The sequence below is a fragment of the Palleronia marisminoris genome, from assembly GCF_900172315.1.
GTDB classification, from domain to species: Bacteria; Pseudomonadota; Alphaproteobacteria; order Rhodobacterales; family Rhodobacteraceae; genus Palleronia; species Palleronia marisminoris.
This window is the reverse complement of record NZ_FWFV01000001.1, coordinates 1-226,018: the sequence shown is the minus strand read 5'-3', so window position 1 is coordinate 226,018 and position 226,018 is coordinate 1. Positions and strand designations below refer to the sequence as shown.

Annotated in this window: 212 protein-coding genes, 5 tRNA genes and 2 pseudogenes (1 of these 219 cut by a window edge); 102 read left to right on the top strand and 117 right to left on the bottom strand. The window is 66.4% G+C overall.

From position 1 onward, the window contains the following. The 3 genes in view from PAM7066_RS01080 to PAM7066_RS01070 are tightly spaced (at most 6 nt apart) and all read right to left on the bottom strand, a layout consistent with a single transcriptional unit that may run on beyond the window. Positions 1–383, bottom strand: partial view of a carbohydrate ABC transporter permease gene (locus tag PAM7066_RS01080; RefSeq protein ID WP_217639905.1) — the beginning only. It extends 631 nt beyond the left edge of the window; the window shows 383 of its 1,014 coding nt (coding positions 1–383); the start codon lies at positions 381–383; its stop codon lies beyond the left edge, outside the window. Between the two features lie 6 nt (positions 384–389). Then, positions 390–1,667 carry an ABC transporter substrate-binding protein gene (locus PAM7066_RS01075; RefSeq protein WP_085852268.1) on the bottom strand — a complete coding sequence of 426 codons (1,278 nt, stop codon included), beginning with the start codon at positions 1,665–1,667 and terminating at the stop codon, positions 390–392. After that, complete coding sequence (locus tag PAM7066_RS01070; RefSeq protein ID WP_085852267.1) at positions 1,664–4,186, bottom strand: hypothetical protein; 2,523 nt, start codon at positions 4,184–4,186, stop codon at positions 1,664–1,666. The genes PAM7066_RS01075 and PAM7066_RS01070 overlap by 4 nt, the downstream gene beginning before the upstream one ends. 305 nt (positions 4,187–4,491) lie before the next feature. Here PAM7066_RS01070 and PAM7066_RS01065 point away from each other — a divergent pair, with 305 nt between their 5' ends. Further along, complete coding sequence (locus PAM7066_RS01065) at positions 4,492–5,538, top strand: 3-carboxy-cis,cis-muconate cycloisomerase (protein ID WP_245749554.1); 1,047 nt, start codon at positions 4,492–4,494, stop codon at positions 5,536–5,538. A gap of 42 nt (positions 5,539–5,580) precedes the next feature. On the opposite strand, the gene PAM7066_RS01060 is transcribed toward PAM7066_RS01065, so the two are convergent. From PAM7066_RS01060 to PAM7066_RS01005, 12 genes are all read right to left on the bottom strand, one after another. After that, complete coding sequence (locus tag PAM7066_RS01060) at positions 5,581–7,050, bottom strand: mannitol dehydrogenase family protein (protein ID WP_085852266.1); 1,470 nt, start codon at positions 7,048–7,050, stop codon at positions 5,581–5,583. 34 nt (positions 7,051–7,084) lie between these two features. Then, the gene (locus tag PAM7066_RS01055) at positions 7,085–7,849 is read right to left on the bottom strand and encodes an L-iditol 2-dehydrogenase (protein ID WP_085852265.1); all 765 of its coding nucleotides are present in this window, start codon (positions 7,847–7,849) and stop codon (positions 7,085–7,087) included. Beyond that, positions 7,846–8,847 carry an ABC transporter ATP-binding protein gene (locus PAM7066_RS01050; protein WP_085852264.1) on the bottom strand — a complete coding sequence of 334 codons (1,002 nt, stop codon included), beginning with the start codon at positions 8,845–8,847 and terminating at the stop codon, positions 7,846–7,848. Before PAM7066_RS01050 ends, PAM7066_RS01055 begins: the two co-directional genes overlap by 4 nt. Before the next feature lie 10 nt (positions 8,848–8,857). Next, positions 8,858–9,688, bottom strand: a complete 831-nt coding sequence (locus PAM7066_RS01045; protein ID WP_085852263.1) for a carbohydrate ABC transporter permease — start codon at positions 9,686–9,688, stop codon at positions 8,858–8,860. Positions 9,689–9,700: 12 nt separating this feature from the next. Next, positions 9,701–10,573 (bottom strand): carbohydrate ABC transporter permease, encoded by an 873-nt coding sequence (locus tag PAM7066_RS01040; RefSeq protein WP_085852262.1) that lies wholly within the window; start codon positions 10,571–10,573, stop codon positions 9,701–9,703. A gap of 95 nt (positions 10,574–10,668) precedes the next feature. Continuing rightward, complete coding sequence (locus PAM7066_RS01035; protein ID WP_085852261.1) at positions 10,669–12,006, bottom strand: ABC transporter substrate-binding protein; 1,338 nt, start codon at positions 12,004–12,006, stop codon at positions 10,669–10,671. Between the two features lie 114 nt (positions 12,007–12,120). Next, a complete protein-coding gene (locus PAM7066_RS01030; RefSeq protein ID WP_245749553.1) occupies positions 12,121–13,182 on the bottom strand; it encodes a LacI family DNA-binding transcriptional regulator in 1,062 nt (353 codons plus the stop codon). A 160-nt stretch (positions 13,183–13,342) separates the two neighbouring features. Continuing rightward, positions 13,343–13,416: transfer RNA gene (locus PAM7066_RS01025), tRNA-Gly, on the bottom strand. Between the two features lie 50 nt (positions 13,417–13,466). Next, on the bottom strand, positions 13,467–15,479 hold the full coding sequence (locus PAM7066_RS01020; RefSeq protein ID WP_085852260.1) for an ASKHA domain-containing protein: 2,013 nt from the start codon (positions 15,477–15,479) through the stop codon (positions 13,467–13,469). Between the two features lie 23 nt (positions 15,480–15,502). After that, a complete protein-coding gene (locus tag PAM7066_RS01015) occupies positions 15,503–16,462 on the bottom strand; it encodes a methyltetrahydrofolate cobalamin methyltransferase (protein ID WP_085852259.1) in 960 nt (319 codons plus the stop codon). Beyond that, complete coding sequence (locus PAM7066_RS01010) at positions 16,459–17,118, bottom strand: HAD family hydrolase (protein ID WP_085852258.1); 660 nt, start codon at positions 17,116–17,118, stop codon at positions 16,459–16,461. Before PAM7066_RS01010 ends, PAM7066_RS01015 begins: the two co-directional genes overlap by 4 nt. 7 nt (positions 17,119–17,125) lie before the next feature. After that, a complete protein-coding gene (locus PAM7066_RS01005; protein WP_085852257.1) occupies positions 17,126–17,422 on the bottom strand; it encodes a virulence factor in 297 nt (98 codons plus the stop codon). A gap of 234 nt (positions 17,423–17,656) precedes the next feature. Between PAM7066_RS01005 and PAM7066_RS00995 the strand changes: the two genes are divergently transcribed. Together PAM7066_RS00995 and PAM7066_RS00990 are read left to right on the top strand one after the other, a co-directional pair. Continuing rightward, positions 17,657–18,772: a Ppx/GppA phosphatase family protein gene (locus PAM7066_RS00995; RefSeq protein ID WP_085852769.1), complete on the top strand. Its 1,116-nt coding sequence runs from the start codon at positions 17,657–17,659 to the stop codon at positions 18,770–18,772. 58 nt (positions 18,773–18,830) lie between these two features. Continuing rightward, the gene (locus PAM7066_RS00990; RefSeq protein WP_085852255.1) at positions 18,831–19,532 is read left to right on the top strand and encodes an RlmE family RNA methyltransferase; all 702 of its coding nucleotides are present in this window, start codon (positions 18,831–18,833) and stop codon (positions 19,530–19,532) included. Here the strand turns inward: PAM7066_RS00990 and PAM7066_RS19225 are convergent. Together PAM7066_RS19225 and PAM7066_RS00980 are read right to left on the bottom strand one after the other, a co-directional pair. Further along, entirely contained in the window at positions 19,529–20,332 is an 804-nt protein-coding gene (locus tag PAM7066_RS19225) for a lysozyme family protein (protein WP_245749552.1), read from the bottom strand. The genes PAM7066_RS00990 and PAM7066_RS19225 overlap by 4 nt on opposite strands. 127 nt (positions 20,333–20,459) lie before the next feature. Next, on the bottom strand, positions 20,460–21,743 hold the full coding sequence (locus PAM7066_RS00980) for an alpha/beta hydrolase family protein (RefSeq protein ID WP_085852254.1): 1,284 nt from the start codon (positions 21,741–21,743) through the stop codon (positions 20,460–20,462). A gap of 339 nt (positions 21,744–22,082) precedes the next feature. Between PAM7066_RS00980 and PAM7066_RS19500 the strand changes: the two genes are divergently transcribed. Continuing rightward, positions 22,083–22,208, top strand: a complete 126-nt coding sequence (locus PAM7066_RS19500; RefSeq protein ID WP_276326051.1) for a hypothetical protein — start codon at positions 22,083–22,085, stop codon at positions 22,206–22,208. Positions 22,209–22,283: 75 nt separating this feature from the next. Here PAM7066_RS19500 and PAM7066_RS00975 read toward each other — a convergent pair whose 3' ends face one another. Further along, positions 22,284–25,373, bottom strand: a complete 3,090-nt coding sequence (locus PAM7066_RS00975; protein ID WP_139214924.1) for a bifunctional diguanylate cyclase/phosphodiesterase — start codon at positions 25,371–25,373, stop codon at positions 22,284–22,286. 406 nt (positions 25,374–25,779) lie between these two features. Here PAM7066_RS00975 and PAM7066_RS00970 point away from each other — a divergent pair, with 406 nt between their 5' ends. The 7 genes from PAM7066_RS00970 (at position 25,780) to PAM7066_RS00940 (ending at position 35,257) form a co-directional block, all read left to right on the top strand. Next, positions 25,780–26,841, top strand: coding sequence for an ion channel (locus PAM7066_RS00970; protein WP_085852252.1), 1,062 nt, complete (start codon positions 25,780–25,782; stop codon positions 26,839–26,841). Between the two features lie 345 nt (positions 26,842–27,186). Continuing rightward, the gene (locus tag PAM7066_RS00965) at positions 27,187–28,659 is read left to right on the top strand and encodes a diguanylate cyclase domain-containing protein (protein ID WP_085852251.1); all 1,473 of its coding nucleotides are present in this window, start codon (positions 27,187–27,189) and stop codon (positions 28,657–28,659) included. A gap of 239 nt (positions 28,660–28,898) precedes the next feature. Further along, positions 28,899–30,185 carry an extracellular solute-binding protein gene (locus PAM7066_RS00960; protein ID WP_085852250.1) on the top strand — a complete coding sequence of 429 codons (1,287 nt, stop codon included), beginning with the start codon at positions 28,899–28,901 and terminating at the stop codon, positions 30,183–30,185. Further along, positions 30,182–31,072: a carbohydrate ABC transporter permease gene (locus PAM7066_RS00955; protein ID WP_245749551.1), complete on the top strand. Its 891-nt coding sequence runs from the start codon at positions 30,182–30,184 to the stop codon at positions 31,070–31,072. The genes PAM7066_RS00960 and PAM7066_RS00955 overlap by 4 nt, the downstream gene beginning before the upstream one ends. Beyond that, a complete protein-coding gene (locus PAM7066_RS00950; RefSeq protein WP_085852249.1) occupies positions 31,069–31,899 on the top strand; it encodes a carbohydrate ABC transporter permease in 831 nt (276 codons plus the stop codon). The genes PAM7066_RS00955 and PAM7066_RS00950 overlap by 4 nt, the downstream gene beginning before the upstream one ends. A gap of 255 nt (positions 31,900–32,154) precedes the next feature. Then, a complete protein-coding gene (locus PAM7066_RS00945; protein ID WP_175484536.1) occupies positions 32,155–33,048 on the top strand; it encodes a helix-turn-helix domain-containing protein in 894 nt (297 codons plus the stop codon). Between the two features lie 73 nt (positions 33,049–33,121). Beyond that, positions 33,122–35,257 carry a TonB-dependent siderophore receptor gene (locus PAM7066_RS00940; RefSeq protein WP_085852247.1) on the top strand — a complete coding sequence of 712 codons (2,136 nt, stop codon included), beginning with the start codon at positions 33,122–33,124 and terminating at the stop codon, positions 35,255–35,257. On the opposite strand, the gene PAM7066_RS00935 is transcribed toward PAM7066_RS00940, so the two are convergent. From PAM7066_RS00935 to PAM7066_RS00880, 12 genes are all read right to left on the bottom strand, one after another. Continuing rightward, positions 35,241–35,879, bottom strand: coding sequence for a hypothetical protein (locus PAM7066_RS00935; protein ID WP_085852246.1), 639 nt, complete (start codon positions 35,877–35,879; stop codon positions 35,241–35,243). The two genes, PAM7066_RS00940 and PAM7066_RS00935, sit on opposite strands and share 17 nt — an antisense overlap. Beyond that, complete coding sequence (locus PAM7066_RS00930) at positions 35,876–36,829, bottom strand: ABC transporter substrate-binding protein (RefSeq protein ID WP_085852245.1); 954 nt, start codon at positions 36,827–36,829, stop codon at positions 35,876–35,878. Before PAM7066_RS00930 ends, PAM7066_RS00935 begins: the two co-directional genes overlap by 4 nt. Beyond that, a complete protein-coding gene (locus PAM7066_RS00925) occupies positions 36,826–37,854 on the bottom strand; it encodes a FecCD family ABC transporter permease (protein ID WP_085852244.1) in 1,029 nt (342 codons plus the stop codon). Before PAM7066_RS00925 ends, PAM7066_RS00930 begins: the two co-directional genes overlap by 4 nt. Further along, a complete protein-coding gene (locus PAM7066_RS00920) occupies positions 37,851–38,825 on the bottom strand; it encodes a FecCD family ABC transporter permease (RefSeq protein ID WP_085852243.1) in 975 nt (324 codons plus the stop codon). The genes PAM7066_RS00925 and PAM7066_RS00920 overlap by 4 nt, the downstream gene beginning before the upstream one ends. Further along, on the bottom strand, positions 38,822–39,625 hold the full coding sequence (locus PAM7066_RS00915) for an ABC transporter ATP-binding protein (RefSeq protein WP_085852766.1): 804 nt from the start codon (positions 39,623–39,625) through the stop codon (positions 38,822–38,824). The genes PAM7066_RS00920 and PAM7066_RS00915 overlap by 4 nt, the downstream gene beginning before the upstream one ends. 67 nt (positions 39,626–39,692) lie before the next feature. Beyond that, the gene (locus PAM7066_RS00910) at positions 39,693–41,396 is read right to left on the bottom strand and encodes an ABC transporter ATP-binding protein (protein WP_085852242.1); all 1,704 of its coding nucleotides are present in this window, start codon (positions 41,394–41,396) and stop codon (positions 39,693–39,695) included. A gap of 141 nt (positions 41,397–41,537) precedes the next feature. Beyond that, complete coding sequence (locus PAM7066_RS00905; RefSeq protein WP_085852241.1) at positions 41,538–42,335, bottom strand: ABC transporter permease subunit; 798 nt, start codon at positions 42,333–42,335, stop codon at positions 41,538–41,540. Continuing rightward, the gene (locus tag PAM7066_RS00900) at positions 42,332–43,198 is read right to left on the bottom strand and encodes an ABC transporter permease subunit (RefSeq protein ID WP_085852240.1); all 867 of its coding nucleotides are present in this window, start codon (positions 43,196–43,198) and stop codon (positions 42,332–42,334) included. Before PAM7066_RS00900 ends, PAM7066_RS00905 begins: the two co-directional genes overlap by 4 nt. Then, a complete protein-coding gene (locus PAM7066_RS00895) occupies positions 43,195–44,289 on the bottom strand; it encodes an ABC transporter ATP-binding protein (RefSeq protein ID WP_085852239.1) in 1,095 nt (364 codons plus the stop codon). Before PAM7066_RS00895 ends, PAM7066_RS00900 begins: the two co-directional genes overlap by 4 nt. Before the next feature lie 36 nt (positions 44,290–44,325). Further along, positions 44,326–45,408, bottom strand: coding sequence for a polyamine ABC transporter substrate-binding protein (locus PAM7066_RS00890; RefSeq protein ID WP_085852238.1), 1,083 nt, complete (start codon positions 45,406–45,408; stop codon positions 44,326–44,328). Between the two features lie 25 nt (positions 45,409–45,433). Further along, positions 45,434–46,744 carry an NAD(P)/FAD-dependent oxidoreductase gene (locus tag PAM7066_RS00885; protein ID WP_090928584.1) on the bottom strand — a complete coding sequence of 437 codons (1,311 nt, stop codon included), beginning with the start codon at positions 46,742–46,744 and terminating at the stop codon, positions 45,434–45,436. Beyond that, positions 46,744–48,096 (bottom strand): glutamine synthetase family protein, encoded by a 1,353-nt coding sequence (locus PAM7066_RS00880; RefSeq protein ID WP_085852237.1) that lies wholly within the window; start codon positions 48,094–48,096, stop codon positions 46,744–46,746. The genes PAM7066_RS00885 and PAM7066_RS00880 overlap by 1 nt, the downstream gene beginning before the upstream one ends. 110 nt (positions 48,097–48,206) lie before the next feature. Between PAM7066_RS00880 and PAM7066_RS00875 the strand changes: the two genes are divergently transcribed. Continuing rightward, positions 48,207–48,869, top strand: a complete 663-nt coding sequence (locus tag PAM7066_RS00875) for a GntR family transcriptional regulator (RefSeq protein ID WP_085852236.1) — start codon at positions 48,207–48,209, stop codon at positions 48,867–48,869. Positions 48,870–48,880: 11 nt separating this feature from the next. Here the strand turns inward: PAM7066_RS00875 and PAM7066_RS00870 are convergent, their stop codons facing one another. Further along, on the bottom strand, positions 48,881–50,131 hold the full coding sequence (locus tag PAM7066_RS00870; RefSeq protein ID WP_085852235.1) for a GAF domain-containing sensor histidine kinase: 1,251 nt from the start codon (positions 50,129–50,131) through the stop codon (positions 48,881–48,883). Between the two features lie 142 nt (positions 50,132–50,273). Then, complete coding sequence (locus PAM7066_RS00865) at positions 50,274–50,423, bottom strand: hypothetical protein (protein ID WP_176237559.1); 150 nt, start codon at positions 50,421–50,423, stop codon at positions 50,274–50,276. Between the two features lie 428 nt (positions 50,424–50,851). On the opposite strand from PAM7066_RS00865, the gene PAM7066_RS00860 reads away from it, so the two are divergent. From PAM7066_RS00860 to PAM7066_RS00845, 4 genes are all read left to right on the top strand, one after another. Further along, the gene (locus tag PAM7066_RS00860) at positions 50,852–52,423 is read left to right on the top strand and encodes an alkaline phosphatase (protein ID WP_175484535.1); all 1,572 of its coding nucleotides are present in this window, start codon (positions 50,852–50,854) and stop codon (positions 52,421–52,423) included. A 250-nt stretch (positions 52,424–52,673) separates the two neighbouring features. Further along, a complete protein-coding gene (locus PAM7066_RS00855; RefSeq protein ID WP_085852233.1) occupies positions 52,674–53,435 on the top strand; it encodes a transporter substrate-binding domain-containing protein in 762 nt (253 codons plus the stop codon). A gap of 120 nt (positions 53,436–53,555) precedes the next feature. Then, positions 53,556–54,227 carry an amino acid ABC transporter permease gene (locus tag PAM7066_RS00850; protein ID WP_085852232.1) on the top strand — a complete coding sequence of 224 codons (672 nt, stop codon included), beginning with the start codon at positions 53,556–53,558 and terminating at the stop codon, positions 54,225–54,227. Then, the gene (locus tag PAM7066_RS00845; RefSeq protein WP_085852231.1) at positions 54,224–54,997 is read left to right on the top strand and encodes an amino acid ABC transporter ATP-binding protein; all 774 of its coding nucleotides are present in this window, start codon (positions 54,224–54,226) and stop codon (positions 54,995–54,997) included. The genes PAM7066_RS00850 and PAM7066_RS00845 overlap by 4 nt, the downstream gene beginning before the upstream one ends. Positions 54,998–55,039: 42 nt before the next feature. Here the strand turns inward: PAM7066_RS00845 and PAM7066_RS00840 are convergent, their stop codons facing one another. The 8 genes from PAM7066_RS00840 to paaN all read right to left on the bottom strand — a co-directional run bounded on the left by PAM7066_RS00840 (position 55,040) and on the right by paaN (position 63,164). Next, positions 55,040–56,077: an enoyl-CoA hydratase/isomerase family protein gene (locus PAM7066_RS00840; protein WP_085852230.1), complete on the bottom strand. Its 1,038-nt coding sequence runs from the start codon at positions 56,075–56,077 to the stop codon at positions 55,040–55,042. Positions 56,078–56,122: 45 nt separating this feature from the next. Further along, entirely contained in the window at positions 56,123–56,932 is an 810-nt protein-coding gene (locus PAM7066_RS00835; protein ID WP_085852229.1) for an enoyl-CoA hydratase/isomerase family protein, read from the bottom strand. Positions 56,933–56,979: 47 nt separating this feature from the next. Then, positions 56,980–57,678, bottom strand: a complete 699-nt coding sequence (locus tag PAM7066_RS00830; protein ID WP_085852228.1) for an ABC transporter ATP-binding protein — start codon at positions 57,676–57,678, stop codon at positions 56,980–56,982. Beyond that, entirely contained in the window at positions 57,665–58,450 is a 786-nt protein-coding gene (locus PAM7066_RS00825) for an ABC transporter ATP-binding protein (RefSeq protein ID WP_085852227.1), read from the bottom strand. Before PAM7066_RS00825 ends, PAM7066_RS00830 begins: the two co-directional genes overlap by 14 nt. After that, the gene (locus tag PAM7066_RS00820; RefSeq protein WP_085852763.1) at positions 58,447–59,394 is read right to left on the bottom strand and encodes a branched-chain amino acid ABC transporter permease; all 948 of its coding nucleotides are present in this window, start codon (positions 59,392–59,394) and stop codon (positions 58,447–58,449) included. The genes PAM7066_RS00825 and PAM7066_RS00820 overlap by 4 nt, the downstream gene beginning before the upstream one ends. Positions 59,395–59,396: 2 nt before the next feature. Continuing rightward, on the bottom strand, positions 59,397–60,269 hold the full coding sequence (locus PAM7066_RS00815; RefSeq protein WP_085852226.1) for a branched-chain amino acid ABC transporter permease: 873 nt from the start codon (positions 60,267–60,269) through the stop codon (positions 59,397–59,399). Positions 60,270–60,330: 61 nt separating this feature from the next. Then, entirely contained in the window at positions 60,331–61,473 is a 1,143-nt protein-coding gene (locus tag PAM7066_RS00810) for an ABC transporter substrate-binding protein (RefSeq protein ID WP_085852225.1), read from the bottom strand. A gap of 38 nt (positions 61,474–61,511) precedes the next feature. Beyond that, positions 61,512–63,164, bottom strand: coding sequence for a phenylacetic acid degradation protein PaaN (paaN, locus tag PAM7066_RS00805; protein WP_085852224.1), 1,653 nt, complete (start codon positions 63,162–63,164; stop codon positions 61,512–61,514). A 96-nt stretch (positions 63,165–63,260) separates the two neighbouring features. Between paaN and paaG the strand changes: the two genes are divergently transcribed. The 4 genes from paaG (at position 63,261) to PAM7066_RS00785 (ending at position 66,476) form a co-directional block, all read left to right on the top strand. Then, positions 63,261–64,049, top strand: coding sequence for a 2-(1,2-epoxy-1,2-dihydrophenyl)acetyl-CoA isomerase PaaG (gene paaG, locus PAM7066_RS00800; RefSeq protein WP_085852223.1), 789 nt, complete (start codon positions 63,261–63,263; stop codon positions 64,047–64,049). After that, positions 64,049–64,483: a hydroxyphenylacetyl-CoA thioesterase PaaI gene (paaI, locus tag PAM7066_RS00795; protein ID WP_085852222.1), complete on the top strand. Its 435-nt coding sequence runs from the start codon at positions 64,049–64,051 to the stop codon at positions 64,481–64,483. Before paaG ends, paaI begins: the two co-directional genes overlap by 1 nt. 16 nt (positions 64,484–64,499) lie before the next feature. Then, a complete protein-coding gene (paaK, locus tag PAM7066_RS00790) occupies positions 64,500–65,807 on the top strand; it encodes a phenylacetate--CoA ligase PaaK (RefSeq protein ID WP_085852221.1) in 1,308 nt (435 codons plus the stop codon). A 69-nt stretch (positions 65,808–65,876) separates the two neighbouring features. Continuing rightward, complete coding sequence (locus PAM7066_RS00785; RefSeq protein ID WP_085852220.1) at positions 65,877–66,476, top strand: TetR/AcrR family transcriptional regulator; 600 nt, start codon at positions 65,877–65,879, stop codon at positions 66,474–66,476. Positions 66,477–66,495: 19 nt separating this feature from the next. Here the strand turns inward: PAM7066_RS00785 and paaZ are convergent, their stop codons facing one another. The 9 genes from paaZ to PAM7066_RS00740 form a co-directional block, all read right to left on the bottom strand. Further along, on the bottom strand, positions 66,496–68,559 hold the full coding sequence (paaZ, locus tag PAM7066_RS00780) for a phenylacetic acid degradation bifunctional protein PaaZ (RefSeq protein WP_085852219.1): 2,064 nt from the start codon (positions 68,557–68,559) through the stop codon (positions 66,496–66,498). Further along, positions 68,559–69,332 carry a Phenylacetic acid catabolic protein gene (locus PAM7066_RS00775; protein WP_085852218.1) on the bottom strand — a complete coding sequence of 258 codons (774 nt, stop codon included), beginning with the start codon at positions 69,330–69,332 and terminating at the stop codon, positions 68,559–68,561. The genes paaZ and PAM7066_RS00775 overlap by 1 nt, the downstream gene beginning before the upstream one ends. Next, complete coding sequence (gene paaE, locus PAM7066_RS00770; RefSeq protein ID WP_085852217.1) at positions 69,322–70,398, bottom strand: 1,2-phenylacetyl-CoA epoxidase subunit PaaE; 1,077 nt, start codon at positions 70,396–70,398, stop codon at positions 69,322–69,324. The genes PAM7066_RS00775 and paaE overlap by 11 nt, the downstream gene beginning before the upstream one ends. Before the next feature lie 4 nt (positions 70,399–70,402). Further along, the gene (gene paaD / locus PAM7066_RS00765; protein WP_085852216.1) at positions 70,403–70,924 is read right to left on the bottom strand and encodes a 1,2-phenylacetyl-CoA epoxidase subunit PaaD; all 522 of its coding nucleotides are present in this window, start codon (positions 70,922–70,924) and stop codon (positions 70,403–70,405) included. Next, positions 70,924–71,778, bottom strand: a complete 855-nt coding sequence (paaC, locus tag PAM7066_RS00760) for a 1,2-phenylacetyl-CoA epoxidase subunit PaaC (protein ID WP_085852215.1) — start codon at positions 71,776–71,778, stop codon at positions 70,924–70,926. The genes paaD and paaC overlap by 1 nt, the downstream gene beginning before the upstream one ends. After that, on the bottom strand, positions 71,778–72,062 hold the full coding sequence (gene paaB / locus PAM7066_RS00755; protein WP_085852214.1) for a 1,2-phenylacetyl-CoA epoxidase subunit PaaB: 285 nt from the start codon (positions 72,060–72,062) through the stop codon (positions 71,778–71,780). Before paaB ends, paaC begins: the two co-directional genes overlap by 1 nt. 22 nt (positions 72,063–72,084) lie before the next feature. Further along, positions 72,085–73,077 carry a 1,2-phenylacetyl-CoA epoxidase subunit PaaA gene (gene paaA / locus PAM7066_RS00750; protein ID WP_085852213.1) on the bottom strand — a complete coding sequence of 331 codons (993 nt, stop codon included), beginning with the start codon at positions 73,075–73,077 and terminating at the stop codon, positions 72,085–72,087. Between the two features lie 22 nt (positions 73,078–73,099). Next, on the bottom strand, positions 73,100–74,305 hold the full coding sequence (pcaF, locus tag PAM7066_RS00745; protein WP_085852212.1) for a 3-oxoadipyl-CoA thiolase: 1,206 nt from the start codon (positions 74,303–74,305) through the stop codon (positions 73,100–73,102). Between the two features lie 104 nt (positions 74,306–74,409). Next, positions 74,410–75,270: a PaaX family transcriptional regulator C-terminal domain-containing protein gene (locus tag PAM7066_RS00740; RefSeq protein WP_175484534.1), complete on the bottom strand. Its 861-nt coding sequence runs from the start codon at positions 75,268–75,270 to the stop codon at positions 74,410–74,412. Positions 75,271–75,372: 102 nt separating this feature from the next. On the opposite strand from PAM7066_RS00740, the gene qhpR reads away from it, so the two are divergent. The 3 genes from qhpR (at position 75,373) to PAM7066_RS00725 (ending at position 79,859) form a co-directional block, all read left to right on the top strand. Then, a complete protein-coding gene (gene qhpR, locus PAM7066_RS00735) occupies positions 75,373–76,266 on the top strand; it encodes an AraC-like transcriptional regulator QhpR (RefSeq protein WP_139214921.1) in 894 nt (297 codons plus the stop codon). 122 nt (positions 76,267–76,388) lie between these two features. Next, on the top strand, positions 76,389–78,371 hold the full coding sequence (locus PAM7066_RS00730; protein WP_085852210.1) for a copper amine oxidase: 1,983 nt from the start codon (positions 76,389–76,391) through the stop codon (positions 78,369–78,371). Between the two features lie 18 nt (positions 78,372–78,389). Next, positions 78,390–79,859: an aldehyde dehydrogenase family protein gene (locus PAM7066_RS00725; RefSeq protein WP_306456051.1), complete on the top strand. Its 1,470-nt coding sequence runs from the start codon at positions 78,390–78,392 to the stop codon at positions 79,857–79,859. Positions 79,860–80,041: 182 nt separating this feature from the next. Here the strand turns inward: PAM7066_RS00725 and PAM7066_RS00720 are convergent. Both PAM7066_RS00720 and PAM7066_RS00715 read right to left on the bottom strand, forming a co-directional pair. Continuing rightward, positions 80,042–80,116 (bottom strand) — tRNA-Asn (locus tag PAM7066_RS00720). A 75-nt stretch (positions 80,117–80,191) separates the two neighbouring features. Continuing rightward, complete coding sequence (locus tag PAM7066_RS00715) at positions 80,192–81,061, bottom strand: MBL fold metallo-hydrolase (RefSeq protein WP_090928581.1); 870 nt, start codon at positions 81,059–81,061, stop codon at positions 80,192–80,194. A gap of 69 nt (positions 81,062–81,130) precedes the next feature. Here PAM7066_RS00715 and PAM7066_RS00710 point away from each other — a divergent pair, with 69 nt between their 5' ends. Then, positions 81,131–82,450 carry an ATP-binding protein gene (locus PAM7066_RS00710; protein ID WP_085852208.1) on the top strand — a complete coding sequence of 440 codons (1,320 nt, stop codon included), beginning with the start codon at positions 81,131–81,133 and terminating at the stop codon, positions 82,448–82,450. A 9-nt stretch (positions 82,451–82,459) separates the two neighbouring features. On the opposite strand, the gene PAM7066_RS00705 is transcribed toward PAM7066_RS00710, so the two are convergent. Continuing rightward, positions 82,460–83,416, bottom strand: coding sequence for a LysR family transcriptional regulator (locus PAM7066_RS00705; RefSeq protein ID WP_085852207.1), 957 nt, complete (start codon positions 83,414–83,416; stop codon positions 82,460–82,462). 166 nt (positions 83,417–83,582) lie between these two features. Here PAM7066_RS00705 and chvE point away from each other — a divergent pair, with 166 nt between their 5' ends. The 12 genes from chvE (at position 83,583) to PAM7066_RS00645 (ending at position 98,294) form a co-directional block, all read left to right on the top strand. Next, complete coding sequence (gene chvE / locus PAM7066_RS00700) at positions 83,583–84,647, top strand: multiple monosaccharide ABC transporter substrate-binding protein (RefSeq protein ID WP_085852206.1); 1,065 nt, start codon at positions 83,583–83,585, stop codon at positions 84,645–84,647. 76 nt (positions 84,648–84,723) lie between these two features. Continuing rightward, complete coding sequence (gene mmsA, locus PAM7066_RS00695; protein ID WP_090928577.1) at positions 84,724–86,283, top strand: multiple monosaccharide ABC transporter ATP-binding protein; 1,560 nt, start codon at positions 84,724–84,726, stop codon at positions 86,281–86,283. Next, positions 86,280–87,488, top strand: a complete 1,209-nt coding sequence (gene mmsB / locus PAM7066_RS00690; protein ID WP_085852205.1) for a multiple monosaccharide ABC transporter permease — start codon at positions 86,280–86,282, stop codon at positions 87,486–87,488. The genes mmsA and mmsB overlap by 4 nt, the downstream gene beginning before the upstream one ends. A gap of 86 nt (positions 87,489–87,574) precedes the next feature. Continuing rightward, on the top strand, positions 87,575–89,317 hold the full coding sequence (araD, locus tag PAM7066_RS00685; protein ID WP_085852204.1) for an L-arabinonate dehydratase: 1,743 nt from the start codon (positions 87,575–87,577) through the stop codon (positions 89,315–89,317). Beyond that, positions 89,304–90,230 carry a Gfo/Idh/MocA family protein gene (locus tag PAM7066_RS00680; protein ID WP_217639904.1) on the top strand — a complete coding sequence of 309 codons (927 nt, stop codon included), beginning with the start codon at positions 89,304–89,306 and terminating at the stop codon, positions 90,228–90,230. The genes araD and PAM7066_RS00680 overlap by 14 nt, the downstream gene beginning before the upstream one ends. Before the next feature lie 21 nt (positions 90,231–90,251). After that, entirely contained in the window at positions 90,252–91,169 is a 918-nt protein-coding gene (locus tag PAM7066_RS00675; RefSeq protein WP_085852202.1) for a dihydrodipicolinate synthase family protein, read from the top strand. Between the two features lie 34 nt (positions 91,170–91,203). Continuing rightward, complete coding sequence (locus PAM7066_RS00670) at positions 91,204–92,718, top strand: aldehyde dehydrogenase (NADP(+)) (protein ID WP_085852201.1); 1,515 nt, start codon at positions 91,204–91,206, stop codon at positions 92,716–92,718. A gap of 143 nt (positions 92,719–92,861) precedes the next feature. Next, entirely contained in the window at positions 92,862–93,995 is a 1,134-nt protein-coding gene (locus tag PAM7066_RS00665) for a metallophosphoesterase family protein (protein ID WP_085852200.1), read from the top strand. Next, entirely contained in the window at positions 93,992–96,592 is a 2,601-nt protein-coding gene (locus tag PAM7066_RS18795) for an AAA family ATPase (protein ID WP_085852199.1), read from the top strand. Before PAM7066_RS00665 ends, PAM7066_RS18795 begins: the two co-directional genes overlap by 4 nt. Then, on the top strand, positions 96,589–97,632 hold the full coding sequence (locus tag PAM7066_RS00655; RefSeq protein ID WP_085852198.1) for an ion channel: 1,044 nt from the start codon (positions 96,589–96,591) through the stop codon (positions 97,630–97,632). The genes PAM7066_RS18795 and PAM7066_RS00655 overlap by 4 nt, the downstream gene beginning before the upstream one ends. Positions 97,633–97,685: 53 nt before the next feature. After that, positions 97,686–97,771, top strand: a tRNA-Leu gene (locus tag PAM7066_RS00650). A 94-nt stretch (positions 97,772–97,865) separates the two neighbouring features. Further along, positions 97,866–98,294 carry a hypothetical protein gene (locus PAM7066_RS00645; RefSeq protein ID WP_085852197.1) on the top strand — a complete coding sequence of 143 codons (429 nt, stop codon included), beginning with the start codon at positions 97,866–97,868 and terminating at the stop codon, positions 98,292–98,294. Here PAM7066_RS00645 and PAM7066_RS00640 read toward each other — a convergent pair. Next, positions 98,284–98,895 carry a nucleotidyltransferase family protein gene (locus tag PAM7066_RS00640; RefSeq protein ID WP_085852196.1) on the bottom strand — a complete coding sequence of 204 codons (612 nt, stop codon included), beginning with the start codon at positions 98,893–98,895 and terminating at the stop codon, positions 98,284–98,286. The genes PAM7066_RS00645 and PAM7066_RS00640 overlap by 11 nt on opposite strands. A 222-nt stretch (positions 98,896–99,117) precedes the next feature. Further along, positions 99,118–100,125 carry a GlxA family transcriptional regulator gene (locus PAM7066_RS00635; RefSeq protein WP_085852195.1) on the bottom strand — a complete coding sequence of 336 codons (1,008 nt, stop codon included), beginning with the start codon at positions 100,123–100,125 and terminating at the stop codon, positions 99,118–99,120. A gap of 128 nt (positions 100,126–100,253) precedes the next feature. Between PAM7066_RS00635 and PAM7066_RS00630 the strand changes: the two genes are divergently transcribed. Further along, on the top strand, positions 100,254–101,630 hold the full coding sequence (locus tag PAM7066_RS00630; protein WP_085852194.1) for a class II 3-deoxy-7-phosphoheptulonate synthase: 1,377 nt from the start codon (positions 100,254–100,256) through the stop codon (positions 101,628–101,630). 11 nt (positions 101,631–101,641) lie between these two features. On the opposite strand, the gene PAM7066_RS00625 is transcribed toward PAM7066_RS00630, so the two are convergent. Further along, complete coding sequence (locus PAM7066_RS00625) at positions 101,642–102,286, bottom strand: PAS domain-containing protein (RefSeq protein WP_085852193.1); 645 nt, start codon at positions 102,284–102,286, stop codon at positions 101,642–101,644. 133 nt (positions 102,287–102,419) lie between these two features. Here PAM7066_RS00625 and PAM7066_RS00620 point away from each other — a divergent pair, with 133 nt between their 5' ends. The 12 genes from PAM7066_RS00620 (at position 102,420) to PAM7066_RS00565 (ending at position 114,051) form a co-directional block, all read left to right on the top strand. Next, a complete protein-coding gene (locus PAM7066_RS00620; RefSeq protein WP_085852192.1) occupies positions 102,420–103,301 on the top strand; it encodes a YicC/YloC family endoribonuclease in 882 nt (293 codons plus the stop codon). Positions 103,302–103,305: 4 nt separating this feature from the next. Next, on the top strand, positions 103,306–103,950 hold the full coding sequence (gmk, locus tag PAM7066_RS00615; RefSeq protein WP_085852191.1) for a guanylate kinase: 645 nt from the start codon (positions 103,306–103,308) through the stop codon (positions 103,948–103,950). Beyond that, a complete protein-coding gene (locus tag PAM7066_RS00610) occupies positions 103,947–104,468 on the top strand; it encodes a gamma carbonic anhydrase family protein (protein WP_085852190.1) in 522 nt (173 codons plus the stop codon). Before gmk ends, PAM7066_RS00610 begins: the two co-directional genes overlap by 4 nt. Then, positions 104,465–105,637 carry a trans-sulfuration enzyme family protein gene (locus PAM7066_RS00605; protein WP_085852189.1) on the top strand — a complete coding sequence of 391 codons (1,173 nt, stop codon included), beginning with the start codon at positions 104,465–104,467 and terminating at the stop codon, positions 105,635–105,637. The genes PAM7066_RS00610 and PAM7066_RS00605 overlap by 4 nt, the downstream gene beginning before the upstream one ends. A 4-nt stretch (positions 105,638–105,641) precedes the next feature. Continuing rightward, the gene (locus tag PAM7066_RS00600; protein WP_085852188.1) at positions 105,642–106,667 is read left to right on the top strand and encodes a sensor histidine kinase; all 1,026 of its coding nucleotides are present in this window, start codon (positions 105,642–105,644) and stop codon (positions 106,665–106,667) included. 126 nt (positions 106,668–106,793) lie between these two features. Continuing rightward, complete coding sequence (locus PAM7066_RS00595; RefSeq protein WP_085852187.1) at positions 106,794–107,840, top strand: PstS family phosphate ABC transporter substrate-binding protein; 1,047 nt, start codon at positions 106,794–106,796, stop codon at positions 107,838–107,840. 77 nt (positions 107,841–107,917) lie between these two features. Continuing rightward, positions 107,918–109,375, top strand: a complete 1,458-nt coding sequence (gene pstC, locus PAM7066_RS00590; RefSeq protein WP_085852186.1) for a phosphate ABC transporter permease subunit PstC — start codon at positions 107,918–107,920, stop codon at positions 109,373–109,375. Then, positions 109,375–110,712 (top strand): phosphate ABC transporter permease PstA, encoded by a 1,338-nt coding sequence (gene pstA / locus PAM7066_RS00585; RefSeq protein ID WP_085852185.1) that lies wholly within the window; start codon positions 109,375–109,377, stop codon positions 110,710–110,712. Before pstC ends, pstA begins: the two co-directional genes overlap by 1 nt. Positions 110,713–110,759: 47 nt before the next feature. Continuing rightward, positions 110,760–111,521 (top strand): phosphate ABC transporter ATP-binding protein PstB, encoded by a 762-nt coding sequence (pstB, locus tag PAM7066_RS00580; RefSeq protein WP_217639903.1) that lies wholly within the window; start codon positions 110,760–110,762, stop codon positions 111,519–111,521. Positions 111,522–111,531: 10 nt separating this feature from the next. Beyond that, complete coding sequence (gene phoU, locus PAM7066_RS00575; protein ID WP_085852183.1) at positions 111,532–112,248, top strand: phosphate signaling complex protein PhoU; 717 nt, start codon at positions 111,532–111,534, stop codon at positions 112,246–112,248. Continuing rightward, the gene (phoB, locus tag PAM7066_RS00570) at positions 112,248–112,934 is read left to right on the top strand and encodes a phosphate regulon transcriptional regulator PhoB (protein WP_085852182.1); all 687 of its coding nucleotides are present in this window, start codon (positions 112,248–112,250) and stop codon (positions 112,932–112,934) included. The genes phoU and phoB overlap by 1 nt, the downstream gene beginning before the upstream one ends. 34 nt (positions 112,935–112,968) lie before the next feature. Continuing rightward, on the top strand, positions 112,969–114,051 hold the full coding sequence (locus tag PAM7066_RS00565; protein WP_175484532.1) for an AI-2E family transporter: 1,083 nt from the start codon (positions 112,969–112,971) through the stop codon (positions 114,049–114,051). Between the two features lie 127 nt (positions 114,052–114,178). Here PAM7066_RS00565 and tsf read toward each other — a convergent pair whose 3' ends face one another. The 14 genes from tsf to frr all read right to left on the bottom strand — a co-directional run bounded on the left by tsf (position 114,179) and on the right by frr (position 127,430). Then, entirely contained in the window at positions 114,179–115,057 is an 879-nt protein-coding gene (gene tsf / locus PAM7066_RS00560) for a translation elongation factor Ts (protein ID WP_085852180.1), read from the bottom strand. 87 nt (positions 115,058–115,144) lie between these two features. Beyond that, positions 115,145–115,999, bottom strand: coding sequence for a 30S ribosomal protein S2 (gene rpsB, locus PAM7066_RS00555; protein WP_085852179.1), 855 nt, complete (start codon positions 115,997–115,999; stop codon positions 115,145–115,147). 125 nt (positions 116,000–116,124) lie between these two features. Beyond that, positions 116,125–117,276: a lipid-A-disaccharide synthase gene (gene lpxB / locus PAM7066_RS00550; RefSeq protein WP_085852178.1), complete on the bottom strand. Its 1,152-nt coding sequence runs from the start codon at positions 117,274–117,276 to the stop codon at positions 116,125–116,127. After that, on the bottom strand, positions 117,276–118,178 hold the full coding sequence (locus tag PAM7066_RS00545; RefSeq protein WP_085852177.1) for an LpxI family protein: 903 nt from the start codon (positions 118,176–118,178) through the stop codon (positions 117,276–117,278). The genes lpxB and PAM7066_RS00545 overlap by 1 nt, the downstream gene beginning before the upstream one ends. Next, positions 118,175–118,972, bottom strand: coding sequence for an acyl-ACP--UDP-N-acetylglucosamine O-acyltransferase (gene lpxA, locus PAM7066_RS00540; protein ID WP_085852176.1), 798 nt, complete (start codon positions 118,970–118,972; stop codon positions 118,175–118,177). The genes PAM7066_RS00545 and lpxA overlap by 4 nt, the downstream gene beginning before the upstream one ends. Then, entirely contained in the window at positions 118,969–119,421 is a 453-nt protein-coding gene (gene fabZ, locus PAM7066_RS00535) for a 3-hydroxyacyl-ACP dehydratase FabZ (protein WP_085852175.1), read from the bottom strand. The genes lpxA and fabZ overlap by 4 nt, the downstream gene beginning before the upstream one ends. Positions 119,422–119,481: 60 nt before the next feature. Further along, positions 119,482–120,000, bottom strand: coding sequence for an OmpH/Skp family outer membrane protein (locus PAM7066_RS00530; protein ID WP_175484531.1), 519 nt, complete (start codon positions 119,998–120,000; stop codon positions 119,482–119,484). A 52-nt stretch (positions 120,001–120,052) separates the two neighbouring features. Continuing rightward, positions 120,053–122,386, bottom strand: coding sequence for an outer membrane protein assembly factor BamA (bamA, locus tag PAM7066_RS00525; protein WP_085852173.1), 2,334 nt, complete (start codon positions 122,384–122,386; stop codon positions 120,053–120,055). A 135-nt stretch (positions 122,387–122,521) separates the two neighbouring features. Next, on the bottom strand, positions 122,522–122,647 hold the full coding sequence (locus PAM7066_RS19495; RefSeq protein WP_276326050.1) for a hypothetical protein: 126 nt from the start codon (positions 122,645–122,647) through the stop codon (positions 122,522–122,524). Positions 122,648–122,743: 96 nt separating this feature from the next. Next, complete coding sequence (gene rseP, locus PAM7066_RS00520; RefSeq protein ID WP_085852172.1) at positions 122,744–124,075, bottom strand: RIP metalloprotease RseP; 1,332 nt, start codon at positions 124,073–124,075, stop codon at positions 122,744–122,746. A 12-nt stretch (positions 124,076–124,087) separates the two neighbouring features. Continuing rightward, a complete protein-coding gene (gene dxr, locus PAM7066_RS00515; RefSeq protein ID WP_085852171.1) occupies positions 124,088–125,269 on the bottom strand; it encodes a 1-deoxy-D-xylulose-5-phosphate reductoisomerase in 1,182 nt (393 codons plus the stop codon). A 5-nt stretch (positions 125,270–125,274) separates the two neighbouring features. Further along, the gene (locus tag PAM7066_RS00510; protein ID WP_085852170.1) at positions 125,275–126,057 is read right to left on the bottom strand and encodes a phosphatidate cytidylyltransferase; all 783 of its coding nucleotides are present in this window, start codon (positions 126,055–126,057) and stop codon (positions 125,275–125,277) included. Further along, positions 126,054–126,770, bottom strand: coding sequence for a polyprenyl diphosphate synthase (gene uppS / locus PAM7066_RS00505; RefSeq protein ID WP_085852169.1), 717 nt, complete (start codon positions 126,768–126,770; stop codon positions 126,054–126,056). The genes PAM7066_RS00510 and uppS overlap by 4 nt, the downstream gene beginning before the upstream one ends. A gap of 96 nt (positions 126,771–126,866) precedes the next feature. Further along, positions 126,867–127,430 (bottom strand): ribosome recycling factor, encoded by a 564-nt coding sequence (gene frr / locus PAM7066_RS00500; RefSeq protein ID WP_085852168.1) that lies wholly within the window; start codon positions 127,428–127,430, stop codon positions 126,867–126,869. Positions 127,431–127,626: 196 nt separating this feature from the next. Between frr and PAM7066_RS00495 the strand changes: the two genes are divergently transcribed. Then, on the top strand, positions 127,627–128,217 hold the full coding sequence (locus PAM7066_RS00495) for a YceI family protein (RefSeq protein ID WP_085852167.1): 591 nt from the start codon (positions 127,627–127,629) through the stop codon (positions 128,215–128,217). 43 nt (positions 128,218–128,260) lie between these two features. Here PAM7066_RS00495 and pyrH read toward each other — a convergent pair whose 3' ends face one another. Then, positions 128,261–128,992 (bottom strand): UMP kinase, encoded by a 732-nt coding sequence (gene pyrH, locus PAM7066_RS00490; protein ID WP_085852166.1) that lies wholly within the window; start codon positions 128,990–128,992, stop codon positions 128,261–128,263. 32 nt (positions 128,993–129,024) lie between these two features. Between pyrH and miaA the strand changes: the two genes are divergently transcribed. The 13 genes from miaA (at position 129,025) to PAM7066_RS00425 (ending at position 144,059) form a co-directional block, all read left to right on the top strand. Then, complete coding sequence (miaA, locus tag PAM7066_RS00485; RefSeq protein WP_085852165.1) at positions 129,025–129,942, top strand: tRNA (adenosine(37)-N6)-dimethylallyltransferase MiaA; 918 nt, start codon at positions 129,025–129,027, stop codon at positions 129,940–129,942. A 96-nt stretch (positions 129,943–130,038) separates the two neighbouring features. Next, positions 130,039–130,845, top strand: a complete 807-nt coding sequence (locus PAM7066_RS00480) for an AraC family transcriptional regulator (protein ID WP_085852164.1) — start codon at positions 130,039–130,041, stop codon at positions 130,843–130,845. 163 nt (positions 130,846–131,008) lie between these two features. Next, positions 131,009–132,670 (top strand): ABC transporter substrate-binding protein, encoded by a 1,662-nt coding sequence (locus tag PAM7066_RS00475; RefSeq protein WP_085852163.1) that lies wholly within the window; start codon positions 131,009–131,011, stop codon positions 132,668–132,670. A gap of 54 nt (positions 132,671–132,724) precedes the next feature. Beyond that, a complete protein-coding gene (locus tag PAM7066_RS00470) occupies positions 132,725–133,774 on the top strand; it encodes an ABC transporter permease (protein ID WP_085852162.1) in 1,050 nt (349 codons plus the stop codon). A 19-nt stretch (positions 133,775–133,793) separates the two neighbouring features. Further along, the gene (locus tag PAM7066_RS00465; RefSeq protein ID WP_085852161.1) at positions 133,794–135,248 is read left to right on the top strand and encodes an ABC transporter permease; all 1,455 of its coding nucleotides are present in this window, start codon (positions 133,794–133,796) and stop codon (positions 135,246–135,248) included. Beyond that, positions 135,241–137,331: a dipeptide ABC transporter ATP-binding protein gene (locus tag PAM7066_RS00460; RefSeq protein ID WP_085852160.1), complete on the top strand. Its 2,091-nt coding sequence runs from the start codon at positions 135,241–135,243 to the stop codon at positions 137,329–137,331. The genes PAM7066_RS00465 and PAM7066_RS00460 overlap by 8 nt, the downstream gene beginning before the upstream one ends. 55 nt (positions 137,332–137,386) lie before the next feature. Next, positions 137,387–138,217: a DUF1206 domain-containing protein gene (locus tag PAM7066_RS00455; RefSeq protein WP_085852159.1), complete on the top strand. Its 831-nt coding sequence runs from the start codon at positions 137,387–137,389 to the stop codon at positions 138,215–138,217. A 40-nt stretch (positions 138,218–138,257) separates the two neighbouring features. After that, on the top strand, positions 138,258–139,145 hold the full coding sequence (locus PAM7066_RS00450) for a DMT family transporter (protein WP_085852158.1): 888 nt from the start codon (positions 138,258–138,260) through the stop codon (positions 139,143–139,145). A gap of 108 nt (positions 139,146–139,253) precedes the next feature. After that, complete coding sequence (locus tag PAM7066_RS00445) at positions 139,254–140,474, top strand: OmpP1/FadL family transporter (RefSeq protein ID WP_085852157.1); 1,221 nt, start codon at positions 139,254–139,256, stop codon at positions 140,472–140,474. Between the two features lie 77 nt (positions 140,475–140,551). Then, the gene (locus PAM7066_RS00440) at positions 140,552–141,415 is read left to right on the top strand and encodes an ATPase (protein ID WP_085852156.1); all 864 of its coding nucleotides are present in this window, start codon (positions 140,552–140,554) and stop codon (positions 141,413–141,415) included. A gap of 50 nt (positions 141,416–141,465) precedes the next feature. Beyond that, positions 141,466–142,383 carry a homoserine O-acetyltransferase MetA gene (gene metA / locus PAM7066_RS00435; RefSeq protein WP_085852759.1) on the top strand — a complete coding sequence of 306 codons (918 nt, stop codon included), beginning with the start codon at positions 141,466–141,468 and terminating at the stop codon, positions 142,381–142,383. Then, positions 142,358–143,338, top strand: coding sequence for an alpha/beta fold hydrolase (locus tag PAM7066_RS00430; protein WP_085852155.1), 981 nt, complete (start codon positions 142,358–142,360; stop codon positions 143,336–143,338). Before metA ends, PAM7066_RS00430 begins: the two co-directional genes overlap by 26 nt. 103 nt (positions 143,339–143,441) lie before the next feature. After that, positions 143,442–144,059 carry a TetR/AcrR family transcriptional regulator gene (locus PAM7066_RS00425; protein ID WP_085852154.1) on the top strand — a complete coding sequence of 206 codons (618 nt, stop codon included), beginning with the start codon at positions 143,442–143,444 and terminating at the stop codon, positions 144,057–144,059. Between the two features lie 23 nt (positions 144,060–144,082). On the opposite strand, the gene PAM7066_RS00420 is transcribed toward PAM7066_RS00425, so the two are convergent. From PAM7066_RS00420 to xylF, 4 genes are all read right to left on the bottom strand, one after another. Beyond that, the gene (locus tag PAM7066_RS00420; protein WP_139214920.1) at positions 144,083–145,645 is read right to left on the bottom strand and encodes a calcium-binding protein; all 1,563 of its coding nucleotides are present in this window, start codon (positions 145,643–145,645) and stop codon (positions 144,083–144,085) included. A gap of 201 nt (positions 145,646–145,846) precedes the next feature. After that, entirely contained in the window at positions 145,847–146,611 is a 765-nt protein-coding gene (locus PAM7066_RS00415) for an ATP-binding cassette domain-containing protein (RefSeq protein WP_085852152.1), read from the bottom strand. Further along, the gene (locus PAM7066_RS00410; RefSeq protein WP_085852151.1) at positions 146,611–147,903 is read right to left on the bottom strand and encodes a sugar ABC transporter permease; all 1,293 of its coding nucleotides are present in this window, start codon (positions 147,901–147,903) and stop codon (positions 146,611–146,613) included. Before PAM7066_RS00410 ends, PAM7066_RS00415 begins: the two co-directional genes overlap by 1 nt. Before the next feature lie 100 nt (positions 147,904–148,003). Continuing rightward, positions 148,004–149,035 (bottom strand): D-xylose ABC transporter substrate-binding protein, encoded by a 1,032-nt coding sequence (gene xylF / locus PAM7066_RS00405; RefSeq protein WP_085852150.1) that lies wholly within the window; start codon positions 149,033–149,035, stop codon positions 148,004–148,006. 196 nt (positions 149,036–149,231) lie between these two features. On the opposite strand from xylF, the gene PAM7066_RS00400 reads away from it, so the two are divergent. Both PAM7066_RS00400 and PAM7066_RS00395 read left to right on the top strand, forming a co-directional pair. Then, on the top strand, positions 149,232–150,497 hold the full coding sequence (locus PAM7066_RS00400) for an ROK family transcriptional regulator (RefSeq protein ID WP_085852149.1): 1,266 nt from the start codon (positions 149,232–149,234) through the stop codon (positions 150,495–150,497). Then, positions 150,494–152,002, top strand: a complete 1,509-nt coding sequence (locus PAM7066_RS00395; RefSeq protein WP_085852148.1) for a CRTAC1 family protein — start codon at positions 150,494–150,496, stop codon at positions 152,000–152,002. Before PAM7066_RS00400 ends, PAM7066_RS00395 begins: the two co-directional genes overlap by 4 nt. On the opposite strand, the gene PAM7066_RS00390 is transcribed toward PAM7066_RS00395, so the two are convergent. Then, a complete protein-coding gene (locus tag PAM7066_RS00390; protein ID WP_085852147.1) occupies positions 152,003–153,313 on the bottom strand; it encodes a cytochrome-c peroxidase in 1,311 nt (436 codons plus the stop codon). 103 nt (positions 153,314–153,416) lie between these two features. Between PAM7066_RS00390 and PAM7066_RS19220 the strand changes: the two genes are divergently transcribed. Further along, entirely contained in the window at positions 153,417–154,274 is an 858-nt protein-coding gene (locus tag PAM7066_RS19220; protein ID WP_139214919.1) for a response regulator transcription factor, read from the top strand. A gap of 107 nt (positions 154,275–154,381) precedes the next feature. Here PAM7066_RS19220 and folD read toward each other — a convergent pair whose 3' ends face one another. Both folD and PAM7066_RS00375 read right to left on the bottom strand, forming a co-directional pair. Then, on the bottom strand, positions 154,382–155,284 hold the full coding sequence (gene folD, locus PAM7066_RS00380) for a bifunctional methylenetetrahydrofolate dehydrogenase/methenyltetrahydrofolate cyclohydrolase FolD (RefSeq protein WP_085852145.1): 903 nt from the start codon (positions 155,282–155,284) through the stop codon (positions 154,382–154,384). 466 nt (positions 155,285–155,750) lie between these two features. Continuing rightward, the gene (locus PAM7066_RS00375; RefSeq protein WP_139214918.1) at positions 155,751–157,403 is read right to left on the bottom strand and encodes a hypothetical protein; all 1,653 of its coding nucleotides are present in this window, start codon (positions 157,401–157,403) and stop codon (positions 155,751–155,753) included. 200 nt (positions 157,404–157,603) lie between these two features. Between PAM7066_RS00375 and PAM7066_RS00370 the strand changes: the two genes are divergently transcribed. From PAM7066_RS00370 to PAM7066_RS00325, 10 genes and pseudogenes are all read left to right on the top strand, one after another. Continuing rightward, positions 157,604–157,855, top strand: coding sequence for a hypothetical protein (locus tag PAM7066_RS00370; RefSeq protein WP_139214917.1), 252 nt, complete (start codon positions 157,604–157,606; stop codon positions 157,853–157,855). Positions 157,856–157,857: 2 nt separating this feature from the next. Then, entirely contained in the window at positions 157,858–158,232 is a 375-nt protein-coding gene (locus PAM7066_RS00365) for a response regulator (RefSeq protein ID WP_085852142.1), read from the top strand. After that, a complete protein-coding gene (locus PAM7066_RS00360; protein WP_085852141.1) occupies positions 158,229–160,175 on the top strand; it encodes a chemotaxis protein CheA in 1,947 nt (648 codons plus the stop codon). Before PAM7066_RS00365 ends, PAM7066_RS00360 begins: the two co-directional genes overlap by 4 nt. Beyond that, a complete protein-coding gene (locus PAM7066_RS00355; RefSeq protein WP_085852140.1) occupies positions 160,175–160,645 on the top strand; it encodes a chemotaxis protein CheW in 471 nt (156 codons plus the stop codon). Before PAM7066_RS00360 ends, PAM7066_RS00355 begins: the two co-directional genes overlap by 1 nt. A 27-nt stretch (positions 160,646–160,672) precedes the next feature. After that, a complete protein-coding gene (locus PAM7066_RS00350; RefSeq protein ID WP_085852139.1) occupies positions 160,673–162,850 on the top strand; it encodes a HAMP domain-containing methyl-accepting chemotaxis protein in 2,178 nt (725 codons plus the stop codon). Positions 162,851–162,852: 2 nt separating this feature from the next. Then, the gene (locus PAM7066_RS00345; protein WP_085852138.1) at positions 162,853–163,380 is read left to right on the top strand and encodes a chemotaxis protein CheW; all 528 of its coding nucleotides are present in this window, start codon (positions 162,853–162,855) and stop codon (positions 163,378–163,380) included. Between the two features lie 182 nt (positions 163,381–163,562). Then, positions 163,563–164,414, top strand: coding sequence for a CheR family methyltransferase (locus tag PAM7066_RS00340; protein WP_175484527.1), 852 nt, complete (start codon positions 163,563–163,565; stop codon positions 164,412–164,414). Then, positions 164,414–165,502, top strand: coding sequence for a protein-glutamate methylesterase/protein-glutamine glutaminase (locus PAM7066_RS00335; protein ID WP_085852758.1), 1,089 nt, complete (start codon positions 164,414–164,416; stop codon positions 165,500–165,502). The genes PAM7066_RS00340 and PAM7066_RS00335 overlap by 1 nt, the downstream gene beginning before the upstream one ends. A 256-nt stretch (positions 165,503–165,758) precedes the next feature. Further along, positions 165,759–167,102 (top strand): annotated as a pseudogene (locus tag PAM7066_RS00330) (IS5 family transposase). Between the two features lie 481 nt (positions 167,103–167,583). After that, the gene (locus PAM7066_RS00325; RefSeq protein ID WP_370738072.1) at positions 167,584–168,753 is read left to right on the top strand and encodes an HPP family protein; all 1,170 of its coding nucleotides are present in this window, start codon (positions 167,584–167,586) and stop codon (positions 168,751–168,753) included. A 9-nt stretch (positions 168,754–168,762) separates the two neighbouring features. Here PAM7066_RS00325 and PAM7066_RS00320 read toward each other — a convergent pair whose 3' ends face one another. From PAM7066_RS00320 to phnD, 5 genes are read right to left on the bottom strand one after another with little or no spacing between them, the layout of a single operon-like run. Beyond that, positions 168,763–169,674 (bottom strand): HAD-IIA family hydrolase, encoded by a 912-nt coding sequence (locus tag PAM7066_RS00320; RefSeq protein ID WP_217639902.1) that lies wholly within the window; start codon positions 169,672–169,674, stop codon positions 168,763–168,765. Further along, complete coding sequence (phnE, locus tag PAM7066_RS00315) at positions 169,671–170,480, bottom strand: phosphonate ABC transporter, permease protein PhnE (RefSeq protein WP_085852136.1); 810 nt, start codon at positions 170,478–170,480, stop codon at positions 169,671–169,673. Before phnE (PAM7066_RS00315) ends, PAM7066_RS00320 begins: the two co-directional genes overlap by 4 nt. Further along, positions 170,477–171,271 carry a phosphonate ABC transporter, permease protein PhnE gene (gene phnE, locus PAM7066_RS00310; protein ID WP_085852135.1) on the bottom strand — a complete coding sequence of 265 codons (795 nt, stop codon included), beginning with the start codon at positions 171,269–171,271 and terminating at the stop codon, positions 170,477–170,479. The genes phnE (PAM7066_RS00315) and phnE (PAM7066_RS00310) overlap by 4 nt, the downstream gene beginning before the upstream one ends. After that, positions 171,268–172,044: a phosphonate ABC transporter ATP-binding protein gene (gene phnC, locus PAM7066_RS00305; RefSeq protein ID WP_085852134.1), complete on the bottom strand. Its 777-nt coding sequence runs from the start codon at positions 172,042–172,044 to the stop codon at positions 171,268–171,270. The genes phnE (PAM7066_RS00310) and phnC overlap by 4 nt, the downstream gene beginning before the upstream one ends. Before the next feature lie 49 nt (positions 172,045–172,093). Further along, positions 172,094–173,077, bottom strand: a complete 984-nt coding sequence (gene phnD, locus PAM7066_RS00300; protein ID WP_175484526.1) for a phosphate/phosphite/phosphonate ABC transporter substrate-binding protein — start codon at positions 173,075–173,077, stop codon at positions 172,094–172,096. Between the two features lie 137 nt (positions 173,078–173,214). Between phnD and PAM7066_RS00295 the strand changes: the two genes are divergently transcribed. Next, positions 173,215–174,003, top strand: a complete 789-nt coding sequence (locus PAM7066_RS00295; protein WP_085852133.1) for a DeoR/GlpR family DNA-binding transcription regulator — start codon at positions 173,215–173,217, stop codon at positions 174,001–174,003. Between the two features lie 104 nt (positions 174,004–174,107). Continuing rightward, complete coding sequence (locus PAM7066_RS00290; protein WP_085852132.1) at positions 174,108–175,346, top strand: glycerophosphodiester phosphodiesterase family protein; 1,239 nt, start codon at positions 174,108–174,110, stop codon at positions 175,344–175,346. A gap of 16 nt (positions 175,347–175,362) precedes the next feature. Here the strand turns inward: PAM7066_RS00290 and PAM7066_RS00285 are convergent, their stop codons facing one another. Further along, entirely contained in the window at positions 175,363–176,352 is a 990-nt protein-coding gene (locus tag PAM7066_RS00285; RefSeq protein ID WP_085852131.1) for an SDR family oxidoreductase, read from the bottom strand. A 54-nt stretch (positions 176,353–176,406) separates the two neighbouring features. On the opposite strand from PAM7066_RS00285, the gene gntA reads away from it, so the two are divergent. The 3 genes from gntA to PAM7066_RS00270 all read left to right on the top strand — a co-directional run bounded on the left by gntA (position 176,407) and on the right by PAM7066_RS00270 (position 178,424). Further along, entirely contained in the window at positions 176,407–177,246 is an 840-nt protein-coding gene (gntA, locus tag PAM7066_RS00280) for a guanitoxin biosynthesis heme-dependent pre-guanitoxin N-hydroxylase GntA (RefSeq protein ID WP_217639901.1), read from the top strand. After that, positions 177,243–177,845, top strand: coding sequence for a DUF1989 domain-containing protein (locus tag PAM7066_RS00275; protein ID WP_085852129.1), 603 nt, complete (start codon positions 177,243–177,245; stop codon positions 177,843–177,845). Before gntA ends, PAM7066_RS00275 begins: the two co-directional genes overlap by 4 nt. Positions 177,846–178,010: 165 nt before the next feature. Further along, positions 178,011–178,424 carry an MBL fold metallo-hydrolase gene (locus PAM7066_RS00270; RefSeq protein ID WP_085852128.1) on the top strand — a complete coding sequence of 138 codons (414 nt, stop codon included), beginning with the start codon at positions 178,011–178,013 and terminating at the stop codon, positions 178,422–178,424. 239 nt (positions 178,425–178,663) lie between these two features. On the opposite strand, the gene PAM7066_RS00265 is transcribed toward PAM7066_RS00270, so the two are convergent. The 13 genes from PAM7066_RS00265 to iscR form a co-directional block, all read right to left on the bottom strand. Beyond that, positions 178,664–179,863, bottom strand: coding sequence for an MFS transporter (locus PAM7066_RS00265; RefSeq protein ID WP_085852127.1), 1,200 nt, complete (start codon positions 179,861–179,863; stop codon positions 178,664–178,666). A 164-nt stretch (positions 179,864–180,027) separates the two neighbouring features. Then, positions 180,028–181,131: a sensor histidine kinase gene (locus PAM7066_RS00260; protein WP_175484525.1), complete on the bottom strand. Its 1,104-nt coding sequence runs from the start codon at positions 181,129–181,131 to the stop codon at positions 180,028–180,030. 207 nt (positions 181,132–181,338) lie between these two features. After that, positions 181,339–181,415 (bottom strand) — tRNA-Arg (locus PAM7066_RS00255). Positions 181,416–181,499: 84 nt separating this feature from the next. Continuing rightward, complete coding sequence (locus tag PAM7066_RS00250; protein ID WP_085852125.1) at positions 181,500–182,720, bottom strand: cysteine desulfurase; 1,221 nt, start codon at positions 182,718–182,720, stop codon at positions 181,500–181,502. A 10-nt stretch (positions 182,721–182,730) separates the two neighbouring features. Beyond that, positions 182,731–183,327 (bottom strand): YIP1 family protein, encoded by a 597-nt coding sequence (locus tag PAM7066_RS00245; RefSeq protein WP_085852124.1) that lies wholly within the window; start codon positions 183,325–183,327, stop codon positions 182,731–182,733. Further along, positions 183,324–183,806, bottom strand: coding sequence for a YIP1 family protein (locus tag PAM7066_RS00240; RefSeq protein ID WP_085852123.1), 483 nt, complete (start codon positions 183,804–183,806; stop codon positions 183,324–183,326). The genes PAM7066_RS00245 and PAM7066_RS00240 overlap by 4 nt, the downstream gene beginning before the upstream one ends. 1 nt (position 183,807) lies before the next feature. Continuing rightward, positions 183,808–185,106: a SufB/SufD family protein gene (locus tag PAM7066_RS00235; RefSeq protein ID WP_085852754.1), complete on the bottom strand. Its 1,299-nt coding sequence runs from the start codon at positions 185,104–185,106 to the stop codon at positions 183,808–183,810. Then, complete coding sequence (sufC, locus tag PAM7066_RS00230; RefSeq protein WP_085852122.1) at positions 185,106–185,861, bottom strand: Fe-S cluster assembly ATPase SufC; 756 nt, start codon at positions 185,859–185,861, stop codon at positions 185,106–185,108. The genes PAM7066_RS00235 and sufC overlap by 1 nt, the downstream gene beginning before the upstream one ends. 27 nt (positions 185,862–185,888) lie before the next feature. Further along, positions 185,889–186,209, bottom strand: a complete 321-nt coding sequence (locus tag PAM7066_RS00225) for a heavy metal-binding domain-containing protein (protein ID WP_085852753.1) — start codon at positions 186,207–186,209, stop codon at positions 185,889–185,891. A gap of 20 nt (positions 186,210–186,229) precedes the next feature. Continuing rightward, a complete protein-coding gene (locus tag PAM7066_RS00220) occupies positions 186,230–186,436 on the bottom strand; it encodes a hypothetical protein (RefSeq protein ID WP_085852121.1) in 207 nt (68 codons plus the stop codon). A gap of 1 nt (position 186,437) precedes the next feature. Next, complete coding sequence (sufB, locus tag PAM7066_RS00215) at positions 186,438–187,976, bottom strand: Fe-S cluster assembly protein SufB (protein ID WP_085852120.1); 1,539 nt, start codon at positions 187,974–187,976, stop codon at positions 186,438–186,440. A 12-nt stretch (positions 187,977–187,988) separates the two neighbouring features. Then, entirely contained in the window at positions 187,989–189,038 is a 1,050-nt protein-coding gene (locus PAM7066_RS00210; protein WP_085852119.1) for a cysteine desulfurase family protein, read from the bottom strand. A 32-nt stretch (positions 189,039–189,070) separates the two neighbouring features. After that, positions 189,071–189,532, bottom strand: coding sequence for a Fe-S cluster assembly transcriptional regulator IscR (iscR, locus tag PAM7066_RS00205; protein WP_085852118.1), 462 nt, complete (start codon positions 189,530–189,532; stop codon positions 189,071–189,073). A gap of 170 nt (positions 189,533–189,702) precedes the next feature. Between iscR and PAM7066_RS00200 the strand changes: the two genes are divergently transcribed. From PAM7066_RS00200 to gst, 3 genes are read left to right on the top strand one after another with little or no spacing between them, the layout of a single operon-like run. After that, positions 189,703–190,356, top strand: a complete 654-nt coding sequence (locus tag PAM7066_RS00200) for an alpha/beta hydrolase (protein WP_085852117.1) — start codon at positions 189,703–189,705, stop codon at positions 190,354–190,356. 3 nt (positions 190,357–190,359) lie between these two features. Further along, a complete protein-coding gene (locus PAM7066_RS00195) occupies positions 190,360–190,992 on the top strand; it encodes a glutathione S-transferase family protein (protein WP_085852116.1) in 633 nt (210 codons plus the stop codon). Between the two features lie 25 nt (positions 190,993–191,017). Continuing rightward, positions 191,018–191,713 carry a glutathione transferase, Atu5508 family gene (gene gst / locus PAM7066_RS00190; protein ID WP_085852115.1) on the top strand — a complete coding sequence of 232 codons (696 nt, stop codon included), beginning with the start codon at positions 191,018–191,020 and terminating at the stop codon, positions 191,711–191,713. 55 nt (positions 191,714–191,768) lie between these two features. Here gst and wrbA read toward each other — a convergent pair whose 3' ends face one another. Continuing rightward, positions 191,769–192,362, bottom strand: coding sequence for an NAD(P)H:quinone oxidoreductase (gene wrbA, locus PAM7066_RS00185; protein ID WP_085852114.1), 594 nt, complete (start codon positions 192,360–192,362; stop codon positions 191,769–191,771). Positions 192,363–192,453: 91 nt separating this feature from the next. Further along, positions 192,454–192,612 carry a YqaE/Pmp3 family membrane protein gene (locus PAM7066_RS00180; RefSeq protein ID WP_085852113.1) on the bottom strand — a complete coding sequence of 53 codons (159 nt, stop codon included), beginning with the start codon at positions 192,610–192,612 and terminating at the stop codon, positions 192,454–192,456. Between the two features lie 181 nt (positions 192,613–192,793). Between PAM7066_RS00180 and PAM7066_RS00175 the strand changes: the two genes are divergently transcribed. From PAM7066_RS00175 to guaA, 6 genes are all read left to right on the top strand, one after another. After that, positions 192,794–194,995, top strand: a complete 2,202-nt coding sequence (locus PAM7066_RS00175) for an NADP-dependent isocitrate dehydrogenase (RefSeq protein ID WP_085852112.1) — start codon at positions 192,794–192,796, stop codon at positions 194,993–194,995. A gap of 64 nt (positions 194,996–195,059) precedes the next feature. After that, positions 195,060–196,271 (top strand): NADP-dependent isocitrate dehydrogenase, encoded by a 1,212-nt coding sequence (locus PAM7066_RS00170; protein ID WP_085852111.1) that lies wholly within the window; start codon positions 195,060–195,062, stop codon positions 196,269–196,271. Positions 196,272–196,400: 129 nt separating this feature from the next. Further along, on the top strand, positions 196,401–197,003 hold the full coding sequence (locus PAM7066_RS00165; RefSeq protein WP_085852110.1) for a YitT family protein: 603 nt from the start codon (positions 196,401–196,403) through the stop codon (positions 197,001–197,003). Between the two features lie 11 nt (positions 197,004–197,014). Continuing rightward, positions 197,015–197,344, top strand: a complete 330-nt coding sequence (locus tag PAM7066_RS00160; RefSeq protein ID WP_085852109.1) for a DMT family transporter — start codon at positions 197,015–197,017, stop codon at positions 197,342–197,344. Between the two features lie 100 nt (positions 197,345–197,444). Further along, entirely contained in the window at positions 197,445–199,262 is a 1,818-nt protein-coding gene (gene typA, locus PAM7066_RS00155) for a translational GTPase TypA (RefSeq protein WP_085852108.1), read from the top strand. 248 nt (positions 199,263–199,510) lie between these two features. Beyond that, positions 199,511–201,097, top strand: a complete 1,587-nt coding sequence (gene guaA, locus PAM7066_RS00150; RefSeq protein ID WP_085852107.1) for a glutamine-hydrolyzing GMP synthase — start codon at positions 199,511–199,513, stop codon at positions 201,095–201,097. Positions 201,098–201,113: 16 nt separating this feature from the next. Here guaA and PAM7066_RS00145 read toward each other — a convergent pair whose 3' ends face one another. Next, entirely contained in the window at positions 201,114–201,701 is a 588-nt protein-coding gene (locus PAM7066_RS00145) for a lytic transglycosylase domain-containing protein (RefSeq protein ID WP_085852106.1), read from the bottom strand. A gap of 139 nt (positions 201,702–201,840) precedes the next feature. On the opposite strand from PAM7066_RS00145, the gene ssb reads away from it, so the two are divergent. After that, positions 201,841–202,338 (top strand): single-stranded DNA-binding protein, encoded by a 498-nt coding sequence (ssb, locus tag PAM7066_RS00140; RefSeq protein WP_085852105.1) that lies wholly within the window; start codon positions 201,841–201,843, stop codon positions 202,336–202,338. Here ssb and PAM7066_RS00135 read toward each other — a convergent pair. Genes PAM7066_RS00135 through PAM7066_RS00120 form a run of 4 tightly spaced genes read right to left on the bottom strand, consistent with a single transcriptional unit; the run spans position 202,335 to position 205,754 of the window. Then, positions 202,335–202,964 carry an aminotransferase class IV gene (locus PAM7066_RS00135; RefSeq protein WP_085852104.1) on the bottom strand — a complete coding sequence of 210 codons (630 nt, stop codon included), beginning with the start codon at positions 202,962–202,964 and terminating at the stop codon, positions 202,335–202,337. The genes ssb and PAM7066_RS00135 overlap by 4 nt on opposite strands. Further along, entirely contained in the window at positions 202,928–204,043 is a 1,116-nt protein-coding gene (locus PAM7066_RS00130; RefSeq protein ID WP_085852103.1) for an aminodeoxychorismate synthase component I, read from the bottom strand. The genes PAM7066_RS00135 and PAM7066_RS00130 overlap by 37 nt, the downstream gene beginning before the upstream one ends. Before the next feature lie 5 nt (positions 204,044–204,048). Continuing rightward, positions 204,049–205,161: a 3-dehydroquinate synthase gene (aroB, locus tag PAM7066_RS00125; RefSeq protein ID WP_085852102.1), complete on the bottom strand. Its 1,113-nt coding sequence runs from the start codon at positions 205,159–205,161 to the stop codon at positions 204,049–204,051. Further along, complete coding sequence (locus PAM7066_RS00120) at positions 205,158–205,754, bottom strand: shikimate kinase (protein WP_276326053.1); 597 nt, start codon at positions 205,752–205,754, stop codon at positions 205,158–205,160. The genes aroB and PAM7066_RS00120 overlap by 4 nt, the downstream gene beginning before the upstream one ends. 77 nt (positions 205,755–205,831) lie before the next feature. On the opposite strand from PAM7066_RS00120, the gene PAM7066_RS19490 reads away from it, so the two are divergent. The 6 genes from PAM7066_RS19490 (at position 205,832) to PAM7066_RS00095 (ending at position 211,740) form a co-directional block, all read left to right on the top strand. Beyond that, entirely contained in the window at positions 205,832–205,966 is a 135-nt protein-coding gene (locus PAM7066_RS19490; protein WP_090928571.1) for a hypothetical protein, read from the top strand. Positions 205,967–206,033: 67 nt separating this feature from the next. Then, the gene (locus PAM7066_RS00115) at positions 206,034–207,455 is read left to right on the top strand and encodes a hypothetical protein (RefSeq protein ID WP_139214916.1); all 1,422 of its coding nucleotides are present in this window, start codon (positions 206,034–206,036) and stop codon (positions 207,453–207,455) included. Continuing rightward, positions 207,452–208,357 (top strand): site-specific tyrosine recombinase XerD, encoded by a 906-nt coding sequence (locus PAM7066_RS00110; protein WP_085852100.1) that lies wholly within the window; start codon positions 207,452–207,454, stop codon positions 208,355–208,357. Before PAM7066_RS00115 ends, PAM7066_RS00110 begins: the two co-directional genes overlap by 4 nt. A gap of 39 nt (positions 208,358–208,396) precedes the next feature. Then, positions 208,397–209,701 carry an HlyC/CorC family transporter gene (locus PAM7066_RS00105; RefSeq protein ID WP_085852099.1) on the top strand — a complete coding sequence of 435 codons (1,305 nt, stop codon included), beginning with the start codon at positions 208,397–208,399 and terminating at the stop codon, positions 209,699–209,701. After that, positions 209,698–210,468, top strand: a complete 771-nt coding sequence (locus PAM7066_RS00100; RefSeq protein WP_217639899.1) for a glycerophosphodiester phosphodiesterase family protein — start codon at positions 209,698–209,700, stop codon at positions 210,466–210,468. Before PAM7066_RS00105 ends, PAM7066_RS00100 begins: the two co-directional genes overlap by 4 nt. Positions 210,469–210,525: 57 nt before the next feature. Continuing rightward, positions 210,526–211,740 (top strand): cytochrome P450, encoded by a 1,215-nt coding sequence (locus PAM7066_RS00095; protein WP_085852098.1) that lies wholly within the window; start codon positions 210,526–210,528, stop codon positions 211,738–211,740. On the opposite strand, the gene PAM7066_RS00090 is transcribed toward PAM7066_RS00095, so the two are convergent. Genes PAM7066_RS00090 through PAM7066_RS00080 form a run of 3 tightly spaced genes read right to left on the bottom strand, consistent with a single transcriptional unit; the run spans position 211,737 to position 215,122 of the window. Next, entirely contained in the window at positions 211,737–213,206 is a 1,470-nt protein-coding gene (locus PAM7066_RS00090) for a carboxypeptidase M32 (protein ID WP_085852097.1), read from the bottom strand. The two genes, PAM7066_RS00095 and PAM7066_RS00090, sit on opposite strands and share 4 nt — an antisense overlap. Beyond that, the gene (gene ctaA / locus PAM7066_RS00085; RefSeq protein ID WP_085852096.1) at positions 213,203–214,345 is read right to left on the bottom strand and encodes a heme A synthase; all 1,143 of its coding nucleotides are present in this window, start codon (positions 214,343–214,345) and stop codon (positions 213,203–213,205) included. Before ctaA ends, PAM7066_RS00090 begins: the two co-directional genes overlap by 4 nt. A gap of 57 nt (positions 214,346–214,402) precedes the next feature. Next, positions 214,403–215,122 (bottom strand): RNA methyltransferase, encoded by a 720-nt coding sequence (locus PAM7066_RS00080; protein ID WP_085852095.1) that lies wholly within the window; start codon positions 215,120–215,122, stop codon positions 214,403–214,405. A gap of 86 nt (positions 215,123–215,208) precedes the next feature. Between PAM7066_RS00080 and PAM7066_RS00075 the strand changes: the two genes are divergently transcribed. After that, a complete protein-coding gene (locus PAM7066_RS00075; protein ID WP_085852094.1) occupies positions 215,209–215,823 on the top strand; it encodes a thiamine phosphate synthase in 615 nt (204 codons plus the stop codon). On the opposite strand, the gene olsA is transcribed toward PAM7066_RS00075, so the two are convergent. From olsA to PAM7066_RS00060, 3 genes are all read right to left on the bottom strand, one after another. Beyond that, the gene (gene olsA / locus PAM7066_RS00070) at positions 215,803–216,645 is read right to left on the bottom strand and encodes a lyso-ornithine lipid O-acyltransferase (RefSeq protein ID WP_090928568.1); all 843 of its coding nucleotides are present in this window, start codon (positions 216,643–216,645) and stop codon (positions 215,803–215,805) included. The two genes, PAM7066_RS00075 and olsA, sit on opposite strands and share 21 nt — an antisense overlap. Continuing rightward, the gene (gene olsB, locus PAM7066_RS00065) at positions 216,642–217,406 is read right to left on the bottom strand and encodes an L-ornithine N(alpha)-acyltransferase (RefSeq protein WP_090928564.1); all 765 of its coding nucleotides are present in this window, start codon (positions 217,404–217,406) and stop codon (positions 216,642–216,644) included. The genes olsA and olsB overlap by 4 nt, the downstream gene beginning before the upstream one ends. 145 nt (positions 217,407–217,551) lie before the next feature. After that, positions 217,552–217,728 carry a DUF3553 domain-containing protein gene (locus PAM7066_RS00060; protein ID WP_085852092.1) on the bottom strand — a complete coding sequence of 59 codons (177 nt, stop codon included), beginning with the start codon at positions 217,726–217,728 and terminating at the stop codon, positions 217,552–217,554. A gap of 51 nt (positions 217,729–217,779) precedes the next feature. Here PAM7066_RS00060 and PAM7066_RS00055 point away from each other — a divergent pair, with 51 nt between their 5' ends. Next, positions 217,780–218,349 (top strand): histidine phosphotransferase family protein, encoded by a 570-nt coding sequence (locus tag PAM7066_RS00055; protein WP_175484524.1) that lies wholly within the window; start codon positions 217,780–217,782, stop codon positions 218,347–218,349. On the opposite strand, the gene PAM7066_RS00050 is transcribed toward PAM7066_RS00055, so the two are convergent. The 7 genes from PAM7066_RS00050 to PAM7066_RS00020 all read right to left on the bottom strand — a co-directional run bounded on the left by PAM7066_RS00050 (position 218,346) and on the right by PAM7066_RS00020 (position 224,402). Next, positions 218,346–219,611: a glutamate-5-semialdehyde dehydrogenase gene (locus PAM7066_RS00050; protein ID WP_085852090.1), complete on the bottom strand. Its 1,266-nt coding sequence runs from the start codon at positions 219,609–219,611 to the stop codon at positions 218,346–218,348. The two genes, PAM7066_RS00055 and PAM7066_RS00050, sit on opposite strands and share 4 nt — an antisense overlap. Before the next feature lie 46 nt (positions 219,612–219,657). Then, positions 219,658–220,770, bottom strand: a complete 1,113-nt coding sequence (gene proB, locus PAM7066_RS00045; protein WP_085852089.1) for a glutamate 5-kinase — start codon at positions 220,768–220,770, stop codon at positions 219,658–219,660. Further along, positions 220,758–221,789 (bottom strand): GTPase ObgE, encoded by a 1,032-nt coding sequence (gene obgE / locus PAM7066_RS00040; protein ID WP_085852088.1) that lies wholly within the window; start codon positions 221,787–221,789, stop codon positions 220,758–220,760. The genes proB and obgE overlap by 13 nt, the downstream gene beginning before the upstream one ends. After that, positions 221,786–222,328 carry a GNAT family N-acetyltransferase gene (locus tag PAM7066_RS00035; protein WP_085852087.1) on the bottom strand — a complete coding sequence of 181 codons (543 nt, stop codon included), beginning with the start codon at positions 222,326–222,328 and terminating at the stop codon, positions 221,786–221,788. The genes obgE and PAM7066_RS00035 overlap by 4 nt, the downstream gene beginning before the upstream one ends. A gap of 69 nt (positions 222,329–222,397) precedes the next feature. Then, positions 222,398–222,667 carry a 50S ribosomal protein L27 gene (gene rpmA / locus PAM7066_RS00030; protein ID WP_085852086.1) on the bottom strand — a complete coding sequence of 90 codons (270 nt, stop codon included), beginning with the start codon at positions 222,665–222,667 and terminating at the stop codon, positions 222,398–222,400. 15 nt (positions 222,668–222,682) lie between these two features. Then, positions 222,683–223,399, bottom strand: coding sequence for a 50S ribosomal protein L21 (rplU, locus tag PAM7066_RS00025; RefSeq protein WP_085852084.1), 717 nt, complete (start codon positions 223,397–223,399; stop codon positions 222,683–222,685). Positions 223,400–223,589: 190 nt separating this feature from the next. Then, complete coding sequence (locus PAM7066_RS00020) at positions 223,590–224,402, bottom strand: DUF2059 domain-containing protein (protein ID WP_085852081.1); 813 nt, start codon at positions 224,400–224,402, stop codon at positions 223,590–223,592. 129 nt (positions 224,403–224,531) lie between these two features. On the opposite strand from PAM7066_RS00020, the gene PAM7066_RS00015 reads away from it, so the two are divergent. The 3 genes from PAM7066_RS00015 to PAM7066_RS00010 all read left to right on the top strand — a co-directional run bounded on the left by PAM7066_RS00015 (position 224,532) and on the right by PAM7066_RS00010 (position 225,444). After that, positions 224,532–224,621: transfer RNA gene (locus PAM7066_RS00015), tRNA-Ser, on the top strand. A gap of 368 nt (positions 224,622–224,989) precedes the next feature. After that, positions 224,990–225,175 (top strand): DUF6538 domain-containing protein, encoded by a 186-nt coding sequence (locus tag PAM7066_RS19590; RefSeq protein WP_370738071.1) that lies wholly within the window; start codon positions 224,990–224,992, stop codon positions 225,173–225,175. Then, positions 225,172–225,444, top strand: coding sequence for a hypothetical protein (locus PAM7066_RS00010; RefSeq protein ID WP_139214915.1), 273 nt, complete (start codon positions 225,172–225,174; stop codon positions 225,442–225,444). The genes PAM7066_RS19590 and PAM7066_RS00010 overlap by 4 nt, the downstream gene beginning before the upstream one ends. 37 nt (positions 225,445–225,481) lie before the next feature. Here the strand turns inward: PAM7066_RS00010 and PAM7066_RS00005 are convergent. Further along, positions 225,482–225,774, bottom strand: a pseudogene (locus PAM7066_RS00005) (transposase domain-containing protein); the annotation flags it as partial. Positions 225,775–226,018: the final 244 nt, after the last annotated feature.

Genomic DNA, 226,018 nt, shown 5'->3' with positions numbered 1-226,018 from the left:
GAGACGAGGATCATCATCGACACCTGCAGCACCACGAAGAAGAACGTGTTGCCCGCGGCGGTCCAGAACATGTCCTCGCGGCAGGTGATCGCCTGGGTGTAGTCCTCGCAGGTCAACAGGCGCTGATACTGGTCGAGACCCACGAAGCTGCGGTCGCCGAGCAGGATATTCGTCCCTGCGGTCATCGAGTAGACGACGTTCAGTACCAGCGGGAACAGCACGAACACGCCGAAGATCGCGAGGTTCGGCAGAAGGAAGACGGCCGCCATGCCGTTCAGCCCGGTCAGCCGTTGCCACCACCGAAGCGGCGGATCGATGGCGCGGGCGATCCAGGTAAGGGGCGCCGTGACGATGGCGCCCAATGTTCTCGGGATGGCGGCCACGGTGCGTTACTGGCTCGCGTTCTGGACGACGTCCGCGATGTCGCGGTTCATCAGCTCGCGGGCTTCCTCGAGCGTGATCTCGCCCGCCATGGCCTGGCTGATCCGGGTCACGAGCGCACCGTAATAGGCATTGGCCCATTTCCAGGCCGGCAGCGCGTCGGCCGCGGGCAGCGTCTCGTTCGAGGCCTGCACGAAGCGTTCGAGCGCGGGCGGTACGTTCGGATCCTCGGACTGGAAGTCGAGTCCGCCTGCCTCGACCACGCCCTGATGCGCCGGCAGGAACAGCGTCCGTTCCGAGAATTCGCGCACGACCTCTTCCGAGGCCAGGTAGTCCATCACGCGCGCGACCTCTTCGGGGTGGTCGGTGTACTTGATGCCGACAAGCGCGGCGCCCCCGGCAAGGCCCGAGCATCCCACGTCACCGCAGGGCGAGCCGATGGCGACCCAGTCGAACGCATCGCCGATCTTTGTGGACAGGTTGGCGACCTGCCACGACCCCGAATAGAGGAACGGGATCTGCGCGTTGATGAAGTCGTCCGCGCCCGAGCGGTAGGTCGTTCCGGCGGCCGAGACCCAGATCTCGGGCAGCTGCTTGCCCTCCTTGGTCCAGTTTACCAGCTTGGTGACGTATTCCATCGTGCCGTCGTCGATCTCGGCAGGCATCCCGTCCTCGCCGATATAGTCGCCGCCATAGGACACGTTCGGCCCCGAGATCCGGTGCCCCGAGCGGTCCACGGCGAACGCGGCCACAAGGCCCTGGTCCTGCGCGACCTGGTCCGACGCCTCGACCCATTCGTCCCACGTCGCGTCGTCTCCGGGGATCTCGACGCCGGCCTGCTCGAACAGGGTGCGGTTGGCGAAGCCGCCGACCATGGTCAGCTGCGTCAGGAAGCCGGGAATGGCGTCCGAGCCGTCCTCGCGCATCCAGTCGAAGCGATTGCCAAAGTTCTCGTCCCAGTAGGCCGGATCCTCGACATGCTCGCGCAGGTCGAGCCAGTGCTGCGCCTGCTCCTTCAGGTTGGTCACCCGGGCGATGTCGGGACCCTGGCCACTGGCCAACTGGATCGGAAGCTGCTCCTGGATGACCTGGTAGGCGACGTTGTCGAGCACCACGTCGATATCGGGATTCTGTTCCTCGAACCGGTCGAGGAGGTCCTGCATTACCTCGCCCTCGATCCCGTCGGAATACCACATCATGCGTAGCTCGACCGGGTCGTCCTGTGCGAGGGCGGCGGTGCCCAGACCGGCGACGGCAAGCGCCGCCAGAGATGTTGCAAGTTTCATGTTTCTCCTCCCTGAGAGTGTTCGAACGTTCGAACGCGATCCTTTTCGGGGGGCATTGCACCCCGCGGCAGGATCCGCCGATCCCCCTCGACCGTAAAGAGCGCGGGGTCGATCTGTCGTCCCTCGGCCTCGATGCGGCCGGAGGCGTGGAAGCGGACGGGACCGTAATCCGGGTCGTCCACGGTGATTGTCCCGTCTGCGTCTTCCTGCGGGGCGAGCCCGGCGAACCGTGTCGAGAGATCCGCGCCGTGCAGCGTCCTCGATCCAAGGCGGACCAGCCACCAGCCATCGCGCCCGGCAAGACGCAGTTCCGCGCCGGCCGTCGGGCCGGTCGTGACCTCTTCGAACGGACCGGATCCTTTGAGAAGCAGGTGCGCCTCGCCGGCAGAGGCCGTGGCGGTGTCGCCCGTCACTTCGGCAGCGTCGAAGGCGGCGCGGGGGAACCAGGCGTGGGTGAAGCCGGGCTGCGACGGGTCGCCGGCGAAGCGCAGGATCGCCAGATCGCGATACTGCTGGACCCGCGGCACCGAGGCCGAGCCGCCCCAGTAGGAGGGGCGGCCGAAGCCCGAATGGATGACCTCGCCCGGGTGGTTGATCCACACCTGCGCGTTCGGGTCGTTGCCCATCCGCAGGTGCAACAGAGTCTCCTGGTAGCCCCATTCGAACCAGCGATAGGTGACGGCCGACCCCATCGCGTGGTCGGCGGTCTTGTGGTGGTAGAGCTTCGCGATCCGCCCCTCGCCTTGCGCGAAACACCACTCCTGCGCGTCGTCGCGGGCCCAGCTGGCGCGCTCCGTCAGGTCGGGCAGGTCCAGCCCGTGGTCCCGCAGGCACAGAGCCAGCCCCGGCAACGCATGAAAGCGCGAGCCGTAGCTGCCCGTCCCCCAGAGCATCCGGCCGATGGCGCTGAGCTCCAGCGACATGGTCGACCGCAGTGAGTGTTCATAGCTGCGGCCCTGCGCGGCGGTGAGGATGCCGTGGTGGGCCGAATTGGCGACCAGTTCGACCAGCCGGGCGATGCCGCGCGCGGCCCGCTCGCGCAGCCGGGCATCGGGCGACAGCGCGTGGATTGCGGTCAGGCCCTTCAGGTCGATTGGGAAGTAGGGGGCCGAGTTGAACTCGGCCATCTCCCACGCCTCGAAATGGTCGAACCATGCGTGCAGGCGCGCGGCCCCGACCCGGGATTGCTCGGCGCCCGAACGGCCCGAGCGGCGGAAGGTGCGATCAGGCAGCAGCGCGCCGCCCAGATGCGCCGCGGTGTGGAACAGCAGCGCGTGGTTTTCCGAGAAGTACCACTGCACGTCGTTGCCGGGCTCGTCCATCCAGTAGCGATAGCCGAGGATCGTGTCGTCGATCCGATCGCAGAGGTCCCCCAACAAGGCCCCAAACCGGGTGCGCGCCACGATCAGCGGCACCAGCGCGAAATCGGCGCAGTCCCAGCAGGCGTCGATCCGGGGCAGGCTCGCCTCGATCATTGCGCGGGTGGTTTCGCCCCCGTCGCCAAGTGCCAGCCGGGCGAGGGCGCGGACGGTGTCGGCCTCGCCTTCGCTGGCGACGGCGCGCAAGGCCTCTTCGATCCGGTCCTCCAACGTGGCGGGGGCCGGTCCTTGAGCCGTGGCATGGGAAATCTCGGTTCCCAGCACACGGGTCGCGGCGAAACCATCGGCGGCGAGCGTGACTTCGACGTGGCGGAAATCGGCGGGCAGGTCGGCGGCATCGCCGAACTCGATCCGGTCGGCGCCGGTAGGCAGGTCGAGCCGCCGTTCGCGCGCGTCGTCGTGAGACATGAAGTCCCCGGCGATCCGCACGGTCGCGATCAGCGGGCTGTCGGTCGCGCGGGGCAGGGTGATGGTGACGGGGCCGCCATCGTGGGCGGGGCGCGTGAAATGCATCCGCTCGAGCACCGCTTCGATCCCCGCGGCGGCCTCGGGCGCTTCGATCGCCTGCGTTGCGGCTGGGCCGTCGAGATAGGTGAGCTCGGCATAGAACCGGGTGTCACGCTCGGCCAGGTCGTCGAGGTAGAGGGCGATCCGGCTTTCGCCTGCAGGCAGATCGAACTCGCATTCGGCTTCGGTCTCGAAGTTGCGGCGGTATTCCGACATGGCGAGGACCGGCGTCCCGTTCACCTGCAGGACCGCGCCCCCGCAAGTGGCCAGCCGAAGCCGCGCGCGTCCGCCCTCGGTCACCGAGATCAGCGTCTCGGCCTGCGCCGCGATGCGCGTGGGGCGGAACCAGAACCCGGACAGGTCCAGCCGGGGCGAACCAAAGCCAAGCCACACCGTCTCGGCCGGGCCAGTCGCGCGCTCTTCCGGGGCGGCGCCGCGGTAGCGATCGGCGAAGGCGGTGCGGCAGGGGTATTCGTGGGGGATGAAGTTCTTCTCCTTCGTCATGAAGAAGAAGGGGTCCATCTCGCCCTCCATCGGCTGGTCCGGCACGTCCCAGGGATGTTCGGCGATCGCGGAATGACGCCAAATCGTGATCGGCGTGCCGGTGGACAGGGGGCGGATCAGGCGGTTCAACTCAGTTCCCTTTCGGGGACGGGTCCCGTGCCGGTCATTCGTTCGGCGCCGCGGCAACGCCCGCCCAATCGGGCGTCATGGCGATGATCGGTCATGGAGCTGACCGGGCGGTCGTGCGTCGGCCGCGGGTCCGCCATCGCATCCATCGTGAACTCCTCCCTGATCCGAAGCTGTCCGTTTCCACATTCCTGTGCAAGATCAAAGATACGTCCGTCGCGTCCCGCCAACCCGGCGAGGGTGGCATTGCCGCCGGCCCACGCGCGTGGGACATCTGCATATGCCGATACCAAGCAGCGGAGCCTCCTGTGACCGACGTTTTCACCCATCCTTGGCTCTCGGGGCTGTTCGGCGACGTGGCCGCGCAGGCGATCTGGACCCCGGGCGCCAGCCTGTCGCGTATGATCGCCTTCGAGGCAGCGTGGTCCCGCGCCTCGGGGCAGACCGGCGCCGTAGACCGCGACATGGCCGAGCGCGCCGCCCGCGCCATCGAGGGCTGGACCCCGGACGAGGCAGCCTTGCGGCAGGGCACCGGGCGAGATGGATTGCCTGTCCCGGAATTCGTGAAGGGTCTTAAACAGGCGGCAGGCGATGCGGCCGACGCGGTGCATGTGGGCGCGACCTCGCAGGACGTGATGGACAGCGCGCTCGCCATGGCTCTGCGCGACACGCTGGCCCTGCTCGACGAGCGCATCTTTGCGCTCGAAGCGGCACTGCGCGGGCTGGCTGATCGTACCGGCGATGCGCGAATCATGGGGCGTACCCGGATGCAGGCGGCTCTGCCCATCATGGCTGCGCACCGGAGCGGGGTTTGGGCGCAGCCCTTTGCGCGCCACCGGGACAGGTTGGCCGAGCTGCGACCTCGGGTTGCCTGCGTGCAGGTCGGTGGGCCGGTGGGGGATCGGCGCAACCTGGCGCCCGGAATGGTCGGCGTCGTGGCCGAGCAACTGGGTCTGGCCGAGGCGCTGTGCTGGCATGCCGCGCGGGACGGAGTGGTCGAGTTCGGCGGGCTGGCGGCGATGATCGCCGGCAGCTGCGGCAAGATCGGTGCGGATGTCTGCCTCATGGCGCAGCAGGGCGTGGACGAGGCGCGGGTCGCGGGCGGCGGCGGCTCGTCCGCGATGCCGCACAAGCAGAACCCCATCGCGGCCGAGACGCTGGTGACGCTGGCCCGCTACGCCAGCGCGCAAGCCGGCGCCCTGGGTGGTGCGATGGTGCACGAACAGGAGCGCTCGGGCGCCGCGTGGACGCTGGAGTGGATGGTGCTTCCGCCCCTCGCCATGTCCGCCGCGCGGGCTCTTGGGCTCTGCATAGAACTGGTCGAGGGGCTGGAGATCATCGACAGCCAAGCTTGATGCGGCGCGTCAAGGTAGCGATGCAAGCCGTTGTGATTGCGCCTATGCGCCAGTGTAGGACTTCAGCGCCGCCTCGGCTCCTTCGGCCCAGATCATCGTGAGCCAGCGATCGAAGGCATCGGCGAAGCGGGGCTTGTTCGCGAGGTCGCCATACCAGCGGCGCTGTTCGAGCCAGGCTCGGGGACGCTCTTTCGCTGTCTTGGCGGCGGATTGAAGGTCGCTCCAAAAAGGGTCGTTGGGCTCGATCACCGATCCATTCTCGCGGGTGCCTTCGCACATGCGGGCCCAGAGGGCCTCGACCAAAGCCATACCCTCGACCGGGGAGTCGGTTTTCAGGGCGTCGCGAACCACCGGAAGGTTGAACCCGGTGTGGCGGGACGAGCCGTCGAAGGCGACGCGGCGGGTGGTGTCGCGGATCTCGGGGTTGGAAAAACGCTTGTCGATCAGGTCGATATATTCCGAAGCTGATGTGCCCGGCACGGCATGGACGTGGGGGGCGATCTCTTCGGTTTCCACCTTGCGGAAGAGGGCGTGGATCAGCGGATGTTCCATGCAGCCGGCAATGGTTTGGACCGAGAGGATTTCACCAGCGTTCGCAATGACTTGATGGCCGCCGTTGAGAATGCGGATCTTCATCGCTTCGTAGGCGTGGACATCCTCGGTGAAGGTCGCGCCGACCTCGTCCCAGTCGGGGCGGCCGGCGCAGAAGCGGTCCTCGATCACCCACTGACGGAAATTCTCATGCGTGACCGGCACGTTATCGGCTATTCCGAAGTCGCGCGCGAGGGCCAGTTCGGCCGGGCCGGTGGCGGGCACGATGCAGTCCACCATCGAGTTGGGGAAGGTGCAGTTGGCGTCGATCCAGTCGGCAAGGTCGGGGTCGGACAGCCTGGCGAGGCCGACGACGGTCTGGCGCAGGATTGCTCCGTTGCCTTGCAGGTTGTCGCAGGACTGGCAGGTGAAGGGTCCGGTGCCGTTGTCGCGGCGACGGCGGAGGGCCTCCACCATTGCGCCAAACGCCGTTTTCGGTGTCTGCGGGGACTGCGCGTCGTGGACGATGTCGGGTGAAAATTCGTCGAAGCCGCCGTCGGCGTTCTGGTAGTAGCCGCCCTCGGTCACGGTCAGCGAGACGATGCGGATGTTCGACTCGATCATGTGGGCGATCAGGGGCGCGTTGTTTTCGGCCACGGGGACATAGCCGATCATCGAGCCGGTGACCTCGACGGATTTGCCCGAGGGGTCGAGCTCGATCAGGGTGGTCAGGCAGTCCTGCGCAAGAAGCTTTTCGCGCGTGGCCGCATCGGCGGGGCGGACGCCGGCGCCGATGATGGCCCAGTCGTGCGCCAGCCCCTGGTCCATCAGGCGGTGGAGATACCAGGCCTGATGGGCACGGTGGAAATTGCCCAGGCCGATATGGATGATGCCGGCCATCAGGTTGTCGCGGTCATACGAAGGCACGCGGATCTCGGGCGGAAGATCGGACAGGGTGGCCTGCGACAGGGGGATGCTCATTGAGGAACCTCGGGCTGTTTTCCGGTGGGCGGGGTCAGCTCATCCACTGGCCGCCATCCACGTTGTAGGTTTGGGCGACGATGTAGCGGGCCTCGTCCGTCGCCAGGAAGATCGCCATGCCGGTCAGGTCGTCGGCCGTACCCATGCGGCCGTAGGGGACGGCGGCGGCGACCTCGCGCTTCTTCTGGCCGGGCGCCTTGCCCTCGTGTTTCGCGAAGAAGGCGTCGACGCCGTCCCAGTGCTCGCCATCCACGACGCCGGGGGCGATGGCGTTCACGTTGATGCCGTGCTCGATCAGGTTGAGCCCGGCCGATTGCGTGAGCGAGATCACTGCGGCCTTGGTGGCGCAGTAGACGGCGACGAGGGGCTCGCCCCGGCGGCCGGCTTGCGAGGCCATGTTGATGATCTTGCCGCCCTGACCGCGCGCGATCATGTGGCGCGCGACGGCCTGCATGGTGAAGAGCGTGCCGCCCACGTTGATGTCGAAGACGCGCTGGGTGTCGGCGCGGTCGATCTCGACCAACGGCGCGGCGGTAAAGAGAGCGGCGTTGTTGATGAGGATGTCGATATGGCCGAGGCGCTCGACGGTCTCGGACACGCCGCGGTCGATGCTGGCTTGATCGGTGACGTCCATGAGGATCGGGATCGCGCCGATCTCGTCCGCGGTGGCCGACAGGCGGTCGGCGGCGATGTCGGCAATGGCGACGGTTGCACCCTCGGCGATGTAGGCTTCCGCGAAGGCGCGGCCGATGCCGCGGGCGGCACCGGTGATGAGGGCGGTCTTGTCGGAGAGCCTCATGCGATCCTCAGGCCGTCCTGGCCGAAGCGGTGGAGCTTGTCCATCTGCGGCGAGAGGCGGATCGTGTCGCCGGCCCTGTGGTTGACCTCGCCCGGGGCGCGGACGGTGATGATGTCGGCAAGGCCAGTCTCGTGGACGTGGAAGAAGGTGTCGCTGCCCAGGTGTTCCGACACGCCGACCTTGCCCTGCCACGGGCCGTCGCCGACGACGTCGATATGCTCGGGGCGGATTCCGATGGTCCGGGCGTCGTGCTTTGCCGCCTCGGCTCCGTCGATGAGGTTCATCGTGGGCGAGCCGATGAAGCCCGCGACGAAGAGGTTGCGGGGCGTGCGGTAGAGGTCGAGCGGGGAGCCGACCTGCTCGATGTTGCCCGCGCGCAGGACCACGATCTTGTCGGCCATGGTCATCGCCTCGACCTGGTCATGCGTGACGTAGACCATCGTGGTCTTGAGGCGCTCGTGCAGTTCGCTGATCTCAAGCCGCATGCCGACGCGCAGGGCGGCGTCGAGGTTCGACAGTGGCTCGTCGAAGAGGAACGCCGCGGGTTCGCGCACGATGGCGCGGCCGATCGCGACGCGCTGGCGTTGGCCGCCCGAGAGCTGGCCGGGCCGGCGGTCGAGGTAGTCGGTCAGGTTCAGCACCTCGGCGGCGTGGTCGACGCGGCGCTTCTTTTCCTCCTCGCTCATCCCCGCCATCTTCAGCGGGAAGGTGATGTTCTTGCGCACCGTCATGTGCGGATAAAGCGCGTAGCTTTGGAACACCATGGCGAGGCCGCGCTTGGCGGGGGGCAGGTCGGTGGCGGGCTTGCCGTCGATGCGGATCTCGCCGCCCGAGACATCCTCAAGCCCCGCGATCAGGCGCAGGAGCGTGGACTTGCCGCAGCCCGAGGGGCCGACGAAGACCACGAACTCGCCGTCCTCGATGGTCAGGTCCAGGGGCGGGATGACCTCGGTGTCGCCGAAGGCCTTGCGCACCTTGTCGAGTGTAATGCGTCCCATGGGGGGCTCCTTATTTGACCGCGCCGAAGGTCAGGCCACGGACGAGCTGCTTCTGGGAGAACCAGCCCATGATGAGGATGGGGGCGATGGCCATGGTCGAGGCCGCCGAGAGTTTCGCGTAGAACAGGCCCTCGGGCGAGGAATAGCTGGCGATGAAGGCCGTCAGCGGCGCCGCGTTCGCGGCCGTGAGGTTCAGCGTCCAGAACGCCTCGTTCCAGGCGAGGATGATGTTGAGAAGAAGGGTGGATGCGATGCCCGGCACGGCCATGGGCAGGAGGACGTAGATGACCTCGGACCGGAGGGTCGCGCCGTCCATGCGGGCGGCTTCGAGGATGTCGTTCGGGATCTCGCGGAAGTAGGTGTAGAGCATCCACACGATGATCGGCAGGTTGATCAGCGTCAGCACGATGATCAGGCCGATCCGCGTGTCCAGAAGCCCCCAGTCGCGGAAGATCAGGTAGAGCGGCACCAGCACGCCCACGGGCGGCAGCATCTTGGTCGACAGCATCCACATCAGCACGTTCTTGGTCTGCTTGCCGGGCACGAAGGCCATGGCCCAGGCCGCGGGGATGCCGATGGCGAGGCCGATGATCGTGGACCCGACCGAGATCACCACCGAGTTCATGAAGTGGCGGAAGTAGCTCGAGCGTTCCTGCACGGTCGCGTAGTTCTCGAGCGTCCAGTCGAAGAACAGGAAGACGGGCGGATCGGCGATGGCCGTTCCTTCGCTCTTGAAGCTGGTCAGCACGGTCCACAGGATCGGGAAGAAGATCAGGATCGCGATGGTCCAGGCGATGGCGGTGTTGATCGCCTTGGTCTTGGTGGTGACGGCGCGGGCCATGATACGGTCTCCTTACGCGTCGAGGTTCTTGCCGATCATCCGCATCAGGAAGATCGCAACGATGTTGGCGAGGATGATGGCGATGACGCCCCCGGCGCTGCCCGTGCCGACGTCGAAGCGCAGCAGGCTTTCGGCATAGACGAGGTAGGTCAGGTTCGTGGACGCGGTGCCGGGGCCGCCGTTGGTGGTCACGAGGATCTCGGCGAAGATCGACAGAAGGAAGATTGTCTGGATCAGCACGACCACGGTGATCGCGCGGGCGAGGTGGGGCAGCTTGATGTAGTAGAAGCGGCTCCACGCGCTGGCGCCGTCCATCTCGGACGCTTCGAGCTGCTCGCTGTCGAGGGACTGCATCGCCGTCAGCAGGATCAGCGTCGCGAAGGGAAGCCACTGCCACGACACGATCCCGATGATCGAGGCCAGCGGCGCCTGCGTCAGGAAGTCGAAGGGCTGCATTCCCAGGACCTCCGCGATGTAGGCGAAGAGGCCGTTCACGGGGTTCATGAACATGTTCTTCCACACCAGCGCCGACACCGTGGGCATCACGAAGAAGGGCGAGATCACCATGATCCGCACGATCCCGGTGCCCCACATCGGCTGGTCGAGAAGGACCGCCAACGCGATGCCGCCGACCACGGTGATCAGAAGGATGCCGCCGACCAGCAGCAGCGTGTTGACGATGGCCGCCTGGAAGGCCGGGTCGGTGACGAAATAGGCGTAGTTCTCGAAGCCGACGAAGGGATTGTTCCCAGGCATCAGGAGGTTGTAGCGCAGGAACGAGAAATACAGCGTCATCCCCAGCGGGATCAGCATCCACGCGAGCAACAGGACGACCGACGGTGCGATCATGAACCGCGCGGCGGCGCGGGAGTGCTGGGTCGCCATGGTCCCCTCCCTGAGAATGGCTATGGGTGCAGGCTACGGCGCGTGGGGGCGCCGGGTTGGGGCGAGCCTGTCGCGGCTCGCCCCGTGGTCGTGGATCAGTTCGAGCCGTAGCCGGCGCGGTCGATCTCGCGCTGGGTGGTCTGCTGGGCGGCCTGGAGCGCCTGCTCGGCGTCCATCTGCCCGGCGAGCGCGGCCGAGAAGGTCTGGCCGACGGCCGTGCCGATGCCCTGGAACTCGGGGATCGCGACGTACTGGGCGCCGGTGTAGGGGATTTCACCCTCGGCCGGGGCGGTCGTGTCCACCGCGTTGATCGAGTTCAGCGTCATCTGGGCGAAGGGCGCGGCCTCCTGGTACTCGGGGTTCTCATAGAGCGAGGTGCGGGTGCCCGGAGGGGCGGCGCGCCAGCCTTCGTTCTCGGCGACGAGGTTGGTGTATTCCTGGCTCGTGGCCCAGGCGACGAATTCCTGCGCGGCCTCGGACTGCTGCGAGCCGGCGGGCACGGCGAGGGTCCAGATCCACAGCCAGTTGCCGTGGTTGTCCACGCCTTCCTTGTTCGGGAACTGCGCAAAGCCCACGCTGTCGGCCACCTGGCTGTCCTCGGGGTCGGTCACGAAGGAGGCGGCGACGGTCGCGTCGATCCACATGCCGCACTTGCCCTGCTGGAACAGCGACAGGTTCTCGTTGAAACCGTTGGCCGCGGCGCCCGGGGGGCCGTAGTTGTTCATCAGGTCAAGGTAGTCGGTCAGCACCTCGTTCCAGGCCTCGCTGTCGAACTGCGCCTGCCAGTCCATGTCGAACCAGCGCGCGCCGTACGAGTTCGCCATGGCGCTGATGAGGGCCATGTTCTCGCCCCAGCCGGGCTTGCCGCGCAGGCAGATGCCGTAGATGCCCTCGTCCTCATTGGTCATCGCCTCGGCGGCGGTCTTGATGTCGGACCAGGTGGGCTGGTCGGGGATCGTCACGCCGGCCTCTTCGGCCAGATCGGTGCGATACATTACCATAGCGGATTCGCCGTAGAACGGGGCCGCATAAAGCTGGCCATCGACCGAAAGCGCCTCGCGGATCGAGGGAAGCAGGTCGTCGGTGTTGTAGTCTTCGGGCAGGTCGTCGAGCGGCGTGAGCCAACCCTGTTCGGCCCAGATCGGCACCTCGTAGACGCCGATCGTCATCACGTCGAACTGGCCGCCCTGGGTGGCGATGTCCTGTGTGACGCGCTGGCGCAGCACGTTCTCTTCGAGTGTGACCCACTCGAGTTCGATATTCGGGTGCTGCTCCGTGAAATCGGAGGTCAGGCCCTGCATCCGGATCATGTCGCCGTTGTTCACGGTCGCGATGGTCAGGGTGGTGGTGTCCTGGGCGAGGCCGGCGGTGGCAAGGCCGGCGGCGATGCCGAAGCCGGCGGCCGACCCCATAAGGGTGCGCTTGATGGTCATGAGATCCTCCCGTTCGCGCTTACTTTACGCATGTAAAACGTAGGAGGGATTCTGCTGTTGCGTCAATCAAAAAATAGTGGAGAAAATCGCTGCGCCGCAGCAATATTGCGCGGATCAGGCGGACTCGCGCAGCTTGAGTACGCCGTCGAGAAGCTGAACCACCTGACTTTGCGCATTGTTTTCCCCGCGTATCTTTTCGACGAGCCGCTGGACCGCAACGCGGCCGATCGCCTCGACATCCTGCGCGACGGTCGTCAGCGTGGGGGTGGTGAAGGGGCAGAGCGGGTAGTCGTCGTGCCCGGCGATTCTCAGCCCGCCCCGGCGCGCGCGCCCCGGATCGAGCCCGTGCTTCGCCGCCGCGTGCAGCGCGCCAATCGCCACGCGGTCGTTGGCGCAGAGGATCGAGCGGTCGGTGAACTGCCCCTGCGAGAAGCAGCGATCCAGCACCGCCGAGCCGTGCGCCTCGAAATGCGAGGCCGGGTGGAGCGCCTCGGTCCCGATGATGGTAGGCTCGTGGCCCAGCTCCTGCATCTTGGCGATATAGGCGCGTTCGCGTTCCAGCGCGTTGAAGTTGACCCGCGGCATCGCAAGGAAGACCGGAGGATCGCCCACGCGGCTGAGGTATTCGGTGATGATCCCGGTGCTCTGCATGTGGTCCGACCCGACGAAATCCACGCTCGGCATGGTGCTCGGGCGGCTGTCGACCAGCATGAAGGGCAGGCGGGCGTTCAGACGCTCCTGCACCGCGAAGTCGCTGTGGTTGCCCAGAGGGGCGACGAGGGCACCGTCGACGGACATGGACATGAAGGTCTCGGCCGCGCGCGCCTCGATCGCGGGATCGGAATGCGAACATTGGGTGATGACGGTAAAGCCGGCCTGCATCGCCGCGATCTCGATCCCCTCGAGGAGGCGGGTGAAGAACAGGTCGTTGAGATAGGGGATGATGACCCCGATCATGCCAGTGGATTTCCGGTTCATCCGCGTGGCGAAGAAGTTCGGGACGTATTCGACCTGCTCGAGCCCGCGCCGGATCTTTTCGGAGGTCGAGCTGCGGACGCTGGAGGGGTCCTGGAAGTAGCGCGACAGGGTGGGGCGCGAGACGCCGATGGCGACCGACAGCTCCTCCATGGTGTCGATGCGCCGCTTGTCCGATTGCGGTTGGCCCGTCTCGTCCATGGTGACCCTTCCTGAGCGCGTTCGAATTTGCAGTGCTATCTTTACACGTGGAAAGCTACGATCAGCTTGTGTTGGAAATCAAGCTTAACACGTTCACGCCGATGCCGTCGCCCGAGGGACGCTGCGGGCCCGGCGGGCGCGCCTACGGTCTGTTGGAGATTGGAGCGGGTGAAGGGAATCGAACCCTCGTATTCAGCTTGGGAAGCTGCTGCTCTACCATTGAGCTACACCCGCATACCGCGCTGAAATAGGACCCCGGGGCCCCCGGGGTCAAGGGCAATCGCTCAGATCTTGCGGCGCCTGCGACGCTGGCGGCCATCCTCGCCGCCGGTGTTGAAGGACACGTCCGGCAGGGACGCGATCTTGCGCAGCTCGGGGAACGGGTCGGTGGCGTGGGGCAGGGCGTTCGCGGCGACGAAATGTTCCTGGAAGCGCGGCTCGATCGCCGTTTCGACCTTGTGGATGCGGCGGACGGTCTGCTCGATCTCGGCGCGGGAGGCGCGGTTCAAAAGGGCGATGCGCGCGCCCGTGCCGGCGGCGTTGCCGGCGCTGGTGACCTTGTCGAGCGGCACATCGGGGATCATCCCGAGGATCATCGCGTGTTTCGGGCTGATATGCGCGCCGAACGCGCCGGCCAGCACCACGCGGTCGACCTTGTCCACGCCGCGCTCGTCCATCAACAGGCGCGCGCCGGCATAGAGTGCGGACTTCGCCAGCTGGATCGCGCGCACGTCATTTTGCGTGACCGAGATCGTGCGGTCGGCGGTCTCGTAAAGGACGAACTGGTGCGTGCGGTTGTCGGCGCGGAGGCGGTCGGTGCCGACCTGCTCGGCCGAGCCAATTAGCCCTGAGGCGTCGATGATGCCGGCCGAGCGCATCTCGGCCAGCGCCTCGATGATGCCCGAGCCGCAGATGCCCGTAACCTCGAAGTCGAAGGCGGGGTCGTCGGACCAGAGATCGCTGCCGATGACGCGGAAGCGGACGTCCTTGGTGTCGGGGTCGATGCGCACGGCGTCGATGGCGCCGTTCGCGGCGCGCTGGCCGCTGGAGATCTGCGCGCCCTCGAACGCCGGGCCGGTCGGGGACGAGCAGGCGAGGACGCCGTTGCGGTCGCCCAGCAGGATCTCGGCATTGGTGCCCACGTCGACGATCAGCGACAGCTCGTCCTGCTTGCCGGGCTCCTCGGACAGGGCGACGGCGGCGGCGTCGGCGCCGACGTGTCCCGCGATGCAGGGCAGAAGGTAGGCACGGGCGCAGGGGTTCAGGCGGGTCAGGTCCAGTTCGGCCGTTGCACATTCGACCGCATCAGAGGTCGACAGCGCGAAGGGCGCCTGCCCCAGTTCGACCGGGTCGATGCCCAGAAGCAGGTGGTGCATCACCGGGTTGCAGACGATGACAGCCTCGACGATGGCGGCGGGGGCGACGCGAGCCTCGGCGGCAATGTCGGCGGCAAGCTGGTCCATCGCTTCGCGCACGGCGCGGGTCATTTCTATGTCGCCGCCGGGGTTCATCATCGAATACGAGACGCGGCTCATCAGGTCTTCGCCGAAGCGGATCTGCGGGTTCATCAGGCCCGCAGAGGCGAGGACAGCGCCGGTGTCGAGGTCGCACAGATGCGCGGCGATGGTGGTCGAGCCGAGGTCGATGGCGAGGCCGTAGAGACCGGATTCGTAGAGGCCCGGCCAGATGTCGATCAGCCGCGCGGGGCCGCGATGTGCCTGGTGGACGGCGAGGGTGACGCGGAAGCCGCCCTTGCGCAGGACGGGCTGGAGCTTGCGCAGAAGCGGTAGCGGCGCCTCGACCGGACCCAGGTCCCACTGCGCCTTCAGCGCGCGATTCAGGCGTTCGAGGTCGCCCGAGGGCTCCTGCATGTCAGGCTCGTCCACCTCGACGAAGTAGAGGCGCGTGGCGGGGTCCATGCGGATCTCGCGCGCGGTGGCGGCCTTGCGGATGACCTGGCGGTGGACCTGGCTTTCGGGCGGCACGTCGAGGACCACGTCGCCGCATATCTCGGCCTGGCAGCCGAGGCGGCGGCCGGGTTTCAGGCCACGCTTTTCGTCATAGCGCGCCTCGACCGCATTCCAGCCAGACAGCGCGTCGTCCTGCACGGTGACGCCGTGCTTCGTGTGCTGCCCGATCTGCGGCGCGACCTGGCATTTCGAGCAGATGCCCCGCCCGCCGCAGACCGAATCCAGATCCACGCCCATCCGTCGCGCGGCGGCAAGGACGGTCGTGCCGGCGGGGACGCGTGCGCGCTTGCCCGACGGGGTGAAGATGACGAGGGGGTCTTCGCTCATGTCGTTTCCGGTCCGGGAGGGGCTCACTCGCGGCGCCGGCGGCGACTGCCGCGGCCCGATCCGGCGTCGGACGAGGCCTTGGCCGCCTCGGCGAAGGGCGTGCCGGCCTCGACCGCGTCGAGCACGCGGGAGAACTTGATCCACTCGCTGCCGTTCGGGTCGTGGTTCATCAGGAAGTTGGCGGCGCGGATCGCCTCCATCTCGACGACGCGGACGGGGTTCATGATGGCGCTGGTCATGCCGGCGCCGATGGCCATGGGAAGGAACGCGGCGTTGATCCCGTGGCGATGCGGCAGCCCGAACGAGATGTTCGATGCGCCGCAGGTGGTGTTCACCCCAAGCTCGTCGCGCAGACGGCGGACGAGGGTGAAGACCTGCTGCCCGGCGGTGCCCATGGCGCCCACCGGCATCACCAGCGGGTCGACCACGATGTCATGCGCCGGGATGCCGTAATCGGCGGCGTGCTGGACGATCTTCTTCGCGACGGCGAAGCGCACGTCGGGGTCTTCGCTGATCCCCGTGTCGTCGTTCGAGATCGCCACGACCGGCACGTTGTACTTCTTGATGAGCGGCAGGATCGCCTCGAGCCGCTCTTCCTCGCCCGTGACCGAGTTGACCAGCGGGCGGCCCTTGGCGATCGACAGGCCCGTTTCCAGCGCGCCGGGGACGGAGCTGTCGATGCAAAGCGGGACGTCCACGAGGCCCTGAACCAGCTCGATCATCTTGCGCATGAGCGGCGGCTCGGTCTCGTTCGGGTTGGGGTTCGAGTTGTAGACGACGCCCGCGTTCACATCGAGGACCATCGCCCCGCAAGCCACCTGTTCAAGCGCGTCCCGTTCGACGGTCGAGAAGTCGCCAGCCTCGAGCTCGGCGGCGAGCTTCTTGCGACCCGTGGGGTTGATGCGTTCGCCGATGACGCAGAACGGCTCGTCGAAGCCGATCGTGACGGTCTTCGTTTGCGACTCGAGAACGGTGCGGGTCATGTCGTCTCCTTGGTGATGCGGTCGATCCAGGGCGCGAGCGCGGGATCGGAGAAATCGGCGAGCGTGGCCACGGCGCCGGCTTCTAACAGTCGGTCGTGGGACAGGGACGAGCGCAGGCCCAGCGTCGGAATCCCTGCGCGGGTGGCGGCGGTGACGCCCGAGGGGCTGTCCTCGAACGCGAGGGCGCGCGAGGCGGTGGCGCCGAGCCGGTCGAGCGCGATCTGGTAGGGCAACGGGTCCGGCTTGCCCCGCGCCAGCTCATCGGCCACGACGATGGTGTCGAAGCGGTCGGCAAGGCCGAGCGCGGCCAGCATCGCCTCGGCATTGGCGCGGGGGGCGTTGGTGACAATGGCCGAGCCCCAGCCTTCGGCGGCGATCCGGTCGAGAAGCGGCAACAGCCCGGCCACCGGCGATGCCTCGGACCCGAGGCGGGCGCGGAAGCGGGCCTCTTTCTCGTCGGCCATGGCGCGGGGATCGGTGCCGGGGAAGGCGTCGCCGAAGATGTCATCGTTCAGGCGGCCGTGGATGTTGTCGTAGTAGTGGGCTTCGTCGATCTGCACCCCGTGTTCGGCGAAAAGCTCGACGAAGACGGTCGCGTGGATCGGGTCCGAGTGGATCAGCGTCCCGTCGAGGTCGAAGAGGAAAGCGAGGGTCATCGTGCAGTCACGCCCGGCCGTCATTGGCGATGAGGGTGCGCAGACGCTCGGGGTCGTAGGTTGTGTCGATCTCGTCGGCGGCACGTCGCGCGGCCTCTTCGTCCGACCCTTCGACCGTGACGGGCGCGCCCTTGTGCCATTCGGCCAGGTAGTCGTCGGTTCCGGCGGCGCCGGACTTCATCGCGGCGCGGTCTATGGCTTGTTCGAACCGTTCGGGCAGGGGGATCTTCACCCCCTTGCGGCCCTTGCCGGCGATCACCTGCGCGGGGATGTCCCGCCAGTAGACGATGGTGATCTCGGCCATTTCGACGCCTCCAGTCCGTTCGCTATCCGATACGCGGCCCCTCGCCGCGCTCCATGCCGTTTTTCGACGTAATGTCGGTCTGCAGCGACGCAACGTCTAACCGGTTGTGCGGGATTGCGCCATGTGGGGGCTTGGTCATTTGGCTCATCATCATCTTGAGGCCGCCCGGACACAACGCTTGCCTCGCGTGGGGCTGATGCATAGGTTCGAGTCAACCGATTGGAGGGCGACGAAATGACGCCCAAGCGTCCCATAGGTGCGGGCGCGTTCCCGAAGCCGGTCGAGCCGCAGCGCACCGACAGACCCGATCCGGCGTCGCTTTATGCGGCGCTCGATCTCGGCACGAATTCGTGCCGCATGCTGATTGCCCAACCCAAGGGCAACCAGTTCCACGTGGTCGACTCGTTCTCGAAATCCGTCCAGCTGGGGCAGGGGCTCGAGACGACGGGGCGGCTGAGCCTCGCCTCGATGGAGCGGACGATCCAGGCGATCAAGATCTGCCGGTCCAAGATCGACCGCCGCAGGGTCAGCCGGATGCGCCTCGTCGCGACCGAGGCCTGCCGGCGCGCCAGCAACGCGCGTTCGTTCATCGACACGGTGCGGCGGGAGACCGGCCTCGCGCTCGAGATCATCGCGCCCGAGGAAGAGGCGCGTCTGGCGGTGATCTCGTGCGCGCCGCTCGTCTCGACGATGACCGAGCAGCTTCTGGTCGTGGATATCGGCGGCGGCTCGACCGAGCTTGTGTGGATCGACATCACACGCGTCCCCCGCCACGACCGGCCGCGCGCCATCATGCGCCTTCATGCTGGGTTCAAGCCCGCGGATGGCTCTCCCTTTCCGGCGGCTCGCGTCGTGGACTGGATCAGCGTGCCGCTGGGTGTCGCGACGCTGCGCGAGCAGTTCGACGACGTGAAGAACGACGCCGCCCGGTTCGCCCTGATGAGCTGGTATTTTGAGGAAAACCTCGTGACCTTCGCGCCTTACGCCAGCGAGCAGGCGCGCGAGGGGTTCCAGATCATCGGCACCTCGGGCACCGTGACGACGGTGGCGGCCAGCCATCTGGGGCTGAAGCGCTACGACCGCAATCGCGTGGACGGGCTCCGTATGACCTCGGACCAGATCGACGCCGTGATCCGCAGCTACCTGACCCTCGGCCCCGAAGGGCGGCGGCGGGATCCGCGCATCGGTCGGGACCGGCAGGCGCTGATCATGTCGGGCTCGGCGATCCTGCAGGCGCTGCTTCGGGTCTGGCCGACGGACCGGCTGTCGGTGGCCGATCGCGGTCTGCGCGAGGGACTGCTTTACGCGCAGATGTCAGCTGACGGCGTGCTCGAGGACGGCCCTTACTGAGCGGATCCTCTTGTGCGCGCGGGCAGGCGGCGTAAGTGGACGGGCAGGAGGCCCGATCATGGCGAAGAAAACAAGTGGACGCGGGCAACGCGACCTGACGGTCAAGGTCAAGACGGCGCGCGGGCGGCGGCTGTCATCCACCCGGTGGCTGCAGCGGCAGTTGAACGACCCTTACGTCAAGCGCGCGAAGGACGAAGGATTCCGCGGCCGCGCGGCGTTCAAGATCATGGAGCTTGACGACAAGTACGAATTCCTGCGCCCGGGTGCGCGGGTCGTCGACCTGGGTTGCGCACCCGGCGGCTGGTGCCAGGTGGCGGTGCCGCGCGTCAACTCCGACGGATCGCGCGCGGGCAAGCCGCAGGGCCGCGTGATCGGAGTGGATCTGCAGGAGGTCGAGCCGATCGCGGGCGCCGAGATCCACCAGCTCGACTTCATGGAGCCGGGCGCGGACGACCTGGTCAAGGAATGGCTCGGCGGTCCGGCGGATGTCGTGATGTCGGACATGGCGGCCTCGTCCTCCGGGCACAAGCAGACGGACCACAACAGGATCGTCGCCCTGTGCGAGGCAGCGGCAGAGCTTGCCTTCGACGTGCTGGTCGAGGGCGGCACCTTCGTGGCCAAGGTGCTTCAGGGCGGGGCCGAGGACAGCCTGCAGGCTGAGTTGAAGCGCCGCTTCGACAAGGTGGCGAACGTCAAGCCGCCGTCGAGCCGGTCGGATTCCTCCGAAAAATTCGTGATCGCGCAGGGCTTCCGCGGTTAGCCGCGGAAGATCTGGTCCATCTCGCTTTCGAAACTCGCCCAGGACATCGTGGCGGAGTTGCCCGCGTAGCCGTGATAGTGGGAGCGTCCGGACGAGTTCGGGAAGCCCGCCCAGATCTTGGCAAGGTTGTTCATGAAGGCAGTGCGCGTGATCTCGCCGGCGCGATAGGCGCTGAACCCGGCATCCTCGAGCAGGATGTCCGCCATCCGGTCCTGCAGATCGGGCGTGAAGCGGTCGTTGGGTCCGGCGTCGAGGATCGTCACCAAGCGCGCCAGGGTCGAGGGGATGAACTGGTAGCGGCCGATGGCGTGGGGCTGACCGGGGGTCGCGTCGATCCAGGCGAAGATCTCGCCCAGGGTCAGGTCGGTCGGGCGGCCGGACGGCTTGCGGCGGGCGCCGTGCTGGACGGCGTCGTAGCCGGCGGGACCGGCTTCGGCATCGGCGATCAGGTGGCGGACCATCGCGGCCTCGGGGTCGCCGGCGCCCAACCTTGCGTAGGACCGGGAACTGCGGCGTCCGTTCCGCGGGTCGATACGCTCGGCCAGGGGGGCGAAGAATCCGCGCTCGTGCTGATCGACGAAGAGGCTCTGGGCGCTGGTGCGCATGATGGCTTCCGAGCCGGATTCCGCACGTTCGACGAGGGGCTGCAGTTCGGCGCCCCACATGCTGACGGCGCTTTCCCTGTCCTGCGCCGGGCGGAGACCCTGCCCGGTCAGAAGCGAGTAGCCCTGCGCGTGCGCGCCCGCCGCGGCAATCGTGAACGCCACGAGAAGCGCAAGGCGACGCAGGTGGTAAACCATGACAACCCCGTTCTGAGATCGGATCAGCCCGGGGACCCTCTCGGGAAATGATTTACATCGCGTTTACGACGTTGCTCGCCGGAACCTCGCGGCGCGCGCTTCAGACCGCGACGCGGGCCGCCGCCGATCACTGCGCCGCCTGGAACTCCAGCCGCAGACCGCGGGCCGTGCCCTCGCCGAAGCCGGTCCAATAGGTGTGCTCCGCGGTTGGCGTGTCGTCGTCGCCGACGGACCAGACACCATCCTCGGCCGACTCGACCAGATCGAGGTAGCGGCCGCGCTCGGCGTCGCCCTTGAGGTGCTGGTCGAAGAACGCGGTCGCGAAATGCGTGAGGATGTTGTTCATGCGCGTCGTGTCCCAGACCGGGTCCGCGTAATGCGGGAAGGAGGTGGATTCGGCGCCTGGGGCCGCCTGCCAGCTTTCCTCGGGGGCGGGCATCGGGGCGGCGGCGTTGTGACCGGCGTTCTCGAATGTCAGCAGGTGGCGGTCGACGCTCGTCGTGCCCTCGAAGATCTGGCGGATCGCGCCGTATCCGGAGACGTCGTCCGCGCTGCCTGCGATCAGCAGCAGCGGCTCGCGGAACCCGGCAAGGGTCTCGGCATCCCAGAAGTCCCGGTTGTGGCCCCACGGCCCGATCGCGATGACCGCGGCGACACGGTCGTCGAGAAGTGCCTCGTGGGACTCGGTGCCGGCGACGTTGCGGCTCAGCAGGTCCTGCGGTGGCGCGTAACGTCCTGTCGTGGCAGCCTCTTTCGTCACGCCCGCGCCGCCGAAGATGAGCGCGCCGTATCCTCCCATCGAGTAGCCGACCACGCCGGTGCGACTGGCGTCGATGCTCGCGCCGAGATCGCCGTCGAGCTCCGCGAGGCTGTCGAGGACGAAGGCCTGGTCTACCGGCCGGTTGACGAGGGTCGAAGCGAACGCGCCCTGATCGGAATACGTGCTGTCGGGGTGGTCGATCGACCCCACGACGTAGCCTTTTGAGGCGAGGTTCTCGCCCAGGTGGCTGAGCAGGAAGCGGTTGCCGGGATAGCCGTGGGACAGGATGATCAACGGGTATTGCCCGTCCGCCGGCGCGGCGTCGCGCGCGGCGCGGCCGGTCAGCGTGGTCTCGGTCTGGCCGTCGCGCAGGACCGTCGCATAGGTCTCGCCCTGCTCGGCATCGGCGGAAGCGGGGTACCAGACCTCGACGGTGATCTCGCGGTCGGTCGTGGTCGGCTCGGCATCCTCGGTCGCGGCCGGGACGTCGATCTGGTCCTCGTTGGTGAAGGTCAGCGTTCGCACGCCGGTGACGGTCTCGCCATAGGGCGCAAGCTCGGGCGCGTCGGGCCGGATCCGGTCGATCGGGTTCTGGGCCGCGGCGGGCGTCGCCAGCAGAAGTCCCGCAATCACAGGTGCAAGATGTTTCATCGGATCCTCGTGAAAGTTGTGTCGACCCACCGTCGCCGGTTCCTTGCGTCGTGACAAGTGACGGTACTGCGCTTCATTTCCGGGCGTTCCAGTGCGTGCGGCGGGGGGCGGTCTCGGCGCGCGATCCCCAAGCCGCTGAGCCGCGTAGCGCGGTCTCGTGAGTGAGCGACCGCTCATCGCTGCGACCCCATGAGCGGAGACGAGCCGACGCCCGGCGTGCTGTGGCCGCAGCATTCGACGAGGCTATCTTGCTGCCCGCCAACCCTTGCCCTGCGCTGAGGCGGGGTAGCGGTTGGCCGGGTCTGGAAGGGCCTGCGAAAACTGCATGAGGAGACTCGCATGACTATCCGAATGATCCCGATCGTCGCTCTTTCCATGGTTCTCGGCCTCGCGGCCTGCCAGGAAGAGGAAGCCGAAGACGTCGAGGGTGTCGGCGCGGAAGAGGTCGAGGAAGTCGAGGATTGAGGCGATAGCCCCCGGACGGGTTCCCCCACTTTAGGCGAGCCCGTCCAAAACACCCGCGCTGAAGCCCGGCGTGGTTTAGCCCGCTGCAGCCGACCTGGCCGGAACGGCCGACCGCGACAGGAACGGTTCGATGTCGGCTGCGCTTCCGGGCCGGCAGAGGTAGAAGCCTTGCACGTCGTCGCATCCGAGATGGGAGAGGAAGTCCATCTGCGCCTTCGTCTCGACGCCTTCGGCGACCACGCGCTTGTTCAACCTGCGTCCGAGGGTCACGACCGCTTCGATCAGCGCCTCGTCCGGCAGGTCGATTTCCGACAGGAACGACCGGTCGATCTTGATCTTCGAGATCGGTAGCCGCGCCAGGTAGCTGAGCGACGAATAGCCGATCCCGAAATCGTCGATCGCCAGGGTGATGCCACGCGCCTCGCAGGCGCGCAGGAACGACTGCACCTGCTTGCTCTCGGGATCCATCAGGAACCCTTCGGTGAACTCGAGCTCGAGTGTCTCGCTCGGCACGCCGAACTCGGCCACCGCCCGGTCCAGGTTCGTGACGTAGTCCTCGGCGCTCGCCTCGGCCGCCGAGACGTTGACGGCGATTTTCACGTCGATCCCGTCGGCGCGCCACAGCGCCTGCTGCCGGCAGGCCTCGCGGATGACCCACGCGCCGAGCGTCCGGATCAGGTTGCTGCGCTCGGCTGTGCGGATGAAATCGTCAGGGGCGATCATCGTCCCGTCGCGACACCAGCGAACCAGCGCCTCGACGCAATGGACCTGGCCGGTCTCGACGTTGACCTGCGGCTGGTAGTGCAACATCAACTCGTTGTTCCGGATCCCCTGGCGCAGGGCGGTCTCGACCTGGACGTGATGGGTCGCCGCGGCCTCCAGTTCGGGCTGGAAGCTGCACACCCGACCGCGCCCGTTCTTCTTGGCCTCGTAGAGCGCCAGATCCGCGTGCCGCATGAGAAGATCCACGGTTCCGGCGTCATCGGGATAGAGCGCGAAGCCGAGACTCGCCGACACCTCCAGCTCCATCCCGTTGATGGAGGCCGGTTGCGCCAGGGCGTGCCGAAGTCGCTGGGCAAGCTCCGCGACCCCCTCGCGCGAGCGCGCGTTCGGCACCACGATGGCGAACTCGTCGCCGCCAAGCCGCGCCACGCTGTCGCCCGTGCGGATCGACGAGGTCAGCCGCTCGGTGACGAGGCGCAGGATGGAATCGCCGACCGGATGGCCGTGGGTGTCGTTGATCGACTTGAAGTCGTCGAGGTCGAGCAGGATCAGCGCGGCGCAGGACGTCCCCACATCCGCCTGCTGCGTCGCCTCGACCAACTGGTCCGCGAACACCGAGCGATTGGAAAGCCCGGTCAGGACATCATGCCGGGCAAGATGCTCGACCTGGCTCTCGGCCAGCTTCCGTTCGGTAATGTCGATCAGCATCCCCGAAAGACGCCGCACCCGGCCATCCCCGTCGCGCTCGATGGCCTGCGCGAAGGAGCGCACCCAGATCCAGTTGCCATCGGCGTGACGCATCCGCAGCTCGACCTCGAAACGCTGCTCGCGCCCGGCAAGGAATTCCTCGCGGAGGACATCGCGGCGTGCGCGGTCATCGGGGTGAACCTGGTCCGACACCCATTCGTCGAACTGCTCGGCTGTCACCGGAAACTCGTCGTAGCCGAACATGTCCCGCAACTGGGGGCTGACGTAGATGTCGCTGCTCGCCGGGATCGTCTGCTCGTAGATCGCACCGCCGCTCGCCTCGATCGCGATCGACATGCGCCGTTCGCTCGAGCGTACGGCATTGTCGGCTTGAACGCGCTCGGTCTGGTCGCGCATGATGCCGGTGAAGAACCGGCTTCCGCCTGCCTGCCACTCGGCGACGGACAGATCGATGGGGAAGGTGCTGCCGTCCTTGCGCCGGCCCTCGACCTGGCGCCCGACACCGATGGTCCTGGCTTCTCCGGTCCGGACGTATTCTTCGAGATACCCGTCATGGGCCGAGCGGTGCGGGTCCGGCATCAGGAGGCTCACATTCTGCCCGAGCATTTCCGAGCGATCGTACCCGAAGGCCCGCACGGCGGCCGGGTTGCAGAAGACGATGATGCCCCGGTCGTTGATGACCATGATCGGATCGACCGCGGTGTCCGCGATCGAGCTTTCGCGCGCCTCATGGTGCCGCAGGGCCTCCAGCCCGCGCCGCTCGTCCGCCGCGGCGGCAAGGACAAGGGCCGCGACCGAGGTGATGACCGCGAATTGCTGGGCAAGAACGACTTGCGCCAGCGCTGACGCGGTGATCGTCGCGAATGCGCCCGCACCGATCGTGGCGCTCCAGATCGCGGCTGTGGAGACGATCATCAACGCAAGGGCGACGCCGCTCACCCGGTACGAAACCGCGATCCAGATCAGGATCGGATAGACGTACCAGGTGCGCAGGACGGTGAACCTGTGCTCGAAGAAGATCTCGTGCGAGACGAGAGCCGCCGTCGCCAGAAGTCCGACCAGGCCAAGCCACTGCCGGCCGCTCATGCGCCACGCCGCGGGGTAGCTCCAGGTCAGCATGATCGGCGCGACGAGCAGGGCCCCGCTGCTGTTGCCGAGCCACCACCCAAAGCAGATCTGGATCGCCCGGCGCGGGTCCAGCTCGCTCGAGAACGCCAGCACCCCGGTGCCCACGACCGCGGCCATCGCGGCCCCTGCCGCGATCGCGAGCGTCAGCCGCACGACGTCCTGCATGGCCGTCAGGCGCAGATCGGCCGGCCGCCATCCCTTGAGGATCAGGACCGCGACGACGGCTGCGCCCGTGTTGGCCGATGCGATCAGGACTTCCGCCCAGATCGGCTGATCGGACCCCGTTACGAAGGCTGCGGCGAGCCGGCCGATCAGGATCGCCGGCCAGAGCCTCCATCCGCCCAGCAGAAGGCCCGCCACTCCGACGCCGGCCGCCGGCCAGACCGGCGATCCGGCGCCACTTACGGAAGCCCATTGGAGACCGAGTACGGCCGTCATCCAATACGCGGCGAAAAGCGCAACCCCCCGGCTCCACAGGAGCACCGAGCGCTTCTTGATCCGCTTGCGGCCCAACGAGATGAGCGCGAGGAAGACCGCGATTGCCAGTACGGAACCCGCGGTGCTGAGCAAGAGAGGTGCGATGTCCACGCTGGCTGGTGTATTCACGGCTGTTCCTTCAGCGCGGGCCAAGGCCGACGGTTCGGTCCCGGGTATCGGTGGCAGTCCCAAGGGCGGGTCTCGAAACGTCGCTCCTTCTCGGCTTGCCTAAAATGTTACGGAAGTGTCGGCGGAAGGTCTTACGGGATGGTTAACGAAAGGGCGTCGCTGCAGTGCGGCGGGTTCCATCGGCGCAAGATTGCCGATCGTGGTTTCCTGCCGGCTGACAACGGCACCGCGCGCGGCGGATACCAGCATGCCGGCCGTGGCGAACCGCGGCGGATCAACGCGGCGCGCAAGTTGCGCGCATTCTTGCCACCGGCTTGGAAGGGGGCAGACCGGGCGGCGCGGGGCAGCCGGCCGCAAGTCACCGACTGCCGAGGCAACCGGACGTGCCACTCCGCGTTAGGCGGCCATGAGATACCTTGCCGTCGCCCTCTTCGCCGCCTTCCTTCCCCTGTCACTTGCGGCCCAGGACGCCGCAACCGTGGTCCCCAAGGGGGAAAGCGGCCCGCTTCGCGTCGGCGTCGCGGATCTGCCGCCCTACGCCATCGATGCCGGGGAGGGCGCATGGCTCGGGATGGGAGTGGACATCTGGCGGCTGGTCGCCGAGCGCGAGGGATGGGCCTACGAGCTGATCTCGGCCGGGCCGGACGAGCTGGAGGCCGGGTCCGTCGACCTCCTGCTGCCAGTGGTGGCAAGTCCGACCCTCGAAGCGCGTGTCGATCTGTCCCTGCCGTTTCACGTCGCCACGATGGGCGTTGCGGCCGAGCGCGAGTCCCGGCTGTTGTCGGTCATGCGCGGCTTCTTGTCGTGGCGCTTCCTTCAACTCGTCGTCTCGTTGTCGGCGCTTTTGCTTGCCATCGGCGCGCTGATCTGGGTGGTGGAACGCCGCCGCAACCAGGACGAGTTCAACCCGGGAATCCTGAAGGGCCTTGGTGACGGCTTCTGGTGGGCCGGCGTGACGCTGACCACGATCGGCTACGGCGACAAGTCGCCCAAGACCCTGCTAGGGCGCCTGGTCGCCATGCTCTGGATGCTGACCGGCCTCGCGGTGAGTGCCGCTCTCACCGCGACGGTGGTGACCCTGGCGCAACCCGGCCGGTCCGGGTCGCTGCCCGAACGCTTCGCCGGAGAGACGGTGAGCGTCGTCGCCGATACACCCACGGCCCGGTTTCTGGACTCTGCCGGGGTTTCGACCGCACCGCGCCCGGACATGGACGGCATCCTCAACGCCCTGGAATCCGGTGACGTCACCCGCGCCGCAGCCCCCGCGCCGGTCCTGCGCCATGCCATCTCGGAAAGGGGAGCCGTGGACTACGGCGTTTCCACCACCACCCTGCACCCGCTGATGATCGCCGTGGCGCTCGCCGAGGGGTCGGACCTGCGCGAGCCAGTGAACCGCGCGCTGCTGGAGGTCCTGTCGACCGAGGCTGGCTGGGACGTCCTTCAACGCTACGACCAGATCGAGAAATAAAGCCCGACTCCCGCAGATTCGATCGGGGTGACGGCGCGTGAACGGAAGGCAGATGATCGGAAATCAAGCATAGCGATAGGAAGTCATATCCACCAATTGATTCAAATCCATGTACGCATCCCCTGAATTCGTCGGTGAGAGATGAGACCGTTTCAGGGCTGAATTGACCAGTGACACTGCCCCGCGCCGCATTTCCGGCCACGGCGGCGGTGTTGCGCAAACTGGAGTAGCGCCGACCGGAGCTCGCGCCCGCTAACATGTCGTCAACTACGGATCGCTTTTTTCATTGCGCCAAAGGAACGTACCGGCGACAGGACGACATGGTCCTCGGCCAGGGAGGCCACCATGCCCGACACAAACATAGCTCAGCCTTTGCGCCGCCAGGTGCTCCTCAGTATCCTCGTACTGTTCGTATTCGGAACGCTTCCGGTGATCCTGATCGGGACGACCTCCGTCGATCGGATCGACCGGAAGGCAGCCGCCCGCGAAAAGAGCCAGGCGGTCGCGGCCGTCGAGAGACGGTTCGAGCGTCTCGCCGTCGAGCAGCGGAACGCGACGGTCTGGGACGAGGCGGTCGGCAAGGTTGCCGTGGCCGACACGGCCTGGATGGAGAACAACGTCGGCGTCTGGATGCAGGAGTATTTCGGCCACGACATGAGCTTCGTGCTCGATCCCGCTCTCACGCCGATCTACGCTGCGGCGGAGCTCGAGACCCGATCACCCGACGCGTTCGACCAGGTCGAGGGCGTCGTCGCGCCCATGGCGGCGTCCGCGCGCGATATGATCCTGCAAGGCGATATCGCCCCCGAGGAGATCGCGGTGACGTCCTATGTCACGCTCGCGACCGGTCCGGCGATTGCCAGTGTCGTCCCGATCATCCCGGATACGGACGCGCTCGACGTGGTGCCCCGGAGCACCCATTTCCACGTCGCCGTCGACTATCTCGACGATACCTACCTGGCCGCCGTGACGGAGGGGCTCGCCCTTGCTGCGCCGTCGATCGACACCCGGGGCGGCAGTCGACACGGCGTCGTCGCGATGAAGGACGCGCGCGGCACCGAGATCGCGCGTCTCACCTGGAGGCCGTCCGCGCCGGCCAGCGACCTCGTTGCCGCCATGTCTCCGGCACTTCTCCTGTGGCTCGGGGGCGGTGCGCTCCTGGTCTTCTTTCTTGCCCGGCGTCTCATCGGGACGTCGTACAGGCTGCAAGCGAGCGAGGCGCACGCGCGTCACCTCGCCTTCCATGATCCCTTGACGGGACTTCCGAACAGGGCGCTGTTCGAGGACCGACTCGGCCAGGCCCTTGCGATGGCCGATCGGGGAGGGGCCGACGTCACGCTCCTGATGCTCGACCTCGATCGGTTCAAGGCCGTCAACGACCGGTTGGGCCATCCCGCGGGCGACGAACTGATTCGTCAGGTGGGCGAGCGGCTCGCCTCGCGGATCCGGCGCAGCGACACGGTCGCGCGCCTGGGCGGGGACGAATTCGCGCTCATTCTGGTGGGAGACGTGGATGCCGCTGCCTTCGATGCGTTCTGCAAGGACGTGATCGTCGATATCTCACGCCCCTACGACCTGTTCGGCGAGGCGGCCTCCGTATCGGCGAGTATCGGGGCCAGCCGCGCAAGACCCGGAGAAGACGCGGGAGAACTGATCAGATGCGCAGACATCGCGCTCTACCAAGCCAAGGACAAGGGGCGCGAGCGCCACTGCGTGTTCGTCGATGGCATGGGCGCCCGGTCACCGATGCAGGGTCGATGGGAGCAGGCCCATTCTTTCACCTGGATCATCTCGACGATGGGTTTCATCCTCCACTAGCCGTCTGGGGACCCGTGCTCACGCGGATGCGGACGCAACCTGCGCCGAGACCGCGAGCACGGCGATGGGAAACGGGCGGCTGCGCATCGTCGTGCCAGCTCGAGGGCTGGCGGTTGCGGGGGTGCGGAACAAGATGGCCCCTTGTGCAAGTTCGTTGCCGGAAAATCGCCCCCGCACTACGCTGCACCGGCTGAACGTGCCTGAGCGTCGTATCCGCGCCGCCCTGTCAGGAGGACCGAATGAAGACCTGCATCCTTGCCGCGACGCTTGTCGCCGCGCCCGCACTCGCGTCCGCGCAGGAGCTTGTGACCCGCAGCCGCGTCGGCCTGCCCGACGCGCCGAACACGCTGACGTTCCGCCTGACCTCCTACGATCTCTATTCCTCGGACCCGGCCACGCGCGAGGCGTTCGAAGGCCTGTTCTCCGCGTTCATCCGCGCCCGCCCCGGCTGGAAGATCGAGACGCAGCTCCAGACGGGGAATATCGGCCAGGAACAGGCGCGGCTTCTGCAACAGACGCAGGCCGGGCGCGGGCCCGACTGCGCGATGATCGACTCGAGCCAGTTGGCCCTGTTCAAGGACACGGGCGTGCTGCAACCGATGAACGCGGTGTTCTCGGACGAGGATGTCGCCGACCTGTTTCCCTACGTCCGCGAGGCAGTGACCGACGACGCGGGCAATGTGCTGGCCTGGTGGTGGTTCACCGATCTGCGCGTGCTCTACCGCGACACATCCATCGTGCCCGAGGCCCCGCAGACCTGGCACGAGGTCAAGGCGGCAGCCCTCGCTGCAGTCGAGCAAGGGCGCGAGGGCATCCTGTTCAACGGCGGCCGCTGGGAGGGCACCTCCTTCGACTGGCTGGCGAATTTCTGGGCGCAGGGCGGAGAGCTGACCGACGAGAGCGGCGCGCCCGTCTTCGCCGAGGGCGACAACCGCGAGAAGTTCCTGAACGCCGTCGCCTACTATCAGAACCTCGTAGAAAGCGGCGCGGCACCGCGGCGGATCACTTCGATCACCGATTACGACGCCTTCAACGCCGCCGCTGCCGCCGGCTCGGCCGCGATGTTCGTTGGCGGCAACTGGCAGTACGGGCAGCTGCGCAACACGCTGCCCGAGGATACTTTCGCCATCTGGGAGGTCTCGGAACTGCCCGGACCCACGCCCGACCAGCGCGCCACCGGCACCGGCGGCTGGACGATCGCCGCGCTGTCGGATGACCCGGAAAAGGCCGCGCTCTGCGGCGAGATCGCGAAGGAGATCTACGCCGGTCCGGGCAACGCGGCGCAGGGGCTGCTGCCGACGTCCCAGCCGATCTACGACCGCTACGACGCCTATGACGGGCCGGAATACGATCTCTTCGTCGAGGCGCTCGAGAACGGCGTCGCGCGTCCCGGGGCGGCGATCTATCCCGAGATCTCGAACCAGATCCAGATCCTGCTGGGCGACGTACTGTCCGGCTCGGCCGAGCCCGAGGCCGCTCTCGACGCCGCCGCCTCCGCCGTTCAGTCGGCTTACGAGCGCCAGTGACCCCAACGGCCGAGCGTGCGCCGGGGCAGGGCTACCCGGCGCCGTGGCTGATCCCGGCGGTGGCGGTGCTGGCGACGTTCTACGCGGTGCCGGTCCTCGACGTGACGCGGTTGGCCTTCAGCGACGCCACGCTGATCCAGCCGGCGAGCGGCTTCTCGACCGTCGCGCTGCGGTCGATCCTGACGGATCCGGCCCTGCCGCAGGTCCTGGGCACGACGCTCGTCTTCGTGGCGGTCAACGTGGCCGTGCTGCAGCTCGCGGGGCTGGCCATCGCGCTGCTGATCGTGCGCGGCGAGCGGCGCGAACTGCCAGGCATGGCCGCCTTCCGCACCCTCGTCCTGGCTGCATGGGTGGTGCCGGGCATCGCCAACGGATTGATCTGGGGGATGCTGTTCGACGAGGCGCCCTACGGCACCCTCAACAGCCTGCTGGCCTATGCAGGGCTGGGCCCGGTGGCGTGGCTGTCGGACCCGCAGATGGCGCTGGTCTCGGCCGTGATCGCGAATGTCTGGCAGGGCACCGCGTTCTCGATGATCGTGTTCTACGCCGCGCGCCGCGGCATCGACCCGGTGCTCTACGAGGTGGCCGAACTCGACGCGGCGGGGCCTTGGAGGACCTTCCGCTCCATCACCCTGCCGCTGATGCGCCGCGCCATCGCGGTGAACTCGGTGCTGGTCTCGGTCCAGACGCTGAACACCTTCGACTCGATCCTCGCGCTGACCGGCGGCGGCCCGGGGCGCGCGACCGAGGTCCTGTCGCTCTTCACTTTCAACACGGTGTTCTACAACCTCGACCTCGCGGGCGGCAGCGTGCTGGCGGTTCTTCTCTTCGCGATCGGCATGGGGCTGACGATCCTGATCGGCTGGCTGGGGCGGGACCGGACATGAGCGCGCGCTGGGGTGACGTCGCGACCTACGCGGTGCTCGCGGTTCTGGCGGTGTTCTTCGCCGTGCCCTTCGCGTGGCTCGTCAGCCTCGCGGTCCGCACCCCGGCCGAGATCTACCTCGGCGCCGCCCGCTTCATCCCCGAGACACCTACGCTGGACAATTTCCGGACGATCCTGTCGGACCCTGCCTTCCTGATCTACCTCTGGAACGGTCTGAAGCTGTCGGCGCTTGGAGGCGCGCTCGCCGTCGTGCTGGCGATCCCGGCGGCCTATGCCTGCGCGCGAGTCCCGTTCCGGGGCCGGCAGGTGGTGCTGGTGGGCCTGCTGGCGGTGCAGATGATCTCGCCCCTGGTGATCTTGGTGCCGCTCTATCGCTGGATGAACGCGCTGGACCTGCTGAACCGGGACGTCTCGGTGATCGCGGTTTACGGGGCGCTCGGGATGCCGCTGGCCGTCTGGCTGCTGAAGGTCGCCTTCGACGCCATCCCGATAGAGCTCGAGGAGGCGGCGTCCATCGACGGAGCCTCGCGCCCCGTCATCCTGATGCGGATCGTGCTGCCGCTGGCGCGCTCGGGCATCGCGTCCGCCTTCATTCTCGCGATGGTGATGAACTGGTCGCAGTTCCTGATCCCGTTCATCCTGCTGGAGCGCGACGGCGACTGGCCGATCTCGGTCGCTATCTTCAACTTCGCCGGATCGGTCAGCGCCTCGACCACGCAGCTTCTAGCGGCGGCCTGCCTGGTCGCGGTGATGCCCGCAGTCCTCGTGTTCATCCTGCTGCAACGCATGATCGTCTCGGCCCTGATCGGAGGCGCGGTGAAGGGCTGACCCGGCGTCCTCGAGGTCCGAAAGCCGACTATTAAGCTCGGCTTTCTTGCCCTGACTCGGGAAATATGGAATTGTCCTCTCCTTGAACAACATCCAATTGGCATCCTGCATGGCGCCTCTCGAGGACGATACGGCATCGCTGACACGGCCCCACGACCCACCGGGGTCTGCCAAGCGGTGTGCGGCACCGCTTTGGCGACCGACCATCCCCGTAGCCCGTCGGCACCTGTCCCGCGGATGAGCGTCCGGCCGAACATGACCGTCCTGCTCAGCGGGATCCGCCCGGCCGCCCCGCTGGTCTTCCGCGCGTGGAATGGCGTGCTGGCCGACCTCTGGCAGGCTGAGATCGCACCGGGCGGGCACGGGCGGTATCGCTCGGAAGCGCCGCGCATCGTTGCCGTCCTGGGCGAGCCGCCGTCACCCATGCACCTGTCCTGGGATGGGGCCGAAGCCACCGAGCCCGTGAGGGTCTTCTACGTTCCCGCCGGCGCCGACGTGTCCACACGCTTCACCGGGCCGACGGCGCTGCGGCACCTCGACCTGCATTTCGATCCCGGCGCTCTGGGCGCACGTCTTGCGGCTGCCGGGCGCGAGGGGGCGATGGACCGGCCCGTCTGCCTTTCGGACTGTCCGGTGGCGCTTTCGATCGCCGAACTTCTCGCCGACGAGATACGGAACGGCACGGGCGACCCCCTGACGCTGGATTCGCTGGCCTATGCCCTTGTGGGCAAGGTTTTCGGTCGCGCGGAGCCGATCAGCCTTTCCGCGCGGGGCGGGCTGCCCGAGTGGCAGCTTGCGGCGCTGGACAGGTTCCTGCGATCAGAACTGCACCGTCGGGTGGCGGTGGCCGAAATGGCGGCAGTCGTCGGCCTTTCGGAAAGCTGGTTCGCCCATGCCTACCGACAGAGCCGCGGAGAGACCCCTCATCGGGCACTTCAACGGATGCGCGTCGAAGCCGCCATGACCCATCTTTCCCGGGCCGAGCCGACATTGGCCGAAGTCTCGACCATGGTGGGCTTTGCCGATCAGGCGCATTTCACCCGCGCCTTCCGGACGATCACGGGCCGGACGCCCGGCGCATGGCGGAAATCGGCTTTGCAGCAGGATTGCGCAAAAGCCGACTGTTTCAGTCAAGACATCCACGGCTGACCGCTGCAACACGGGCGGGAACATCGGCCTCCCTCGCGGGGGGCTGCCGCCACGTGGAATCGAGGGACCCAGAATGAAAAGAACCACGCCGCTCGCCATCGTCCTAGCGGGAACCACCGCCCTCGCCACGCCGGTTCTGGCACAGGAACAGGCGTTGAGCCTGGGCGAGATCGTCTTCGAGGTGCAGGGCGCCGAGCCCGTGGGCGACGTCGCGGCCCCCTTCACCCTGTCCGGCGTCAAGACCGCCACTCCGATCACCGAAGTGCCGCAATCGGTCAGCGTGATCGGCCGCGAGACCTTCGAAGAGCAGCACCCGAACAAGGTGGACGAGGTGCTGCGCGACGTGGCGGGCGTGCAAAGCCAGCTCTACGGCTACGACAGCGACACAAACTGGTTCTACATCCGCGGGTTCAACTCGTTCGACACGGGCGCCTTCCTCGACGGGTTGTCGCTGTTTTCCTATGGGTTCGGCACGTTCTACATCGACCCCTTCCTGCTCGAGCGGATCGAGGTGCTGAAGGGTCCGGCCTCGATGCTCTACGGGGCCTCTTCGCCGGGTGGCATCGTCAACTACGTGTCGAAGCTGCCCGACGGCAGCGAGGGCAGCTCGATCACCACCGGGGCCGACACCGAGGGGCGGGCCTGGGTGTCGGGCGAGGCGGCGGGCGTCATGGGCGACGACCTGTCCTACCGCTTCGGCGCCAAGATCACCCGGCAGGACGGGCACGGCATGTTTGAGGAAGGCTACGAGGGCGTCCTGTTCGCGGGCGCCACGAAGGCCTTCGACGACGGCAGCCGCCTGACGCTGCACCTGTCGCATACCGACATGGACGAAAGCCACGTGGGCGGGCAGTTTCTGCCGATCTACGGCACCGAATACGAAGCGCCGTTCGGCTATTTCGACGACTACTTCAATGCCGGTGACCCCGAGTCGGACGAGTACGACCGCAGCCAGACCATCGCCACGGGCATCTACCGCACGACCGTCGGCGGCTGGGAGCTGACCGACACGTTCCGCCTGGGCCGCGCGGATGTGGAAGAGACGTATCTTTACGCGAACGGCTTCACCTCGGGGCAGGTGCCAACCGAGAATGCCGATGTCAGTCGGATCGTCTTCGCCCATGACAGCGAAGCGACCATCGCCCAGAACGATCTGCGCCTGACGCGCGAGGTTGTGACAGGTGCCGTCACCCACGACGTTCTCCTCGGCCTCGACATGCGGCGCTATAGCTTGGACGAGACGCAATTCTCGTCCGAGGGCTTTGCAAGGGGAACGGCGCTTGATCCCGCGGATCCGGAATATGGTGCCGATCAGCCGGCACTCACCAACGCGTATATCGACGGGGTCCGCACGCAAGAGCAGGTCGGCCTCTACGCACAGGACCAGCTTCGCTTCGGCAACTGGATCACCACGCTGAACGCCCGCTACGACTGGGTGTGGTCCGACTTCGACAACAGGATTGGCGTTGATCTGGACCGCAAGGACGAGGCGTTCAGCGGGCGCGTCGCGTTGGCCTACGACTTCGGCAGCGTGACGCCCTACGTGACGGCGGGCACATACTTCAACCCGCAGTCGCTGGACGTCGCGGTGGCCGAGGACGCCGATCCCGAAACTGGGCGGCAGGTCGAGGTCGGGGTGAAATGGCAGCCGAACGAGTACTCGCTGGTAACGCTCGCGGCCTTCGACATCGTGCGCGAGGACGTGTCCCAGACCTTCGTGAACGGCGGCTTCTTCGATCCGCAGATCCTGGGCGAGGTCCGCTCCCGCGGAGTCGAGGTCGAGGCCGACCTGAGCCTGTCCGAGCAATTCAACCTGCGCGCTGCCTACACGGCCATGGATGTCGAGATCGCAGAGTTCGACGGAGCCCCCGCCACCGTCGGCAAGACGCCGCAATCCGTGATCGAGACGCTCGGCTCCGTGGAGTTGGCCTACGCGCCCTTGGCAGTCCAGGGCCTCGAGCTGCGCTTGGGCGCACGCTACCTTGGCGACAGCTGGGCTGACAATGACAACACCCTCGCGGTCGGCGATACGGTGCTGTTCGATGCCGGAATGAGCTGGGACTTCGCCGCCGACTGGACCGCCGATGTGAACGTCACCAACCTGGCGGACGAGCGCTACACCGCAAGTTGCCGGACCGACTTCGGCACTTCGTCGTGCTGGCAGGGCGAGGGGCGCGTCGCGTCCTTCGCGGTCACCCGCTCTTTCTGAGCCGCGCCATCGTGGGCGCTCCCACTACGGGAGCGCCCGCTTTCCCCTTCGTCAGGGGGCAGTTCAGGCAGACCGCCCCCGAGACCGCCAGATACCTGCAGCACCCGCCCCGACGCGCGACACCGTCCGCGTCGAAGACCAGCTGCCGGTTCGCGAAGGGCGCGCCGTAGGCGGTCAGGATCTCGCGGCCACGTTCCATGTCTCCGTTCTGCGACCACCCCCAGGCCAGCCCGTCGCCGGCCAGCCGCCAGCACGCACGCGGCGCCAGCGGCCCGGCATAGGCAAGCGCATTGACCGCAGGCGCCATGACGCGTGCCAGCGCGACCGCAGCCGCCGGTGGGGATACCGGCCCCTCGGCCAGGTCGTCCGCGTCCAGCGTGATCCCCAAATACCCCTCGTCCCCGAGCGCGGCCATCAGCGGCATCGACCGGGCATCGGCCGACGCCAGCGACCGGCCCGCGGCATCCTGTGCGACCAGCCAGGGCCCGACCACATGGGCCAGCACGTTCATCACCCAGGCTGCGTGGTCGCGCGAACCCATCGCAGGCATGGCGCGCGCGTTCAGCGCCACCAGCTTGTCGACGACCTCGGCCGTTCGGGACAGGGCGAAGCGCAGGGTCACTCGGTCACGACCGGTCCTTCGCCCGCCCGCGCGGCCTCGATCGCCGGGACCAGCTGGTCGAGCGCGTAGGGCAGGCTGAGCAGCGAGGCATGGGACAGGGCGCCGGCAGTCAGTTCGCCGGCCATGACCTCGTGCCCGTTTTCCGCCGCATCGAGGAAACGGCGCGTCACCAGCGCGTCGACGGCCGAAAAGTCGCCGTCGGTGGACAGCCAGATCAACAGGTCCGCGTCGAGGATCGGCAGCGCCTCTTCCCCGAGCGTAACCGCGAAGGCATTGGCCGACGTCGCCGCGTCGTCGATGCCCTGCGGCGTCTCGAATCCCATCCGGGACAGCAGCTGCGGCCGGATATCGGCCGAGGTATAGGCACTCGGCGATCCGCTGAACGCATTGGCGACCGTGGCGGTCAGGCCGTCCCATTCGGGATGGGCCTCGGCAATTGCATCCAGGCGATCGCGGATCGCGTTTACCTGCGCCTCTGCCTCGTCCTCCTCGCCGACTGCGCGGCCGGCGATCAGGGCCCGCTCGTCCCAGGGAAGCTCGTAATCGCCGATGCCCTCGGGCACGGCGACGACGGGGGCGATGCGCGACAGCTGGGTATAGTCGTCGGCGGTGATGCCCGACCACAACGCGAGGATCACGTCGGGATCGCTGGCCGCCACCGCCTCGTAGTCGATCTCGCCCCGCAGGACGACCGGATCGCTGGTCAGAAGATCCGATGCCCAGGGCCATAGCGGCCCCTCGAAATCGCCATACCAGTAGCGTATTGCAACGGGCTGCACCCCGAGAGCAAGCAGGTCGTCCGCGCCCGAGAAGTCGAGGCTCGCGACACGCTCGGGCGCTCTCTCGATCACGCTCTCGCCGAACTTGTGCGGGACCGTCAGCGGAAACTCCTGCGCGGCGGCGGGGATGGCCAGAACGAAGGGCAGGGCGGTCAAGATGCGGGGGATCATGGCGTGCTCCCGTGTTTGCGAAGGATGAGAAGGGCGAAGAGCGGCGCGCCCATCAGCGCCGCGACGAGGCCGGCGGGCACCTGGACGGGGCCGGCCAGCGTGCGCCCGGCAAGGTCGGCCCCACCGGTCAGCAGCGCGCCGGTGACCCACGACAGCGCAAGGTGGAGACCCGGTCCGGCGGGGGCGAGGCGGGCGGCGATGTGGGGCGACAGCAGGCCGATGAACGCGATCGGCCCGACCACGGCGACCGACCCCGCCGCCATCGCCACCGCCGCAAAAAGCAGCGCCAGCCGCGCGCGTCCCGCCCGGTGCCCCAGCGTGGTGGCCAGATCATCCCCGAGCCGCATCGCCGCCAGCGGGCGCATGGCGGCGACCGCGACAGGCACGGCGGCAAGGCTGCACCAGGCCAGAAGGCGCACGTCGCTCCATCCCGACGCGCGGACCGACCCGGCAAGCCAGGCCAGCGCGGCATGGGCCTCCGAGAGGCCGCCATAGGTAAGGATCGCTGTGGTCATCGCCGCAAGGAATGCGGCCATCCCGACGCCGATCAGCAGGAACCGGATCGACTGGCCCGAGGACAGCGACAGGATCACGGCAGCCACCGCCAGCCCCCCCGCGAACGCTGCGGGCATGGTCCAGGCGGCGCCATCCGGTGCCAGCACCGTCAGCGCAACCACGGCAAGCCCCGCGCCCTGGCTGACCCCCACCAGCGCCGGATCGGCCAGCGGGTTGCGCGTCGCCCCCTGCAGAAGCGCGCCCGACAGCGCCAGCAGCCCTCCGGCCATCAGGCCGACCAGCGCGCGGGGCAGGCGGAACTCTCCGGCGACCAGCGCGGCCCGGTCCGTCGGCGTGCCGACCAGCACCGACAGCGCATCGCCCGCCGCCAACGGAATCCGGCCGGCCATGAGGCTGCCAAGGAACAGCAGGGCCACGGCGCAAGACAGACCCACCAGGGCCAGCACCGCCGGGGCGGGCGCCTCGACGGCCACCCGTCCGCCAAGGGCCGAGGCGCGCAACACCCTCATGCTCGAAGCCGGACGAGGGCGATGAAGACAGGCGCGCCAAGGATCGCCGTCAGGATCCCGGTCGAAATTTCGGACGGCGAAAGAACAATGCGCGCCAGCGTGTCGACGCCCAGAAGATACGCCGCGCCGAGGCCCATCGAGACCGGCACGACCCGCGCGTAATCCGTGCCGACCAGCAGCCGCGCGGCATGGGGCACGGTCAGCCCGACGAAGGCGAGCGGCCCGGCCACCGCGACCCCGACGGCGGTCAGCGCGACGACCGCGGCGATCGCCGCCGCGCGCAACCGTGCCACGCTCAGGCCCAGCCCCGTCGCCGCCTCGTCCCCCATCGCCAGTGCCGTCAGTCGCGGCCCGATGAACAGAGCGGCTCCGAACCCGCACAGGACCCAGGGCAGCACCGTCAGGATCACCGTCATCCGAAGCCCCGCGAGCGAGCCCGAGAGCCAGATCCGCAGCTCCTCAAAGCCGCGCTCGTCCAGCAGGTTCAGAAGCGTCGTCAGCGCGACGAGGAACGCCGTCACCGCGGCGCCCGCCAGCACCGGCGTCAGCTCGCTGCCGCTGCGGGCGAGCGTCGTCAGCGCCCAGACCATGGCCGCGCCCGCGACGGCGCCGAGCGCGGCGAGGAAGGGCAGCGCCGCCACGCCGCCGAGGCCCGGCACGGACTGCCCCGCCACCACCGCCAATGCGGCCCCGGCCAGAAGCCCGAAGAGACCCGGCTCGGCCAACGGATTACGCGTGACGCCCTGCATCAGCGCGCCCGCAACGCCCAAGCCGGCGCCCGCGATGGCGGCGCCCAGTGTGCGGGGCAGGCGGATCTCGCGGATCACGACGGTCTCGAACGACTCGCCCGGCATCGCGAGGGCGTGCAGCACCGTCTCCCACGGGATCGACTGCGCGCCGGCGGACAGGTGCCAGAGCGCGGCGGCGAGCGGCAGGGCGATCAGGATGGCGGGAAGGGGCAGGTGCCTCATGCCGCGACGCCGGTGCGGGGCAGGCAGACGGGCCGCCCGGTCTCGGGGTCGGGCATCACCCGCGCGTCGAGGCCGAAGACCCCCGACAGCGCCTCGGGCGTCAGAACCTCGGTCGGCGCGCCTTGGCACGCGATCCGGCCGTCCTTCATCATCACGATGTGGTCGGCGAAGGCGGCGGCCAGGTTCAGCTCGTGCAGGACGACCAGCACCGTCCGTCCCGACAGCGCGAGGTCGGATAGCAGCCGCATGATCCCGATCTGGACGGCCAGGTCCAGGTAGGTCGTCGGCTCGTCCAGCAGGAGGATCCCTGTCTCTTGCGCCAGGGTCATGGCGATCCAGACCCGCTGGCGCTGGCCGCCCGACAGCGCCTCGACGCGCGCATCCGCCAGACCCGTGACGTCCGCCTGCTCCATGGAGCGGGCTATGGCCGCGTCGTCATCGCGCGACCATTGGCGGATCAGCCCGCGATGGGGATGCCGGCCCTGGGCAACCAGGTCCCGGACGCGCATTCCGTCGGGCGTCAGGGGGGACTGGGGCAGCATCGCCATGCGCTGCGCGACCGCGCGGGGCGACAGCCGGTCGGTCCGTTCGTCGCCAAGGGATACGGTGCCGGCCTCGGCCCGCAGGATCCGCGAGACGGTCTTGAGAAGCGTCGACTTCCCGCAGCCGTTCGGGCCGATCAGGGCGGTCATCTTCCCCGGCTCGACGGTCAGCGAGACGTCGTCCAGCACCAGACGCCCCCCGCGCCGGACGCAGAGGTCGTTGATCGTGACGGTCTCGCCCCGGGGCATCTCGGTCATCGCATCGCGCAATTCAGATCAAAACACTCGGCTACCCGTCTGACAGACGGGGCTGGTGTCGGCAAGCTCAGGCAGCGCTCAGCCGCGCATAGGCCCCCGCCTTTTCAAGCAATGCCTTGTGAGACCCGATTTCGACGATATGCCCGTCCTCCATCACCGCAATGCGGTCGGCGTCGCGGATCGTGCCCAGCCGGTGCGCGATGACCAGCGTGGTCCGGCCGCGGGTCAGCTCGGTCAGGGCCTGCTGGATGCGGCGCTCGGTTTCGGTGTCGAGCGCAGACGTCGCCTCGTCCAGGATCAGGATCGGCGGGTTCTTGAGGAAGATCCGCGCGATGGCGACGCGCTGCTTCTGCCCGCCCGACAGGGTTACCCCCCGCTCGCCCACCACCGTATCCAGCCCCTCGGGAAGGGCTTCGATCACCTCGCCCAAGCGGGCGCGGCGGGCGGCCTCGAGGATCTCGTCCTCGGTCGCGCCGAGGCGGCCATAGCCGATGTTCTCGCGCAGGGTTCCGCCGAACAGGAACACGTCCTGGCTGACGATCCCGACCTGCCGGCGGAGCGAGCGCAAGGTCATGTCGGCCACGTCCATCCCGTCGATGGTGATGCGACCCCGCTGCGGGTCGTAGAAGCGCGGCACCAGCGCCAGAAGCGAGGTCTTGCCGGCGCCCGATGGGCCGACCAGCGCCAGCGTCTCGCCCGCGGCGACGTCGAGGCTCACGTCCTTCAGGATCGGGCGATCTGGCGCGTAGCCGAAGGTCACGCCCTCGAACCGGATCGCGCCGGTCAGGGACGGGGCGTCGGCGGCATCGGCGCGGTCCTCGATGTCGGGGCGCGTCTCCATCAATTCGATGTAGCGGCGGAAGCCGGCGATGCCGCGGGGGTAGAGCTCGATCACAGCGGCGATCTTCTCGATCGGGCGGAAGAACAGGGTCACCAGCAACAGGAACGCGACGTAGCCGCCGGTGGTGAGCGAACCGTCCAGAACGAAAGCCGCGCCCGCCACCATCACGGCGACCTGCACCAGCCGCATCCCCATGTAGTTGAGTGTCGATGAGGCGGCCATGACCCTGTATGCGGCCAGCTTCGTGTCGCGATACTTGGCGTTGTCGCGGGCGAAGAGGTCGGCCTCGTGCGCCTCGTTCGCGAAGGCCTGAACCACGCGGATGCCGCCCACGTTCTCTTCCAGGCGGACGTTGAAATCGGCGACGCGGGCATAGATCGACCGCCATGTCCGGGTCATGCGGCCCCCGAAGACGAAGACCACGGCCGCGCAGGCCGGCACGATGGCAAGGGTGATCAGCGCAAGCTGCACGTCGATCGCCAGCATCATGATGAAGGCGCCGACGAAGGTCATCACGGCGACGAACAGGTCCTCGGGGCCGTGATGCGCGACCTCTCCGATTTCTTCGAGGTCGCGGGTCACGCGGGCGACCAGCTTACCGGTGCGAACCTTGTCGAAATACGAGAACGACAGCCGCTGAAGCTGGTCGAAGGCGCGGCGGCGCATCTCGGTCTCGATGTTGATGCCGAGCATGTGGCCCCAGTAGATCACGACCGCCATCAGGCCGGTGTTCAGCGCGTAGATCAGCAGCAGACCCACGGCGGACACGACAGTCAGCGCCAGATCGCCCCGGGGCAGCAGCACGTCGATGAAGAGCTTGATGGCAAGCGGGAACGACAGCTCCAGCAGCCCCGACAGGACGGCGCTTCCGAAATCGAGCCAGAAAAGCTTGCGCCACGGGCGGTAATAGGACGCGAAGGCGCGCAGCATCAGGCGACCTGCCGGTCGGCCTGCGGCGCGGGCTGTCGGTGATCGCGGTGCGTTGGTCGCATCTCAGTATTTCCGAGGTCACGTGTCGGGATCGTCCTTGGGCGACCGGCTCGCGTTTGTCCAGCACCAGCGGGCGCGAGGTCAGGCCTCGGGCACCCGCTGCCGCGCCGAGACCCAGGCGGCGATCAGGACGAGGCAACTGACAAGGACGATCACCAGCGTCGCCAGCGCGTTGACCTCGGGGCTGACTCCCAGCCGTACCTTCGAGAATATCACCATCGGCAGCGTGGACGATCCCGGTCCAGCCACGAAGCTTGCGATCACCACGTCGTCGAGGCTGAGCGTGAAGGCCAGGAGCCAGGCCGAGACCAGCGCGGGCGCAAGGGCGGGCAGGGTGACGTCGAAGAACACGCGCAGGGGCCCTGCGCCCAGATCCTGCGCCGCATCCTCGACCGCGCGGTCGAGCGTGACCATCCGCGCCTCGATCACCACGGTCGCGAAGGCGGCGCCGAAGGTGGCGTGGGCGATCACGATGGTCAGAAGGCCGCGCCCCCCGGGCCAGCCGATCAGGCCCTCCATCGCGACGAAGAGCAGAAGCAGCGACAGCCCGATGATGACCTCGGGCATGACCAGCGGCGCCGTCACCAGCCCGCCAAGCACCGCCCGACCTCTGCCGCCCCGCACGAGGACCAGCGCGGCCAGTGTGCCAAGCACCGTGGCGATCGAGGCCGACAGGAACGCGACCTTCAGGCTGATCCACGCCGCCCCGATGATCTGAGGGTCGGACAGAAGCTCGCCGTACCATTTCAGGGAAAAGCCGCTCCAGACCGTGACGAGGCGGCTTTCGTTGAAGCTGTAGATGACGAGGCTGAGGATCGGGGCGTAGAGGAACAGGAAGCCCGCGACGACCACGATGCGCAGCGCGACAGGGCTTCTCATGCCTTTTCCGCCCGGCTCTGGATGCGGCGCAGGAGCGCGATGGGAAGCGCCAGGACCAGGACCATGACGATGGCCACGGCCGAGGCGACGGGCCAGTCGCGGTTGAGGAAGAACTCGTTCCACAACACCGTGCCGATCATCAGCGTGTCGGGGCCACCAAGAAGCGCCGGGATCACGTATTCTCCGACCGCCGGGATGAAGACCAGCATGGAGCCGGCCAGCACTCCCGGCATCGACAGCGGCAGGGTGACGGTCGCGAAGGTCGTCAGCGGCCTCGCGCCAAGATCGGCCGATGCCTCCAACAGGTCCCCGTCGAGGCGGGACAGGGTCGCATAAAGCGGCAGGATCATGAAGGGCAGGTAGGTGTAGACGATGCCGAGGTAGACGGCGATGTCGGTCTGCAGGATCACCAGCGGCTGATCGATCAGGCCCAGCGACATCAGCGCGTTGTTCAGCACCCCGTTGGCCTTGAGAATCCCGATCCACGCATAGACGCGCAGCAGGAACGAGGTCCAGAATGGCAGGATCACCAGCATCAGCAGGATGTTGCGCCGCCCCTCGGGCGCGCGCGCGATGGCGTAGGCCATCGGGTAGCCGATCAGCAGCGTCACCAGGGTCGAGATCGCTGCGATCCGCACCGAGGACAGGTAGGACACGAGGTAGAGCGGATCCTCGGTCAGGAAGATGTAGTTCCCGAGGTTGATCGCGATGGTCAGGACGCCGTCCGCCCACTCCCACAGCGGCAGGTAGGGCGGCATGGCGATGGCCGGCTCGCTGAACGAGATCTTCAGCAGCACCGCGAAGGGGATGACGAAGAACAGCCCCAGCCACAGGAAGGGGACGAGGGGGACGAGCCGCCTCACGAGGCAAGCACCACGGCGGACTGGCCGGAGAAGCCCAGGTGGACGCGGTCGCCCTGCGCGATCGCCTCGGCCTCGCCCCGCTCGCGGTTCGAGCGGCTGACGCGGACCGATTTCCCGCTGTCGAGCCGGACGAGGAAAATGGACGCCGCGCCTTGATAGACGAGGGTCTCGACCGTGCCGATCAGGCGGTTCTCGACACCCTCGGGCGGGGTGCGGCCGATGACGATCTTCTCGGGGCGCAGGGCGACGGCGACCGACTGCCCGACCGAGCCGGTGACGGCGTGGGGAATGCGGATCGGACCGCCGGCCTCGGGGCTGTCGATCACGGCGTCGGTCGGGCGATCCTCGGTCAGGGTGCCATCGAACAGGGTCACGGTGCCGATGAAATCCGCGACAAAGCGCGATTGCGGGAACTCGTAGACCTCGTGCGGGGTGCCGACCTGCACGATCCGCCCCTCGCGCATGATGCCCAGCCGGTCGCCAAGGGTCATCGCCTCGTCCTGGTCGTGGGTCACGACGATGAAGGTGATCCCCAGCGTCTCCTGGATCTTCTTCAGCTCGAGCTGCGTCTCTTCGCGCAGCTTGCGGTCCAGCGCGCCCAGTGGCTCGTCCAGCAGCAGCAGCTTGGGCCGCCTTGCCAGCGCACGGGCCAACGCCACCCGTTGCCGTTGGCCGCCCGAAAGCTGGTGGGGTTTGCGGGCGGCAAACCGCTCCATCTGCACAAGCGCCAGCATCTCGGTCACGCGAGTGGCGATCTCGGCGCGGGGCAGGCCCGCGCGGCGCAACCCGTAAGAGACGTTCTTCTCGACGCTCATGTGGGGAAACAGCGCGTAGGATTGGAACATCATGTTCGTGTCGCGCTGGTGGGGCGGCACGTTTGCAAGGTCCTGCCCGTCAAGCGCGATGCGCCCGGCGCTCGGCGCCTCGAACCCCGCGAGCATCCGCAACAGGGTGGACTTGCCGCAGCCCGATCCGCCCAGAAGGCAGAACAGCTCGCCGCGGCGGATGTCGAGGGACACGTCGTCCACGGCATAGGTGGCGCCGAAGGACTTGGTGACGTTCTCGATACAAAGGAGGGGGGTGTCTGTCATGGGGGTGTCCGGGCCGCCGGAGCGGCCCGATCTGCCTCAGCGGCCGGTCTTCAGCGTGGTCCACGCCCGGGTCAGCGACCTGTCGTAACGAGCACTGTGGGGCTTGGCCGAATACATCTTGGTCAGCGTCGCCTCTGGCGGGTAGATGCCGGGATCGTTGCGCACTTCCTCGGACACCAGCGGCGTCGCCGCCTTATTGGCGTTGGCGTAGAACACCGCGTCCGACACCGCCGCCGTCACCTCGGGGCGCAGGAAGTAGTCGATGAAGGCATAGGCTGCGTCCGGGTGCGGCGCATCGGCGGGGATCGCCAGCATGTCGAAGCCAAGAAGCGCGCCTTCCTCGGGGATGACATAGCGGATCTCGATCCCGTTGCCGGACTCGGCGGCGCGGTCCTTGGCTTGGAGGATGTCGCCCGAATAGCCGACCGCAAGGCAGATGTCGCCGTTCGCCAGGTCGTTGATATATTGCGACGAGTGGAAGTAGCGGATGTGCGGCCGGATCTCCGACAGCAGCGCCATCGCCTGATCCAGATCGCCCGCATCCTCCGACGTGGGATCGAGGCCAAGGTAGTTCAGCGCGGCGGCCGTGATCTCGGACGGGCTGTCGAGCAGCGCAATGCCGCAATCGGCCAGCTTCTCGGCATTGGCGGGGTCGAAGACCAGCGACCAGCTGTCGAGATTTGCGTCTTCGCCCAGCCGTTCGGTGACGGCGGCGACATCGTAGCCCGGCCCGACCGAGTACATCATCCACGGGATGCCGAAGGCGTTGCCGGGATCGTTCGCCTCGATGATGCGCATGATCTCGGGGTCGAGGTTGCCGTAGTTGTCCAGCTTAGACTTGTCGATCTCCTGGAAGACGCCGGCCTGCGCCTGCCGCGCCATGAATTCGAGCGACGGCACGACAAGGTCGTAGCCGGTCGAGCCGGCGAGCAGCTTGGCCTCGACCACCTCGTTCGAGTCGAAGACGTCGTAGTTGACGCTCGTGCCGGTCTCGTCCTGGAAGCCGGGGATCGTGTCCTCGGCGATGTAGTCGGACCAGTTGTAGAAGTTCAGCGTCTCTTGCGCCTGCGCCGTCAGGGGCAGGGTCAGCAGCAGGGCAGTCAGGGTCGTGCGGCTCATGGCAGGCTCCATGCGGGGGGTGAAGTCAGACGCCCAGTCGGTCGCGCGCGGCATACCACCACGAGCCGAGGACGGAGTAGGGAACGCGGAAGGTCCGGCCGCCGGGGAAGGGCAGCCAGGGCAGGTTCGCGAACATGTCGAAGCGCGACAGATCGCCGTGGATCGCTTCGCCCAGGATGCGCCCGAAGAGGTGCGAGCCCGAGACGCCGTGACCCGAATAGCCGTGGGCGAAATAGGTGGACGTCCCGATCCGGCCCATCTGGGGCACGCGGGTGAACGAGAGGGCGAAGTTGCCCGACCAGGCATGCTCGATCGCCGTATCCTTCAGCGACGGGAACACCCGCTCCATCGAGCGGACGAGCTTGCGCTTGATGTCCTTGGGATCCGTGCCGCCATAGACGCTGCCGCCCCCGAAGAGCAGCCGGTGATCGGCCGACATGCGGTAATAGTCGAGGATATAGCGCACGTCCTCGACGCAGGTGTCGGCGGGCATCAGCGCGCGGGCGCGCTCGGCACCCAGCGGCTCCGTCGCCATGACTTGGGTGGAAACCGGCATCACCCGCCATTCCAGCCCCGGCACCACCCCCTTGAGGTAAGCGTTGCCGCACAGGACCAGCGTGCGCGCCTCGATCTCGCCGCCCTCGGTGCGGAGCACGGGGCGGGGGGCGTCGGTATCGGCGAAGATCACCGGCGACATCTCATGGATCGTGCCGCCGAGGCTTTCGACAGCCGCGGCCTCGCCGAGGGCGAGGTTCAGCGGGTGCATGTGTCCACCCTTGGTGTCGATCATCCCGCCGCAGTAGAGGTCGGTCGTCGCGTGCTCGCGCATCTCGTCCCGGCCCAGCATCTGCAGGCTGTTCAGTCCGTAGGAGGCCCAGAGGTCGCGCTTTTCGCGCAACTCGCGCATGTGGCGGTCGTTGAAGGCGGCGAAGACGTTGCCCTCCTTCAGGTCGCAGTCGATCCCGTAGCGCGCGACCCGGTCGCGGATGATCTCGCCGCCTTCCATGAACAGCGCGGCGACCTTCTGCGCGACCTCGTTCCCAAAGCGGCGGCGGAAGACGTGCAGCCCCGCGTTCAACCCGTTGACGATCTGCCCGCCGTTCCGGCCCGAGGCACCCCAGCCGATCCGGGCGCCCTCGATCAGCGTCACGGAATGGCCCTGCTCCAGCAGCGTGATCGCGGTGGAGAGGCCCGAATAGCCACCGCCGACGACGCAGATATCGACCTCGTGCCGCCCTTCCAGCCGCGGGCGCAGCGGGGCGGGGTTGGCCGAGGCGGCGTAGTAGCTGTCGGGATACGCGCCCGAGCCGGCGTAGGGATGCGCGAACATGTCCATCAGACGGCCTCCAGGTAGGAGTGGTATTCGAAGTCGGTCACGTGCCGGGTGAAGCGGCCGAGCTCCTGCCGCTTGCATTGCTCGAACATCCGCCTCAGACGGCCCGCGAAAATACGCTCGCCATGTTCTCCCCGCGCGAAGGCGTCGATGGCCGAGGCCCAGTCGGGGGGCAGCCGGTCGAGCCGCATGGAATAGGCATCCCCGGTGACGGGTTCGGGGGGTGCCCATTCCTCTTCGATGCCCAGAAGCATGCCGCCGAGGATCGCGGTGAGGACGAGGTAGGGATTGGCATCCGCGCCCGCGACGCGGTGCTCGATCCGGCGGGCGGCGTGGTCGCCGCCGGGAATGCGGATCGCAACGGTGCGATTTTCATAGCCCCAGGCGACGGAGGCGGGCGCGTGGGCGCCAGGAAGGAGGCGGCGGTAAGAGTTCTCGTGAGGGGCGAAGATCAGCCCCAGTTCCGGCATCGTGCGCAGAAGGCCCGACACCGCGTTTCGCAGCAGCGGCGTGCCTTCGGGGCCGCCATCGTCGAAGAGGTTCCGCCCCTCGGCGTCGATCAGCGAGATGTGGGCGTGCATCCCCGACCCGGCGCGGTCGCCATAGGGCTTGGCCATGAAGGTCGCCGCGAAGCCATGCTTGCGGGCGAGGCCGCGCACGAGCCGCTTGAACAGGACCGCATCATCCGCCGCCTTAAGAGGGTCGGCCAAGTGCTTGAAGTTGATCTCGAACTGGCCCGCGCCGTTCTCGGAAATCGCGCTGTCGGCAGGGATGTCCTGCGCGCGGCAGCCGTCATAGATCTCGTTCAGCAGCGAGTCGAAATGCTGAAGCTCGTCCAGCGACAGCGCGCCGTCGGAATCCAGCCGCTTGCCCGTCACCGGCGAGCGGGGCGGCTGCGGGGCCGCCTTGCTGGGATCCACGATGTAGAACTCTAGCTCGGTCGCGACCACGGGTGTCAGCCCCCGCTCGGCGAAGCGCGCGACGATCGAGGCGAGCGCCCGGCGCGGGTCGCCGGCGAAGGGGCTGCCGTCCTCGTTCAGGGTCCAGAGCTGGACGAAGGCGGTGGGGCGCTCGGTCCAGTTCACGAGGCTCGCGGGGCGGCCTGTGTGTTCGCAGATCCCGTCGGCGTCGCCCGTGTCGAAGACCAGGTCCGACCCTTCCACATCCTCGCCCCAGATATCCATGCCGAGCAGCGACAGCGGCATCCGAAGGCCGCCGTCGCGGACCTTGTCGATCTGGTCCGCGGGCAGGCGCTTGCCGCGCATCACCCCGTTCAGGTCGCAGATGCAGGCGAAGATCGCGTCCACCTCGGGGTGGTCGCTTTTCAGTCGCTCGATCGGCGCCGTCTTGTCCATACGTTCGATTCTCACAATGTGATACCATTCGGTTGCTTGTGATATGTCTTCTGGACTCCTGTCAATCTCCGTGTCACGTCTGGGTCGCGGAAAATATGGGATGCCTCCGAATGCAGCAGACGCCGCTGCCCCCGATCGACCGGACCCCCGCGATGACGGGGCAGGAATACGCGTATCGCCGGCTGCGAAATGCGGTGATGGCCGGCTGGCTGCCGCCAGGTGCGTCGCTGACCATCCGCGGCGTGGCCGAGTTGCTGGAGCTCAGCCCGACCCCGATCCGCGAGGCGTTGCGGCGGCTGAGCTCGGAGAACGCGATCGAGGTGCTGGGGAACCGTCGCCTGCGGGTGCCGGACATGACCCCGGCGCGGTTCGAGGATCTCGTGGCGCTGCGCATCGCGCTCGAGACCCACGCGGGTGCGCGCGCGCTGCCCCATGTATCGGACGTCGTGATCGACGAGATGGCCGAGACCGATGCGCTGATCGGCATGGCGCGCGGGGCAGGGGATCCGGACCGGGTGAGCGCGCTGAACCAGGCGTTCCACCGCAGGCTCTACGAGCTGCCGCCCGATCAGGCCTCGATGCCGCTGATCGAGAGTGTCTGGTTGCAGCTCGGGCCGTTCAACCGGCTGGCGCGCGAGAACCCCGATGCCGTGGGCGTCCGCGACATCCACCCCGCGATCCTCGCGGCGCTCACCAGCCGCGATTGCGACGCTCTGACGGCGGCCATCGCGCACGACATCCGCAGCGCGGTGCCGGAAACGCTTCGGATGTAGGGCGCCGGTGCTCAGGCCGATGCGGCCTCGTCGTTCGACGAGACGGACTTCGACCGTACCCCGCGGGGCGGCACGGGCATCGTCAACGTGACGCTGACGGTGCCGTCTTCCGACGTCGCGGTCAGCCTGCCGCCATGCGCCTTGGCGATCTCGGACGCGATATACAGCCCGAGCCCCAGCCCCGCGCGACCCGAGGCGGCCGAGCCGGCGGGCCCGCGGTTGAACGGCTTGAAGAGCGTGGGCAGGAGATCCTCCGGGATCGGGTCGCCGAGATTTCCGACCGAGAGGACGAAATGCCCGTTCCGCTCGGCGGCCGTCACCGTGACCGGGGCGTCGGGTGCGCCATGCGTGACGGCGTTGCTGAGCAGGTTCGACAGCAGCTGTCCCAGGCGCGCGCGGTCGCAGGGCAGGGAGCCGCAGTCCAGTTCCGACCGGATCTCGCGCCCCGTGGCCGTCTGGATCTCCGAGATCACCTGCTCGAACTCGTCCCGGATATCGGCCTCCGGATCGATCTCGACCGGGATGCCCCCGCCGAGGCGTCCCCGCGTCAGGTCCAGGAGGTCACGGATCAAATCGTCCATGCGCCGCGCGCTCGCGCCGATCCGCTCGACCACCTCTTCGGTCTCGGCGTCGAGCGGCTTGCGCCCTAGGATGCGCACCCCGGCCAGAACCGCGGAAACCGGGTTCCGCAGGTCGTGGCCGAGCATCGCGATGAACTCTTCCCGGAGCCGCCCGAACGACCGCTCGGACCTGAGTTGGCGCCCCTGCTCGGCGAAGGCCCGGTGCGTGTCGAGCTGCGCCGCGATGAGATCCGCGAACAGGGCGAAGGACTCGAGCACCTTTGGCGTGTTCAGGCGTCTCGCCTCCGGATCCAGCCCGCAGAGCGTTCCGAAGAATTCGCCGCTCGTCGTGATGATGGGGACCGAGATGTAGCTCTTGAAGCCGTACTGGCGCGGCGTGGGATGGTTGCGAAAGTTGGGATCGGTGTCGACATCGTCGATCACGACCGTCTTCCTGCAGCCGCGCACCTGGATGCACAGGGTCGAGTCGACGTCGAGCTCGTCGCCGGGCGTCAGCCCGAATTCCAGTCGATCGAGCGATGCGCATGTGACCCACCGATCCGGCGTTACCCGTGCGATCGCAGCGAAGCGGACGCCAGTGAGCGTCGCGGCGGCTTCGAGTATCCGCGACGTCGACTGCAGGCTCAGGACAGCCCTTACGTCGTCGTCCAGCTTTGCATTCTCATCATCCTGCACGGTCATGTTCCGCCGCTTCCACTTCCTCCGGTCCGCATCATATTGGGTTTATGGCCGGATTTCTGCCGCCCCACAACTGCGGGCTGGCGCGCGTCCGTCTCGCGTTTGTTCAATCCACGGCAGGCTGTCCGCGTGAGCCTCGTGCGGCTCACCGTGTCGGAGTCTCGCCCGGAACGAATTCGACACGCACACCGAACAGGTCCTGTGCGGCTGTCGTCAGCCGCGTCTCGGTTTCATGGAAGGCGATGCCCGCTTCCCCGAGAAGCCGCGCCTGCTGGCGCAGGTCGGGAATGGCCACGGCGAACGCCTCGAAAGCTCCGGACCCGTTGCCTTTTGCTGCGCGCAAGCGGCCGGCGCTCCGGAGGGCGAAGGTCAGGCCATCCTCGCCCGAGCCCAGCGCCGCCGCGCCACAGAAGCGGGAAAGGAACCGGGAGTGACGGTTCGGGTCGGACGGCGGGGTAGAAGATCTCGTCCTCCACGTGCTTGCGGATTTCAAGCTCGCCCGCCAGGAGGCGCATCATGTCGCGGCGCTCGGGGTTTTCGGGGTCCATCGCCTCGATCGTTGCGACGAGGCGGCGCAGGATCTGGTGGTGCGTCGCCCTCGACCCCCCCGCAGGCTGAACATAAGGCTTTTCATCTTCAGGTCGTGTCGTAGGCTCATGAGGCTACCGTCACACGTGTGGCATCCGCCCGCGGCGATCAGCGACGGAGCGTTAGGAGGACCAGATGAAATTGAGAGTCACCCTTGCCGTTCTCGGCATGACCGCGTCGGTTGCCTCGGCCCAGGAAGCCGTTCCGCAGGCGTCGAATCAGTGGTTCGCGGACGCGCAGGCCAAGCTCGAGGAGATGCTGCAGCGCGAGCAGATCACCGGGCGCGCCCGGAACGTGATCCTGTTCGTCGCGGACGGTAACGGCGTCGCCACGAACTACGCGACGCGCGTCTTCACCGGACAACAGGACGGCGGATATGGCGACGAGTACGTGCAGCCGCACGAGGATTTCCCCTACCTGGCACTCGTCAAGACCTACACCACCAATGGCCTGACGCCTGACAGCGCGCCGACGGCGGCTGCCTTCAATTCGGGGGTGAAGGCCAAGAACGACGTCATAAACGTGACCGATGCCGTCAATGTCGGGGACTGCGCGGCGGGGGCCGAGGATGAGGTCGCCCTTCTGTCCGAGATCGTGTCGGATGCCGGGAAATCGGTGGGAATCGTCTCGACGGCGCGCATCACCCATGCCACCGGCGCCGCGGTCTATGCCCGCACCGTGTCACGTGACTACGAGGACGACACCTTGGTGCCGGAAGGGTGCGACCAGCCCGACATCGCCGCGCAGCTCGCCTCGCAGATGAATGACGGGGTGATCGACGTCGTGTTCAGCGGGGGCAGGCGGCACTTCCTGCCGGACGGCGAAACCGACGCGGAAGGCGAAGCCGGGAGCCGCGGCGACGGGCGGAACCTGATCGAGGAGATCACCGGCGAGGACGGCACCTACGTGCAGACGCAGGAGGAATTCCAGGAGATCGACACCTCGGGCGTCGAGGGTCCGATCCTCGGCCTCTTCGAGGGCAGTCACATGCTCTACGAAGCCGACCGGGCCAACGAGCCGAGCCTCGCCGAAATGACCGAGGCGGCGATCGAGGTGCTGTCCCGCGACGAGGACGGGTATTACCTCATGGTCGAGGGCGGGCGGGTCGATCACGCCAACCACGCCGGCAACCTTGCGCGGACGGTGCGCGACGGGCGCGCCTTCGCCGAGGCGATCGCGCTGGCCGACGAGATGACGGAAGACTCGGAGACGCTGATCGTCGTCACCGCCGACCACGATCACGCGCTTCAGTTCAATGGCTATTGCGGTCGCGGCTCGGACATCCTCGGACTTTGCATGGGGGTGAACCCGGACGGCATCGAGCACACGGGCGAGCCCAACCTCGCCTCGGACGAATTGCCCTACACCGTGGCCGGATATCTCAACGGGGTCGGGTCGGTGCTCATCGAGCAGGTGGAGGTGGATGACGCCGATATCTCCCAGCCGGTCGATCCCGATACCGGCGCGGCCGCAGGCGATCCGCGCCCGCTCTACCAGGGCTCGCGCCCGATGGTGACCCAGGAGGAGGCGACGGACCTCGACTACATTCAGCAGGCGCTGATACCGATGCCCTCGGAAACGCACTCGGGCACCGATGTCGCGCTTTATGCCAAAGGGCCCTGGGCGCATCTCTTCGACGGCACCATCGAGCAGAACGTGATCTTCCACGTCATGCGCTACGCCACGATGGAAGCCGAAGAGGAGTAAGGCTGCAGGCTGACAGTTGCGCGGCCCGGACATCGTTCGGGCCGCGGGACGTCGCGGACTGACGCGCCTGCGAGATCACGGCCTGCGATCGCCATCGCGCCCAGGGTATTTGCTTCGGACATCACGCCGCTCTGCGCCACCGCAGACGCGGCTTCCGCATTTGACCTTGACCTTCGATAACGCGCGCGCGAACCTATGCCCTGAGCATCAACGGACAACATTCTGTTCTTGTTGCAGAAAGGGAGATATTATGCCTTATTCGATGAAGGGTTTCGCGCTGGCGGGATGGGTTGGTCTTGGCGTCGCGCTGGGTGGTGCAGCGCAGGGCCAGACCGTGCAGATGGCGACGGACCCCAGCTTCGTTCCGTTCGAGATGATGGACAGCGAAACCGGCGAGATGATCGGGTTCGACATGGACATCATCCGTGAACTGGCCGACCGCGTCGGCTTCGAGGTCAACATCAACACGATGGACTTCAACGGGATCATTCCCGCCGTTCAGACCGGCAACTTGGACGGCGCGATCGCGGGCATCACGATCACCGACGAACGCGCCGAGATCGTCGATTTCTCGGACCCCTACTACGACAGCGGTCTGCAGATCCTGGTCGGCGCCGACAATGACGACGTCAAGACGGTCGAGGATCTCGAGGGCCTGACGATCGGCACGAAGATCGGCTCGACCAGCTACGACTACCTGACCGAGAAGTTCGGCGACAGCGCCACGATCACGCCCTATCCGGGCTCGAGCGACATGTACCTGGCCCTCATGGGCGGCAGCGTCGACGCGGTGTTCTACGACGCGCCGAATGTCGGCTATTTCGCCAAGACCCGGGGCGATGGCCGCGTCAAGGTCGTCGGACCGCTCTATGAAGGCCAGCAATACGGCATTGCCTTCTCGAAGGGCAGCGACCTCGTGGAGCCTGTCAACGAGGCGCTCGCGGCCATGCACGAGGACGGAACCTACGACGAGATCTACAGCAACTGGTTCGGCAGCCCGAGCGAGCAGTGAGTTTGGTGTCTTGAACACCGCCCGCGCGTGAGCGACACTGTCGACTGAACACGTCGCCTCTCCGAAGATGACTTCGGGGAGGCGTTTCTTTGCCGCATTGTCATGAGACGGAGTTCATCCTTGAACGGTTCTTTCGATTTCGACTGGCAGGCCGCGCTGGATTCCATCCCGTATCTGCTTGCGGGGGTTCCCTACACGTTGCTGATCGCGTTTGGAGGACTCGCGTTCGGCTTCGTGCTCGGCATGATCTTCGGGCTGCTGCGTCTCAGCCCGACGGCATGGCTGCGTTGGCCCGCCATCGCCTACATCGAGATCTTTCGCGGCACGCCGGTCCTGGTCCAGGTGCTCTTCATCTTCTACGGCCTCCCTCAGTTGCTGGGGGGGCCGATCGACGCCATCACCGCAGGCATCGCGGCCATCGCCGTGAATTCGGGCGCCTACATCTCGGAGATCGTGCGCGGTGGCGTGCAATCCATCGAGCGGGGCCAGCGCGAGGCGGGGCTGTCGCTTGGACTGTCGCGGGCGCAGACGTTCAGGTACATCATCTGGCCGCAGGGCTTTCGGCGGATGATCCCGGCACTGGGCAACCAGGGGATCATCAGCATCAAGGATACGTCGCTTTTCGCCGTCATCGGTGTCGGTGAGCTTGTGAGGCAGGGTCAGATCTACATCGCGACCACGTTCAGGGCGCTGGAAGTCTACCTGATGGTCGCCGTGCTCTACCTCGCGATCACGCTGACGCTTTCGCTGGCGTTGAGGATGCTGGAACGCAGGGGGCTGGTCGGCCAATGAGTGAACGGAAAATCGACGACACCGCCGCGCCCATCGTGCGGATGGAAAAGCTGAACAAGAATTTCGGCGCGTTGCATGTTCTGAAGGATGTCGACCTGTCGGTCGCCCCCGGCGAGGTCGTGGTGATCATCGGTGCCAGCGGCTCGGGGAAGTCGACGCTGATCCGGTGCATCAACGGTCTGGAGGAGTTCCAGAGCGGTCGACTGGAGGTCGACGGAAAGATGCTGGAGCCGCATGGCAAGGCCAGCCAGACCCTCCAGCAGATCCGGACGGAAGTCGGGATGGTCTTCCAGCAGTTCAATCTGTTCCCGCATCTGAGCGTGCTGGACAACATAACGCTCGCGCCCCGCAAGGTGCGAAGCGCAAGCCGTGAAGACGCCAGGGAGACGGCCAAGCGCCTGCTGGACCGTGTCGGCATCGCGGACCAGGCGGACAAGTTCCCGAGCCAGCTTTCGGGCGGCCAGCAGCAACGCGTGGCGCTGGCCCGGGCGCTGGCGATGGAGCCCCGGCTGATGCTCTTCGACGAGCCGACATCGGCACTGGATCCCGAGATGATCGGCGAGGTTCTGGACGCGATGCGGGAATTGGCCCGCGAAGGCATGACCATGGTCATCGTCACGCACGAGATGAGCTTCGCCCGCGAAGTCGCCGACCGGGTCATCTACATTCACGAGGGTGAAATCGTCGAGCAGGGCCGGCCCGCGGATGTCTTCGACAATCCTAGGCGCGAGCGCACCCAGAGCTTCCTCTCGCGGGTGCTCTCCCACTGAAGGGGGTCGCCTGGGCGCTGGCGGAATCCGCCACTCTCACATTTATGCCCTGAAGGTCAGGGCGTCTCGCGCGAGTGGCGCCAACATGTGGTCCACGTCGGCTTCGGGGACTTCCATGGACGCGTGCCGCCATTTCGGCTGCCGGTCCTTGTCGATGATGGCAGCGCGGATGCCTTCGAGGAAATCCCCGTGCTCCATGATCCGGTAACTGACGCGGTATTCCAGTTCGAGCGCGTCGCGGATGGTGAGCGACGGCCCGCGGAGGCGGCGGATCATCTTGAGCGTCACGGCCATGGAAAGCGGCGCGTTCCGTTCCAGCGCCGCCCTGGTCTCTCGCGCGAAGTCCGATCCATCTGCGCGGAGCGCACGCACTATGTCGGCCAGCTCCTTGCCGCCGAAGAACAAGTCGATTTGCGTCTGCCAGTCGACAAGCTTGCCGTGAGGCGCGGCCCGCGCGGCCTCTGCGACGGCACCGGCGTCGCCTGAAGCGATCAGGGCGTCCTTCAGCGCGGGCCATTCCGCTTCGGGCACGAAATGATCGGCGAAACCCGCGTACAGCGCGTCACCCGGTTCCATCCTCGCGGCGGTGAGGCCCAGGTATTCGCCCAGCCGCCCCGGCGCCTGCGCCAGGCGATAGGTCCCGCCCACATCGGGAACGAAACCGATGGAGCATTCCGGCATGGCGATCCGGGCGCTTTCGCCCACGATCCGGTGCGAGCAGTGCCCGCCTAGCCCTACGCCGCCACCCATGACGAACCCGTGCAGGAAGCTGACGATCGGCTTGGGGTACTCGGCGAGCCTGGCGTTCATACGGTACTCGTCGCGCCAGAAACTGCGGCCGTAATCGTAGTCGCCTTCGATACCGCTGCGATACATCTCCGCTATGTCGCCGCCGGCGCAGAACGCCTTCGTCCCCTCGGCGTCGAGGATTACCAGAGCGACCTGCGGGTCTTCGGCCCAGTCATCCAGCGCACGCGCGATTTCGAGGCACATCGCCCAGGTCAGCGCGTTGAGCGCCTCGGGACGGGAAAGGGTGACGCGGCCGACCATTCCTTCCTTGCGGATGTGGATCTCAGGCATGGCCAGACAAACGCAGGCCCTTGGCCCCCGCATCGGCTCGTTTCATCACAGAGGCGATCGCGGGTCGAACTTCGGCGGCCGCTTTTCGGCGAGAGAAGCGAGGCCCTCCTGGACGTCGGGGCCGTTGAAGCCGGTGAATTCGAGCGCCAGCGACGTATCGAAGATGGGGCCGGCCTGCCGCAGCCAGTTGTTCAGCGCGAACTTGGTCCAGCGCAGGGCCGAGGGCGATCCGGCGGCCAACTTCCGCGCGACATCGAGAGCCTTCTCCTGCAACTCGTCAGGTTCGGTGCAGAGCGAGATCAGGCCGATCCGTTCAGCCTCCTCGCCGCTCACCGGCTCGCACAACAACAGGTAGTACTTCGCCTTCGCCAACCCGCAGAGCAAGGGCCAGACAATCGCTGCATGATCACCCGCAGCGACGCCAAGCCGGGTGTGCCCGTCGATAATCCGCGCGTCCTTCGCGGCGATCGAGATGTCCGCCAGCAAACCTGCCACCAGCCCCGCACCCACGGCCGGCCCCGCCATCGCCGAGACCACGGGTTTCGAGCAGTTTATCAAGTTGTAGACCAGGTCGCGCGCTTCCTTCCAGACCCGGGTCAGGGTCTCGAAGTCCTGCGTCATCTCGCGCACGAGGTCGAGGTCGCCGCCGCCGGAGAATGCCTTCCCTGCGCCCCGGATGATCACCGCGTTGACCTGCGGATCCGCGTCGACGTCCCGCCAGATCCGCACCAGTTCACCGTGCATGATCGCGTCGGCCGCATTCAGGCGCCCGGGGTTCTCCATCGTCACCCGCAGGACGCGCTCTGCCGGCCAGTCGAACTTGAGCCGCTCGTAGTCTTCGTAGCGAGTGGTCATTCTCGTCTCCGTATCACCCCAGGACCAGGTCGAATGAGCGGCTGGTGCTAGGTTCCAAGATATGCGTCGCGGATGCGGGGATCGGTGAGCAGATTGCGGGCCATGCCCGAAATGATCACCTGGCCCGTCTCCATGACATAGGCGCGGTCGGCGAGACCGAGGGCCGCGCGGGCGTTCTGCTCGACCAGCAGGATGGTCATCCCGCGATCCCTCAGTGTCTTCAGCGTATCGAAGATCTGCTTGGTCAGCAGCGGGGCGAGGCCCATGGACGGCTCGTCGAGCAGCAGGCAGGAGGGGCGGGCCATCAGCGCCCGCGCGATGGCGAGCATCTGCTGTTGACCGCCGGACAGCCCGCCCGCGGGCAGGTGGCGCTTCTCTTCCAGGATCGGGAACATCGCGTAGCTCTCGGCCATGTCCGACCGAACGCCCCTGGAAGAGCGGGAATAGGCCCCGAGGCGGAGGTTCTCTTCCACCGAGAGGTTGGTGAAGATCTGGCGCCCTTCGGGAGACTGCGTCAGGCCAAGCGCCGCCCGGCCGTGCGCTGCCGCCGTCAGGGGCGCGCCGCGAAAGATCACCCGGCCGCCCGACACCGGCTGGATGCCCGACAGGCAGCGCAAGAGCGTCGTCTTGCCGGCGCCGTTCGCACCGACGACGGTGACGATCTCGCCCTCGGCGACCTCCAGATCGACGCCATGAAGAACTTCGATCCGGCCGTAGCACGATTTCAGCCCCTCAACCGTCAGCATGGGCGTCGTCCTCTTCTTCCGCGCCGAGATAGGCCGCGATCACCTCGGGATTGCGTGAGACTTCGGCCGGCGGACCTTCCGCGATCTTCCGTCCGCGATCGAGCACGATGACGTGGTTCGAGATTTTCATGACGAGCTTCATGTCGTGCTCGACCAGCAGGATCGCGACGCCCTCGCGGGCCAGTTCGGCGATCAGGGCGTCGATCTCTTCGGTCTCGACCGCGTTGCAGCCGGCGGCAGGTTCGTCCAGCAGCAGGATGCGCGGATCCACCGCCAGCGCACGCGCGATCTCGAGGCGTTTGAGCCGCCCGTAGGAAAGGTTGCCGGCCTCTTCATTGGCGAGATCGGCCAGGCCCACCCGGTCGAGCAGCGCCATGGCGCCGTCCCGGGCGACCCGCGCGCGGCGATGGACCGAGGGCAAGCTCAGCATGTCGGCGAGGATCGATCCCCGTTCGCGCAGGTGGAACCCGGCCACGGCGTTGTCCAGCACCGACATCTCCTGGAAGATCTGCAGGTTCTGGAACGTGCGCGACAGGCCGAGCGCGGCCAGGTGATGCGGCTCGGTCCCTGTCACCTCTTGCCCGTCCAGGTGCACCGAGCCGCGCTGCGGGCGGTAGACCCCCGAGATCATGTTGAACAGGGTCGTCTTGCCCGCGCCGTTCGGCCCGATGACCGACACGATCTCGCGTTCGGAAACCTCGAAGCCGACGCCGTCGACCGCCTTCAGGCCGCCGAAGCTGATGCCCAGGTCCTTGATCTCGAGAAGGCTCATTTCCCCGTCCTCCGCAGGCGCCGTGAGATGTAGGGAAGAAGTCCCTGCGGCATGAAGATCATCACGACGATCATGATCGCACCCAGAACGAGCTGCTCGTAATCGGCAAGCGCCGTCAGGACCTGCGGCAGGATCGTCAGGATCGCCGCGCCGAACACCGCCCCCATGATCGATCCCGCGCCGCCGAGGACGGTCATGGTGACAAGCTCGATCGAGTGCAGGAACCCGGCGACGTCGGGCGTGATGTAGCGGTTCTGCAATGCCAGCAGCGATCCCGAGACCGAGGCGTAGACGGCCGAGATGACGAAGGCCTTCAGCTTGTAGCTCGCCACGTCGATGCCGACGGTCCGCGCCGCGACCTCGGACCCGTGAAGCGCCCGCATCGCCCGTCCCGTGGGGCTGTCGAAGATGTTGAGCGCGATCCAAGCGCCCAGGATCAGCACGATGCCGCTGACGGCATACCAGAACTCGCCGCCGCCGATGCGCCAGCCCAGATCGCGCAGAAGATCGCGCAGCCCCAGCTCGGCCACGGCCATGCCGTCGGGACCGCCGGTCAGCGCCCGTTCGTTCTGGATCACCATGGCGACGAGGATGCCGAAGCCGAGCGTCGCAACGGCCAGGTAATAGCCGCGCAACCGCAGGATCGGGCGGCCGATCAGAAGGGCCGTCACCCCCGACAGGGCCGCCCCCGCCAGAAGCGACAGCGCGGGATGCAGGCCAAGCCATTCGGGGCCGAGGGCACAGGAATAGGCGCCGATCCCGGCAAAGCCCGCATGGCCGAGACTGATCTGGCCGGCCTGTCCGATCAGGATCGCCAGCCCGATCACCGCCAGCGCGTTGACGAACACGAGGGCGCCGATCCGGTAGTAGTAGCCCGACGGAAACAGCAGGGGCAGGGCGGCGATGAGCGCGGCGAGGATCGCGAGTTGAAGCCATTTCGACATGATCACACCCGATCCGCGGAGGTCTTGCCGAACAGGCCCTGCGGCATCACGAAGAGCACGGCGAGGATGACGATGAAGGCCACGGCGTCCTTGTATTGCGAGCTGAGATAGCCAGCCGTCAGCGCCTCGAGCAGGCCGAGCGCCAGCCCGCCCACAAGCGCGCCCTTCGGGTTGCCCATGCCGCCCAGCATCGCGCCCGCGAAGCCCTTGAGGGCAAGCGCGACGCCGACATCGTAGGAAATCAGCGTGATGGGCGTGACCAGCACTCCGGCCAGCGCACCGATGGCGGCCGACAGGCCGAAGGACAATGTCATCACCCAGTTGGTGTTGATCCCGACCAGCTGCGCCGCAAGCCGGTTATTGGCCGTGGCAAGCACCGCCTTGCCCATCAGGGTCCGCGAGAAGAACAGCCACAACGCGACGAATACCGCGACCGCGCCGCCGATCACCCAGAGCGATTGCGGCAGGATCGTCGCCCCCATGACCTCGATCGGGTTCTCGCCGGTGAAGGCGGGGTAGCGGTGGATCTGCTTGTCGAAGATCAGCTGCGTCGCGCCCCGGATCAGGATCGAAGCGCCGATGGTGATGATGATGAGCGATACGACGGGCGCGCCACGGGCTGGCTCGATCGCGAACTTGTTCAGCGCCACGCCGACCGCCGTGGTGACCGCGATGGCAAGCGCTGCGGCAAGCATGAGCGGCAGGCCCGCGTCATGGCCGAACCAGGTGATCATCCCGCCCAGCATGACGAACTCGCCTTGGGCGAAGTTTACCACGTCCGACGCGTTGTAGATGATCGTGAAGCCCAATGCGACGAGCGCATAGACCGCCCCGACCGTCAGGCCGGAGAAGACGAACTGCAGTAGGGCGTCCATGAGCGTCTCCGCTGAAGGGTGCGTTTGGAGCGGCGGGGCTGGGCGCCCCGCCGCGTCCGGTTCACTCGATCGAGCGCCAGGTTCCGTCGGCGACTTCCAGCATCCGGAAGGCCGAGAGGTCGAGGCCAAGGTGGTCCTCGGCGCTCATCGAGTAGGTGCCGGTGGTGCCGACCAGCCCTTCGGTCGCCTCGAGCGCGTCGCGAATGGCGTCCGGTTCGGCCGAGCCCGCCTCGCGGATGGCGTTCGTCATCAGCTGGAACGCGTCATGCGCATAGCCGCCGAAGGTCGACGGGCTTTGGCCATAGCGCTCTTGGTAGGCCGTGTTGTACGCGGTCACGACCTCCTTCTGAGGGTCGCCTTCATCGAGCAGGTCCGCGATCAGCAGTGCGGTCCCGGGCAAGCGGACGCCTTCCGCCGCGTCCGGGCCGGCAAGCTCGATGAACGCATCCGACGCGACGCCATGGCTTTGATAGAGGGGCGTCTCGATCCCGAGCTGGCTGTAGTTGCGCGTCACGATCGCCGGTCCCTGGCCGAAGCCGGGGTTCAGGATCGCCTGGATCCCGTCGGTGTTGCGGATCCGGGTCAGCTGAGGGGTCATGTCCGCGTCGCCGGGGCCGTAGGTCTCGTCCGCGGCGACCTCGATGTCGTACTCGCCCGCGACATCCTTGCACTGGGCCTGCATAGAGGCACCGAAGCCGTCGGTGCCCGAGATCATGCCGATCGTCGTGATCCCGCGATCGGTCATGTCGGCGAAGATCTTCTCGCAGGCCATCCGGTCGGTATGGGGCGTCTTGAAGACGTATTCCTTCACCGGATCGACGATCTCGATCGCGCCGGCCAGCGAGATGAAGGGGATGCCCTCGTCCTCGGCCAGCGAGGCGATGGACATGGTCGTCCCGGTGGTCGAGCCGCCGATGATCGCCGTGACCTCGTCATCCTCGATCAGGCGGGTGGCGAAGGTGCGGGCCTTGTTCGGGTCGCCGCCATCGTCGTAGAGGACCAGCTCGACCTGCTCTCCGTCGATGCCGCCTTCCTCGTTCAGCTGCTCGACGAGCATCTCCAGTGTCTTCGCCTCGGGATCGCCCAGGAACGCGGCCGGACCGGTCGCCGAGACGCTGGCGCCGAGGCGAATCTCGGCGGTGGCAGCGTTGCCCAGGCCGATGGCGGCAAGCGTCAGAAGTGCGGTGGTTGTGCGGAACGTCATTGTTTCTCCTCCCTGATGAAACATGCGTGGTTTGGCGGTCAGGCGGCCTTGGGCCATCTGACCATGACACGCCGGAAGCGGGGCGCGACGAAGGCGGTATCGGTAAGGCTGGCGTTCCCGGACGGGTTCGCCCCTGTGACGTGGAAGTCCGAGAAGGCGGCCGACTGGTTCACGTAGATGCCGCTGGTAAGGTTGACCGAAAGGTTCACCCCGGCCTTGGCGAAAGCGCGCCCGGCCCTGTCGATCACGTCGGGATCGGTGCAGTACAGCGCTGCGGTGATGGCCCCCTTCCGCCGGGCAATCCCCGAGGCCGCCCGGATCGCATGCTCGGCGTCATCGCACGGCACGAGAAACGCGACCGGACCGAAGCACTCGTCCGTATGGGGGCCTTGATCGGGGCCGTCGACCACACTGAGCCAGGGCGTCGCGCTGCGCCCGACGCCGGTCGGCGCGCCCTCGCGGATGATCCGGCCCTGCCGGGCGGCTTGTTCCGCGCGGGCGGATACCTCGGGGCGGACGATGGCGCCGCAGACGGACGCGGCGCGTTCGGGATCGGCGAGAAGCGCGTCTATGGCTTGCGCAAGGACGCGGCCGACGTCTTCGAAGCTCTTGTGTCCTTCGTCGGTGTCGATCCCGTCGCGGGGAACATAGACGTTCTGCGGCGACGTGCACATCTGGCCGGAATAAAGCGCGAAGGAGAACGCGAGGTTGGCGCACATCCCCGCGAAGTCGTCGGTCCCGAGGATCGTGACCGAGTTCACGCCGGTCTCCTCGGTGAAGATCAAGGTGTCGCGGGCATTGGCGCGAATCCAGTCGGCGAAGGCGCTCGATCCGGTGTAGTCCACGATGCCCACGGCGGGATCGGTGACGAGGCTCTTCGTGATCTCGGCTCCCGCCTCGTCGGCCGCGAGAAGCACCGCGTCACGGGGCAGGCCGGCCTCGGCCAGGACCTCGCGCAGCACGCGGACGGTCAGCGCGAGGGGCAGGATCGCGCCGGGATGCGGCTTGACGATGACGGTGTTGCCGGTCGCGAGGCTGGCGAAAATCCCGGGGTAGCCGTTCCAGTTGGGGAAGGTGTTGCACCCGATCGTCAGCGCGACCCCGCGCGGCACGAGGTGCCAGCGCTTCTCGATCACGATCGGGTCCCGCTTGCCCTGCGGCTTCTCCCAGAGGCTGCTCGCGGCGGTGCGATTGAGTTCGTCCCACGCGACGGCGACGGCTTCGAGCCCACGATCCTGGGCATGGGGACCGCCGGCCTGGAACGCCATCGGGAAGGCCTGTCCGGTGGTATGTTCGGTGGCGTGACCGATCAGGAAGCTCATCGCGTTGAGCCTCGCGAGCGCCTCGAGGCAGACACCAACGCGTGCCTCGGCCGGGGCATCGGCCCAACCCTCGGCGGCGGATTGCGACGCGGCGATCAGTGTTTCGGGCTTCGCAGCGGGGTAGGAGATACCGAGATCTCCGCCCCAGGGCGAGGTTTCGCCCCCGACGCGGGATTCTTGCGGGTGGTCTCCGATCTCGAAGGCTGCGTTCAGCGTCGCGTCATAGGCGGCCTTGCCGTCCGCGCGGGCAGTCTCGCCATAGAACTTGCCGCTGGGGATCTCGGGGAACGGCGTCCAGAAGGTTCGCTGCGAAGCCGCCTCGACGGCGCGCAGCAACAAGTCCCGGTGGCGGGCAAAGTGATCGACCATGTCTCCTCCCATGTCGTGCTCGCATTATTGACCGACCGGACGGTCTATGCAAGTTTGAATCTCGACCTTGCCTCTTCGCAAGGCGGGAGGAGACACATGACCGAGAGCGAGACCGTCAAGACCGCCGTTCGTTCCGGCGTCCTGCTTGTGACGCTGAACCGGCCCGACAAGCTGAACGCGTTCAACGACGAGATGCACGGCGCGCTGCGCACCGCGTTGGAGAATGCCCGCGACGATGCAGGGATTCGCGCGATCCTGATCACCGGGGCGGGGCGCGGGTTCTGCGGCGGGCAGGATCTGGGGGACCGCGACCCGAGCAAGGGGCGCGCCGATCTCGGCCACACGATCGAGACGTTCTACAACCCGCTGCTGCGGCTCATGCGGTCGATCGAAAAGCCCATCATCTGCGCCGTGAACGGCGTTGCGGCCGGAGCAGGGGCGAACATCGCCTTCGCCTGCGACATCGTTCTGGCGGCCCGGTCGGCAAAGTTCGTCGAGGCGTTCGCGAAGCTCGGCCTCGTTCCGGATTCGGGCGGAACGTGGTGGCTGCCGCGTATCCTTGGCGAGCCCCGCGCGAAGGCCCTTGCCCTGACCGGCGAACCCGTTCCCGCGGAACAGGCGGCCGACTGGGGCCTGATCTGGCGCGCGGTGGATGACGAAGCGCTGCAGGACGAAGCGACCGAGCTTGCGGAGAAACTGGCCGCCGGCCCCACGCTGGGGCTGGGACTGACAAAGCGGCTGATCCAGGAGGCGGCGACCGCCGATCTCGATACGCAGCTCGATGCGGAACGCGACGCGCAGCGACAGGCCGGGTTCTCGGACGATTATGCCGAAGGGGTCGCAGCCTTCCTGCAGAAGCGCGCGCCCGCGTTCCGGGGGCGGTGATGAGCGACCAGGACCGCGCCGAGGCCTGCGCCGCCCGCATGTGGTCGACCGACCATGCCTCGCAATCGCTTGGTATCGTGATCGAGCGCGTGGCGCCGGGGCAGGCCGAGCTGTCGATGACCTTCACCGACGCGATGGCGAACGGTCATGGCATGGTTCACGGCGGCTACATCTTCGCGCTGGCCGACAGCGCCTTCGCCTTCGCCTGCAACACCTATGACGAGGTGACCGTCGCGCAGCATTGCGCGATCACCTACCTGCGCCCCGGGCAGGCGGGCGAACGGCTGACGGCGACGGCGCGGGAAGTCTCCCGCTCGGGCCGGTCGGGCATCTACGATATCCGGGTCTGTCGGGCCGACGGCACCGCCGTGGCCGAGTTCCGCGGCCACTCGCGCAGCCTCGGCCGCCCGATCCTGGCCGAAACCGCACAATGATCTGGGAGGAGATGACATGAACGACCTGACCCCCGACCGCACGACGCTCGACCCGATCGAGACGGCGAGCCGCGACGAAATCGCCGCCCTGCAGGTGAACCGCCTGAAATGGTCGCTGTCCCACGCCTACGAGAACAGCCCCTTCTTCCGCGCGAAGTTCGACGCGGCGGGCGTCCACCCGGACGATTTCTCGACGCTCTCGGACCTTGCCAGGTTTCCCTTCACGACCAAGCAGGACCTGCGCGACAGCTATCCTTTCGGGATGTTCGCCGTCCCGCGCGAGAAGCTGGCGCGGATCCACGCCTCGTCAGGGACCACCGGCAAGCCTACCGTGGTGGGATACACGGCGCGCGATATCCACAACTGGGCCGATCTCGTCGCCCGCTCGATCCGCGCGAGCGGCGGGCGCAAGGGCGACATCTGCCACATCGCCTATGGCTACGGCCTCTTCACCGGCGGCCTCGGCGCGCATTACGGGGCGGAACGGCTTGGTTGCACGGTCGTCCCCGTCTCGGGCGGGATGACCGAGCGGCAGGTCACGCTGATCCAGGACTTCAAGCCGCGGATCATCATGGTGACGCCGTCCTACATGCTGTCCATCCTCGACGAGTTCCGCCGGCAGGGGCTAGATCCGCGGGAAAGCTCGCTCGAGGTCGGGATCTTCGGCGCCGAGCCCTGGACGAACGAGATGCGCCGCGAGATCGAGGATCTCTTCGACATGCACGCGGTCGATATCTACGGCCTGTCCGAGATCATGGGCCCCGGCGTCGCCAACGAATGCGTCGAAGCGAAGGACGGCCTTCATATCTGGGAGGATCACTTCTACCCCGAGATCATCGATCCAGACACCGGCGACGTCCTGCCCGACGGGGAACTGGGCGAACTGGTCTTCACCACGCTGACGAAGGAAGGTCTGCCGATGGTGCGCTACCGCACTCGGGACCTGACGCGCCTGCTGCCGGGCACCGCGCGATCCATGCGGCGGATGGAGAAGGTGACCGGCCGGTCGGACGACATGATCATCCTGCGCGGCGTGAACGTCTTCCCCACGCAGATCGAAGAGCAGCTGTTCAAGTGCAAGGGCCTGGCGCCGCATTTCCAGATCGAGCTGGTCAAGAAGAACCGGATGGACGCGATGATCGTCCATGTCGAATGCCTACCGGACCACGCCGAGCCCGAGGCCCGAGCGCGCGCGGCACAGGAGCTGGCGCATCATGTGAAGTCGGTGGTCGGTGTCTCCACGCAGGTCATCGTTCACGATCCCGACGGCGTCTCGCGCTCGCAAGGCAAGGCGCAGAGGGTCGTCGACTCCCGCTCGGCCTGAGCGGGCGGCTGGTAACAGGAGGCATGGCGGGCTAGAGGGTCCGCCGGTCGCCAACGGGAAGAATGCACCATGGCCAGAACGCGCGCGAACGACTTCGAGGAAAAGAAGCTCGGCCTTCTCAAGGAGGCCGCGCGCGTCTTCGCGACGCAAGGCATGGACAAGGCGTCGATGTCGCAGATCGCGACCTCGGCGGGCGTGTCGAAATCGCTTCTCTACCACTATTACCCGTCGAAGGACGCGCTGATCTTCGCGATCATCCGCGAACATCTCGAAGAACTCGAACAGTCGCTGGACGACGTTCCGACGGAGGGCCTGACGCCCGAACAGCGTCTGCGCCTACTGGTCGGTGCCGTTCTGGAAGTCTATCGCGGCGCCGACGACCAGCACAAGGTCCAGCTGAATGCCGGGCCCGCGCTGTCGGACGCGCAGCGCGACGCGCTGAACGCGCTGGAGCGTCGGATCGTCATGCGGTTCTCGACCCTGCTGCGCGAAATCCATCCCGAACTCGCCTCGAAAGACAGGCCGCTCCTGATGCCCGTCACCATGTCTCTCTTCGGGATGATGAACTGGGTCTACATGTGGTTCAAGGAAGGCGGCGCGATCTCGCGCGACGACTACGCCGACGTGGCGACCACGCTGATCCTCGAAGGGGTCAAGGCCGTCCGCTAAGCGAACGGCCACACCGGGGTCAGTCCTTTAGCGGCCAAGTCTTCGCCACCATCGTCAGGACGTCATACTCGGCGACGATCTCGTCCTTCTGATTGGTGACGCGGGCGTCCCAACGAACCTCGCCGTGATCGGCATTCTCGCGCGGATTGATCGCCTTGCAGGTCAGCCTGACCCGCAGGCTGTCGCCGAAATAGACCGGCGTCACGAAGCGCAGGTTGTCCACGCCGTAATTCGCCAGGACCGGGCCGGGCTCGGGCGAGACGAAAAGGCCTGCGGCGAAGGAGGCGATCAGGTAGCCGTGGGCCACGCGATCCTCGAAGAACGGGTTGGCCTTCGCGGCGTCGCTGTCCATGTGGGCGTAGAAGGTATCGCCGGTGAACTCGGCGAAATGCTCCACGTCCTCCTGCGAAACCTCGCGTGCGTCGGTCAGCACCTGGTCCCCGATCCGGAGCTCGGCAAGCGACTTGCGGAACGGGTGAACGTCGTCACGGACGGGCGCGCCGTCGACCCATTCGCCGGTGACGGCGGCAATCATCTCGGGCGTGCCCTGTACCGCGGTGCGCTGCATGAAGTGCTTCACGCCGCGCATCCCGCCCATCTCTTCGCCGCCGCCCGCGCGGCCGGGGCCGCCATGGATCAGCGGCGCGAGCGGCGATCCGTGCCCGGTCGAGGATTTGGCCGAACCGCGATTGCCGATCATCACGCGCCCGTGCCACGTCGCCATGCCCAGCACGACCTCCCGCGCAACCTCGGCGTCGTTGGTGAACAGCGACGACACGAGCGAGCCCTTGCCCATCCGCGCCAGCGTCACCGCCTCATCCGTGTCGGCATAGGCCATCACGGTGGCGACGGGCCCGAACGCCTCGACCTCGTGGACGGCGCGCGCCCGCATCGGGTCGGCGCAGCGCAGCAGAACGGGGTTCAGGAACGCGCCCGTGTCGGGATCGCCCGAGACGGTCTGGACCCGCGACGGATCGCCGACGACGATCTCGGCCTCGGCGGACAGTTTCGCGACCTGCTCGCGCACCGTCTCGCGGTCGCCAAGGCTGACAAGGGCGCCCATGCGGGCGTCTGCGTCGTCCGGCAGGCCGGGGATCGCCTTGCCAAGCCGCGCGGCCAACGCGTCGATCACGGCGTTTTCCTGGGCGGCGGGCACGATGACGCGGCGGATCGCGGTACATTTCTGTCCCGCCTTGGCCGTCATCTCGCGCGCGACCTCGCGCACGAAAAGGTCGAACTCGGGGCTGTCCGGACCGGCGTCAGGGCCGAGGACGGCGGCGTTGAGGCTGTCGGCCTCCATCGTGAACCGGACCGAGTTCGAAAGGATCGCCGGATGAGCCCGAAGCTTCAGGCCCGTATTGGCCGACCCGGTGAAGGTGACGACGTCCTGCGGTGTGACGTGGTCGAGAAGGTCGCCCGCGGATCCGCTGAGCAACTGCAGTGCCCCGTCCGGCAGGATGCCCGTCTCGAGGATCGCGCGGACGACGCTTTCGGTCAGATAGGCGGTCTGCGAGGCCGGCTTCACGAGGCAGGGCATCCCCGCAATCAGGGACGGCGCGATCTTCTCCAGCATGCCCCAGACGGGGAAGTTGAACGCATTGATGTGGATCGCCACGCCTTCCATCGGCGACAGGACGTGGCGCGCTACGAAGGATCCGTCCTTCGACAGCTGTTCGACCGGGCCTTCCGGCAGGACGCGCGCATTGGGCCATTCGCGACGTGCGCGCGACGCGAAGGTCAGCAGGGTGCCGATCCCGCCGTCGATATCCACGAACCCGTCCTTGCGGGTCGCGCCGGTGCGGAAGTTCTCCTGGTAGAAGGCCTCTTTCACCTCCATCAGCTTTAGGCCCACGGCCTTCAGCATCAGCGCGCGTTCGTGGATGGTATGCCGACGCAAGCCGGGGCCGCCCACCCGGCGCCCCCAGTCGAGGGCGGCCGCGAGGTCGAGCCCTTCGGCGCCGATCCGGGCAACCGTCTCGCCAGTGGCGGCATGCGCGATGTCGCGTCCTTCGCTCTCGCCGGCACGCCACGCCCCTTCAAGGTAACTTTCGAGGCGACGGGGGGCTGCGCTTACGTCGAACATCAGGAGATTCCTTCCGGGTCGAGGCCAAGGGACGACAGCCTCGCGCGGGCATCCGTCGTCCATTCGGCCAAAAGGTCGGTGTTTGCGCGATGGCGCAGACCCATCTCGCGCAGGCGCTCGAACCTGCCGGATGCGGCGGGGCCGAACGTCTCGGCCACGCGCGGATACCAGTAGGCGACCGACGCCTGCGCCTCGGCGCGACCCTCATCCGAGGCGACGATCCGTTCGAGACCTTCCAGCCCGAGCTCCATGTGGCGTCGTTCGCGCGGCGCGATCTCGCGGACCTGCTCGGCGAAGGGTTCGTAGGAGGCGTGCGACAGTTCCGACAGGTGAACGAGGGTCGCAAGCCCCATCAGCACGTTCAGGACCACCGCGTCCGTCCACCCTGCAAGCGGGTAGTGGAAGACCGACAGGCGCATGTCGCCGCCCTGACGCTCGGGGTTCAGGCGCGCGTCACGATCCACCCGCGCGGCCCAGTCATGGACGCGATTGTAGAGCGACTTGTCCATGCCGAACTCTTCCATCAGGTCGAGGACACGTTCGGCATGGTCGGCCTTTTCCAGCGTGATACGGCTGGCGGCGATGCGCTCCTTGATGCCGGGCGCCCAGTTGATCGCGCCCGCGAACCCGGCCGAACCGGCCAGCTCGCTGTCCACGAAGGAGGACATCATCCGCAACAGTTCGCCGCGGTAGCGGGGCGGCACGTTGTCGGGCGCGGTCAGCTTGCCCCCGCGCGCAAGGTAGTCGCCGATGGGCAGCGCGTCATTCGTCATAGCTCAGCACCACCTTGTCCGAGAGGGGGACGCACTGGCAGCTGAGGACATATCCCGCCCGCACCTCGTAATCCTCGAGCGCCTGGTTCTGGATCATCTCGACCTCGCCCTCCAGCACCTTGGCGCGGCAGGTCGAGCAGACACCGGCCTTGCACGACCATGGCGCGTCGATGTTGTTCGCCAGCGCCGCATCCAGGATGGCGGTGCCGTCCTTGGGCATCGTGAACGTGCGCGTGGTACCGTCGAGCGTCACCTTCGCCTCGCACATGTCGCCCTTGCGAGCCTCCTGCCGGGACACGGCGCGGGTCTTCGCGCGACCCGGCTGAGACGAGGCGAAGAGCTCGAACTTGATCCGGTCCTCGGAAAGCCCGTGCCGCTTCAGGCCCTCGGCCACGGTCAGCATCATCCCCTCGGGCCCGCAGATGAAGGCATGGTCGACCGACGCCGGATCGATCCAGCGTTCGAAGAGCGCGTCCATCTTCTCGGCGTCGATGCGCCCCGAGAAAAGGTCGATATCCTGCGCCTCGCCGCCCAGAACATGTAGGATCGAGAAGCGCCCCATGTACTCGTTCTTCAGGTCGTCCAGCTCCTCGCGGAACATGATCCCGCTGATCTGGCTGTTGGAATAGACGAGGGTGACGCGCGATCCGGGTTCCTCGGCCAGCGTCGTCTTGATGATCGAAAGAACCGGCGTGATGCCGGACCCCGCCGCGAAGGCGAGGTGGTGCCGTTCGGTCGACGGGTCGAGGTCGACGTGGAACTTGCCCATCGGCGGCATCGCCTCGACCGTGTCGCCGGGCGACAGGCCCTCGTTCGCCCAGGTCGAGAAGGCGCCGCCATCCACGCGCTTGATGGCCACGCGCAAGGTGCCGTCGTTGCGCCCCGAGCAGATCGAGTACGAGCGGCGCAGTTCTTCGCCGTCGAACGAGCGGCGCAAGGTCAGGTACTGCCCCTGCATGAAGGCGAAGGCGTCGGCAGACCCTTCGGGCGGGGTCAGCGTCAACACCACGGCGTCGCGGGTGTCGCGCCGGACATCGGTGACGGTCAGGGGATGAAATCGGGACATGGGCTCAGATGCACTTGAAATAGTCGAAGGGTTCCAGGCAGTCGCGGCACCGCCACGAGGCCTTACACGGGGTCGATCCGAACTGGCTGACACGCTCAGTCTCGCGCGACCCGCAGCGGGGGCATTCCACGTCGAGGGCGGACCGTCCTGCCAGCCGGGCGGCGCGTTGCGCCTTGCGGTCAGGCGTGCCGGTGTCGGGGATCGGGGGCGCGATGCCGTACGCTTTCAGCTTTTCCCGCCCCGCATCGCTGAGCCATTCGGTCGTCCAGGGTGGCGACAGGCGCCGCTCGATCCGCAGATCCTCGATGCCCTTGGCGCGCAGGTGCTTTTCGATCTCGAAGTTGATGACGCTCACGGCGGGGCAGCCGGAATAAGTCGGCGTCACCGCGACGACGAGCGTATCGCCCTGCCAGTCCACCTGCCGCACGATGCCGAGATCCACGACCGAGATCACGGGGATCTCGGGGTCCTCGACCTCGGCCAGCCAGCGCCAGATTTCGTCCGTTTGGGGGCGCGTGTCCAGCATCACCACTCGGCCCCCGGATACGCACGCTGAAGGAACTGCATCTCGGCCAGAAGGAAGCCCAGATGCTCGGTATGGCGCCCGCTCTTGCCGCCCTTCTGTGCATCGGCCTTCGCCTTGGGCAAGTCGAGCGTCGCCTCGTCAAGAACCTCGCGCACCGTCTCTACCCATTCGGTGCGCAACTCATCGGCGCGGGGGGCGATGCCCTCGGCCGCGACGGCCTCGTCGACGCTGTCGGTCATGAACATTTCGCCCGTGTAGGGCCAGAGGATGTCCAGCGCGTGCCTCATGCGGCGGTTGCTTTCCTCGGTGCCGTCGCCCAGCCGGATCACGAGGTCCGACGACCGCTCGAGGTGGTAGGTGACCTCCTTCAGCGCCTTGGCGGCAATTTCGGCCACGCGTGGCGAGGTAGAGGACAGCAGCCGGGTGAGCATCGCGTGATGCCAGGCGTCGAACAGGAACTGCCGCATGACCGTCTGCGCCATGTCGCCCTTCGGCAGCTCGACGATCAGCAGGTTGCGGAACTTCATCGCGTCGCGGAGATAGGCCAACCGGTCGGCATCGCGCCCCGCATCCTCGACCTCGGCCGCGAGGCCAAGCCACATCTGCGTATGGCCGATGAGATCGAGTGCGGTATTGGCCAGCGCGATGTCCTCTTCCAGCGCCGGGGCCTTGCCGCACCATTCGGAAACCCGGTGACCGAGGATCAACGTGCTGTCGCCCATCCGGCAGAGCCAGTCGAAGAAGGCCGGCTTCAGTTCGACGTTTTCCAGATGCGGATCGTGGGATTGCCCCTTGGCCGCGCGGGCGGCGAGCTCTTCCACATTCGGCGTGTTCATGTCGGGAAGGGATGGCATCACATATGCCCCACTTCATCCGGGATGTCGTAGAAGGTCGGGTGGCGATAGACCTTGTCCTCGGCCGGGTCGAACAGCGGTCCCTTGTCCGAGGGCGAAGACGCGGTGATGTCGGCCGAGCGGACGACCCAGATCGAGACGCCCTCCTTCCGGCGCGTGTAGACATCGCGCGCATTCGAGACTGCCATCTCCGCGTCAGGCGCGTGCAGGCTGCCAACGTGACGGTGGTTCAGCCCGTGCTGTCCGCGAATGAAGATCTCCCAGAGCGGCCATTCCTTCGACATGTCTTATCCTCCTTGGGGCGTCTCACTCGGCCGCGTGGCGGGCGGCGGCGCGGCGTTTGGCGGATTTCTCGGCATGGGCGGTCAGGCCATCACGGAACCACGCGCCCTCGTCCCAAGCGTCCTTGCGGGTGGCCAGGCGCTCGCGGTTGCAGGGGCCGTTGCCCTTGATGACGTCGAAGAACTCGGCCCAGTCGGGTTCGCTGAAGTCGTAGCCCTGCTTTTCTTCGTTCCATGCGAGCTCGGGGTCCGGGACGGTCAGGCCCAGGAACTCGGCCTGCGGCACCGTCTCGTTAACGAAGCGCTGGCGCAACTCGTCATTGGTGTTGATCTTGATCTTCCACGCCATGGATTTCTCGGAATGGACCGAGTCCTTGTCGGAAGGGCCGAACATCATCAGCGACGGGAACCAGAAGCGATTCAGCGCATCCTGCGCCATTTCCTTCTGCTCGGGCGTGCCGCGGGCCATCTTCATCATGATGTGGTAGCCCTGCCGCTGGTGGAAGCTCTCTTCCTTGCAGATGCGGATCATGGCGCGGGAATAGGGACCGTACGAGGTCCGCTGCAGCGGCACCTGGTTCATGATCGCCGCGCCATCCACCAGCCAGCCGACCGCACCCATGTCGGCCCAGGTCAGCGTGGGATAGTTGAAAATCGACGAATACTTCATCTCGCCGGAATGGAGCTTCTCCAGAAGCTCGTCGCGGCTTACGCCCAGCGTCTCGGCCGCGGAATACAGGTATAGCCCGTGGCCGGCCTCGTCCTGTACCTTCGCCAGCAGGATCGCCTTGCGCTCGAGCGTGGGGGCGCGGGTGATCCAGTTGCCCTCGGGAAGCTGGCCGACGATCTCGGAATGGGCGTGCTGGCCGATCTGCCGGATGAGGGTCTTGCGGTAGCCTTCGGGCATCCACTCCTTCGGCTCGATCTTCTCGTCGCGGTCGATGCGCGCCTGGAACGCCAGTTCCTCGGGGGTCGCCTCGGCGTCGCCGCCTTCGGATTTCACCATCTGGGCATACATGATCTTGTCCTCCTGAGAAGGGTCATACTCGTTCGAGGATCATCGCGATCCCCTGTCCGACACCGACGCACATGGTGCAGAGCGCATACTGCCCGCCGGTTCGGTGAAGCTGGTTGGTGGCATGGATCACGAGCCGCGCGCCCGACATGCCAAGCGGGTGGCCGATGGCGATCGCGCCGCCATTGGCGTTGACGTGGTCCGCATCGTCGGGCACGCCAAGCTCGCGCAGGACGGCGAGCGATTGCGCGGCGAAGGCCTCGTTCAGCTCGATCACGTCCATCTGGGACAGGGTCAGCCCGGCCCGGTCGAGCACCTTGCGCACGGCAGGCACCGGCCCCATGCCCATGATCCGGGGCGGCACGCCTGCCGCCGCCATGGCGACCACGCGCGCCCGGGGCGTCAGGCCGTTGGACCGGGCTGCTGCCTCGGAGGCGACGATGGCCGCAGCGGCCCCGTCATTGACGCCGGACGCATTGCCCGCCGTGACGGACAGGTCCGGCCCGTTCACGCCGCGCAGCTTCGCCAGCTTCTCTATGGTCGTGCCGGGGCGGGGATGCTCGTCCGTGTCCACGACGATCGGATCTCCCTTCCGCTGCGGGAGGGTGACGGGCACGATCTCGTCCGCGAACACACCCGCGGATTGCGCAGCGTCCCAGCGGGCCTGACTGCGGGCGGCGAAGGCGTCCTGGTCTTCGCGGCTGATCCCGTAATCCTCGGCCACGTTGTCGGCGGTCTCGGGCATGGAGTGGGCCCCGTGCGCCGTGGCCAGCTTGGGGTTCTTGAACCGCCACCCGATCGTGGTGTCGTACATCTCGGCGTTGCGCGAGAAGGCGGTGTCAGGCTTGGCGACCACGAAGGGCGCGCGGCTCATGCTTTCGACGCCGCCGGCCATCATCCAGTCGGCATCCCCGGCGCGGATCGCCCGCGCGGCCATGCCGATCGCGTCCATACCGGACCCGCACAGGCGGTTGATCGTCGTTCCCGGAACCTCGATGGGCAGTCCCGCCAGCAGCGCAGACATGCGGGCCACGTTGCGGTTGTCCTCGCCCGCCTGGTTCGCGCAGCCGAGGATCACGTCGTCCAGCCCCGCCCAGTCTGCCGACCCGTTGCGCTGCATCAGCGCAGCCATGGGAACAGCCCCCAGATCGTCCGCCCTCACGGACGACAATGCGCCGCCATAGCGCCCGACGGGCGTACGCAAGGCATCGCAGACGAAAGCGTCGGTCATGTGATCCTCCCCAAGCAACCGGGCAGATTGCGCCGCCGGTCTGCAAGGAAGGTAGGGCGAAAAGCATCACACGTAAAGGGGTGGTTCGAGAAATGTGTGATGCTTCACTGATCCGCAACCCGCAAGAGCCGAGAGATCCGGTCCCGTGTCGCGGGTGTCTCGAGCGGCAGAGGGGCTGTCTTGTCACCGAAACTCCGCCCGATCTCGGCATCGGCAGTCTCGGCCACAGCAACGTAGATCGAGACGAAGGCGTCTCGGGCTTCGGTTCCGGGCCAGTCCTGGGGAAGGGCCGACGGTGGCAGTCTCGGGTCGGGCAGGGCGGCCCGCCGATAGGCGTCGACCAGCCGCAGGCGCAGCGCCAATGCGGTCGCACCGTCAAGTTGGCTCGTGTCGCCAAGCGCCTCGGTCAGCGGACCGAACACGTCGAGGAAGGCGCGATACGTTCCCGCAACGTCCTCGATCGGCCAGAGCCGGGCGCCGGTGTCGGACAGGGCTTCTGGTGGAAGATCATCGGTCGACAGGACGGGGACATCGGGGGGGCGCAGGATGTCGGCGCGGTTCGGCGCCAGTGCCGCCACGGGGCCAAGCGCGGCCCACCCCCCCGAGTCCGGTCGCTGTGGTCCCAGGGCAAGAAGCCACCCTCGCGCGGGCGGCGGGGGTGAGTAGAGGATCCGCGCGGCCTCCGAGAATTCGGCCTGCGCGGCCGGAGTCAGGCGATAGTAGCTGCGCCGTCCGACACGCTCCCCTTCCAGGCGCCCCGCCGCGACGAGGCGCGATACCGCCGTTCGGACAAGGCTTTCGCTGATCCCCTGTCGCGCACAACACTCGATCATGGATCCCATCCACAGCGTTCCCCCGCGCGGGGCGGCGATATCGCCGTAGATCGTGACGATGAAGGACGAGGCGCGCGGGGCAGGACGGTTCAGGATGTCCCGGGCGAGGGCGAGAATGGGGATGTCGGTCATGATGGGCTTGGCGATCCGCATGTTGCCGTGGTTACATGACCCATTCTGGCGGAGGGGGAAAGATTGGCGCCCGCCCGGAGCGATTGGATCATCGACGGACCGATGCAGGCTCTTGGCGCCAAGCGCCATGAGGACGGGCGCGTGCCGCTCGCTCCGTTCGTCGTCGCGCTCGAGGCCGAGCACCTGCGCAACCCGGCGGGTTTCGCGTGGCAACTGGGGCGGGACTTCGATCTGCCGAGGCTCGGCGCCCTCGGGCGTGCGATCGCCGGTGCGGCTCGGCTGGGCGACGCGATGTCGCTGCTCGCGCAAGGGTTCCCGCTGATCCAGAGCGGCGCAGAGACCGTCTTCGAGGTCGACGCCGACCGGGCCGTCTTCAGCTACCGCCTCCATGACGGGCGCATCTGGCCGCGGGCAGGGGATGCGGAACTGACTCTCGGGCTCGTGGCGGGCATCCTTGCGCGGTTCGGGGTCGAACCCACGGACGGTGTCACGTTCCGGGTCGAGCGTCCTGACGATGCCCAACTGACCGGCCTGATGGAGGTCATCAGCTGTCCCATCGCCGCCGCAGCACCCGCGAACGCGGTGACGCTGCTTCCCAGGCTTCTGGATCGCCGGGCCGACCCCGACATCCTACTGCCGAATGCGGCGCAACCCGGTCTCGCCACGCTGGCCGACAGGGCGATGCCCCTGCCGTTGCGACTGCGATCTCTCGTGTATCGCGACCTGCCTCGCGGTGGCTTGTCCCAGGCCGGGGCGGCGCGCGCCCTCGGGATGTCGGAACGCACGATGCGGCGCCGGCTCGACTTGGACGGGACAGGTTTCCGCGAGACGGTGGACGATTGCCGCCACGCGATGGCGGTATCGCTCATGCGGCAACCGGGCCGGACGCTGGCGGAAATCGGGCTCGAACTCGGTTACGCGGATCAGGCGGCGTTCACGCGTGCGGCGCGGCGTTGGTTCGGCGAGGCACCGGCATCGGCACGCGCACGTCTCTGACCGCGCGCCATCAGTTTGGCCGGAAATGACAAGACGCCGACCGGGTTTCGCGCATCTGCTGACCGAACGGTCGGACAATAATGATCCGGCCCGAGTAACGAACAATTCGACAGGGCCACCTCATGACATATCGCAACCTGGGACTTGCCGCCGCCGCGGCGCTGACGCTCGGGGCAGGAAGCGCGTTTGCGCATCCGCTCGACGGGCTGACCGAGGACGAATTTTCGCGGATCGCCGAGATCCTCCGCGCCGAGGGGAACACGACCGAGACGACGCTCTATCCCCTCATCGAGCTGAAGGAGCCGCCGAAGGCCGACGTGCTGGCCTGGACGGAAGGCGACGACCTGCCGCGCCGCGCATTCGTGCAATACACCAGCCCCGAGGGTTTCCGCGAGGCCGTCGTCAACGTGACCGAGGGCACCGTCGAAAGCGACGAGGCCGTGGGAGAGACCGGCCAGCCCATGGTCCTGTTCTCGGAATTCATGGGCGCGCTGGAAGGATCGCTCGATGACGAACGAATGGTGGCGGCGCTGGGCCAGCGCGGCCTCAGCCCCGATCAGGTCTTCTGCCTGCCGCTGACCGCCGGTAATTTCATGACCGAGGGCCTTGAGGGCAAGCGGCTGATGAAGGTGCCGTGCTACGTGAAGCCCGAGGGCTCGAACTTTTACGCCAAGCCCATCGAGGGGCTGGTGGCGATCTACGACCTGACGACCTCCGAGGTGATCGGCGTCGAGGACACCGAGACCATCCCCGTCGCCGAGGACCCCTGGGGCTACACCGAGGAGGAAGTCGCCGAACGCCAGCCCCTGCGCCCCGAAACCGAGCGCGCCACCCTCAGCCAGGAGGGCGAGCCGAACTACCGGATCGACGGAAGCCAGGTCACCTGGGACATGTGGCGCTTCCGCACCCGGATCGACAAGCGCCCCGGCCTCGTCGTGTCCGACATCCAGGTGAACGACCAGGACACGTGGCGCCCGATCATCTACCAGACCCACCTCAGCGAGGTGTTCGTCCCCTACATGGACCCGAGCGAGGGCTGGTACTGGCGCACCTACATGGATAGCGGCGAATACGGGTTCGGCCTGTTCCTGACGCCCCTCACCCCGGGCATCGACTGCCCGGAATACGCGACCTTCATGCCCGCCGTCGTCAACGACGACACGGGACAGGCGCTCGAAATCCCCGACGCGATCTGCATCTTCGAGCGGTCCACGGGCGATCCCGCCTGGCGCCACTTCGAGGTCTTCGCGCAAGGTCCCGACACGTTCGTGCCGGCCGAGGGGCGCCCCTATTCCGAACTGGTCGTCCGCACGGCCTCGCAGGTCGGCAACTACGACTACCTCATCGACTACCGCTTCCAGCAGGACGGGCAGATGCGGATCATGGTCGGGGCGACCGGCCTCGACGCGGTGAAGGGCGCGGCCGCGACCTCGGTGGACAGCGAAACCTATGAGGCGGACACACGCTACGGCACCCTGATCGCGCCGAACCTCGTCGCGCCGAACCACGACCACTACTTCAACTTCCGGATCGACTTCGACATCGACAAGCCGGAGAACGAGTTCATGACCATGGACATCGTCCCGGCCGAGAACCTGCCACAGGACATCCCGCGGCGGTCGATGTGGGCGGTCGAACACACCATGCCCGAGACGGAAATGGCGGCGCGCTACCAGATCTCGTCGATGGCGCCGCGCTATTTCCATGTCTCCAACCCCGACAGGGAGGGGTATCTGGGCCACAACCCCGGTTGGATGATCCACCACGGCTCGGTCGCATACGGCCCGTTCGACTTCGAGAACGACCCGCCCTTCATGCGCAATCCCTATGTCGAGTACTCGGTCTGGAACACGGTCCACGATGCCGACGAGCGCTATGCCGGTGGCAAGTTCGCTTTCCAGTCGGACGCCACGGACACCCTTTTGTCCTACGCCCAGGATGACGAAAGCCTGCAGGGCAAGGACATCGTGACCTGGTTCACGGCGGGCTTCCATCACATCCCGCGGATGGAGGACTGGCCGGTGATGTCGACCGAGTGGAAGCAGGTCCACATCATGCCGCACAACTACTTTGCCAACAATCCGGCGATGACGCTTCGCAAGTAAGCCGGGGAAGGGGGGCGCATGCCGCTCCCCTTCCTGTCCGTCCTCGCGATGGCGGGCATTTCACAGGGAGGAGACATCACGATGCTGAACCATTCCACGACCATCGACGATCGGGCGACACACGAGGCCGACACGTTCGAGATCCGCAACCCCTCGACCGGAGAGGTCGTCGGCCGCGCGCCGAACACGTCGGAAAAGGCCCTCGACGAAACCGTTGCCCGGGCGAAGGCGGCGTTTCCCGCTTGGGCCGCGACCCCGGATGCCGAGCGGCAGGCCCTCTGCCGCGATCTGGCCGGTGCCATCGGCGAACACGCCGAAGAACTGGCCGAACTTCTGACACTGGAGCAGGGCAAGCCGCTCAACGGGCTGGGATCCCGGTGGGAAGTCGGCGGCGCGCAGGCCTGGGCTGCCTACACGGCCGAACTGACGCTGCCCGAGAAGACCCTGCAGGACGACGACGGAGGCCACGTGACGCTCGCGCGCAAGCCGCTTGGCGTCGTCGGGTCGATCACGCCCTGGAATTTCCCTGTCATGATCGCGGTCTGGCATATCCTGCCGGCCTTGCGCACGGGCAATACGGTGGTGATCAAGCCGTCGCCCAACACCCCCCTGGCTACCCTGCGCATGGTCGAAATCCTCGGCGCGATGCTGCCCCCCGGCGTTCTGAACATCGTGACCGGTGATGATCGCACCGTAAATCTGGGGGCGCTGATGTCGGCCCATCCCGACATCCGCAAGATCGTCTTCACCGGCTCCTGCGCCACCGGCCAGAGCGTCATGAGAAGCGCGGCGGATACGATGAAGCGCCTGACGCTGGAGATGGGGGGCAACGACGCCGGCATCGTGCTTCCGGATGCCGATCCCGAGGCAATCGCCGAAGGCCTGTTCTGGGGCGCCTTCATCAATAACGGCCAGACCTGCGCCGCGTTGAAGCGCCTCTACGTCCACGACAGCATCCACGACGCGGTCTGCGATGCGCTGGTGGCCTATGCCCGCAACATCCCCGTGGGCGACGGGATGGACGAAAGCAGCATCCTCGGCCCGGTCCAGAACCAGATGCAGTTCGACAAGATCAAGCGGCTGGTCGACGCGTCGAGGGACAAGGGAACGGTGCTTCTGGGGGGCGAGCCGGGCGAAGGGCTGTTCTTCCCTCCGACGCTGATCTCGGGCTTGTCGAACGGCGATCCGCTGGTCGATGAAGAGCAGTTCGGCCCGGTCCTGCCGATCATCCGCTACTCGGACCTCGACCAGGCTTTCACGGATGCCAACGCGCTGGAAACCGGCCTCGGCGGATCGATCTGGAGCTCGGATGTCGATGCCGCCCGTGCCATGGCCGGGCGGATGGATTGCGGATCGGTCTGGATCAACAAGCACGGCGCGATCCAACCGAACGCCCCCTTCGGCGGGGTCAAGAAATCCGGGCTGGGGGTCGAGTTCGGCGAGGAGGGAATGGCCGAGTACACCGATATCCAGGTTGTTCTTTCCTGATCCGGCATAGTGCCACCCAAAGAGCGTAGGCCCGCGAGGGCCTTCGCCCACTTGGTTCGACTGCGCTATTGCCGTCGGCTTCGATGGCGACGGGATCTTCGTGCGCTGCAAGAATGGCGTGGCATGCTTCCGGTGGAAGATTCGGCGCACGCATCGCCAAACTCTTGTTTATTGGGTGAGTTTGGCTCCGGCGGTAGGGATCGAACCTACGACCAATTGATTAACAGTCAACTGCTCTACCGCTGAGCTACGCCGGAATTGCGGTGCATATCTCGCATTGCGACGAGGAGTGCAAGGCGTCTGCCGGAAAAAATTTGACGGGCGCGGGCGGGTCAGAGGTGGAAGGTCGTGTCGGAGCCTGCGGCACCGTGGTGTCGCACGTGACCGCGTGCCGTGAGGTCGATCAGGTGGGCCAACACGTTGCGGGTGGCGGCGGGCAGCATGGCAGGGGGGATGTCGGCGTAAATTCGGGCGGCCAGCGACGCGGGCGTGCCGGGTGCCTCGCACAAGGCGTCGAGGACCTGCGCCTCACGCGCCTTTCGGTGGGCGATCAGCCAGTCGATGCGCGCAGGCGGATCCTCCACCGGGGCGCCGTGCCCGGGATAGAGGCGTCGGGGAGCGCGCTCGTTCAAGCGGCGGCAGGAGTCCAAGAACGCGCCGACATCGCCGTCGGGCGGCGAGATGAAGGTCGAGGCCCAGCCCATCACCAGGTCGCCCGAGAACGCCGCTCCGGTCCACAGAAACGCCAGGTGGTTTCCGAAGTGGCCGGGAGTCCACATCGCCTCGACCGGGCCGGCGGGGGTCTCGATCACCTCACCATCGGCCAACTGTCGGTCGGGTACGAAATTCGCGTCGACCCCTTCGCCGCCGCCAAGGTCGGTCAAGCCCTCCATCCGCTCGGGCCGACCTGCGCGCGCATCGCCATAGGCGAGGATCGGGGCGCCGGTGTGCCGGGACAGACGCGCGGCGATGGGCGAGTGGTCGAGATGCGCATGCGTGACCAGGATCTGCGTTACATCGCGATCCCCTATGGCCGACAGGATAGCGGCAAGGTGGTCGTCATGCGCCGGCCCCGGGTCGATCACCGCGACTGCCTGCGGATCGCCCAGCAGGTAGGTATTCGTGCCCCGCTCGGTCATGGGCGAGGGGTTGGGCGCGACGATGCGCACCAGCCCCGGCTCCAGTTTCTGAACGTCGGGCATCGTCGGCTCCTGTTCCAGTCCGCTCGACGGGCGCCTAAGGTGGCAGGGCGTCCCGCGCATGAGGTGAAGATGGCTGACCTGTCCATGAAGCGCTATGCCCCGCGATCGCTTTATGCCCGCGCTGCGCTGATCCTTCTGTTACCGGTCATCAGCCTGCAGATCGTGGTGTCGGTCGTGTTCATCCAGCGGCTCTTCGAAGACGTGACCCAGCAGATGAGCACGAATGTTGCCTACGAGCTACGCTACCTGCGTGATGCCGTCGACGGGGCGCCCACGCCCGAGGCCGCGCGGCGCGCTCTGGAGGCCTTGGGGCGGGATTTCGACATCGGCACCACGTTGCCCGATCCCGTCCCGGTGACCGGCACCGACCGCAGGGTCTATGACCTGTCGGGCCGCCTGGTCATCCCGACGCTGACCGACGAGCTGGGCGGGGTGCTGGGAATCGACCTGTCCACCGATGACGGCGTGGTCGACATGACGGTGGATACGCGCCACGGCCCGCTGCGGTTCCGGTTCGACCGGGATCGAGTCTCGGCCCGGAACCCGCATCAGTTCCTTGTCATCATGATCCTGACAGCCCTCCTGATGACGGTGGTGGCCTACCTGTTCCTCAAGAACCAGCTGAGGCCGATCAAGCGGCTGGCCGACGCGGCGCTGGCCTTCGGGAAAGGGCGCTCGGTGCCTTACAGCCCGCGCGGCGCGTTCGAAGTGCGCAGCGCAGGTGCCGCGTTCCTCGACATGCGCGCGCGGATCGAAAGGCAGATCGAGCAGCGCACGATGATGCTGTCGGGGATCAGCCACGACCTGCGCACGCCGCTGACGCGCCTGAGGCTCGAGTTAGAGATGCTCGACCCGGCCGAGGCCGAGCCGATGCGCCGCGACCTCGACGAGATGCAGCAAATGATTGACGCCTTTCTCGATTTCGCGCGCGAGGGCGCCGTGGGCGAGCCCGAGCTGATCGACCCGACCGACCTGGTCAATGATGTCGTCGAGAAAGCCCGCCGCGCCGGTGGCACGGTCGAGCGGGGGCGGATCCAGTCCGCTGGCACGGTGACGCTGAACTCGCTGGCGGTTGCGCGCGCGCTGGAGAACCTTGTCGGCAACGCCCTGCGCTATGGAACGCGGGCACGGGTGTCGCTCGATCGGACGGGGCGCGCGCTGGTATTCGTGGTCGAGGACGACGGACCCGGCATCCCGGTCGAGGCCCGGGCCGAGGCGATGCGCGCCTTCACCCGCCTCGACGGGGCGCGCAACCAGAACCGCGGGGCAGGCGTGGGTCTCGGCCTCGCCATTGCCCAGGACGTGGCGCGCCAGCATGGGGGCGTGCTGCGCCTTGGGAAGTCTGTCGATCTGGGCGGCTTGCGCGCGGACCTCGTGATCGCCCTCTGAAGATCCGCGTCAGCCGCGCACATGCGCTCGCAGCAGGTCCAGAAGCTGCTGGGTCGACGGGGTCGGGGGATCTCCGGCGCGCCGGACGATGCCGTAGTCGGATACGGCCATGTCTTCGGCGAGGGGCAGGGCGGCAAGCCGGCTACCGCCCGCGGCCCGGCCGATGAAGAACTCGGACACGGCGCGGGCGATGGGGGCGATGGCGTTCGTTTGTGTGATATGGGCGAGGGTGAAGAGGATCGAGGTCGTGCCGAGCACGCGACCGGGCAGGGGAAGGCCGCGGGCAAGCAGGTAGCTTTCGGCCGTGCGGCGCAACAGCCCGCCCGGCGGCTGGGTGATCCAGTCGTAGGAGAGGCAGTCCTCGAGCCTCAGATCAGGCTGCTGCATCAGGGGATGGTCGGACCGGACGAGAAGGCTGATCGGCTCGGGGCCGATCATGTCGATGGCGAAGGGTCGGGCATCGGCGGAACCGGGGATGCGGCCGATATAGAAGTCCAGGTCGTTGCCGACGAGCGCCTCTGCCAGCCGATCGGACGTGTCGATCTCGACCGTCACTTCCAGATCGGGATGGGCCCGCCGAGCGGCCCGCAGCACCGGCAGGAGCAGCTCGATCGACGGACCCGTGACCGAGCCGACCTGCACGTGCCCGCGGGTGCCGCCGGCGATCTGGCCGATCTGCTGATGCACCCGGTCGAGGTCGCGCAGCGTCCGCGACGCCTGGTCCGCCAGGGCCAGCCCCGCCTCGGTCAGCGATACGCCCCGTGCGTGGCGCACATGAAGCCGCGCGCCGGCCGTCGCCTCGAGCTGCGACAGAAGACGAGAGGCGGCCGGCTGGGAAATCCCAACCACCTGTGCCGCCGCGCCGATCTGGCCGAAATCGCGCAGCGCGGCGAGCAACCGCAATTGCGAGAATTTGAGGCCCCTGCGGACCAGATCGTCTCCACCGGACGAGGGGGCAGGTGGCATCGGTTATCTCCGTTTCGGTATATCTGTCATCACAAACCGCATTTGACCTGCATAACAGGATGTCGCAAGCCTGTCGCTGCTATTGTCCCACCGCCGCCGCCACCGAACGCTGCGCGGAAAGGGGGACCACGCAGGGCAACGCGCCCTGCCTCAAAGGGAGGAAGACATGAAACTTACCAGACGCGCTCTCGGCGCGACGGCGCTTGCCGCCGTTCTCGCCATTCCGGCCTACGCCCAGGACCAGGGCACCATCGGCATCTCGATGCCCACCAAATCCTCGGCCCGCTGGATCTCGGACGGCGAGAACATGGTGCGCCAGTTCGAAGAGGCGGGCTACGAGACGAACCTGCAATACGCCGAGGACGACATCCCGAACCAGCTCGCGCAGATCGAGAACATGATCACCACCGGTGTCGATGCGCTGGTGATCGCGGCCATCGACGGCACCACGCTGACCAACGCGCTGGCAAACGCCGCCGCCATGGACATCCCCGTGGTCGCCTATGACCGCCTGATCCGCGACAGCGAGCACGTTGACTACTATGCCACGTTCGACAACTTCCAGGTCGGCGTGCAGCAGGCCAACACGCTGGTCGAGGGTCTCGAAGAGCGCTTCCCGGACGTCGAGCCGTGGAACGTCGAGGTCTTCGGCGGCAGCCCGGACGACAACAACGCCTACTTCTTCTACGACGGCGCGATGAGCGTCCTGCAGCCGCTGATCGACGAGGGGCGCATCAACGTCGTCTCGGGCCAGCTCGGCATGGACACGGTCGGCACCCTGCGCTGGGATGGATCGGTCGCGCAGTCGCGGATGGATAACCTGCTGTCCGCCAACTACACCGACCAGCAGATCCACGGCGTGCTGTCGCCCTATGACGGCCTGTCGATCGGCATTATCTCGTCGCTCCGCGGCGTCGGCTATGGGTCGGGCGACATGAAGATGCCGGTCGTCTCCGGTCAGGATGCCGAGATCCCCTCGATCAAGGCGATCCAGCGCGGCGACCAGTACTCGACGATCTTCAAGGACACGCGCGAGCTGGCCGAGGTCACCGTGGGCATGGTGGACGCGCTTCTGCAGGGCGGCGAGCCGCAGATCAACGACACCGAGACCTACGACAACGGCGTGATCGTGGTGCCGTCCTACCTGCTCGAGCCGGTTCCGGTGACGTCGGACGACATCCAGTCCGTGCTGGTCGACTCGGGCTACTACGACGCCTCCGAGATCGAGTGATCTCTTCTGCGCGCCCGTGCTTTCGGGCGCGCATCAAGGCCCCTGCCGGGGCCGCTTTCCAACGAAGGAGCGATTGGTGACGACGATCCTCGAGATGCGCGGCATCACCAAGGAATTCCCGGGCGTGAAGGCGCTCGACGACGTGAACATGCGCGTCGCCGAGGGCGAGATCCATGCGCTGGTGGGCGAGAACGGGGCCGGCAAGTCCACCCTGATGAAGGTGCTGTCCGGCGTCTATCCCCACGGCAGCTACGACGGCGAGATCCTGTTCGACGGCCAGACCCGCGCCTTCCGCGGCATCCGGGACAGCGAAGACGTTGGCGTCATCATCATCCACCAGGAACTCGCGCTGATCCCGCTGTTGTCGATCGCCGAGAACATCTTCCTGGGGAACGAGCGCGCCAAGGGCGGCGTAATCGACTGGCGCGAGACCGAAGCGCGCGCGGCCGAACTGCTCAAGCGCGTCGGCCTGAACGAAAGCCCCAAGACGCTGGTGGACGACCTCGGGCTCGGCAAACAGCAGCTGGTCGAGATCGCCAAGGCCCTGTCCAAGGACGTGCGCCTTCTGATCCTGGACGAGCCGACCTCGTCCCTGAACGAGCAGGACAGCGAGAAGCTGCTGGACCTGCTGGCCGAATTCCGCGCGCAGGGCGTCACCTCGATCCTCATCAGCCACAAGCTGAACGAGATCAGCCGCGTCGCCGACACCATCACGGTGCTGCGCGACGGCTCGACCGTGGCGCGGCTGGATTGCTCCGACGGCATCTCCGAGGACGATATCATCAAGGACATGGTGGGCCGGTCGCTGGACGACCGCTACCCGCCGAAAGAGGCGCCGAATCCCGGCCAGGTCGCGCTGGAAGTCCGGAACTGGACCGTTCACCACCCGCTGCACGCCGATCGGCAGGTGGTGAAGGACGTCAGCTTCAACGTCAGCCGCGGCGAGGTCGTGGGTATCGCAGGCCTGATGGGCGCGGGCCGCACCGAGCTTGCGATGAGCCTGTTCGGCCGTGCCTGGGGGCGCGACATCTCGGGCGAGGCGCTGATCGGCGGGCAGCCCGCCGACCTGTCGACGCCCCGCAAGGCGATCAACGCCGGACTCGCCTACGTCACCGAGGACCGCAAGACCTTCGGGCTGGTCCTCGACGACACGATCCGGCGCAACGTGCCGCTGGCGAAGCTCGACGCGATCGCCGACCGCGGCGTGGTCAATCGCAAGCGCGAGGCCGAGGTCGCCGAACGCTACCGCGACCGGCTGAACATCAAGTCCAGTTCGATCGACCAGGAGACGGTGAACCTGTCGGGCGGCAACCAGCAGAAGGTCGTGCTGTCCAAGTGGCTCTTTGCCGATCCGGACGTGCTGATCCTCGACGAGCCGACCCGCGGCATCGACGTGGGTGCCAAGTTCGAAATCTACACCGTGATCCGCGAGCTTGCGAAGGCCGGCAAGGCCGTCATCGTGATCTCGTCCGAGATGCCCGAGCTTCTGGGGATCACCGATCGCCTTTACGTCATGAACGAGGGCCGCTTCGTGGGCGAGATGTCCACTTCCGAAGCGAGCCAGGAAAAGATCATGGCAGCCATCATCCGGTCGGGCGACCGGAAGTCGGCCGCCAGCCAGGAGGAAGTCGCATGAGCGAGATCACGAACACAGGCCTCGACGCGCCTGCCGGCCAGCAGGCCCGCGCGAGCTGGCGCTTTCTTCAGACGCACCTGCGCGAATACGGCATCCTCTTCGCGCTGATCGCGATCATGGCGTTCTTCCAGGTCGCCACCGGTGGCATCCTGCTGCGGCCGGTCAACGTGACCAACCTGATCCTGCAGAACTCCTACATCATCATCATGGCGATCGGGATGCTGCTGGTGATCGTCGCGGGGCATATCGACCTCTCGGTCGGCTCGGTCCTTGGCTTCACCGGCGCGCTGGCGGCCGTGATGATCGTCAACTGGGACGTTCCCTACCTGCTCGCCGGCATCCTGTGCCTTGCGGCGGGCGCTCTGATCGGCGCGGCGCAGGGCTTCTGGGTGGCCTATTTCCGCATCCCGTCCTTCATCGTGACGCTGGCGGGGATGCTGGTCTTCAAGGGCCTGACCCTGTGGCTGCTGGCCGGCCAGTCGGTCGGCCCGTTCCCGGCGCAGTTCCAGCTGATCTCATCCGGCTTCATCAACGACGTGTTCGCGATGGAGGGCTTCAACCTGCTGTCCTTCCTGATCGGGCTCGCGGTCGCAGGGGGCCTTGCCTTCATGGCGATCCGCGGTCGCCAGCGCGAGGCCAAGACCGGTACGCCCGCCGAGCCCTTCGCCTTCTTCGCCGCCAAGACCGCGCTGATCTTCTTCGGGATCTCGTGGATGAGCTGGCTGATGGCCGACTTCCGCGGTCTTCCCAACGTCTTCATCGTCATGGCGCTGCTGATCGCGATCTATTCGTTCCTGACCAGCCGCACCACGATCGGACGCCGCATCTACGCGATCGGCGGCAACGAGAAGGCGGCCATGCTCTCGGGCATCAACTCGAAGCGGCTGGTCTTCCTGACCTTCGCCAACATGGGGATGCTCGCCGCGCTGGCCGGCCTCGTCTTCGCCGCGCGCCTGAACACCGCCACTCCCAAGGCTGGCGCGACGTTCGAGCTTGACGTGATCGCGGCCGTCTTCATCGGCGGCGCGTCGATGGCAGGCGGCGTGGGCACCGTGGTCGGAGCGGTGATCGGCGCCTTCATCATGGGCGTGATGAACAACGGCATGTCGATCCTCGGCATCGGGATCGACTACCAGCAGGTCATCAAGGGCCTCGTCCTGCTCGCCGCCGTCATCTTCGACGTCATGAACAAGAAGAAGGGTTGAGCACCATGTCCTCCGTGCCGACCCCCATCCTACGCCCGCTGCCTTGCGCCGCGGTGTCAGAACTCCAGTCGAGGTAGAGTAGACCGATGACCTTCGCCCCAGCCGAGTGGCCCCGCAAGCTTCGCAGCCAGGAATGGTACGGCGGTACCAGCCGCGACAACATCTATCACCGGGGATGGCTGAAGAACCAGGGTTACCCTCACGACCTGTTCGACGGTCGGCCGGTCATCGGGATCATGAACACCTGGTCCGACCTGACGCCCTGCAACGGCCACCTGCGCGACCTGGCCGAGAAGGTGAAGGCCGGCATCTGGGAGGCCGGCGGCTTCCCCCTCGAAGTGCCGGTGTTCAGCGCCTCCGAGAACACCTTCCGCCCCACGGCGATGATGTATCGCAACCTCGCGGCCATGGCGGTCGAGGAAACGATGCGGAACCAGCCGATCGATGGTGCGGTGCTGCTGGTGGGCTGCGACAAGACCACGCCGTCGCTGATGATGGGTGCGGCCTCGACCGACATCCCGTCCATCGTCGTGACCGGCGGACCGATGCTGAACGGCTGGTTCAGGGGCGAGCGTCTGGGCTCGGGCACGGCGCTGTGGCAGATGTCCGAGGACATCAAGGCCGGCAAGATGACCCAGGACGAGTTCCTCGAGGCCGAGCAGGCCATGAGCCGCTCGTCGGGGACCTGCAACACGATGGGCACCGCGTCCACGATGGCATCGATGGCCGAAGCACTCGGCATGGCGCTCTCGGGCAACGCTGCGATCCCGGCGGTGGACGCGCGTCGGCGGGTCATGGCGCAACTTTCTGGCCGGCGCATCGTGCAGATGGTCAAGGACGACCTGAAGCCGTCGGACATCCTGACGAAAGAGGCGTTCGAGAACGCGATCCGCACCAACGGCGCGGTCGGCGGCTCGACCAACGCGGTGGTTCACATCCTCGCGCTGGCCGGCCGGGTCGGCGTCGACCTGACGCTCGACGACTGGGATCGCCTTGGCCGCGACGTGCCGACCATCGTGAACCTGATGCCGTCGGGCAAGTACCTGATGGAAGAGTTCTTCTACGCTGGCGGCCTTCCGGTCGTGCTCAAGCGCCTGGGCGAGGCTGGCATTCTGAACAAGGACGCGCTGACGGTCTCCGGCGGTCCGGTCTGGGACGAGGTCAAGGACGCGGTCAACTGGAACGAGGACGTGATCCTGCCGGCCGAAAGGGCGCTTGCGGCATCGGGCGGCATCGCGGTCCTGCGCGGCAACCTCGCGCCAGATGGCGCGGTGCTGAAGCCCTCGGCCGCGAGCCCGGCTCTGATGAAGCACCGGGGCAGGGCGGTCGTGTTCGAGGATATCGACGACTACAAGGCGCGGATCAACGACGACGCGCTCGATATCGACGCCAGCTGCATCATGGTCATGAAGAACTGCGGACCGAAGGGTTATCCCGGCATGTCCGAGGTCGGCAACATGGGCCTGCCGCCCAAGGTCCTGCGCGAGGGGATCACCGACATGGTGCGGATCTCGGACGCGCGGATGTCGGGCACGGCCTATGGCACCGTCGTGCTGCACACCGCGCCCGAGGCGGCAGTTGGCGGACCGCTCGCGGTGGTTCGCAGCGGCGACATGATCGAGTTGGACGTGCCGGGCCGCCGCCTGCATCTCGACATCTCGGACGAGGAACTGGCGCAGCGCCTGGCCGAATGGACCTCCCGCGTCGAGGTGCCTGGCAGCGGCTATGCCCGGATGTATCACGAGCATGTCGAGGGTGCGGATACCGGCGCGGATTTCGACTTCCTCAAGGGTTGCCGTGGAAACGAGGTGCCCCGTGACAGCCACTAAGCTCGCCATCGTCGGCGTGGGCAAGATCGCCCGCGACCAGCACATCCCGGCCATCGCCGCCGATCCGGCCTTCGAGCTTGCGGCAACGGTGTCGGGCTCGGGCGGGGTCGAGGGGGTCGAGAACTTCGCCACCGTCGATGCGCTGCTCGAGGCGCGTCCGGACGTGACGGCCCTGTCGCTTTGCATGCCGCCCGTGCCGCGCTTCGCCGCAGCCTTCGCGGCGATCGCCAACGGGCGCCACGTCATGCTCGAGAAGCCGCCCGGAGCGACGGTGGCCGAGGTTCTGACGCTCGACGGGCTGGCGCGGCAGACGGGTGTGAGCCTGTTCGCGACATGGCACTCGCGCTACGCCGCCGGGGTCGAACCCGCGCGGGAGTGGCTGGCCGACAAGCCGATCCGCCGCGTCCGCGTCGACTGGAAGGAAGACGTGCGCAAGTGGCATCCGGGTCAGGCCTGGATCTGGCAGCCCGGCGGCCTCGGCGTCTTCGATCCGGGCATCAACGCGCTGTCGATCCTGACTGAAATCATGCCCCTGCCGCTGCACCTGTCGGGTGCCGAGCTGACCTTCCCCGAGAACCGCGAGACTCCCATCGCGGCCGACCTGACCTTCACCGGCCCCGACGGGATAGACGCCACCGCCGGCTTCGACTGGCGGCAGGAGGGCGGCGAGATCTGGCAGATCGAGGTCGAGACCGACCAGGGCACCCTGCGCCTTGAAAGCGGCGGCGCCCGCCTGACGATCGACGGCACCGACCGACCGCTCGAGGACGACGGAGAATACCCCGGCCTCTATCGCCGCTTCGCGACGCTTCTGGCCGACGGCGGCTCGGACGTGGATCTCGCACCGCTGATCCATGTCGCGGACGCCTTCATGCTCGGCCGTCGCGTGACGACCGACGCCTTTCATGACTGATACCCACGGGACGGAGATACCATGCTTGCGAACAAGATGACCGGCTCCTGGCCGGTTGCCCCGACAGCGTTCAACGACGACGGCACGCTTGATCTCGACGGGATGGGCCGGGTGCTCGACTGTATCGTGGATACGGGCGCGGACGGCGTCTGCATCCTTGCCAACTTCTCGGAACAGTTCCTGATCGACGACGCCGAGCGCGAGACCCTCACCCGCTTCTGCATGAAGCACCTCGGCGGGCGGATCCCTGCGATCGTGACCATTTCACACTACGCGACCGAGGTCGCGGTGAAGCGGGCGCAGCTGGCAAAGGATCTGGGCGCGCGGGCGGTGATGATGATGGCGCCCTATCACGGCGCGCTGATGCGGGGCTCGGCCCAGCAGACCTACGAGCAACTGGCGCAGGTGGGCGAGGTCGGCATCCCGATCATGATCCAGGACGCGCCGTTGTCGGGGGTCGAACTGCCGGTGGATCTTCTGGTCCGGATGGCGCGCGAGATCGAGATGGTCCAGCACTTCAAGATCGAATGCGTCGGCGCGGCGACCAAGCTGCGCGCGCTGATCGCGGCGGGGGGCGACGCGATCGTCAGCCCTCTGGACGGCGAGGAGGGGATCACCCAGCTTGCCGATCTTGACGCGGGCGCGACCGGCACAATGTGTTCGGCGATGATCCCCGAATGGATCGCCAAGGTGGTTCTGGCCCATAGCAAGGGCGATCGCGATGCGGCCGTCGAGACCTACACGAAGATCCTTCCGGCGGTGAACCACGAAAACCGGCAATGCGGCTTCCGGGCCGCGAAGGCCGCGATGGTTGAGGGCAGGGTGATCCGGTCGGATTTCTGCCGCCACCCGGTCGCGCCGCTGCCGCCCGAGACGCGGGAAGAGCTGCTCGGCCTTCTCCGCCCGCTCGACCCGATCTCGATGCGCTGGGGCCTCTGAGGGCTCGCGCACCAACGAACGTAGGAGAAACCACGTGACCCAAGACATTCACGGCAAGCACCTCATCGCCGGGGACTGGATTTCCGGTCAGGGAACCTTCCGCACCGACCCCGCGACCGGCGATCCGCTCGAGATCTCGCTGGGCGACGCATCCGTCGTGGACCGCGCGGCAAAGGCCGCCGAAGCGGCGTTCGACGCCTATGCCGCCACCACGCGCGAGGCCCGCGCGGCGTTCCTCGAGGCGATCGCATCCGAACTCGAGGCGCGGGTGGACGCGATCACCCCCATGGCGATGGCCGAAACCGGCCTGCCCGAGCCGCGCATCCGCTCTGTCGAGCTGCCGCGCACGGCGAACCAGATGCGCCTGTTCGCGAGCCACATTCGCCAGGGCGACTTCCTCGACATGCGCCACGATTCCGCGCTGCCCGACCGGCAACCCATGCCGCGCCCCGATCTGCGCGTGGTCCAGCGCCCCATCGGCCCCGTCGCCGTGTTCGGCGCGTCGAATTTCCCGCTGGCCTTCTCGACCGCCGGTGGCGACACCGCCGCCGCGCTTGCCGCGGGCTGTCCCGTCGTGGTCAAGGCGCATGAGGCGCATGCCGGCACCTGCGAGCTGGTTGCCGAGGCGATCAACGCCGCGGCCGAAGCCACGGGCATGCCGCGCGGCGTGTTCAATCAGGTGCATGGCGGATCGCTCGAGGTCGGGCAGGCGCTGGTCCAGCACCCGCTGATCAAGGCGGTCGGGTTCACCGGCTCGTACCGGGGCGGCAAAGCGCTGTTCGACCTCTGCGTCAGCCGCCCCGAGCCGATTCCGTTCTTCGGCGAGATGGGCTCGATCAACCCGATGTTCCTGCTGCCCGGCGCCATGGCCACGCGCGCCGCGGCCATTGGCGAAGGCTGGGCCGGGTCACTGACCATGGGGGCGGGGCAGTTCTGCACCAACCCGGGCATTGCCGTGGTTCTGGATGGCCCCGAGGCGGACACGTTCCGCGACGCCGCGAAGGCCAAGCTGGAAGCGGCCGGACCGCAGACCATGCTGACCAAGGGCATCGCGAGCGCCTATCGCGACGGCGCCTACGCCCTGCGGGATTCGGACGGGGTGCGCGAGGTCGTGGTGTCGGAGCCCGGGGAGCGCAACGCGACGCCCTTCCTGTTCGAGACGGATGCCCAGACGTTCCTTGCGAACGAGGCTCTCGCGGAAGAGGTCTTCGGCCCCACCGGCCTGATCGTTCGCGCGAAGAGCCCTGAGGAGCTCGCCACCATCGCGCGCGGCCTGAAGGGCCAGCTGACCTGCACCCTGCACATGGACACCGAGGACGCGGATCTGACCCGCACCCTGCTGCCCATCCTCGAACGCAAGGCAGGTCGGATCCTCGCCAATGGCTTCCCGACGGGGGTCGAGGTCGCGGATGCCATGGTGCATGGCGGGCCGTTCCCCGCGTCGACCAACTACGGGGCGACCTCGGTCGGGACGCTGGCGATCCGGCGGTTCCTGCGGCCGGTCTGCTACCAGGACATCTCCGAGATGTTCCTGCCCGAGACCGCCTGAGCGCGGCGACATGAACGGCACGGCCCGGCGCGACCGGGTCGTTCCTCGCGCGGTGCGGTTTACAACCGCGCCGCCGTGGTGTGTTCTGCCGCGCGACCCCCAGATGCGGCAGCCCACATGACCAATCAATACTTCCCGCGCACATGACGGGCTTCCGCTTCATCCACGCGTCGGACCTGCATCTTGGCCGCCGGTTCGCGAACATTCCCGAGCCGCTCGACGGCAACGTGCGCGGCCGGTTGATGGAGGCCCGCCACGGCGCGATCGCCCGCCTCGCGGCCGCCGCCACGGCACAGGGCGCGGCCGACATCCTGTTGGCGGGGGACACGTTCGACACCGCCACGCCGTCGCCCACGGTCATCCGCCAGACCCTTGCTGCCATGGCCGAGGCCGGCGCAATCCGGTGGTGGCTGCTGCCGGGCAACCACGACAACCTGCGCGATGCCGAGCCGCTCTGGGACGCGATCCGTCGCGAGGGGCCGGCGAATGTGCACGCGGTGACGGAGACGGCGCCTGTCGCGGTCGCGCCGGGCGTGGCGCTGCTGCCCTGTCCGGTGGAATGGCGCTCGGCCGGGCGCGATCCGACGACGGCCATGGTCGAGATGCCGAGCCCCGAAGGCGCCCTGCGGATCGGCCTCGCACATGGCGGTGTCGCCGATTTCGGCGAGGATGGCGCCGCGATCGCCCCGGACCGCGACCGTAGCGCGGGGCTCGATTTCCTGGCGCTCGGCGATTGGCACGGGCGGATGCAGGTCGGTCCGCGCGTCCACTACAGCGGCACTCCCGAGCAGGATCGCTTCAAGCACGATCGCCGTGGCGTCTGCCTTGCGGTTGAACTCGCCGGGCCCGGTGTCATACCGCAGGTTGAAGAGGTGGAAACGGGCGCCTTCCTGTGGACCGAGCGCGAGGTGACGCTGGCCCCCCGGCAGGACGCGGAAGAGGCGCTTGCGGCGGTGCTGCCGGACGGTGCGCGACGCGATACGCTTCTCCGGATTCGTGCCGCCGGCTGGACGGGGCTTGCGGAACGCACGCGTCTTCAGGAGGCCGCTGATCGCTTCGGCCCGGAATTCGCCCATTTCGAGCTGCGGTCAGACGCGCTCGGCACCCAGTATGATGCCGGCGACCTGGATGAGATCGACCGCGGCGGCGCCCTGCGTCTCGCCGCGGACATGTTGATGGCCGAGGCGGGCGACACCGCCCGCTCCGAGCCTGACCGCACCGTCGCGACCGATGCCCTGGCCCGGCTCTATGCCTACACGCGCGAGGCGCCGCGATGAGGTTCCGCGCGATTGCCCTCGAGAACGTGCGCCGTTTCGCCGGCCGCTCGGCGGTCGACGGGATCGGCGATGGCCTGAACGTGCTGGCCGAACCGAACGAGCACGGCAAGTCCACGCTGTTCGACGCGGTGCAGGCGCTGTTCTTCAAACCGCACGGATCGAAGGACAAGGAGGTCCGCGCCCTCCAACCCCATGCCGGCGGTGCCCCCGAGGTCACGATCGAGATCGAGACCGACGAAGGCCGCTTCGTGCTGTGGAAGCGGTGGCTGTCCAAGCCCGCGGCGACCGTGTCGCAGGACGGCAGGCTGGTGGCGCAGGCCGACGCGGCCGAAGCGTGGATCGCGCAGATCCTGGGGGGCGAGGATGGCGGGCCGTCGGGGCTGTTGTGGGTGCGTCAGGGGATGACCGCGCTTGGCGGCGGCAGCCCCAAGGAAGAGAAGGCGGCGCTGGAGCGGCGGCGCGACCTGATGTCCACGGTCGGCCACGAGGTCGAGGCGATGACCGGCGGTCGGCGGATGGACCTCGCGCTGGCCCGGTGCCGCGAAGAGCTCGACGTGCTTGCCACCAAAACGCTGCGGCCGCGCGGGCCGTGGAAGGCGGCGCAGGATCGGGTCGAAGCCCTGGAGGTCGAGCGCGACGCCCTGGCGGCGACGTCGGACGCGCTTCACGAGGCGCTTCAGGAACGGCGCCGGGTTCGCCGCGCACTGGCCGAGATCGAGGACCCGGACGCCACGACGGGCCGGGCCGACCGGCTGACGCAGGCGACGGCCGCCCATGCCGCCGCCCTCCGCCACGCCGAGGATGTCGAGGCCGCCTCCCGCAGGGTCGAGGCCGGGCGCATCTCGGTGACCCGCGCGCAGGAACGGCTCGAGGCGCTGCGAACCGCGCTGTCCGAGCAGACGGCGGCCCGGGAGGCCGTCGATGCCGCCTTGGCCGAGGCCGAACGCGCGGCGGCCGAACGGGACGCTGCGCAGGGTGCGCTCGACGCCGCCGAAGAGGCTCTTGGCGTGGCGCAGAAGGCCCGTGAGGCGGCCGAGGCAAGCCGGCGTCTGGCCGAGCGGCAGCGCGCGGCCCGGGACGGGGTGGCGCGGCGGCGCGAGTTGGCGCAGCGGATCGCCGAGGCCGAAGCCGCGCGGCGCACCGTGGAAGAGGCCGCCGCGATGGCGGGGCAGGGGCCGGACGCCGCGACGATGCGGCGGCTCGAGACGCTGGCTGCCGAACGCGCCGCCGCGGTCGCGGCCCGGGCGGCCAGCGCACCCCAGGTGGTGATGCGCCACGCCCCCGATCGCGCGGGGAGCGTCCGCATGGACGGGGCGCCGCTCGTCGAGGGGCAGGCAGTGGCCATCCCCGGCCGCGTGCGGCTTGAGATTGACGGAATCGGTACTCTCGATGTTTTTCCCGGGTCGGGCGGGCCAGGTGGGGATGCCGTCGAGGCTGCCGAACGTGCTCTCGAGAAGGCTCTTGCCGCCGTGGGTGCAGCGGATCTGGCGGCGGCACGGGTGGCGGCGGACATGCGTGCCGATGCCGAGCGCCGCCGGCGTGAGGCCAAGGCGGTGCTGGACAGCCTGGCGCCGGACGGGCTCGACCCGTTGCGCGCCATGCTTGCGGCAATCCCGGAGATGACCGAGGACGCCGACGCGCTTCTCGACCCGGCCGCCGCCGAGACGGCGGTGGAGGCCGCCGAGGATGCCCGTGTCGCCGCGCAATCGGTGCGGGATGCCGGGGCGGGGCGACTGTCGGACGCGCGGATGATCGCGGCCCGCGCGGAAGCGGCGGCATCGGGGGCCGAGGACCGGCTGGACCGTGCGGAGCAGGCCGTCGCGCGGGTGGGCGACGAAGATGAGGCGACGCTCGCCGCGCAATTCGACCGCGCGCGTGAGGCGTTGGATGCGGCGGTGGCCGTTCACACGGAAAAGGCGCGCACGGCCCCCGACCTGGCCGGAGCCGAGGCCGCCCTGGCGCGCGCCCGCGCCGTCGACCGCGAAGCCCGCGAAACCATTGGACGCCTCAAGCCCGAGCTTGCCCGTCTGGACGAGCGCATCTCGCGCGGGGCGGGCGACGCGGTCGAGGAACGGCTGACCGAAGCCGAGGAACGCGTGACCGCCGCGCGCGCCGATCTTCAGCGGATCGAGCACGAGGTGGCGGTGCTGAAGCGGCTGGAAGGGGCGCTGGACGCCGCGAAGGCGGAGGCGCGCGAGCGCTATTTTGCGCCGGTCGCGGCCGAGCTGCGTCCGCTTCTGGCGCTGCTCTGGCCCGAGGCCGAGCTCCGCTGGGAGCAGGAGACGCTGCTGCCCACGACCCTGTGCCGCGGCGGTGTGGAAGAGCCGATCTCGATCCTGTCGGGCGGCACACAGGAACAGGTGGCGCTGTTGGTCCGGCTGGCCTTCGCGCGGATGCTGGCCAAGGCGGGTCGCCACGCGCCGGTGATCCTGGACGACGCGCTCGTCTTCACCGACGACGACCGGATCGAGCGGATGTTCGACGCGCTGCACCGGCAGGCAGGTGATCTGCAGATCCTCGTCCTGTCGTGCCGACAGAGGGCGTTCCGCGACCTGGGCGGGCGGACGCTGCGCCTGACGCCGGCAGACCCGGCATGACCGTCTTCCCCACCTTCGCCATGCAACTGGCGCGACGCTTGGCCCGGCACGCCTCGAACGCCAGCTGGCGGTTCGCGGCGCTCGTCACGGTGCTGCACGCCGCAAGCGTGGCGGCAGGTCTATGGATCCTGGACGAGAGGGCCTTGGTGTCCTCGGTCATTCAGTTCTTCTATTTCTACACGGTCACCGGCTCGTCGGTAGGATACGGGGATTTCTCGCCCAGCAGCCCGGCCGGGAAGCTATTCACCGCGCTCTGGGTCATCCCCGGCGCGATCTCGATCTTTGCCTTCGTCATCGGCAAGATCGTCGGCGACATCAGCATGAGGATGCGAGCGGTCATGAACGGAATGGGGCAATTCACCGACAAGACGGGGCATCTCGTCATCATCGGCTGGGTGCAGGGGCAGACCGACCGGCTGATCGAGGAAACCGCGCGCCTGCACGGCTCGCGGGACATCGTCGTCGTATCGACTCACGACCTGGCGAGCGTGAAGGCCGAATGGGACTGGGTGCGGGCGAGCTCTCTGGCCAATCGTGCCGACCTGGAACGTGCGGGGATCGACGGGGCGGCCTTCGTCGTCGTCCTGGCCGAAAGCGACGACGAGAGCCTGACCGCCTGCCTGGCGATCGGGGCCCTGGCGCCGCGGGCCCATTGCGTGGCGTATTTCGGTGATCCGTCGCCGGCCAACCTTGTCGAACGGCATTGCCCGATGATCGAGACGGTCACCTCGACCACGATCGAGCACGTCGCACGGTCGCTCTCGGATCCCGGGGCGAGCGACCTGTTGCGACGGCTGGTCTCGACCCGGACTGGCGCGACGCTGCATTCGACGCGGATCAAGGGGCCTGCCCGGATCGAGGCCGGCCGCGCGATGACGCTGCTTCTCGAGCATCACGGCGCCACGCTGATCGGCTTTCGCCCGGCCGAGGGGGGGGACCCGGTCCTGTCGCTGGCGCCCGGGACCGAACTGAGGGCCGGACAGACGATCTACTACATCTCGGTCGATCGTCTGGCGGATGAGATCTCGTTCGAGGGCTGAGCGGTGCGCCTTGTCCTTCCCGCCGAAACGCCGGTAGGAAGGCGCGGCCGGCCGCGGGCGTGATGGAACGGTAGACATAGGGGACTTAAACTCCCCAGGGGGAAACCCCGTGCGGGTTCGAATCCCGCCGCCCGCACCAGTCCGTTATTCGTCCCGCCGGCACCGACCGGGGTGGACCTTGCCGCGCGGGCGGTGCAGCTTGGCGACGATCGAAACGCACGGAGACCGCGCCCATGACGACCACCCCCTGGCATTTCTGGATCATCGTGGTGATCGGGGTGCTGTGGCACCTCGTGGGCGTGTTCGACTACACCGCCTTTCAACTCGACTGGACGCCTTACACGCAGTTGGCGACGGGGCGGCAGATCCAGTTTACCGAGAACATGCCCGACTGGGTGGACGCCGCCTGGGCGATCTCGACCTGGGTCGGCCTTCTCGGGATGGTCCTGCTGGGCGTGGGCTTCCGCCTGTCGCCGCTGATCCTGTCGATCTCGATGTTCGCAACGGTGCTGATCGCGCTTTGGCTGAGCCTGTTCGCCGAGCCGACGGTGTTCGGCCTTGCCGGTTGGTGGGGCCTGCTGGGGATCTGGCTGACCGCGCTGCTGACGGTGCTGTTCTGGCTCTATGCGCGGGACATGCACAAGGAAGGGATCATCGACTGATCCCTGTTCGGGTGCGCCAGCGGCCCCAGGCCTCTGGCGTATCGAGATCGGTGATCGCGCGGCGGCCGGGCAGGGCGACGAGCCGCACCTTGCGGTCGCGCAGCAGTGCCTTCGCGCCGACATCTCCCGAAAGGTGACCCATGCGCGCCACGTCGGCCGGCGGGAAAAGCACCGGCTGCCCCGGCGTGCCGTCTTCGGCCGTGGCGCGCACGGGCCGCGTGCCGTCGTAGATGGCAATAAGCGCGGCGAAGTCGGAGGTCTCGATCTCGGGCATGTCGGCGAAGGCGATCATCAGCGGCGTCGTGATGGACGACAGGGCGCGGAACGAGGCCGACATGCCCTCGGACGCGTCGGGAACCTCGACCAACGAGAGGGGAAGGTCAGCGACGGCATCCCGCCGGGCCTGCGCGTGCGGGGGGAGGGTCACGACGACGCTCCAGTTCGTTGCGATCGCGCGCTGAGCCATGGTCCGCAAGAGGGGGACGCCGTGGATCGGCTCGAGGCATTTATCCCCGCCACACATGCGTTTCGCGCCCCCGGCGGCGAGTATGGCGATCACGCCGTGGCCCGTATGGCTATCACTAAAATTTTCGGGAACCATATCATCGGAACCGTGTTGCGAGGATGACGATAGCATTTGAAACGCCAGGCCAGCATGTAAGGTTCACGTGAACCAAACGTCCCTGCTCCCCGTGGGTGTCCGATTTGTCCCGATCGGCGTCTTGGTCAGGTCCGCGTCGTCGCATCAGCAGCCCGGGTTTGTCCCTAGCCCGGGCTGCGTTCTTTTGTCCCACCCATAGCCAAACGCAGCTGGCCGCGGAAATCAAGGCTCGCCGTGGGATCCCCGCTCTCGGTAGGGGGTCGTGTGGTAATGGGCACGGTAGCATTTCGAGAAATGCGAGGGCGAGGTGAAGCCGCAGGCAAGGGCGACGTTGATGACGCTCATGTCGGTCTGCATCAGCAGGTTTCGCGCGCGGCTGAGGCGCAGTTCCATGTAGTAGCGCTTGGGACTGCGGTTCAGGTAGCGGCGGAACAGCCGCTCGAGCTGCCGTGTGGAAAGATCGACCTCGCGTGCCAGCGTCGCGGGGCTGATCGGCTCTTCGATATGCTGCTCCATCCGCTGGATCACCTCGGACAGCTTGGGATGCCGCACGCCGATGCGGGTGGGCGTCGACAGGCGCTGCTGGTCCTGATCGGTGCGGATCGCGGAATAGATCAGCTGATCCGCCACCGCGTTTGCCAGATCCTCGCCGTGGTCCCGGGCGATCAGGCGGATCATCAGGTCGATCGAGGATGTGCCGCCGGCCGTGGTGAGGCGGTTGCCGTCGATGGAAAAGACGCGCTTCGTCAGTTCGACCTCGTCCCAGGCTTCGGCGAAACCGTCCGCGTTCTCCCAGTGGATCGTGGCGCGCTTGTCCTCGAGCAGCCCCGCCTTGGCGAGCGTATGGGCGCCGGTGCAAAGGCCGCCGATCACCGCGCCGCGCCGCGCCTCGCGCCGCAGCCAGTTCAGCACGCGCTTGGTCGAGGCCTGATCCACGTCGAGACCCCCGCAAACCAGGATCGTCGCTTCGCGTGGGGGCTCCCCCAGGTCGTCGTCGATCGGAAACCCGACACCGGCCGAGCACGTCTTCGTTCCGCCGCCTTCCCCCGTCAGCGACCAGGTATAATGGCAGCGCCCGGACAGGCGGTTGGCGATGCGCAGGCATTCCACTGCGCCGGCGAAACTCAGGAGGCTGAAGCGGTCGAGCAGGAGGAACGTGTAGTGCCTCGCCGCCCCCTCGATCGGGGCCGGCCGGCCGGCCTTTCCGCTGCGGTCGGTCGTCGGGTTCATCCATCGACCGAAGCACCATTTCGCGGGCCTGCGCAAGAGGCGGCGCGAAAGGGAAGACACGGGTTTGCAACAAGGCCGGCTGCGGGTATAGAACGAACCCAGTCTTTTGGCCGTGGGGAGCATGGGCGATGCCGACATCCGCTATTTCGAGCTGGCGCGATCGCGAACGGATCCAGATGCCCGTCTATACCGACCCGACCGCGCTCCGGGCGGTCGAGGCGCGGCTGCGGCAGCTTCCTCCGCTGGTCTTCGCCGACGAGGCCCGTCGCCTGCGCACCGAGCTGGCCGCCGTGAGCCGGGGCGAGGCGTTCCTGCTTCAGGGCGGCGATTGCGCCGAGAGCTTCGACCAGTTCGGCGCGGACCAGGTGCGCGACTTCTTCAAGGTCATGCTGCAGATGGCAATGGTCCTGACCTACGGCGCCAAGGTGCCGGTGGTGAAGGTCGGCCGCATCGCCGGACAGTTCGCCAAGCCGCGCTCGGCCCCGACCGAGAAGGTCGGCGAGGTCGAGCTTCCCAGCTACCGCGGCGACATCATCAACGGGTTCGACTTCACCGAAGCCGCCCGCGTGCCCGATCCCGAGCGGATGCTGCAGGCCTACACCCAGTCCGCCGCGACGCTGAACATGCTGCGCGGGATGGCAAAGGGCGGCTTTGCCGACGTGAACAAGGTTCACCAGTGGACGCTGGACTTCACTGCCGAGGACAAGGCCGAAGCTTACCGCGACATCGCGAACGCGCTGCAGGACACGCTCGATTTCATCCGTGCCGCAGGGCTCAGCCCCCGCAAGGCCGAGGAACTGGCGACAGTGGACTTCTACTCGAGCCACGAGGCGCTTCTGCTGGAGTATGAAGAGGGGCTGACCCGGACCGACCCGATGACGGGCGAGCTGGTCGCGGGATCGGGCCACCTGATCTGGATCGGTGACCGCACCCGCCAACCCGACGGCGCGCATGTCGATTTCTGCCGCCAGGTCATCAACCCCATCGGCCTGAAATGCGGTCCCACCACGTCGAGCGAGGACCTGAAGGTCCTGATCGACACGCTGATGAACGGCAAGCTGGACGATGCCGGGCGCTTGATGCTCATCACCCGCTTCGGCGCCGACAAGGTCGAAGAACATCTGCCGCGCCTGATCGACACGGTCGAAGAGATGGGCGCCAAGGTCGTCTGGACCTGCGACCCGATGCACGGCAACACGATCAAGTCCGCCACTGGTTACAAGACCCGCCCGTTCGAGAACGTGCTGGGCGAGGTGCAAGAGTTCTTCCGCGTGCATGGCGAGAAGGGCACCACGCCCGGCGGCGTCCATTTCGAGATGACGGGACAGGACGTGACCGAATGCACCGGCGGCCTGCGCGCGCTGACCGACGAGGACCTGTCGGATCGCTACCACACGGCCTGCGACCCGCGCCTCAACGCCTCGCAGGCGCTGGAGCTTGCCTTCCTCGTGAACCAGCTGATGCGCGCGCCGCGCAGTGCGGCCGCGCAGGTGGCGTCGGCCTGATCGGCCGGCGCTCAGTCCGTTATGACGTGGAAGGAAGCCCGGCGGCGCGCGACGTCGCGGGCTCGGTCGATGGCCTCGAAATCGGGCAGATCGGGCTCGTCCATCGGCGGGCGCGTTGCCCGGGTAGAGACGGTTTCGCGCTTCTCGCCCGAAATCTCGAACCGGATCGGCGATGTGGTACGCCGTTCCGGCATCTCCACGTAGCCGATGGCGCGGGTGATCCGGTCCTCGCGGTCGCGGAGCGGAAGCAGCATCATCGAGCCTGTCAGCCGCTTGCGGAACGTCGTGCGCGGGCCTGAGAGGCCCAACTCGATCCGGGCGGGGTCGTCGAAAAGCGCCTCGATCGACTCGCCGAGCCACTCGCGCGACGCGGGCGTGATCAGGCTCGAGATCGGCATGCCGCGGGACTCGATCCCGAAGCCCTGGCCGACCGCCTGTCCTGCCAGCCGAATCCGCGCCTGGCGCGGGGCGATCCGCTCGAGCACCACGATGCGCGACAGGCACGGGGCGATGCGCGCCGGGTCGATATCGTCGCGACGGGGCACGTCCGAGCCGCCGCCGATCTCGCGCCAATAGGTCAGAAGTCCGTCACGATCCCGTTCCGCGCGTCCCACGCGCCGATCCTTGAGGTCGATGATCGTATCGCTGCTGTTCATGCTGCCATCTTCCTGTTTTCATTTCGGGCGATCCGCCGGTTCGGGTCTTGAACTCGGAGCGTCCGCCTTTGAGTAAGAAGATAGCATGGCAGTTATCGAAAATCTGCTGCAAATTAGTTCGAAGGTTAACGGAATGACAGGATCTATGACGGGCTTCGCCAGTGCGACGGGCGCCGCTCCCGGCTGGAGTTGGGCGTGGGAACTGCGCGCGGTGAACGGCAAGGGGCTCGACCTGCGCCTGCGCGTTCCGGACTGGATTACAGGTCTCGACGCCGGGTTGCGGGCCCGTCTGCAGGCGGCGCTGTCACGGGGCAGCGTAAGCCTGTCGCTTCGCCTCACCCGCGACGGCGCGGGCGAGGGAGTCGACCCGCTGGCGATCGAGCGCGCGCTGGCCCAACTGGCGGCGGTCGAGCAGGTGGCCGCGCGGCAGGGCCGGCAGCTCGCCGCGTTGACGGCGGCGGACGTCCTGGCGCTGCGGGTCGGTACGGAGCCGCTGTCTGGAGAGGATGAGACGGCGCTGGCCGAGGCGCTTCTGGCGCAGTTCGACGCCGAGATCCTGCCCGCGTTCCTCGAATCGCGCGCGATCGAAGGGCAGGCGCTGGACCCGATCCTGATGCAGCGGCTGGACGAGATCGCCGACCTCGTCTCGCGCGCCGCCGCGGCTGCGGCCGCCCGACAGGAGGCGCAGGGCGACCAGCTTCGCGCGGCAATTGCCCGCCTGACGGCGGAGGTTCAGGTGGACGAGGCGCGTCTGGCGCAGGAACTCGCGCTGCTGGCGATGAAGCAGGACATCACCGAAGAGCTCGACCGGCTGCGGGCCCATGTCGAGGCCGGCAAGGCGCTGGTGCGGGGGAAGGGGCCGAAGGGGCGCAAGCTCGACTTCCTGATGCAGGAGTTCAATCGCGAGGCGAACACGCTCTGTTCCAAGTCGCAGGATGCGGCCCTCACGGCGGTCGGGCTTGACCTCAAAACCGTGATAGATCAACTCCGCGAGCAGGTTCAGAACGTGGAGTGACCCCTTGCCCCAGACCCGGCGCGGCCTGTTGATCATCCTCTCGTCGCCCTCGGGCGCCGGCAAGTCCACCCTCGCGAAACGGCTCATGGCGTGGGATCCCAGCCTGTCGTTCTCGGTCTCGGCCACGACGCGCCCGCCGCGCGAGGGCGAGGTGGAGGGGCAAGACTACGTCTTTGTCAGCGATGCCGACTTCAAGCGCGCCGTGACAGAGGGCGAGATGCTGGAACACGCCCATGTCTTCGGCAATTTCTACGGCTCGCCGAAGGGCCCGGTTTCGGAGGCGATCGCCGAGGGGCGCGACGTGCTGTTCGACATCGACTGGCAGGGCGCGCAGCAGATCGAGAACTCGGACCTGGGGCTCAATACGCTGTCGATCTTCCTTTTGCCGCCCTCGATCCCCGAACTGCGCCGCCGGTTGGAAACGCGGGCCAAGGACACGTCCGAGACCATCGCAAAGCGCATGGAAAAGAGCTGGGACGAGATCAGCCACTGGGGCGGCTATGACTTCGTTCTGGTGAACGACGATCTCGACGAGACCGAGGCGCGTCTGAAAACCATCATCACGGCGCAACGGCTGCGTCGGACGCAGCAGCCGGGGCTGAACGACCATGTCCGCAAGCTGCAACAGGAATTCGAGGAGCTGGTATGATCTACGATCTGGGCGGCAACACCCCGATGTTGGAGAACGGCGTCTGGGTCGCCCCCGATGCCAACGTCATCGGCAAGATCATCCTTCGCGCCAAGGCATCCATCTGGTTCGGCGCGACCCTGCGCGGCGACAACGAAGAGATCGTCGTGGGCGAGGGCTCGAACATCCAGGAGAACTGCGTCCTGCATACGGATATGGGCTTTCCGCTGACCATCGGGCAGGACTGCACCATCGGCCACAAGGCGATGCTGCATGGCTGCACCATCGGCGACGAAAGCCTGATCGGCATGTGCGCGACGGTGCTGAACGGCGCAAAGATCGGCAAGAACTGCTTGATCGGGGCAGGGGCCCTGGTGACGGAAGGAAAGGAAATCCCGGATGGCAGCCTTGTCCTCGGTGCGCCCGGGAAGGTGGTTCGCCAGCTTGACGCGCAGGCGATCCAGATGCTGAAGGCCTCGGCGCTGCACTACCAGGAGAACGCCGCGCGCTTCGCCTCGACCCTGACGCCGCTGACATGAGCACCGTCGTCCGCCGCATGCCCTGGCCCGAGGGCACCGCCCGCGCGCTCGGTACGCCGTTGCAACCGTCGGTCGTCTATGGCGCCGAAAGCCCCGACGCGCTCGACGCGATCTACGAGGGGCGCGAGGCCGGCTTCACCTATGCCCGCGAGGCGCATCCCAATGCCGAGGTGCTGGCGCGCAAGATCGACGCTCTCGAAGGGCTGACAGGCGGGCTGGTCGTCGGTTCGGGAATGGCCGCCGTCACATGCGCGCTGATGGGGCTGTTGAAAACCGGCGATCACGTGGTGGGGGCGGATCGCCTCTATGGCCGATCGCTGCGTATGATGGCCGACGACCTGCCTCGCTTCGGCATTGCAACGACCCTGGCCGACGTCACCGATGCCGACGCGGTCCGCGCCGCGATCCGGCCCGAGACGCGGATGATCCTGGTCGAGACGGTGTCGAATCCGGGGCTGAGGGTCGCCGACCTCGACGCGATTGCCGAGATCGCGAAGGGGCAGGGGGCGCTTCTGGTGGTGGACAACACCTTCACCACGCCGCGCTCCATCCGGCCTGCGGAACACGGCGCAGATATCGTCCTGCATTCGGTCACCAAGCTGCTGGCCGGTCACGCCGACGTGACACTGGGCTACATCGCGGCCACCGACCCGGAGCTAACGGCGCGGATGCGGGTTTTCGCGACGACGCTCGGCCTGACGCCCAGCCCGTTCGATTGCTGGCTGGCCGAGCGCGGCCTCTACAGTTTCGAGCTGCGATATGATCGGGCCGAGGCGACCGCCGCGCTGCTGGCGGAACGGCTCGACGGGCTGCCGGGGGTGCGTCGGGTGCTCTATCCGGGCCGGCCGGACCATCCCGATCATGCGCGCGCGAGTGACCTCTTGCAGGGGCGCTTCGGCAACATGGTCACGTTCGAGATCGACGGCGGGCGCCCCGCGGCCAACCGCCTGGTGCGGGCGGCGGAACAGATCGCCTTCGCCCCGACGCTTGGCGACGTGGCGACGACGATCAGCCACCCCGCGACATCCTCGCACCGGGCGCTGACGCCAGAACGGCGCGAGGCCCTCGGACTGGGCGAGGGCGTGTTCCGCGTCTCCGTCGGGATCGAGCCGGCGGAGATGCTCTGCGACGAGTTCGAGGCAGCCGTTCGCGCCGCGGCGCGGGAGTAGGGCCATGGCGATGCCGCTGGCGACAGACCTGATCCGGGCCCTCCACAATCCAGTGGTCCTGATCGGGCCGTCGCAGCGGATCGACGCCGCGAATGCGGCCGCCGACATGCTGCTCGGGCCCGGCACGCTCGGGCGGCACTACGCGGTGGCTATCCGGCAGCCGTCGATCATCGAGGCCATCGAAGCCGTCCAGCGCGGCGCGGAAAGCGCCCACGCGCGCTACCTCGCGCGGCGCGACGGGCGCGACACGACGTGGAAGGCGCAGGTCAGGATGCTGGGCGACGCGATCCTCGTGACGTTCGAGGATTTCTCGGCCACGGAAGAGGTCGACCAGATGCGGCGCGACTTCGTGGCCAATGTCAGCCACGAGCTCAAGACGCCCCTGACCGCCATGATCGGCTTCATCGAAACGCTGCGCGGTCCCGCCCGCGACGACGCCGCCGCGCGCGAGCGGTTCCTGTCCACCATGGACCGCGAGGCGCAGCGGATGCACCGGCTGGTCGAGGATCTGCTCTCGCTCAGCCGGGTCGAGGCGTCGGAGCGGATGCGCCCGCGCGGTACCGCGGACGTGGCGCTGGTCCTCGCATCCGTCCTGACCATGCTGTCGGGCAAGGCCGAGGCGACGGGCGTGACGGTCATCTTCGATCGGCCGGCCGACCCGGTGCTGATCAATGGCGACGCCGATCAGCTCCGGCAGGTATTCTCGAACCTCGTGGAAAACGCGATCAAGTATGGCGCCAAGCGGGTCGAGCTGCGTCTCGCCGAGCGCGAGCAGATCGTCGAGCTGCGCCGCCCGGGCGTGGTCGTGGACGTCATCGACGACGGCCCCGGCATCGATTCGATGCACTTGCCGCGCCTGACGGAGCGGTTCTATCGCGTCGATACCCACCGCTCGCGCGAGGTGGGCGGGACCGGGCTGGGGTTGGCGATCGTGAAGCACGTCGTCTCGCGCCACCGGGGCAGGCTGCGCATCGCGTCGAGCGAAGGCGAGGGCAGCGTCTTCACCGTGTGCCTGCCGCGGGAACCTTGACCCAAGGTCAAGACCTTTGTCATGAAGCCGTTACATTCACGTTACATACACGTCAACGATCGGGCGTAGGGAGCGCTCAAGGCCGCCACGTGGGCGGTCGAATCGAAGAACACACAGGAGTCCCCAATGTCCTTCGTCAAAACCACCGCGTCCGTGGCAATCCTTGCCGCTGCCGCCACCGCCGCTTCGGCCCAGGGCCGCGAGCAGGTTCAGGTGGCCGGCTCTTCGACCGTTCTTCCTTACGCCAACATCGTGGCGGAAGCCTTCGGCGAATCCTACGATTTTCCCACCCCCGTCATCCAGTCGGGCGGATCCTCTGCCGGTCTGAAGCAGTTCTGTGAAGGCGTCGGCGAGAACACAATCGACATCGCCAACGCCTCGCGCCCCATCCGCGACACCGAGATCGAGGCCTGCGCCGCCAACGGCGTGAACGACATCATCGAAGTGCGCATTGGCTATGACGGCATCGTCTTCGCCAGCCAGCAGGGTGGTCCCGAGTTCACCGCGTTCGAGCCGGCCCAGTGGTACCAGGCCATGGCCGCCGAGCTGCCGCAGGACGGCGAGATGGTGGCGAACCCGAACACCAACTGGACCGATGTCGACAGCTCGCTGCCCGACGTCGAGATCCTCGCCTTCATCCCCGGCACCAAGCACGGCACCCGTGAAGTGTTCGAAGAAAAGGTGATCCTGCAGGGCTGCGAAGACTCCGGTGCCATGCAGTCGATGATGGACATGGGCATGGATGAGGATGCCACGGAAGAGGCCTGCATGGCCGTCCGCAACGATGGCGCCGCCGTGGACATCGACGGCGACTACACCGAGACCCTCGCCCGCATCGAGTCGAACCCCAACGGCGTCGGCGTGTTCGGCCTGTCGTTCTACGAGAACAACACCGACGTGCTCAACGTCGCCACGATGGGCGGCGTGGAGCCCTCGACCGAGACGATCTCGTCGGGCGAATACCCGGTGTCGCGTCCGCTGTACTTCTACGTCAAGAAGGCCCACATCGGAGTCATCCCCGGCCTGAAGGAGTTCGCCGCGTTCTTCGTGAACGATCAGGTTGCCGGCCAGGGTGGCCCGCTTGCCGATTACGGCCTCGTCCCCGATCCCGAGCTGGCGCAGACCCAGCAGAAGATCGAGAACGAGACGACCATGTCGCAGGAAGCCTCCTGAGTCCTCTGAACTGAAACGGGGTGGCCTGCCGCAGGGCGGGCCACCTCTGCTTTTCCACCCAACAAATCGGGCCAGCCATGCCGGTGTTCTGGATCATCATTGCCTTGCTGGGACTCGCCGCAGTGGGCTTCCTCCTGGGGCGCCGCAACGCGCTTTCGTCGGTCGAGGGCAATCCCACGCTGCTGCACTCGCGCCCGAACTACTACGGCGCCGGTGTCGCTCTTTCTGCGCTCATCCCGGCGCTATTTGTGCTGGCCGTTTGGCTCTTCGTGCAGCCACTGCTGATCGATACGCGCGTGTCGGGTGCAATACCGGCGGACGCGATCCCCGAGGGATCGACCCTCGGCCTTGTCATGAACGACGTGCAACGGCTCGCCTCCGGGCTCGAGCAGTTGCAGGAGATGGGCCGGATCACGGGCCGGGAGATCACGGACCTGACGACAGACGGCGATATTCGGGCTCGCCTGGGCGAGATCGGCTTCGCGCTGGGGTCCGACGTGCGCCCCGAAGTCCTCGATGCGGCACGCCAGTTCCGCACCCTCGAGTCGACCGGCCGGCTGTTCATGACGATCGTGGCTCTCGTGGCCGCCGTCGCGGGATTCGCCATCAACCTGTCGCGCGTCCACCGCGACAAGAGGGCGCGCAACCAGGTCGAGGGGGTCATCAAGGCCCTGCTCCTCGCCTCTGCGTGCATCGCGATCCTGACGACCGTCGGCATCGTGCTGTCGATGCTCTTCGAGTCGATCAACTTCTTCCGCCAATACCCGATTACCGACTTCTTCTTCGGCACGCAGTGGGCCCCGAACTTCCGCGGCAACTCCGACCTCGGGATCATCCCGCTGCTCTGGGGCACGATGTACATCTCGCTCATCGCGCTGCTGGTCGCCGTGCCCATCGGCTTGTTCTCGGCGATTTACCTGTCGGAATATGCCAGCCGCCGGTTCCGCGCGATCGCCAAGCCCCTGATCGAGGTGCTGGCCGGCATCCCGACCATCGTCTATGGCCTTTTCGCGCTGCTGGTCGTCGGTCCAATGCTGCGCGACTACTTCGCGCAGCCGATGGGCCTCGGCAACTCGGGGTCATCCGTCATGACGGCGGGATTGGTGATGGGCATCATGCTGATCCCCTTCGTCTCGTCGCTGTCGGACGACATCATCTCGGCGGTTCCGCAGACGATGCGCGACGGCTCGCTTGGCCTCGGCGCCACGAAGGCCGAGACCATTCGCCAGGTCGTCATCCCGGCCGCGCTACCGGGGATCGTCGGGGCGATCCTGCTGGCCGCATCGCGCGCCATCGGCGAGACCATGATCGTAGTGCTCGGGGCAGGGGCCGCGGCACGGCTGTCGCTCAACCCGTTCGAGGCCATGACCACCGTCACCGTCAAGATCGTCAGCCAGTTGACCGGCGACACCAACTTCGCATCGCCCGAGACGCTGGTCGCCTTCGCGCTTGGCCTGACGCTTTTCGTCATCACCCTCGGGCTCAACGTCATCGCGCTCGTCGTCGTGCGCCGCTACCGGGAGCAGTATGAGTAATGGTCGACATTCCTGACAGCCGCGGCACCTCGACCTCGTCGATCCTGACGGCGGACAAGCGGACGAAAAAGCGCAACGCCGCCGAAAAGCGGTTCCGGTTTTACGGGCTCGCCGCGATCTGCATCGGCCTGAGCGCATTGGTGATGCTGCTTGCCTCGATCCTGTATCAGGGCATCCCGGCCTTCACCCAGACCAAGGTGACGCTCGAGGTGCCGCTGTCTGCGGACGTGCTCGACCCCGAAGGCAATCGCGACCCCGAGGACATCGCCAAGGTCATCACGTTCGGCTACGCCGGACTGATCGAAGAAGCGGTAGAGAACGCCATCGAGGAATACGGCATCGAGATCGAGGGCCTGGACGATCCGGCTGCCATCGTCTCGAAGCAGGCCTCGGCGCAGGTGCGCAACTGGGTGCTGAAAAACCCCGAGGCGGTCGGTGGCACGCAGCAGTTCAGCTTCTACACCACCAGCCGCATCGACCAGTATTACAAGGGCAAAGTCACCATGGCTTCGGCCGAGCTCGACAGCCAGATCAGCATCGAGCAGATCCAGCTTGCCGAGGCGCTGGAAGAGGCCGGCGCGCTCGAGCGTGGGTTCAACTGGGACTTCATCTTCGCCCCCGACGCCTCCGATCAGCGCCCTGAGGCCGCGGGCCTCGGAGTCGCGATCATCGGCTCGGCCTACATGATGCTGATCGTGCTGTGCCTCGCTCTGCCGATCGGCGTCGCCGCCTCGATCTACCTGGAAGAGTTCGCGCCCACGAACAGGCTCACCGACATCATCGAGGTCAACATCTCGAACCTCGCGGCGGTGCCTTCGATCGTGTTCGGTATCCTCGGCCTTGCGATCTTCATCAACTTCGCCGGGCTGCCGCAATCGGCGCCCATCGTCGGCGGCCTTGTGCTGACGCTGATGACGCTGCCAACCATCATCATCTCGACCCGCGCCGCGTTGAAGTCGGTTCCGCCGTCGATCCGCGATGCCGCCCTTGGCGTCGGGGCCTCGAAGATGCAGTCGGTCTTCCACCACGTCCTGCCGCTGGCAGGGCCGGGCATTCTGACGGGCACCATCATCGGTCTTGCTCAAGCCCTTGGCGAAACAGCGCCGCTGCTGCTGATCGGGATGGTGGCCTTCGTCACTGAATACCCCGACGCGCCCCCCGACGGCTTCTTCGACCCGGCGACGGCGCTGCCGGTGCAGGTCTTCAACTGGACACAGCGTGCCGATCCGGCCTTTGCCGAACGCGCATCGGGTGCCATCATCGTGCTGCTTGTGTTCCTCGCGATCATGAACATCACGGCCATCTTGCTGCGCCGCCGGTTCGAGCGTCGTTGGTAATGGAGGGAACAATGAAAGATACCCGCCACGAACAAAGAGATACGACCATGAACGACGTGAAGATCTCTGCGAGCGGCGTTCAGGTCTATTACGGCGACAACCACGCCATCAAGGACGTGGATGTCGAGATCAAGGACAAGACCGTCACCGCATTCATCGGGCCGTCGGGCTGCGGCAAGTCGACCTTCCTGCGCTGTCTGAACCGGATGAACGACACGATCGACGTGGCCCGCATCGAGGGCGACATCCGTATCGATGGCGAGGATATCTACGATCCCAATGTCGATCCGGTGCAGCTCCGGGCCAAGGTCGGCATGGTCTTCCAGAAGCCGAACCCGTTCCCCAAGTCGATCTACGACAACGTCGCCTACGGCCCGAAGATTCACGGGTTGGCGCGCAACAAGGCCGAACTGGACGAAATCGTCGAGAAGTCGCTGCGCCGCGCCGCTATCTGGAACGAGGTGAAGGACCGGCTTCAGGCTGCCGGCACCGGGCTTTCGGGCGGCCAGCAGCAGCGTCTGTGCATCGCGCGGGCCGTCGCGACCAACCCCGAAGTCCTGCTGATGGACGAACCGTGCTCGGCGCTCGACCCGATCGCGACCAGCCAGGTCGAGGAACTGATCGACGAACTGCGCACGAACTACTCGGTGGTCATCGTGACCCACTCGATGCAGCAGGCCGCGCGGGTCAGCCAGAAGACGGCGTTCTTCCACCTGGGCAACCTCGTCGAATACGGCGACACCGACCAGATCTTCACCAATCCGCGGGACAAGCGGACGGAAAGCTACATTACCGGCCGGATCGGCTGAGGAGGCACAGATGAGCGACGGACAACACATTCAGTCGTCCTTCGACCGAGACCTGGAAGCGCTCCAGGCCATGGTCATGAAGATGGGAGGCCTCGTCGAGGCGGCCATCACCGACGGTGCACGCTCTCTCGAGACTCGCGACGAAGAGCTCGCACAGCAGGTGCGTGACAACGACGAGCGGATCGACAGGCTGGAATTGCAGATCAACGAAGAGGCCGCGCGCGTCGTGGCCCTGCGGGCGCCGCTCGCCGGCGACATGCGGCTGGTCCTGTCGGTCATCAAGATCGCCACGAACCTGGAACGCATCGGCGACTACGCCAAGAACCTGGCCAAGCGCACCGGCCTTCTGCTGGACCTTCCGACGATCGACGGCGCACCGCGCTCGCTGCGCCGCATGGCCGGAGAGGTCGAGCGGATGCTGCACGACGTGCTCGACGCCTATATCCAGCGCGACGCCGATCTGGCCCGCGAGGTTCGGATGCGCGACGCGGACGTGGACCAGATGTACACCGCCATCTTCCGCGAGTTCCTGACCTTCATGATGGAGGATCCCCGGAACATCACCGCCTGCATGCACCTGCATTTCATCGCCAAGAACATCGAGCGGATGGGCGACCACGCCACCTCGATCGCGGACCAGGTGATCTACACCATCGAAGGAACGATGCCCGCCGAGGATCGGCCGAAAGGCGACCGAACTTCGACGGAGATCCTCGGGAGCTCCTGATGGGAAATCGACCTCATGTGCTGATCGTCGAGGACGAGGCATCCCAGCGCGAGATCCTGGCCTACAACCTCGAGGCCGAGGGGTTCGATGTCAGCCGCGCCGAAAGCGGTGACGACGCGCTCACGGTGTTCGAAGAGGTCGCACCGGACATCGTCGTGCTCGACTGGATGCTGCCGGGTGTCTCGGGGATCGAGATCTGCCGCCAGCTCAAGCGCCGCGATGTGGGGCAGGGGGTCCCGATCATCATGCTGTCGGCGCGGACCGAGGAATCCGACCGTGTCCGCGGCCTGGAAACCGGGGCCGATGATTACGTCACCAAGCCATACTCGATCGCCGAGCTGATGGCCCGCGTCCGCGCGCAACTGCGCCGCACCCGTCCTGTCACCGTCGGCGAAGTGCTCGAGTTCGACGGCATCAAGCTGGACCCGGAGACGCATCGCGTCACCCGCGAGGGCGAAGAGCTGCGCCTCGGTCCGACGGAGTTCCGCCTGCTGTCGACGCTGATGGAGAAGCCAGGCCGCGTCTGGTCGCGCGAACAGCTTCTGGACCGGGTCTGGGGCCGCGACATCTACGTGGACAGCCGCACGGTGGATGTCCATGTTGGTCGGCTGCGCAAGGCCCTGGGGGTTCCGCGTATGCCCGATCCGATCCGTACCGTGCGAGGCGCCGGATACGCACTTGGCTGACGGAACATCGCGTGACCGTGAACGTTCTCGCGCCATGGATTCCGATCAGGCCAATCGCCTCCGCGTCGCCGCGCATATCGCGCTTGTCCTCGCCGGCGCCGTCGCGATCTGCTGGGGCCTCTATGTGGCCCAGAGCGTTTTCGCGCCCACCGTGCTCGCCTTCGTCTTCGGGGTGGTGTTGTCTCCGTTGTCGGATTTCTGGGAACGGCTGGGTCTGAAGCGCGGGCTCTCGGCGCTTCTCAGCCTCGTGCTGACGCTGTTGTTCATCGTGTTGATCGCCGGGCTGGCATTGCCCGTGGCGGACCGGTTGATCACGGCATGGCCTACGATCCTGGAAGAGACGCGCTCGTTCATCTTTCAGCTTCAAATCATGCTGCAAGGCCTTGAATCCGCAGGAGAAGAGGTTCGCCAGGCAATGACTGGACCCGGCGAGGATGGCGAGGATTCCCAGGGCGGCGGTTTTGGGATTCCAACAACGGCGGACGCGCTGTTCCTGGCGCCGTCGGTCCTTGGACAGACGATCACCTTTGCCGGCGTGTTGTTCTTCTTCCTGCTGACCCGCAACGAGATCTACGCCTGGATCGCGCAGCACGTCGCACCGGCCGATCTCGAGACCCAGACCGCGCACCGCCTGAAACAGGCCGAGCGCGAGGTGGCGCGTTACTTCCTCACGATCACGGTCGTCAACGCCGGCTTCGGAATCTGCACGGCAATTGCGATGCTGCTTCTTGGCGTGCCGTCACCGTTGCTTTGGGGCGTCGCGGTTTTCGTGCTGAACTTCATCCTGTATCTGGGACCGGCAATCGTTTTCGCAGGCCTGTTCCTGACCGGCCTGATCGCATTCGACGGAGGCTACTCCTTCGTGCCCGCTCTGGTATTCCTCGGCCTGAACCTGATCGAAGCGCAGTTCGTGACACCGTCCGCCATTGGGCGGACCATGCAGGTCAATCCGCTGCTGATCTTCTTCGCGCTGGTGTTCTTCCTGTGGCTCTGGGGGCCGCTTGGCGGCTTCGTCGCGATCCCGATCCTCCTGTGGGCCCTGTCGCTGACGAAGGAACTATCCGCTACGCGCAAGGAGGTACGTGACGCCGTTCGGGTCGCGACTAACGAACTGTAAAACATGTCTGTACCAACCGTACGCATGCTTTACATAATCATGATTACGGGACTTAGGGTACTGCCTTCGGCATGAAAAAAGGCGCTTCGAGTGAAGCGCCTTTCCCCGTCTTCGATCAAGCTGAGAGTCAGCCCTTGCCGGCGGCCTTAGCGACCTCGGCGGCGAAGTCCTCCTTCTCGACCGAGATGCCCTCGCCGACTTCCATGCGCACGAAGCCGGTGATCTCGATGCCGGCTTCCTTGGCGGCGGCGCCGACGGTCAGATCCGGGTTCACGACGAACGCCTGGTTGACCAGCGTGATCTCGGCCAGCCACTTCTTCATGCGGCCTTCGATCATCTTCTCGATGACCTGCTCGGGCTTGCCGGACTCGCGGGCGATGTCCATCTGGATCGCCTTTTCCTTGTCGATGACGGATGCGTCTAGCTCGTCTTCGGTCAGCGCGGCCGGGTTCACGGCGGCGATGTGCATCGCGATCTGGCGAGCCGTCGCGGTGTCGTCGCCCGTGAACGCCACAAGGACGCCGATCTTGCCCATGCCGTCAGTGGCGGCATTATGGACGTAAGCGGCGACGCTCTGACCTTCCAGCTTCACCATCCGGCGCAGCGTCAGGTTCTCGCCGATCTTGGCGATCGCGCCGGTGAGGCGCTCGTTCACCGGCTTGCCGCCCATGTCGGCTTCTTTCAGCTCTTCGACCGAGGCCGACTTCACTGCGATATTCGCGATGTCGCCCACGAGGCTCTGGAATTCCGAGTTCTTCGCGACGAAGTCGGTTTCCGAATTGATCTCGACCGCGACGCCGGTTCCGCCTTCGACCTTCACGGCCACGAGGCCCTCGGCCGCGGTGCGATCGGCCTTCTTGGCGGCCTTGGCGAGGCCCTTGGTGCGCAGCCAGTCGATGGCGGCATCCATGTCGCCATCGGTCTCGGTCAGCGCCTTCTTGGCGTCCATCATGCCCGCGCCGGTCGTCTCGCGGAGGTTCTTCACGTCTGCTGCGGTGATCGCCATCTTACGGCTCTCCTCATTCTGAATAGCCCGGAGCGAGGACCTACCCCGCTCCGATGACAACTCTGTAAAGGGTAAAGGACGAAGTCCTTACTCTTTGTTTTCAAGCTCGTAAGGCGCGTCCTTGGCCTTCGCATCGTCCTGCACGGCCTCGTCGGACACGTCCAGAGGTTCGGACGCGTTGGCGGGCGTCTCGAGGATCTCGTCCTCGACCGGGGCCTCTTCCATACCACCGACGTCGATGCCAGCGGACTCCATCTGCGCCGACATGCCGTCAAGCGCGGCACGGGCGGCCAGATCGCAGTAGAGCTGGATCGCACGGGCGGCGTCGTCATTGCCGGGGATGATGTAGTCCACGCCGTCGGGCGAGCAGTTCGTGTCGACCACGGCCACGACCGGAATGCCAAGCTTCTTGGCTTCGGCGATGGCGAGGTCTTCCTTGTTCACGTCGATGACGAAGATCAGGTCAGGTACGCCGCCCATCTCGCGGATACCGCCGAGCGAGGCGTTCAGCTTGGTCTGGTCACGCTCCATCGCGAGACGCTCGCGCTTGGTCAGGCCAGCGGCTCCTTCGGCCATGCGCTCGTCGATCTCGCGCAGGCGGTTGATCGATTGGGACACGGTCTTCCAGTTGGTCAGCGTGCCGCCGAGCCAACGGTGGTTCATGTAATACTGGGCGCAACGCTCGGCGGCGTCGGCGATCGGCTTCTGGGCCTGACGCTTCGTGCCGACGAAAAGGATGCGGCCGTTCTTCGCGACAGTGTCGCGGATGACCTGCAGCGCCTGGTCCAGCATCGGGACGGTCTGCGTCAGGTCGAGAATGTGGATGCCGTTGCGGTCGCCGTAGATATACGGCCCCATGCGGGGGTTCCAGCGCTGCGTCTGGTGACCAAAGTGCACGCCAGCCTCGAGAAGCTGACGCAGAGAGAACTCGGGAAGAGCCATTCTGCTTATCCTTTTCCGGTTTCAAGCCTCGGAGCGGTCCTTATCACCCCGGATGGGGCAACCGGTGGACGAACGGGGATGTCTCCCCCGGTCGCCCGGACCGCACCTGTGAAGTGTCGCTGCCCTTATCGCGCTTCGGTCGCGGGTGCAAGCCCGTCCATGACCGCGCGGGCCGCGCGCAGACCAGGAGCCTCTCCGCCCTGCCCCAGCGCCGCCATCGTGCGCGCCAGCGCCGGCGTCTGAAGCCCCGGTTCCCGCCATAGCGCGTCGAGTGCCTCGGCGATCGGGTCGGGACGGCACGCGGGGCCGAGAAACTCAGGCACGACATTCTGCCCCTCGATCAGGTTCACCAGCGTCACGGTTCGGGTGCGCACCATGCGCGACAGGATCTGCCAGCTGAGCCAGCTCATGTCGTAGGCGATGACCATTGGCGTGCCGGCCTTTGCAAGCTCCAGCGAGACGGTGCCCGACGCCGCGAGTGCTGCACGGGCGCCGGCGAAGACGGCCGTCTTCGCAGCCTTGTCCGGCCGCTCGAGCAGGATCGTCCCGGGCCAGTCGCGTGTGGCCTCGCGCAACTGTTCTTCGCGTCCCGGTGCCACGGGCACGACAGCGCGAAGACTAGAGTGCCGGGCCGCGAGACGGGACAGCGCAGCGCCGAAGATCGGGGCCAGGCGCTCGACCTCGGACCGGCGCGATCCCGGCAGGACCAGCAAATATGGCGCGTCGCCGAGGCCGTGGAGCGCGCGAAAGGCCGCGATGTCACCGTCCGAGGCGTCGGGTTCGGACACCACGGGATGGCCGACGAAATCGCAGCGCATTCCGGCGGCCTCCATGTACGGCGGCTCGAAAGGAAGAAGAGCCAGGACCTGATCCACATGCGGGGCCATCTTCGCGGCCCGGCCAGGCCGCCACGCCCAGACCGAGGGCGCGACGTAATGCACCGTGCGGATGCGCTTGGTCCGACGGACACGCTCGGCCACCCGCAGGCAGAAATCGGGGCTGTCGATGGTGATGAACACATCCGGCTCGGCGGCAATCACCGCATCGGCCGTCTGAATCATGCGGCGGCGTAGCGCCGGATAGCGCGGCAGGACCTCGGCGATCCCCATGACTGACAATTCGTCCATGGGAAAGAGACTTTGAAGCCCCAGATCCGCCATCAGCGGACCTCCGACGCCCATGGCTTCGACGGGCCCGCCAAGCTGGCGAAGCCCCTCAAGCAGCGACGCCCCCAGCCGGTCGCCCGACGCTTCGCCGGCGACCAGGAACGTCCGCATCAGATCACGCGCACCCAGAGACCGGCGGAATCCGCGGCGCGGGCGACCTCGTCGCGATCGAGGACGATGACGCCATCGGATGCGACGGCAATGCCAGAAAGCCCAGCCGCGGCGGCACGGCGCACCGTGTCGGGTCCGATCGTGGGCATGTCCACGCGGAGATCCTGATCTGGTTTCGGCGCCTTGGCCAACACGCCGCCGGCAGGCGTCGGCGCCCACAGGCTTTCAGGAGCAGGATCCGGATCCGTCCCGCCGCCCCCGCCAAGACCCAGGGCCTCGAGCGTCTGGGACTTGAGGTTCATCTCGCGCGCAGGTCCGGCAGGCTGGACGTGGCGGCGCATGGCGGCGACGCTGGCCAGCATCCAGTCCGTCCCCGGCAGCGTCTCGACCGCCAGAACCTGACCGCCGGCCACGACGCAGCCCTGGCCGATATCGGCCGGACCCGTCGTGGACAGAACCGAGAGGGCACGTTCGACATCGCGGGTGTCTCGCTCGGTCGGGTCCCGCGTGCCCAGCACGCCGGATGGCGGCAGAAGCTCGGGGCACAGCTCGGCGGCGCCGACGACCTCCATTCCCGCTTCCTCGATCAGTTCGACCAGAACACGAAGCGCCCCCGCGTCGCCCTTGCCCAATGCCGCGACGATGCGCGGGACGAGAGGCTGCGTCGCCTCGTCGATCTGGGACAGGTCAACCACGGGCCGGCGGATCGCGCCGACAAGGCACACACGCCGGACGCCCGAGGCAGCAAGCTCGGACAGGAACGAGCCCAACACCTCGAGGCGGAACGTCTCGACGCCCGCGGGCGCGTCGCCCTCGGGGCCCACGACGCGGGCCTCGGGATAGGCCGCGCACAGGATTTCAGGCAGGCGGCCCTGCCCGGCGATGAGGCATAGATCAGTCACGGCGTCAAAAACCCCCGGTCGCTGTTGCCCAGGACAAAATCGACGATCTGGCGGACGTAGTCGCTCTCGGTTTCTTCACCGAGCCTGCGGGCGCGGTCCTGGAACGCGCCCTCGCCCTGTTTCAGCGTTTGCAATGCGGCGCGCAGCGCCATGATGTCGGTACGGCCCACGCCCCGCCGCTTCAGCCCGACGAGGTTCAGCCCGTCCAGCATCCCGCGCGGCCCCTGCACGAGGGCGTGCGGGATCACATCCGCGGTGACCATCGTCACGGCGCCGATGATGGCGCCCTCGCCGATGCGGACGAACTGGTGCACGCCCGACAGGCCGCCGACGATCACCCCGTCGCCCAGGACGCAATGCCCCGCGAGGGCCGAGTTGTTCACCATGATGACGCGATTGCCGACGATGCAGTCGTGCGCGACATGGACGCCGGCCATGAAGAGGCAGTCATCGCCCACCTTCGTCACGCTGCCCCCGCCGCTGGTGCCGAGATTCATCGTCACGTGCTCACGGATGCGGTTCCGAGCACCGACCTGCAGCTCGGTCCTTTCTCCGCCAAACTTCAGGTCCTGCGGGATCTCGCCCAGCACGGCGAAGGGAAAGACCTGCGTCTCTTCGCCCACGCGGGTGCGACCCTTGATGACGACGTGGCTCATCACCTCGACATTCGCGCCAAGCTCGACCTCACCGCCGATCAGCGCAAACGGACCCACGCGGGCGCCGGGCCCGATCTGCGCACCATCCTCGATCAGGGCCTGCGGGTGGATGACGGCCGTAGGGTCGATCCGGCTCACTTCGGAAGGTCCATCATCGCGGTGAACTCGGCCTCGCAGGCAAGTTCGCCGTCGACCTCGGCGCGGCCCGCGAATTTCCAGACCTTGCCACCGCCACGCTTGGTGCTGATGTGCATCTGAAGCACGTCGCCCGGAACGACCTTACGGCGGAACTTCGCCCCCTCGATCCCCATGAAATATACCAGGAACCCGGTATCCGCGAGGTCCTGCCCCACGCCGACCATCACCGCCGCGGTCTGTGCCATGGCTTCGATGATGGTGACGCCGGGCATGATCGGTGCGCCGGGAAAATGGCCTTGGAAGTGCGGTTCGTTGAACGAAACGTTCTTGATCCCCACGGCCGAGGCCGTTCCGTCGATTTCCCGCACCCGGTCCACCAGCAGGAACGGGTAGCGATGCGGGATGATCCGCTGGATCAGGTCGATGTCGGCGCTCTTCAGGTCGGACATGGGGGCCTCTTTCGCTGTCGCCCCGGGCTTAACGCGCCCCCCCGAAGGGAGCAAGCACCCCTAGTCGGATGCGTCCGTCGCCGCCGGGGGTGTCTCGGCCCCTGCCCCGTCTGCTTCCTCCGCCGCGAGTGTTTCGTCGATCCGGGCGATCGCCCTGTCGGTGATGTCCACGCCGGTCCCGGCCGTCAGCACCATGCGCCGGTCGAGCAGAACGTCCGCGCCGATCTCGGCCAATAGCGCCGAAAGGACCGGCGACACCCTGCGGACGAAGGTCGCGCGGGCATCTTCCTGAAGGTCGGCAAGCGCCCTGGCCTTGGCATCCTGTTCGGCCCTGAGGCGGCGGACCTTCTCGTCGAACACCCGTGCGCGGTCGCGGAATTCGGCCGGGTCCAGCTCGGCGCGCGCTTCGGTCAGGCTACGCTCTTCCGCCGTCAGCGTGGCTTCGATCTCGCGGTTTTCGGCGGCGAGTTCATCGCCCTGCGCGTCGATCTCGGACAGAAGCTGGGCACCGAAAGCACTTTGGCGGAACATCCGCTCCTGATCGACGACTGCGACGCCGCCGATCGGCTGGGCGCTCACGGGAAGGGCCGCCAAAGCGGCGGCCCCGATGGTAGCGGCGAGGAAGCCGCGCCTAGAAGGTCGACGAGAGCGAAACATTGAAGGTCCGCGTGTTGTCGTAATCCTCGGCCGCCAGCGCCTCTGCGAAGTTGAACCGCAGCGGGCCGAACGGCGTGTCCCAGAACAGCGAAACCCCGACCGACGAGCGCAGGATCGCCGAGTCGTCCACCGTTTCGCCATCCGCGCCCTCGGTGTTGTCTAGGCCCCAGACCGAGCCCGCATCCAGGAAGACGCCGCCGCGAATGCCGTATTCCTCGGGCAAGCCCAGCGGGAAATCGGCTTCGACCCTGGCGACGGCATAATTGTTGCCGCCGAGCGCGTCGTCGGTCACCAGATCGCGCGGTCCGACGCCCAGCGGTTCGAAGCCGCGAAGCTGGCTGGTGGACAGGAAGAAGCGGTCGGTCAGACGCACCGAGTCCGAGTCTCCGAATGCCGTGATGTTTCCGCCTTCGACCACGGCGCGAATGTTGACCTCTTCGCTGAACGCGGTCGTCTGATAGCCACCGAACGCCACCGACTTGACGTAATTCACGTCACCGCCGAGCCCGGCGAGGTCCTGCCCGAAGCGCAGGACGATCCCGGTATTCGGGTCGATCCCCGACCGACGCGTATCGTAGCTGTAGGTATAGCCCAGGGCCGAGCTGATGGACGACCCCTCGTCCGCCGCGATGATCGGCGAGATGTCGTCGCCGACATCTTCGAGTGAATCCTCGGCCAAGCGGTACCGCACCTGAAGCCGCCCGTTCTCGGAGGTCGGGAAGGTGACCGAGGGGCTGAACCCGACAGACCGCGTGTTGTAATCCGCCTCGTCGTAGTCGGTTTCGCTGTAGAACACTTCGAACCCGGCGCGCAGATCCCGGCCGAGGAAATAGGGTTCTACGAAGGAAAATTGGGCGCTGTTGGCGTTGGTCCCCGTTGTGACGTCGAACGCGAGCGTCTGTCCCCGCCCGAGGAAGTTGCGCTCGGTAAAGCCGAAACTCACGCCGAAGCCGGAGTCGGTCGAGTACGATCCGCCCAGCGACAGGCTGCCGGTGGGTTGTTCCACGACATCAACGTCGATGACAACCTGGTCGGGCGACGAGCCCTCGCGCCCCTCGGCCTGCACGTCGGAGAAGTAACCAAGGGCACGGATCCGCTCGGCCGCGGCGCGGATTTCGCGCGGGTTGAACGGGTCGCCCTCGACGGTGCGGAACTGGCGCCGGATCACCCGGTCGAGCGTGGTCTGGTTGCCTTCGATGTCGATCCGCTCGACGAACACACGGGGGCCGCGTTCCAGAAGGAAATTCACGTTCAGTTCAAGCGTTTGCGGATTCCGGGTGATCTGCGGGGTCGCGCGCACGAAGGTCATGCCACGGCGGCTCGCGGCCTCTTCCAGCCGCTCAGTCGCGGCGTCGATCGCGGCGGGCGTGTAGGTTTGGCCCGCTCGGATGCCTACCAGGTCCGTGTACTCCGCCGCATTCAGGCCCGGTACGGTGGTCGAGGTGGTGACCTGCCCGAAATCCCAGCTTTGCCCTTCGGTGATGTTGTATTGCACGAAGAACGCGTCGCGGTCCCGCGAGAACTCGTTCGAGACGTCGTTGATGGTGAAGTCGATATAGCCGCGCGACAGATAGAAGTCGCGCAGTAGCTGCTGATCAAACCCGACGCGCTCGGCGACGAAGGTGTCGCGCTGGATGATCTGGCGCAGGAATCCGGCTTGCTTGGTCGCGAGCGCACGGCGCAAGCGGCGGTCGGAATAGGCCTGGTTGCCCACGAACGAGATCCGCTCGATCTCGACGATGCCGCCCTCCGCGATCTCGAACACGAGGTCCACGCGGTTGTTCGCGCGGCGGATGATCCGCGGGGTGACCGACGCTGCGAGGCGGCCGCGCGCCTCGTAGGCGGCGGCGATGGCGCGCGCATCCTCTTCGGCGCGGCTGGGGTTGTAGACCCGGTTGGGAACCGAGCCGATCAGCGCGGTCAGCTCGTCGTTGTCGAGCTGGCTGTTGCCCTCGAAGCTGATGCGGCTGACGGTTGGATATTCGGCGACCTCGACCAGAAGCGTGCCGCCTTGTGGCGTGATCGACACGGTTTCGAAGATACCAGCCCCGGCGAGACGCTGATAGGCAGCGTTCAACTCGCCGGCGCTCAGTGCCCGCCCTTGCGGAATGGCCAGTGTGTTCACCACAGTTGCGGTGTCCACACGCTGGTTTCCGACCACCTGGATGTCGCTGAATTGGTAGCTCTGCGCTACCGCGGCCGACGTTGCGGCGACCACCGCACCGGCGGAGAACCCAGCCAGAACAGCGCCTTGCAGCGCCGAGGCCAGAAGTGCGGTTCGCGCGGCGCGCCCCTTCGTCTCGATCATGCGTCCACCCGTTTAAGACTTCTCGGGACCGTGAGTAGCCCGGTTCAGATAGCATGTCAAAATCCCAGGCGCCCCACAGGTAAGGGACATGCGCAGCGCCGAATTCTGTTCGAATCTGTGGCTTTTCGGTCGGGATCAGAACGTCAGGATCGCGCCGCCCAGGGTAAGCGAAATGGCGATGGCGGCAAGGACGAGAAGCCGGTCTGCCAGGACCTCGAGCAGGAGGCCAAGGCAGCGGGAATTGTTGAAGACGTGGTGCATGTCGACCCCGGGAAATTGCGGATTGCTCTTGCCCGGCTGTGCCGACGGAATATGGCCTGAATTGGGTTGTCCGAAGACGGGCTCGCGGCGCTTACCTCAGGGACAAAGGAAATCGTTGCCGATCGCGAAGACCATCAACGTGCCCAGAAGGGCCAACCCGATGGCCATCAGCACGTTCAGCGCCTGGTCCGACGGCGGCCGGCCGCGGACCGCCTCGTAGGCATGGAACACCAAGTGCCCCCCGTCGAGGATCGGGATCGGGAACAGGTTCAGGAAACCGACCGCAGTGGAGAGGACCGCGATGAACCACACGAAGCTCAACGCTCCGGCGCTCGCCGCCGCACCGCTGGTCTGCGCGATGCCGATGGGCCCCTGCAGGTTACAGGACGAGATCGCGCCGGCCGCAATGTGATAGATGCCCGACAGGCTCGACTGGATGATGAAGCCGACCTGCTCCACCCCGTAGGCAAGGGCCGAGAACGGGTTCGGCGTGTCGCGCTCCGGCGTGATGTAAAGCGCACCGGTAATGCCCAGCAGCCAACGCGTCTCGAAGCCGCCCTCGGGAAGCGGCAGATCCATTCGCTTGGGCGTCAGCTCGACCGCCCTCGTCTCTTCGGTTTCGGGCGACCAGACCGTCAGCGTCACGGTCTGCCCGTCTGAATTGCCGACCGCATCGCGAAGTTGGGTGAACGCGAAGACTTCCTGACCATTCACGGCCGTCACCACCTCGCCCGGCTCCAGGTCAGTGCCGGCGGCTGCCGATTGCGGCGTGACGCTGCCCACGACGGGCGGGTAAGGGTACGGGCCGTCGATCTCCAGCTGGGCACCGTCCCGCGTGATCCGATACGGCAGGCGCGGAGCGACCGGAAGATCCTCCACGAAGCTGGCGAACTGGGCAATTTCGGGCACCGGCTCGCCGGCGATCGCTTCGATCCGGTCGCCGACCTGAAGCTCCTGCACCGCGTAAGGCAACGGCCGCACCTCGGAGACCGTCATGGGATCACTCGCGACCCCGCGGATCATCAGGATGGCAGCAAAGACGAGAATCGAGAGGATGAAATTGAAGATCGGACCCGCCGCGACGGTCGCAGCCCGCGCCCAGAGCGGCGCCCCCGCCATGGTCGCCCGCGCGCCTTCGGGATCGAGCCCCGGCGTATCCGCCTGCCCCACGCTGGCCGCGTTCGCATCGCCGCGGAACTTGACGTAGCCGCCTACGGGAAATGCCGCGATCTGCCACCGGGTGCCGCGGCGATCGGTTCGCGCGAACAACACTGGCCCCATGCCGATCGAGAAGACGTCCGCCTGAATCCCCGACCATCGGCCGACGATGTAGTGGCCGTATTCGTGGATCGCGACGATGATGCTGAGCGCCGCGACGAACGCGACGATCGTAAACGCAAGCGACCCGAAATCGGGGATGAACCCCATCCTGACTCTCCCTCAGAAACGGCCGGCGTCGGAGGGGAACCCGACGACTTCATCCACCAAGGCACGAGCCTCTTCGTCCATGGCCCGGACCATATCGAGATCCAAGGTCGGATTTCCAAGGCGATCTGACGAGATTTTGAGCAAAACCTTTTCGACAGTCTCGGCCATTCGCAAGAACCCGATCCGCCCGGAAATGAAGTGATCCAGCGCTCGCTCCTTGGCGCCGTTGAACGCAGCACCCGAGAGCCCGCCGATCTCCATCACCTCGCGTGCAAGCCGCAGCGCCGGCCAGCGCTCCGTGTCGGGTGCGCTGAAGGTCAGGCTGCCGATGGCAGCGAAATCCAGCCGCTCCACCGGCACGTCTCGTCGTTCAGGCCAGTTCAGCGCGAAGCCGATGGCGTGGCGCATGTCGTGCGGGCCCACATGTGCGATCAACCCTCCATCCATGAAGCCGACGATGGCATGCACGAGCGACTCCGGGTGGACGAGCACCTCGATCCGTGCAGGCTCCACCCCGAAATACTCATGTGCTTCAATGAGTTCCAGCGCCTTGTTGAACATCGAAGCCGAGTCGATGGTGATCCGCTGCCCCATGTCCCAGTTCGGGTGCGTCGCCGCCTGCGCCGCGGTCGCGGTCGCAAGCCGTTCGAGCGGCCAGTCGCGAAACGCGCCGCCGCTCGCGGTGATGATCAGCCGCTCGACCGTCTCGATCTGCTCGCCCGTCAGAGCCTGGAACACGGCGGAATGTTCGCTATCCACCGGGAGGATCGTCGCCCCGTGGCGTGCGGCGGTTTGCATCATTAGCGGGCCGGCGCAGACGAGGCTCTCCTTGTTCGCCAGCGCCAGCACTCCGCCATGCCGCAAGGACACTAGCCCCGGCTCCAGCCCGGCTGCACCCACGATGGCCGACATCGCCCAATCGGTCGGTCGCCCCGCCGCCTCGAGGATCGCCGAGCGCCCTCCCGCGGCCTCGATCCCTGTCCCGGCGAGTGCTTCACGCAGGGCCGGCAGGTCTGCCTCTTCGGCGCAGACGGCGATGTCAGGACGGAAGTTCCGCGCCTGTTCGGTCAGCTTCTCGATGTTGCGCCCGCCGGTCAGCGCGACCACTTGAAACGCCTCGCGCTGTCGTCCGATCAGGTCGAGCGTCGAGCAACCGATGGACCCGGTGCTTCCAAAAATCGAGATGCGCCGCATGTGCCTCAGGTCAGCCCCGGCGGAAAGCCGATGATGGGCGAGACGAGAAGCAGCGTCACGGATGCGCCCAGCATCCCGTCGAACCGGTCGAACAGCCCCCCGTGGCCCGGCAGCAGGGAAGAGCTGTCCTTGACTCCTGCCCGCCGCTTCACGGCCGATTCAGCGATGTCACCGATCTGCGAGGCCATGGCCAGCGCGATGGAGACGGCCGCGATCTCGGGACCAGCCTCGGTGAAGGCGCCGAAGGCCAGGCCGACGATCGCCGCCCCGCCCCAGCCCGCCAATGTGCCGGACCACGTCTTGTTCGGGCTCACGCGGGGCCACAGCTTGCGGCCGCCGATCATGCGGCCGAAGAGGTAGCCGAACACGTCCGTCACGATCACGACCAGTGCCAGCCACAGCATCCAGGTGAAGCCGTAGTCTCTGCGCAGATAGAAAAGGCCCAGGCCGGCCAGCAGGATCAGCACGGTGAAGAGGGCGAAGGTCACCCTGCGGCGGGTCAGCCAGGCCGCGCCCGCGAAGGCCGGCAGCAGGCAGATCGGCAGGGCGTAAGCTGGCGGCAGGATTTCGGCCAGCAGAAGCAGCGCGGCCGATACCGTTCCCAGCCGCATCGCCGGCGCGTCGGGATCCAGCATCCGGACCAGTTCCCAGACGATGACGCCCGAAACCACGATCGTCAGCGCGGCGAAGACCAGCCCGCCGATCCATACGCAGAGTAGGCCGATCACCGCGATGACCGCTCCGACGCCGATGCGCTCGCCCAGATCGTTCCAGCGGGGTGAAGTCATGCGGTCACGGCACCAAAACGCCTGTCACGGGCGCCGTAGCGCGACACGATTCCGGCGAAAACGTCGGCGGTGAAGTCGGGCCACAGCGTATCGATGAATTCGTACTCGGCATAGGCGGATTGCCACAGGAGGAAATTCGAGATCCGCGCCTCTCCGCTGGTGCGGATGACCAGGTCGGGATCAGGCAGCACATGCGTGTCGAGGAACCGCGCAAGCGTCGTCTCGTCCACGTCGTTCGGGGCAAGGCGGCCGGCGGCGACTTCGGCGGCCAGGCGGCGGGTGGCGCGGCCGATCTCGTCCCGGCTGCCGTAATTCAGCGCGATGGTCAGGTTCAGCTTCTCGTTCCCGCTGGTCAGAAGCTCCAGCTCGTCCATCAGCCTGATCAGCTTGGGGTCGAGCCGGACGCGATCCCCGATGAAACGCACGCGCACGTCGTCGGCATGGAGGTCGCGCGCCTCGGACTGGATGTATCGCCGGAACAGGCCCATAAGCCCGGCCACTTCGTCCTGAGTCCGTTTCCAGTTCTCGGTCGAGAAGGCGAAGATCGTCAGGTATTCCACACCGAGATCGGGACAGGCCGCGACGATCTCGCGCACGCGGCGCGCACCGGCCTGGTGTCCGAACAGACGAGGTCGGCCGCGGGCCTGCGCCCACCTTCCGTTTCCGTCCATGATGCAGGCGACGTGCCGGGGTCCGCTTTGTCGTTCGGGCATCGTGTCCTCCTCCCGGTCAACAGAAGATTGGCGCATCGGGTCCGTCACGTCCACGGAAAACCCCAGGTTGAGTCCCCCCGAGGCACAAGAAAACACTCAAACCTGCATGATTTCCTGCTGTTTGTGCTCGAGCGTCTCGTCCACCTTCTTGATGTGGGTGTCCGTCATCTCCTGCACTTCGGCCTGCCAGAGCTTCTGGTCGTCCTCGGACATGCCGTTCGACTTGGCCTTCTTCAGCTGGTCCATGCCATCGCGACGGATGTTGCGGATCGCGACCCGCGTGTTCTCGGCGTAGGTGCCCGCAACCTTGGCGAGTTCCTTGCGGCGCTCTTCGTTCAGTTCGGGGATCGGCAGGCGGATCGTGGTCCCGTCGATGACCGGATTGATGCCCAGTCCCGATTCGCGGATCGCCTTCTCGACCTTGCCCAGCAGGGACTTGTCCCATACCGAGATCGTCACCATCCGCGGCTCGGGCACGTTCACCGTGCCGACCTGGTTGATGGGCGTGGGCTGCCCGTAGGCGTCCACCATGATCGGCTCGACCATCGACGCCGACGCCCGTCCCGTCCGGAGCGACGCGAATTCCTGCCGCAGCGCCTGCATCGCGCCGTCCATGCGCCGTTCCAGATCACCTGTATCGATCTCGATGTCGTCTGCCATGATCGTCCTCGCGTGCGTAGCCTAATTTCATTCGCCTATACCCAAGCGCCGAAATGAAGGCCAGCCCCGCGCGCTGTCCGGCGACCCTGCAATAACCTGCGGATCTTGCCCGGCGCATCCCCAGGCGGGTGATGTTTCGCGGCGCCCGAACCCGCTATGTTCGGGCCACCGAACCCAACCCCAAAGGGAGATTCCATTGTTCCGTTCCGCTCTGCCCGCGTTCGCCGCCGGCCTTGCCACCTTGAATGCGCCCTTCGCGGCGGCCGACCCAGCCCCTTACACGATCGACGAGGCCCATAGCGAGATCCTGTTCTCGTGGTCTCATGGCGGCTTCTCGACCACGCGGGGCCTCGTCTTCGACATCACCGGTGAGCTCATCTTCGACGAGGCCGAACCCGCGAATTCCTTAGTTCGGGTGTCCTTCCCGCTCTCGGGCATGGTCATGACGCCGGGTCTGCTCGAGCACTTCATGACCGACGACTTCTTCGGAAGCGCAGACGAGACGATCACGTTCGAAAGCACCGCGGTCGAGGTGACGGGCGAGGACACCGGCACGATCACCGGCGACCTGACGATCAACGGTCAGACACAGCAGGTCACGCTCGACGCGGAGCTGACCGAGCAGGGCGAGAACCCGATGGGCCAACCCACGGTCGGTTTTGAGGCCGAGACGACGATCCTGCGCAGCGCATACGGGCTCGGCGCCTTCGTGCCCTTCGTCAGCGACGAGGTCGCGATCGAGATTTCCCTCGAAGCCCACCCCGCCGAGGGAAACTCGGGGAACTGAGGTTTCGTCACCGCGGGCCAAATGGCCCGCGGCAAGGTGGCGATCAGGTTTCGGTGACGCGGGTGAAGGTGCCTTCACCGGCGAGGATGCCGCGGAAGCCGCCCGGCTCGTCCAGCGAGAAGACGAAGATCGGCAGATCGTTGTCCCGCGCCAGCGCGATGGCCGAGGCGTCCATGACCTTCAGATGCTTCTGCAGCACGTCGTCATAGGTGATCTTGTCGTAGCGCACCGCATCGTCGTGCTTTTCGGGGTCCTTGTCGTAGACACCGTCCACCTTCGTGCCCTTGAAGATCGCCTGGCAGTTCATCTCGGTCGCGCGCAGGACGGCGGCGGTATCGGTGGTGAAATACGGGTTGCCGGTGCCGGCCGCGAAGATGCAGACGCGCTTCTTCTCGAGGTGGCGCACCGCGCGGCGTCGGATGTAAGGCTCGGCGACCTCGTTCATGGTGATGGCCGAGATCACCCGCGTGTGGATCCCCAGCTTCTCCAGCGCGCCTTGCATCGCGAGGGCGTTCATCACCGTCGCGAGCATCCCCATGTAGTCCGCGGTGGTGCGCTCCATCCCCTGGGCCGAGCCCTGCAGGCCGCGGAAGATGTTGCCGCCACCGATCACCATGCAGACCTCGACGCCCATGTCGCGCACCGACTGCACTTCGCGAGCGATCCGCTCGACTGTTGGCGGGTGCAGGCCGAAGGTCTGATCCCCCATCAGGGCCTCTCCCGAAATCTTCAGAAGAACCCGGTCGTAGCGTCTGTTTTCGCTCGTCTCGGCCATGCTCGCATCCCCGCTTTGCCACGCGCCACTAAATGTCCGAAAAGCCCCCGAGGCACAACACGGGAGAGGCCGCCATTCTGACGATTGCAGACGCCGTGGCGCGATGCGCGAACGACCGCCCAGTGCTGGTCGCCGGCCCCACCGCCAGCGGCAAGTCCGCGCTCGCGCTGGCCATCGCCGAAGCCCATGGCGGCGTGATCGTCAACGCCGACGCGCTGCAGGTCTATGCCCGCTGGCGCATCCTGACCGCCCGCCCCTCGCCCGAGGACGAGTTGCGCGCGCCTCACGCGCTCTACGGTCATGTCGCCGACGCCTCCTATTCCGTCGGGCGTTGGCTCCGCGACGCGGCGCCGGCCTCGCATGGTGCGAGGCCGATTTTTACAGGCGGAACAGGGCTCTATTTCATGGCTCTCACCCAAGGTCTCAACGAAATCCCCGAAACGCCGCCGCAGATCCGGGCCGAGGGCGACGCCATCCCCCTGCCCGATCTGCTCGCCGCGCTCGACGCCCGCACCCGCGCACGGCTCGACCCCGAGAACCGCGCCCGCGTCCAGCGCGCGTGGGAGGTGCAGCGGGCCACCGGTAAGCCCCTGGCCGACTGGCAGGACCGTCCCGTCACCCCCCTCCTGCCGCTCGCCGAAACGACGCCCCTCGTGGTCCACGCCCCGCCCGAGATCCTGTCCCCGCGGATCGAGCGGCGCTTCGCCGCCATGATCGAGGCCGGCGCGCTGGACGAGGTCCGCGCGAACGCCGCGGATTTCGACCTTGGCCGACCCGCCGACCGCGCCATCGGGGCGCCCGAACTGATGGCTCACCTGCAGGGCAGGATCACTCTGGACGAGGCAATCCGGCAGGCGACCATCGCCACGCGGCAATACGCCAAGCGCCAGCGCACATGGTTCCGATCCCGCATGGCCGACTGGCTGCCGGTCGATCCGACGCGGAAATGACACGTCCCGATATGCCCCTGTCGATTTGTCTTGGAGAATCGCCGCGCCCCTTCCTACCCTGATGGTGCTCCCGGAGTGCTGCCACCGAGGACCGCCATGCTCGACACCGCCCGGCCCGAAGCCGGCCTCAAGATCGTATCGCTCGCCCAGATCGCTGCCGGTGGTCGCTGGCGCACCGAGGCGATGCGCGCCTACGCCCAGCCAATGCTCTACTGGTTCACCCGCGGCCAGGGCCGGATCACGGCGCAGGGGGTGACCCGCAGTTACGGCCCCCACGACGCCATCATCCTGCCGCCGAACACGATGCACGGGTTCGACACCAACGGCTCGATCCTGGGCCACGCGGTATTCTTGCCCGCCACCTCCGCCGAGGACATGCCCGACGCGCCGCTGCATCTGCGGGTCCGCGAGGCTACCGAGCAAGCTGACCTGACCCGCCAGATCGAGAACATCCGCATCGAGCTCGACCGCGGAGAGGCAAGCTCGCAGGTTGCGCTTGGCCACCACGTGGGGCTGCTCGTGGTCTGGCTCGAGCGGATCGCAGGCGAGGAGTGGGACGCCGAGGCCGAAATCGACGGACGCAGCGCCGAAAGCCTCGCCGGGGCCTACACGGCACTGCTGGAAACGCATTTCCGCGGCGGCTACACGATCTCGGACTATGCCCGCGCGCTTGGCGTGACGCCCGCTCACCTGACGCGGTGCTGCCGCCGCGCCTCCGGGCGGTCGGCCTCGGACCTGTTGCTCGACCGGCTGCATTTCGAGGCGCGGCGCCTCCTGAGCGAAACCCGCATGCCCATCAACAAGGTTGCCGAAACCCTCGGCTTCCGTTCCGCAGCCTATTTCAGCCGCGCGTTCCGGGCCCGCACGGGCCACACCCCGCGTGACTTCCGTCGGCGCGTCTGACCCCTTCGCGACACGCGAATGTGTCGCTTGTTGACCGGGATAGCGGATCAATCGGTTGACGACGCGGCGCCTTCCGTGCCGAAATGCGGCGTCCGCGGAGAGAAGCCCGCGGAGCTGGGTGGAGCCGTCTTCACCTGCGTTCAGCCACACCGGGGAGAAGACCATGACCTCCACGCCCGTCCGGATACATCCGGCCGCTTTCATGCACGCCGCCGAACATGCGGCCAGCAAGATCGACCGTCGGGAGTTCCTGACCCGGGCCACCGCGCTGGGGGTCACCGCGCCGGCTGCCTACGGGCTGATCGGCACCGCTCTTCCCGCGACGGCCAGCGCCCAGGACGGCCAGCCGGGCCGCACCCTGCGCATCCAGATGGAACTGCCGGCTCTCAAAGAGCCCCGCACATGGGACTGGTCCGAAATCGCGAACCAGTGCCGCGGATGGCTTGAGTACCTGGTCGAGTACCAGCGCGACGGCACGTTCCGGGGAATGCTGCTGGAAAGCTGGGACGTGAACGACGATGCGACGGAATACACGCTGAACGTCCGTCCCGGCGTCACCTGGAACAACGGCGATCCCTTCACCGCCGCCGACGTGGTCCACAACTTCGAGCGTTGGTGCGATGCCGAGGTCGAGGGCAACTCGATGGCAGGGCGCATGGGGGGGCTGGTCGATCCTGACACGCAAGCTCTCCGCAAGGGCGCGATCGAGGCGGTGGACGACGCAACCGTCCGGGTCACCCTGCCTGGCCCCGACATCACGCTGATAGCCGGCCTTGCAGACTACCCCGCCGCAGTTGTCCATCCCAGCTATGAAGGCGACGATCCGGCCGCGAACCCCATCGGAACGGGCCCCTACCTGCCCGTCGAAGTCTCGCCCAGCGTCCGCACCGTGATCGAGCGCAATCCAGACCACGACTGGTGGGGCACCGAGGTCTATGGCGGCCCGTTCTTCGACCGGATCGAGTATATCGACTACGGCACAGACCCCGCTGCCTGGCTCGCCGCCCTGGAAGCCGAAGAAGTGGACATGCTCTACGAAAGCGTCGGCGAGTTCATCGGAATCATGGACTCGATGGGACTGGAGCGGTCCGAGGTAATCACCGCCAACACCTTCGTCGTCCGTCCCCATCAAGACGCCGAGGTCGACGGCCGCGCAATCTATGCCGACGTGAATGTCCGACGCGCACTGGCCATGGCTTGCAACAACAACGTTCTGCTGGAGCTCGGTTACGCCGGCATGGGCGAGGTGGCGCAAAACCATCATGTCTGTCCGATCCATCCCGAATATGCCGAGATCGAAGACGCCGTCTACGATCCCGACAAGGCCCTGCAACTGATCCGGGACGCCGGGGCCGCCGATGCCGAGCACGAGCTAATCTCGCTCGATTCCGGGTTCCAGCGCGACACCTGCGACGCGGTCGCCGCGCAGCTTCGCGACGCCGGTATCGCGGTCACCCGCTCGATCCTGCCCGGCACGACCTACTGGAACGACTGGAACAAGTTCCCCTTCTCGGGAACCGAGTGGAACATGCGCCCGCTCGGCGTGCAGGTGCTGGCGCTGGCCTACAGAACAGGTGCGGCCTGGAACGAAACCGGCTTCGCCAACGAGGAATTCGACGCGTTGCTGGACCGGGCCATGGCGATCGCCGATGCCGAGGAACGCTCGCAGATCATGGCCGACCTGGAACGCCTGCTGCAGGACCAGGGGGTCATCATCCAGCCCTACTGGCGCTCGATCTACCGTCACCATATCCCGGGGCTCCTGGGCGCCGAAATGCACCCGACCTTCGAGATCCACCCTTACAAGCTGTCGCTCGCTGCCTGAACCGGCCGGGCGCGGGCCCCAATCCGCGCCCCTCCGGATACCTGAGGAGACCGGATGACCGCGTTCATCCTCCGCCGCGTGGCCGTAATGATCGCCACCGCGCTTAGCCTGACCTTCGTGGTCTTCTTCCTGACCAATCTCGGGCCCAACCTCGAGAAGCTGGCCAAGACGCAAGGCAACGTCCGCATGAGCGACGAGCAGGTCGACACGTGGCTTGCCAACCGTGGCTACGACCGGCCCCTCTTCGCCAAGTACGGCGAGTGGCTGGGCATCGTGCCCGGCTTCGTGGTCGAGCAGCCTGACGGCTCGTTGCGCGGCCGCTGCTTCGGCGAGGCCGACACGCTGCCCCCCGGCGCGCCCCGCTTCTGCGGCGTCCTGCAGGGCGAGTGGGGCTATTCCACCGTCTTTCGCGGCGAGGTCGGCGAGATCATCGCGATCCGTCTCGGGCTGACTGCCAAGCTGATGCTCTGGGTGATGCTGCTGATGGTGCCGGCGGCGCTGCTGATCGGAGTGCTGGCAGGGATGCGCGAGGGCAGCCGGACCGACCGGACGCTGTCTTCGGTCTCGATCCTGTCCACCGCGACGCCCGAATACGTCTCGGGGGTGATCTTCATCGCCCTGTTCGCGTCCTCTGCCACCGGCCTCAAGTGGTTCAAGGGAACCGCGACGAGCGCAATGGAGAACGCCACCTTCGAGAACTTCTTCCTGCCCGTCGTGACCATCGCCCTCTTCGGGATGGGCTACATTGCGCGGATGACCCGCGCGAGCATGGCCGAGGTCATGCAGCAGCAATACATCCGCACCGCGCGCCTCAAAGGGGTAAGCTTCCGCAACGTGGTGCTGAAACACGCGCTGAGAAACGCGCTGATCGCGCCCTTCACGGTGATCATGCTGCAATTCCCGTGGCTGCTGAACGGCGTGGTGATCGTCGAGACCTTGTTCAACTACAAGGGCTTCGGCTGGACGCTGGTACAGGCCGCGTCCAACAACGACATCGAACTACTGCTGGGCGTCTCGGTCGTGTCGGTCTTCGTGGTGCTGGTGACGCAGCTTCTGTCGGATGTCGGCTACGTGTATCTGAACCCGCGGATCAAGGTCGCCTGATGCATACCGGAGAGCGTTGATGGAGCCCCTGACCTGGACCGGCGCACTGTCGCCCCTGCTGCCCGTCCTCTGGACTGCCGCCGCGGCGCTGCTGATCCTGTCGGTCCTGCGCCTCGTCTGCGGGTTCGTCCTGGCGCCGGGCGAGGCCACGACCCACGCTGACGGCACCCTGTCCGTCACACGCGGCCCGCTGGAGCTGATCGACACCGCCGCCCTCTGGACGCTCTGTGCCACGCTGGCAGTGCTGGGCGGGCTGCTCGTCGGCGGCGCCGCGCTGGGCCACGGCGCCGGGATCGTCGGCGGAATGTCACGGCAGCTGGTGCCCGTCTGGCTCGCGCTCGCGCTGATGCTGGGCCTGTCCTACGCCTTCAGGCGGCGGCTTGGCCTCTACGGCAAGCTCTTCGACTCGACCATCGGTGTTTCGGGCTTCGCGCTGGTGATGTTCTGGGTGTTCGCCGCGCTCTTCGTCTCGTTCGACCTGATCGCAACCCACGACCCGCTGGCGCAATCGGCCGCCATGAAGAACGAACCCCCCGGCACCCCCTACACCCGGATGATCGGAGAGGTCGCCGAAGGCAGCTACCCCTACTTCCTCCTCGGCGGCGACAACCTTGGCCGCGACGTGTTCAGCCGCATGATCGCGGGTGCGCTGGTCGTGGTGCAGATCGCGCCGCTGGCCACCGCCTTCGCCTTCATGGTCGGCATCACCCTCGGCCTTCCCGCCGCCTATCACGGCGGTCGCCTCGACACGGTCCTGACCTTCCTCGCGAACCTGATCCTCGCTTTTCCGGTCATCCTGCTGTTCTACCTGCTTGTGACGCCCGAAATCGTGGCGACCGGCATCCCCAGCTACATGGCTGCCGTGATGTTCGTCTTTCCCATCGCGTTCTTCACGATCCTGCTGAACTCGCGCTTCCACACCCGGCCGCGTCTGCGCACGCCGTTGCTGATCGGAGTCGTGGCGGTGCTCGGCTGGCTCTACCTGTCGCTGATCTCCGAGCGGTTCGGGGCGATTGACATCCTGCCGCCGTCGCTCGACCTGTTCGACATCCCCGGCGGCATCCTCGTCGTCTTCGTCTCGGTGGTGTTCGTGAATTCGCCCACCGTGTTCCGCATTGTCCGGGGCCTCGCGCTCGACACCAGGACGCGGGACTACGTTGCCGCCGCCCAGACCCGCGGCGAGGGGGCGTGGTACATCATGTTGTGGGAGATCCTGCCGAACGCCCGCGGCCCGCTGATCGTCGATTTTTGCCTGCGCGTCGGCTACACGACGATCCTTCTGGGGACGCTCGGCTTCTTCGGCCTAGGCCTGCCGCCCGAAAGCCCGGACTGGGGCTCGACCATCAATGACGGGCGCAGGCTTCTGGCGATCTACCCGCACCCGGCCCTCGCTCCGGCGCTGGCGCTTCTTTCCCTGGTGCTGGGCCTGAACCTGCTGGCGGACGGCCTGCGAGAGGAGAGCCTGCGTGACTGACCCGACGCCCGAACCGCCGATCCTCGAGATCGAGAACCTCTCGATCTCGTTCTTCACCCGCCTGCGCGAGATCCCCGCGGTGATGGACTTCTCCTGCACGGTCCGGCCGGGCGAGGCGATGGGACTCGTCGGCGAATCCGGATGCGGGAAGAGCACCGTGGCGCTCGGGGTCATGCGCGATCTGGGGGCCAACGGCCGCATCACCGGTGGCCGCGTGAAGTTCAAGGGCCGCGACATGGCCGAGATGTCCGACGCCGAACTGCGCGCCCTCCGCGGTCGCGAGATCGCGATGATCTACCAGGAACCGATGGCGTCGCTGAACCCCGCGATGCGGGTGGGCCGGCAGCTGATGGAAGTGCCGCTGATCCACGAGAAGATCAGCAAGAACAAGGCTCACGCCCGCGCTCTTGAAGTGCTGCATGACGTCAAATTGCCTGACCCCGAACGGATCATGAAAGCCTACCCGCACCAGCTTTCGGGCGGCCAGCAACAGCGCATCGTCATCGCCATGGCGCTGATGTCGAAGCCGTCGCTGCTGATCCTCGACGAGCCGACGACGGCGCTCGACGTGACCGTCGAGGCCGCGGTGGTGGACCTGGTGAAGGATCTGGGCCGGAAATACGGCACCTCGATGCTGTTCATCTCGCATAATCTGGGGCTCGTGCTGGAAACCTGCGACCGGCTCTGCGTCATGTATTCCGGCGAGGCAGTCGAGACGGGCAACATCGCGGACGTCTTCGACAAGATGCGCCACCCCTATACGCAGGCCCTCTTCCGCTCGATCCCGCTGCCCGGCGCGGACAAGAACGCCAAGCCGCTGGTGGCAATCCCGGGTAACTTCCCCCTGCCCCACGAGCGCCCGCCGGGCTGCAACTTCGGCCCCCGCTGCGACTATTTCGAGGCCGGCCGCTGTGACGCGCAGGAGGTTCCGATGTTCGACGTGGCGGACGCCAACCGCCACGAAACCAGATGCCTGCGCTTTCAGGAGATCGACTGGTCCCGGCAGGAGATCGGCGAGGTGGCGACGCAAAAGACCGAGATCGGCGACACGATCCTGCGGATGGAGGAGCTGAAGAAATACTACGATGTCAACGCCTCCTCGCTCTTCAAGGGCGGCGAGACGCGGGTGGTGAAGGCCAACGAAAGCCTGACCTTCGAGGCCCGCGAAAGCGAGACGCTGGCCATCGTCGGCGAATCCGGCTGCGGCAAATCCACCTTCGCCAAGGTCCTCATGGGGCTCGAGACGGCGACGGACGGGCACGTCACCCTCGACAACCGCGAGATCGGCGACACCCCGATCCAGAAGCGGGACACCGCGACCGTGGCCGACATTCAGATGGTGTTCCAGAACCCGTTCGACACGCTCAATCCCTCGATGAGTGTCGGGCGGCAGATCATGCGAGCGCTCGAGATCTTCAGGATCGGCAAGACGGAAGCGGCGCGGCGCGAGAAGATGCTCGACCTTCTGGACCTCGTGAAGCTGCCCCGCGAATTCGCCGATCGGATGCCGCGCCAGCTATCGGGCGGACAGAAGCAGCGGGTGGGCATCGCGCGCGCCTTTGCCGGTGGCGCGCGCATCGTGGTCGCGGACGAGCCTGTCTCGGCGCTGGATGTCAGCGTCCAGGCAGCCGTCGCGGACCTGCTGATGGAGATTCAGCGCAACGAGAAGACCACGCTGCTGTTCATCAGCCACGACCTCGGGATCGTGCGCTACCTGTCGGACCGAGTTCTGGTCATGTACCTGGGCCACGTGGTCGAGATCGGCGACACGGCACAGGTCTTCGCGCCGCCCTACCACCCCTACACCGAGGCGCTTCTGTCGGCCGTTCCCATCGCGGACACACGGGTCACGAAGAAGCACATCGTCCTCGAGGGCGACGTGCCCTCGGCCATGGATCCGCCACCGGGTTGCCCCTTCCAGACGCGCTGCCGGTGGAAGTCGCAGGTCCCCGACAGCAGGTGCGAGGTCGAGGTGCCGCCCATGGTCCGCTTCGGTCCGGATAGCGCCCACCAGATCAAGTGCCACCTGACGCGCGAAGAGCTCGAAGGGATGGAGCCGGTCATCACCCTGGCCACCGAGTAGGGAACGGCTGGCCGCCTCGTGCGCTATGACTCCGTCACAAGGAGGAACATGGGAAATGGCGGGACAGGGCGATTTCGACTGGGCGGTGCCGGTCATGCGCACAGGATATGCCGGACGTGCGCTTGTCTACATCGTCGTTGCGGGGATTTCGCTCTGGGCGATCCTGCATGGGGGCCAGGGCCAGGGAACATCGAGCGCCTTCGCGCGGCTTGAAAGCGCGCCCTTCGGCAAGGTGGTGCTGTTCGCCATCTTCGTCGGAATGGTTGCCTATGCGATTTGGCGCCTCGTAGACGCGATTTGGGACCTGGAGACCTATGGCAGCGACGGCGAGGGCATGATCGCCCGCGTCGGAATGTGCGTCACTGGCCTGATCCATCTGGCCATCGGCATCGGTGCGCTGCTGATTGTCTTCACGGCGAGCGGCGGCGACGGCCAGAGCAGCATCTCGAAGGCCGCCGAGGTGGTCCTTGGCTGGCCCGGCGGGCGCTGGATCCTCGGCGCCATGGGGCTCGCGACGATCGGGGCGGGGCTCTACTACGGCAAGAAGGCCTACAAGCGCGAATATCGCAAGCACCTTCGCAGCAACGAGGTCACCCGGCGTTGGGACGGCCTGCTGCGGCTGGGCGTGCTGTCGCAAGGGTTCGTCGTTACCGTGATCGGTTTCTTCATCTTCTACGCCGCCTGGGCTTACAACTCGCAATCCGCGGGTGGACTTGCAGAGGTATTCTCGTGGCTTTCCGGTCAGCCCTACGGGCAAATCCTCGTTGGTCTGCTGTCGCTCGGTCTGCTGTGCTTCGCCTTGTTCTGCGCGGTGAATGCCGGCTACCGGATCGTACCCCGCGCGAGCGACCCGGACATCGAAACCCTGAAGGGCGCGTTTTCCTAGGGCAGCTGGACGCCGGCCGCCGTTCTGGTAACCGGCATTCATGAGTTTGCCGGTCGATCTCCCCTCTTCGGAAGCACGCCGGGCCGCAGGCTGGATGTCGGGGGCGATCGTCAGCTTCTCGACGATGGCCGTGGCCGGGCGTGCCGTGTCGTTCGAACTCGATACGTTCGAGCTGATGCTCTACCGCTCGCTGGTCGGGATCGCGGTGGTAGTCGCCGTCGCAGGGTTCGCGGGCAAGTTGGGCTCCATCCGGGCACGCCGCATGGGGCTTCACCTCGTCCGCAACGTGTTTCACTTCAGCGGGCAGAACCTGTGGTTCTTCGCCATTACGGCGATCCCGCTGGCGCAGGTCTTTGCGCTTGAATTCACCTCGCCTGTTTGGGTCGCCCTCTTCGCGCCACTCGTGCTGGGAGAGCGGCTGACCCGCACCCGCCTGATCGCCGCCTTGCTGGGCTTCGCCGGCATCCTGATCGTCGCGCGGCCCGGTGTCGTCTCCATCGGTCCGGGCCAGGTCGCCGCGGCGCTCGCCGCGCTTGGTTTCGCGGGGTCTGCCCTCTTCACGCGTCGCCTCACGCGGACCGAGAATGTCGTGTCGATTCTCTTCTGGCTGACGGTGATCCAGATCTTCCTGGGGTTGTTCTGCGCCGGGATCGACGCAGAGATCGCCTGGCCCTCGGCAATGTCTTGGCCCTGGCTCGTCCTGATCGGAGTTGCCGGGCTCTCCGCGCATTACTGCCTGACCACCGCTCTTTCCCTTGCCCCAGCATCGGTCGTTATGCCGATGGATTTCCTGCGACTTCCCGTGATCGCGCTGGTCGGCTGGATCATCTATTCCGAGCCGCTGGATCCGTGGATCCTCGCCGGCGGCGCAGTGATCCTTGGGGCGAACTGGCTGAATGTGCGGCCGCGAAGTGTTACAAATAGGTGACGCCTCTGGTTGCGCCGGCGATGTGACGCCCCGTCACGATTTGCCCGGGCCGACGCGTCGATCAATCCTTTTCCCAGGAACGAGTTTTGATCTCAGGGGGAGATCCACATGAAGAAGCTTCTCGCCGGCGCCGCTGTCCTGGCGCTCTGCCCTTCCGCCGCGATGGCCGTAGGGCTCGACCGGTCAGGTCAGCCCGTGGATATCCTGTTCGAGGACGGCAACTATTTCGAGCTCAGCTTCGGTCGGGTGTTCCCATCGCTCGAGGGTGAGGATCGCGCTTTGGCTCCGTTTTATGCTGGCGGCACTGCGATCGACGACGTTGGCGAGGACTTCAACCAGCTCGGCGCGGGCGTTAAGTTCCAGGTCGCCGAGAAGCTCTCCTTCGCGTTGATCGCTGATAAGCCCTACGGCGTCGACATTAACTACCCCGGTGATGGCGGCGGCTTCGCACCCAGCGGGCTTCCGGCCCCATTCCCGCCATTCCTGCCTGTTCCACCGACCGAGGAAGGTTCCGCGAACCTCGGCGGCACCTATGCCGACGTCGACAGTTCGGCGCTGACAGCGATGGGCCGCTACGAATTCAATGACAATTTTTCGGTTCACGGTGGCCTTCGCTATCAACGGCTCGAGGCGCGTGTCGGCCTCAGCGGCTTCGCCTATGGGCCGTTTCTCTCGGGCTATACCGCGGACTTCGATCGCGATTACGCGTTGGGCTACGCAGTGGGCGCCGCATACGAGCGGCCCGATATCGCGTTGCGCGTCGCGGTCACCTACTTCTCTGAGATCGAGCACGAACTTGACACCACCGAGACAACACCCGGCGGCAGCATCCGGACCTCGGTCACCGAGATCACAACGCCCCAGGCGATCAATCTCGACTTCCAAACCGGTCTGAATCAGCGCACGCTTCTCTTCGGGCAGATTCGCTACGCCTGGTACGAAGATGTCACCGTCGCCCCCCCGTACTTCGATGAAAACAGTGATCCGGGCATTGACGGCACCAGCCTGACCGAGATCGCGGACGGCTACTCGCTGGCTATCGGCGTTGGCCGCGCACTGACGGACCGTCTATCTGGATCGGTGACCTTTGGCTACGAGCGGGCTGAGGACGACGACCTCGTGTCGCCGCTCGCCCCGACCAACGGGCAACGCTCTATCGGCCTCGGGCTGAGCTACGATGTCACCGACAGCTTCACCGTTGCGGGCGGAGTCCGCTACGTGGCGCTGGGCGACGCCTCGCCCGAGACCGGCACCCCGGATACCGCACGCGCCGACTTCTCGGACAACCACGCGGTCGGCCTCGGGCTCCAGATCGGCTACCGCTTCTGATCCGAGCCACCTAGAAAACGAGGGCCCCGCCACCGCGGGGCCTTTTCGCGTCCGACATCCCCCGCTAGAGACGGGCCATGATCTACGAGACTGCGAACGACTGGCGGGCTGCTCCGCATAAACGCGTCATGCTGTTCGGCATGTCGGGCCTCGGCAAGACCTACCTCTCGGCCATGCTGCGCGGCGCGGGAGAATGGTTCCACTACTCGGTCGATTACCGGATCGGCACCCGCTACATGGGCGAACATATCGCCGACAACTTCAAGCGCCACGCCATGCAGGTACCGCTGCTGCGCGAGCTGCTGATGTCGGACTCGATCTATGTCGGTTCGAACATCACCTTCGAGAACCTCGCACCGCTGTCGACCTATCTCGGCAAACCCGGCGACCCCGCACTGGGCGGGCTGCCCTTCGACGAATACATGCGCCGCCAGACCCAGCACCGCGAAGCCGAGCAACTGGCAATGCGCGACACCGGGTTGTTCATCGACAAGGCGCGCGAGATCTACGGCTACGACAATTTCATCTGCGACACCTCCGGCTCAATCTGCGAGGTGGTCGATCCCGACGATCCGGACGACCCGTTGCTGGCGCAGCTCGAAGGCACACTCCTGCTCGTCTGGATCAAGGGGACCGACGCCCATACCGCCGAACTGGTGCGCCGCTTCGACCGCGCTCCCAAGCCGATGTACTATCAGCCGGAGTTCCTGCGGGATGCCTGGGCCGCCTACCTGGCCGAGACCGGGCAAGCGCCCGAGGCCGTCGATCCCGACGCCTTCATCCGCTGGACCTATGCCCGCGCGCTTGCGCATCGCCAACCACGCTATGCCGGCATGGCCCGTCGCGGTGTCACGGTCACGGCCGACGAGGTCATGGCCGTCCGCTCGCCCGCCGATTTCGACGACATGATCGCGCGCGCCCTCGATCGCCGCGTGGCTTGAGGTCGGGCGAGGCGCTCCTTATCTTCAGCGTTCCCGAAGTCGAGGTTTCGATGCCCATCAAACTGCCCTCCGACCTGCCTGCCTTCTCGGTCCTCCGTCGCGAGGGCATCCAGGTCATGGCCGAGGCCGAGGCCATGAGGCAGGACATCCGACCGCTGAGGATCGGGCTGCTGAACCTCATGCCGAAGAAGATCCAGACCGAGAACCAGTTCGCCCGCCTGATCGGGGCCGGCCCCCTGCAGATCGACTTCCAGCTGATCCGCATGACCGAGCATCAGACACGGAACACCGCCGCCGAGCACATGGAGGCGTTCTATCGTCCCTTCCAGGACGTGAAGGACGAGAAGTTCGACGGGCTCATCATCACCGGCGCCCCGATCGAGCACCTGGCCTTCGAGGACGTCACCTATTGGGACGAGCTCAGCGAGGTCATGGCGTGGACCCAGACGAACGTCCATTCGACCTTCGGCGTCTGCTGGGGTGGCATGGCGATGATCCACCATTTCCACGGCGTGCCGAAGCACCTTCTGCCCGCGAAGCTGTTCGGCTGCTACCGGCACCGCAACCTCGATGCGTCGTCGCCCTACCTGCGCGGCTTCTCGGACGATTGCGTGATGCCGGTCAGTCGGTGGACCGAGATGCGGCAGGAGGATATCGAGCGTGCGCCGGGTCTGACAACGCTTCTGACGTCGGACGATGCGGGGCCGGCGCTGGTGGACGATCCGGCGCATCGGGCGCTCTATATCTTCAACCACTTCGAGTATGACGACGGTACGCTGAAGGAAGAGTTCGACCGCGATCTCGCTGCCGGCGTGCCCATTGCCGTTCCCTGCAACTATTACCCCAAGGACGATCCGTCGCAGCGGCCGCTCAACCGCTGGCGCAGCCATGCGCATCTTCTGTATGGCAACTGGATCAACGAGATTTACCAGTCGACACCTTATGATATCCAGAAAATCGGCGCTTAGCGCCTCGATCCTCCTGCTCGCTGCGGCAGGGTGCGGTGCGGTCATCGACGGACGCATCGACACGCGCGCCGCCGAGGCGCGGGCGACCCACCCGCCGCTTGGCTCGTTCGTCGAAGTGGACGGCCGCCAGGTGCACTACGTCCAGTCCGGTGCGGGGCCCGACCTGGTGCTGATCCACGGGGCCAGCGGCAATGTGCGGGACTGGACCTTCGACTTCGTGGACCGGTTGTCGGACCGCTACCGCGTCACGGTCTTCGACCGGCCGGGCCTTGGCTATACCGACCCCGATCCCGTCTATGCCGGTTCCTTCGACGCCCGCGCCGAAAGCCCGGCCGAGCAGGCGGCATTGCTTCACGCCGCGGCCGAGCGGGTGGGCGTCTCGGATGAGGTTGTCGTCGGCCATTCCTTCGGCGGCGCGGTCGCCATGGCTTGGGCGCTGAACCACGATCCCGCCGCTGCGGTAATAGTTTCGGGCGCGACGGAGCCCTGGCCCGGCGGACTCGGGCCCCTCTACACGCTGGCCGGCACGTCCCTTGGCGGGGCCACCATGGTTCCGCTGATCTCGGCGTTCGTCCCGCGGCGTTTCGTCAAGCAGGCCATCGCCGCGATCTTCGCGCCGCAAGAGCCGCCCGAGGGGTACGAGGACTATGTCGGCGCCGGGCTGACCCTGCGGGCCACCTCTTTCCGGGCGAACGCGCAGCAGGTTCGAAGCCTGCGCCCCCACGTGGTCGAGATGTCCCGCCGCTATCCCGACCTCACGCTGCCGGTCGAGATCGTGCACGGCACCGCCGATGACGTCGTCCCGATTCACATCCACTCGGAACGGCTGGCCGAGCAGATCCCGGGCGCGCGTCTCACCCGGCTGGAGGGTGTCGGACACATGCCGCATCATGTCCGCCCCGAGGTGGTCGTTGCTGCCATCGACCGCGCGGCCACCCGCGCCGGATTGCGCTGAGACGGTCGGAGACCTAGTCTCGGCGGACTCGAAGGAACGCGACGATGCCCCTGCCCTGTCACGAATTTCCCCGGATCTCGCCCGCCTGCGGCCTGCGCGCGCGATGACCAAACGTGGCTATCACCATGGCAATCTGGCGCAGGCGCTCGTAGATGCGGCGCTCGGGTTGATCGAAGAGAAGGGCCCGACCGGCTTCACCCTGTCGGAGGCCGCCAAGCGGGCCGGCGTGACACCCGCCGCCGTCTACCGCCATTTCGACGGTCGCGAGGACCTCGTCGCCGAATGTGCCCGGCAGGGATACGAGATCTTCGCCGACCGGGTCGAGGCTGCGTATCGCTCCGGGCTGCCCTCGGCGCTGCGCGCGTTCTCGGAGACCGGGCGCGCCTATCTCGCCTTCGCGCGTGAGCATCCGGGGCACTACGTCGCGATGTTCGAAAGCGGCATTTCGACCAATCGTTCAACGGCCCTGCACCAGGTGGCCCAGCGGGCGAACGGCGTGCTGGAGCGCGCGGCCGCGGCCCTGTCCGAGCACATCCCGATCGAGAAGCGCCCGCCGCCCGCGATGTTCGCCAGCCACATCTGGGCGATGAGCCACGGCGTGGTCGAGCTGTTCGCCCGCGGCTCGCCCGGCACGAACGCACCATTTCCGCCGGAAGAGCTGCTCGAGAGCGGCATCGGGATCTATCTGCGCGGCCTCGGCCTGATCCCGCCCGACAGCTAGGGGCCTCTCGGGCCGCGCCGTCTTCAAAGGCCGAAGAATGGATCGGGCTCCGGTGAAAGTTCAATGTCGAACGCGGCGGCCGATGCCTGCGGCATCGCGCTGCCAGCCAGAAGCGCGCTTACCTCCGATGCCGTCATCCGGCCCGTGGATCCGTCCGCGAAAAGAAAATCGTCGCCTCCCTCGCCCAGCAACCAGTCGGAATCGGCCCCGCCGATCAGGATGTCGCCATGTGCCGAGCCGACCAAGACTTCGATCTCGCGGATGACGTCGCCCTCGGCATCGCCACCGCTTCCGGTTCCTTTGCCCAAGTCAACGGACACGCCAGCACCGGAGGACGCATAGCTGAGCACGTCGTGCCCGACGCCGCCCGCGATGGTATCCGCGCCGGGAGAGCCTATGATCCTGTCGTTTCCGGCGAACCCGAAGGACAGCTCGTCCGCGGCCGTACCGGTCAGGAGGTTGTCGCCGCCCCCGAGTTCCAGCGCCGAGATGCCGTTATCCGTCAACCCTCCGGCAAAGAGGAGTACCCGGCCCTCGTGAACGTCCACCGACAACCCCGCCGTACCCGCAAATTTGGTCGCTACGGTGTCGCGCAAGGTGGTCAGCTCGGTCATGCGTCCGTTTTCGTCGACATGGAAGACGGTGACGGCGCTGTCCTGGTATGCCGCCACGGCGAGGAACGTCTCCCCCGAGGTCGTGAAGGTCTCGAGCACTTCGGCTCCGTTGAGCGTGGACGATCCGACGCCATCGGACACGGACCACACGAGGGTCAGGCGTCCGTTGGCACCCAATTGGAAAGCGCTGATCCCGTCGTCATAGGCGCCTGCTCCGAAAACATAGGTGGCATCACCGATCTGAGCGCTTGCCACGTCGATGACACCGTTCAGTTCGAAATACATCGAAATGGCATCGAAGGTGGACCAGTGATGTGTCAGCTGCCCCTGCCCGTCCATCTCGAACACGGCGAGTCCGCTTTCCTGGAACCCCGCGACGATGGCAAACTCGATCCCGTCCACCGTCGCGGTCGTCACGCCGCGCGCACCCCCGAGGCTCGCGTTCCGCCCGAACAAGTCGTCCGTCACGGCGTGCGCAGCAGACAGACGCCCCTGGGAGTCGATGCGGAAGGTGGTGACGCCGTGATCGACCTCGCCCGTGGCGAGAAGATACGTTTCCGACCCGATGGAAACGATCGCCATCTCGCCGATCGTTCCCCTTAGGGTCGTTTCGGGATCGTCATAGACGATCTGGACCGGGCTGAGCGTCCCGTCGGCTTCGACACGGAAAACCGTGATCCCGTGATCCTGTTGCGCATCGGCATAGAGGAACGTCTGCCCGTTGATCGAGATGGTCGCGAAGTGATTGACGTCATCCAGCGCCACTTCCGGACTGTCGAAGACGCTCCCCACCGCGATCAGGCTGTTGTCCGGCAGGAGTTCAAGGATCGTGATCCCGTCGTCGCGCTCGCCAGCCGCGAAGACGAAGAGGCGGTCGCCAATCCGGGCATGGCTCACGCCGAACGTGCCGTCGAGCGCGAGGTCCTCGCGATCGCCGACGCTGTCCAGAGCCGCCAGTCTGCCGGTCCACACCGCTTTCTGCTCCTCGGTTCGCGCGCGGGAGGCCAAACGCCCGCTCAAGTCGTCTAGACCGCCGACCCCAAGTCCGGGTTAATCCCTCGCTGAAAATGGGTAGGATTTTCATCGTCGGGCTCCCGTCCGCGAAGACTCGGTGAGCACGAAAAAGCCCGCCGGAGTGGGATCCGACGGGCACGGCATGGGTCTTGTTGGCGCTCAGGCAGCCAGGTGCTCGGGCCGTTTCCCGGCGATGATCATCGCCAGCAGATCGTCGGTGGTGACATCATCGACGTCCACGACGCCAACTAGTTCGCCGTTCTTCATCACCGCGGCGCGGTCGCAAAGCTCTTTCACCTGGTGCACGTCGTGGTCGATCAGGAAGATGCCGAGGCCGTCCTTCTTCAGCTCCTGGATCAGTTCGGCGACCATCTGGGTTTCCTGTGGACCGAGGGCGGCCGTCGGCTCGTCCATGATCAGGATCTTGGCCTGGAAGTAGACCGCGCGCGCGATTGCGACCGACTGCCGCTGTCCGCCCGAAAGCGCCTTAACAGGTGACCCGAACTTGCGGAAGTTGGGGTTGAGCCGCCCCATGATCTTGCGCGTCTCGGCTTCCATCGCGGCGTCATCGACGAAGCCGAAGCTCGTCGTCAACTCGCGCCCCAGGAACAGGTTCGAGGCGGCGTCGAGATTGTCGGCCAGCGCGAGCGTCTGATAGATCGTCTCGATATTGTAGTCGCGGGCGTCGCGGGGGTTTGCGATATTGGCCTTCTCGCCATTGACGAAAACGTCGCCCGTGTCCTGCCGGTAAGCGCCCGACAGGCACTTGATGAGGGTCGATTTGCCCGCGCCGTTGTGCCCCAGAAGACCGACGACCTCGCCCGGGTACAGGTCGACGCTTACGTGATCGACGGCCTTTACGCCGCCGAAGGCGATCGAGATGTCGCGCAATTCGACGAGAGGAGTTCCGCTGCGGTCGATCATCAGTTCGCTCCCGTCTTTTTGCGGTAGAGGATGTCCACGAGGACGGCGAGGACCAGCACGGCGCCCACGACGATGTTCTGGAACGGTGCATCCACACCGACCATCGCCATGCCCGACTGCAGCGACTGCATGATCAGCGCGCCGAGGATCGCTCCGTAGATCGTGCCGAGCCCCCCCGCTAGCGCAGTGCCCCCGATCACGGCGGCGGCGATTACGCGCAATTCGTCCAGCGTGCCAATGTCGTTCGAGTGGAACGACAGGCGCGCCGACGCCACGAGGCCGGCGAGTCCGCAGAGCACGCCCATGATCGCGAAGACCTTGACCGTCAGCAGGCGCGTGTTGATGCCCGAAAGCTCGGCCGCATCAGGGTTGCCGCCGGTCGCGAAGATATAGCGGCCGAGGCGCGTCTTGCGGGCGATCATCGTCATGACGACCGCGACCGCGATCAGCAGAAGGACCGAATAAGGGACGCCGTAGCCTTGAACGTAGCCCTCGGGCATGACTTGGCCGGAGGCTTCGAACTGCCGCTCGAGCACACGGGCTGGCACTTCGTAAGCGTTCAGAACCGCGACGAAGCCCAGGATCAGGGCTGCGGCCACGACCATCAGAAGCCCCTCGGCCCAGACGGGCTTGACCGGAAACTCGTGGTGGATGCGCGCATGACGGGCCGACCAGATCGCGACGCAGGCTGCGATCACTCCGAGTACGCCGACGATCCAGCTGCCGGTTGTGCCGAGCGTGCCGCCGATGCCGCCCAGAAGCTGGAACGTCTCGTCGAGCGGACCGATCGTCTGGCCGTTGGTCAGGTACCAGGCGACGTTGCGCCACACCAGAAGGCCGCCGAGCGTCACGATGAAGGCCGGGATCGCGAGGTAGCCGATCAGCCAGCCCTGGAAGGCGCCGATCACGGCACCTGTGACAATGCCGACGATGATCGCGACGGGCGCGATCAACGGGTTCCCGAAGTCGACGCCCATGGCTGGCAGGAAACTGGTCTGCGTCATCGCCATCATGGCCGAGCAGGTCGCAAGCAGCGAACCGACGCTGAGGTCGATGTGGCGGGTGACGATCACGAAGACCATGCCTGTTGCCATGATCGCGACTGAGACGGTCTGAATCGTCAGGTTGAAGATGTTGCGGGGAGTCAGAAAGCGCCCGTCCGTCAACAGGTTGAACATCACGCAGACGACGATGAAGGCGCCGACCATGCCGAGCAGCCGGGTGTCGATCTCCATCGTCTTGAGGATGTTCTTGCGCTGCGACGAGGCGGGGGAAGCACTGGCATCGGCCATTACGGTCACCCTTCAGGATAAAACGTCAGGCGCACCCCGAGGGATGCGCAAAAGGACGCCCCGGCACGCGCAAAGCGTGCCGGAGCGGATTTTCAGCGGATCAGTTGCAGGGGGCCGGGCCGTCGGTGACGCCCTGGCACAGCTCTTCCTGGGTGATCCATCCGGCATCGACGACAACGTTCAGGTTCTCTTGCGTCACCGGAACGGGCTCGAGGAACTCGGCCCAAAGGGTCGTTCCAGCGGGCGATGTCCACTCTTCGGCCCCTTCGATTGCGGAAAGCTCGGTTCCGTCGGCAAGGTTCACGGCAATCTCGCCCGCGCGGCGGCCCAGATCGCGGCTGTCCTTCCAGACCGAGACGGTCTGCGTACCCTGCGCGATACGGTTCAGCGCGGCGTAGTCGGCATCCTGACCCGAGACGGGGATCCCGTCGAGGCCTTGCGCCGAAAGTGCGGCCACCGCGCCGCCGGCGGTGCCGTCGTTCGATGCGACGACCGCGTCGACGTTGTTGTCGTTGGCGGTCAGGATCTGTTCCATGTTGCGCTGCGCGTTCGCGGGCAGCCACTGATCGGTATAGGCTTCACCGGCGATGGTGATGTCACCGGCGTCGATCGCGTCCTGCAGGACTTCCTGCTGACCCTGGCGGAGGAAGTCCGCGTTCGGGTCGGTGGGCGAGCCCTTGATCATCACGTAGTTGCCTTCGGGCTGCGCTTCGAGCACGGCGCGGGCCTGCATCCGGCCGACTTCGATGTTGTCGAAGGTCAGGTAGAAGGCACGATCGTCCTCGATCAGGCGGTCATAGGCGATGACGGGGATGCCGTTATCGGCGGCGCGCTGAACGGCGGGAATGATCGCCTGGGTATCCTGCGCGAGGATGATGAGCACCTCGGCGCCCTGGCTGATCAGCGATTCGATATCCGAGAGCTGCTTCGAGGAGGACGACTGCGCGTCGGCCGATATGTACTCGGCACCGGCTTCCTCGAGGGCGGACTGAATGGCTGCCTCGTCGGTCTTCCACCGCTCTTCCTGGAAGTTGGACCAGCTCACGCCCACGGTGGGGCCGTCCTGGGCCAGGACGGCGGCGGGGGTGATGGCGGTCGCGGCGAGCGCGGCAACGAGCAAACGGTTCTTCATGGTAGCCTCCCATTAACGACCCGGATCTGTTGCGGCCGGGTTCGGGTTATCTTGCTCGTCTTACTTCGACAGTCAAACTTAATATTTGATACGACGCTCCGTTTCCTCCAACACTACGCCAATCAGTGCGGTCAGGCGACCAATTCTGCGTCGCAGAACAGTGTCGAGACGGCATTTTGTTCGAGGGGGGAGTAAAATGGAGGTCAACATAGGCGGACCCTCGGTCGCGACCTGCGGGCCCGTCATCACCGAGGATCCGGCCGCCGTGCGCCCGCTGAAGTTGCGAATCTTCGACTTCATTCGCGCATCGGGACCGGTCCCCCGCGCCCGGGTCGCCCGCGTCCTGAACATTTCCCCCGGAACCGTCTCGACCTTGACGGGCGAGTTGATCGAGACGGGACTGCTGCAAGAGGTCACGGACCCGCGCAAGCCCCCCGTCACTCCACGCGGCCGGCCGCCCGTCAGCCTTGCCGTCCGCCCGGACGCTTTCGTCGTCGTCGGCATAAAGCTGTCGAGTCGAGACCGCACCGGGATCCTGGTGGACTTCGCAGGAAACCGGCTCGCATCGGTTCAGGACGATGTCGCGCCTGTCTTGCTTACCGCCGCCGCCCAGATCGATGCCATCGGCGCCATGGTGACCGAACTTCTGCGAAAGGCCGGGCGATCTCATTCCGATCTCGGCGGCGTCGGGCTGGGCGTCCCGGGCTTCGTCCACAACGCCACCGGCCACGTCCACTGGTCCCCCGTCTTTGCCGAACGCGGGTTCGAGCTGTCGCGCCTCGCGGCAGCTCGTCTCGGGGTGCCGGTGGCGGTGGACAATGATGCCAACCTCGTCGCACTGGCCGAGCTTTGGTTCGGCCTTGGCCGCGATAAACCAGATTTCGCCGTGGTCACCATCGAGCAAGGCGTAGGTTTCGGGGTCGTTCTGAACCACAACATTTTCCGCGGCGCGAACGGCTATGGGGTCGAGCTCGGCCATACGAAGGTGCAGGTCGACGGGGCGCTCTGCCGATGCGGCCAACATGGGTGCCTCGAGGCCTATCTGGCCGACTACGCCATCGCGCGGGATGCCGCGGTGGCCCTGAAGTTGCCGGAGGCGCAGATCCCGCCGATCCTCGAGCTGATCGACATGCTGCGAGCCGCCGCGGATGCGGGCGACGAGACTGCGGCGTCGGTCTATCGCCGCGCACGCCGATATCTTGCCGCGGGGCTGTCGACCGTGGTCAACCTGTTCAACCCCACGCTCCTGATCCTCTCGGGCGGCCGGATGCGCTACGACTGGTTGAACGCGGACGATCTGCTGAATGAAATGCGCGAGTTCACGATCGATGCGGGCGAGGCTCTCCCGCCGCTCGAGATCCACGAATGGGGCGACCTCATGTGGGCTCACGGCGCCGCGGCGCTCGCCCTGTCGAACGTGACCGAGACCCAGTTGGGCCTGAGCCGCGAGGCCGTCGCATGAAGCCAGTCGCTTTTGCCGCCTGTCTCGCCGTCTTCCCGGCCCTCGCGGGTGCGGGTTCGCCGACCTTCCAACTGCAACCGGATGCGCTTCCGGTTGAGCACATCTACTCCGGCGGCTGGGAACATTTCGTCGGCGGCGGCGTCGCCGTGTTCGACTGCAACGGTGACGGCCGCCCCGACCTCGCCGCCGCGGGGGGCAGCGAACCGGCGCGGCTGTTCGTCAACCAGACCCTGGGCGAGGAGATACGATTCACCCTAGGCACCCTGCCCGACCTGCTCGGAACGACCGGCCTCTATCCGCTCGATATCGACGGTGACGGTCCTCTCGATCTCGTGGTGCTGCGGGTCGGGGAGAACCAGCTTCTGAAGGGTGACGGGGCCTGCGGCTTCGGGGACAACAGCGAAGCATGGGGATTCGACGGCGGGAACGCCTGGTCCACGGCCTTCTCGGCCACGTGGGAGTCGGGCCGCGACTTGCCGACGCTCGCCATCGGCAACTACGTGGATCGCACCGACCCCGAGGGTCCGTTCGGGGCCTGCGACGACAATGCGCTCTACCGCGCCGAGGGCGGTCGCTACGGCCCGCCCGTCCCGATCACGCCCGGCTGGTGCGCGCTGTCCATGCTGATCTCGGACTGGCAACGGCGCGGGACGCCCGAGCTTCGGATCTCGAACGACCGACACTACTATGTTCTCGGCGGCTTCGAGGAGATGTGGCGACTCGACCCTCTCGCCCCGCGAACCGAGGCCGACGAATGGGAGAAGGTATCGCTCTGGGGCATGGGGATTGCGAGCGCGGACATCACCGGGGACGGCCTGCCCGAGGTCATGTTGACCTCGATGGGCGACCAACTGCTCCAGTTCAACGACGGAGAGAACTGGCGGAACGCCCCCTACGAGGTCGGCGCCGCGGCGCAACGCCCTTATCAAGGTGACGACGGCCGCCCCTCGACCGGCTGGCATGCAGAGTTCGCGGACGTGGACAACGACACCCGGCTGGACCTGTTCATCGCCAAGGGCAACGTCGACCAGATGCCGTCGAACGCAATGAAGGACCCGAACAACCTGCTGATGCAGACGCCAGAAGGTCGGTTCGAGGAAACCGGCGGCCCGGCAGGTATCGCCGACGAGGCGCGATCCCGTGGCGCGGCGCTTGCCGATTTCGACGGAGACGGACGGTTGGATCTGGTGGTCTCGGCCCGTCGCGCGCCGCTGCGCGTCTGGCGGAACGAAACCGAGGGGGCCGGCAACTGGCTCGGGATCGAGCCGCGCACCGACGGCCCGAACACTCGCGCTGTCGGTGCCTGGATCGAGCTGCGGGCAGAGGCCGGCACGCAGGTGCGCGAGATTACCGTCGGCGGTGGCCATGCGGGTGGACAGGCGGGACCCATCCACTTCGGTCTGGGCGAGGCCGTGACGGCCGAGATGCGCGTGATCTGGCCGCACGGCACCGCCGGGCAATGGCAGCCCGTCGAGGTGAACCGCGTGATCCGTCCCCGCCCGTAGTCAGCGCTCGACAGGCAGACCCGAGGGCACCGTATCGGGAATACCCAGGCGACCGATCAGCGACGTCTCGTCCTCGAGCGCTTCGAGGAACTTCATCAGGACATCGAGCTCGCGCTCGGTCAGCGGCCGGGTTTCGTGACGCACGGCCGCGAGGATCTCGGCCCGTTCGGCGGGATCGGACCAGATCGTCCAATCCTCGGCTGCGCCCTCGATGGTCGGCAAAGTGACCTTGGGGGCCTCAGCCATGCCGGCGCTCAGAGGATCGGCATGGTCGCGCAAGAAGTCGCGCAAATCATCGTGGCTGCCAGCATGACCCCACGGGCCGGAGCGCGTCACGTTGCGCAGCATCGGCGTGCGGAAGGCAAAGGCGTCCTCGGGCTGACCGGTTACGCGCATGCGACCCACATCGCGCTGGTGGCTTTCGAACCGCTCGGCCTTGCCGGGTCCGAGCTGCGGCGCGCCCATCGGGTGAAAACTCTGATCTGACAAGAGCGACCCCGCGTGGCAGTCGCTGCAGCCGGCTGGGCCGAAGAACAGCTCCATTCCCGCCCGGGCGGGCGTGGACAGGCCGCCGGTGCCGCGCAAATAGCGGTCGTAGGGCGTATCGTCGGCTCGCCACTCCACCGCCACGAACGCCGCTATCGCGTTAGAGATGTCGGTGAAGTCTATGTCGCGCCCGGCGGCGATTTCGGGATAAACCTCGGCGAACCGGTCCGCGTAGTCAGGGACGTCTGCCACCCTCTCGGCGATCAGATCCCACGCCCCGCCCTCGCCCGTCAGCCGCCCTTGCCGCACGGCCAGCGCTACTTCGTTCTCCTCGTAGTGCCCGGCCATTTCGTCTGGCGAGAGCACCGGGAACATCGTCTGCGCAGACAGAAGGCTGGCGAAGCCGCTGACCATCTCGTCCTCGATAGGGGTCCGCAGGCCCGAGGGGCGGTCCGGATCGACCTCGATCCGCCCATCCGCGAACATGGTCGTGACGTCGCGGTGGCCAAGATTGAACAGGGCCGTCGCGTTCCGCGGAATGCGCTGTTCGGGAAGGTTGTCCGGGTCGGGCCGCCTGTCGGGACCAAGGCCCACGCCTCCATCGCCCAGCCCCAGCGCCATGCCGTCCCCGGTCCCGAAGCGCGGGTGGTGGCACGAGGCGCAACTTACACCTCGACCGCCCGACAGGATCGGATCGTAAAATAGAAGCTGACCCAGCTCGACTTCCGAGGGCGGATGTTCGACGAAGCCCGCGGGGTCCAGTGCAACTGGATCAGCCGAGGAGTTCGTGGCAAGCAATGCGACAGTGAGGATCAGGCGTGACATGCGAAACAGGCAACCACCCCGGCGCGGAAGGCGCAAGATCTCATGACAGCCGACGCGGGATCGCACCTTTTGCGGAGACTTTCTCCGGAGACACATCAAGGAGGTGCGTGAGGCGACACTGCGAGATATTCCTACATTTGATCGCTTCTCGATCGGCGGGGGTGAGGGTAAGGTATCCGCATTTGCGACTGGATCGCCACCACGCGCATACGATTTCGATCGTCCAACTGGACGCCGACGTCATTCCCTCGCGGAGACAGATATTCCAAGAGGTTTCTCATTGATGTCGGGTCCTCGTTACGAGCCCCCCACTGCACCGTCCGCTCGCCGTGCGATCTACTTCGACGGCTCGGGACTGTATTTCAGCGAAACGCTCCTCGCGGCGATCGCACGCGAATTCGCCGAGTTGTCCGTCTTCTGCACGCGCGACTCCGACTACCGGCATCATCCGGAAATTCAGCTTGTTCTCGTGGCGCCCGACCGGATGACCGAGTTCGGCACCGTCGTCACCGAACTGATGAGCGTCATCCCATCAGCCCGATTGGTTTTCTGCTACGAGCACGAAGACCAAGCGCGCGCGATGTTCGCGGAACACAGGACCCGGATCGTGGAACAGGACATAAGCCTCATGCCGACGAACGTCCGGCTCGATACGTGGATGTCCTACATCCGCCTGTTCCTTCAGGGACAGACGCTGATCGCAACCAGCCTTATTGGAGCCGTCGAGGATTGCGGCCGCGCGACCCGATCCCGTTCCTCGTCGCCGGCGTTGCAGAAGCTGACGGCCCGCGAGGCCGAAATCCTGGCCCTCGCGGCACAAGGTGAGCAGAACAAGCTCATCGCCTCGCAGCTGAAGATCTCGGAGCATACCGTCAAATTGCACATGCACCGCGTCATCCGCAAGCTTGGGGTCCGCAACCGTACCGAAGCTGCCCATTTCCTTATGAGATCGGCCTCCTAGGGACGCGGCCAACTGGCGCGGTCTCGACAGAGTTGGTGACACTGGCACCCTGGGCGCTCAGGGGGGGGCAACACCGCGATATCTCGCCTCGTGGGTGCGAAGATGGTTCAGACCGTCAAACCATCGGGTTCGGCAAGGCCGTGAGCCCGGCAGCACGCGGTCAACGTATTGGCCAGGAGGCACGCGATGGTCATCGGCCCTACCCCGCCCGGCACCGGCGTGATGGCGCCTGCCACCTCGGCGCAGCTGTCGAAGTCGCAATCGCCTACCAGCCGTGTCTTGCCCTCGCCTTTCTCGGGCGCCGGCAGGCGGTTGATGCCGACGTCGATCACCGTCGCGCCAGGTTTGATCCAGTCGCCCGTGATCATCCTCGGACGACCCACTGCGGCAACCACGATGTCGGCACTGCGGCAGAGTTCAGCGATATCCTTCGTCCGCGAATGCGCGACGGTGACGGTACAATTATCCCGCAGCAGAAGCTGGGCCATCGGTTTGCCGACGATGTTCGAGCGTCCCACAACGACAGCATTCAGACCTGAAAGATCCCCGTGATGCGCGCGCAGCATCATCAGGCACCCAAGCGGCGTACAGGGCACCATGGCCCTTTGGCCAGTTGCAAGAAGGCCCACGTTTGCAATGTGGAACCCGTCCACATCCTTGGCCGGATCGACGCGGGCGAGCACAATGGCCTCGTCGATATGGTCCGGGAGGGGCAGCTGCACCAAGATACCGTGGACCGCGGGGTCGGCGTTCATCTCGTCGATTAGGTCTATGAGGTGGTCCTGCGGTGTGTCGGCGGCGAGGCGATGCTCGAACGACGCCATGCCGACCTCGACGGTGCGCTTTCCTTTCGAGCGGACGTAGACCTCGCTCGCCGGATCTTCGCCCACGAGAACCACGGCCAGGCCCGGGGTCAAACCTTGGGTATGCTTCAGGTGGGCCACCTGTGCGGTTACCTGCCCCGTAACCTCTTTCGCGAAAGCCCTGCCGTCGATCACTCGTGCGGTCATGCGTCATCTCCCGTATCGATGTTGCGCGCGGAGTTCGACCGCGTGCCAGAGCTCTCCAACTCCCGAGATCTGCCAGAAGTCTCGATCCCGTTTCAGTGCGACGCATAACGAAAAAGCTCGAAGGCTCAAGACCGTTGCCGCTCGCCAGCCCCGGACGAAACAGCTGATTTGCAATCGGCGCAAGCCGGGAGTTTCTGCAGGTTTCTCTTCCCGGTACACCTTTCTTGGTGGCAGGTGCGTTGCAGCCGCTTTCGCCGCATACTCGATGACCGCGAGCTAGAGTGGCGCTCGAATAGATGAGGGCCCTATACTCGGCGATGATCTGACCCGGTGGCGTCCACGCGGGTCGACAGATGACTCGTTGTGACCTCTCCCTGGACTGAATGAGTGGAGCATCCCCACTGCACCCGGCCGCTCGGAGGCCCACGAAGCCAATCGGGGCGAAGGTTGTCGCCGCATGAACTAACTACAACATGAAATCTTCCAGGTCATCGTCCGCGCCGCCTTCAGCTTCCTCGGGATCCGGCATTCCAAGCGCTTCGCGGTGAACACAGCGCTCTTCTTCCATCGTGTAGGTCGCATATAGCCAATCGAGATCAGAGTCCGTAATAGCGGACCCCGACGAGAGCTCCGCGATCCTCCGGCTGAGATCGATCAGTGCGGCGCCGTGTGCTGCCGCCGTTTCGAACGCATTCTGTGCCGCGCCCGCGGCGCCGCCAAGCCGATCGGCGTGACCCAGAAGTTGGCGGCGCATGTCGTGGACCAAATTTACCCGTCGTCCCTGCTCCTCGGCTTCCTTCGCCGACGTTTCCTGCAGGGCGAGTAACGTCTCAAGGTCATCCCGCAGACTGGATGCCGAAAGTGCCTGCGAGGTGTCGCGGATATGCATGAGCGACTCCGAGACCTCGGAAATGAGGCTCGATGTCCGGTCGACCACGTCCCGGACCGACCCCGCGAGAAAGCGTAGTGGCGACGTTTGAGAACCCGAACGATGGGCCACGAGAGAGGCGTTGTGTACCGATGTCTCGAGTTCGCGGTTCAATTCGACAGCGGCCTCGAGGTTGCTCTGTGTCTTGTCGATCTGGTCGGTCAGGATCGAGAGGACCTTCAGTGCCGATCCCAGCTGTTCACGAGCCCGACCGACCGACGCGAGCATGACTTGGTTGGCTTGAGCCGTGGCCGTCATCCAGAGATCCGACGGATTGACCGCTTCGCTCCGGGTCTTGGTAATGGGGCTGTGCTCGACGGCTGCGCGCAATTCAATCAGCGCCGTCGCGGCGGTCGTTGCAACCTCCGTCAAGGATGTGGCCATCGCAGCAAGCTGTGCGGAAGCGACGGTGGCAAGCAAGTCGCATTCCGCCGGCGGTGCGCCATCCATCGCGCCGAGAGCTGCACGGACATGTTCCACTCGCTGAGCGAAGGCATCCGGGAATTGCAGGCACCCCACAAGATCGCCGACGGCCGTACTCACTCCGACACCGAGCCGGTTCGAGTTCTCGCGGGTGTTTTCCATGTATGCTCGGTGGTCCCGTTCGAGCACCGCGAGGCGTTCAGCCTCATCGCCCGCACCATTCGACAGAGCGCGGAATTCCTGCCCGATCGAAGTAAGCTTATCGCGCGCGAGGCCGCTCTGGCGCTGTGTCCCCACAACGAGCGTCGCAGAACGCGCCGTAGCATCCTGGAGCTTATGACATCTGCTGTCGAGCAATTGCGTGAATGACAGAAGTTGATCGGCGACTCCAAGCGTTTCCGTCTGAGTGATCTTTGTCAACGACGATATGTTCACCAGGGCGACCGTGTACTTCTTCATCTCGATGAGAGAACCCGAGATGCGGATCAAGGCGCCTTGGAACGCCTGCCCTGTAAGGGATCCTGCGGCGCTCTCTGCGGCGGTGGCAGCTGACGAGGCGTTCACCAGGAATGCGTCGAAATTGCCATCGTGCTTCTCTCGTTCTTCGCCGGTTTCCACAACGGCGAGAAGCCTCTCGACATCCGATCCGAATTCCGCGGCGACGTTTCGAATTGTCTCGAGTTCAAAGAAGGCGACCGAGAATGCGCCTGCGATTTCATGGGAGAGCCGATCGAGGGATTGGTCGGGCGATACGTCAGGCGGTGTCATGAAACCTCCAGTGGTCATCTGTACCGGCATAACGTTCCATAGGTTATTCGCGCCTTAACTGCCCTCGCCCAAATGCCGCGTGAAAGGCTAAAATTGCCCGTTCGTCTTTACCAGATCTTCGTACCTTCCGTTCGATACCTTCAGTGTATCTCAACCGAGGGACGAAGATGCCCGATCCCAGCACTCCCATAGAGGCCACAATGAGCCTCGCCGCCGATCTCGACGCAGTAACCGCCGTGGAAGCCTACACCCGGCTCGTGGCCCTGCTAGACGATGTGGAAGCGTCAGAAGCCGTCGCTGTCCTCGACCTCGACTCGGCGACAGACGCGGTCAGCGCGCTGTCCCTGCAGCTTCTCGCGAGCGCTAAGCTCACCTTTCCACCCGACAGGCTGCGAATCGGACAGAGTGCTTCCACCGCCTTGGCGGCGATCCAACATTCCAAGGGGAACTGACAATGTCGAAGACGATTCTCAGTGTCGACGATTCCAAGAGCATCCGCGACATGATCGGCTTCACGCTGCAGCCGAAGGGCTACGACGTGATCGGTGCGGGCGACGGGCTCGAAGGCATCGCTGCGCTCAAGGCGAACAAGGTCAATCTGGTCGTCTGCGACCTCAACATGCCCAACATGAACGGGCTCGAGATGGTTCGGAAGGTCCGTGAAGACCGTAGCTTCGATGGCATTCCTATCGTGATGCTGACGACCGAAGCACAGAAAGAGAAGATGCTCGCTGCCAAGGAGGCGGGGGCAGCCGGTTGGCTGGTGAAGCCTTTCGATGAGGCCAAGCTCGTCTCCGTCGTGAACAAGATGATCGGGGGCGCCCAGTGAACCCAGCGGCAGAATCCTTCGTCCAGGAATCACGGGACATTCTTGAGGATCTCGAGGGCATCGTTCTGGAGCTGGAAGCCGATCCCTCCGATCCCAAGCGCATCGACGCTGTGTTTCGGGCCCTGCACACGCTGAAGGGTTCCGGCGGGATGTTCGGTTTCGCAACCCTCGCGGCCTTCACTCACCACTTCGAGAGTGCCTACGAGCGCATCCGTGAAGGGAAGGCGGCGGTAACACCGGAATTGATCCAGTTGTCTCTGGCGTCACGAGACCATCTCGAGCGGATGCTCGACGCCGGACCGGACGAAGATGGCACTCCGGCAACGGATCCGGCAACTGCCGAACTCGTGGCCAAGATCGAGGCGATGGACAACTCGTCGGCCCCCGTCTCCGCCAAGGCGGCGAATTGCGCGTGCTTCACGATTACCTTCAAGCCGGAACCTACTGCCCTCAGGAACGGCATGCGGCCCGAGTTGCTGATCGCCGAACTCCAAGAATTGGGCGATGCTACCGTTTCGGTCTCGACCGTCGACGTTCCCTTGCTTCGCGACTTGGACCCGGCCGTTTGCCATTTGTCCTGGATGATCGAACTTGAGACTGCCGCAGATCGAGATGCGATCGATGATGTATTCATCTTTGCCTCGGATTGGCAGATCGACGTCCAGCAGGTGGAAGCCGGGACCGGATCCGATCTGCCCGCCCCGGCTTCGTCGCGGGCCGAATCCGTCGCCGACTCTTCCAAGTCGGACACCTCGGATGCCGCGCGCGGAGCGCAGAAGACTGATTCAGTACGCGTACCGTCGCATCGTCTCGACGAGTTGATGGACCAACTTGGCGAACTGGTGATCGCCCAGGCGCGGCTGAACCGCATCTCCACCGACCTCGGCGATGCCGGTCTGAGCAGTACTGCAGAAGAGATCGAACGGCTCGTCACCGGCCTCCGCGACGCCACGCTTTCGATCCGGATGCTGCCGATCGAACTGGTGTTCGGCAAGTTCCGGCGCGTTGTCCGCGACCTTTCGACGGAACTCGGCAAGGACGTTCAGCTCAGTACCCTCGGCGGTGAAACCGAAGTCGACAAGAACGTCATCGACAGCTTGACCGAGCCTCTGGTCCACATCATCCGAAATTCGATCGACCACGGCATCGAAAGCCCTGAAGAACGCCGTGCTGCCGGCAAAGCCGACCGAGCCACTGTCGCGATGCGTGCACGGCAGGCTGGCGGAGAGGTTCTCATCTCGGTCACCGATGACGGAAAGGGTCTGGACGCCGAAGCGATCCGCGCCCGTGGGATCGAACGTGGCTTGATCGCGGCCGACCAGGATATTTCCGAAGATCAACTCTTCGGTCTGATCTTCGAGCCGGGCTTCTCGACGGCAAAGGCGCTGTCGAGCGTTTCGGGTCGCGGCGTCGGCATGGATGCGGTACGCCGGGTCATCGACGACCTCCACGGGGCGGTCGAGGTGAAATCGGTGAAGGGACGCGGTACCGAAGTAACGCTGCGCCTGCCGCTGACCCTCGCCATCATCGACGGCCTTCTCGTCAAAGTTGCCGGCGGTCCGTTTGTCCTGCCGCTGTCAAACGTCGAGGAATGCGTGGAGCTTCCTTGCGATGAAAACGAGCGCCAGAGCGGACGCTCCATCCTGCGGATCCGCGACCAGCTGGTCCCGTTCCTCAGCCTCGACACGCTATTCGGCTTCGACCGGATCGAGAGCTCCGAGCGCCGGGTGGTCATCACCAGCGTCGAGGGGCGCCGCACCGGCCTCGTCGTCGACGAGGTGATCGGTCAATACCAGACCGTCATCAAGCCACTCAGCCTCTATCACCGAGGGATCGAGGGCCTCGCCGGCTCGACCATTCTCGGCGACGGCGCCGTGGCGCTGATTCTCGATGCCGCAGCTATCGTGCGCCGGGCCCAGAACGCCCTAAAGAGCGCCGCCTGATGGAGCCTCACATGACCGATTCCGCTGAGACCCAGATGGTTCTGACCTTCGCGCTCGACGGGGAGACATTCGCCATTCCCGTCGGCCACGTGGACGAGATCATCGACCCGCTGCCGATCACGCGCGCCCCGAACGCCGACGCCTTCGCGCCCGGCCTGATCAATGTGCGCGGCGCGATCGCCCCGTTCGTCGATCTGCGCCACCGCCTCGGCATGAGGCCCGCCGAGGTGCAGGAAGCAAGCCGCGTCCTGGTCCTTGACCTTGTGGTCGGCGGCGAAGCCACGAAAGTGGCCATGCTTGCCGACGACGTGGCCGACATAACCGAGACGGCGGTCGCCGATCTTGAAGCGGTTCCGGAATTGGGCGTCCGATGGCCGATCGATCTGATCCGAGGCGTCGCGAAGAAGGACGGTGCCTTGGTCATTGTCCTGGATGTCGACGCGGCTTTCGCGCCGCAGAACCTCCAATAAACGCTCAAAGGTAGAAAGCCGCCCCCAATGCGTATGACAATCAGAAGTAAGATGATCGCCACGTTTTTGGCGATCATCGCTGGACTCGGGGTCCTGAGTTACTCGGCCACAACGCGAATGAGCCAGCTCAATGAGCAGGTGATCACGATTGCTGACGAAATCGCCGTTGGACTTGCCGACACTCTCCGACTCCAGAGGGTTGCCGCTTCCTCTATGGAACTTGTGAGAGCTTACCTCGCTACGCCGTCACGCGAGCAAGCTGCGGAGTATATGGCGCTGATCGACAATCACTATTCGAATGCTGAAAAATACAAGTCTGAATTAAGCCGATCCGTCACCGAAGCCTCTACGCAAAACACCTTGGATGAGCTCGAGACCAATTGGTCGGAGTTCCGCGCCATAGAGGCCGAGATGCGTCCGCTCGCCATGGCGAAATCAGGTGTGGCATCGACAGAACTCAGCCTTAAAATACTGGAGCCTGGCCACGCCGATCTGATGCAGCGTTTAGACATGGCTATTGGCTCTGCCCGCGAGCGCATCGCCGCTACAGGCGGTGCGGACGCGAGCATAGTTGCGCTCGAAGCCGCACTGGACGGAGCGATGGACGAGGTGAGGACAATTCATGACTCCCACAAAAACATGCAGATTGCCAGGGATGCCTCTAATCGCGCGTTGGAAGCTGAGACGATCTCGGCAGGCATGGAAGAATTCGAAGCAAAGCTGGAAGCGGCCTCCTCGGCGGTGACACTTCGCGAACGGGAAGCGCTCACACCGATTTCGGCAGCATGGAGCACCTACCGCGAGACAATGACACAATTCATTCACCGCGCTGCACAGTCAACCGACACGAAAGGCGACGCTCTCATGGTCGAGCGCCTGGAGCCGACTTTCCTGGATATCGTCGCCCTGACCGAGGAGCTGCGAGATACGGCAACTGCTGCAATGACGGCCGGTCGGGCAAATGCCGCCAACGTTTATTCGCACGGCAAGCAGTTCACGATGATCGTTGCAGGGCTCGTGGGTGCCATCGCCATTGCGACGGCCGTCTGGCTTCCCACGACGATCAGTCGGGGTCTGACTCGTGCGGCAAACGTCGCCAAGGAAGTCGCGCGAGGTAATCTCGACGTAGACGCCGAGACCAAGAGCCGTGACGAAATCGGGCTTCTCCTCCGTGAACTGAACACGATGGTCAAGGACCTCAAGGGCATGAGCCGCTCAGCCCAGAAAATCGCCGGTGGTAATTTGAAGGCAGATGTCACCCCGCGTTCGAAGGACGACGTTCTGGGCATCGCGCTGCGCGACATGGTGCTGAAGCTTCGCGAGGTGATCACGAACGCTTCAGTCAGCGCGGCCTATGTCGCCGAAGGCGCATCAAGCATGTCCTCCACCGCCGAGCAGCTCTCGGCCGGTTCCACTCAGCAAGCCGCCGCTGCCGAACAGGCCTCGGCCTCGATCGAGGAGATGGCAGCCAATATTCGCCAGAACGCGGACAATGCCGGCCAGACAGAGAAGATTGCCAATCAGTCGGCCGACGACGCCCGGAAATCTGGTGAAACGGTCGGCAACGCGGTTCGCGCCATGAAGACAATCGCTGAGCGGATCAACATCATTCAGGAAATCGCGCGTCAAACCGACCTCCTGGCGCTGAACGCCGCCGTCGAAGCAGCACGTGCTGGTGCTCATGGCAAGGGGTTCGCGGTTGTTGCGTCCGAAGTCCGCAAGCTCGCCGAGCGCAGCCAGCAGGCTGCTGCCGAGATCAGCCAGCTGTCCGTCGAAACCGTCGAAGTTTCCGGCGAGGCCGGGCGGATGCTGGATACCCTGGTGCCGAACATCCAGCGCACCGCGGACTTGGTGCAGGAGATTTCGGCCTCGACCCGCGAGCAAAATGTCGGAGCCGAGCAGATCAACGAGGCGATCCGCGAGCTCGACAAGGTAATTCAGCAGAACGCCGCCGCTGCCGAGGCATCCGCAGCCACAAGCCAGGAACTGGCTGCCCAGTCGCAACAGTTGACTGGCGTGATCTCCTATTTCGAAGTGGATGTTTCGAAGGCGAAACCGAAGGCGAAGACGCCGCAGGTCGGGGTGGTTTCCGGCGGCAACACCAGTTCCGCCGCCAAGCGTCAATCCGATGCGGTCGAAGCGTTCGACCTTGATCTTGCGGCCGAGAACCTCTCGGACGAAAACTTCCAGCGTTACGCAGGGTGAACATGTTTGAAGAAGATGTCTACGACGCCGCATCCGAACAGGAGGAGGACGATCTGTCCTCCACCTACCTTACACTGGACCTGGCCGGGCAGATGTTGGGCATTGAGGTCCGATACGTTCGCGAGATCCTCGATCGGCAACGGATCACGCTACTGCCGAACGCACCTATGGAGGTGCTTGGCGTGGTTGACGTCAGGGGCCTCAGCGTCCCGATCCTCGACATCAAGTCGAAGCTCGCAATGTCGGGCGGGGATACGGGCGCGGACGCCCGCATCGTGGTGCTTGAGCTCGTGATCGACGGCGAGACCTGCACGCTGGGTATCGAGGCCGATCGGGTCCGCAATGTCGAGCAGATTGGGCGCGATGCGATCGAGCCGATTCCGAGCCGTGGGCTCCGGGGCTGGGACGCACGTGTCCTAGAAGGGCTCTATCGGCGGGACACGGACCTCGTGGTGCTGATCAACCTCGGCCGCCTACTGGGTGACACCGGAGCCGACCTCGATCTCTCGGCCGGCGCAGGCTTTTTTTAAGAGACTTTGCCGGCCGCATGGCCGGTGAATCCCCTCCGTCCTTGGCGTATCATCATCAAGCGACAGTTGGATTCGTCTGCCGCGCTGGATGTGCCAAAAGATCGGACGCGAATAATGACGCACCACCGGCATATCGATGGTGCCCGCACATTCCTTGGCGCTCATCAGGACCACATGAAATGATGCCTCTGCCGACCCTCCATGAACCGAGTGGCCTCCGTCTCGCCGACATCAAGCAGATCGCGTCGATGGCGCGTAGTGTCGTGGGAATCTCTATCGACGAGCGGAAGACCGACTTCCTCACCGGGCGTCTCGGCCGGCGGCTGATTGCAAACGGGCTGGAGACCTACGCCGAATACTGCAGCCTTCTCCAGGCAAATCCCGTCGAGCGCGTTCATTTCGCTGAGGCACTCACGACCCACACCACGAACTTCTTTCGCGAGAACAGTCAATACGAATGGCTAAAGGACGAAGGTTTGCCCACCTTCGCAGCGCCCGGTCGAGTTGGCGGGCGCGACCTCGTTATCTGGAGCGCCGCATGTTCGACCGGCCAAGAAGGGTACAGTGCCCTTATGGTCGTGCAGCAAGGGCGCGATCATGGGTCATGGCAGCTCATGCCGCGCCTGATCGGAACCGATATCTCGCGCCCAGTGATCAAACGTGCCGAGACGGCGATCTACGGAAAGCAAGAAATCGAGAGCATACCTCCGGAGGTGCGCAGGCGATTCCTCATGTCCTCGAAAACGGCGGAAGGAATTTATCGGATCGTACCCGAGCTCAGGTCGCGGGCGTCCTGGCGCCGGGCGAATTTGGCCACCGGCGAGGGACTCGATAGCATCAAGGCGGACATCGTCTTCCTGCGAAACGTCCTGATCTATTTCGACGACGAAATCCGTGCGCGCGTCATCGAGAATGTCATGAGCCGCCTGCGGCACGGCGGAATTCTGATGATGGGTCATACCGAAACTCTACGAACCCGGCCCGACGGACTCGAAGTCGTCCGGCCCTCGATTTATCGGAAGGTGGCACTGTGATCGGAAAGGCAAAAAAGCGCGTCCTGATCGTAGACGATAGCGCGGTCGTTCGTCAGACGCTCTCCGACATCATCTCGCGCCATCCCGGGCTCGAGGTCATGGCGACCGCCAACGATCCCTTCCAAGCGGCTGAGCGGCTCCGGCGCGAAATTCCCGATGTCATCGTCCTTGACGTCGAGATGCCCCGCATGGACGGCATCACGTTTCTGCGTCGCCTGATGGCTCAGCGGCCGCTCCCGGTCGTCATCTGCTCGACCCTCGTGGGGGAAGGCAGTCGGACTTTCCTCGCCGCGCTCGAGGCGGGCGCCGTCGATGTCATCCTGAAGCCGAACCTTGCGACGCGCAAATTCCTGGAGGAGTCGTCGATCCGGATCCAGGACGCTATCTTGGCCGCAGCACATGCCCGACTGGATCGCAGGCGTCAGATCCCGAACGAGGCTAAGCTCACCGCTGATGCAGTCCTGCCACCGGCGGGGCGGACCGCGATGGCGCAGACCACGCTCAAGGTAGTTGCGATCGGTGCGTCGACTGGCGGAACCGAGGCGCTCCGGGTGGTGCTTGAGGCATTACCGCCCACCGCTCCGCCAATTGTCGTTGTCCAGCACATGCCCGAAGCGTTCACCGCGAATTTCGCCCGACGCCTCGACGAGCTTTGCCAGATCACGGTCAAGGAGGCGCGCGACGGCGACAGTGTCCTCCCAGGTCACGCGCTGATCGCGCCTGGCGGAAAGCACATGCTTTTGACCCGTAGCGGCGCGAACTATAGGATCGAGGTGAAGGAAGGCCCGCTCGTCAATCGACACCGACCATCGGTCGATGTCTTGTTCCGATCCGTCAGCCGGGTTGCCGGCGCCAACGCAATCGGCGTGATCATGACCGGGATGGGAGACGACGGCGCCCGCGGTCTGAAGGAGATGCGTGACCGCGGCGCCCGCACCATCGGTCAGGATGAGGCGACCTCGGTGGTCTATGGTATGCCGGCGGAAGCGAAGAAGCATGGGGCGGTCGAAACCGAAGCCGCCCTTACCGCCATACCCGAAGCGATCATGAGGGCTGTGAATCATGCGGCGTCCAGAATCAAAGCATAGGTAACGAGACGCGCAAAAGCGAGCTTTGTCAGAAGCTGTGGTACTTCCTGAAGCAGTTATCTGAGATATCTCGAGTAGATGAAGAACCCTCAGACATCGCAAAAGTGGGGGTATAACAACGGTTTAGAAATTAAGTGGTTCGCCCTGAACAACCCCTAAGCGACTGAATTTGCGTTCTGATCCGGTGAAATCGCTAGCGTGGAAACGCAGGCTTTCGTAAGCTGTGTCTTGAAACCTTGCGATTTCCGGAGCCGTGATGAAGCCTCGTCCCCGCGCTGAAGAGCAGGACGACCTCCTGCGTTCCCGCCTGACCGCATGATCGATCTGCGACACGAGCTGGCGAAACTGGCGGAGCTGATCGACTGGGAGTTCTTCGAGCGGGAGTGGGCCGGGTTTTTCCCGTCCTTCGTGGGACGGCCAGCGACACCGCCGCGGCTTATCGCGAGGCTCCTCTACCTCCAGCACGCCTTCGACCTGTCGGACGAGGCCGTGGTCGCACGCTGGGTGGAGAACCCGTATTATCAGCACTTCTGCGGCGAGACGTTCTTCCAGCACCGCGCCCGATCGACCCATCTCGCTCACCCGCTGGCGCAAGCGCATCGGTGAAGAGGACGTGGAGTGGCTGCTGACCAAGACCATCGAAGCTGGCCGCGCCTCGGATACGGTGAAAGACAAGAGCCTGGAGCGGGTGTCGGTCGACACGACGGTCATGGAAAAGAACATCGCGCACCCCACCGACGCCCGGCTCTACGAGTAGGCGCGGCAGAAGCTGGTAGCGCTTGCCGCCGAGGCCGGGCTCGGGCTGCGCCAGAGCGACGCGCGCCTGGCGCCGCCGTTGGCGATAAAGGTTGGGCGCTACGCCCACGCTCGCCAGTTCAAGCGAATGCGCAAGGCGCTGCGGACGCTGAAGGGCTACACGGGCCGCGTCATGCGCGACCTGCGCCGCCAGCTCGACAACGTGCCGGCAGGGCCGCTACGGGAGCGTGTCCTCGACATGCTGGTTCTGACCTCCCGGCTGCTGCGGCAGCAGCCGAAGGACAAGGGCAAGATCTTCAGCCTGCACGAGCCGGAGGTGGACTGCATCTCCAAGGGAAAGGCGCGGATGCGCTATGAGTTCGGCACCAAGGTCAGTGTCGCCGCTACCATCGACGAGGGCTTCATCGTCGGCATGCGGGCGCTGCCCGGCAACCCCTACGACGGCCATACCCTCGCCGAGGCCCTGGAGCAGGTCGAGGTGCTGACGGACCGCCGGCTCAACCTCGCAGTCGTTGATCCCGGCTATCGCGGACACGCCGTCGAGACGACGCGGGTGCTGATCAGCGGCACACGGAAAGGGATGACGCCAACACTGATCAAGCTCCTGCGTCGCCGCAGCGCCATCGAGCCGGAGATCGGCCATATGAAGACCGACGGGCGGCTGACGCGCCGTCCGCTCAAGGGCACCACCGGCGACGCGCTCTTCGCCGTCCTCTGCGCCTGCGGCCACAACATCCGCAAGTTCCTCGCTCACCTCAGAGCCCTTTTGGCGCTCCTGATCGGAGCCCTTCTCAGCGCGTTCACAGCGGGCCGCCCTCACGGAAACCGAGCTGTCGCCGCCTGATCGGATTGTTCAGGGCGGACTAAGTGTCGCGCCCCAAGCGACGCTAGGCTGAGCAACGGGGCAGCGTGGCGCGCGGGTCCTGATGAGGTGCCCATGGAATCAGGGCTCAGCCGTGCAGAACATGCACAGCCGCTTCTGCGGGTATTCTGCGGCGAAGACGGCGAGGTCTTGGTCGTGCGTATTGCGTTCCATGGGGATGATACCCTCGGCGCCATGCGCGACTCGATGTCTTCGAGGATCGGGATTCCAATGTCGAGAACCGCGACGGATCCGCCTGGCGAGTTGCTCTCGGCACGGGACTCTCGAAGGCCTGCCGTAGAGCCGAAATATGTCTCCGGTTTGAGGAAGAGATATATTCGGAGGCGACGCTTCCAGCGGAAGGGCCCTCCTAGGCGGATAGTGCAGGAAAGCCGTACCCTTGGAAAAGTGCTCTCGGACGGGTGAAACCGACGTTGCCACCCGGCATACCTCCTGAAACTCGTTGCCCACACGAAATCTGAAAGCACTCGTCCTGCAAAATCTCAGCTCATTCGGTCCGGCGGTTGCGCGAAGTTCGCCGCTGGAAGCCCTTCGCGCGGGGCTCGGGGCCTTCGTCGGCCTTGGGCTCGCCGGCCTGTTCATCCTGGCGCCGTCGGTGGACCTCGCTCTCGGTCTCTATCTCGTTGCGCCGTTCGGTGCGACGTCGGTCCTGTTGTTCGCGGTTCCGAACAGCCCTCTCGCGCAGCCGTGGTCCGCGATCGTCGGCAACATCCTCGCCGGCCTCGTCGGGGTTGCCGTCAGCATGGTGGTGGCGGAACCGACGCTGCGCATCGCGCTGGCCGTCGGTCTTGCGATCGCCGTGACCATCCTGTGCCGCGCCCTGCATCCGCCGGCCGGCGCCGTCGCCATGACCGCAGCCATGAGCCCGGATACCGTGCAGGAACTCGGCTTTCTCTTCGCGATCGTTCCGATCGGCGTCGGCACGCTGGTTCTGGTTCTGGTCGCTATGGCCTATGGGCGCCTGACCGGGCGGCACTACCCGTTCCGGCAGTTCGACGACCCCAGCCGGCATGGCACGGGGGATCGCGAACCGATGGAACGGCTGGGGCTATCCGAGGCCGAGCTGACCGACATCCTCGAGCGCTATCGCCAATCCTTCAATCTTGGCGTCGAGGATCTGTCCCGTCTGATCGGAGCGGCCGAGATGCAGGCCGCGACGCATCGTACGGGCCCCACGACAGCGGCCGACGTCATGTCGCACAGTCTTGTCACCGTCACAGCCGACACGCCCCTGACCCAAATCGCCGATCTTTTCAGGCGGCACCGGTTCACCGCCTTACCCGTCGTCGGGGACGATGACCGTTTCTTCGGCGTCATCTTCCAGATGCATCTGATCGATCGCGCCCGCGAGGACGCGCTGCGCCTGAACCGCGGCTTCGGCGCGGCGATGCGACGGCTGCTCGACCGCGAGAGGGACCGGCCCGTCCGCGCGACGGACATCATGAGTGTTGCCGGCCCCCGCGCCACCCCGCAGACTCCCCTGTCGGTGCTGCTTCCCCTGATGGCGGATGGCGACGTCGACGCGGTTCCCGTTCTGACCCGGGGGCGCATTGTCGGCATCGTCACGCGGACCGACCTGATCAGCGCCCTCGCCCGACGGAGCCTGCAATAGGGGCGGTCCTCAGATGTGGTCGACCACGAAATCAGGGGCAATGGCGGCGGCGGCGATGGACGTCGTGACGTCCAGCCCCATCAACGCTCCATGCCCTGTCACCAGCGCCGTGGCGAAGCCGGCCTGCGCGCCGCCCAGGATGTCGGTGTGCAGGGTGTCGCCCACCATCAGCACGCGCCTGGGGTCGATTTCGGGCGCGCGGCGCCGGACAGCGAGGTCGAAGATCTCGGGAAACGGTTTGCCCAGGAAGCGGGGCGTGACCCCCGTTGCATCGGAAAGGCGGTGCGCAAACCAACCGGGCTCACGTGTGAGTCCGCCTTCGCGCGGAGCAACGAGGTCCGGGTTTCCGACGAGGACGGGGCGCGGGTGGCGCCGCAGGGCGGTCTCGAGCAGCGATTGACGCGCATCGGTCCATCCATCCGCGCCGATCAGCAGAAAGCCGTCGGCGCGGTCGTAGTCGGCAGGATCGTCCTGCAGGTAGATGGGATCGAAGGAGGCGATCTCACCCGCATCGATCTCGGGGTTCAGCATCACCGCCCATGCGCGCGGTGGTTCCGATGCCAGCTGCCAAATCAGGGCGTCGCGGCTGGTGATGACCTCGTCGGGGGCAAAATCGAACCCGAGCCGGCGCCACCGGGACATCATGTGATCCTTGGAATAGCCGGCGGAGTTGGACACGACGGCCACCAGCTTGCCGGACGCGCGCAGCGCCGCTACGCGCGCCGCTGCTCCGGGAATGGCCGTTTCGCCCACGTTCAGCACGCCGTAGGCGTCGAACAGGATCAGGTCGAACCCGTCCGCCACCTCGGAAAACTCAGCCTTCACCCAGGACGAGCCGCCCCCAGCCCCGGGCAAGCGATGGCGCACCCGTTGGTAGGCGGCGAGTGCATCGGCTGGCGTGATCGTCGCCTGCGCCGTCACAGGATGCGGCGTCGCAGGAAGGCCGAGATGATCTCGCCCAGGATGACCAGCGCGAGGATCGCCAGGAGGACCGTCGCCGCCTCGGGCCAGTTGAACGTGTCGATCGCACCTTGAAGGATGATGCCGATGCCCCCTGCCCCGACGAGGCCGAGCACGGTCGACTCGCGCAGGTTGATGTCCCACCTAAGGATCGACACGGCCCAGAATGTCGGCATGACCTGGGGCACTATGGCATAGACGATGACCTTGAAGCGCGAAGCGCCCGTGGCCTCCAGCGCCTCGACCGGGCGCTTGTCGATCTCTTCGATGGCCTCGCCCAGAAGCTTGCCGATGAAGCCGACCGACCGGAACATGATCGCCACGATGCCCGCGACGACACCTGGGCCGAAGATCGCGACGAACAGAAGCGCCCAGATGATCGTGTTGACCGAGCGCGAAGTCACCAGGATCAGCCGTCCGATCCACAGGGTTGCCCGGTTGGGCGTCGTGTTCTGCGCCGCAAGATACGCGACCGGCAGCGACAGGATCACGGCGAAGGCGGTGGCGAAGGTGGCGATGTTCACCGTGTCCCACAGGACTTTGAGGATAACGCCAAGGTTCGTCGCGTCAGGCGGATACATCCGCCCGAACAGGTCGCCCATCTGCGCCGGTGCGCCCCAGACCCATGGCCAGACGACCTCGATCGAACCGAGCGCCCAGGCGATGACGGCGGCACAGGCGGCCATGGTTCCCCAACGGCGGAACTTCTGCTTCGGCGTATGGCGCGACCATTCATCCCGGCCGAACTGTTCCGAGATCGAGCTCATTGGATGCGCTTTCTGATCATGCCCGAGACGCCTTCGGACAGAAGGATGACGGCGACGATGACGATGGTGATGGCCAGCGCGAAATCATAGTCGTAGCGGCCGAAGGCGTTCGCCAGAGTCGCGCCGATGCCCCCTGCCCCGACGATGCCGACGACAGCCGAGGCTCGCAGATTCGAGTCCAGTTGGTAGATCGTCAGGCCGATCTGGCGCGGCATGATCTGAGGGAAAATCGCGTAGATCAGGGTCGAGAAATAGGGCGCACCGGCGGCGCGCATCGCCTCGACCTGTCCGAAGTCGATCTCTTCGATGCGCTCGGCCAGCATCTTGGCGACGAAGCCGATGGAATAGACGATCAGCGTCAACACCCCGGCGAAAGGCCCGAAACCTACCGCCTTCACGAAGATGATCGCCACGATGACCGGATGGAAACTGCGCGCCACGATGATGAGCGACCGCCCGAGGTAGAAGATCGGCAGCGGCGCGATGTTGCGCGCGGCCATGAAGGCGATCGGGATCGACAGGACGACGCCCCCCGCGGTGGCGAGGACCGCGATCTTGAGACTTTCGAGGAACCCGTCGATCAGAAGCCCGCTGCGCGCGAAGCTGGGGGGGAAGGCACCGCCGAAGATGCGCCCGGCCCTCTCGATCCCCTCGACCACGCGGTTCCAGTCGATCGGCAAGGTGAACGCGACCCAGCCGAAATAGACAATTGCGCCCAAGTAGACCGCCCAGCGCAGGATCGGATTGGCGATGAAGGGCGGCCTGTGCCACGTGTCGCGCGTTTCGCTCATGACGCTTCCCGCATCGGTTCGGAGCGGTCGGCATGGGGGCTGCCGGAATAGATCTCGTCCATCGCCGTCTGGTCGAGCGCGGCGGGCTTGTCGTCGAAGATGATCCGCCCGTAGCGCATCCCCACGATGCGATCGGTGTATTCCTTGGCCTCGGCAACGTTGTGGATGTTGATCAGGACGGGCAGCTTCAGCTCCCCGGCCAGATCGCGCAGCAGGCCCATGATCTGTTCCGAGGTCTTGGGGTCGAGGGAGGCCGTCGGCTCGTCCGCCAGCAGGATGTCGGGCCCTTGCATCAGCGCCCGGACCACGCCGACACGCTGGCGTTCACCGCCAGAAAGCTGGTCGGCGCGCGTGTTGGCGTAATGCGCGATGCCCACCCGCTCCATCAGTTCATAGGCGCGGCGGATATCCTCTTTCGGATAGCGGCGCGTGACGGCGGCCCAGGTCGAGATGTAGCCGAGCCGGCCGGACTGGACGTTCTCCATCACGGTCAGCCGGTCGACGAGGTTGAAGCCCTGGAACACCATCCCGATCTTGCGGCGCGCCGCGCGCAAGGAGCGGCCGCGCAGGCGCGTCAGCTCGACCCCGTTCAACTCGACAGAGCCCGAGGTCGGCTCGACCAGCCGGTTGATGCAGCGCAGCAGCGTCGACTTGCCGGCTCCGGACGAGCCGATGATCGACACGACGCTCTCGCCCTCGATCGTCAGGTCGAGGTTCTTCAGGACCGGGTCGCCGCCGCCGTAGCGCTTCACGAGGTCGGTAATTTTCAGCATGGGATCGCCTTCGATGAGGGACCGGCGCGAACGCCGGCCCCGTGTGATGTCACTCGGCCGCGAGACCCTGCGGCGTGTACTCGACGCCATTCGCCTGCTGGATCTGCCGGATCACCGCCCACTGGTCCTCGTAGGTGATGGGGATGAACTTCGTGACCCCGGCGAATTCCTCGCCCAGCGCCGTGCCTTCGAAGTCGAAGCTGAAGAACGCTTCCTCGATCTTGTCCTTCAACTCGGGCGCCAAGTCGTGCGCATAGGTGTAGGAGGTCGTCGGGAACGGCTCGCTTTCCCACACGATGCGGACGTCCTCGGCATCGTAGAGACCGCGCTCGGCCATGCGGTCGACCACTTCGGACGCGACGGGTGCCGCATCGTAGTCGCCGGCAACGACGCCCAGCATCGACTGGTCGTGGCTGCCCGAATAGGTCACTTCGTAATCCTCGTCCGGCACCACGCCAAGGTCCGGGAACAGCGCGCGGGGCGCCTGGTTGCCCGAGTTCGACGTCGGCGAGGTGTGCGCGACCCGCTTGCCGGCAAGGTCCGACATCTCCTGGATGTCGCTGTCCGCCTGCGTGTATACCTGCAGCGTGTAGCCGAAGCGGCCGTCATCGCTGCCCATCAGCGCGAAGGGCACGGCACCGGCGAGGTTCACCGCGAAGGGCGTCGGCCCGGTCGAGAAGCCCGCGATGTGCAGGCGGCCCGAGCGCATCGCCTCGACCTGGGCCGAGTTCGACTGCACGGCGAAGAACTGCACGTCCTTGCCCGTCACCTCTTCGAGGTGGTCGATGAAGGGCGTCCAGATATCCTCGTAGATCGCGGGGTCTTCGACGGGCGTGTAGGCGAAAACGAGGGTGCCGGGATCGCGCAGCGCGCTTTCATCCTCGGGCGCGTCGGCAACCAGGTTGCCGTCGGCATCGCAATACATCGGGTCGAGCGCGCCGCGGTTCTCGCAGTCATCCTGCGCCCAGGCGGCGCTGCTCGCAAAGACGAGGGCCGCCGCTATGGCGGTCCCCGAGATCAATTCGGTTCGCATGGTATTTCTCCCTGTTCAGCCGCGTTGACCACGGCTCCTCCTACGCTCAAGTCAGCACTAAAGCTTGGGATTTGCAACATTCGTGTTACAAAACCCCACGTAAATGCCAAATAAATCCGGATGAAGTCGAACCTCAGATGACCGAAGCCAGCTTGAAGCGCCGCCTGAAGAAGGGAGAGAGACGCGAGCAGATCCTGCTCGAACTGCGCCTCGCGCCGCACGTTCGGGTCACCGATCTGGCCGAGCGTCTGGGTGTCACGACCGAGACCATCCGGCGCGACATCGACGAGTTGGGGAGCGCCGGTCTTCTCGACCGATCCTTCGGGGGCGCGTCGGCCCGCGCGCCGGGCGCCTATCAGGGCCTGACGGAACGCAGCCGGGAACGGGTCGAGGAACGTCGGCGGCTCGCGGCGCATGCAGCCGCGCAGGTGGATGCCGGCGCCTCCCTGATGATCGACGCAGGGTCGACCACCGTCGAGTTCGCCCGCGCCCTCGCCACCACGGGGTGGAGCGCGACGGTCGTGACGAACAGCCTCCAGGTCGCGACGATCCTCGGCAGCGTCTCGGGCACTAGGGTGGTCTTGGCGCCAGGGGAATATCGCAACGGCGAGGCAGCCGTCGTCGGCGCCGAAACCTGCGAGTTCCTGGCCCGCTTCAACGTCGACGCCTGCTACCTGGGCGCCGCGGGGCTCAGCGGGATCGGCGCGACGGAAGTCGTCGATGGCTTCGCGGCGATAAAGCGGACGATGCGGGCGCAGGCCCACAGCGTCAATTTCCTCATCGACTCGCGCAAGTTCGGCCGTACGCACCTGCTGACCGTCGCCACGCCCGCCGAGGTTTGCCACCTGTTCACCGACGCGCCCCCCGACGACGAGCTTGCAGCCGTGCTACGGGACGCAGGCACGATGATCTCCACCCCGGGCTAGGCCTTTCACAGTTGGATTTGCGACGCTCGCGGAACTGTGAGAACGTCGGACACCGCCCGAGGAGCCGCGCGCAACCGGCAGTGGGCGGCAACGGGAGGATTACGATGAAGCGACTCGTACTTATCACCGCCGCCCTCGCTCCGGCGCTGGCCTTCGCCCAGGAACAGAGCCCGCAACCTGACGCCGCAATGAGCTACGGGCAGCGGCCCTACTACCTCATCGACAAGATGGAGGACGGCCCCCTCAAGGAGAAGCTGACCTCCTGCATGGCTCAGACGCCCGCACGGACCGACTTCTCTGTCGGTCACCGAGGCGCGCCGCTCATGTTCCCTGAACATACGGTGCAATCGAACATGGCCGCCGCGCGACAGGGTGCAGGCATCCTCGAATGCGACGTGACCTTCACGGCCGACAAGGAACTGGTCTGCCGCCACGCGCAGAACGACCTGCACACGACGACGGACATCCTCGTCACCGATCTTGCCGAGAACTGCACGCAGCCCTTCACCGCCGCCACGCCCGAAGGCGGTGCCACGGCCGAGTGCCGGACCTCGGACATCACGCTGGCCGAGTTCCGCACGCTCACGCCCAAGATGGACGCGGCCGATCCCACGGCTTCGACCCCCGAGGAATACCTTGGCGGCACCGCGCCCTGGCGCACTGAACTCTATACCGACGGCGCAGAGTTGATGACCCACGCCGAGTCGATCGAGCTGTTCCGCTCGCTCGGCGCGAAGTTCACGCCCGAACTCAAGGCCCCCTCGGTCGAGATGCCCTTCGACGGCTTCAGCCAGGAGGACTACGCCCAGAAGCTGATCGACGAGTACAAGGATGCAGGCGTTCCGGCCTCGGACGTCTGGGCACAATCCTTCGACCTGCAGGACGTGCTCTACTGGATCGAGAACGAGCCCGAATTCGGCGCGCAGGCCGTCTATCTCGACGACCGCGACGCAGTGCCCGAAGGAGACGGCGGACTCATCGACCCGAACGATCCCGCAACGTTCGAGCCTTCGATGCAGGAGCTTGCCGACATGGGCGTGAACTACATCGCGCCGCCGCTGTGGATGCTGGTGACTCTCGACGACGCGGGCGAGATGGTACCCTCGGCATATGCCGAAGCCGCGAACGAGGCGGGGCTGAATATCATCACCTGGACGCTCGAGCGGTCCGGCCCGCTTGCGAATGGCGGCGGCTGGTACTTCCAGTCGGTCGAGGAGGCCATCGACTCCGACGCCGACTACTTCAACGTCCTCGACGTCCTGGCGCAGGATGTGGGCGTTGCGGGCGTCTTCTCGGACTGGCCGGCGACCGTGACCTACTACGCCAACTGCCACGGCCTCTGAGCCCCTACAGGTGGGGCTAGCGCGGGCGCCGCGACGACGCCCAGGCCAACGCGCCCAGACAGACGGCCGCTCCGGCGGCCGTCAACGCGATCTTGTTGATGCGGTGTGCATCGGGGACGCCCTTCTGCTGGCGCCACCCACCGCTCGGGAGCGTTCCGTCCGGCACCGTGCGCATCACGGCGCCCTCTATCATCGGCCCGACATCTGCCCTGCTCAGCGCGCCCCGCACCACCCGACCGATGAGATGTTCGGTGACCTTCGGCGCCAGACCATAGCTGCGCTGCGCCGCGCGGGACGGCCAACCGACCGGCACCTCGTCACGCGGCTGCAGGGCCACCCCCACGATCGCGTCCGCCACGGTCTCGGGTGCATAAAGGTAGGCGCCCGGATTGATGCGACGGCCCGAGAGGTTCGCGCCATGGGTAAGGCCGGGCGTATCGACGACAGCAGGAAAGACCCCGCAGACATGGATGTCCTGGAAGTCCTCCAGCTCCTGCCGAAGGCTGGCCGCGAAGCCGCGCAGCCCGAACTTGCTTGCGGTGTAGGCCGCGGCAAAGGGCGTCGGCGCCCATGCGCCGATCGAGACGGTGTTGATGATCGTACCACGACGCTGGCGCAGGAAGATCGGGAGCACCGCGTGCGCGCCATGCATCGCTCCCATAAGGTTCACCTCGACCACCTGGCGGTGCATGGCGAGAGGAACGTCCTGATAGGCACCGATCGCCCCGACGCCGGCATTGTTCACCCAGATGTCGATGCCGCCGAAGGCCTCCATCGCCGCTTGCGCCAAGGCCTCCACGGCCTCGGGGTCGGTGACGTCGGTCTCGACGGCCACGGCCTGTCCACCGCGACGCTCACAATCCCGCGCCACCTCTTCGAGCACATCTGCCCGGCGGGCGGCAAGAACGACGCGCGCTCCCAGATCGGCGAAGGCGAGCGCCGCCGCGCGGCCGATGCCGCTGGACGCGCCGGTGATGACGACGGAAGCTCCTGAAAGAGTGGTCATTGAAGCGTCTCCTTTGACACCAGGTTGCGCTATCGAGGCACCGTTGCTCCCGCCGTGGCGGCGCCGATGCAGCACCGGGGAAACGAGACCGGCAGCGAATGGTTGCAGTGCTTGTCTGCTCGGTTCGAACCGGCCGACGTCCCGGTCCAGCAGGAACCTTCCTTACGGGATTCCGTTCTGGCTGCAGTTTCGAACTGTAACAGGTGTAGCCGTATGCTCGTCGACAAGGACACTGCGCTGGATGCGCGCGAGGATTTTCTGGCAACGATCGCCGACAAGACCTTCCCCTGCGTGGGCGCGAAGTCCGCAATGGCACGTGGAATGCTGAAGACCGTGGTCTGCCGGTCCCTTGAGGGCGCAAAGGAAGACACGAGGATCCACTCGGAACTGCTCGAATGGGTCGCGGCCCATCGCGAAGATCCCGAAGGTCTGCGCAGCCTCGCTGTCATCTTCGAAGGACCGCGAGAGCTCGACGAGAAAGAGTTCGAGGTCGCCATGTGGGAGCGCCTGCAAGCGCTGGCCAACATAGACGAGCGCCGCGACCAACCCTACGACCGCAGCGTCAGCCCGGATCCCGAAGACCCCCATTTCTCGCTCAGCTTCGGCGGGGCGGCCTTCTTCGTGATCGGGTTACATCCCAACGCGTCACGGCCGGCCCGGCGCATGCCGCGCCCGACCCTGATCTTCAACTTGCACGATCAGTTCGAACGCCTGCGCGAGGAAGGTCGCTACGAGCGCATGCGCGAAACGATCCTCAACCGCGACGTCGCCATCGCCGGAAGCGTCAACCCCATGCTCGCGCGCTACGGCGAAGAAAGCGAGGCGCGGCAGTATAGCGGCCGGGTCGTCGGCAAGAACTGGCGCTGCCCGTTCCATGATCCGAGGACCGCATGACCGTCACGCAAATCGAGCCGCGTAGCGGGGTCGCATTCAGGTTGCACGAAGGTCAGACCCTGCGGGTCATCGACCCGAAGGGTACGCAGGTGTCGGACCTGCTGGCATACAGCGCCGCGGATGTGCGCGAGGTGATCTCGAACGGGCGGACCTTCGACTACGAAGAGACGATCGCGCTCACGACCGGCAACCGCTTATGGTCGAACCGGTCGCAGCCGATGCTGTCGATCGTCGAGGACACTGCCGGACGACATGATTTCCTGCTGACGCCGTGCAGCGAGGCGACCTTTCGCCATTTCTACCCTGACCAGCCCGTCCATCGCGGCTGCTTCGGAAACCTGGCCGAGGCGCTGGAGCCATATGGGGTGGAGCCGGACATGATCCCGTGCGCATTCAACCTTTTCATGAACGTCCCCGTTGCGGCCGACGGGAATCTGCAGGTGGACCCGCCGACCAGCCGACCCGGAGACTACATCCGGCTCCGGGCCGAGATGGACCTGATCATCGGGCTGACGGCGTGCTCGGCCTATGCGTCCAATGGGGGAAGCTTCAAACCCATTCAATACGAGGTCGAGACCGAGGCCGCGCACCTGTCCTGAAGCTAGGTGCCGCGGGGGCCGGCCCGTCATGACCGGAACGCCGGCATGAAACGGGCGTTGAGCGACTGCCTTCAGGCGGATGCATTTGCACAAGTCGGAGGGAATGGCGTGTCCGACGAACGCGTCCACGAGGTCGCGCCCGACCTCGCATATTGACGCCTCGGCATCGTCAAGATCGCCCACTACGGGCGGCATGGCACGGACTGGGTGCTCATCGACGCCAGCGTGTTCGGCACCATGGGCAAGATCGTCAGGGCTGCCGAAGAGCGGTTCGGCAAGGATGCCTGCCCGTCGGTCACTGTCCTAACGCGTGGCCATTTCGACCATGTCGGTGTGCTGAAGGATCTCGTCGAGCTATGGGACGTGCCCGTTTACGTCGAGTTGGAACGGTCGTATCTCGAACGGCAGCGCCTCTTGCCCGCCGCCCGGTCCGAGTGTCTGGGGCTCAGGCGCCATCAACATCAGGTAGTTCGCCGTGACGTCGGTGTCCTGGCGCCGATCTTTTTCCAGGCCGCGTGGTTCCCCCTTCGTCGATCGCATTGGACTCGTCGTACCGGACCAGTGCATCGGGCTCGCTGATCGTGGATCCGTCGCACCATTGGTCGAAACGCTGCGGCCCAGAGCGGCGCGTTACCCTCAACCCGATCCCGGGATCGTCGCGGCGATTTTCCATCAGGTGCACCACCTCGTGTCCGTTCAGAAGGAGGTTGTCGGTGATAATGCGCCGGTGCACCGCCACCAGACGGCCTCAGAGAACATCGTCGCGAGCCGCCGGGACTGGACGAGTTCGAGATGTTCGACGCTGCACTGCTACAGCTCTACCTTACGTCGTCAATTCTTGGAAGGAACCAGGCCATCAGCCCTCCCAACGGCAGGAAGGCGCATATCCTGTAGACGGTCTCGACCCCGTAGCTGTCGGCCAGCAGCCCCAGGAACGCCGCCGAGATGCCGGCGAGGCCGAAATTCAGCCCGTAGAACAAACCCCCGATCAACCCGATCCGGTTGGGCAGAAGGTCCATCGCGTAGATGAGGATCGAGGCGAAGGCGCTGGCCATGATGACGTTGATCATGATCGTCAGGACGCCGGTCCAGAACAGGTCGACATAGGGCAGGATCAGGGTCAGCGGCAGCGGCCCCAGGATCGAGATCCAGATGATCCGGTAGCGGCCGATGCGATCGCCGACGATCCCGCCGATCAACACGCCGATCGCTGCGGCCAGCAGGAACAAGAAGAGCATCATCTGCGACGCAGGGATGGACAGGTCGAACCGCTCGATCAGATAGAAGGTGTAGAAGGACCGGAAACTCTCGTTGTAGGTGTTCTTCGTGAACATCAGGAAGGTCAGCACGAGAAGCCCGATGACGATGGTCGCCTGCGAATGCTGCACCGTCTGGGTGCCGGTCTGGCTCCGGGCGCGGAGCGCCGCGAATTCGGCGCCGATCTGGCTCTGCTTGCTGCCGATCCACGTGAGAAGCATCATCGCCATGAGCGCGGCGACGGCGAACCAGGCAAGGCTCGGCTGTCCCCAGGGCACGATGAGCAGCGCCGCCAGCGCCGGCCCGAGCGCTCCACCCGCCTGTCCGCCCACCTGGAAGATGCCCTGGGCCAGTCCCTGCCGGCTTCCGGCCGCATAGCGTGCCGTTCGTGTCGCTTCGGGGTGAAAGATCGAAGAGCCGATGCCGATCAGCGTGACCGAGACCAGAATGACCGGATAGCTATGCGCAAAGGCCAGGCTGACCAGCCCCGAGAGCGTGAACATCATCCCGACCACCGGCGAATACGGGGCCGGGTGCCGGTCGGTCACCAAACCCACCACCGGCTGGAGCATCGCCCCCGCGATCTGGAAGGTCAGGGTGATCATCCCGATCTGCGCGAAATCCAGCGCGTATGCGTCCTTCAGGATCGGATAGACGGCCGGGATCAACGACTGCATCAGGTCGTTCAGCAGATGCGCCAGTCCGAGGATTGCCAGCACCGCCAGGTGGGTTCCGGTTCCGGAATGGGTCGCGGTCGCCATGTGTGTTCCAGCTTTTCGCAGTTGTGGCTATGGCGAAGAAGTCGCGGCAGGTTGCTCTTCGCCGAGGCGCGGGGTCAAGGGCGACCGTCCGCCGCCAGACGACCGCGCAGGCAGCTGGCGCGCCCCGACAAGCCTCGCCGGCGAGGCCAGGTGCGGCCGCGCTGCTACGTCTCGTGCCGCTGGAACGTCAGATGATACCTCAGGCCGCCGGGTTCGTAGACAAGCTCAGCCGACCCGTTGAGTTCATGTGCAACGACATCTTTGAGCAGCCGGGTTCCGAAGCCCTTCCGTTCCGGCGGGCTGATCTCGGGTCCGTCGGATTCCTGCCATGTCATCGTGACGCTACCACCCGCGTCATCCACCTGCCAATCGAGATGCACCCGACCGGCGGCGACACTGAGCGCCCCGTGCTTGGCCGCGTTCGTCGCCAGTTCGTGCAGCGCGAGCCCGAACATGCGCGCCCGCCTCGCCGGCAGGCCGAGTGACGCACCCTCGATCGTGATCTTCTCGACGTCGTCCTGCCTATAAGGCGCGAGCACCTCTTCCGCGAGCGCCACCAGATCCGCCCGCTCTTCGCCGCTGTCGAACACGAGGCTTTCGGCGGTCGATAGCGCCTGCAAGCGGCGCATGAAGGCCTCGCGGAACGCCTCGGCCGTTCGGTCCTTCGTCGATGTCTGCGATGCGAGTGCCTGGATGAGACCGAGGAGGTTCTTGACCCGGTGTCCGAGCTCTCGCGCAAGAACGCCTTGTTCGCGGGCCGAGCGCTTCAGCTCGTCGTGCACCCGGAGCCGCTCGATCGCGGCGGCGATCAGGTTGGCGTAGTTGCGCAGGAACGCAACGTCATCCTCGCCGAAATTCCGCTGCTCGCGCGCGTCGACCTCCAGGACACCGAAGGCGGCCCGCTCGCCGGCGATGATCACGTTCACCATGCTCTGGACGCCGTGGCGGCGCAGGACGTCCGGAATCTCGAAGCGGTCTTCCGTATCGAGATCCGGCGACACGACGGGCTGGTCGGCCCTGAGCGCATAACCTCCGGGCGATTTCTCGTGATCGCCGAACCTTTCGTGGCCCACGACCCCGGGTTCCCAGTTGACCCCGCTGCGCAACAGCATCTCGCCCTGCTCGGGCAAATGCTCGAGAACCTTCACGAGCGGCACGTCCATCGCTTCGGAAACGAGCTCGGAAGCCCGGGTCAGCAGCTTGTCGATGTCGTCGCACTGAAATGCGAAGAGGCCGAAATCGGCGAGCGCCGAACGCTGCAGCCTCAACTGCTCTTGCGATGTCCGTGCCTGAAAATCCGTCACTCGCAATCCTCTCGCGTCCCGGTTTCGCCAAGACGCCACGAGTCAAATGTGGGAAAGCCCTTTCACCCAGCGTCGCCGCCTAGCATGGGGCCTTGATCCGGCCGCCGCAAGGGCACCCCAAATCGCTGCCTTCACGGGGTCGGCGTCTGCCGTTCGATCATCTTGGCATGTTGGCGGACCCAAGAGGATTCGAACCTCTGGCCTCTGCCTTCGGAGGGCAGCGCTCTATCCAGCTGAGCTATGGGTCCGTGCGCCGCCTCGTTTAGCCGCATCCGCACCGCTTCACAACCGCAAAACCGCGCGGATGCCTGGCCTTGCCACATGCGTCCCGGTCAGGCGAAAAGCTCGTGGCAAAGCTCGAGGGCGTCGATGAAGACGTCGACCTCGGCACGGGTGTTGTAGAGGCCGAAGGACGCGCGGCAGGTCGCGCTCAGGCCCAGATGGTCCATCAACGGCCCGGCGCAGTGATGCCCCGCGCGCACGGCGACGCCCTTCTTGTCGAGCACGGTCGAGATGTCATGCGCATGTGCGGACCCTTCGAGCGTGAAGGAGAAGATCGCCCCCTTCCCCGGCGCGTCGCCCTGTACGTTCAGCCAGTTCAGCCCGGCCAATCGCTCGCGCGCATAGTCGCGGAGGTCGGCCTCGTGCGCGGCGATGGCCTCCATCCCGAGGTTCTCCATGTAATCCAGCGCAGCGCCGAGCCCGATCTGGGCGACGATGCCGGGGGTGCCGGCCTCGAACTTCATCGGCGGGTCGTTCCATGTGATCTCGTCCCGGTGCACCTCGCGGATCATGTCGCCGCCCCCCATGAAGGGGCGCATCTCGGCCATGCGCTCGGGACGGATGTAGATCGCGCCGGATCCCGACGGACCGTAAAGCTTGTGCCCGGTGATCGCGTAGAAGTCGCAGCCGATCGCCTCGACATCGACGTTCAGGTGCACCGCCCCCTGCGATCCATCCACCAGAACCGGCACGCCCTGGTCACGCGCCCCTCGGCAGATCGCGGCCACATCGACGACCGTGCCCAGCACGTTCGACATCTGCGTGACGGCGATCAGCTTCGTGCGCTCTGTCACCGCTTCGAGCACCTTCTCGGCCGGCAGCGAACCGTCTGCATCAGGCTCGACCCAGACCAGCTTTACCCCCTGCCGTTCGCGCAGGAAGTGCCAGGGCACGATGTTGGCGTGATGCTCCATGACCGACAGGATGATCTCGTCGCCGGCTTCCATCCGTGGCATCGCCCATCCGTAGGCGATCAGGTTGATCCCCTCGGTCGTGCCCGTGTTCATCACGATCGAGTTCTCGGACGCGGCGCCCAGGAAGCGCGCGATCTTGCCGCGAACGGCTTCGTAGGCTTCGGTCGACAGATTGGACAACGTGTGCAGCCCGCGATGGACGTTCGAATACTCCTCGCCATAGGCGCGCCGGATCGTGTCCAGCACGACCTGCGGCTTCTGCGCCGAAGCGCCATTGTCGAGATAGACCAGCGGCTTGCCGTTCACTTCGCGGCCGAGGATCGGAAAATCTCCGCGGATTTTCTGGACGTCGTACATGGATGCCTCCTTACCGGGGGACCGTGACCCCAAGCAGGGTGAGGATGAAAGAGAGACCGAGAGCCACACCCATCATCACGAAGAAGATCATCGCAAAGACGCGGGCCTGGCTCTCGAAGCCGTGAAGCTCGGCCACGAAGGCGGTCAGAAGGTACAGGAACAGGATCAGTCCGCCGATCAGGATCAGCCCGGCGATACCCGGCAGTGTGAACAGGAACAGGGTCTGGACGATCTGAAGGCAGATCATGACGAATTGCAGCCAGGTGACCGCAAGGATGGCGTCTTCGATGCGGCCGTGACCGCCCATGGCTCGCCCGATCCTGTCGATCAGCAGCACGGACAGGGCGAGGATGAACAATTGGATGGCCCCGAAGGCGAAGGGGCTGAGGAATTGCGGCGCATCCGGTCCCTCGCCTGAGAAGGCCACGAGCACGAGATTGCCTGTCTCGGCGAGGATCACCGAGATGACGACCACCAGCAGCAAGGCCTCCCACAGGGCCTGCCGCGGGAGGTCGAGACTGCGCAGGGCCGCGAAGGTCGGGCGAGGCGCGCGGAGCGTCTCGGTCGCCAGGCGCACGAGGGTGCCGGGGTTGAGGGACGGTCTCATCCCCGCTCCACCGCGTAGAGCGAGGCGCCCCAGATCCCGAGGAACGCGAGCAGCGCGACGATTCCGACGGCATCCAGCGCCGGGCCGGGTCCGACGAAGCCGGCGACGAGGCCCCAGAACAGCCAGAGCGGCGAGGCCGCCAGAAGCGCCCAGAACAGCGCCATCCGCGCCTCGGTATAGCTGCCCTGCCCGCCCATGAGACGCGCTGCGAAATGGGTGAGCCCCGCCAGTCCGTACAGGGCCAGCGGGACGATGAAGATCCAGGCAAGCAGCGCACCGGCCAGCATCGGCTGAAGCTCCTGCCCCGTCAGATGCGCCTCGCGGCTCAGGCGCGGCCATTGCGCCACGAAGATCAGGAAGCAGGCAAGGAACACCGTCACGAGCGCACGCGCCTCGGCCCGTTCATGCGAACCGAGCCGGCGGCGGACGATCTTGCCCGGCCGCCGGTAGGACGCCACGATATCGCTGGCAATCGCCACGTCAGTCCGCGTGCCGCTCGAGCCAGTTTTCCAGCCGCGTGCGCAGGCTCTCGGCGATGGCGTCCTCTTCGATCTCGGCCAGCGTTTCGGCGAGGAAGGCGAGCACGAGCAGGTCCATCGCACGCGCATGCGGCACGCCACGGGCCTTGAGGTAGAACAGCATCTCCTCGTCGATGGACCCGGTGGTGGAGCCGTGCGAGCAGGCCACGTCGTCGGCGTAGATCTCCAGCTCGGGCTTGGCGAGGAACTGGCTGTCGCCGTCCAGCAGCAGCGACTGGCTGATCTGGTAGCCGTCGGTCTTCTGCGCGCCGGCCTTCACGAGGATCTTGCCCTGGAACACGCCGAGCGCACCGTTCTTCAGGACCTTCTTGAAGACCTGCCGGCTTTCGCAGTTCACCGCGTCGTGGGTGACGAACACCGTATCGTCGTGGTGGAACTTGGCCACCTTGCCGTCCCCGATCGCGGCACCCGCCACATGGGCAGCGGCGTCGTCACCGGTGAACTCGATGATGTGCTCGTTCCGGGTCAGCGCCCCGTTCAGCGACAGCGTGAACGACTTGCACACGGACTCCTCGCCAAGACGGGCGAAGGTGTGGGTGTTCGCGCGACGGTCGCGGTTGCGGCCTTGGGCACGCACGTGGTGGAACGTCCCGCGATCCGCGATGTCGGCCTCCAGCACCGTATTGAACCGCGCGCCCGGCGCGCCGGCTTCCAGCAGCGTGACCTCGGCGCCCTCTTCGACCTTCACGACATGGTGCAGGATCGGGTCGCTGTCGGACTTTTCGTGGACGTAGCGGATGCAGATCGGCTTGGCCGCCTTGCCCGTTGCCCGGATCAGCACGCCGTCACTCGCGAAGGCGGTGTTCAGCGCGGCGAACGGCCGGACCACCGGGTCCTGTCCGCGCAGCTCCAGCGCGCCGTAGACCTCGCGCGCCCAGTGGATGTCGGCGCCTTGCACCTCGGAGAGGCGCGAGATTTCGACGCCCTCCAGCGTAAGATCGTCCGACGCCTCGGCGTCGAACACACCGTCGCGGAACACGAGGCTCAGCGCGTCGATCCCGTCGAAGATCGGCGCTTCGTCGCTTTCGTCCATGGGCGCAGCGCCCGGGACGTCCACTGCGTTCAGCTCGGCCGGACGGGTCCAGCGCCAGTATTCGTCACGCGGCCCCGGCAGTCCGGACTTGGTCAGCCGCGCCAGCGCATCGGCCCGTGCCGCACGTGTCCAGCCATCCTGAACGGGCAGCGTGAGCGCGGCGAGGCGCGCTTCGGTCGCGTCCTGTTTCGCCTGCGGCAAAGCCATCATGCGTTCTCCTTCAGGATGTCGGTGTACCCGTTCTTCTCGACCTCGAGGGCGAGCTCGGGGCCGCCGGTCTTCACGATGCGGCCGTCGGACATGATGTGCACGACATCGGGCTGGATGTGGTCCAGAAGGCGCTGGTAGTGGGTGATCACCAGGAAGCCGCGGTCGGGGCTGCGCAGGGCATTCACGCCTTGCGCCACCAGCTTCATCGCATCCACGTCGAGGCCAGAGTCCGTCTCGTCCATGATGCAGAGCTTGGGCTCGAGCATGGCCATCTGCAGGATCTCGTTGCGCTTCTTCTCGCCGCCCGAGAAGCCCACGTTGACGGGACGCTTCAGCATCTCGGCATCGATCTGCATCTCCTTGGCCTTCTCGCGGATGACCTTCAGGAACTCCGCCGAGGACATCTCTTCCTCGCCCCGCGCCTTGCGCTGCGCGTTCACGGCCGTCCGCATGAAGGTCATGTTGCCAACACCCGGAATTTCAACGGGATATTGGAAGGCAAGGAACATGCCGGCGGCGGCACGCTCTTCCACGTCCATGTCCAGCACGTCTTCGCCCAGAAGCGTGGCAGAGCCTTCGGTGACTTCGTAGCCTTCGCGCCCGGCAAGGACGTAGGACAGCGTCGACTTGCCCGAGCCGTTCGGTCCCATGATCGCATGGACCTTGCCGGCCTCGACCGTCAGGTTCACGCCTTTGAGGATCTCTTTACCTTCTTCTTCAAGAGAGGCGTGCAGGTTCTTGATCTCTAGCATTGTTTCTTCCTTCGTCTCGTGTTCGGATCATTCGACCGTGACAGCGGTGCCACTGGCCGAAACCATGAGCATCCCATTGTCCTTGCCGACGACCTCGTAATCCAGATCGACGCCCACGACCGCATTGGCCCCGGCGTCGCGCGCGCGGTCTTCCATCTCTTTCAGAGCGGTCTCGCGCGCTTCATTCAGCGATTTCTCGTAGCTTCCCGACCGTCCGCCCAGGATGTCCGTGATCCCGGCAAAGAGGTCACGAAAGACGTTGGCGCCAAGAATCGCCTCGCCCACGACGATGCCGTGGTAGCGGGTGATCTTCTTGCCCTCGATCGAGGGCGTGGTGGTGACGATCATCTGCGATTGCGACCAGAAGCTCATTTCCGTCTCCGTTTGAACATGAGGCGCCCTGCGACCCATCCGATGGCGGCCGACACGGCCAGGACGATCAGAACGCGCGGCATGGGGCTTTGCAGCCACCACGCCAGGAACATGATGAGCCCCAGCACGACCGCCACGGCCACCGTCAGCGTGACGTAGAAGCGCGACTTGCCAGGTGCCCGAATGGGGTCGAGTTCCCCCAACTCAGCCCACCGAGCCTTCGAGGCTGATGGCGACAAGCTGCTGCGCTTCCATCGCGAATTCCATCGGAAGGGCCTGCAGGACCTCCTTGCAGAAGCCGTTGACGATGAGGGCGACCGCCTCTTCCTCGTCCATGCCGCGCTGCTGGCAGTAGAACATCTGGTCATCGTCCACCTTGGAGGTGGTCGCCTCGTGTTCCACCCGGCTGCTGTTATTCTTGACCTCGATATAGGGAACCGTGTGCGCGCCGCACTTGTCGCCGATCAGAAGGCTGTCGCACTGGGTGTAGTTGCGCGAGTTCTTGGCCTTGGGGTGCATCGAGACGAGGCCGCGATAGGTGTTCTGCGCATGCCCCGCGCTGATCCCCTTCGAGACGATCCGGCTGCGGGTGTTTTTCCCGAGGTGGATCATCTTGGTGCCGGTATCGGCCTGCTGCCAGTTGTTGGTGATGGCGATCGAGTAGAACTCGCCCTGGCTGTCGTCGCCGCGCAGGATGCAGGAAGGGTACTTCCATGTCAGCGCCGAGCCGGTCTCGACCTGCGTCCAGCTCACCTTCGACCGGTCGCCCCGGCAATCGGCGCGCTTGGTGACGAAGTTGTAGATGCCGCCCTTGCCGTTCTCGTCGCCGGGATACCAGTTCTGGACGGTCGAATACTTCACCTCGGCATCGTCGAGCGCCACGATCTCGACCACGGCCGCGTGCAGCTGGTTGGTCTCGCGCATCGGCGCAGTGCAGCCTTCGAGGTAGCTGACATAGGCGCCCTCGTCCGCGATGATCAGCGTCCGCTCGAACTGGCCGGTGTTCTCGGCGTTGATGCGGAAATAGGTCGACAGTTCCATCGGGCAGCGCGTGCCCTTCGGGACATAGACGAACGACCCGTCCGAAAAGACGGCCGCGTTGAGCGTCGCAAAGTAGTTGTCCTGCACCGGCACGACGCTGGCGAGGTACTTCTTCACCAGCTCGGGGTGCTCCTGCACCGCCTCCGAGATCGAGCAGAAGATGACCCCGGCCTGCGCGAGCTCCTTCTTGAAGGTCGTGCCCACGGACACGCTGTCGAACACCGCGTCCACGGCGACCTTGCGCTCGCCCTTCGCATCCGCCGGCGCACCTTCCGCACCCTCGACACCTGCCAGAATCATCTGCTCTTTCAGAGGGATGCCGAGCTTCTTGTAGGTCTCCAGAAGCTTCGGATCAACCTCGTCGAGGCTTTTCGGCTTCTCCTTCATCGAGGAGGGCTTGGCGTAGTAATACTGCTCCTGGTAGTCTACCGGCGCGTAACGCAGCATCGACCAATCCGGCTCATCCATCTTCTGCCAGCGACGGAAGGCGTCCAGGCGGAACTCGAGCATCCATTCGGGCTCGGAGTTGCGCTCGGAGATCAAGCGCACGATGTCCTCCGTCAGGCCCTTGGGCGCGAAGTCCATCTCGATCTCGGTATTCCAGCCGTGCTTGTAGGCGCCCGACAGCTGCTTGACGGCATCGACGGTCTCCTGGTCGACGCCCTCTTTCACATCTTGATCCATGACGGTCTGATCGTCCATGTCGGTCTCCTTTCAGGCGGCACGCGCCCGGTGCTTGTTCCACTGACGCAGCCACGCTTCCGCGAACCGGCTCACGTCCTCATCGGTTGTCGTCGGCCCGAGCGACACACGGATCGCCGAGCCCGCAGCGTCGGGGTCCATCCCCATCGCCGCCAATGTCCCCGACCCCCTGAGCTTGCCGCTCGAGCAGGCAGAGCCTGCGCTGACGGCGAACCCTGCGAGGTCCATCTGCATGACCTGCGTCTCGCCCTTCCAGCCGGGCGTGACAAGCAGACTCGTGTTCGGCAGCCGGGACGCGTCCTTGCCTACGCAGATAAGACCCGAGGCCTCGCGCATCAACGCGTACTCCAAATAGTCCCGCCGCGCCGCGACGTCTTTCCAGACCCCACCTGCCAGGTCCGCCGCCGCCGCCTCGGCCGCCGCGCCGAAGCCTGCGATTGCGGCCACATTCTCGGTGCCCGCACGGCGTCCCATCTCCTGCCCGCCGCCACGGGCGCGGGCGGCGATGTCGAGGCCGCGCCTGAGGATCAGCGCACCGATCCCCTTCGGGCCGCCGATCTTGTGCGCCGAGACGAAGGCCATGTCCGCCCCCGACCATTCGAAGGCGAAGGGGATCTTGCCGAAGGCCTGCGTCGCGTCAACGACCGCCAACCCGTCCGGCAGGTCCTGCACCACGCCCGTCTCGGAATTCGCGGCCTGCACCGCCGCGCGTCCCGGCTCGGCCACCGTCACGCGCCCCTGCGCATCCACCGGCAGCGACGGATCGCACCACGCCAGCACGGCCTCGTGCTCGACCGGCGCGCAGAGCAGCCCGCGATCCGCGCAGGCCATCGCCGCGGCTTCGGTCGCGCCCGAAACGAAGACGATGTCCGCGTTCTGCGCGCCAAGCGCCTCGGCGATCTGTGTGCGCGCGCGCTCTACTGCGGCCCGCGCCGCACGCCCCTCGGCATGGATCGAGGACGGGTTGCCCGCCAGATCCATCGCAGCGACCATCGCCTCGCGCGCCTCGGGCCGCAGCGGCGCCGTGGCGTTCCAGTCGAGATATGTGCGCCTCTGCTGCATCTTGCCTCTGGCAGGCCCGCGATCGGGCCGGTTCAGGTTTCGTCCACCACCTCGAACAGCGCAGGGACTGCGGGGCACGGGGCCAGAGCGTTGCCCGTCACGTCCGACAGGCGCGTCTGGTGGAGGAACACATAGACATGGGCGGACAGGGATTCCCACAGGCGATTGTTCAGCGATTGCGCGCGCGTGCCGGACATCCCGCCCTTTGCGCCGGCCCCCGACTCCATGGCCGAGACGGTCTCGTCCACCGCTTCGAGGATGTCCGAGATGCGGATATCCGACGGCGACCTGGCCAGACGGTATCCCCCGCCCGGCCCCCGCACCGATTCCACAAGGCCCGCGCGCCGCAGCTTGACGAAGAGCTGCTCCAGATAGGCCAGCGACACGTTCTGCCGCTTGGAGAGCTCGCCCAGCGAGATCAGCTTGTCCCCGGGGGCGAGTGCGAGGTCCGTAAGCGCCACCATTGCGTAGCGTCCCTTGGTGCTGAGCTTCACCGCGATCTCCCCCGAGCCATTGACGATAGCGCAGCCTGCGGCTACCTGCGTTCTCCGATCGCGGGCCACTGACCCGCTCGGATTTAGAAAGGTTCTAAGGTTTTCCGGCGGTCGCGTCAACACGATCACGCCGGGTTCCCTAGTCCCGTCTCAGACACGGAGCGCCGCACATGCCCGAGGTGATTTTCCCCGGACCCGAAGGTCGCCTAGAAGGCCGTTATCACCCGCAGCGCAAGACCGACGCGCCGATTGCCATCATCCTGCACCCGCACCCCCAGTTCGGCGGCACGATGAACAACCGCGTCGTCTATAACCTGCATTACGCCTTTCACCAGCTTGGCTTCACAGTGCTGCGCTTCAACTTCCGGGGCGTCGGGCGCAGCCAGGGCGAATACGACCAGGGCGTCGGCGAGCTGTCCGACGCGGCCTCGGCTCTCGACTACCTCCAGACGCTGAACCCCAACGCCAAGCATTGCTGGGTCGCGGGCTTCTCGTTCGGCGCGTGGATCGGGATGCAGCTTCTGATGCGCCGGCCCGAGATCACGGGCTTCATCAGCGTCTCGCCCCCGGCCAACATGTACGACTTCTCATTCTTGGCGCCCTGCCCCTCCTCTGGTCTCGTCGTGAACGGCACCGCCGACCGCGTGGCCCCGCCGAAGGACACGCACACTCTTGTCGGCAAGCTGCACGAGCAGAAGGGCATCACCATCACCCACGAAGAGATCGAGGGTGCCGGCCACTTCTTCGAGGACCCGCACATGGAGCCGATGATCGGCATGGTGCAGGATTACGTGAAGCGCCGCCTGACCGAAACGACGCGCTGATCCATGACGATCATCGTCCACCACCTCGAGAACTCCCGCTCGCAGCGCGTGCTGTGGATGCTGGAAGAGCTGGGCCTGCCCTACGAGGTGAAGCGCTACGAGCGTGACAAGCGCACAATGCTCGCGCCGGACGAGCTGAAGCGCGTCCATCCCCTGGGCAAGTCGCCGATCATCGAGGATCGCGAGACGGGTCTGGTGGTCGCCGAGTCCGGGGCGATCCTGTCCTACCTCGTGGACCGCGCCGGCGGCACGCTCGGCGCGCCGATGGATGACGAGGACGGGCTGCGCTTCCGCTTCTGGATGCACTACGCCGAGGGGTCGATGATGCCGCCGCTTCTGCTGCGGCTGGCGATGTCGAGGGTGCCCCTGTTCGGTCGGGCGGCGATGCGGCGGGTGCAGCCGATGATCGACGTTCATCTCGACTATGTCGAAAGCGAGCTCTCGCAGCGGCCGTGGTTTGCCGGCGAGGAGATCAGCGCGGTTGACGTGATGATGAGTTTCCCGCTCGAAGCCGCACGCTCGCGCGCCGGTCTGGATAGCAGCCGCCCCGCCACGATGGCTTGGTTGGACACGATCCAGGCGCGGCCGGCCTACCAGGCCGCGCTGGCCAAGGGCGGCCCCTACTCCTACGCTTGAGGCATCACCCACAAGGGATGCCCCGATGGCCGACTACACGCTCCACTACTGGCCGCTGCCGTTCCGCGGTGCGTTCATCAAGTCGCTCATGGCGCTGACGGATTCGTCCTGGGACGAGCGCCCGCCCGAGGACGTCTCTGCGCTGATGCGGGATGACCCGCAGTCCCAGCCGGTGCCGCACATGGCGCCCCCGGTCGTTACCGACCATGCGGCCGATCTGTCCCTGTCGCAGTTGCCGGCGATACTCGGGTACCTGGGGCGCAAGCACGACCGTATGCCGTCTGACCAGGCGCGCGCAGCGCTGACGGACAAGATCGTCGCGGACGCCAATGACGTGCTCTACGAGATCACGCTGCACAACGGCGCGCAGATGTGGACGCAGGAGGCGTGGGACGGCTACCTTCCCCGCCTCGCCCGCTGGATGCGGATATTCGAGGAGACCGGGCGCCGCCACGGATTGACGCCAGAGAGCGGCCACATGCTCGGCACCGAAGCGCCGGGCGTCGCCGATATCGTGGTGTTGAACCTGTGGGGCGTGATGACCGAGAAGCTCCCCGCGCTGCGCCCGATGCTCGACGAGAACGCACCGGCGATCGCTGCCCTGTCGAACCGGCTCGCCGAACGGCCCGAACAGGCCGCCTTGCTTCGACTGGCCGAGGCTGAACATGGCGACCTCTGGTGCGGCGGGCAGATCGAGAAATCCCTGCGCGCCGTGGTCTGAACAGGTGGACGGCGGCACGTCAGACGCGCCGCCGCCTTGTCGTCGAGTTCTAGTCTCAGCCGACGATCTTCTTGGTGATCTCGACCAGCCGGGTTGCCTGGAACGCGACGCTCTTCTCGCCCGTCTCGCCCCATTCGCCGGCGGCCATCGAGAAGCCGTAGGGGTTGCCGCCGTCCTCGAACTTGATGCCGTCTGAATAACCGGGCGCGACGATGATGCAGCCCCAGTGCATCGCGGTGATGTAGATCGACAGGAACGTGGTCTCGTGCCCGCCATGCTGGGTCTGGGCCGAAGTGGTCGCCGTGATCGTCTTGTTGACCAGCTTGCCCTCCTGCCACAGCGGTCCCATCGTGTCGAAGAAGGCGCGCACCTGGCTCGAGACCACCCCGAACCGCGTGGGAGCGGAGACGAATATGCCGTCGGCCCAGGCCATGTCGTCGGGCGTCGCCTCGGGGATGTCGGCCATGCGCTCCTGCTGCGCTTTCCAGGCCTCCTGGCCGTCGATGACCTCTTGCGGCGCAGTCTCGCGAATCCTGCGCAGCCGGACCTCGGCGCCTGCCGCTTCGGCCGCTTCGGCGGCCTTCAGGGCGACCTTATGGTTCGTGCCGTAGGTGGAGTAGAACAGGACGATGATTTTCGGGTTGGCCATGGATTCCTCTGATATCAATGCATTCGCCGCCGATCTAAGGGATACCGGAGGCGCGGTCGATTGCGCAGGACGATAGACGTGTTGTGCGCGCTCAGCGTCGCGCGATGATCCAGATCGCGTGGATGACGCCGGGGATGTAGCCAAGCAGGGTCAGCAGGATGTTGATCCAGAACTGCAGGCCCAGCCCGACCTGCAGAAAGACGCCGACCGGCGGCAGGAGGATCGACAGGATGATGCGGATGATGTCCATTTTCGTGGCTCCGAGAACTGTTGATGACGTTGTCCTGCCAACCTGTGCGCCGCTCGGCGGTTCCGCACGGCTCGGCAACCGCTCATACCAGTATACAGCGGCATACAAAGTTTCCCTTTCCGCCGAAGCGGCTATCGTCTAACAGGCGGGTAACCCCAAACGACCTTTCCGAGAGGCTTCCATGTCCGAGACTCCCGATATCGTCTACACCACCGTCGACGAGGCCCCCGAACTGGCGAGCGCCTCGCTGCTGCCGATCATCCGCCGCTTCGCCAAGGCTGCCGGCATCACGATCGAGACGCGCGACATCTCGCTGGCCGGCCGCATCCTGGCGGCTTTCCCCGACCGTCAGAAAGGCGAGGTTCGCGACGACTTGGCGTGGCTCGGCGAGTGGGTGAAGACGCCCGAGGCCAACGTGATCAAGCTACCGAACATCTCGGCTTCCACGCCGCAGCTCGAAGCTGCGATCAAGGAGCTTCAGGCGCAGGGCTACGACCTGCCCGACTACCCGCACGAGCCCGGGACCGACGCCGAAAAGGACGCCCGCGCCCGCTACGACGCGATCAAGGGTTCGGCGGTGAACCCCGTCCTGCGCGAGGGCAACTCGGACCGCCGCGCCGCGAACGCGGTCAAGAAGTTCGCCCAGAACAACCCCCACCGCATGGGCGAATGGAAGAGCGACTCGAAGACCCGCGTGGCCTCGATGTCCGGCGGCGACTTCCGCTCGAACGAGAAATCCATGACGCTGTCCGCCGATCAGGCTGGGCCCGCGAAGATCGTCCTGACCGCCGATGGCGGGACCGAGACGGTGCTGAAGGACGGCGTCCAGCTGCACGAGGGCACCGTCCTCGACGCGACCTTCATGTCCGCCAGCAAGCTCGACGCGTTCCTCGCCGACGAGATCGCGAAGACAAAGGAGGACGGCACGCTGTTCTCGCTGCACCTCAAGGCGACGATGATGAAGGTCTCGGACCCGATCATCTTCGGCCATGCGGTCAAGACCTTCCTCAAGCCCGTCTTCGATAAATATGGCGACGAATTGAAGGCTGCCGGCGTCGACCCGAATGGCGGCCTCGGCGCGCTTTACGCCAAGATCGAGAACAAGCCCGAGATCAAGGCCGAGATCGAGAAGGTCATGGTCGAGCGGCCCCCGATGTACATGGTGAACAGCGCAAAGGGCATCACCAACCTGCACGTCCCGTCGGACGTCATCATCGACGCCTCTATTCCCGCGCTGATCCGGGACGGGGGCAAGGGCTGGGGCCCGGACGACGCGCAGCACGACACCACCTGCGTCATCCCCGACGACACCTACGCACCGGTCTATGACGAGACGATCGCCTACTTCAAGGAGACGGGCGCCCTTGATCCTTCGACGGCCGGCACGGTGCAGAATATCGGCCTGATGGCCCAGAAGGCCGAGGAATACGGCTCGCACCCGACGACGTTCGAGATCCCGACGGCCGGCACCGTCCGGGTGATCGCGTCCAATGGCGACGTGCTGCACGAGCATGCGGTCGAGGCCGGCGACATCTGGCGCGCCTGCACCGTCAAGAAGGCGCCGATCGAGGATTGGGTGGCGCTGGCCATCGAGCGTCAGAAGGCCGAAGGCTGCGAGGCGATCTTCTGGCTCGATGCAGACCGCCCGCACGACGCGCAGCTGATCGAGTACGTGACGCCGATCCTCGAAGCCCGTGGCGTCGCGGACAATTTCGCCATCATGGCCCCGCGCGAGGCGACCCGCCGGACCTTCGAGACGATCCGCGAGGGCAAGACGTCGATCGCGATCACCGGCAACGTGCTGCGCGACTACCTGACCGACCTCTTCCCGATCCTCGAGCTTGGCACCTCGGCCAAGATGCTGTCGATCGTGAAGCTGATGCAGGGCGGCGGCCTGTTCGAAACCGGCGCCGGCGGCTCGGCCCCCAAGCATGTGCAGCAGCTGGTCGAGGAAAACCACCTGCGCTGGGATAGCTTGGGCGAGTTCTGCGCCTTGGCCGAGAGCCTGAAGTTCCTGGGCGAAAGCCGTGACAATGCCAAGGCGCGCGTCCTGGGCGAGGCGGTCGAAGCCGCGACGCAAGGCGTGCTGGACCACGATCGCTCGCCCTCGCGCAAGACGGGCGAGCCTGACAACCGCGACAGCCACTACTGGTTCGCCCGCTACTGGGCCGAGGCGCTGGCGTCGCAGGACAAGGACGCGGACCTCGCAGCCGAGTTCAAGCCGGTGGCCGAAGCGCTGGCCGCGAAGGAGGCCGATATCATCGGCGAGCTACACGGCGCGCAGGGCAAGTCCGTCGATATCGCGGGCTATTTCCACCCGGACGACGACAAGAAATCCGCGGTCATGCGTCCGTCGAACACGCTGAACGACATCATCGCTTAACGCGTTGCGCTTAGGGTGCCCCGAACGCGGGGCGCCCGCCACCATCAGACTGACAGGATCCAGCATGTCGAAGATCAAGGTCGAGAACCCCATCGTCGAGCTCGACGGAGACGAGATGACCCGGATCATCTGGGATTTCATCAAGCAGAAGCTCATCCTGCCGTATCTGGACGTCGATCTGCTCTACTACGACCTCGGCATGGAAGAGCGGGACCGGACCGACGACCAGATCACCGTGGACGCCGCCGAGAAGATCAAGGAGGTCGGCTGCGGCGTGAAATGCGCCACGATCACGCCCGACGAGGCCCGCGTGGAAGAGTTCAACCTCAAGAAGATGTGGCGCAGCCCGAACGGCACGATCCGCAACATCCTGGGCGGCGTGGTCTTCCGAGAGCCGATCATCTGCTCGAACGTGCCGCGCCTCGTGCCCGGCTGGACCGAGCCGATCATCATCGGTCGCCATGCCTTCGGTGACCAGTACCGCGCCACCGACATGAAGTTCCCCGGCCCCGGCACGCTGACGATGAAGTTCGTGGGCGAGGACGGCACCGAGATCGAGGAAGAGGTCTACAAGGCCCCCTCGGCCGGGGTGTTCATGGGGATGTACAACCTCGACGACTCGATCCGCGACTTCGCCCGCGCCTCGTTCAACTACGGCCTGAACCGCGGCTACCCGGTCTATCTTTCGACCAAGAACACGATCCTGAAGACCTATGACGGCCGCTTCATGATCCTGTTCCAGGAGATCTTCGACGCCGAGTTCAAGGACCAGTTCGAAGAGGCGGGCATCTATTACGAGCATCGGCTGATCGACGACATGGTCGCGTCCTCGATGAAGTGGTCTGGCGGCTATGTCTGGGCCTGCAAGAACTACGACGGCGACGTGCAGTCCGACACCGTCGCGCAGGGCTTCGGGTCTCTGGGCCTGATGACCTCGCGCCTGATGACGCCGGACGGGAAGATCGTGGAATCGGAGGCGGCGCACGGCACCGTCACCCGTCACTTCCGCCAGCATCAGGAGGGTAAGCAGACCTCGACCAACTCGGTCGCTTCGATCTTCGCTTGGACCGGCGGCCTGCGCCACCGCGCCAAGCTGGATGACAATGCCGAGCTGATGACCTTCGCCGAAAAGCTGGAGAAGACGGTCGTCGATACCGTCGAATCCGGCGACATGACGAAGGACCTGGCTCTGCTGGTCGGCCCGGATCAGCGCTGGCTGACGACGCAAGGGTTCCTGGACAAGGTGGACGCGAACCTGCAGAAGGCGCTCGGCTGACGATCGCTTGGCGGCGCATCGGCCCTCGCCGGTGCGTCCCTTTCTCAAAGCTGTCACGACGGCCCATGTCCCTTTCAAGGTCACAGCCCGGGGGCTTGCCGATCCATGCTGCAGGCGCAAGAAGGACGCATGTCCGAACCCTCTCAGCACAGCTTCTTCGATGATGCGCAAGGCATCGCCTTCGGCACATTCACATGTGCCGTGGGATTGCATATCCTGACCTTCTGCGGGCTGATCACCGGCCAGACAGCGGGGCTGGCCGTTGTAATCTCGTACCTGTCGGGGTGGTCCTTCGGCTTGGTCTTCTTCGTGATAAACCTTCCATTCTACTGGTTGGCCTGGCGCCGCCTGGGGCCGATCTTCACCGCCAAGAGTTTGATTTCCGTCACGATCCTGTCGGTGCTGACCGAACTTCTTCCAGCGGGCTTCGCGATCGAGCGACTCAACCCGGGCCTCGGCGCAGTGATTTTCGGAGCCCTCACTGGCGCGGGCCTGCTTGCCCTGTTCCGCCACGGCGGATCGCTCGGCGGTGTCGGTGTGGTGGCTCTGCTCATACAAGACACGTCGGGGTTCCGCGCGGGTCACGTGCAGTTGCTGTTCGACCTTGTCCTCTTCAGCGCCGCCGCCTTCCTCTTTCCATGGACGATCGTGCTGTGGTCGTTGCTGGGCGCGGTGGTTCTGAACTTCGTGATCGCAATCAACCACCGGCGCGACCGCTACGTCGCAACCTGAAGGAGCGCGCCATGGCTTATGTGTATCTCGTCCTTGCGGTAATTGCAGAAACGATCGGCACCTCCGCCCTGCAAGCCAGCCAGCAATTCACGCGCCCCCTGCCCTCGGTTCTGGTCGTGATCGGCTACGGGCTGGCCTTCTGGTTCCTGGCGCATGTCCTGCGGACCATTCCGGTTGGCGTGGCCTATGCGATCTGGTCCGGGCTGGGCATCCTCTTTATCGCGGTGATCGGATGGCTGGTGTTCCGCCAGCCACTGGATTTGCCCGCGGTGATCGGGATGGCCCTCATTCTGTCGGGCATCGTGGTCATTCAGGTCTTCTCCGGCACGGCGGCTCATTGACGCCGCGAAAGCCGGGACGCACGGTAACGCGAGGCTTTCCCGCTTCCCATCGGAGCGGGCGCAGGGTAATGCGCCGGCGACCTTCGGAAAAGGACGCTTTATGGATCTGCGCAATATCGCCATCATCGCCCACGTCGATCACGGCAAGACGACCCTCGTGGACGAACTGCTCAAGCAGTCGGGCGTCTATCGCGAGAACCAGCAGGTGGTCGAGCGCGCGATGGACTCCAACGACCTGGAACGCGAGCGCGGCATCACGATCCTCGCCAAGAACACGAGCGTCGTGTGGAAAGACACCCGCATCAACATCGTCGACACGCCCGGCCACGCCGATTTCGGCGGTGAGGTCGAGCGTATCCTGTCGATGGTCGATGGTGTGGTCCTGCTTGTGGACGCGGCCGAAGGGCCGATGCCGCAGACCAAATTCGTGACGTCGAAGGCCCTCGCCCTCGGCCTGCGTCCGATCGTGGTGCTCAACAAGGTCGACAAGCCCGACGCCGAGCCCGACCGGGCCCTCGACGAGGTGTTCGACCTCTTCGCGTCGCTCGACGCGGACGAGGACCAACTCGACTTCCCGCATCTCTATGCCAGCGGCCGCTCTGGCTGGGCCGATTCCGAGCTGGACGGGCCGCGCAAGGGCCTCGACGCGCTGTATAACCTCATCGTCCGCCACGTGCCGCCCCCGCGGCAGCAGTCGCGGAAGAACGAAGACTTCCGCATGCTCGCCACGACCCTTTCGGCCGACCCGTTCCTTGGTCGGTTGCTGACGGGCCGGGTGGAGTCGGGCAAGCTGAAAGCCGGCGCGACGGTCAAGGCGCTGTCCCGCCAGGGCCAGCTCATCGAGCAGTTCCGCGTCAGCCGCATCCGCGCCTTCCGTGGCGTCGAATATACAGATATCGAAGAGGCGGCGGCGGGCGACATCATCACGATTTCGGGCATGCAGAAGGCGACCGTGGCGGACACGATCTGCGCGCTGGCCGTGGACGAGCCGCTTCATGCGCAGCCGATCGATCCGCCGACGATCTCGGTCACCTTCGGCATCAACGACAGTCCGCTGGCAGGGCGCGACGGCAAGAAGGTCCAGTCACGGGTGATCCGCGACCGCTTGATGACCGAAGCCGAGTCGAACGTGGCGATCCGGGTCGAGGACACCGAGGGCGGCGAAGCCTTCGTTGTCTCGGGCCGTGGCGAATTGCAGATGGGCGTTCTGATCGAGAACATGCGTCGCGAGGGATTCGAGCTTTCGATCTCCCGCCCGCAGGTGCTGTTGCGCGAGATCGACGGAAAGGTGCACGAGCCGATCGAAGAAGCCACGATCGACGTGGACGACGAGTATTCCGGCGCGGTGATCGAGAAGCTGACAGGCCCCCGCAAGGGCGATCTGGTCGAGATGAAGCAGGCTGGCGCGGGCAAGACACGGATCGTGGCGCTGATTCCGTCGCGCGGCCTGATCGGCTATCACGGCGAGTTCCTGACCGACACGCGCGGCACCGGCATCCTGAACCGCGTCTTCCATTCCTGGCAGCCGCACCGGGGGCCGATCCCGGGCCGTCGGCAGGGCGTGCTGATCTCGATGGAAAGCGGCACCTCGGTCGCCTATGCGCTGTGGAAGCTCGAGGATCGGGGCAAGTTCTTCATCGGGGCGCAGGAAGCGGTCTACCAGGGCATGATCCTGGGCGAGCACAGCCGCGACAACGACCTCGAGATCAACCCGCTGAAGGGCAAGCAGCTGACCAACGTGCGCGCCAGCGGCACCGATGAAGCGGTCCGCCTGACGACGCCGGTCCGGATGAGCCTAGAGCAGGCGATCGCCTATATCGACGACGACGAACTCGTCGAGGTCACCCCGAACGCGATCCGCCTGCGCAAGCGCCATCTCGACCCGCACGAGCGCAAGCGCGAAGCCAAGAAGGCCTGAGCGGCGGAAACTTCCGAAATGAATGACGGGGACGCTCGAACAGGCGTCCCCGTCAATCGGCTGTTAAGGTTACCGGAGCAGGTTCGGCTTGCGGTACAGGCTGCCTAGTCGATGACCGCGACGCACGACCGGCCCTGCGCTGTAGGTCGAGGCGCGGGGCTACCAGGGCAATCCCGCGCCGAAACCTCCTTTCTTGCTCTGGCGCTCGGGTGCTTGCGTGCGCCGGCCCGTGGCGCTATCGGCAGCCCATGACAGACGCACCGATCGAACCGGCCCACCAGGCCGACCACCAGAAGCTTCTCATCATCGATTTCGGCAGCCAGGTGACGCAGCTTATCGCGCGTCGCCTGCGTGAAATCAGCGTGTATTGCGAGATCCACCCGTTCAACGCCGTCGATGAGGCGTTTCTCGATGAGTTCGCCCCCCGCGCAGTAATCCTCTCGGGCGGGCCGGCGAGCGTCCCGGACGAGGGCAGCCCGAAGCCGCCCGCCAAGGTCTTCGAGCTGGGCGTTCCGGTCCTCGGCATCTGCTATGGCCAGCAGGTGATGATGCACATGCTGGGCGGCGAGGTGGTGCGCACGCAAGGCTCGGCCGAGTTCGGTCGCGCCTACCTCGAACCCGGCGATGACCGGCTCGAGCTCTTCAACGGCTGGTTCCAGGGACATCGCGAACAGGTCTGGATGAGTCACGGCGATCACGTCTCGCGCCTTGCCCCCGGCTTCGCGCCCTATGCGACGTCGCCCGGAGCCCCGTTTGCCGTCGTGGCCGATCCCTCGCGACGCTTCTTCGCAACCCAGTTCCACCCCGAGGTGCACCACACCCCGAACGGTCCCAAGCTTTTCGAGAACTTCTGCGCGCTTGCCGGCTTCACCGGCGACTGGACGATGCAGGCCTATCGCGACCAGGCCGTGCAGGCGATCCGTGACCAGGTCGGTGATGCGCGCGTGCTTTGCGCGCTGTCCGGCGGGGTCGATTCATCGGTCACGGCGGCGCTGATCCACGAGGCGATCGGCGACCAGCTCACCTGCGTCTTCGTCGACCACGGGTTGCTGCGGAAGAACGAGGCGCAGGAAGTCGTCGAGATGTTCCGCGACCACATGAACCTGTCGGTCATCCATGCGGATGAAAGCGACCTGTTCCTGACCGCGCTTGAAGGGGTCAGCGACCCCGAGCAGAAGCGCAAGACAATCGGCAAGCTCTTCATCGACGTGTTCGAGAAGCACGCCCATGCCATCGGCGGCGCGGACTTCCTGGCACAGGGCACGCTCTACCCGGACGTGATCGAAAGCGTCAGCTTCTCTGGCGGGCCGAGCGTGACCATCAAGAGCCACCACAATGTTGGCGGCCTTCCTGAAAAGATGGGAATGAAGCTGGTCGAGCCGCTGCGCGAACTCTTCAAGGACGAGGTTCGCGCGCTCGGGCGCGAGCTCGGTCTGCCTGCCCATTTCATCGGCCGGCATCCCTTCCCCGGGCCCGGTCTCGCCATCCGCTGCCCTGGCGAGATCACTCGCGCCAAGCTCGAGATCCTGCGCGAGGCCGACGCGATCTTCATCGACCAGATCCGCAAGCACGGGCTCTATGACGAGATCTGGCAGGCCTTCGTCGCGATCCTTCCCGTCCGCACCGTAGGCGTCATGGGTGACGGACGCACCTACGACTACGCCTGCGCCCTGCGTGCCGTCACCAGCGTGGACGGGATGACGGCCGACTACTATCCGTTCGCCCACGACTTCCTGGGCGAGACGGCGACGCGGATCATCAACAATGTCCGCGGGATCAACCGGGTGACCTACGACATCACGTCGAAGCCTCCGGGCACGATCGAGTGGGAATGACCCTCGCCTCGGGGGATTACTGACCGAGGATGGCGATGACGTAGGCCGTGGTCTCGGCGTAGGGCGGAATACCGCCATATTCTATCACCGCGCCCGGCCCGGCATTGTACGCGGCGAGGGCGAGCCTCCAATCCTGGAACCGGCGGTATTGCGTGGCAAGGTAGCGGGCCCCACCCTCGAGATTCTGCGCAGGGTCGAGCGGGTCGACGCCCATCTGCTGAGCCGTCCCGGGCATCAGCTGTGCAAGACCGATGGCCCCCTTGTGGCTGATGGCGCCGGGGTTCCAGGCGCTTTCGCGCTGCACGAGGTTCAGAAAGATCGCCTCGGGGATCCCGTGTCGCTGCGCAGCCTGGCGCGCGACGTTCAGGTAGGTCCCGCGGTAGCTGCTGACGCGGGCGGGCACGACAGAGGGTGTGACGCGCTCGGGGCCTGCCTTGATCACCGGCTGAAGCCGCTTCGAACCCTCGTATTGTGACGCCGCGCGCCTGTCGATCACGCCCAGCTTCGCGCTGAAGTCGGACGCCCCCTTCGACGCGAACAGCGTGTCGGCCGTGGCCATGCCGGGCGCGAGCAGAAGTCCCAAGATCGCTATCTGCCTGATCATAGATGCCCCCCGTCGGTGTTTCCCTGCGGGACGCTACAGCGGTACCCAGAAATTTTCCACCCCGCTGCAGCCCCCTGTTTACTTCCTCGCCATATGTGGCACGAAGCGGGAACCGCGGAATCGAAGAAGGAGCGTCGGCATGGCCGGGTCTGTGAACAAGGTGATCCTGATCGGAAATCTGGGCCGCGATCCCGAAGTGCGGACGTTTTCGAACGGCGGGAAGGTCTGCAACCTGCGAATCGCCACGTCCGAGAACTGGAAGGACCGCAACACCGGCGAGCGTCGCGAGCGGACCGAGTGGCATTCGGTCGCGATCTTCTCGGAGCCGCTGGCCCGCGTGGCCGAGCAGTATCTGAAGAAGGGCTCGAAGGTGTATATCGAGGGCCAGCTCGAAACGCGCAAATGGCAGGACCAGAGCGGCCAGGACCGCTATTCGACCGAGGTCGTCCTGCGCCCCTACACCTCGACGCTGACCATGCTCGACGGTCGTGGCGAAGGTGGCGGCGGCGGTGGCGGCTTCGAGGATGACCGTGGCGGTGGCGGCCGTTCTGGCGGCGGCTACGATGAGGGTCGTGGCGGCAGTGGGTCCGGCGGTGGCGGCGGGTATTCCGACATGGACGACGAGATCCCGTTCTAATCCGCGAGCCGCGCGGGGATCAGTCCCCGCAGCGAATTCCCGCAATATACCCGTCCCCGCCGCAGGTCGTCGGGGGCGAGTTCGTCCACGACCGCACGACCCTTATCCAGCAGCTCTTCGCGTAGGATACCCGGCAGCGCCCCGCTCGAAACGGGCGGTGTCACCAGCTTTCCGCCTCGCTCGACGAAGACGTTCGTGATGGTGCCTTCCGCGACCTCACCCCGGTCGTTGAGGAAGATCAGTTCGTCTACATTCGTCGGCATCTCCTTGCGCGCCGCGTCATAGATGCCCCGGTGGGTCGTCTTGACCGCCCGCCACGGATCGCCGGCGACCACACGCTTCGAGGCGAGGGCGACCGTCCAGTCGTCCGGTATGGGCAAAAGGGGCGCACAGGTCAGCTGCAAGCCATTCGCGCCGACCGTGAGGCGCGCCCGCAGATCCGCGCAGCCTAGCGCTTCGGCGAGGACCCGGCGGGCCTCGGCCTCATCGAATTGAAAGCCAAGCGCCGTGCAGGTTCGTGCCATCCGCGCAAGGTGGCGGTCTGCGCGCACCGGCCCCGAGGGCGACAGTCGCAGGGTCTCGATCACCCTCAGCCCGGCGGGAGCGTCGCGAAACGAGCCTTCCATAGCGCCTCCTCGTATTCCCCCGCACCGGTCGAATCGTGCACTACACCACCGCCGACGTCGAGGCGCGCGCGCCCGTCCGGCCTGACGGTCAGCGTGCGAATCGCGACTCCCATGCGCATCCCGCCATTCGGCGCGATCCACCCCACTGCGCCGCAGTACACCCCGCGCGGCCCGGTCTCGAGCTCGGCCAGGATCTGCATGGCCCGGATCTTGGGCGCCCCGGTGATGGAGCCGCAGGGAAACAGCGCCTCGAAGATCTCGGGGATTCCGATATCGGCCCGCAACTGCCCCTCAACATCCGAGACCATCTGGTGGAGCGTCTCGTAGGTCTCGACATGGAACAGGCGCGGCACGCGAACCGAGCCGACCTGCGAGATCCGCCCGATATCGTTGCGCAGGAGGTCCACGATCATCAGGTTCTCGGCGCGGTTCTTCTCGCTCTCCGCCAGGTCGGTGCGAAGCGCCGCATCGGCCTCGGGCGTCGCGCCGCGGGGTGCAGTGCCCTTCATTGGGCGCGTGCGGATCAGCCCGGACGGGTCGATGTCGAAGAACAGTTCGGGCGAGCGGCAGAGGATTGCCGGACCGCCAAGCTCGATCAGCGCGCCATGCCGAACCGGCTGGCGCACGGCGAGTGCGGCGTAGAGTTCGGCGGGAGTCCCCAATACGTGCGCATCGATCGGGAAGGTCAGGTTCGCCTGGTAGATGTCTCCGGCCGAGATGTAGTCCTGCACGCGCGCGAAGGCGGTTTCGTAGCGGGCGGCGCTCCATCGCGGGACGAGGTCGGTCAGGCTGGCGGCACCCGATGCGGAGCACGGCTTCGGTTCCGGCCCCTCGAACACGCCGAACGACAAGAGCGGCACGTCCCGTTCCGCCGGCATGAGATGCGCCAGCTTGTGCGAGAAGACGTAGCCCGCTTCGTAGCTGACATATCCGGCGAGCCACCGGCCGGCGCGACGCTCTGCCTCGATCGCCTCGAAGGCGGGCAGCACGTCGGCGGCCGCGTGCGCCTCGATCAGCCGGACGGGGTCGGCGAACCGGGTGCCGGTGCCGAGCGGCCCCTCGTCGAAGGTGACGTGCATCGAACTCAGCGGGCGGCCAGGGCGTCGGAGAGGACGCCGCGGATTGCCTGGCGCGGAGCGTCGGCCGTGACGAACGCCTCGCCGATCCCCCGCGCGAGGATCAAGCGAAGCTGCCCGTCCTGCACCTTCTTGTCCTGCGCCATCAGGTCCAGAAGCCCGTCCGCATCCGGCAGATCGCCGGGAATATCCGAAAGATCGGTCTTCATCCCCATGTCCGACAGATGTGCCCGCACCCTGCTCGGGTCCTCCTGCGCGCAGAGGCCAAGGCGCGCGGACAACTCGAAGGCCAGCGCGCAGCCGATCGCCACCCCCTCGCCATGCAGCAGCCGGTCCGAGTAACCCGTCGCGGCCTCGAGCGCGTGGCAAAACGTATGGCCCAGGTTCAGAAGCGCGCGATCGCCCTGCTCGGTCTCGTCGCGGGCAACGATGTCGGCCTTCATCTGCACCGACCGGCGCACCGCCTCGGCGCGCAGCGCCGCATCCCCGCTCGCCATGTCGGGGCCGTGATCCTCGAGCCACTCGAAGAAATCTGCGTCGCCCAGCAGGCCATATTTCACCACCTCGCCATAGCCGGCAAGGAAGTCGCGGGGCGTCAGCGTCCCCAGCACGTCGATATCGGCCAGCACGAGCGAGGGCTGGTGGAAGGCCCCGATCAGGTTCTTGCCGGCCCGCGCATTGACCCCCGTCTTGCCCCCGACCGAGCTGTCCACCTGCGCCAGAAGCGAGGTCGGGATCTGCACGAAGGCCACGCCCCGGCGCAGGATCGCTGCGGCGAACCCGGCAAGATCGCCGATCACTCCGCCGCCGAGCGCGATGACGATGTCGCGCCGTTCGATCCGTTCCGACAGCAACCATTCGACCGCGCGGCCGAGGTGATCCCAGGACTTTGTCGCCTCGCCCGCCGGCAGGGTCAGCGCCGTGGCTTCGATCCCCTCGGCCGCCAAGGCCTGCTGCAACGGTTCCAGGTGCAACCCTGCCACGGTCTCGTCGGTCAGGATCGCGACGCGAGGGCGTTGCAGAAGCGGCGCGATCTCGGTTCCCGCGCGGGACAGCAGCCCGGGGCCGATGCGGACATCGTAGCTGCGGCTGCCAAGCTCAACTCGGACATCGTGCATCATTCCACCTCCAACAGGTCGGGGCGCGTCGCGATCACCCCGACGGTCTTTTCCGCCATGTGCTCGACGCTCATGCCGGCTTCGGCCTCGACGGACAGGTCGGCAAGCGCATAGATCGGTTCGCGTGCAGCGATCAGGTCGTAGAGGGTTTTCTTCGGGTCGCTCGTCCTGAGCAGCGGGCGCGTGTTCTTGGTGCGCACCCGCGCCCAAAGAAGCTGCGGCGCGGCCTTGATCCATAAAGCGGCCCCGCGGGACGTGATCGCCGCGCGGTTCCCCTCGGAGAGGTAAGCGCCGCCGCCGGTGGACAGGATGCAGGGTTCGCCATCGAGCAGCCGGGCCAGGACCTGCGCCTCCTTTTCGCGGAAGAAAGGCTCGCCGTATTCGGCGAACAGCTCGCCCACCGTCGCGTTCGAGGCGCGCTCGATTTCGGCATCCGAATCGAGGAACGGCACACCCAGCGCGCGCGCTGCGGCCGATCCGATCGCGGTCTTTCCCGCGCCCATCATTCCGACCATGCAAACGGTTTTCTTCAGTCTGCGCATCAGGTCAGCACGGTCCCGCTCATGTTTCGAGAGACGGCCTCTGAATGGCGTGATCTTGCCGAAAAGACCAGCTATAAACCAATGGTAACCTGGCCCGAGCGCCGGGAGACGAGGGGCAAAAAGGACGGGCAATGCTCAAGCTGCTGAAATTCGTCGTCATTCTGGCGGTCATCGGGTTCATCGCGTTGGTGGGTTTCGCCTACCTGGGCGATCTGGCCCCCCAGAGCCGCGACACGAGCGAGCCCGTCGACCTGAATGCGCGCTAGCCCGGCGACCCTTTTCGCCTTCGGGGCCGCGATAGCCTCAAGCGCCGAGGCGCAGGATACACCGGCCTTGCCCGGCTGGCAGATCGCCAAGGCGCAAGAGGTCGCGGTCGCGGCCCCGGGGCGCAGCGATCCGCCGGTCGCGGCATCCGCTATGCCCGAGCCGATCACCGTCCTGCCACTCGACCGGACGGTGCCCGACCACGTGGGCGTGGTGCCCCCGGCCGAGGTCGGCCTGCCCGAGGGGCTGTGGCAGAGCTCGAACATCGACGACCTCGTCCGCAAGCTCGAGGCGATCGAGCCGCCGCGGAGCGCGCCGATGCAAGAGATGCTGCACGACATGCTGCGCGTCTCGGCCCCGCCCCCCAAGGGAAGCCGGAAGGGGCAGGCGTTCTTCCTCGCCCGGCTCGATGCGCTGATGGCGCTCGGCCGGCTCGACACGGCGCGCACGCTGATGGAACGCGCGGGGATGCACGAGCCCGAGATCTTCCGGCGCTGGTTCGACATGACGATCCTGACCGGCGACGAGAACACCGCCTGCGGGCGGATGCGGGCCCTGCCCGAGATCACGCCGACCTACCCCGCGCGCATCTTCTGCCTCGCGCGGTCGGGCGACTGGCCCGCTGCCGTCGTCACGCTCGAAAGCGCGCGCGCCCTCGGCGTCATCGACAGTGCCGAGACCGAGCGCCTGACGCGGTTCCTCGACGATCTCGCCGAGACCGCCAAGCTGCCGCCACCGGCAGAGCCCAGCATGCTGGACTTCGTTCTATACGAGGCGGTCGGAGAGCCCCTGCGCACGCCGGTCCTGCCCCTGCCCTTCGCCCATGCGGACCTGCGCCAACATATCGGCTGGAAGGCCCGGGTCGAGGCGGCCGAGCGGCTTGCACGATCAGGGGCGGCGGATGCGACGCGTCTGTGGACCGTCTACTCCGAACGCGCGCCAGCCGCCTCGGGTGACCCATGGGACCGGGTCGCGGCCGTGCAGCGCCTGGACGCAGCGCTCCTGGCGGGCGACGAGGACCAGGTCGCGACCGCGCTCGTCCCCGCCTGGGACCGGATGCGGACGGCGGGCCTTCTGAACGCGCTCGCGCAACGCGTGGCGCCCGAACTCGACGGGTTCACGCTGCCCGGCGAGGCGCAGGACATCGCCCGGCGCCTGTCGGCATTGGCCGGGATCGAGGCGCCCCCGCCGGCCGACCCGGCCCTCGCCGCGCTCCTGAATGGCGACGTGCCGCAGTCCGGCGGCACGGACCCGGTGATCGACGCGATATCGGCCGGACTGTCCAACCAGCCCCCCGACGAAGCGCGGGCGATGATCGACACGGGCCGGATCGGCGAGGCGCTGCTGCTCGGCGCGGCGCAGATGCAGGACGGCTGGGCCGGCAACCTCGACGCGCTGTCCGACGGGCTTGCGACGCTGAACGGGACGGGTCGGGGCGACACGGCCTTGCGGGCCGCCATCGATCTTTTGCTGACGGATACCGCTCCATGAGCCTCGCGCGCCAGATCGCCACCTTCATCGAGGCCCGCGTGGCCGAGATGGGCGCGGCCGAGAATACCCGCCTCGCCTATGCGCGGGATCTGAGCGATTTCTCCACCTGGATCGCGGCCGAGAGCGCGGCCTCGGTCACACGGGACCGGATCGAGGCATACCTGATCCATTGCGAGGCGCAGGGATTTGCCGTCTCGACCCGTGCCCGTCGGCTGTCCGCGATCAAGGGCTTCTTCCGCTTCGCCTACGAGGAAGGCTGGCGCGAGGACAATCCCGCCATCCGCATCAAGGGCCCCGGACGCGAACGCCGCCTTCCCAAGACGATCGAGGTCGAGGACGTGGATCGCCTGATCGACGCCGCCGGACGCACCGGACGGGCCGAGTGCGACCGGCGGCGCAACACCTGCCTGCTCGAACTGCTCTATGCCACGGGCATGCGCGTGACCGAGCTGGTCTCGCTTCCCGTCTCGGCGGCGCGAGGTGATCCGAGGATGCTGCTGATCAGCGGCAAGGGCGGGAAAGAGCGCATGGTGCCCCTGACCGACGGCGCACGAGAGGCGCTTTCTGACTGGCTGACGACACGCGACGCGGCCGAGGACCCTCGTGCGCCGTCGCGCTTCCTCTTCCCCTCGCGCGGGAAGGCAGGCCACCTGACACGGCACCGGTTCTTCCAGCTCATCAAGGAAATCGCGCTCGAGGCCGGTCTTGCGCCTGACGAGATCACGCCGCACACGTTGCGCCATGCTTTCGCGACGCATCTTCTGGCAGGCGGTGCCGACCTGATGGCGATCCAGGCGCTTCTGGGGCATGCCGACGTCGCCACCACCGAGATCTACACTCATGTCCTCGATCAGCGGCTGCGCGAGTTGGTGCTGGATCATCACCCTTTGGCAAAGGGCTGATCTTGTCAGTCACCCCCCCGCGCCCCATAACGAACACACATGGAACCCTCATCTAGCATCTTCGACGGCGCCTTCTGGATCTCGGTCGGCGCCATCCTGTTTCTCCTGCTGTGCTCGGCCTTCTTCTCGGGCTCGGAAACGGCCCTGACGGCGGCATCGCGCGGCAAGCTGCGCAACCTCGCCGACAAGGGCAACAAAGGCGCGGAGCGGGCGCTGCACATCACCGAGGATAACGAGCGGCTCATCGGCTCGGTCCTGCTGGGCAACAACCTGGTCAACATCCTGGCCACGTCGCTCGCCACGGCGCTGTTCACCCGCATGCTCGGCGAGTCGGGCGTCGCCTTCGCCACGCTCATCATGACGCTGCTGGTGCTGATCTTCGCCGAAGTCCTGCCCAAGACCTACGCCATCACCAACGCCGAAACCGCGGCTGCGGGCGTATCGGCGCCGATCGCGATCGTCGTTCGGCTGTTCGCGCCGGTCGTGAGCTCGGTCCGTGCCCTCGTCCGCGTGATCCTGCGTCTCTTCGGGGTGCAGGCCGATCCGGACAGCCAGATCCTCGCCATCCGCGAAGAGATCGAGGGCGCGCTGAACCTCGGTCACTCCGAGGGCGTGGTCGAGAAGGAGGACCGCGACCGAATCCTCGGCGCGCTGGACCTGGCCGAGCGGACGGTGGAAGAGATCATGCTCCACCGCTCGAAGATCCAGATGCTGAACGCGGATGACCCGCCGGCCCAGTTGCTGGGCGAATGCCTCGACAGCCCGCATACCCGCCTGCCCGTCTATCGCGACAGCCACGAGAACATCATAGGCGTGATCCACGCCAAGGACCTGCTCCGCGCGATCTACGCCCGCCGCACCGCAGCCGCGGCGGGTGAAGAGCTTGCCGATTTCGACATCGCCGACGTGGCGATGCCCCCGTATTTCGTCCCCGAGGTCACGACCCTCGACGACCAGATGCGCGAATTCCTGCGCCGTCACACGCATTTCGCACTGGTGGTGGACGAGTACGGCGTGCTGCAGGGCCTGATCACGCTCGAGGACATCCTCGAAGAGATCGTGGGCGAGATCACCGACGAGTTCGACCTCGACGAAGAGGCACCCTATCGCCGCACCGACTCGGGCGACTGGATCGTGGATGGCGGCATGACCATCCGCGACCTGAACCGCGCCGCCGATTGGCAACTTCCCGACGAAGAGGCGATCACGATCGCCGGCCTGGTGATCCACGAGGCGCAGACGATCCCCACCCAGGGGCAGGTCTTCAGCTTCCACGGCTTCCGGTTCGAAGTCATGCAGCGCGTCGACAATCGCATCACGCGGCTGCGCATCCGGCCCCTGTGACCGCCGGGGCGCGCCACCCTTTTCTGCACGCGCCCGACCCCATCGCCTTCGCGCATCGCGGCCATGCCGACGGGGTCGCCGAGAACTCGGCCGAGGCGATCGACGCCGCCGTCTCGCTCGGGTTCCGGTATGTCGAGACGGACGTGCAGGCGACGCGCGATGGTGTCGCCGTACTGTTCCATGACACCGGGACCGACCGCCTGTTGGGCGAGCCGGGGCGGATCGCCGACCACGACTGGGCCGAGCTGCGCGACCGGCGGCTGATCGGCGGCGGACGGATCGCGCGGCTCGACGCGGTCCTGTCCGATCACCCGGAGCTGAGGCTGAACATCGACGCCAAGACCGACGACGTCGTGCAGCCGATGGGCGACGCCATCGCAGGCGCGCTCGACCGGGTCTGTGCGGCCTCGTTCGACGCCAAGCGCACCCGGCTGCTGCGGGACAGGTTCGGGGATCGGCTCTGCTGGTCGCCGGCCATGGCCGGAGTCGCCCGCATCTGGGCGAGCGGTTGGAGCCTTCCGGTCGGAGGGCATGCAGCGCCCTGCCTGCAGGTTCCGATGACCTGGCGCGGCATCCCCGTCGTCACTCCGCGGTTCCTCGGCGCGGCGCATGAGCGCGGGGCGGCGGTGCATGTGTGGACGGTGGACGAGCCCGATCACATGCACGCGCTGCTGGACCTGGGGGTGGACGGGCTGATGACAGACCGCGCGCCCGCCCTCAAACACGTGATGACCTCCCGCGGATTTCGGTCCGCTTTCGCTGGCTGACGAGCGGACGTCGCCGCGCGCCGCATTATGTCGGAGGCAGACTGACAAGAGGATCCCATGCCCCTATTCCATGCGCCCCAGGGCGATCTGACCCGCTTCATCGCACGCGATCCCTACCGCGCCGTCTCGCGCATTGCCGACCGCCTTGGAGCCGACGCTTTTCGTGGCAAGCTTATGCTGGGCGACACGGTGTTCCTGACCGGACACGAGAAAGCACGACTCTTCTACAGCGACGAACTGATGCGTCAGGGCGCGGCGCCGTGGTTCGTCAAGCAGACGCTGTTCGGCCGTGGCGGCGTGCAGAGCCTCGACGGCGACGAACATCACCGCCGGAAGGCGCTGCATCTGCGGCTGATGACGCGGGATGTGCCGGACCAACTGGCCGATGCCTTCCGTGACGAGCTCGCTCGGCTGGCCGACTCCCGCCCCGGTCGAATCGTCGTCCAGGACGAGATGGCCCGCATCCTGACCCGCGTCGCCTGCAAATGGGCGGGCGTGCCGGGCAGTCACCCCGAAACCCATGCCGGGATGCTCTCGGACCTGTTCGAGCATGCGGCACCCATCCACATGTCCTTCATGAGGGGCGTTACCGCGCGGCGGAAGGCCAACGCCTGGGCCGGTGATCTGATTGCGAGCGCGCGCACCGGAAATCTCCGCCCGACCCGCGGCTCGGCGCTGGACGAGATAGCGAATTACCGCACCGTCGATGGCGTGCCCCTGAGCCGCGAGGTCGGGGCGGTCGAGCTGCTGAACGTGATCCGGCCTGTCGTCGCCGTCTCGGCGTTCCTGACCTTCACCGCCCACGCGCTGGCCACGCATGAGCGCGCCCGCGCCGCGGCCGAGGACGCGCCCGACACCCTGGTTCAGGAGGTGCGGCGCACCGCACCGTTCTTCCCGATGCTCGCCGCCCGCACGGTCCGCGACATCGAGATCGAGGGCGATCCCGTCGCGGCCGGCACCCGCGTGGTTCTCGACATCTACGGGACCAACCGGGACGCGCGCGTCTGGGATGACCCCTTCATGTTCCGCCCCAGCCGCTTCCAGAACCGCGAGGTCGGCCCCTACGATCTGATCCCCCAAGGCGGCGGCGATCATGCGAGCGGCCACCGCTGCCCCGGCGAATGGATCACCATCGCGCTGATGCGCGCCTTCACGGACTGGACCACGCGGATCGACTACAAGCGCCCGCGGCAGGACCTGGATCTCGAGATGGGCACCCTCCCGGCACTGCCGTCCAGCCGGATGATCTGGACCGACCTGCGCCCGGCCTAAAGCCCGTAGATCGCGCCGAACTTGGCCTCGAGATACTCCAGCAGCGGCGCCTCGCTCGGCGCTTCGCCGGTCGCGCGTTCGATCAGGTCGCGCGGCCGGTAGAGCCCGCCATGCACCTGCACCCGGTCGCGCAGCCAATCCGTCGCCGGACGCGGATCGCCGGCGGCGAGCGCTGCGTCGAGGTCGGGCAGATCGCGCCGCAGGGCAGCGTAAAGGCAGCCGGCATAGACGTTGCCCAAGCTGTAGGTCGGGAAGTAACCGAAGAGCCCGACGGACCAGTGCACGTCCTGCAGGCAGCCCTCGGAGGCGCGGCTGGGGCGATAGCCGAAATCGGCCTTGAACCGGTCGTTCCACGCCTCGTCCAGATCGGCGGGATCGAGCGTGCCGCCGATCAGCTGCCGCTCGAGGTCGAAGCGCAGAAGGACGTGGAGGTTGTACTGCACCTCGTCCGCCTCTGTGCGGATATAGCCCTTGTGAAGCCGGTTCACGGTGCCGAAGAACGCGTCCGGGTCCATCCCCGGATCGCCGAAGGTGTCGGTCATCTGGCCGTGCAGCCAGCCGGTGAAGGCGCGCGAGCGGCCGAGCTGGTTCTCGTAGAGACGCGACTGGCTTTCATGCACTCCCATGGACACGCCCTGCCCCAGCGGCGTGAAGAGGTAAGCGTCATCGATATTCTGCTCGTAGGTCGCGTGGCCGACCTCGTGGATCGTGGAATAGAGGCAGTTGAACGGGTCGGTGGGATCGGTGCGGGTGGTGATCCGCACATCCATGCCGCTGCCCGAGCTGAACGGATGCACCGCCCGGTCGATCCGCCCGCGGTTGAAGTCATAGCCGAAGGCAGCGGCGAGCTTCTCTGACAGCATGAGCTGCGCGTCGGGCGGGAACGTGCCGTCAAGCCGCGTGGGCTGGCGGTCGGCGCCGAGGCAGGCGTCGCGCAGCGCGATCAGGCGCGGGCGCAGGGCGCCGAACATGGCCGACAGGGTGTCGGCCGTCGCGCCCGGTTCGTAATCGTCGAGAAGCGCGTCGTAGGGGGCACCGCCATTGGCCAGCGCCGCGGCTTCTTCGCGTTTGAGCGCGACGATCTCGGCCAGCACGGGTGCGAAGGCGGCAAAATCGTCCGCCGCCCGCGCCGCAGCCCACTTGCCTTGCGCGACCGAGGTCGTCCGCGCCAGCGCGCTCGCCAGCCGCGCGGGAACGCGGGCCGTCCGCTCGAAGCTGCGGCGGATGTGGCGCAGGTTGGCCTCGGCCACGGGGTCGGTCGGCTCGGCGGCCGCCAGCCAGTCGCCGATCCGCGGGTCGATGCGGCGGGCGTGGAGGATGCCTTCGAGCACCCCCATCTCTTCCCCGCGCTGCTCGGCAGCACCCCGGGGCATGACCGTCTCCTGGTCCCAGCCGAGCCGTCCCGCAACCTGCGACAGGGCCTCGGTCTCGCGCTGGAAGGCCATCAGATCGTCATAGGCACTCATGCGGTCCTCACGGATTGCTGGGCGGGATAGGCGTTCTGGTGACGCGCGCGGATGATGAAGACCCACAGCGCCACGGCGCCAAGCTGGTGCAGGATCGCCAGGTACCACGGCGAGGAGTGCATCACCGTGACGATCCCGAGGATGATCTGCAGCACCAGCATCGCGATCACCGCGTGCCACGTCGCGCGGGTCTTGCGCAGCGACGATTTGCGCGCGCGCAGGAAGAACACGAGGCCCACCACGAACAGCAGATAGCCTGTCATCCGGTGCATGAACTGCACCGTCGCGTCGTTCTCGAAGAAGTTGCGCCACACGGGTTCGATCCCGAAGGCGTCGGGCGGGAAGAAGCCGCCTGCCATCAGCGGCCAGTCGATGTAGTTGCGGCCTGCGTCGATCCCCGCGACCAGCGCGCCGAGGATGATCTGCAGGAAGGTCAGCGCCAGCAGCCAGCTGGCAAAGCGTGTCAGCACTGGCTCGCGGGCGCGGCGGGCCTGGATCAGCTCGGCCTCGCTCCGCGAGAGGTTCGACGCATACCACGCGATCAGGCCGAGGATCACGAAGGCCAGCCCCAGATGCGTCGCCAGCCGGTAGGAGGCGACGTCGAGGCGGTCTCCGCCCAGCCCCGATGCGACCATCCACCAGCCGATCGCCCCTTGCAGACCGCCCAGGGCGCCCAGAAGGATCAGGCGGCCGGTCCAGCCCGGCGGAATCTTCCGCGTGACGAGGAAGCCGACGAAACCCAGGGCCCAGACGAGGCCGACCACGCGGCCAAGCTGCCGGTGGCCCCACTCCCACCAGTAGATCGACTTGAACTCGCTTAGCGTCATCTGATTGTTCTGCAACTGGAATTCGGGGATCTGCTGGTAGGCTTCGAACTCGGCCTGCCAGTCGGCCTCGTTCAGGGGGGGAATCGCGCCCGTCACGGGGGCCCATTCGGTGATCGACAGCCCAGAGTCGGTCAAACGCGTCAGTCCCCCGACGAAGATCATCGCCACGACCAGAGCGAACAGCACCCAGAGCCACGCCCGCACCGCCTTTCGCGCACCGCGGGGGCGGGCGTCGATCATGCCGCCCCTTGGCGTCGCGCGGGTGGAGTCTTCGCTGCCGACATCCTCGAAGATCGAACGTTTCTGGGCCATGAAAGCTCCTGTCGTCGTGCCGCGCGGACGCTATGCCGCCCCGCCGTCAAAGTGAAGTCAGCCGTCCCGTCGCCGGACGAGTTGCCGCAGCGCCCCGTGCATGAGCTGCACATCGTTGCGCGTCAAAGGCATCCGGGACCAGAAGTTGCGAAAGGTCAGTTTCATGTGCCCGGCCTTTTCGGGCGGATGGAAGAAGCCGGAGTCCTCGAGCCGCTGCTCCCAATGCCGTGCGAACCGCTCGATGTCCTCGACAGGGGCGACGTCGGGTGCCTCGGCCTCCAGCGGTTCGACCGCGCCACGGCGCCATTCGTAGGACATCAGCAGCACACATTGGGCCAGGTTCAGCGAGGCGAACTCAGGGTTTACCGGCACCGTCACGATGGCCTGCGCGCGCGCCACGTCCTCATTGGCGAGGCCGGCGCGTTCACCGCCGAACAGGATGCCGACGCGGCGGCCCTGGGCGATCATCTCGCGCGCCGCGCGCATGGCGCCTTCGGGATCGTGGACGGGTTTCTCGAGGTCGCGGGGCCTGGCCGTCGTCGCGAACAGGTAGTCGCAACCTTCCGCCGCGCCCGCGATGTCGTCGGCCACCCGCGCGCCGTCCAGCACCCGCGTTGCGCCCGAGGCCATGGCGGTGGCCTTGGGGTTGGGCCAGCCGTCCCGCGGTGCGACGAGGCGCATGTCGGTCAGGCCGAAATTCAACATGGCGCGCGCGGCGGCGCCGATATTCTCGCCCAGTTGCGGGCGCACGAGGATGATAGAGGGCTGAGACGTCATGCCCGCTCCTTTAGTCCCGCCCCGGGGCATGGTCAAAGGCCGTTCTGCCCGCTAAGACGCGCGCCAGACCCTCGACGGAGCGCGACATGGCCGAAGACGACCTGCCCCAGATCTACCTCGTGACCCCGCCACAGATGGACGACGCGCTTCCCGAGGCGCTTGCCCGGCTGCTCGACGCGCACCCGGTGGCCTGCGTGCGCCTGGATCTCGCGACCCGCGACGAGGACACGCTGCTGCGCGCCTGCGACGCCTTCCGCGCCGTGACGGAAGAGCGCGACGTGGCGCTGGTCATCGCCGATCACTGGAAGCTCGCCGACCGCGCCGGGCTCGACGGGGTGCACCTCTCGGACGGGTCGCGGCAGGTGAAGAAGGCGCGCGCCGATCTGGGCGCGGAAGCGATCGTCGGCGCCTTCTGCGGCGCGTCCCGCCATGACGGGATGACGGCAGGCGAAATGGGGGCCGACTACGTCTCGTTCGGCCCGGTTGGCGGCCCCGATCTGGGGGACGAGCGTGCCGAGGACGAGCTGTTCCAGTGGTGGTCCGAGATGATCGAGGTGCCGGTCGTCGCCGAGGGCGGTCTGGCCGAGGCCGAGCTGGCCCGGCTGAAGACGTCCACCGACTTCGTGGCCTTCGGCGAGGAGCTCTGGCTCGCGCCGGACCCGGTCGAGCGTCTGACTGCTCTACGCGCCGCCCTTCGCTAGGGCCGGTTTCGCCGCCTCGAAGCCCCCGCGCACGGCAGCCTCGGCCGCCCGGGCGAGGGATTTGCGATCCGGCGTGTCCGCCACGCGGATCGGCGCGTGGCGGATCACCTCGACGGATCCGTGTCGCCGCGTGGCAAGGATCTTCACGAGGTTCACCCCGAATTCCATGTCGCCCCACCAGCCGTAGTAGCGCGGCTCGGCGCCCTTTGGCGGGTGGTAGGCGACGGTGATCGGCTGAACTTCCATGTCGTCGGCCAGCGCGCCTGAATGGAACGCGTTGAACAGGGTGGTCTTGAAGGGCTCGACCCGGAGATTGTCCGTCGACGTCCCCTCGGGGAAGAACATCAGCCGGTGTCGCGCTGTCAGCCGCTCTTCGAAGACCCGCTGCTGCGCGGCCGCCTCACGCCGGTCGCGACGGATGAAGACCGTGCCGGTGACTTTCGCCAACAGGCCGATCCCCGGCCACTCCGCCACCTCGGCCTTCGAGACGAAGTAGAGCGGCTCGATCGCGTTCAGGACGAAGATGTCGAGCCAGGTCGAATGGTTCGCCACCATCGCACCCTGCCCTTCCATCCGTGGTCCGCGAACCCGCAGCGGCAGCCCCATGAGCCGAAGCGCGCCGCGGCAGACCACAACGGTGATCCAGGGGCTAACGGGTCGATTGACGCCCGCGAGCGGCCGTTCGACCAGTCGCACCAGCATGTGCAGCCCGAGCATCCCGGCGACCCACAACGCCAGCGGCACGCCGCGCGCCACCGCAAGGGCGTAGCCGCCGGGGCCGATACGGGGTGCCTCGGGCGGCACGTCCGAGTGCCACGTCACGGGCGGGGCCGGGTATAGATCGCGCGGGCGCGGTCGTTCAACTGTGCCGTGTCCATGACCATGCAGACGTCGGTCGTGTTGAACTGCCGGTCGATCCAGGCGCCCTGCCCGACGCACCCTCCGAGCCGCAGATACGCCTTGATGAGCGCCGGAACCTGCTTCATCGCCGCGGCGCGGTCGTATTCGCCTTCGGCGAGGCGGACCAGCGGCACCGCCTCGGGCGGGCGGGCGGTCACGCGCAGCGCGGGCGGTGCCAGATGGCGATGCCCGAGGATCGACAGCGGCGCGGCAAGAGCGTCGGGATCTGTTCCGTGGAACGAGGCGACCCCGAAAAGGACGTCGATCCCCTCGGCCGTCACGTAATCCGCCAGACCGGCCCATATGTGATACATGGCCGCCCCGCCGCGATAGTCGGGATGCAGGCAGGAGCGCCCCAGTTCCAGCAGCCGCCGCCCCGAGCGACGCAGCGGGGCCAGGTCGTACTCGGCCTCGGAATAGAACCGCCCTGCCTTGGCAGCGCCGGACTCGGTCATCAATCGGTAGACGCCTATCACGCGGTCCCCCTCGGGTCGGGCAAGGTCGCGCAGGATCAGGTGACGGCACACGGGGTCGAAGGTATCGCGTTCGAGGCACGCCGTGTGATCCACGCCGCTTCCGCCGCCGCCCAGTTCGGCAACGAAGACGCGATACCGCAGCGCTTGCGCGGCCTCGATGTCGGCCTCGCTTTCCGCGAAGCGCAGGTCGAATATGGGTTCTGTCATCAACGAAACGGATCCCGGCACGGCTCGCCGTCCGCTCATAGGCTGTCGCGAAAGGATGGGCAACACGCCGGGGAAAGGCGATATTGTCCCCTTCGTGCGGTGCGCTTAACCAATTGTTAAAGCTTCGCGCACAGGTTCCGCGGTATTAGAAAATTGGAACGAGTTCGACTCGGGAGCCATCGATGACCACCTTCCCCGCGTCGCGAAACATGACCGTGATCTTGCCGCCGATATTGGATTGCACCTGTCCGTCGCCCCAGTCAGGACGGTCGGGGTGGCGCACGATCATGCCCGGTTCGAGCAGTGCATTCATGTCCGACATGGGCGAACTCCTTCCTGCGGATAAGGTATTATGACAATGGTTCCTGCTGAAATGAATGCCTTGCTCGGGTCGCGGATCTGCCACGACCTGATCAGCCCTCTCGGGGCGATCTGCAACGGCGTCGAACTGGTCGAGATGATGGGATCGGCCGGTAGCGCCGAGATCGCGCTGCTGTCGGACAGTGCCGCCGCCGCGAATGCCCGGATCCGGCTGTTCCGCATCGCGTTCGGAATGGCGGCGCCCGGTCAGAAGATCGGCTGGGGAGAGCTTGGCAGCGTGGTCGACACGCTCTCGGCCGGCCGGATGAAGATCGACTGGGCGCCCGCTTCCGATCTCGATCGGGTCGAGGCGAAGCTGGGCGTTCTGCTGGTTCTCTGTGCCGAGACTCTGATCCCCTTCGGCGGCACGGTGCGCGTCGAGATGGGCCCGCGAATCACGCTCGAGATCGCGGCCGAGCGGATGCGCGATGCGCCCGAGTTGCTGCAGCAGTTGATCGACGACACCGCCGAGCTGCCCGCCCCGTCCGAGCTGCACTTCCCGCTCGCCCGCGTTGCCGCGGCCGAGCTCGGACGGCGCATCGACCTGAACGTGGCCGAGGGGCAGCTGAGGATCACCGCCTAGGTACGGATCGTGCCTTTGCCCCGCACCTTGTACTTGAACGAGGTCAGCTGACGCGACCCGACGGGCCCCCTGGCATGGAGCCGGCCCGTCGCGATGCCAATCTCGGCACCCATACCGAACTCGCCCCCGTCGGCAAACTGGGTCGAGGCGTTGACCATGACGATGGCGCTGTCGACCTCGTTCAGGAATCGCTCGGCCGTCGCGTCGTCTGCGGTGATGATGCAATCGGTGTGGTTCGAGCCGTATTGGCGGATATGTCCGATTGCTCCGTCGATATCGGGCACGGTACGAGCGGCGATGATCATGTCGAGATACTCGCGGCCCCAATCGTCCTCGGCTGCAGCGACGGTGCCTTCGATGCCGGCGAGCTTGCCGCCGACGCGGACCTCCACGCCCTTCTCGATCAGCGCGCGGATCAGGCCTTGCCCGATCGTGTCGGCGACATCCTCGTGGATCAGCAGGCATTCGGCCGCGCCGCAGATGCCGGTGCGCCGGGTCTTGGCGTTCAGCACGATCTTCAGCGCGACCTCGGGGTCGGCGTCCTTGTCGATGTAGATGTGCACGATGCCCTCGAGGTGGGCAAAGACCGGCACACGCGCCTCGCGCTGGACGAGGCCGACGAGCCCCTTGCCGCCACGCGGCACGATCACGTCGATCGTGTCGGTCATCTGCAGCATCTCGGTCACGGCGGCGCGGTCGCGGGTCGGCACGCGCTGGACCGAGTGCTCGGGCAGACCCGCCTTCGCCAGCCCCTCGACGAGGCAGGAATGGATGACGCCGGAAGAATGGAAGCTCTCGGAGCCGCCGCGCAGGATCACGGCATTGCCCGACTTCAGGCAAAGGGCGCCAGCGTCGGCCGTCACGTTGGGGCGGCTTTCATAGATGACGCCCACCACGCCGAGGGGTGTGCGGACCTGCTCGAACTTGAGGCCGTTGGGCTGTTCCCAGGTCTCGATGACCTCGCCGATGGGGTCGTCCTGTGCCGCGACGGCGCGCAGCGAGTCCGCGATCGCGGTGATCCGGCCGGCATCCAGCTCCAGCCGGTCCAGCATGGCAGGCGTCACGCCCTTCTCGCGCGCGAAGTCCATGTCCTTGGCATTCGCGGCCAGCAACTCGTCGGTGCGGGCGACCAGCGCTTCGGCCGCGGCTTCGAGCGCAGCACGCTTCGCTTCGGGTTTCGCGATCGCGAGTTCGCTTGCGGCGGCGCGGGCGCGGCGGCCGATCTCGGCCATCGTCGCGGCGATGTTCGTGTCGTCCTTCATAGAGCCCTCCAGGTCTCGGTTCGGCAATCACATAGGGTCGATGGGGTCAAAGTGCCATGTCGTCCCGGTGGATCAGGGACGCGCGGCCGGGATATCCGAGGATCTCGGGGATCTCTTCGCTGCGCCGACCGGCGATCAACCGCGTCTCGTCCGAGGTGTAGCGAGTCAGCCCCATCCCGAGGATACGCCCCTTCGGCCCGGTGATCGACACCGCATCGCCGCGGCCGAACCGACCCATCACCTTCGCCACGCCTGCGGGAAGAAGCGAGCGGCCGTGGGCCAGCGCGTTGGCGGCGCCCTCGTCGATTTCGAGCACGCCCTGCGGCTTCATCGCCAGGATCCAGGCCTTGCGCGCCGTCTTGGGATCGAGGCGCGGCAGGAACCACGACGCGCGCGCTCCGTCCCGCAGAGCGGCAAGCGGATTGTCCACGCCGCCATTGGTGATGCACAGCGCACAGCCCGACGCCGTCGCGGTCCGCGCGGCCAGGACCTTCGTGCGCATCCCGCCCTTGGACAGGCCCGAAACCGGGTCGCCTGCCATCGCGTCGATCTCGCTCGTGATGTCCGCGATCTCTGGCAGGTGTCGTGCGGTCGGATCGCTGTGCGGATTGGCGGTGTAGAGGCCGTCGACATCCGACAGAAGGATCAGCTGGTCGGCGCCCACGGTCACGGCGATCTGCGCGGCGAGGCGGTCGTTGTCGCCGAACCGGATTTCGTCCGTGGCGACGGTATCGTTCTCGTTTACGATCGGGACCGCGCCGAGCGACAGCAGGGTCGAGAGAGTCGAGCGGGCGTTGAGGTAGCGCCGGCGGTCGACCGTATTCTCGAGCGTCAGCAGGATCTGCGCGGCGCTGAGGCCATAGGGCGACAGCGCTTCGTCATATGCGCGGGCAAGGCTGATCTGACCCGCCGCCGCCGCGGCCTGAGCCTGCTCGACCGGCAGAACACCGGCGGGCAGCTTCAGGCGCCCGCGACCAAGCGCGACGGATCCGGATGAAACCAGCACCACTTCGATCCCCGCCTTGCGCAACGCCGCGACGTCCGCGCAGACGCTTTCCAGCCAGGCTCTGCGCAAGTTGCCGGTCTCGCGGTCCACCAGGAGCGCCGAGCCGATCTTGACGACGATGCGCCGCGCGGTGAAAGGGGTCAGGGTTGCCATGTATCAGTGTCCTTTGTGATCTTCTGGCGCACGCGCTCGTCCGAAATCTGGGCGCGCAGTGCGCGCAGCACCTCTGTCACGCCCTCGCCGCTGACGCCCGACATCAGCATGACCGGGCCCGCGGCTTCTTCGAGCGTTTCCTTCAGGAAGGCGCGTTCCTCCTGGTCGAGCGCATCGATCTTGTTCAGCACGGTCACCCGCGGCTTCTCTGCCAGGGCGCCGCCATAAGCTTCTAGCTCTCCGATCACCGTCTGCCAGTCCCGCACCGGATCCCCGGACGTACCGTCAACGAGGTGCAGCAGGACGGCACAGCGCTCGACATGCCCGAGGAACCGGTCGCCGATCCCCTTGCCCTCATGCGCCCCCTCGATGAGGCCGGGAATGTCGGCGATGAGAAACTCGGCCCCGTCGACGCCTACAACGCCGAGATTGGGATGGAGCGTCGTGAACGGATAGTCGGCGATCTTCGGTCGCGCGTTCGATGTCGCGGCGAGGAACGTGGACTTTCCGGCGTTCGGCAGGCCCAGAAGGCCGGCATCGGCGATCAGCTTGAGCCGCAGCCAGATCGTCCGCTCGACGCCCGGCTGGCCCGGATTGGCGCGGCGGGGCGCCTGGTTGGTCGAGGACTTGAAGCGCAGGTTGCCCCAGCCGCCATTGCCGCCCTCGGCCAGCAGGACGCGCTGGCCCAGCTCGGCCAGGTCGGCGATCACCGTCTCTTCGTCCTCGTCGAGGATTTCGGTGCCGACGGGGACGCGAAGCACGATGTCGTCGCCCGATGCCCCGGTGCGCTGGCTGCCCATGCCGTGCTGGCCGTTCTGGGCAAAGAAGTGCTGCTGGTAGCGGAAGTCGATCAGGGTGTTCAGCCCCTCGACGGCCTCGATCACAACGTCGCCGCCCCTGCCGCCATCGCCGCCATCGGGGCCGCCGTATTCCATGAACTTCTCGCGCCGGAACGCGATGGCACCGCCACCCCCGGACCCGGAGCGGATATAGACTTTGGCGAGATCCAAGAATTTCATGTCGTCGCCCTACCCTGTTGCTCGGTTCGTCTCAAGCGGCGCCAGTCGGCCCGCGTCATCTCGTATAGTGCTGTGTCTGCGTCCTGCCCCAGCGCACGGAATCTTCGGCGGGTCGTGCCGACGGGGCGAAAGCCCAGGCTGCGGATCAGCCGTTCAGACCTGTGGTTTCCGACCATGTGGCTGACCGAGAGCTGTTTGCGCGTCGGATCGGCGAAGGCCGCGTCGCGCGCCGCTTCGGCCGCTTCACGGCCGTAGCCCCGTCCCCAGACTGGCCGTGCCAGCCAGTAACCAAGTTCGTCCTGCGCAGAGATCACGCCGCACAGTCCATCCGCATCGCAGATCGCCCAAGCCCGCCGGGGCTCGGCCGCGCTCGAAGTAAGAAATGCCTCGGCGTCGCCGTGATCGTAGGGGAACGGAACCACCGCCAGCCATTTGGCGACGTCGTAGTTGCCGACGCCTGCGACGATCGCCTCGGCGTCGTCGTGGTAGAGCGGCCGCAGCACCAGCCGCGCTGTCGTCAGATAGGCAATGTCCCGCATCGGGGTCCTCGAACGCAAAAGGGGACCGGCGATCGCCGATCCCCCTTCGAAGAGTGCATGAAGCGCGCCTTATTCGGCGGCTTCGGCCTCGGGCAGAACCGAAACGAAGGTCCGGCCCTTCAGGCCCTTGTGGAACGTCACCTTGCCGCCGGTCGTCGCGAAGATCGTGTGATCGCGGCCAAGGCCCACACCCTCGCCCGGCCACCACTTCGTGCCGCGCTGACGGATCAGGATGTTGCCCGGGATGACGGCTTCGCCACCGAATTTCTTGACGCCAAGACGGCGTCCGGCGGAGTCGCGACCGTTGCGGCTGGAACCGCCTGCCTTTTTGTGTGCCATAAGTCGGTCTCCCTCTTACTTGCTCTTGGCTTCGTCGACCCAACCTGCCAGCTTGCCGCCGGCGCCGAGTTGATCTGCCATATATTCGATTTCGGCCTCGTTCCAAGCCGCGATCTGGTCGAAGTGATAGACGCCCGCGTCGTTCATCTTCGTCTGCATCGCCGGTCCGACACCGTTCAGTTCGGTCAGCTTGTCGGCCTCGCCGCCACGCGGCTCGGTCAGCAGGTTGCCGGGCTTCGACGTCGCGCCACCTTCGGCGGCGTCGGTCTTGGCGGCGACCTTCTCCTTCGCTTCGCCCGAGGCGACGCGCTTCTTCATCTCGGCCTTGCCGGAGCGGTTCTTGGCGTAGTCGCCCTTGTCCGCCTGCACGCCGGTCCACCCGGCGATGCCGGCGCCGATGGCTTCCTTCACACCCGAATCGGCCGCGCCGGATTCGAGGATGTCGGTGATGCGCAGCAGGGTCAGGTGCTGGCGGTGGCCCTTCGTGCGCTTCGAGCCGTGCTTACGGCGACGCTTGACGAAGTGGATGACCTTCTCGCCCTTGATCTGCTCGATCACTTCGGCCTGCACGCCCGCGCCGTCGACGAGGGGGGTGCCGATCGTGGAGCCGACCATGAGGATATCGTTGAACTGGATTTTCTCGCCTGCATCGGCAGCGAGTTTCTCGACACGCAGAACGTCGCCCGACTGGACGCGATACTGCTTGCCGCCGGTCTTGAGGACCGCAAACATGGGCTCTTCCTTCTTGTCCCGCATCCTGTGGCCCATCTCCGCGCGTGGCGGTCGACGTGTTTTGGGGTGTGACCCCGCCTCGGACAGCGCGCCCCGTTCGGGGCGTATTGCAATGAACCCGCAGCGGATGGCTCCGCCCGGGTGCGCGGTGTATGTCGATGTGGCGCCCGCCTGTCAAGGCCCGGCGCGGCTACAAGTCCTGCCCGCGCATGAACCGCGCCGCCGCCCGCCCGAGTTCGTAAGAGATTCCATCGTAGAGTTCATCGAAGGCCGCGAAGATGGCGGTGTTCAGGTCCTGCCCCGCTCGACTTTCGCTTATCTCGAGATACCGGGACAGCGCCTCGTCATCGACCGGAGCGTAGGCGAGCGTCAGATAGCCGTCGAGCCACGCCTCGGTATCGGCGCGCACCTGCGGCTCGGAAGCATAGACGTCGGCGATCACCTGATCCTCGCTCAGCGGACCGACCGGAGCTTCCTCGTCCAGCAGCCCGCGATAGAAGGCGTAGTTCGAGTTCAACGCCCCCGTCACGTTCTGCTCGACGAGGTCATTGGCGGCGATGAACGCGTCGATAAGATCGCGTCGTGCCTGGGGCGCATCCCGTGCCGACTCTTCGGTCGCCGCTTCCACCGCTTCGTCGATCATTGCCCGGCGTGCCGCGATCTCGAGTTCGACCAGGCGCTGCCCGGTCTCGGATTCGAAGAACTCCACCAGAACCGGTATCGAACCCGCCTGGACCGCGTCGTCGAACCGGGCGCGCACGGCTTCGAGCATCTCGGAGCGGTCGTAGATGTCCCGAACCGCCTCGTCCCAGAGCAGCCCGCCGCTGCCAGGGAACAGGTCGGCTTCCAGGTCGTCCCCGGCCGCAATTCCCTCCTCGCGCATCACGTCGACCACGTCGTCCAGGCGCAACGCATCGAACAGGCGGTCAGTGTCCTCCGCGGCAAGCGAGACGGAGGTGCCCAGCCAGGCTGCGACGAGGATGGCGGCGGGGATGCGGGACATTGCGAGCCTTTCGAGCGAGCGGGATGGTCCGCTCACATATCATGCCACGGGCGGTGACCAAGGCCTCAAAATCTGTGCAACGTCCCCTTGCGCCCCATGGCGCAGATGGTTAGACCCCCGCCAGACCGCGGAGAGGTGCCGGAGTGGTCGAACGGGGCGGTCTCGAAAACCGTTGAGGATGCAAGTCCTCCCAGGGTTCGAATCCCTGTCTCTCCGCCATCATTTTCGTTGAGCAGCAACAAATTAATATATTAATTTGAATGATTTATACTGTCAAACGGGCATCTGGTCGGCTGTAGACAGTGCTTGCGTTACCAATTCTGCTACCCGAAGCGCTACCCATCAGCCGAAGTTTTTTCGCCTCGTCCGATGCGGGATGCCGCTTGGATGATCGTTTCCACGGTCGCGCATTTACAACGTGTGTTCAAATCCTACCACCCCAGCCAGGTTTCTCGTAAGGCATTGATGTGAAACGATAGCCTTGGCGCATCAAGGAACCGGATTCGCAGTGCGACACAAGGGTGTGTGACATCCCTGTGTCACAAGCAGGTTCTCGATCGTCTTTCGGCTCCGATGAGGAGACGACGATGGGACAGGTCACTCATGTCAGCCGCCGCGGGGCGGTTTACGTCTGGCGTAGGCGGTGTCCGGCTAGATCAGCGCTTCAATCCACAGGAACATTGCAGGTCAGTCTGCGGACGCGGGAGTTGTCCACAGCCCGGCGCGTCGCCGCTCTTGTCTCGAATGCCCCGAGCGGATGTATGAGGGCATGAAGACGCAAACCATCACGAAAGACGACGTTCGCGCCTACTTGGAAGCCGTCGTCGCAGAAGAACTGCAGCGCATCGTGGGCGAGCGGTGGGACGAAAGTTCCGCCGTCTCGCCTGCCGAATGGCGCAGGCGCTGGATGACGGATCGTGCAGAAGCCTGCGCCCTGAGGCTACTGGCACAACGTGGCCAGGCCGCCGATCTCATGCCCGAAGATATGGACGTGCTTCGCGAACAAGGATTTCGCCCGGACGAGATGAGAGAGTTAAAATAAGCGCAGTGGTGACTCCCGGATGAGCTTGTTGTGAGGGTTAGGCGGCGGCCGCGTAGGTCCACGGCATAAAGTCATCGATGTCCCTGTCGAGATGGCCGTTGGCGAGCTTGGTGAGGAGGTCGCGCAGGTAGGCATAGGGCTCGACACCGTTCATCTTGCAGGTGCCGATCAGGCTGGCGAAGCGCCCATGTCATCGTAAACGATGAACAGCGGGTTGCGGCGATTCATCTCTGGGCTGCGGATGGCGTTTGACGAGGTTGGAGTCCATGTGTCCATGTCGACCCAGCCATCGTCGAGGAAGAGCCGGAATCCGTCCTGACGGCGGAGCATTTAGGCGAGCGCTCTGCCAGATTCGGATTGAACCGCCCCGGGTTGCCGGGAGAGCAAGACTCTCGAAGGATTGCTCTATGGACAAGAAGAACACGACGAGCCCGTACCCGGCCGAGTTCCGCGAGCGGGCTGTGCAGATGGTTGCGGACCATCTCGATGGCTACAGCACTTTGACGGCGGCGGTGCGCGACATTGCCCGGAAGCTTGGCTGCTCCCCGGATAGCTTGCGGGTCTGGTACAAGAA

Excerpts from the sequence above, each read along its gene's own strand:
- PAM7066_RS00775 (WP_085852218.1), bottom strand. The coding sequence starts at position 69,332 with ATGACGAATGACGCGCTGCCCATCGGCGACTACCTTGCGCGCGGGGGC.
- PAM7066_RS00160 (WP_085852109.1), top strand. The coding sequence starts at position 197,015 with ATGGCTTATGTGTATCTCGTCCTTGCGGTAATTGCAGAAACGATCGGC.
- sufC (WP_085852122.1), bottom strand. The coding sequence starts at position 185,861 with ATGCTAGAGATCAAGAACCTGCACGCCTCTCTTGAAGAAGAAGGTAAA.
- PAM7066_RS00275 (WP_085852129.1), top strand. The coding sequence starts at position 177,243 with ATGACCGTCACGCAAATCGAGCCGCGTAGCGGGGTCGCATTCAGGTTG.
- PAM7066_RS00870 (WP_085852235.1), bottom strand. The coding sequence starts at position 50,131 with ATGACCGTGCAGGATGATGAGAATGCAAAGCTGGACGACGACGTAAGG.
- PAM7066_RS00245 (WP_085852124.1), bottom strand. The coding sequence starts at position 183,327 with ATGAGACCGTCCCTCAACCCCGGCACCCTCGTGCGCCTGGCGACCGAG.
- PAM7066_RS00885 (WP_090928584.1), bottom strand. The coding sequence starts at position 46,744 with ATGGACATGTTCGCGCATCCCTACGCCGGCTCGGGCGCGTATCCCGAC.
- PAM7066_RS00635 (WP_085852195.1), bottom strand. The coding sequence starts at position 100,125 with ATGAACCCGACGACCGACCGCAGCGGAAAGGCCGGCCGGCCGGCCCCG.
- PAM7066_RS00815 (WP_085852226.1), bottom strand. The coding sequence starts at position 60,269 with ATGGACGCCCTACTGCAGTTCGTCTTCTCCGGCCTGACGGTCGGGGCG.
- PAM7066_RS00135 (WP_085852104.1), bottom strand. The coding sequence starts at position 202,964 with ATGGAAGGCTCGTTTCGCGACGCTCCCGCCGGGCTGAGGGTGATCGAG.
- PAM7066_RS00265 (WP_085852127.1), bottom strand. The coding sequence starts at position 179,863 with ATGGCGACCGCGACCCATTCCGGAACCGGAACCCACCTGGCGGTGCTG.
- PAM7066_RS00130 (WP_085852103.1), bottom strand. The coding sequence starts at position 204,043 with ATGCACGTCACCTTCGACGAGGGGCCGCTCGGCACCGGCACCCGGTTC.
- PAM7066_RS00225 (WP_085852753.1), bottom strand. The coding sequence starts at position 186,209 with ATGATCGTCACCACCACGCCCTCGATCGAGGGCAAGAAGATCACCCGC.
- PAM7066_RS00840 (WP_085852230.1), bottom strand. The coding sequence starts at position 56,077 with ATGCCTGAGATCCACATCCGCAAGGAAGGAATGGTCGGCCGCGTCACC.
- PAM7066_RS00565 (WP_175484532.1), top strand. The coding sequence starts at position 112,969 with ATGGATTCCGATCAGGCCAATCGCCTCCGCGTCGCCGCGCATATCGCG.
- xylF (WP_085852150.1), bottom strand. The coding sequence starts at position 149,035 with ATGAAGAACCGTTTGCTCGTTGCCGCGCTCGCCGCGACCGCCATCACC.
- chvE (WP_085852206.1), top strand. The coding sequence starts at position 83,583 with ATGAAACTTACCAGACGCGCTCTCGGCGCGACGGCGCTTGCCGCCGTT.
- PAM7066_RS00090 (WP_085852097.1), bottom strand. The coding sequence starts at position 213,206 with ATGAGTGCCTATGACGATCTGATGGCCTTCCAGCGCGAGACCGAGGCC.
- PAM7066_RS00020 (WP_085852081.1), bottom strand. The coding sequence starts at position 224,402 with ATGTCCCGCATCCCCGCCGCCATCCTCGTCGCAGCCTGGCTGGGCACC.
- PAM7066_RS19590 (WP_370738071.1), top strand. The coding sequence starts at position 224,990 with ATGGGACAGGTCACTCATGTCAGCCGCCGCGGGGCGGTTTACGTCTGG.
- PAM7066_RS00950 (WP_085852249.1), top strand. The coding sequence starts at position 31,069 with ATGAGCGCGCGCTGGGGTGACGTCGCGACCTACGCGGTGCTCGCGGTT.
- PAM7066_RS00920 (WP_085852243.1), bottom strand. The coding sequence starts at position 38,825 with ATGAGGCACCTGCCCCTTCCCGCCATCCTGATCGCCCTGCCGCTCGCC.
- PAM7066_RS01035 (WP_085852261.1), bottom strand. The coding sequence starts at position 12,006 with ATGACCATCAAGCGCACCCTTATGGGGTCGGCCGCCGGCTTCGGCATC.
- PAM7066_RS00600 (WP_085852188.1), top strand. The coding sequence starts at position 105,642 with ATGGCGATGCCGCTGGCGACAGACCTGATCCGGGCCCTCCACAATCCA.
- PAM7066_RS00105 (WP_085852099.1), top strand. The coding sequence starts at position 208,397 with ATGGAACCCTCATCTAGCATCTTCGACGGCGCCTTCTGGATCTCGGTC.
- phoB (WP_085852182.1), top strand. The coding sequence starts at position 112,248 with ATGGGAAATCGACCTCATGTGCTGATCGTCGAGGACGAGGCATCCCAG.
- PAM7066_RS00145 (WP_085852106.1), bottom strand. The coding sequence starts at position 201,701 with ATGATCAGGCAGATAGCGATCTTGGGACTTCTGCTCGCGCCCGGCATG.
- PAM7066_RS01015 (WP_085852259.1), bottom strand. The coding sequence starts at position 16,462 with ATGACCCGCACCGTTCTCGAGTCGCAAACGAAGACCGTCACGATCGGC.
- PAM7066_RS01055 (WP_085852265.1), bottom strand. The coding sequence starts at position 7,849 with ATGAGGCTCTCCGACAAGACCGCCCTCATCACCGGTGCCGCCCGCGGC.
- PAM7066_RS00400 (WP_085852149.1), top strand. The coding sequence starts at position 149,232 with ATGGAGGTCAACATAGGCGGACCCTCGGTCGCGACCTGCGGGCCCGTC.
- PAM7066_RS00210 (WP_085852119.1), bottom strand. The coding sequence starts at position 189,038 with ATGCAGCAGAGGCGCACATATCTCGACTGGAACGCCACGGCGCCGCTG.
- aroB (WP_085852102.1), bottom strand. The coding sequence starts at position 205,161 with ATGATGCACGATGTCCGAGTTGAGCTTGGCAGCCGCAGCTACGATGTC.
- paaI (WP_085852222.1), top strand. The coding sequence starts at position 64,049 with ATGAGCGACCAGGACCGCGCCGAGGCCTGCGCCGCCCGCATGTGGTCG.
- araD (WP_085852204.1), top strand. The coding sequence starts at position 87,575 with ATGACCTTCGCCCCAGCCGAGTGGCCCCGCAAGCTTCGCAGCCAGGAA.
- PAM7066_RS01005 (WP_085852257.1), bottom strand. The coding sequence starts at position 17,422 with ATGGCCGAGATCACCATCGTCTACTGGCGGGACATCCCCGCGCAGGTG.
- PAM7066_RS00940 (WP_085852247.1), top strand. The coding sequence starts at position 33,122 with ATGAAAAGAACCACGCCGCTCGCCATCGTCCTAGCGGGAACCACCGCC.
- PAM7066_RS01075 (WP_085852268.1), bottom strand. The coding sequence starts at position 1,667 with ATGAAACTTGCAACATCTCTGGCGGCGCTTGCCGTCGCCGGTCTGGGC.
- PAM7066_RS00715 (WP_090928581.1), bottom strand. The coding sequence starts at position 81,061 with ATGCCCGACGTTCAGAAACTGGAGCCGGGGCTGGTGCGCATCGTCGCG.
- PAM7066_RS00890 (WP_085852238.1), bottom strand. The coding sequence starts at position 45,408 with ATGAGCCGCACGACCCTGACTGCCCTGCTGCTGACCCTGCCCCTGACG.
- PAM7066_RS00610 (WP_085852190.1), top strand. The coding sequence starts at position 103,947 with ATGATCTACGATCTGGGCGGCAACACCCCGATGTTGGAGAACGGCGTC.
- PAM7066_RS00990 (WP_085852255.1), top strand. The coding sequence starts at position 18,831 with ATGGCGAAGAAAACAAGTGGACGCGGGCAACGCGACCTGACGGTCAAG.
- PAM7066_RS19500 (WP_276326051.1), top strand. The coding sequence starts at position 22,083 with ATGACTATCCGAATGATCCCGATCGTCGCTCTTTCCATGGTTCTCGGC.
- PAM7066_RS00875 (WP_085852236.1), top strand. The coding sequence starts at position 48,207 with ATGCAGCAGACGCCGCTGCCCCCGATCGACCGGACCCCCGCGATGACG.
- PAM7066_RS00350 (WP_085852139.1), top strand. The coding sequence starts at position 160,673 with ATGCGTATGACAATCAGAAGTAAGATGATCGCCACGTTTTTGGCGATC.
- PAM7066_RS00970 (WP_085852252.1), top strand. The coding sequence starts at position 25,780 with ATGAGATACCTTGCCGTCGCCCTCTTCGCCGCCTTCCTTCCCCTGTCA.
- PAM7066_RS00235 (WP_085852754.1), bottom strand. The coding sequence starts at position 185,106 with ATGGCTTTGCCGCAGGCGAAACAGGACGCGACCGAAGCGCGCCTCGCC.
- PAM7066_RS00095 (WP_085852098.1), top strand. The coding sequence starts at position 210,526 with ATGCCCCTATTCCATGCGCCCCAGGGCGATCTGACCCGCTTCATCGCA.
- rplU (WP_085852084.1), bottom strand. The coding sequence starts at position 223,399 with ATGTTTGCGGTCCTCAAGACCGGCGGCAAGCAGTATCGCGTCCAGTCG.
- paaC (WP_085852215.1), bottom strand. The coding sequence starts at position 71,778 with ATGCCATCCCTTCCCGACATGAACACGCCGAATGTGGAAGAGCTCGCC.
- PAM7066_RS00655 (WP_085852198.1), top strand. The coding sequence starts at position 96,589 with ATGACCGTCTTCCCCACCTTCGCCATGCAACTGGCGCGACGCTTGGCC.
- pstA (WP_085852185.1), top strand. The coding sequence starts at position 109,375 with ATGGTCGACATTCCTGACAGCCGCGGCACCTCGACCTCGTCGATCCTG.
- PAM7066_RS00880 (WP_085852237.1), bottom strand. The coding sequence starts at position 48,096 with ATGGACAAGACGGCGCCGATCGAGCGACTGAAAAGCGACCACCCCGAG.
- PAM7066_RS00480 (WP_085852164.1), top strand. The coding sequence starts at position 130,039 with ATGCTCGACACCGCCCGGCCCGAAGCCGGCCTCAAGATCGTATCGCTC.
- PAM7066_RS00510 (WP_085852170.1), bottom strand. The coding sequence starts at position 126,057 with ATGACTTCACCCCGCTGGAACGATCTGGGCGAGCGCATCGGCGTCGGA.
- PAM7066_RS01060 (WP_085852266.1), bottom strand. The coding sequence starts at position 7,050 with ATGAGCATCCCCCTGTCGCAGGCCACCCTGTCCGATCTTCCGCCCGAG.
- folD (WP_085852145.1), bottom strand. The coding sequence starts at position 155,284 with ATGACCGCACGAGTGATCGACGGCAGGGCTTTCGCGAAAGAGGTTACG.
- paaA (WP_085852213.1), bottom strand. The coding sequence starts at position 73,077 with ATGTATGCCCAGATGGTGAAATCCGAAGGCGGCGACGCCGAGGCGACC.
- PAM7066_RS00010 (WP_139214915.1), top strand. The coding sequence starts at position 225,172 with ATGAAGACGCAAACCATCACGAAAGACGACGTTCGCGCCTACTTGGAA.
- PAM7066_RS19490 (WP_090928571.1), top strand. The coding sequence starts at position 205,832 with ATGCTCAAGCTGCTGAAATTCGTCGTCATTCTGGCGGTCATCGGGTTC.
- paaG (WP_085852223.1), top strand. The coding sequence starts at position 63,261 with ATGACCGAGAGCGAGACCGTCAAGACCGCCGTTCGTTCCGGCGTCCTG.
- PAM7066_RS00340 (WP_175484527.1), top strand. The coding sequence starts at position 163,563 with ATGCCTCTGCCGACCCTCCATGAACCGAGTGGCCTCCGTCTCGCCGAC.
- PAM7066_RS00785 (WP_085852220.1), top strand. The coding sequence starts at position 65,877 with ATGGCCAGAACGCGCGCGAACGACTTCGAGGAAAAGAAGCTCGGCCTT.
- PAM7066_RS00080 (WP_085852095.1), bottom strand. The coding sequence starts at position 215,122 with ATGACGTCTCAGCCCTCTATCATCCTCGTGCGCCCGCAACTGGGCGAG.
- olsB (WP_090928564.1), bottom strand. The coding sequence starts at position 217,406 with ATGACAGAACCCATATTCGACCTGCGCTTCGCGGAAAGCGAGGCCGAC.
- phnC (WP_085852134.1), bottom strand. The coding sequence starts at position 172,044 with ATGCTGAAAATTACCGACCTCGTGAAGCGCTACGGCGGCGGCGACCCG.
- PAM7066_RS00430 (WP_085852155.1), top strand. The coding sequence starts at position 142,358 with ATGATATCCAGAAAATCGGCGCTTAGCGCCTCGATCCTCCTGCTCGCT.
- PAM7066_RS00440 (WP_085852156.1), top strand. The coding sequence starts at position 140,552 with ATGATCTACGAGACTGCGAACGACTGGCGGGCTGCTCCGCATAAACGC.
- PAM7066_RS00640 (WP_085852196.1), bottom strand. The coding sequence starts at position 98,895 with ATGGTTCCCGAAAATTTTAGTGATAGCCATACGGGCCACGGCGTGATC.
- paaD (WP_085852216.1), bottom strand. The coding sequence starts at position 70,924 with ATGCTGGACACGCGCCCCCAAACGGACGAAATCTGGCGCTGGCTGGCC.
- PAM7066_RS00980 (WP_085852254.1), bottom strand. The coding sequence starts at position 21,743 with ATGAAACATCTTGCACCTGTGATTGCGGGACTTCTGCTGGCGACGCCC.
- PAM7066_RS00995 (WP_085852769.1), top strand. The coding sequence starts at position 17,657 with ATGACGCCCAAGCGTCCCATAGGTGCGGGCGCGTTCCCGAAGCCGGTC.
- rpmA (WP_085852086.1), bottom strand. The coding sequence starts at position 222,667 with ATGGCACACAAAAAGGCAGGCGGTTCCAGCCGCAACGGTCGCGACTCC.
- PAM7066_RS00055 (WP_175484524.1), top strand. The coding sequence starts at position 217,780 with ATGAATGCCTTGCTCGGGTCGCGGATCTGCCACGACCTGATCAGCCCT.
- PAM7066_RS00470 (WP_085852162.1), top strand. The coding sequence starts at position 132,725 with ATGACCGCGTTCATCCTCCGCCGCGTGGCCGTAATGATCGCCACCGCG.
- PAM7066_RS00930 (WP_085852245.1), bottom strand. The coding sequence starts at position 36,829 with ATGATCCCCCGCATCTTGACCGCCCTGCCCTTCGTTCTGGCCATCCCC.
- PAM7066_RS00925 (WP_085852244.1), bottom strand. The coding sequence starts at position 37,854 with ATGAGGGTGTTGCGCGCCTCGGCCCTTGGCGGACGGGTGGCCGTCGAG.
- PAM7066_RS18795 (WP_085852199.1), top strand. The coding sequence starts at position 93,992 with ATGAGGTTCCGCGCGATTGCCCTCGAGAACGTGCGCCGTTTCGCCGGC.
- gst (WP_085852115.1), top strand. The coding sequence starts at position 191,018 with ATGGCCGACTACACGCTCCACTACTGGCCGCTGCCGTTCCGCGGTGCG.
- PAM7066_RS00960 (WP_085852250.1), top strand. The coding sequence starts at position 28,899 with ATGAAGACCTGCATCCTTGCCGCGACGCTTGTCGCCGCGCCCGCACTC.
- PAM7066_RS00450 (WP_085852158.1), top strand. The coding sequence starts at position 138,258 with ATGAGTTTGCCGGTCGATCTCCCCTCTTCGGAAGCACGCCGGGCCGCA.
- PAM7066_RS00710 (WP_085852208.1), top strand. The coding sequence starts at position 81,131 with ATGGCTGACCTGTCCATGAAGCGCTATGCCCCGCGATCGCTTTATGCC.
- phnE (WP_085852135.1), bottom strand. The coding sequence starts at position 171,271 with ATGAGCGAAACGCGCGACACGTGGCACAGGCCGCCCTTCATCGCCAAT.
- PAM7066_RS00060 (WP_085852092.1), bottom strand. The coding sequence starts at position 217,728 with ATGTCGGACATGAATGCACTGCTCGAACCGGGCATGATCGTGCGCCAC.
- PAM7066_RS00395 (WP_085852148.1), top strand. The coding sequence starts at position 150,494 with ATGAAGCCAGTCGCTTTTGCCGCCTGTCTCGCCGTCTTCCCGGCCCTC.
- PAM7066_RS01045 (WP_085852263.1), bottom strand. The coding sequence starts at position 9,688 with ATGGCCCGCGCCGTCACCACCAAGACCAAGGCGATCAACACCGCCATC.
- lpxB (WP_085852178.1), bottom strand. The coding sequence starts at position 117,276 with ATGCGGACGTTCCTGGTCGCCGGCGAAGCGTCGGGCGACCGGCTGGGG.
- PAM7066_RS00365 (WP_085852142.1), top strand. The coding sequence starts at position 157,858 with ATGTCGAAGACGATTCTCAGTGTCGACGATTCCAAGAGCATCCGCGAC.
- PAM7066_RS00250 (WP_085852125.1), bottom strand. The coding sequence starts at position 182,720 with ATGTACGACGTCCAGAAAATCCGCGGAGATTTTCCGATCCTCGGCCGC.
- fabZ (WP_085852175.1), bottom strand. The coding sequence starts at position 119,421 with ATGTCCGACCTGAAGAGCGCCGACATCGACCTGATCCAGCGGATCATC.
- paaN (WP_085852224.1), bottom strand. The coding sequence starts at position 63,164 with ATGGTCGATCACTTTGCCCGCCACCGGGACTTGTTGCTGCGCGCCGTC.
- PAM7066_RS00285 (WP_085852131.1), bottom strand. The coding sequence starts at position 176,352 with ATGACCACTCTTTCAGGAGCTTCCGTCGTCATCACCGGCGCGTCCAGC.
- obgE (WP_085852088.1), bottom strand. The coding sequence starts at position 221,789 with ATGAAATTCTTGGATCTCGCCAAAGTCTATATCCGCTCCGGGTCCGGG.
- tsf (WP_085852180.1), bottom strand. The coding sequence starts at position 115,057 with ATGGCGATCACCGCAGCAGACGTGAAGAACCTCCGCGAGACGACCGGC.
- PAM7066_RS00170 (WP_085852111.1), top strand. The coding sequence starts at position 195,060 with ATGTCGAAGATCAAGGTCGAGAACCCCATCGTCGAGCTCGACGGAGAC.
- phnE (WP_085852136.1), bottom strand. The coding sequence starts at position 170,480 with ATGAGCTCGATCTCGGAACAGTTCGGCCGGGATGAATGGTCGCGCCAT.
- PAM7066_RS00455 (WP_085852159.1), top strand. The coding sequence starts at position 137,387 with ATGGCGGGACAGGGCGATTTCGACTGGGCGGTGCCGGTCATGCGCACA.
- PAM7066_RS00475 (WP_085852163.1), top strand. The coding sequence starts at position 131,009 with ATGACCTCCACGCCCGTCCGGATACATCCGGCCGCTTTCATGCACGCC.
- PAM7066_RS00595 (WP_085852187.1), top strand. The coding sequence starts at position 106,794 with ATGTCCTTCGTCAAAACCACCGCGTCCGTGGCAATCCTTGCCGCTGCC.
- PAM7066_RS00855 (WP_085852233.1), top strand. The coding sequence starts at position 52,674 with ATGCCTTATTCGATGAAGGGTTTCGCGCTGGCGGGATGGGTTGGTCTT.
- PAM7066_RS01020 (WP_085852260.1), bottom strand. The coding sequence starts at position 15,479 with ATGAGCGAAGACCCCCTCGTCATCTTCACCCCGTCGGGCAAGCGCGCA.
- frr (WP_085852168.1), bottom strand. The coding sequence starts at position 127,430 with ATGGCAGACGACATCGAGATCGATACAGGTGATCTGGAACGGCGCATG.
- wrbA (WP_085852114.1), bottom strand. The coding sequence starts at position 192,362 with ATGGCCAACCCGAAAATCATCGTCCTGTTCTACTCCACCTACGGCACG.
- miaA (WP_085852165.1), top strand. The coding sequence starts at position 129,025 with ATGTCCGAAAAGCCCCCGAGGCACAACACGGGAGAGGCCGCCATTCTG.
- sufB (WP_085852120.1), bottom strand. The coding sequence starts at position 187,976 with ATGGACGATCAGACCGTCATGGATCAAGATGTGAAAGAGGGCGTCGAC.
- pcaF (WP_085852212.1), bottom strand. The coding sequence starts at position 74,305 with ATGACCGACGCTTTCGTCTGCGATGCCTTGCGTACGCCCGTCGGGCGC.
- pyrH (WP_085852166.1), bottom strand. The coding sequence starts at position 128,992 with ATGGCCGAGACGAGCGAAAACAGACGCTACGACCGGGTTCTTCTGAAG.
- phoU (WP_085852183.1), top strand. The coding sequence starts at position 111,532 with ATGAGCGACGGACAACACATTCAGTCGTCCTTCGACCGAGACCTGGAA.
- PAM7066_RS00830 (WP_085852228.1), bottom strand. The coding sequence starts at position 57,678 with ATGCTGACGGTTGAGGGGCTGAAATCGTGCTACGGCCGGATCGAAGTT.
- PAM7066_RS00200 (WP_085852117.1), top strand. The coding sequence starts at position 189,703 with ATGCCCGAGGTGATTTTCCCCGGACCCGAAGGTCGCCTAGAAGGCCGT.
- rseP (WP_085852172.1), bottom strand. The coding sequence starts at position 124,075 with ATGGGGTTCATCCCCGATTTCGGGTCGCTTGCGTTTACGATCGTCGCG.
- uppS (WP_085852169.1), bottom strand. The coding sequence starts at position 126,770 with ATGCCCGAACGACAAAGCGGACCCCGGCACGTCGCCTGCATCATGGAC.
- pstC (WP_085852186.1), top strand. The coding sequence starts at position 107,918 with ATGCCGGTGTTCTGGATCATCATTGCCTTGCTGGGACTCGCCGCAGTG.
- PAM7066_RS01040 (WP_085852262.1), bottom strand. The coding sequence starts at position 10,573 with ATGGCGACCCAGCACTCCCGCGCCGCCGCGCGGTTCATGATCGCACCG.
- PAM7066_RS00390 (WP_085852147.1), bottom strand. The coding sequence starts at position 153,313 with ATGTCACGCCTGATCCTCACTGTCGCATTGCTTGCCACGAACTCCTCG.
- PAM7066_RS00740 (WP_175484534.1), bottom strand. The coding sequence starts at position 75,270 with ATGACCGACATCCCCATTCTCGCCCTCGCCCGGGACATCCTGAACCGT.
- PAM7066_RS00620 (WP_085852192.1), top strand. The coding sequence starts at position 102,420 with ATGACAGGATCTATGACGGGCTTCGCCAGTGCGACGGGCGCCGCTCCC.
- PAM7066_RS00295 (WP_085852133.1), top strand. The coding sequence starts at position 173,215 with ATGACCGAAGCCAGCTTGAAGCGCCGCCTGAAGAAGGGAGAGAGACGC.
- PAM7066_RS00175 (WP_085852112.1), top strand. The coding sequence starts at position 192,794 with ATGTCCGAGACTCCCGATATCGTCTACACCACCGTCGACGAGGCCCCC.
- paaZ (WP_085852219.1), bottom strand. The coding sequence starts at position 68,559 with ATGTTCGACGTAAGCGCAGCCCCCCGTCGCCTCGAAAGTTACCTTGAA.
- dxr (WP_085852171.1), bottom strand. The coding sequence starts at position 125,269 with ATGCGGCGCATCTCGATTTTTGGAAGCACCGGGTCCATCGGTTGCTCG.
- PAM7066_RS00195 (WP_085852116.1), top strand. The coding sequence starts at position 190,360 with ATGACGATCATCGTCCACCACCTCGAGAACTCCCGCTCGCAGCGCGTG.
- PAM7066_RS01050 (WP_085852264.1), bottom strand. The coding sequence starts at position 8,847 with ATGGGACGCATTACACTCGACAAGGTGCGCAAGGCCTTCGGCGACACC.
- PAM7066_RS00665 (WP_085852200.1), top strand. The coding sequence starts at position 92,862 with ATGACGGGCTTCCGCTTCATCCACGCGTCGGACCTGCATCTTGGCCGC.
- PAM7066_RS00110 (WP_085852100.1), top strand. The coding sequence starts at position 207,452 with ATGAGCCTCGCGCGCCAGATCGCCACCTTCATCGAGGCCCGCGTGGCC.
- PAM7066_RS00860 (WP_175484535.1), top strand. The coding sequence starts at position 50,852 with ATGAAATTGAGAGTCACCCTTGCCGTTCTCGGCATGACCGCGTCGGTT.
- PAM7066_RS00050 (WP_085852090.1), bottom strand. The coding sequence starts at position 219,611 with ATGAAGGACGACACGAACATCGCCGCGACGATGGCCGAGATCGGCCGC.
- PAM7066_RS00835 (WP_085852229.1), bottom strand. The coding sequence starts at position 56,932 with ATGACCACTCGCTACGAAGACTACGAGCGGCTCAAGTTCGACTGGCCG.
- mmsB (WP_085852205.1), top strand. The coding sequence starts at position 86,280 with ATGAGCGAGATCACGAACACAGGCCTCGACGCGCCTGCCGGCCAGCAG.
- PAM7066_RS00825 (WP_085852227.1), bottom strand. The coding sequence starts at position 58,450 with ATGAGCCTTCTCGAGATCAAGGACCTGGGCATCAGCTTCGGCGGCCTG.
- PAM7066_RS00630 (WP_085852194.1), top strand. The coding sequence starts at position 100,254 with ATGCCGACATCCGCTATTTCGAGCTGGCGCGATCGCGAACGGATCCAG.
- PAM7066_RS00675 (WP_085852202.1), top strand. The coding sequence starts at position 90,252 with ATGCTTGCGAACAAGATGACCGGCTCCTGGCCGGTTGCCCCGACAGCG.
- PAM7066_RS00820 (WP_085852763.1), bottom strand. The coding sequence starts at position 59,394 with ATGTCGAAATGGCTTCAACTCGCGATCCTCGCCGCGCTCATCGCCGCC.
- PAM7066_RS00165 (WP_085852110.1), top strand. The coding sequence starts at position 196,401 with ATGTCCGAACCCTCTCAGCACAGCTTCTTCGATGATGCGCAAGGCATC.
- PAM7066_RS19495 (WP_276326050.1), bottom strand. The coding sequence starts at position 122,647 with ATGCACCACGTCTTCAACAATTCCCGCTGCCTTGGCCTCCTGCTCGAG.
- PAM7066_RS00730 (WP_085852210.1), top strand. The coding sequence starts at position 76,389 with ATGACATATCGCAACCTGGGACTTGCCGCCGCCGCGGCGCTGACGCTC.
- PAM7066_RS00915 (WP_085852766.1), bottom strand. The coding sequence starts at position 39,625 with ATGACCGAGATGCCCCGGGGCGAGACCGTCACGATCAACGACCTCTGC.
- PAM7066_RS00965 (WP_085852251.1), top strand. The coding sequence starts at position 27,187 with ATGCCCGACACAAACATAGCTCAGCCTTTGCGCCGCCAGGTGCTCCTC.
- metA (WP_085852759.1), top strand. The coding sequence starts at position 141,466 with ATGCCCATCAAACTGCCCTCCGACCTGCCTGCCTTCTCGGTCCTCCGT.
- PAM7066_RS00410 (WP_085852151.1), bottom strand. The coding sequence starts at position 147,903 with ATGGCCGATGCCAGTGCTTCCCCCGCCTCGTCGCAGCGCAAGAACATC.
- PAM7066_RS00605 (WP_085852189.1), top strand. The coding sequence starts at position 104,465 with ATGAGCACCGTCGTCCGCCGCATGCCCTGGCCCGAGGGCACCGCCCGC.
- ctaA (WP_085852096.1), bottom strand. The coding sequence starts at position 214,345 with ATGGCCCAGAAACGTTCGATCTTCGAGGATGTCGGCAGCGAAGACTCC.
- PAM7066_RS00180 (WP_085852113.1), bottom strand. The coding sequence starts at position 192,612 with ATGGACATCATCCGCATCATCCTGTCGATCCTCCTGCCGCCGGTCGGC.
- PAM7066_RS00075 (WP_085852094.1), top strand. The coding sequence starts at position 215,209 with ATGGCCGAAGACGACCTGCCCCAGATCTACCTCGTGACCCCGCCACAG.
- PAM7066_RS01010 (WP_085852258.1), bottom strand. The coding sequence starts at position 17,118 with ATGACCCTCGCTTTCCTCTTCGACCTCGACGGGACGCTGATCCACTCG.
- ssb (WP_085852105.1), top strand. The coding sequence starts at position 201,841 with ATGGCCGGGTCTGTGAACAAGGTGATCCTGATCGGAAATCTGGGCCGC.
- PAM7066_RS00425 (WP_085852154.1), top strand. The coding sequence starts at position 143,442 with ATGACCAAACGTGGCTATCACCATGGCAATCTGGCGCAGGCGCTCGTA.
- PAM7066_RS00375 (WP_139214918.1), bottom strand. The coding sequence starts at position 157,403 with ATGACACCGCCTGACGTATCGCCCGACCAATCCCTCGATCGGCTCTCC.
- PAM7066_RS01030 (WP_245749553.1), bottom strand. The coding sequence starts at position 13,182 with ATGGACGAGACGGGCCAACCGCAATCGGACAAGCGGCGCATCGACACC.
- phnD (WP_175484526.1), bottom strand. The coding sequence starts at position 173,077 with ATGCGAACCGAATTGATCTCGGGGACCGCCATAGCGGCGGCCCTCGTC.
- PAM7066_RS00370 (WP_139214917.1), top strand. The coding sequence starts at position 157,604 with ATGAGCCTCGCCGCCGATCTCGACGCAGTAACCGCCGTGGAAGCCTAC.
- PAM7066_RS00035 (WP_085852087.1), bottom strand. The coding sequence starts at position 222,328 with ATGCGGGACATTGCCTATCTGACGACAGCGCGGCTGGTGCTGCGGCCG.
- PAM7066_RS00725 (WP_306456051.1), top strand. The coding sequence starts at position 78,390 with ATGCCGCTCCCCTTCCTGTCCGTCCTCGCGATGGCGGGCATTTCACAG.
- PAM7066_RS00910 (WP_085852242.1), bottom strand. The coding sequence starts at position 41,396 with ATGCTGCGCGCCTTCGCGTCCTATTACCGCCCGTGGCGCAAGCTTTTC.
- PAM7066_RS00625 (WP_085852193.1), bottom strand. The coding sequence starts at position 102,286 with ATGAACAGCAGCGATACGATCATCGACCTCAAGGATCGGCGCGTGGGA.
- qhpR (WP_139214921.1), top strand. The coding sequence starts at position 75,373 with ATGCAGGCTCTTGGCGCCAAGCGCCATGAGGACGGGCGCGTGCCGCTC.
- PAM7066_RS00290 (WP_085852132.1), top strand. The coding sequence starts at position 174,108 with ATGAAGCGACTCGTACTTATCACCGCCGCCCTCGCTCCGGCGCTGGCC.
- typA (WP_085852108.1), top strand. The coding sequence starts at position 197,445 with ATGGATCTGCGCAATATCGCCATCATCGCCCACGTCGATCACGGCAAG.
- PAM7066_RS00905 (WP_085852241.1), bottom strand. The coding sequence starts at position 42,335 with ATGAGAAGCCCTGTCGCGCTGCGCATCGTGGTCGTCGCGGGCTTCCTG.
- PAM7066_RS00345 (WP_085852138.1), top strand. The coding sequence starts at position 162,853 with ATGTTTGAAGAAGATGTCTACGACGCCGCATCCGAACAGGAGGAGGAC.
- bamA (WP_085852173.1), bottom strand. The coding sequence starts at position 122,386 with ATGATCGAGACGAAGGGGCGCGCCGCGCGAACCGCACTTCTGGCCTCG.
- proB (WP_085852089.1), bottom strand. The coding sequence starts at position 220,770 with ATGGCAACCCTGACCCCTTTCACCGCGCGGCGCATCGTCGTCAAGATC.
- PAM7066_RS00945 (WP_175484536.1), top strand. The coding sequence starts at position 32,155 with ATGACCGTCCTGCTCAGCGGGATCCGCCCGGCCGCCCCGCTGGTCTTC.
- PAM7066_RS19225 (WP_245749552.1), bottom strand. The coding sequence starts at position 20,332 with ATGGTTTACCACCTGCGTCGCCTTGCGCTTCTCGTGGCGTTCACGATT.
- PAM7066_RS00845 (WP_085852231.1), top strand. The coding sequence starts at position 54,224 with ATGAGTGAACGGAAAATCGACGACACCGCCGCGCCCATCGTGCGGATG.
- PAM7066_RS00705 (WP_085852207.1), bottom strand. The coding sequence starts at position 83,416 with ATGCCACCTGCCCCCTCGTCCGGTGGAGACGATCTGGTCCGCAGGGGC.
- PAM7066_RS00445 (WP_085852157.1), top strand. The coding sequence starts at position 139,254 with ATGAAGAAGCTTCTCGCCGGCGCCGCTGTCCTGGCGCTCTGCCCTTCC.
- PAM7066_RS00645 (WP_085852197.1), top strand. The coding sequence starts at position 97,866 with ATGACGACCACCCCCTGGCATTTCTGGATCATCGTGGTGATCGGGGTG.
- pstB (WP_217639903.1), top strand. The coding sequence starts at position 110,760 with ATGAACGACGTGAAGATCTCTGCGAGCGGCGTTCAGGTCTATTACGGC.
- paaK (WP_085852221.1), top strand. The coding sequence starts at position 64,500 with ATGAACGACCTGACCCCCGACCGCACGACGCTCGACCCGATCGAGACG.
- PAM7066_RS00465 (WP_085852161.1), top strand. The coding sequence starts at position 133,794 with ATGGAGCCCCTGACCTGGACCGGCGCACTGTCGCCCCTGCTGCCCGTC.
- guaA (WP_085852107.1), top strand. The coding sequence starts at position 199,511 with ATGACAGACGCACCGATCGAACCGGCCCACCAGGCCGACCACCAGAAG.
- paaE (WP_085852217.1), bottom strand. The coding sequence starts at position 70,398 with ATGTCCCGATTTCATCCCCTGACCGTCACCGATGTCCGGCGCGACACC.
- PAM7066_RS00415 (WP_085852152.1), bottom strand. The coding sequence starts at position 146,611 with ATGATCGACCGCAGCGGAACTCCTCTCGTCGAATTGCGCGACATCTCG.
- paaB (WP_085852214.1), bottom strand. The coding sequence starts at position 72,062 with ATGTCGAAGGAATGGCCGCTCTGGGAGATCTTCATTCGCGGACAGCAC.
- PAM7066_RS00810 (WP_085852225.1), bottom strand. The coding sequence starts at position 61,473 with ATGACGTTCCGCACAACCACCGCACTTCTGACGCTTGCCGCCATCGGC.
- PAM7066_RS00355 (WP_085852140.1), top strand. The coding sequence starts at position 160,175 with ATGGAGCCTCACATGACCGATTCCGCTGAGACCCAGATGGTTCTGACC.
- rpsB (WP_085852179.1), bottom strand. The coding sequence starts at position 115,999 with ATGGCTCTTCCCGAGTTCTCTCTGCGTCAGCTTCTCGAGGCTGGCGTG.
- PAM7066_RS00895 (WP_085852239.1), bottom strand. The coding sequence starts at position 44,289 with ATGACAGACACCCCCCTCCTTTGTATCGAGAACGTCACCAAGTCCTTC.